A 224,726-nucleotide genomic window follows, 5' to 3' on the forward strand; every position below is an offset into this window, starting at 1 on the left:
GGCTTGCCCTGCGTTGGGGCGCGCAGCGGCCCTGATAACTATGACGGCGTTCTCATTGAAAACCTCCATCGCCTTACTGGGGCTGCTTCGCAGCCCAACGCAGGGCAAGCCTGCTCGCCACAGGAGGCCAGCTTTCACACGGGAGCTGCGGTGGCTCGGGGAACTTGGGTTGAACCTGTCGGGGGTTTTGGTCTCCTATTTAGCAGTATGGCCGGTGATTCAAACGGCTGTTTTCAGGTTGTTGCCCGCGCAAACGACCGAATGTATTTGCGCCCTTGAGCGCTTGTCGGCGCTCGGGTAATGTCATCAGACCCACAGGACAGAGCACGCCCATGACTTCCAAGCTGGAACAACTCAAGCAATTCACCACCGTTGTAGCCGATACCGGCGATTTTTCTACCCTCGCCAAGCTCAAGCCACAAGACGCCACCACCAACCCTTCCCTGCTGCTCAAGGCCGCTTCGATCTCAGGCTATGCCAAGCTGCTGGATGAGTGCGTTAAGGACTGCAACGGTGACGTGGGCCTGGCCAGCGACCGTTTTGCGGTGGCGGTAGGTCAAGAGATTCTCAAAGTGGTGCCGGGGCGTATTTCCACTGAGGTGGATGCGCGTTTGTCGTTCGATGAAGCCGCGATTCTCAAGCGTGCGCACCGTCTGATCGACCTGTACGACAAAGCCGGCGTAGGTCGTGACCGCGTGCTGATCAAGATCGCCTCCACCTGGGAAGGCATCCGCGCAGCGGAGAAGCTGGAAAAAGAAGGCATTCAGACCAACCTGACGCTGCTGTTTTCGTTTGCCCAGGCCGTGGCCTGCGCCGAAGCCGGTGTGTTCCTGATTTCGCCGTTCGTGGGCCGTATCTACGATTGGTACAAGAAGGCCAACGGCAACGACTACACCGGTTCGGAAGATCCGGGCGTGCAGTCGGTGACGCGCATCTACAACTACTACAAGGCCAATGGCTATAAAACCGTAGTCATGGGTGCAAGCTTCCGTAACCTCAGCCAGATTGAAGAGCTGGCCGGCTGTGACCGCCTGACCATCAGCCCGGACCTGCTGGAGAAGCTGGCCGCCGATGAAGGCAAGCTGGAGCGCAAGTTGGCGCCAGGCCATGCCGGTGAAGCGCGGGTGCATTTGACTGAAGCGCAGTTCCGTTGGGAGTCCAACGAGGATGCGATGGCGACTGAGAAGCTGGCAGAGGGGATTCGTCAGTTTGCTCGGGACCAGGAGAAGCTGGAGGCGTTGTTGACTGCCAAGCTGTAAGGCAGGCGGCGACAAAAAGGGCGGCACCTGTGAGGGTGCCGCCCTTTTTTGTGTTTCGCCGACTTCAAACCAAACTCAATTCAAACTGTGGGAGCTGGCTTGCCTGCGATAGCGGTGGGTCAGTAATGAATAGGTGGCTGACACACCGCTATCGCAGGCAAGCCAGCTCCCACATTGGATTGGGTTTCAAGTCCGGGGCCTAGTGGCGTTCCAGCGCGTTGACCAGGTCGTGGAAGGCTTCGCGGTTGGACTCGTTCAGGCCCATCAAAATCTTGTGTGCTTCCAGCACCTTGACCCGTACGATTTCTTCGGACTGGTCTTGCGAAGGCAGGTCGGTCAGGCATTCCGGGCACGGGATCGGGCGATCAACGATGTTGAACACTTGATCAAAGCCCATGGACTGCAACAGCCGGGTGATGTCTTCGTGGGTGGTGACCACCGTCGGCAACAGGCCGACCTTCTGCCGAGACAGAATGGACAACTTGGCCAAAAGGCCCAGGGTTGTGCTATCGATGCTGCGGGTTTCGGTCAGATCGATCACGATCGCTGAGAAGTTCAGCGCGGTGAAGATCCGCTCAATCGTCGCATCCAGCGCCGAACACAAGGTCAGGCGCACTTCACCCACAAACTTGAGGACGAAGGTCCCGTCTTGCTCGGCGAATTGGATTCTTCCGGTACTCATCAAAGATTCCTGCTCAACACCAATAGGGCGATATCATCCGGCATCTCCCCTAGCGTGGCCAATCCAAAAACTTGCCGCAGACCATCCAGGCTGCCGCCCGCCGACTTGACCTTTTGGGGCAAGGCGGCTTCTTTCTCTTTGAGTGTAGGCTCTGGAAGCAGGTCCAGGATGCCGTCGGACATCAGCGTAAGGCTGAACGTCGGCGGCAGTTCCAGGATGTGGTCTTCGTAGGTGGCTTCGTTAAACAAGCCCACCGGCAAACCACGGCCTTCCAGGTAACGCACACTGTCGGGAGTGTATAAAACCGGCATCGGCAGGTGGCCGCCAATGCTGTAGGTCAAAAGACCGGTTTCTTCATCAATAACGCCGCCGACCATCGTCACGTGCTTACCCAGCTTGCAGCTGATCAGGCCCCGATTGATGTGGCCGAGCACCTGGGAGGGAGTGAACTCCGGCAAGGTGCCATTGCGCTTGGATTCGAACAACAGCCGTGTGGTCATGAACTTCAACAACACGGTCACAAAAGCCGAAGAAGCGCCGTGGCCGGATACGTCGGCCAGGTAGAACGCCACACGTCGCTCATCGACGCGGAAGTAGTCGACGAAATCACCCGACAGGTACAGCGACGGGATGATCTGGTGCGCGAAATTGAATTCGTCAATGGTCCACGGGCTCACCGGCAACATGTTCATCTGCACCTGGCGACCGGCGTTCTGGTCTTCCTGGAGCAGATTGAGGCTGGCTTCGAGTTCGCGGTTGGCGGTTTCGAGCTTTTCGCGATAGCGCTGGTTTTCCAGCAGCAGGCGGGCACGGTCCAGCGCGCGGCGCACCGAGTGCTCCAGCACCGCCAGGTCTTCCAGGGGCTTGATCAGGTAGTCGGCGGCGCCCAGGCGCAGGGCCTCGACAGCATCGTTCATCACGCCGGCACCGGACACAACAATCACTGGCGTCTGCGGCGCACGCTCGGTTACCTGGCGAATCAGCTCAAGGCCGCCCATCTGGGGCATGCGCAGGTCGCAGATCACGAGGTCGGGCTTGTCGCGCTCGAACACCTGGAGACCCTGTTGGCCATTGCTGGCCTGCAGGACGCTGAAGCCACTGTCTTCCAAATAGGCCGCGAGGCTCGCGCGCACTACTTCGTCGTCATCGATTATCAGCAGCGTGGCACTGGTTTTTTGCATGTGGGCAAACGGCGCCAGAATTAGGTTGGCGTAGGCGGCTCGGCAATGGCCGGGCTCACGTACTGGATTCGCTTTCTAGCCTCTCTGTCCTACAAAGCATTGGGATTTCTCCCATGCACAACGGTAAAGCAGAGGTGCCCTTCTAAGGCGCAGACGGTACTCCCATCCGTCAGGGGTTTCAAGCTCATGCCGATGGTCGCCGGGCGTCTTTACACCGCAAATCACCGGGAGTTATAAGAACAGTCACCACCACAACACAAAGTAAGGATGGAACCCGTGAGCGAACATGAGCGCGGCTACGAAGAAAAACGCGATTTCATCCGCATGCGCGTGGATGCCGATGTGTCTTTGATCCACGCCGGGCAAGAGATTGCCGGGGTTTGCGTGGACCTTTCCAGCTCCGGCATGCAGGTTGAGGCCCCTCGCCAATTTCAGGTCGGGGACACACTGACCGTGCGCATCGATTCGGAGCACGCCGCCCTTGCGGGCCTGGAAGCGGACACCGAGGTGGTGTGGGCCAAAAACGATGGCGAGCGCCAGCACCTGGGCCTCAGGATCTTGAAAATGCGTTGAAAACCGCGCACAAAAAAGGCGACCTATAGAGGTCGCCTTTTTTTCATTTCAAAACGTCACGGCTTAAAAGTCGTCGACGACCTTGCCGTCTTTTACCTTGAACTCACGGTTCTGCAGGTAAGCGTTACGGATAAAGGTGTACTTGTCGCCAGTGATCAGCTTCTCGCTGTCGAGCAGGCTGGCACGGGTATCAACGATGTTCAGGCCGAAGGTGCTGTTGCGCCAGCCGATATCGTTCATGTAGCGGTACGGTTGGGTGTAGCTGTCGACGTATTTGGACGGCGCATCACGCAGGGTGCTTGGGCCCAGCAGCGGCAGCATCACGTAAGGACCGCTGCCGACGCCCCAGTAGCCGAGGGTCTGGCCGAAGTCTTCATCGCTGCGTTGCAGCCCCATTTTGGTGCCGACATCCACAAAGCCGAGCACGCCGAAGGTGGTGTTCATCAACAGGCGGGCGGTATCTACACCGGCGGCGTGCGGCTTGAGCTGCAGCACGTTGTTGGCCAGGTTGCCGACATCGCCGATGTTGCGGAAGAAGTTGTGGATGCCGTCTTGCACAAATTGCGGGGTTACAAATTGATAACCCTGGGCAATCGGCTTGAGCGCGTAGGTATCAACGGTGTCGTTGAAGGTGAAGATCGGGCGGTTGACGCTTTCCCATGGATCGTCTTCCGACGCAGCCTGGGCCGCGAACGGGACGAGCAGGATGGTTGCACACACAGATAGCTGAGCGAAGTACTGGCTCCAGCGCATAGCTTTGGCTCCTTGAATGGTCTGTCATGGGCGCTATGCCCTGAATAAGACTGTCAGTATATGACGGATGGGTGGATTTAGGCAGTAACGAGGAATCGACATACGCAAAATGCACAAAATTCCTACAAACAGGTTAAGTGTCATCCGCTTGTCATGCAGCGCGGATAGCGTCGTAGCTATTTCAGGATAGTTATTTCAGGGAAGTCGAAATGCCTCACGCCGAAATTGCCGTCGCCAGCGCTCCCACCTTGACTGCCGTACTGTTTGGCCTGAGTGGCTGCCTGGTGGATTTCGGTTCCCAGGCCCGCACCGACTCGCCCAACCCCGGCTCCCAGGCTACGCCCGGCGCGCTGAAGATTCTGCGCAGCCTCACGGACCAGGGCGTGCCCTGCGCCTGGCTGGATGAACTGCCCGCCGCGGTCACCACCCCGCTGGCGGCTGCCCTGCCCGCTTGGCTCAAAGCCACGCCGCCCTCCACGATCCGCTGGCCGGCGCCGCACGCCTGCTGGCAAGCCTTGATGGAACTGAATATCCAACGCCTCGAAGGCTGCGTGCTGGTCAGCGGCGAGCCGCGTTTGCTGCAATCGGGCCTCAATGCCGGGTTGTGGACCATCGGCCTGGCGTCCTGCGGCTCGCTGTGCGGCCTGTCGCCGGAACAATGGCAGGCGCTGACCGAGCAGCAACGCGAGCACAAGCGCGGTAAAGCCACGGTGGCGCTGTATGGGCTGGGCGTGCATTCGGTGATCGATCACCTTGGCGAGTTGGGCACGTGCCTGGCGGATATCAGCCTGCGCCAGCTTAAAGGCGAGAAGCCCTGATAGAGATCATGCACTCAAGGCGCCGGTGGATTAATCTACAGGTCAGCCCGTAGACCTTTCACGGCGAGCCGCGGTCTATGCCAGTGCCTATCGATAAAAGGAAGAACGTCATGCCTGACCGCATAAAACTTGAAGAACAGGTCAACATCCTGCGCGGGCAGTTGGAACAGCAACCGCCGCTGTCTGAAGAAAAACGTGAAGCACTGGAAGCCTTGATTGCCAAGTTCGAATTACAACTCGAACTTGAACCGGCCACCCAGACACCCAGTATTTCCGACGATGTGAATCAAGCAGCCATAGAGTTCGATGCTGAACACCCGGTCATTTCCGGGACATTACGCAATATCATGATCACCTTGGGCAATATCGGGATCTAATACGATCCTACGCCCAACACAGAACCAACTGTGGGAGCTGGCTTGCCTGCGATAGCGGTCTATCAGTCACCCGATGTATGACTGATAGACCGCTATCGCAGGCAAGCCAGCTCCCACATTTAGTTTTGTGTGACGCTTATTGGCGAGCCAGGCGCACGTTCTGGAACTGCACATTCTCCGTGCTGCGATACGGGTTGATATCCAACCCACCGCGCCGCACATAGCGCGCATACACCGTCAACTTCTCCGGCTTGAGCAACCGCTGCAAGTCCAGAAAGATGCGCTCCACGCACTGCTCATGAAAGTCCGAGTGCTGGCGGAAGCTCACGATATATTCCAGCAAACTGGCGTGATCCAGCGCGTGGCCACGGTATTCCACCACCACGCTGCCCCAATCCGGCTGGCTGGTGACCGGGCAGTTGGATTTGAGCAGGTGGCTGTGCACGCTCTCCTCAACCACGCGCGAGTCATCGCACCGCAGCAGTTCCGGGCGCGGGTGTTCGTAGTTGCTGACGCTGATGTCCAGCTCGTCAATACACGCCCCCGGCAACGCCATCACGCCTTCAGCCTCAACCTCGGCCAGGCTGCGGATGCGCACACTCACAGGCAGGCCGGCGGCGGCGCTGAGGTCGGTGCGCAAGGTAGCTTCAAGGCTCTGCGTGTCGGCAAACGCGGTCTGGTTCAGCGAGTTGAGGTACAACTTGAACGACTTGGACTCGATGATGTTCGGCGACTCGGCCGGGATGCTGAACTCACCGATGGCCACCACCGGCTTGCCGGATGGCAGCAACCACGACAGTTCAAAGCAGTTCCAGAAATCCACGCCTTTATAAGGTAGCGTTTCGGCAGTCAGCCCCAGCTCGGCCCATTTGGCGGCGCGAGGGATCGGGAACAGCAGCGATGGCGTGTAGGTGGAGATGTATTCACTGGACTTGCCCAGCGGCGAATGTTCGGCTGCGGGATGCATGGCGGAAACCTGGCTAAATAAACCGCGCCAGTCTACCAGCCTTTGCTCCCGCCCTTAAGAATCGCCTCACTCAACGGTCAGTTTGCCGACCATACCCGCCTGATAGTGCCCCGGAATGTTGCAGGCAAACTCAAGACCGGTGGCCTTGGTGAAGGTCCAGGTCAGCTCGGCGGTCTTGCCCGGCTCCACCAGCACACTGTTGGGATCGTCATGCTTCATGCCGCCCATATCGCCATGCCCCATGGCGGCGTGGTCCATCTTGCCCATGCCGGTGGCCGTGAGCATGCCGCTGGCCTGCATCTTGAGCATTTCTTTCTGGTGTTCGGCGTGCATCGCCGCATCGCCCAGGTTGAACTCGTGCAGCAACTGGCCTTTGTTGACCAGCACAAAGCGCACCGTCTCACCGGCCTTTACGTCCAAGGACTTGGGCGAAAAGGAAATGTCCTGCAAGGTCACTTCCACCGTGCGCGTGGCCTTATCGGCCGGTGCCGGCTGGCCAAACGCATAGGTGTGGGCCTCGTCGGCCATTGCATTAACGCTCAATGCCAACAAACAGCCCGCCAATAACAGTGGTGTACGCAACGCCATGATGCTTCTCCAAAAAAGTGTGTCCAGCTTGCTCAGCACTTTAAGATGGCCCTGCTGCCAGCCAGCTGACTGCTAGATTACAACTTTGTCAGGTTGCGCCCTGACGCTGCCGCCCACGGTATAAAGCCCATCGTCACCTGTTGCCAAGAGTTGCCCATGAAACTGCTGATCGTTGAAGACCAACCGAAAACCGGCCACTACCTGCGCCAGGGCCTGACCGAGGCTGGTTTTACCACCGAGTTGGTGGCCGACGGCACGAGCGGGCAGCATTTGGCATTGACCGGCGATTACGACCTGCTGATCCTCGACGTGATGCTGCCCGGCCGCGACGGCTGGCAAATCCTGCACGCCGTGCGCAGTGCCGGCCTGGAAATCCCGGTGTTGTTCCTCACCGCCCGCGACGCGGTGGAAGACCGCGTGCATGGCCTGGAACTGGGCGCCGATGATTATCTGGTCAAGCCTTTCGCCTTCTCCGAACTGCTGGCGCGGGTGCGCAGCCTGTTGCGCCGTGGCAGCAGCACGCCGCAGGAAACTGCGCTGCAACTGGCCGACCTGCGCCTGGACCTGATCCGCCGCCGCGTCGAGCGCGACGGCCAGCGCATCGACCTCACCGCCAAGGAGTTCGCCTTGCTCGAACTGCTGCTGCGCCGCCAGGGTGAAGTGCTGCCCAAGAGCCTGATTGCCTCCCAGGTGTGGGACATGAATTTCGACAGCGACACCAATATCATCGAAGTGGCGATCCGCCGCTTGCGCCTTAAAGTCGATGACAACTTCCCCACCAAGCTGATCCACACCGTGCGCGGCATGGGCTATGTGCTGGAGGAACGGTGCAATTGATTGCGCGCCTGTCCCTGGCCAGCCGTCTGGCCCTGTTATTTGCCGGCTGTACGGCGGTGGTCTCGCTCATCGCTGGCGTATTGTTCAACCAGGCCAGCGAAGCGCACTTTATCGAACTGGACCAGCAGCAACTCGACGGCAAACTGATCGCGCTGCGCAGCACCTTACAAGGCGTCGACTCACTGGCGTCCTTTACTCAGCGAGAAGCGCAACTGCGTGCCGAACTCAGCCGCCAGCCGGACCTCGCCTTGCGCATCAGCGCCGCCGGCCAACGCTGGTTTGATGGCGCGCCGAGCGTCACGCTGCCCGCAGCGCCCGGCCTGCACAGCCTGCAAAATGCCGGCACCGATTATCGCGTGTACAACGCGCCGTTACTGGCCGGCCAAGCCGGTTCGCCGCAACTGTCGCTGATCCTCGACATCACGCACCACCAGCACTTTCTGCAACGCATGCAGCGGTTGATCTGGCTCACGGTCGGCTTGTCCGCCCTAGCCACCGCGCTGCTCGGTGCGTGGGCTGCGCGCAGCGGGCTGCGGCCGTTGCGGCGCATGAGTGAAGTGGCGGCCGGCGTGTCGGCCCACTCCCTGACCCAACGCTTGCCCCAGGCGCACATGCCGGTGGAGTTGGCCGAACTCGCCCAGGCGTTTAACGCAATGCTGGGTCGGCTCGACGATGCGTTCCAGCGCCTTTCGGCCTTCTCCGCCGATATCGCCCATGAACTGCGCACGCCGCTGTCGAACCTGCTGACCCACACCCAGGTGATCCTCACCCAGCCGCGCCCGCTGGAGGACTACCGCGAGGCGCTGCACAGCAACCTGGAGGAGTTGCAGTGGATGGCGCAGTTGGTGAATGACATGTTGTACCTGGCCAAAGCCGACCATGGCCTGCTGATGCCCAAGCGCGAAGCGCTGGCGCTGCACGATGAAGTGGAGGCGTTGCTGGAGTTTTTTGCGCTGTTGGCCGAAGACGCGCAGGTCAATCTGGTGTGCGAGGGCACGGCCCGAACGGCGGGCGATCGCGGTATGTTGCGCCGGGCCGTGTCGAACTTGCTGGATAACGCGCTGCGGTTTACCCCGGTGGGTGGCGAGGTGCGGGTGCGGATAACGGAAAGCGCACAGGCTGTGACGCTGACCGTCGCCAATACTGGGGAAGGTATTCCAGCGGCTTTGTTACCTAAATTGTTTGATCGGTTCTATCGGGCAGACCCGGCGCGCCGTGAAGGCAGCAGCGAGCATGCGGGGCTGGGGTTGGCGATTACCCAGTCGATTGTGCGGGCGCATGGAGGGCAGATTTATTGTGAGTCTGGAATGGGCTGGACAAGGTTTGTGATTGAGTTGCCCAAGGGGCACAGATGATCGTTCCCACGCTCCGCGTGGGAACGCCTCACTGGACGCTCTGCGTCCGCTCTTAGTGACGCGAAGCGTCACGGGCTGCATTCCCACGCGGAGCGTGGGAACGATCGATGTTACGAATATCTCAACGCATGCGCCGGCTCAATCTTCGCCGCCCGATACGCCGGGTAAATCGTCGCCATAAAGCTCAGCACAAACCCGGCCGTGCAAATCAGCAGCACATCGCCGCCTTGCAGCTCGGAAGGCAGGTTGCTGACGAAGTACACGTCCGAACTGAAGATATGCTGCCCGGTCACGCGCTCCAGCCAGCCCACCAGTTCACTCACGTTCAGCGCCGCAATCACGCCCAGTACGCCGCCGATCAAGGTGCCGACGATACCAATCACCGTGCCCTGCACCATGAAGATCGCCATGATCTGTCGTGGCGTGGCGCCGATGGTGCGCAAAATCGCGATGTCCGCGCCTTTGTCGTTCACCACCATGATCAGGGTGGCGATGATGTTGAACGCAGCGACGGCGACGATCATCAGCAACAGCAGGCCGATCATGGTCTTTTCCATCTTCATGGCGCTGAACAGGCTGCCCTGGGTGTGGGTCCAGTCATCCGGCTTGTAGTCGGCGCCCAGGCTCGCGGCAATGTCCGCCGAAACCTTGGGTGCGGCGTACAAGTCCTTCACCGCCAGGCGCACGCTTTGCACCTGGTTCGGCTGCCAATGCTGGATCTCGGCGGCGTCGGCCATGTTGATCAGGGCCATGGAGCCATCCAGCTCGGCGCCGACCTTGAAGATACCGACCACGTTCAAGCGCTGCATGCGCGGGGTGATGCCACCCGGTGCGGCCGTGCTGATTTCCGGCACGATCAGGGTCAGCTTGTCGCCCACGTTCAGGCGAAAACGCCGTGCGGTGATGTCGCCGATCACGACGCCGAACTCGCCGGCTTTGAGGTCTTCGAGTTTGCCGCGCACGATATGCTGGGCCACGATCGACACCTTGCCTTCCTGGGCCGGGTCAACGCCGCTGATCTCGATCGGCTGCATCGCGCCCTTGTAGGAGAACATGCCGTCCATTTGTGTGAATGGCACCGCAGCCGTGACCTCGGGGTTCTTCAATGCGGCGGCGGCCACGGGCTGCCAGTTGTCAATCGGGTTCACACCGACGATGGTGGCATGGGGCACCATGCCGAGAATGCGCGTGCTCATTTCACGCTGAAAGCCGTTCATCACCGACAGCACCACGATCATTGCCAATACGCCCAGGGCGAGGCCGATCATCGAGGTCATCGAGATAAACGAGACAAAACGGTTGCGGCGCTTGGCGCGGGTATAGCGCGTGCCGATAAAAATCGATAACGGTCTGAACATTCGCGGGCACCGTTTAAAAAAATGAAAAAGCCCGGCTTTAAAAAGCCAGGCTTGAAACGGGTCAGATGGCGACCAGATGACCTTCCTGCAGGTGCAACACGCGGTCCATCTGGCGGGCCATGCTCATGTCATGGGTCACCACCAGGAACGCAGTGCGCATCTGGGTGCTCAGTTCCAGCATCAAGTCCTTGATGCCTTGCGCGGTGTGCGAGTCGAGGTTGCCGGTCGGCTCATCGAGCATCACCAGGCCGGGGTTGTTCACCAGGGCACGGGCAATGGCCACACGCTGGCGTTCGCCGCCGGACAGTTCAGCCGGTTTGTGCTCCAGGCGATGGCCGAGGCCGACGCGCTCCAGCAGTGCCTTGGCGCGCTGGCGGGCTTCGGGGATCGCGGTCTTGCCGATCAGCAGCGGCATGCACACGTTTTCCAGTGCGGTGAATTCCGGCAGCAGATGGTGGAACTGGTACACAAAACCGAGCGAACGGTTGCGCAGTTGGCCACGGGCTTTTTCACCGAGTGCCGACAGCTCTTCACCGGCCAGCCACACGCTGCCCTCCGAAGGTGTGTCCAGGCCGCCCAACAGGTTGAGCAAGGTACTTTTGCCGGAACCGGAACTGCCGACGATCGCCACGCGCTCGCCCGGATGCAGCTCCAGCTGCAGGTTGGACAACACCACCACCGATTCCGGGCCTTCCTCGTAGGATTTGCCCAGGTTGCGGCAGCTCAAAATAGCTTTTTCACTCATGCCCGATTCACTCATAACGTAAGGCCTGTGCTGGCTGGGTGCGTGCCGCGCGCCAGGCTGGATACAGGGTGGCAAGGAAACTCAATAGCAACGCGGCGCCGCCCACCATCAACACGTCCTGGGCCTGAACCTGGGACGGCAAGTAGTCGATGAAGTAGACGTCGGCGTTGAGAAACTTGTGGCCGATGAGTTTTTCCAGCGCGGCGATGGCGGCGCTGACGTTCAGCGCGGCCAGAATGCCGACGGCGGTGCCGATCAAGGTGCCGACCACGCCGATCACGGTGCCCTGCACCATGAAGATCGCCATGATCTGCCCCGGCGTGGCGCCCAGGGTGCGCAGGATGGCGATATCGCCCTTCTTGTCGTTCACCACCATCACCAGGGTGGAGATGATGTTGAACGCGGCCACGGCGACGATCAGCAGCAACAGCAGGCCGATCATGGCTTTTTCCATGCGGATGGCCTGGTAGAGGTTGCCGTGGGTGCGGGTCCAGTCACGGGCGTAGTACTGCGAGTCGCCCAGGTGCTGGGCGATTTCCCAGGCGCCGCGCGGTGCCTCGAACAGGTCGTTGAACTTCAGGCGCAGGCCCTGCACCTGATCCGGCTGCCAGCGATGCAGGCGCGCCAGGTCGGTAAGGTTGGTGAGCCCCAGGTAGCCGTCGATTTCGCCGGCGCCGACGTGGAAGGTGCCGACCACGGTGAAGCGCTTCATGCGCGGGAACATGCCGGCCGGGGTCACGGTGACTTCCGGCGCGACAAAGGTGAGTTTGTCGCCGATGCCCACACCGAGCTTGGCCGCGGCCTTGTCGCCGATCACGATGCCGAAGCTGCCGGGCGCCAGGTCGTCGAGTTTGCCCTGCAACATGAACTTGTCGATGATCGACACGTTACGTTCCTGGGCCGGGTCGACGCCATTGAGCAGGATCTTCTGCACCTTGCCATCGTTGGTCAGCAGCCCCTGCATCTGGGTAAAGGGCGCAACGGCCACTACCTTGGGGTTCTGCTTGACCTTGGCGGCCAGGCTTTGCCAGTCGTTGATGGGCTCATCGGACTCGATGGTCGCGTGGGGCACCATGCCCAGCACGCGGGTGCGCATCTCATGATCGAAGCCATTCATCACCGACAGCACCACGATCATCACGACCACGCCCAAGGCGAGCCCGATCATCGAGGTCAGGGAAATGAACGACACAAAATGATTGCGGCGCTTTGCACGGGTATAACGCGTGCCGATAAATACGAAGAGAGGTCTGAACATGTCGGGGCTTGTTCGGAGGAAAAGAAGACGTCCCGGTGGCGGGGTCAGGTAAGCAGCTTTACACTCAGACCATTACCGCTACTTTGGGTTCGCCATGTCGACATTAGATGAAGAAGAACGCCGCGAATACTACCGTATCGACGACATGATCGCACTGCAAATCAGCACACTGTCTGCCCCCGAAGCGGCGAGCAAGGAAGTGTTGCTGGATGATTCCCCGCTATTCAATCTGCTCAGCGAACTGCACCTCAGCGAATTCGAAGCCCAGCACCTGCTGCGCCAGATCAGCGAGAAGGATCGCAGCCTGGCGGCCTTCCTCAAAGTCCAGAACAAACGCGTGGATCTGCTCAGCCAGATCATGGCCCGTGGTCTGCTGGACGAGGTCGGCGCGCCGCAGCCGGTCATCATCTCCGAAGGCGGCATCGACTTCCAACACCCCACGCCCCTGGCGCCCGGCGCGCATCTGGCGGTCAAACTGGTGCTGATGCCCCAGGCGCTCGGCCTGCTGCTGCGCGCACGCGTGACGCATTGCGACCCCAAGGGCGATAGTTTTGACGTGGGCACGGAGTTCGAATCCATGACCGACGCCCAACGCCAGTTGCTGGCGCGCTATATCCTGCAGAAACAGGCCCAGGAACGCCGTCTGGCGCGGGAACAAAGCGACGACCTCTGAATACGTATTGACTACGCCAGGCTATCTGGCGCAAAGGAGCAACTGTGACCCAGATTTACGGCCACCGCGGTGCCAAAGGCGAAGCACCGGAAAACACCCTGACCAGCTTTCAGGAGTGCCTCAAGCACGGTGTACGCCGTTGCGAACTGGACTTGCACCTGTCCATGGACGGCGAGTTGATGGTGATCCACGACCCGACCCTCAAGCGCACCGCCGACCGGCGCGGCAAGGTCGTCGAGTATTCGGCGGCGGACCTGGTAAAGATGGACGCGCGCAAAGGTGGCCCAGGCTGGGTCAAACCGTGCCCGATTCCGCGCCTGGAAGAACTGTTCGAACAGTGCGACTTCGATCACTGGCAGCTGGAAGTCAAAAGCGCCTCACGCACCCGCGCCGCGACCACCGTGTTGGCGATCCGCGAGATGGCGGTGCGACATGGCCTGATGGACAAGGTCACCGTCACTTCAAGTTCGCGGGAAGTATTAAAAGCAGCGGTGGAACTCACCCCCGACCTGTCACGCGGCCTGGTGGCCGAATACGCCTGGCTCGACCCGTTGAAGGTCGCGCAGAACTACGGCTGTGAATACCTGGCATTGAACTGGACGCTGTGCACCCCCGAGCGCCTGGAAAAAGCCCAGCGCCAGGGTTTGCACGTGTCCGTGTGGACGGTCAACGAACCTGCGCTGATGCGCAGGCTCGCCGACTTCGGCGTAGATAGCCTGATTACAGACTTTCCCGGTTTGGCCACTGCCACCCTCGAGAATTACTGAAATCGGTCTCCCCGGCCGGCTCAGGCCACCGGCCGGAGCCGCTCAAAAAAGCCGGTTGAGGCCGTCGTAGGCCGCTACCCGATAGGCTTCGGCCATGGTCGGGTAGTTGAACGTGGTGTTTACAAAGTACTTGAGGGTATTTTGCTCACCCGGCTGGTTCATGATCGCCTGGCCGATGTGCACGATCTCCGAGGCCTGGTAGCCGAAGCAATGCACGCCGAGAACCTCAAGGGTTTCACGGTGGAACAGAATCTTCAGCATGCCCTGCGGCTCACCGGCGATCTGCGCACGCGCCATGCTCTTGAAGAACGCCTTGCCGACTTCGTAAGGCACCTTGGCCTTGGTCAGTTCGTGCTCGTTCTTGCCGATCGAGCTGATCTCGGGAATTGTGTAGATCCCGGTCGGCACGTCGTTCACGTAGCGCCAGCTGCCATTGTCGACAATGCTGCCGGCGGCCGAACGGCCCTGGTCATGGGCGGCACTGGCCAGGCTCGGCCAGCCGATCACGTCACCGGCACCGTAGATGTTCGGTACGCAGGTACGGTAGTTCTCGTCCACTTCGATCTGGCCACGGCTGTTGACCTTGACCCCGATGTTTTCCATGCCCAGCTTGTCGGTGTTGCCGGTACGGCCGTTGCACCACAGCAAGGCGTCGGCCTTGATCTTTTTGCCCGACTTGAGGTGCAGAATCACGCCGTTATCCAGGCCTTCGACCCGCTCGTACTCTTCGTTGTGGCGCACGGTGATGTTGTTGTTGCTGAAGTGGTAGCTCAACGCCTGGGAGATTTCCGAGTCGAGGAAGCTCAGCAACTGGTCGCGGTTGTCGACCAGTTCCACCAACACGCCCAGGCCGCTGAAGATCGAGGCGTATTCACAGCCGATCACGCCGGCGCCATAAATGATCAGTTTGCGCGGGGTGTGGCCCAGGCTCAGGATGGTGTCGCTATCGTAGATACGCGGGTGGTGGAAATCGATATCGGCCGGGCGATACGGGCGCGAACCGGTGGCGATGATGATGTGCTTGGCCACCAGTTTTTCGACCACGCCGTTGGCGCAGACCACTTCGACGGTTTGCTCGTCGGCAAAGCTGCCGGTGCCGAAAAACAGGTCGACGCGGTTACGGGCGTAGTAGCCGGTGCGCGAAGCAACTTGTTTGGAAATGACTTTTTCCGCGCTTTTCAATACGTCCGGGAACGAGAACCAGCGCGGCTCACCAATGGCCCGGAACATCGGGTTGGTGTTGAACTGCATGATCTGGCGCACCGAGTGACGCAAGGCCTTGGACGGGATGGTACCCAGGTGGGTGCAGTTACCGCCGACCTGGCGACGGCTATCGACCATCGCCACCTTGCGCCCCGCTTTGGCGGCGTTCATTGCCGCACCTTCTCCAGCCGGGCCGGAACCCAGTACCACTACGTCGTAGTTGTAGACAGCCATGCGTACTCCTCAGAACAGGCCAGGCGTACGGTTGGACGCCTGGCTAAATCATGCCGCGGCCAGCGGGCATGAAGGAAATTTTTGGCTCAAGTGTGTGAGCCGGGGCACAGTCTATATAAGGCTCAACGCCGCGCACATTAACCCTTGGTCGCGTCGTAGGCCAGTCTTGCCTTTACTACAGGAACTGCAAACTGGCATTACACTGCTGACACGCACCTTCGCAGGCGGGGCCATTATGCGACATGTGGTTTTGTGTTTAATGATGATTTTTTCGTTTGCGGTGCATGCCAATGAGGCAGACCGGCTCAAACAGGCTGGCTTCCCGGCGCAGTCTCATGAACTGGCGCTGAAAAACCAGGCGGTGCTGGTGTATCTCTGGGCGGATGTCTATGCAGCCGCGCTCTACGCTCCAACTGATATCAGCGCCAAACAGGCCTGGGACCAGCGAAAGGCTGTGCGCCTGGCGCTGTATTACTTTCGCGACATCGACCGCAATGATGTGATCAAGGCCGCTACGGCCACCCTCGAACGCCAGCAATCCGCTGCAACCCTCGCCCGCCTGAAGCCCGAGCTGGACCAACTGCACGCCAGTTTCCGCAACATCCGCACGGGCGATCGGTATGCCCTGGATTTTCGCCCTGGGCGTGGGCTGAACCTGGAGATCAATGCGCAGGTGGTGTTCAGCAGTCGTGACGATGAACTGGCGAAAGCCTACCTCGGTATCTGGCTGGCGCCCAAAGGCCTGTCGGACAGCCTGCGCAACGCCCTCCTGAACTAATCACCGCCCCGAAAAACACCCAATAACCCCTGTGGGAGCTGGCTTGCCTGCGATAGCGGTGTGCCAGCCAGCAAATGGATGGCTGACCCACCGCTATCGCAGGCAAGCCAGCTCCCACAGTGATCTCCATCGCCAATGACGTTCGCGCATTTAGCCAGCTTGCTATCAATTTTTATTGCCGGTGGTGGCTAATACACATATGGTTACAAAACTGCAGCAAGGACGAATGATGACCAGGGATCACTAATAAGATAGCCAAAATGAGTGCATGACATGTCCACTACCACGGGCAAGGGCAAAGCGATTTTTCGCGTTGTCAGCGGCAACTTCCTCGAGATGTTCGACTTTATGGTCTATGGCTTCTACGCCACGGCCATTGCCAAAACCTTCTTCCCCAGCGACAGCGCCTTCGCCTCGCTGATGTTGTCCCTGGCGACCTTCGGCGCCGGCTTCCTGATGCGGCCCCTGGGCGCAATCTTCCTCGGCGCCTATATCGACCGCCACGGCCGTAAAAAGGGTCTGGTCATCACCCTGGCCTTGATGGCTGCGGGCACCATCCTGATTGCCTGTGTGCCTGGCTACGCCACCCTGGGCGTTGCGGCGCCGTTGCTGGTGCTGTTTGGCCGCTTGTTGCAAGGTTTCTCCGCCGGCGTCGAGCTGGGCGGTGTGTCGGTGTACCTGGCGGAAATCGCCACGCCGGGCCGCAAAGGCTTTTTTGTCAGTTGGCAGTCCGCCAGCCAACAGGCTGCGGTGGTGTTCGCCGGTTTGCTCGGCGTGGGCCTCAACCACTGGCTCAGCCCCGAAGAGATGGGCGACTGGGGCTGGCGCGTGCCGTTCCTGATCGGCTGCCTGATCGTGCCGGTGATCTTCGTGATTCGCCGTTCGCTGGAAGAAACCCCTGAGTTCCAGGCGCGTAAACACCGCCCTACCCTGCAGGAAATCGTGCGTTCGATCGGCCAGAACTTCGGCATTGTCATTGCCGGCATGGCGCTGGTGGTGATGACCACCGTGTCGTTCTACCTGATCACCGCCTACACCCCGACCTTCGGCAAGGCCGAACTGCACCTGTCCGACTTCGATGCGTTGCTGGTGACGGTGTGCGTGGGCATTTCCAACTTTATCTGGCTGCCGGTGATGGGCGCGGTGTCCGACAAGATCGGGCGTAAACCCTTACTGCTAGGGGCGACGATTCTGGCGATTCTCACGGCGTACCCGGCGCTGTCGTGGCTGGTGGCGAATCCGAGCTTCAGCCATCTACTGATCGTGCTGTTGTGGTTGTCGTTCCTGTATGGCTCGTACAACGGGGCGATGGTGGTGGCGCTTACCGAGATCATGCCGATTGAAGTGCGCACCACCGGGTTTTCGCTGGCTTACAGCCTGGCGACGGCGACCTTTGGTGGATTTACGCCGGCGGCCTGTACTTATCTGATCCATGTGCTGGATAACAAGGCGGCACCGGGGATTTGGCTGAGTGGCGCGGCGGTGCTGGGGTTGATTGCGACGCTGGTGCTGTTTAAAGGCAATCGGCATGAACTGCGGACGGCGCAGGCTTCGGTGGTTGGCGGCGCCTGATAGACCGCTATCGCAGGCAAGCCAGCGCCCACATTTGACGGTGTTCACACATCAAAACTGTGGGAGCCGGGCTTGCCCGCGATGAGGCCCTGACATTCACCACAAAACCCACAGACACAAAAAAGCCCCGAACCAGTCGGGGCTTTTTCATTTAGCACAAAGGCTTAGCGCGGGAACGCAGGCGGGTTAACCCCGGCCATGTCTTCCATCACACGAACCACCTGGCAGCTGTAGCCGAACTCGTTGTCGTACCACACGTACAGTACAACGCGGTTGTCTTGGCTAATGGTCGCTTCAGCGTCGACCACACCGGCGTGGCGCGAGCCTACGAAGTCGGTGGACACCACTTCCTGCGAGTTAACGAAGTCGATCTGCTTATGCAGGTCGGAGTGCAGCGCCATGTAGCGCAGGTACTCGTTCATCTCTTCGCGGGTGGCGGCTTTCTCAAGGTTGAGGTTGAGAATGGCCATCGACACGTTCGGCGTCGGTACGCGGATCGCGTTACCGGTCAGCTTGCCGGCCAGCTCAGGCAGGGCCTTGGCAGCAGCAGTGGCGGCACCGGTCTCGGTGATCACCATGTTCAGCGCGGCGCTACGGCCACGGCGATCGCCTTTGTGGAAGTTGTCGATCAGGTTCTGGTCGTTGGTGTACGAGTGAACCGTTTCAACGTGACCGTTAACGATGCCGAACTTGTCATTCACAGCCTTCAGCACCGGCACGATGGCGTTGGTGGTACAGGAAGCGGCGGACACGATCTTGTCGTCAGCGGTGATTTCGCCGTGGTTGATACCGTGCACGATGTTCTTGAGCTTGCCCTTGCCGGGCGCAGTCAGCACAACGCGGTCGATACCCGGGCAGGCCAGGTGCTGGCCCAGGCCTTCGGCATCACGCCATACGCCGGTGTTGTCCACCAGCAGTGCGTCCTTGATACCGTACTGGGTGTAATCCACCTCGGCCGGGTTCTTCGCGTAGATCACCTGGATCAGGTTACCGTTGGCGGTGATGGTGTTGTTTTCTTCATCGATGACGATGGTGCCGTTGAACGGGCCGTGTACCGAGTCGCGGCGCAAGAGGCTGGCGCGCTTGGTCAGGTCGTTCTCGGCGCCTTTGCGCACCACGATGGCACGCAGGCGCAGGCCGTCGCCGCCACCGGTTTTTTCGATCAGGATGCGCGCCAGCAGGCGGCCGATACGACCGAAGCCGTACAACACCACGTCGGTGCCTTTGCGGGCTGCGGCGTTTTGCTGGCCAACCACATCGGCCATTTCTTCACGCACGAACTGCTCGGCGCTGCGGCCGGCACCTTCCTTGCGGAACTTGTAAGCCAACTTGCCCAGGTCTACCGAAGCCGCGCCGAGCTTGAGCTCGCTCATGGCTTTGAGCAGTGGGAATGTTTCGTGGACGGAGAGTTCGCTGTCGTCGGCGGAACGGTGACGCGCAAAGCGGTGCGCTTTGAGAATCGCGATGACAGACTGGTTGATCAGGCTGCGGCCATAGATCGAGCTCACCACATTGTTATTGCGGTACAGCTGACCGATAAGCGGAATCATCGCTTCAGCGAGTGCTTCACGGTCGATCCATTCACCAAGACACTGGTCGGGCTTCTGAGTCACGGGAACCTTCCACATGTAGGGGCAGAAAAAAGGGGCTACATTATGTCGTCCGACTGCCCGTTGAGCAATGCGCCGAGCACAACAAAAAGCCGTTGAAAAAAAACCCCCCCCCGCCACAAGCCAGGAAACACGCGGGTTTCAGCAGACCGCCCATGCCGCGATTGTGCCAACTTGTCCGTAACCCTCCGAAACATCCACGCAAAATGGCACTACATATTGAGTCAAAACCCGCCATTGTTTGTCTTAGCCACTACATTTCCTGCAAACCGTAATAGGCTCAGTCAGCAACTGACAGGCGGCACCTTGGACCGCTACAATTACCGACTTTGTCGCAACGCTTGGAGCTCAACCTTCCGTGCCCGTTCTGCGTCTACCGCTTCTCCCTGCCGCGGCAGGTAAACAGCACTGGGGCAACCTGCCCGGTGCCGCCCTGAGCCTGGCCATTGCCGAGGCTGCCAGCGCAGCCAAGCGCTTTACCCTGCTGCTTACCGCCGACAGCCAAAGCGCCGAGCGGCTGGAGCAGGAGCTGAGCTTCTTCGCCCCCGATTTGCCGGTGCTGCATTTCCCCGACTGGGAAACCCTGCCCTACGACCTGTTCTCGCCGCACCAGGACATCATCTCCCAGCGCATCGCCAGCCTCTACCGCCTGCCGGAACTGGCCCACGGCGTGCTGGTGGTGCCGATCACCACCGCCCTGCACCGCCTGGCGCCGACCAAGTTTCTGCTCGGCAGCAGCCTGGTGCTGGATGTCGGCCAGAAGCTCGATGTGGAGCAGATGCGCACGCGCCTGGAAGCCAGCGGTTACCGTTGCGTCGACACCGTGTACGAACACGGCGAGTTTGCGGTGCGGGGTGCGTTGATCGACCTGTTCCCGATGGGCAGCAAACTGCCGTACCGCATCGACCTGTTCGATGACGAAATCGAGACGCTGCGCACCTTCGACCCGGACAACCAGCGCTCCATCGACAAAGTCGAGTCGATCAAGCTGCTGCCGGCGCGGGAATTCCCGCTGCAAAAAGACGCGGTCACGCGCTTCAAGGCGCGCTTTCGCGAACGCTTCGACGTCGACTTCCGCCGCTGCCCGATCTTTCAGGATCTAAGCAGCGGGATTACCCCGGCCGGTATCGAGTACTACCTGCCGCTGTTCTTCGATGAAACCTCCACCCTGTTCGATTACCTGCCCGCAGACACCCAGGTGTTCTCGCTGCCGGGCATCGAGCAGGCGGCGGAAAACTTCTGGAACGATGTGCGCAACCGCTACGAAGAGCGCCGCGTCGACCCGTCGCGGCCTTTATTGCCGCCCGCCGAGCTGTTCCTGCCGGTGGAAGACTGCTTCGCCCGCCTGAAAAACTGGCCACGCGTGGTTGCCAGCCAGCAGGAAGTGGACGCCGGCAGTGGCCGCGAGCGCTTCCCGGCGAGCACCTTGCCGGACCTGGCAATTCAGGCCAAAGCCACCCAGCCACTGGAAGCGCTGTCGAATTTCATTGGCGACTTCCCAGGCCGTGTGCTGTTTACCGCCGAATCCGCCGGCCGTCGCGAAGTGCTGCTGGAGCTGCTGGAACGCTTGAAGCTGCGCCCGAAAACCGTCGACAGCTGGCCGGATTTCGTCGCCAGCAAAGAGCGCCTGGCGATCACCATCGCACCGCTGGACGAAGGCTTGCTGCTGGACGACCCGGCGCTGGCACTCATCGCCGAGAGCCCGCTGTTCGGCCAGCGCGTGATGCAGCGCCGGCGCCGAGAAAAACGCGCCGACGCCAACAACGACGCGGTGATCAAGAACCTCACCGAACTGCGCGAAGGCGCGCCCGTGGTGCATATCGACCATGGCGTGGGCCGCTACCTGGGTTTGCAGACCCTGGAGATCGACAATCAGGCCGCCGAATTCCTCACCATGGAATACGCCGAAGGCGCCAAGCTTTACGTGCCGGTGGCCAGCCTGCACCTGATCGCACGCTACACCGGCAGCGACGACGCGCTGGCGCCGTTGCACCGCCTGGGCTCCGAGACCTGGCAGAAAGCCAAGCGCAAAGCCGCCGAACAGGTGCGCGACGTGGCGGCCGAGTTGCTCGACATCTATGCCCGCCGTGCCGCCCGTGAAGGCTATGCGTTCGCCGACCCGAAAGCCGACTACGCCACCTTCAGCGCCGGTTTTGCCTTCGAAGAAACCCCGGACCAGCAAACCACCATCGAAGCGGTGCGCGCCGACATGCTGGCGCCCAAGCCGATGGACCGCCTGGTATGCGGCGACGTGGGCTTCGGCAAAACCGAAGTGGCCATGCGCGCGGCCTTTATTGCCGTGCACGGTGGCAAGCAAGTAGCGATTCTGGTGCCGACCACCCTGCTCGCCCAGCAGCACTACAACAGCTTCCGCGACCGCTTTGCCGACTGGCCGGTGACGGTGGAAGTGATGAGCCGCTTCAAATCCGCCAAGGAAGTGAACGCCGCCATCGCCGATTTGGCCGAGGGCAAGATCGATATCGTGATCGGCACCCACAAGCTGCTGTCGGACGATGTGAAGATCAAGAACCTGGGCCTGGTGATCATCGACGAAGAGCACCGCTTTGGTGTGCGGCAAAAAGAACAGCTCAAGGCCCTGCGCAGCGAAGTCGACATTCTGACGCTCACCGCGACGCCGATCCCACGCACGCTGAACATGGCCGTGTCGGGGATGCGCGACCTGTCGATCATTGCCACCCCACCCGCACGGCGGTTGTCGGTGCGCACCTTTGTGATGGAGCAGAACAAAAGCACGGTCAAGGAAGCCTTGTTGCGTGAACTGCTGCGCGGCGGGCAGGTTTACTACCTGCACAACGACGTGAAGACCATCGAGAAATGCGCCGCCGACCTCGCCGAACTGGTGCCGGAAGCGCGCATCGCCATCGGCCACGGGCAGATGCGCGAACGTGAACTCGAACAAGTCATGAGCGACTTCTACCACAAGCGCTTCAACGTGCTGATTGCCTCGACCATCATCGAGACCGGCATCGACGTGCCAAGCGCCAACACCATCATCATCGAGCGCGCCGACAAGTTTGGCCTGGCGCAATTGCACCAGCTGCGTGGCCGTGTGGGCCGTAGTCACCACCAAGCCTATGCCTACCTGCTGACTCCGCCGCGCCAACAGATCACCTCCGATGCCGAAAAGCGCCTGGAAGCGATCGCCAATACCCAGGACCTCGGTGCCGGTTTTGTGCTGGCCACCAACGACCTGGAAATCCGTGGCGCCGGCGAATTGCTCGGCGACGGCCAGAGCGGACAGATCCAGGCCGTGGGTTTCACCTTGTATATGGAGATGCTCGAGCGCGCAGTGAAAGCCATCCGCAAGGGCGAACAACCGAACCTCGACCAACCCTTGGGCGGCGGCCCGGAAATCAACCTGCGTTTGCCGGCGTTGATTCCCGAAGACTACCTGCCCGACGTGCATGCGCGGCTGATTCTGTACAAGCGCATCGCCTCGGCCACCGACGAAGAAGGCCTCAAGGACTTGCAAGTCGAGATGATCGACCGCTTCGGCCTGCTGCCCGAACCAACCAAGAACCTGGTGCGCCTGACGCTGCTGAAACTGCAGGCCGAACAGTTGGGCATCAAGAAGGTCGACGCCGGGCCGCAGGGTGGGCGCATCGAGTTCGAGGCGCAAACGCCGGTGGACCCATTGGTGCTGATCAAACTGATTCAGGGCCAACCCAACCGCTACAAGTTCGAAGGGGCTACGCTGTTCAAATTCATGGTACCGATGGAGCGTGCCGAAGAACGCTTTAATACCCTGGAGGCGCTGTTTGAGCGCCTCATCCCGAAATCTGCTTGAAGGACGCCCCCATGCGCCTGTTCCGCATTCTGAGCTTAGTGTTGGTGGTGGTCGCTCCTTCGGCGTTTGCCGACAGCCCGTACCTGGTGGAAATGATCCTGGTGCGCCAGAACGCCGAGCCGGTGATCAATAGCCGCGCTGCGCCGGAAAACTGGGATGCCGGCGCGGCGCGGCTGCCGACCGACAGGCTCAGCCCACCGCGGCTGGGCAACATCGTCGACAAGCTGAGTGCGGACAACAGTTACACCGTATTGCTGCACCGCGCCTGGGATCAGAACCTGGGCGAGCAACCGGTGAAGCTGGCCATTACCGACGGCCAGGAGCAGTTCGGCCAGTTCCCCATCGAAGGCACGCTGAACCTGCAGTTGGGGCGCTTTACCGATATCGACGCGGATTTCTGGATCAACCGGTTCGACGCCAACGGCAGCGTGATTGCCAGCGAACACTTGAGCCAGCAAGACGTGCGCACCAAGAACAACCAACTCAATTACCTGGATGGCGGCCACTTGGCGCTGCTGATCAAGATCACGTCGCTGACTGCCAAACCACCCAGTGCGCCACCGCCCGACATTCAGGACTGATCCAGCGCCATGCCCCTGACGTCGTCGTTGACCAAACCCCTGGCCCCTTCGTGGGCCAATCGCTTTAAAGAGCAAAGCCTTGAGCGCGGGCGGCGCTACGCCCTGGAAAACCGCGTGCGCATCGTCGAGTCCGGCGACAGCACCATCATCGCCAGCTGCGAAGGCTCGGGCGGCAATGTTTACCGACAAACCATCTCGCTGCGCGAATCGGCCAAGGGCACGCTGATCCTGGTGGACAGCCGCTGCACCTGCCCGGTACACACCAACTGCAAACACATCGCGGCCGTGCTGCTCAAGGTCCAGGAAACCCTGGCTTACCCGGCCGCTGCGCAAGATGCCGAACTGTTGGAAAGACTCCAGGCCGTGCTGGATAACCGCGTGGTGCTGCCACAAGTGGTTATGGAAGAGGTGCGGCCGGTGCCGCGCCTGTGGCTGGCCAGCGTGGAGTTCAGCGCGTTTGAACCGCGTAATGGCAAGATGCAGCGCTATATCCAGCACCGTGCAGCGCTGTCGTTCAATTACCTGGGCAACTATGTCAGCGGGCAGAAAAACGCCGACATCATCGTGCGCCAGGAAACCCAGAGCCTGCGCATCAAGCGCCATCCGGAGCTGGAGCAACCCTATCGCGAACAACTGCGCCTGCTCGGCTTCAAGATCGCCACGCGCCAGAGCAAGGCGTTGCCGGAGAGTGCCGGCGAGTTGTTCGAACTGGTCAATGACAGTGCGTGGCTGAACTTCACGCTCAACGCCTCGCCCACCCTGCGCGCCGAGGGTTGGGAGCTGCAAATAGAAGAAGATTTCGGTTTCGACCTCAGTGCCGTCGATGACTGGTACGCCACCGTCGACGAAGGCCCGGAACGCGATTGGTTCGACCTGGAGCTGGGGATTATCGTCAATGGCGAGCGCCTGAGCCTATTGCCGATTTTGCTCAACTTGATGCGTTCCCACACCGAGATCCTCAACCCGGAGAAGCTCGCCCGGCGCCGTGACGACGAGCTGATCCTGGTGAATATTCCCGGCCTGCCCAACGGCCATGGCCCGCTGCAAGTGGCGTTGCCCTACGGCCGGCTCAAGCCGGTGCTGGCCACCCTTGGCGAGTTTTACCTACAGGAAACCGGCACCACCAGCTTGCGTCTGGCCAAGGCCGATGCCATTCGCCTGAACCCGCTGGAAGACCTGCCGCTGCAATGGGAAGGCGGCGAGAAGATCCGCAACTTCGCCCAGCGCCTGCGCGACATCAAGGACTTCACCTGCGTGGCGCCCGAAGGCTTGAACGCGACCTTGCGCCCGTATCAGCTGGAAGGCTTGAGTTGGATGCAGTCGCTGCGTCAACTCGATGTGGGCGGGATTCTTGCCGATGACATGGGCCTGGGCAAAACCCTGCAGACCCTGGCGCATATTCTCAGCGAAAAAGCCGCCGGGCGCCTCGACCGGCCGTGCATGGTGGTGATGCCCACCAGCCTGATTCCCAACTGGCTGGATGAGGCGGCGCACTTCACACCGCAGCTGCGGGTGCAGGCGCTATACGGCGCGGGTCGCAAGAAACATTTCGCCAACCTGCAGGACTATGACCTGCTGCTGACCACCTACGCGCTGCTGCCCAAAGACATCGACACCCTCGCCGCCCAGCCCTTGCATGTGCTGATCCTCGATGAAGCCCAGTACATCAAAAACCCCAACAGCAAGGCTGCCCAGGCCGCGCGCGAGCTCAATGCGCGCCAGCGCCTGTGCCTGAGCGGCACGCCGCTGGAAAACCACCTGGGCGAGCTGTGGTCGCTGTTCCATTTCCTGCTGCCGGGCTGGCTGGGAGACGTCAAAAGCTTCAACCGCGATTACCGCGTGCCCATCGAAAAGCGCGCCAGTGAGGTGCGCTTGCAGCACCTCAACGGTCGGATCAAACCCTTCCTGCTGCGCCGCACCAAAGAGCAGGTGGCCACCGAGCTGCCGCCCAAGACCGAGATCATCCACTGGGTCGACCTCAACGAGGCCCAGCGCGACGTGTACGAAACCATGCGCCTGGCCATGGACAAGAAGGTGCGCGACGAAATCACCCGTAAAGGCGTGGCGCGCAGCCAGATCATCATTCTTGAGGCGCTGCTCAAACTGCGCCAGGTGTGCTGCGACCTGCGCCTGGTCAACGACGCCACCCTGCCCGCCCGCGGCAGCAGCTCGGGCAAACTCGACAGCCTGCTGGAGATGCTCGAAGAACTGTTTGCCGAAGGGCGGCGGATATTGTTGTTCTCGCAGTTCACCTCGATGCTGAGCCTGATCGAAGCCGAGCTGAAAAAACGCGGCGTGCCCTACGCATTACTCACCGGCCAGACCCGCGACCGGCGCACGCCGGTGAAGGATTTCCAGAGCGGCAAACTGCAGATTTTTCTGATCAGCCTGAAGGCCGGCGGCGTCGGTTTGAACCTGACCGAGGCCGACACGGTGATCCACTATGACCCGTGGTGGAACCCGGCGACGGAAAACCAGGCGACCGACCGTGCGTACCGCATCGGGCAGGAGAAGCCGGTGTTCGTCTACAAGATGATTGCGCGAGGCACGGTGGAGGAGAAAATCCAGCACCTGCAGAAGGAAAAGTCTGACCTGGCGGCGGGTGTGCTGGATGGGCGCACGACCGGGGATTGGCAGTTGGGTAATGAGGACATTGAGGCGTTGTTTGCGCCATTGCCCCATAAGCAAGAGAAGCGTTGACGGTTAGATCGCTATCGCAGGCAAGCCAGCTCCCCCCCTTGAACGTATTCACACATCAAAGGTGGGAGCTGGCTTGCCTGCGATGGCAGCGACGCGATATTCAGTCGATCAACTGAGCATCGCGCAGCGCCGTGAGCGCAGTCAGCCAACGCGGATCCTGCTTGTACTCTGTCGAAGCAATCGCCTGCCCACGCATCCGCGCAATCCGCGCCGATGGCGCGACCTTCATGCGCTGCGCCGCCGTGAGTGCCAGCTCCGCAGCCGCCCGGTCATTGCAGACCAAGCCCATATCACAACCGGCCGTCAGCGCCGCTTCAATTCGACTGGCCGCATCACCGACCACATGCGCCCCCGCCATGGACAGGTCATCGCTGAAAATCACCCCGTCAAATTGCAGCTCGCCGCGCAGAATGTCCTGCAACCAGCGACGCGAGAAGCCGGCGGGTTGGGCGTCCACTTGCGGGTAAATAACGTGAGCCGGCATCACCGCCGCCAATTGCTTGCTCAGGCGTGCGAAAGGCACCAGGTCGTTCGCGCGAATCTGTTCCAGGCTGCGTTCGTCATTGGGAATCGCGACGTGGGAATCCGCCTCGGCCCAGCCATGGCCCGGGAAGTGTTTGCCGGTGGCCGCCATGCCGGCGCTGTTCATACCGCGAATGAAGGCACCCGCGAGCACGCCAGCGCGCTCCGGGTCGCCTTCGAAGGAACGGGTGCCGACCACGGCGCTGCGTTGGTAGTCGAGGTCGAGCACCGGGGCGAAGCTCAGGTCAAGGCCGACCGCCAGCACTTCAGTGGCCATGATCCAGCCGCACTGCTCGGCCAGGTATTCGGCATTCGGCTTATCCGCCAGCAGGCGCATGGCCGGCAGGCGTACAAAACCCTGACGCAGGCGCTGCACACGACCGCCTTCCTGATCGACCGCCAGCAGCAGGTCGGGGCGCACCGCACGAATCGCCGCGCTCAGCTCGCGCACCTGGCGTGGATGCTCGATATTGCGCGCAAAAATGATCAACCCGCCCACTTCAGGCTGGCGCAACAACTGGCGATCCTCGGCCGTCAGCCAAGTGCCGGCCACATCGACCATTAACGAACCTTGCAGGGCAGCAGTCATAAACCTTCCTTAAATAACGCACACAACCCGTTGCGCTCAACTGGCGCGAAAGGCGCGGTGAGCACAACGGGTTGCGAGTAAATAGCTGAAATCGGCATGGCGGCTAGCTTAGCCGCCGCGCACACCTGGGGCAATCACGCCTTGGCGACGGCCGGCGTCGACTTGCTGCGCGGGCGCAGTTGCGCGGCGGCCATGGCCGGGTCGGTCACGCCGGTTTCGGCGCGCATGCCGGCGGCAAGGAACGGCACCATCAGGCGCATCACTTGCTCGATGGAAGTGTTGACGCCGAAATCGGTTTCGGCAATCGCGCGTAAGGCCTTGATGCCGGACATGCTGAAGGCGGCGGCGCCGAGCATGAAGTGCACACGCCAGAACAGTTCGATCGGCGGAATACGCGGGGCGGCTTCGTTAACCAGCAGCATGTATCGGCGGAACACCTTGCCGTACATGTCTTCCAGATAACGGCGCAAGTGACCCTGGCTCTGGCTGAAGGCCAGCCCTAACAGGCGCATGAAGATCGATAGGTCGTTGCCGCTGCGCGGTTGAACCACCAGCGCTTGCTCAACCAGGATTTCCAGCAGGTCTTCCAGGCTTGGCTTGTTTTCGGGCTTGGTCTGGCGACGCTCCAGCTCACGGTCGAGGCTGGCACAGAACGGCCCCAGGAAGCGTGAGAACACCGCCTGGATCAGGGCTTTTTTCGAGCCGAAATGATAGTTCACGGCGGCGAGGTTAACCCCAGCCTTGCTGGTGATCAGCCGCAATGAAGTTTCCGCAAATCCTTTTTCCGCGAACAATTGCTCGGCAGCATCGAGAATGCGTTCAACGGTTTCCGACTGGGCCATGGCTACTCCGCCTGACAAACACTTGTTTGAAACATACGTTTCAGGGTGTGTCTTGTCAAGCCTGCGAGTCCGTTTTCCGGCCGGGCAGTCATCTATTTCATCGCTATTTAATCACATCCTTCGCGCCCTGTAGGCAGCGCTGTCTATGCCTTGCAGGAAGAGTGACAGACGACCGTCCAGCGGAGTGCCAAAAAAGGATGATTGCCAAGCGCAGTTCACTGTATATAATCCCAGTCACTGTATAAAAAGACAGAGCGATCAACATGCTAAAACTGACGCCACGCCAAGCTGAGATTCTGGCTTTTATCAAGCGCTGCCTCGACGACAACGGCTACCCGCCGACGCGAGCGGAAATTGCGCTGGAACTGGGGTTCAAGTCCCCCAACGCCGCCGAAGAACACCTAAAGGCCCTCGCCCGCAAAGGCGCGATCGAGATGACCCCGGGTGCTTCACGCGGTATTCGTATCCCTGGCTTTGAAGCCAAGGCCGACGAATCGACCCTGCCGATCATCGGCCGCGTCGCCGCCGGTGCGCCGATCCTGGCGCAGCAGCACGTCGAAGAGTCCTGCAACATCAACCCGACCTTCTTCCATCCGCGTGCCGACTACCTGTTGCGCGTACACGGCATGAGCATGAAGGACGTGGGCATTTTCGACGGTGATCTGCTGGCCGTCCACACCACCCGCGAAGCCCGTAATGGCCAGATCGTCGTTGCCCGTATCGGCGATGAAGTCACCGTCAAACGCTTCAAGCGTGAAGGCAGCAAGGTCTGGCTTATGGCCGAGAACCCTGAGTTCGCCCCGATTGAAGTGAACCTGAAAGATCAGGACCTGGTGATCGAAGGCTTGAGCGTCGGCGTCATTCGCCGCTAAAGGAGGCACCATGCAGCTCGTGCACACCCCGCAACACACACAACTGTCGCTGTTCGAGGCCTTTATGGCCCAACCCCTTGCGCCCATCCTCAAGGAAACGGTCGAAGCCCCCTGGGGCTCCGAACCTGAGGCGTTCAGTGAGCTGTCGTTGCGCGGTGCTGCCGGGAGCTGCCTGAGCCTGCTGGCGCCGATCCTTCGCGAATTGAGCGAGGAGCAGGACGCACGCTGGCTGACGCTGATCGCCCCACCCGCCAGCCTGACCCAGGCCTGGCTGCGGGACGCCGGCCTCAACCGTGAGCGCATCCTGCTGCTGCAACCACGCGGCGCGCAAAGTGCTCAGCAACTGACGTGCGAGGCCTTGCGCCTGGGGCGCAGCCATACGGTGGTGAGCTGGTTGAACCCGCTGAATGCGGCCGCCAAGCAACAGCTGATCAGCGCCGCACGTACGGGCGATGCGCAGAGTTTGAATATTCGATTGGGGTAATGCGGCCTGATGCAGGCCAGCCCTGTGGACGGGCTTGTTGTGGCAGGCGAGCTTGTTGTGGCGAGCGGGCTTGTTGTGGCGAGCGGGCTTGCCCCGCGTTGGGCTGCGCAGCAGCCCCAAAAACCAGGCACCGTGGAATACCTGATACACCGCATTAAATCTATTCAGGGCCGCTTCGCAGCCCAGCGGGAGCAAGCTCCCTTGCCACAGAAGTCCGCTCGCCAGAACGCTTCCCAGAACGTTTCACTGCTACTCAGTGAAGCACCCGCGGCCCATCTTCCTTCTCGGGCTCGCCTTCGGCCAGGCGGCCAGCCATCTGCACACCTACGCTCAACATGGCTTTTGCCACTTCCACGTGCTGACCTTGCAGGAACGCTTTTGCGTCTTCGGAAAAATCCAAAATAACCAGAGAACCCTCGTCCTCAGCCCGGCGCAGCTCGATTCGGCCGTCAGGCAGTTCAACAATTTCCAGAAAGGACGTTGGCATATAAGTCTGTTCTCCACGAAAGGCCGGGATTATATCAGTCATCCACCCAGCCTCGCAGAGGATCTGAACAGGTTTCTTGGCGGCTTGATGAATGGTGCACTCGGGAAGGTTGCTCTCAATGTGGGAGCTGGCTTGCCTGCGATTGCGGTGTATCAGCAAAAGGCCGGCAAGCTGACCCAACGCTATCGCAGGCAAGCCAGCTCCCACCTTTGCTCAGCGCAAACCTCTTAACACTCGTTCAAGCCTTCACGAAACCTGAGTGCCATCTTCTTCAGCGCCTGACGCCAGCTTTCCAGCTCCTCACGGCTCAGCGGCTTGGGCTCATCCTCTTCCAGCGCAACGGCCATGATCAGCGGCTGCGTCACATCGCCCTTGGGCACATGGGGGACACGCGGCGGTTGGAACATATCCGCATGCGCTTTGAGCAATCGCGCAACCCAACTGTCGGGGCTCTGGGCCATTTCCACCAGTTCGGCCAATTCAGGAATCGCCATGCTGTCCAGCACTTCGCGGTTCATGATCATTTCTGCGCGTGGCGCGCCAGCCTGGGGCAAGCGGTAGAACCCGGCAATTTCATGGCACAGGCCCAGCAAAGCGCCATAAAGGTGGAACAACGCCGCCTCACGCCCGGCCTGGACCAGCGCGATGGCATTCATCTCCTTCCCTTCCTCGGCGCGGCCAAGGGCTTCCAGGGACAAACCCGCGAAGTAAATTTTCTGATTGGTACGGGTATAGAGTTCGTTGGCCATAACGGCAATCTCCACAACGAAATAAGCGTGATGCTGGCTGAACAGTGTCACGGATCAGCCAAGTTTCCTGCAAGCGCAAAAAAAGGCCGCCTTTTCAGGCGGCCTTTGTAATAGGCAGATCAGCCGATCAAGCGCCCTGGCGCTTGTCCTCGACCTTCCACTTACCGCCGTCGTAGAACGCTTTCCAACCGGTAGGCTTGCCGTCCACCTCGGTCTGAACGTACTGCTCCTTGGTTTTGCGGCTGTAGCGGATCACGGACGGGCGACCGTCGGGATCCTTCTTCGGCGCTTCACACAGGAAGTGGTACTTCGGATCGATCTCGTCCTTGTGCGGCACGATCTCCATCACCAGCGGGGCACGGGTCTCGCGGTTTTTCGGGAACTGGCTGGCCGCCAGGAACAGGCCCGAAGCGCCGTCACGCAGGATGTAGGTGTCGTTGACCTTCTCGCACTTGAGTTCAGGCATCTTCACCGGGTCCATCTTCGGCGGCGCCGCGTCACCGCTTTTGAGCAGTTTGCGCGTGTTCTTGCAGGTCGGGTTGGTGCAGCCGAAGAACTTGCCGAAACGGCCGGTCTTGAGCTGCATCTCGCTGCCGCACTTGTCGCATTCCAGGCTCGGACCTTCGTAGCCTTTGATGCGGTAGGTGCCTTCTTCGATCTCGTAGCCATTGCAATCCGGGTTGTTACCGCAGATGTGCAGCTTGTGCTTCTCGTCGAGCAGGTAGGCGTCCATCGCCGTGCTGCAGATCGGGCAACGGTGCTTGCCACGCAATACCAGCGACTCGGACTCACCCTCGTCGTCGGCGGCAATCTCATCGCCCGGCACCAGGTTAACGGTGGCCTTGCAGCGCTCCTTCGGCGGCAGGCTGTAGCCCGAGCAACCGAGGAACACACCGGTGGATGCGGTACGAATCTGCATCGGACGGCCGCATGTCAGGCATGGGATGTCGGTCATCACCGGCTGGTTGGCGCGCATGCCGCTATCAGGGCTTTCGGCTACTTCGAGTTTCTTTTTGAAGTCGCCGTAGAACTCATCCAGCACGTTTTTCCAGTCGCGTTCGCCCTGGGCCACGTCATCGAGGTTCTCTTCCATGCCGGCGGTGAAGCCGTAGTCCATAAGGTTGGAGAAGCTCTCGGACAGGCGCTCGGTGACGATGTCGCCCATCTTTTCCGAGTAGAAGCGGCGGTTGTGCAACGCCACGTAGCCACGGTCCTGGATGGTCGAGATGATTGCCGCATAGGTCGAAGGACGACCAATACCGCGTTTTTCCATCTCTTTTACCAGGCTGGCTTCGGAGTAACGCGCCGGCGGCTTGGTGAAGTGCTGGGACGGGTCGAGCTTGATCAGCTTCAACGTGTCGCCCTGGGCCATGTCCGGCAGCACGTCGTCATCGCCTGGCTTGGCGATTTGCGGCATCACGCGGGTATAGCCGTCGAACTTGAGGATACGGCCCTTGGCACGCAGCTCGAAGTCGCCTGCGCCCACACTGACGGTGGTGGACAGGTATTGCGCCGGCAGCATCTGGCACGCCAGGAACTGGCGCCAAATCAGCTCGTAGAGGCGCTCAGCGTCGCGCTCCATGCCGCTCAGCTTGCTTGGCTCGGTGTTGGCGTCGGAAGGACGAATCGCTTCGTGAGCCTCTTGTGCGCCTTCCTTGCTGCTGTAGACGTTCGGCTTCTCCGGCAGGTACTTCTTGCCGAACTCGCTTTCAATATAAGTACGCGCCATCGCCACCGCGTCTTGCGACAGGTTGGTGGAGTCGGTACGCATATACGTGATGTAGCCGGCTTCGTACAAGCGCTGGGCCATCATCATGGTCTTCTTCACGCCAAAGCCCAGGCGGTTGCTCGCGGCCTGTTGCAGCGTGGACGTGATGAACGGCGCCGACGGCTTGCTGCTGGTCGGCTTGTCTTCGCGCTTGACGATGCTGTAGCTGGAAGCCTTGAGCTTCTCCAGCGCGGCCATGGCCTGAGCTTCGTTCAGCGGTTTGAAGGCCTCGCCTTTCTCACGGGCCACTTCAAAGCGCACGTTGGCGCCCTTGGCAGTGCCCAGGTCGGCGTGGACTTCCCAGTATTCTTCGGGGTTGAACGCACGGATCTCACGCTCACGCTCCACCACCAGCTTGACCGCTACCGATTGCACGCGGCCGGCGGACAGGCCACGGGCGATTTTCGCCCACAGCAGTGGCGAGACCATGTAACCCACCACGCGGTCGAGGAAACGACGCGCCTGCTGGGCGTTGACACGGTCGATGTCCAGCTCGCCCGGCTTGGAGAAGGCTTCCTGGATGGCTTTTTTGGTGATTTCGTTGAACACCACACGCTTGTAGCGGCTGTCATCACCGCCGATGGCTTCGCGCAGGTGCCAGGCAATGGCTTCCCCTTCGCGGTCCAAGTCCGTCGCGAGATAGATGGTGTCGGCATCTTTGGCGAGCCGGCGCAGCTCTTCGATGACCTTTTCCTTGCCCGGAAGGATTTCGTACTTGGCCTTCCAGCCATGATCCGGGTCCACACCCATGCGTGAGACCAGCTGCTTGCGCGCTTTCTCTTTAGGGCTGAGCACCGGACCTTCGCCCGCAGCCGCCTTGCCGCGCTTGGCGGCAGGCTCCTTGCTGGCGCTAGCCGAACCGCTGGTGGGCAGGTCTCGGATATGGCCGATACTCGACTTCACCACGTACTCGTTGCCCAAGTACTTGTTGATGGTCTTGGCCTTAGCCGGGGATTCCACAATGACCAGCGATTTGCCCATGGATCGGAAAATTCCTGAATTCGAGAAGTGAAAGGCAGTTGGCGCCTGTCGCGGCAACGCTATATATAGTGGCAACAAGGTGAGGTCAAGCGCAGCATTCTGCGCGGCCTGCCGTTATTGCCCTGAAAAAAGACTGGGTTCGACCTGCACCAAAGCAAAGCGCGGGACCTGCTCGCCGTCAACTTCGACAGTCTCCAGGAACATGCTCAATGGGCGCACCCAAAAGCCGTAATCGCCATACAGTGCTTGGTAAAACACCACTTCTTCTTCGGTCTCGGAGTGCCGCGCCACATTAAAAACACGGTACTGCGGGCCCTTGTAATGTTGGTAGAGCCCTGGTTCGACTTTCATGCTTTGGCCCTCGTGCAAAATTTGTTGAAAAAAAATATTAAAAATTCCAAAAAACAAAAACCGGGGCACTGGGCCCCGGCTTCCGTCAGCGAAACGTTTAGATACGTTCGAAGACGGTGGAAATGCCTTGGCCAAGACCAATGCACATGGTTGCAACCCCAAGGTTGCCGCCATTTTGCTTCATCACGTTAAGCAAAGTGCCGGAGATACGTGCACCGGAGCAACCGAATGGGTGGCCCAGGGCAATCGCGCCGCCGTGCAGGTTAACCTTCTCGTTCATCTTGTCGAGTACTTTCAAATCTTTCAGCACTGGCAGGGCCTGTGCGGCGAAAGCTTCGTTGAGCTCGAAGAAGTCGATATCGGAGATGGTCAGGCCCGCGCGCTTCAAGGCTTTTTGTGTGGCCGGTACTGGACCATAGCCCATGATTGCCGGGTCCACACCTGCCACGGCCATCGAACGGATCACCGCCATCGGCTGAATGCCCAGGTCCTGGGCACGCTGCGCCGACATCACGATCATGCACGAAGCACCGTCGGTGATTTGCGACGACGTACCGGCTGTCACGGTGCCGCCCTTTGGATTGAAGGCGGGCTTCAAGGCCGCCAGGCTTTCCAGGGTGGTATCCGGACGAATGGTTTCGTCGTAGTCGAACAGTTTGAGGAAACCGTTCTCGTCGTAACCGTTCATCGGGATGATTTCATCCTTGAACTTGCCTTCCACGGTCGCCTTGTGGGCCAACTGGTGGGAGCGCACGCCGAATGCGTCCTGGGCTTCGCGGGTAATGCCGTGCATTTTGCCGAGCATTTCTGCGGTAAGGCCCATCATGCCCGAGGCTTTTGCCGCGTACAGCGACATGTGCGGGTTAGGGTCGACGCCGTGCATCATGCTGACGTGGCCCATGTGCTCCACGCCGCCGACCACGAAAACATCGCCGTTGCCGGTCATGATCGCCTGGGCTGCGGTGTGCAGCGCGCTCATCGACGAGCCACACAGGCGGCTGACAGTCTGGCCAGCTGCGGTGTGCGGGATCTGGGTCATCAACGACGCCATGCGCGCGATGTTCCAGCCCTGCTCCAGAGTCTGGTTGACGCAGCCCCAGATCACGTCTTCGACTTCGTTAGGGTCGACCTTGACGTTACGCTCCAGCAACTTGCTGATCAGGTGCGCCGACATGTCTTCGGCGCGGGTGTTGCGGTGCATGCCGCCCTTGGAGCGGCCCATTGGCGTGCGACCGAAGTCGACAATCACCACGTCTCTTGGATTCAAGCTCATAAATATTCTCGCTCTATTCGTCTGGGCGCTTAACCGAAGAAGCTTTGGCCGTTTTTGGCCATTTCACGCAGCTTCGCGGTCGGGTGGTACAGCGGGCCCAAATCAGCGTATTTGTCAGCCAGGGCAACGAACTCAGCCACACCGATCGAGTCGATGTAACGCAGCGCACCACCACGGAATGGAGGGAAACCAATACCGTACACCAGGCCCATATCGGCTTCGGCGGCGGTTTCAACGATGCCGTCTTCCAGGCAACGCACGGTTTCCAGGCACAGGGCGATCATCATCCAGTTGATGATGTCCTCATCGGACACCTCACGCTGTTCGTAGATGACTGGCGCGAGTACTTCGTGCACCGACGGGTCGGCCACTTTCTTCTGCTTGCCCTTCTTGTCAGCCTCGTAGGCGTAGAAGCCCTTGCCGTTCTTCTGGCCCAGGCGCTTGGCCTCGTAGAGTGCGTCGATCGCCGAGCGGCGGTCGTCTTTCATGCGGTCCGGGAAGCCTTCAGCCATTACGTCACGACCGTGGTGGCCAGTGTCGATACCGACCACGTCCATCAGGTACGCCGGGCCCATTGGCCAGCCGAATTTTTCCATCACTTTGTCGATGCGCACAAAGTCGACACCGGCGCTGACCAGCTTGGCGAAACCGCCGAAGTACGGGAACAGTACGCGGTTGACCAGGAAGCCCGGGCAGTCATTGACTACGATCGGGTTCTTGCCCATTTTCTTGGCGTAGGCAACGGTGGTGGCAACGGCCAGCTCGCTGGACTTCTCGCCACGGATCACTTCCACCAGCGGCATCATGTGCACCGGGTTGAAGAAGTGCATGCCGACGAAGTTTTCCGGACGCTTGAGGGCCTTGGCCAGCAGCGAGATGGAAATGGTCGACGTGTTCGAGGCCAGGATGGTGTCGTCTTTAACCTGGGCTTCCACTTCAGCCAGTACGGCTTGCTTGACCTTCGGGTTTTCGACTACGGCTTCGACCACCAGGTCGACGTGGCCGAAATCGCCGTAGGACAGCGTAGGACGAATGCCGTTAAGCACTTCAGCCATCTTCGCGGCGGTCATGCGACCTTTATCAACGCGGCCCACCAGCAGCTTGGCGGCTTCTGCCAGGCCTTGCTCGATGCCGTGCTCGTTGATGTCTTTCATCAGGATCGGCGTGCCTTTGGACGCCGACTGATAAGCGATACCGCCACCCATGATGCCGGCGCCGAGTACGGCCGCCTGTTTCACGTCGCGGGCAATCTCGTCGTAGGCCTTGGCCTTTTTCTTCAGTTCCTGATCGTTCAGGAACAGGCCGATCAGGCTCTGGGCAGCCGAGGTTTTCGCCAGTTTGACGAAGCCGGCGGCTTCCACTTCCAGGGCTTTGTCGCGACCGAAGTTCGCAGCCTTCTGGATGGTCTTGATCGCTTCAACCGGCGCCGGGTAGTTCGGGCCGGCCTGGCCTGCGACGAAACCTTTGGCGGTTTCGAACGACATCATTTGTTCGATGGCGTTGAGCTTGAGTTTTTCCAGCTTCGGCTGACGCTTGGCCTTGTAGTCAAATTCGCCGCTGATGGCGCCTTTGATCAGGTTCAGGGCGGCTTCGGCCAGTTTATCCGGGGCAACCACAGCGTCGACGGCGCCGACTTTCAGCGCATCTTCGGCACGGTTTTCCTTACCGGCGGCGATCCACTCGATCGCATTGTCGGCACCGATCAGGCGCGGCAGGCGCACAGTGCCGCCAAACCCTGGGTAGATGCCCAGTTTGACTTCAGGCAAGCCGATTTTGGCGGTGGCCGACATGACGCGGAAGTCTGCAGCCAGGCACATTTCCAGGCCGCCGCCCAACGCGATGCCATTGATGGCAGCCACGGTTGGCACGTTGAGGTCTTCGAAATCGCTGAAAATCTTGTTGGCTTCGAGGTTGCCGGCCACAAGCTCTGCATCGGGCAGCTTGAAGTTGTCGACGAATTCGGTGATGTCAGCGCCGACGATAAACACGTCCTTGCCGCTGGAGACGATCACGCCCTTGACCGAAGCATCTGCTTTGATGGTGTCTACGGCCTGACGCAGTTCGTTCAGGGTTAGACGGTTGAACTTGTTGACGGACTCACCCTTGAGGTCGAATTTCAGTTCGACGATGCCACTTTCAAGAGCCTTAACCGTGATGGCTTTACCTTCGTAAATCATCAACTGATCTCCACGATATGGAAGCTGAACAGTACACACTGGACGCTGGCCTATTGGTTGGACATTGATAGTTGCGTCAATGCTCATGCCAATCCGCCAGGCACACCCGCCAATGCGCTAGTCGGGGTTCTGTATGAGTCGTCTGACAGACAAACGCTCAATTCATACGCCCGTTTGATTTGGGTACGCCACCTTCATCCAATTCAGGGCAATTGTCAATCGCTCGAAAGGCCAGGAAAAACGCGACTTTCCAGTCAGTTCAGAACTCCACGCCCACGCCTGCGCCCTGTCAATATTCAAATATTCACAGAATCAATAATTAAAAAGATGTGGGAAAAGGCTGTACAGAATCGGATATGCCGCTAGGCTTGCGACAACCGCAAAGCGCCTGGATGAACACCCGACGCGAGGAACACAGAATTACCGGCCTGCCTGGCCAACTCCAGCCCGATGATGATATCGGGCTTTTTAATGCCTGGCTTTTAACGCTATGGCGTCATGCCAGAGCCTTGAGCAGCGTATCGATGTCCTTCAGCACGCTGGCCTCGCCCTTCTCGCCCCAATACAAGGCGATCATTTGCTTGTCGGCCTCGACCTTGTAGACGTTGGCCGGCAACGTCGCAAAATGCGGCAACAACTTTTCATCCTCACACACTTCACGCCACTGATTGACCCACACGCCTGGGGACATTTGCCAATAACTCCACAGCGCCGGCGTGCTGCCCCGCCGTGGCCTGCAGTACTGCGCGCAGGGGCTCGGCGGCTCTTGGGCAAGCCAGTGCGGCCACTCCTGCGGCGCCAATTGCATGGCCAAACCGATGCGGCGCGCCTCCATACGCAGGGCCATGCGCCCGCTCTGATGGCGCGACGGGCGCAGCCATGCCAGGGGGCTCAGAACCACCAGAAGGATTGACACCACTATCCAGACCGTCATATGTGTACTCCCGAATTTCTAGATGCGCGGATTTGAGCTGACGCAACCCCATCCGCTTGAAACCAGCCATACTGAACTTATTGCAGTCTCCTGGAGGAACGCGCCATGCCCAACGAACATTCCTACAAACATATCCTGGTCGCTGTCGATCTGACCGAAGAGTGCGACCCGGTTATCAAGCGCGCTCAGGCTTCAGCAATCGCCAACGGCGCCAAGCTGTCACTCGTGCATATCGTCGAGCCCATGGCCATGGCTTTTGGTGGCGACGTGCCCATGGACCTTTCCCAGTTGCAGCAACAGCAGTTTGACCAAGCCAAAGAGCGCCTGGATCGCTTGATCCTCAAATACCCGGAAGTGACCAAGGAAAACTCCCACCTCACCTACGGCCAGCCGCGCCAGGAAATCCATCACCTGGCCAAAGAGCAGAACTGCGACCTGATCGTGGTCGGCAGCCATGGTCGCCATGGCCTGGCGTTGTTGCTGGGTTCTACCGCCAATGACGTGCTGCACGGCGCGCCGTGTGATGTGCTGGCGGTCAAACTGGTAAAAAGCTCGTAAGGCCGATGAAGACCTAATGTGGGAGCTGGCTTGCCTGCGATGCAGGCACCTCGGTGATTCAGGTAGACCGAGGTGATGCTATCGCAGGCAAGCCAGCTCCCACATTTGAATCGCATTTCATATGAAAAAGCCCGGCGATCATACAGATGAGCGCCGGGCTTTTTGTTACCAACGAATCACTCAGGCATCCAGCTCAGCCCAGCGCTCCATCAGCACTTCCAGCTCCTGGTTCAACGTCTCCAGGGAAGCAATCACCTTGGCGGTTTCCGCCGCCGGGCGCAGGTAGAAACCCGCGTCTGCCATGTCTGCTTCGACCGCAGCGATCTGCTGTTCCTTGGCGTCGATATCACCCGGCAGGGCTTCCAGCTCGCGTTGCAGCTTGTAGCTGAGCTTCTTCTTGGCCACCGGTGCAGCGTCCGCAACCGGTGCAGCAGCAGCGGCGACAGGCGCCACGACTGCCGAGGTCAGGTCGGCCTTGCCGGACTTGCTCTCGGTCACGCCCAACAGGCGCGGCGAGCCGCCCTGGCGGATCCAGTCCTGGTAACCACCGACGTATTCACGCACCTTGCCTTCACCTTCGAAAACCAGGGTGCTGGTCACCACGTTGTCGAGGAATGCGCGGTCGTGGCTGACCATCAGCACGGTGCCGTTAAAGGTCAGCAACACCTCTTCCAGCAACTCGAGGGTTTCCACGTCGAGGTCGTTGGTCGGCTCGTCAAGTACCAGCAGGTTGGACGGCTTGCTGAACAGCTTGGCCAGCAGCAGGCGCGCGCGCTCACCACCGGACAAGGCTTTGACCGGCGTACGCGCACGCTGTGGGCTGAACAGGAAGTCGCCCAGGTAGCTCAGCACGTGGCGGCTCTGACCGTCGATGTCGATAAAGTCGCGGCCTTCGGCGACGTTGTCGATGACGGTCTTTTCCAGGTCCAACTGATGGCGCAACTGGTCGAAGTAGGCCACGTCGATGCGCGTGCCTTCTTCCACGGTGCCACTGGTCGGTTGCAGGCCATTGAGCATCAGCTTGAGCAAGGTGGTCTTGCCGGTGCCGTTGGCGCCCAGCAGACCGATACGGTCGCCGCGCTGCAGGACCATCGAGAAGTCCTTGATCAGGAACGGGCCATCCGGGTGGTGGAAGCTGACGTTCTCCAGCACCATCACCTGCTTGCCCGACTTGTCGGCGGTGTCCAGCTGGATATTGGCCTTGCCGGTGCGCTCGCGACGCTCACTGCGTTCAACACGCAGGGCCTTGAGGGCACGTACACGGCCTTCGTTACGGGTGCGACGGGCCTTGATGCCCTGGCGGATCCAGACTTCTTCCTGGGCCAGTTTCTTGTCGAACAGCGCGTTGGCGGTTTCTTCAGCGGCCAGTGAGGCTTCTTTGTGCACCAGGAAGCTGGCGTAGTCGCCGTTCCAGTCGATCAGGCCGCCACGGTCCAGTTCGAGGATGCGCGTGGCCAGGCTCTGCAGGAAAGCACGGTCGTGCGTGATAAACAGCACAGCGCCCTGGAAATCCTTGATGGCTTCTTCCAGCCAGGCAATGGCGCCGATGTCCAGGTGGTTGGTCGGTTCGTCGAGCAGCAGCAGGTCTGGCTCGGACACCAGCGCCTGGGCCAGCAGCACGCGACGACGCCAGCCGCCGGACAACTCGGCGAGGGTCTTGTCGGCCGGCAGTTGCAGGCGGCTCAGGGTGCTCTCGACCAGTTGCTGCAAGCGCCAGCCGTCACGGGCTTCGAGGTCTTGCTGGACGTGCATGAGCTTGTCCAGGTCGGCTTCGGTGACGCAGTTCTGCGCCAGGTGATGGTACTGCGCGAGCAACTCGCCCACGCCGTCGAGGCCTTCGGCAACCACGTCGAACACTGTCCGTCCGTCGGCCACCGGCAATTCCTGGGGCAATTCGCCGATCTTGAGGCCCGGCGCGCGCCATACAGAGCCGTCATCGGGCTTCTGGTCGCCTTTTACCAGCTTCATCATGCTGGACTTGCCGGTGCCGTTGCGGCCGATGATGCACACCCGCTCACCACGGGCGATCTGCCAGGACACCTTGTCCAACAACGGCATAGCGCCGAAAGCAAGGGACACATCGCTGAATTTGAGCAGGGTCATACGCTTCTCCAAAAACTGGGCGCGCATTCTACCTGACTTGAGGGTGGGATGCGGCCGGCATTTTTGCCACAGACACGTTCTGTAGGACATTTACAGTGAACTGCTGCCAGCCGGCCGGCAAAGCTTTCGCCAGCCGCAGGCAAAAGGCTAAGCTAGGGGCAATCAGTGTCGGCGGTGCCGGTGCTAGTCGTGATTTCTCTGCACGGACGTCTCATGCGCAGTCGCCTTTTCAACTTTTTATCTTGTCTGCTTCTTTCCGCCACCGCCGTTCAATCCGCCCAGGCCGTGGACCTCACCACCCAACGTCAATATTACGATGAAGCCAAACGCGCCCTCGCCAAAGGCGACAGCGGCCCGTACATGCAATACAGCCAGGCCCTGGCCGACTATCCGCTCACGCCGTACCTGGCCTACGACGAGCTGACCGCGCGCCTCAAAACCGCGAGCAACGAGGAAATCGAGCAGTTCCTCGCCAAAAACGGCGACCTGCCCCAGGCCAACTGGATGAAACTGCGCTGGTTACGCTGGCTGGCTGACCGGGGTGACTGGCAAACCTTTGAAAAGTACTACGACGCCAAGCTCAATTTCGTCGAGCTGGACTGCCTGCATGGCCAGTACCAACTGACGCACAACCTCAAAGCCGAAGGCTACAAGACCACCGAAAAACTCTGGATGACCGGCAAATCCCAGCCGGCCGCCTGTGACGCCACCTTTGGCCAGTGGGCCGCCGACGGCCAACTCACCGAACAGAAAATCTGGGACCGCGCCAAGCTCGCCGCCGAAGCCCGCAACTACGCGCTGGCCAACAGCCTGGTAAAAACCCTGCCGACCCTCGGCGCCCAAGGCCGCCTGATGATCGACGTGGCGCAAAAGCCCGACATGCTCAGCGACCCGTCGCGCTTCCTGCCGGCCAATGAGGCCATGTCCGACGCCGTGGGCCTGGGCCTGCGCCGCCTGGCACGCCAGGACCCGGACAAGGCCATGGCCCTGCTCGACGGCTATGCCAGCAGCATGCACTTCTCCCGTGACGAAAAAGTGTCGATCGCCCGCGAAATCGGCCTGACCCTCGCGCGCCGCTACGACCCACGCGCCCTCGACGTGATGACCCAGTACGACCCCGAGCTGCGTGACAACACCGTCTCCGAATGGCGCCTGCGCCTGCTGTTGCGCCTGGCGCGCTGGGAAGATGCCTACCAGTTGACCCGCAAACTCCCACAAGACCTGGCCACCACCAACCGCTGGCGTTACTGGCAGGCGCGCAGCCTGGAACTGGCCGAGCCAAAGAACCCGCAGCCGCTGGTGCTGTACAAAAACCTCGCACAGGAACGTGATTTCTACGGTTTCCTCGCCGCCGATCGCTCCAAAGCGCCGTACCAGTTGAAGAACAAACCGCTGGTGATGAGCCAGGCGCTGATCAACAAAGTGCGCAACACCCCCGGTGTGCGCCGCGCGATGGAGTTCTACGCACGCGGCCAGATTGTCGATGGCCGCCGCGAGTGGTACCACGTCAGCCGTCACTTCAACCGCGATGAAATGGTCGCCCAGGCCAAACTGGCCTACGACATGAAGTGGTACTTCCCGGCGATCCGCACCATCAGCCAGGCGCAGTACTGGGATGACCTGGATATCCGTTTCCCGATGGCTCACCGCGACACGCTGGTGCGTGAAGCCAAGGTGCGTGGCCTGCATTCAAGCTGGGTGTTCGCCATCACCCGCCAGGAAAGTGCCTTCATGGACGACGCCCGCTCCGGCGTGGGTGCCAGTGGCCTGATGCAACTGATGCCCGGCACCGCCAAAGAAACCGCACGCAAATTCAGCATCCCGCTGGCCTCCCCGGCCCAGGTGCTGGACCCGGACAAGAACATCCAGCTCGGCGCCGCTTACTTGAGCCAGGTACACAGCCAGTTCAACGGCAACCGCGTACTCGCCTCCGCCGCCTACAACGCCGGCCCCGGCCGTGTGCGCCAGTGGCTGCGGGGTGCCGATCACCTGAGTTTCGATGTGTGGGTGGAAAGCATCCCGTTCGACGAAACCCGCCAGTATGTGCAGAACGTGCTGTCTTATTCGGTGATCTACGGGCAGAAGCTTAATTCACCGCAGCCGCTGGTGGATTGGCATGAGCGGTATTTTGATGATCAGTAAGACTGACTGAAGTGCGATCGGCAGGCTTGATGTGGCAAGTAGGCTTGTTGTGGCGAGCAGGCTTGCCCTGCGCTGGAGTGCGAAGCGCTCCCCCACAGCCCCGCCGCGGTTTAACTGATAGACCGAGTCGGCAGGTTTTGGGGCTGCTACGCAGCCCAAAGCGGGGCAAGCCCGCTCGCCACATAGATCGAGCTAGCCTTGGTTTTTCGCAACCTCACCGCCATCACTGAACTGCAACGCCGCCAAGCGCGCATACAGCGGGTTACTCGCAATCAACTGTTGATGCGTGCCCACTGCCACCAGCTTGCCCTGGTCCATCACCGCAATGCGGTCGGCGTTCTTCACCGTGGCCAGCCGATGCGCAATCACCAGCGTGGTACGGCCCTGCATCAGTTGCGGCAAGGCTTGCTGGATCAAGTGTTCACTCTGCGCATCGAGGGCGCTGGTGGCTTCGTCCAGCAGCAGGATCGGCGCGTCCACCAGCAACGCGCGGGCGATGGCCAGGCGCTGGCGCTGGCCGCCGGAGAGGCCCATGCCGCCGTCGCCCAGATGGGTCTGGTAGCCGTCGGGCATTTGCAGGATGAAGTCGTGGGCGTGGGCGATGCGTGCCGCGGCTTCGACCTGTTCGCGGGTGGCGGACGGGTTGCCGTAACGGATGTTCTCTTCGACGCTGCCGAAAAACAGCGCCGGGCTCTGGGACACCAGCGCGAAATGACGGCGCAGGTCCATCGGTTCGAGTTCGGTCAGCGCGTGCCCTTCGAGCAGGATGCGGCCCTGCTGCGGGTCGTAGAAGCGCAACAGCAAATCAAAGATCGTCGATTTACCCGCGCCGGACGGCCCGACCAACGCGAGGGTTTCGCCGGGGTTGATGCTCAGGCTCAAGCCGTCGATGGCGTAGCTGTCCGGCCGCGACGGGTAGGAAAAGCGCAGGTCTTGCAGCTCCATACGACCACTGACCCGCTCCGGCAACTGCACGGTGCCTTCGGCGGGGGCCTGGATATCGTTGCTTGATTGCAACAGTTCGCCAATCCGCTCAGCGGCACCGGCGGCGCGCTGCAACTCGCCGAGCACTTCGCTCAGGGTGCCTACCGCACTGCCGACGATCAGGCTGTAAAACACGAACGCCGCCAGCTCACCGCCGGAAATCCGCCCACTGATCACATCCATACCGCCCACCCACAGCATCACGCCCACGGCGCCGAGCACCAGCATGATCACCAGCGTAATCAGCCAGGCGCGCTGTGCAATGCGTTTACGCGCGGTAGCAAACGCCTCTTCCACGGTGACGGCAAAGCGCTGTTCGTCCTGCACCTGGTGGTTGTAGGCCTGCACGGTCTTGATCTGGCCAAGCGTCTGCGACACGTAACTGCCCACATCGGCAATACGGTCCTGGCTCAGCCGCGACAGGCTGCGCACGCGACGACCGAAGATCAGGATCGGCGCCAGCACCAGCGGCAGCGCCACCACCACGATGCTGGTGAGTTTGGGGTTGGTGACAAACAACAGCACGATGCCGCCGATGACCATCAAGGCATTGCGCAGGAACAGCGACAGGGACGAGCCGATCACCGATTGCAGCAAAGTGGTGTCGGTGGTCAGCCGCGACTGGATCTCCGAACTGCGGTTGTTCTCGTAAAAGCCTGGGTGCAGGTAGATCAGGTGATTGAAGACTTGCCGACGAATGTCCGCCACCACCCGTTCGCCGATCCACGACACCAGGTAAAACCGCGCAAACGTACCCACGGCCAGGCCCAGTACCAGCACCATGAACAGGCCGATGGACTGGTTGAGCAGGTGCGGCGACTGGGTCATGAAGCCTTGGTCCACCAGCAGGCGAATACCCTGCCCCATGGACAAGGTGATGCCGGCGGTGACAATCAGCGCCAGCAAGGCGCCCAGCGCCTGCCAACGGTAGGGCGCGATAAAGCGGCTGGCCAGGCGAATGGCACGGCGTTGACGGACTGAGAACATGGCGGGCATACCGATGAGGAACCTGTACACCAACATTGGGGGAACTTAGCTAAATAACAATGCGTCAGGTTAATTATGCCCGCCGATATCGATGCCTAGAGGCTATCGGTCTAACGCCTGGGTGGAAATTTGTATCGGTTTCTGCTGGACTGGGCGTTCGAACCGGTGATCGTGTAAGGAGTTGTAATAGCGCGGTCACGCGGGGGGATTAGATTAGGTATACAACCTGATGAGGAGACAGGCCATGACCTTGCAAAACAGCAGTGATGCCAAAATTGAAGTGATTCGCCAGCCGCAGCAGTTGCCTTGCTCGTATATCGATGCCAAGGGCCGCGAAGTGCAGATTACCGAAGAAATGATCCAGCAAGCGTGCAGCGACCTGGAACAGCGACTGGTCAAACCTGCCAAGCAAGGCTGACGCGCCCACGCTCTTTCAGACCCGGCCTCTATGGCCGGGTTTTTTATGCCTGGATGTTTGTGCTCGGTTTTGCGTGGCAGTCCTATAAAGGCATGGCGCCCAATGCAGTGACGATGTTCGACAACACTGCCGACTCGCCATTGATCCGCACCTTCAAGCCATCGAGCTCGCGACGCTCCGGGTAATGCTTGCGCAGCAGGTCAAACGCCTTGCGCTGCTCTTGCACGGTGCCTACGAGACTGCGGCGGAAATCCGCATCATCGCGGCGCGGGTCATACACACTGCGGCACAAGGTCGCCAGCGCCCAGGCCGGGTCTGTCGAGGCATTAAGATGCACCTCGGTCAGCCATGGCTGCGGCAGCAAATCAGCCAGCTGAATACCGGGTTCCTGGCCCAGATAGGCGCAGAACGCCTGGTAGATCTGCGCCGTGCCGCGCTGTTTGCCGTCGAGGCTGTAGCCGGCGATATGCGGTGTGGCCAGCACGCACAGGTCGGCCAGGTCGACGTCCACTTCGGGCTCGCCTTCCCACACGTCCAGCACCGCTTGCAGGTCTTCGCGCTCCAGCAGCACTTGGCGCAGGGCCGCGTTATCGACGACAGGGCCGCGGCTGGCGTTGATCAGCCAGGTGCCGGGCTTGAGACGGCCAAGGCGCTCACGATCAAACAGGTGCCAAGTGGAGCCATTGCCGGATTTGGTCAGCGGTGTGTGCAGGCTGATCACGTCGCACTGCTCGATGATCTGCGCCAGGCTCACGTAATCGCCGTCTTCGGCGATCTGCCGTGGGGGGTCGCACACCAGCACGTTCCAGCCCAGGCCTTTAAGCACCTTGACCAGACGCCCGCCCACTTCACCGGCACCGACCACGCCGTAAGTGCGCTGGTTCAGGTCGGCGCCTTCGATTTCGGCCAGGGTCTGCAAACTGCCCAGCACGTAGTCCACCACGCCGCGGGCATTACAGCCTGGGGCGCTGGACCAGGTGATACCGGCCTGCTTGAAGTAATCCAGGTCCAGGTGATCGGTACCGATGGTGCAGGTGCCCACAAAGCGCACCTTGGAGCCGTCCAACAAGGCACGGTTGACGTTGGTGACCGAGCGCACCAGCAGCACATCGGCCTGCTCGACCGTGGCGCGGTCGATGGAACGCCCGGGTACGCGGCGAATCTCGCCAAACCCTTCGAAGAAGGCATCGAGCAGCGGAATATTTTCGTCGGCAACAATCAACATGGCAGGCTCCTTTCGCGGATTGGCAGTGTACAGGGATGCGTAGTTTGAGTGTGGGAGCCAGCTCCCACACAAGTCCGCTCCCACAAGGATTCTGAGGTGCCCGACAGGTCGCATTACAAATCAGCAACACAGGTTTTTTCCTGACCACTGCGTCAAAGCGTAGACTTCGCCGTCCTTTGCAACTCTTTTACTGGACACCCGCACGTGAACACCGCCACCGCCACCCTTTCCCGCCCCGCCCGCGTCAGTCGCGAGGTCCGCAGCCTGCTGACCCTGGCCCTGCCGATCATGATCGGCCAACTCGCCACCACGGCCATGGGCTTTGTCGATGCGGTGATGGCCGGGCGCGTGAGCCCGCGAGACCTGGCGGCGGTGGCCTTGGGCAACTCGATCTGGATTCCGGTGTACCTGCTGATGACCGGCACGCTGCTGGCCACCACGCCCAAAGTCGCCCAGCGCTTCGGCGCCGGTCACCACACCGAGATTGGCCCGCTGGTGCGCCAATCCCTGTGGCTGGCAGTGGTGGTGGGCATCACTGCCTTGCTGATGCTGATCAGCGCCGAGCCGATCCTGCACGCAATGAATGTCGACCCCGAGTTGATCAAACCCTGCATGGCCTACCTGCACGGCATCGCGTCCGGCATGCCCGCCATCGCCCTGTATTACGTGTTGCGTTGCTTCAGTGATGGCCTGGGCCGTACGCGCCCCAGTATGGTCATGGGCCTGTGCGGGCTGGCGTTGAACATTCCACTGAACTACGTGTTCATTTATGGCCACTTCGGTGTGCCGGCCATGGGCGGCGTGGGCTGTGGCTGGGCGACAGCCATTGTGATGTGGGTGATGATGCTCGGCCTCGCCGCCTGGACCCGCTGGGCACCGGCGTATCAGAGCAGCGAGTTGTTCAAGCGTTTCGACTGGCCGCAATGGGCCGTGATCAAGCGCGTGCTGGGCATCGGTCTGCCGATCGGGATCGCCGTGTTTGCCGAATCGAGCATCTTTGCGGTGATCGCCCTGCTGATCGGCAGCCTGGGCGCCAACGTGGTCGCCGGGCATCAGATCGCGCTGAACTTCAGCTCGCTGGTGTTTATGATTCCCTATTCACTGAGCATGGCGGTCACGGTGCGGGTCGGCCAGGCACTGGGCCGTGGCGAGCCGCGTGAAGCACGCTTTGCCGCCGGGGTCGGCATGGGCACGGCACTGACCTACGCGTGCCTGTCCTGCAGTCTGATGCTGCTGTTTCGCGAACAGATTGCCACGATTTACACGCCTGACCCGCTGGTGATCCATGTGGCATCGATGCTGATCGTGTTTGCGGCGCTGTTCCAGTTCTCCGACGCGATCCAGGTCACCGCTGCCGGCGCGCTACGTGGCTACCAGGACACACGGGTGACCATGGTGTTGACCTTGTTTGCTTACTGGGGCGTGGGGTTGCCGGTGGGTTATGCCCTGGGGCTGACCGACTGGCTGGGCGCAGCGAGCGGGCCGAGTGGGCTGTGGCAAGGGCTGATCGTGGGCTTGAGCTGCGCCGCAGCGATGCTGGTGATCCGCCTGGCACGCAGCGCGCGCCGGCGGATTCGCCTGGTTTAAGCGGACTTCTTGCGAATCCAGTACAGGTATTTGCCGGCCTGCTCCTGCTGATCCACCAGTTCGTGGTCGAGGAACACGCAGAATTTGGGAATATCACGGCGGGTCGACGGGTCGGTGGCGATCACCTTGAGCAAGCCGCCCGGCGGCAGGTCGCGGATGTGCTGGTGCAACATCATCACCGGCTCCGGGCAGTTGAGGCCGGTGGCGTCGAGGGTGCCGTCGACAGGCAATTCAATACTCATAATCACTCCTGAAACTGGCCCGTTCCAGTGTGGGAGCGGGCTTGCCCGCGATGACCGGGGCACATTCAACATAGATTTCAACCGTTATACCGCTATCGCAGGCAAGCCAGCTCCCACATTTAAACTGAGCCAGACACACAATCAGCGGGATTTAGGTTTCTTCGTATCCACCAAGCGACGCAAATGGCAGGTCACTTCCTCACGGTCGTGATACAGCTGTTTGCAGCCGATCTCCACCCGAATGCCACGGGCCTTGAAGCCCTCTTCGATGCGCTCAAGCAAACGCTTCACTTCAGCATAACGCTGCTTCATCGGCAGTTTCAGGTTCACCACCGCTTCGCGGCAATGCCCTTCGCCAATCCAGGTTTCCAGCAGCGCGGCGTTACGTGCCGGTTTCTCGACGATATCGCAGACCATCCAGTCCACCGGCTGCTTGGGCACGAAGGTAAAACCGTCGGCCATCAAATGCTGCACCAGGCCGGTGTCCATCAGGCTTTCGGCCATGGGGCCGTTGTCGATGGCGGTCACCAGCATGCCACGGTTGACCAGTTGCCAGGTCCAGCCGCCGGGTGCTGCGCCGAGGTCGACGCCGGTCATGTCGCCGTGCAGGCGTTCGTCCCACTGGTCGCGGGGGATGAAGTGGTGCCAGGCTTCTTCAAGCTTCAGGGTCGAACGGCTGGGCGCGTCACGCGGGAACTTGAGACGCGGAATGCCCATGGGCCACATGGCCGAGTTGTTCGACTCGGCCAGGCCCATGAACACTTCGCGGCCACTTTTGAAGGTCAGCAGCAGGCGCGGCTTGCTCGGGTCATCCACCAGCTTGCCGGCGTTGAGCAGGGCTTTGCGCAAGTGCACTTCGAATTTCTTGCAGAAGTTCGACAGCTCTTTGCCGTCGTTGGTGTCGACCATCTCCAGCCACAGGCTGCCGCACACCGGGAATTCGCGCAGGTGGGCGAGGATCACGCTGATGCGGTCGGTTTCCGGCAGGTCGATAAATACCCCGCGCGCCCACTGCCTTGGGAAGATCAGCTCGGCAAACCGCTGGCCGTGCATCAAGCGCTGGGCGCCGTCATCGATGGTGCAGACAAATTCGGCGCAGGCGCTGCCGGTCTTGGCCTTGGCGTAGCCGGAAACGTTCAGGCGCGCGGCGTGTTCCGCGATCTCGGAACAGACTTCGCCTTCAAAACCCGGGCGGCAGTGCATAAAAAGGGTGTTCATCAACTCTCCTGGTGACTCAACCGGCCTTGCGCTATCGCAATACCTGTCATGAAAACGCGCGCATGATAGCCGAGTTCGGAACCTTGGACTTAACGATAGAGTCCAGTTATTAGCCTGCTAATGAAAACAGCGCTAAGTTGAAAGCTCTGTTAGTCCCGTCAGGTCCGTAGCCGTGCGGACCATAAGGAGTCATGTAATGTCATCGCTAGATAGCCTGAGAACCCTTAAAACCCTGCAGATCGACGCCAAGACCTACCACTACTTCAGCTTGCCCGAAGCCGCCAAGAGCCTGGGTGACCTGGATAAGCTGCCGATGTCCCTCAAGGTGCTGCTGGAAAACCTGCTGCGCTGGGAAGACAACAAAACCGTGACCGGCACTGACCTCAAGGCCATCGCCGCCTGGCTCAAAGAGCGCCAGTCCGACCGCGAGATCCAGTACCGCCCGGCCCGCGTATTGATGCAAGACTTTACCGGCGTACCCGCCGTGGTCGACCTGGCCGCCATGCGCGCCGCCATGGCCAAGGCCGGTGGCGACCCGCAGCGCATCAACCCGCTCTCCCCCGTGGACCTGGTGATCGACCACTCGGTGATGGTCGACAAGTTCGGCAACGCCGACGCCTTTGAGCAAAACGTCGACATCGAGATGCAGCGCAACGGCGAACGCTACGCCTTCCTGCGCTGGGGCCAGAACGCTTTCGACAACTTCAGCGTGGTACCGCCGGGCACCGGCATCTGCCACCAGGTTAACCTCGAATACTTGGGCCGCACGGTGTGGACCAAAGACGAAGACGGCCGCACTTACGCCTTCCCCGACACGTTGGTGGGCACCGACTCCCACACCACCATGATCAACGGCCTGGGCGTGCTCGGCTGGGGCGTGGGCGGTATCGAAGCGGAAGCGGCGATGCTCGGCCAGCCGGTGTCGATGCTGATTCCGGAAGTGATCGGCTTCAAGCTGACCGGTAAATTGAAAGAAGGCATTACTGCCACCGACCTGGTGCTGACCGTCACCCAGATGCTGCGTAAAAAAGGCGTGGTCGGCAAATTCGTCGAGTTCTACGGCGACGGCTTGGCCGACCTGCCCCTGGCCGACCGCGCCACCATCGCCAACATGGCCCCGGAATACGGCGCCACCTGCGGCTTTTTCCCGGTGGACGAGGTGACGCTGGACTACCTGCGCCTGTCCGGCCGCCCTGCCGAGACCGTCAAGTTGGTCGAGGCCTACACCAAGGCCCAGGGCCTGTGGCGTAACGCCGGCCAGGAACCGATGTTCACCGACACCCTGGCACTGGACATGGGCAGCGTCGAAGCCAGCTTGGCCGGGCCGAAACGCCCGCAGGACCGCGTGTCACTGCCCAATGTTGGCCAGGCGTTCACTGACTTTCTCGACCTGCAATTCAAACCCGTCAGCAAAGAAGAAGGCCGCCTGGAAAGTGAAGGCGGCGGCGGGGTTGCCGTGGGCAATGCGGATTTGGTCGGCGAAACCGATTACGAGTACGACGGCCACACCTACCGCCTCAAAAACGGCGCGGTGGTGATCGCCGCAATTACCTCCTGCACCAACACCTCCAACCCCAGCGTGATGATGGCCGCAGGGCTGGTGGCGAAAAAAGCCGTGGAAAAAGGCCTGACCCGCAAGCCGTGGGTGAAAACCTCCCTGGCGCCCGGCTCCAAAGTGGTGACCGACTACTACAAGGCGGCCGGTCTCACCCACTACCTCGACACGCTCGGCTTTGATCTGGTCGGCTACGGCTGCACCACCTGCATCGGCAACTCCGGGCCATTACCCGAGCCAATTGAAAAAGCCATTCAGAAGGCCGACCTGGCCGTGGCTTCGGTGCTGTCGGGCAACCGCAACTTTGAAGGCCGCGTACACCCGCTGGTGAAAACCAACTGGCTGGCCTCGCCGCCGCTGGTGGTCGCCTATGCCTTGGCCGGCACCGTGCGCATCGACATCAGCAGCGAGCCGCTGGGTGAAGGCAAGGACGGCAAGCCGGTGTACCTCAAAGACATCTGGCCGAGCAGCCAGGAGATTGCCGACGCCGTGGCCCAAGTCAGCACCGGCATGTTCCACAAGGAATATGCCGAGGTGTTTGCCGGTGACGAGCAGTGGCAGGCGATTGAAGTGCCACAGGCGGCCACCTATGTGTGGCAGAAGGATTCGACCTACATCCAGCATCCGCCGTTCTTCGACGATATTTCCGGGCCACTGCCGGTGATCGAAGACGTCAAGGGCGCCAACGTGCTGACCCTGCTGGGCGATTCGGTGACCACCGACCACATCTCCCCCGCCGGCAATATCAAGACCGACAGCCCCGCTGGCCGTTACCTGCGCGAACAGGGCGTGGAGCCGCGTGACTTCAACTCCTACGGCTCACGTCGGGGTAATCATGAAGTGATGATGCGCGGCACCTTTGCCAATATCCGTATCCGCAATGAAATGCTCGGCGGCGAAGAAGGCGGCAACACGCTGTACATCCCTACCGGCGAGAAAATGCCGATCTACGACGCCGCGATGAAGTACCAGGCCTCGGGCACGCCGCTGGTGGTGATTGCAGGCCAGGAATACGGCACCGGCTCAAGCCGCGACTGGGCGGCCAAGGGCACTAACCTGCTGGGGGTCAAGGCGGTGATCGCCGAGAGTTTCGAGCGGATTCACCGTTCCAACCTGGTGGGCATGGGCGTATTGCCGTTGCAGTTCAAACTGGACCAGAACCGCAAGGCGCTCAAGCTGACCGGCAAGGAGAAGATCGACATTCTGGGGCTGACCGATGCCGAGATCGAGCCACGGATGAACCTGACGCTGGTGATCACCCGCGAAGACGGCAGCAGCGAGAAGGTTGAGGTGCTGTGCCGGATTGATACGCTTAATGAGGTGGAGTACTTCAAGGCCGGCGGCATTCTGCACTATGTGCTGCGCCAGTTGATCGCCTCCTAAGCAACACGGGAGATCAACTGTGGGAGCTGGCTTGCCAGCTCCCACAGTTTTGACCGCGTTTCAGATCAGCCGAACAGCCACTTCCACAACAGCACCAGCACAACCACCGCCAGCACCGGCCGCGCAATGCGATAGGCCTTGGGATGCTTGCGCTTCCACTGCTTGACCACACCACTGAACTTGTCGCTGAAGGTCTTGCTCCAGGCATACGCCTGGTTGATCCCGCCCACCCGTTCGTCATCCAGGTTCTGCGGCGCTGTCGCGCGGCCCAGCTGCTTGCTGACCCAGCGGTTGACGCCGGTCATGAGGCGGTTGCTCAGCGGGCGTTCGATATCGCAGAACAGGATCACGCGAGTCTTTTCCGTCTCGTTCTTGACCCAATGCACATAGGTTTCATCGAACATCACGTCTTCACCGTCGCGCCAGGCGTAAACCTGGCCGTCGACGAAGATGCGGCAGTCGTCGGAGTTCGGCGTGGACAGGCCCAAGTGATAACGCAGGGAGCCGGCAAACGGGTCGCGGTGCGGGTTGAGGTGGCTGCCGCCCGGCAACAGCGCGAACATCGCGCCCTTGACGTTGGGGATGCTGCTAACCAAGGCCACGGTTTTCGGGCACAGCGCCTCGGCCGATGGCAGCGGTTTGTCATACCACTTGAGGTAGAAACGCTTCCAGCCCTTCTTGAAGAACGAGCCGAAACCGGCGTCGTTGTTCTTTTCGGCGGCGCGAATATAACCCTCGTCGAACAGGTGCATGGCCTCTTCGCGGATCACTTCCCAGTTGTCCTTGAGCACATCCAGTTCCGGGAACTTGCTGCGGTCCAGGTACGGCTTGGACGGCACGGCCGAGAACAGGTACATCAAAGCGTTATAGGGGGCGAACAGCGCCGAATGGTTGACGAACTGGCGCAACACCGGCAAACGCGCCTTGCCGCGCAAGTGCACATACAGAATGCTGCCGATAAACAACGCCAGCACCGACAGTTTGGCGGCCAAAGAAAAGGTCATGCAGCAACTCCTGAAAATAAGCGCCTGGCCAACAGCAGACGTAGCAGCCGGCCATGATAAACACTTGGGCCATTATGCAGAAGGCCCAGGCCGACCGGCTGATATACATCAACTCCGATGATGAGCGGAGCCGTTGTGGCAAGCAGGCTTGTTGTGGCGAGCAGGCTTGCCCTGCGTTGGAGTGCGAAGCACGCCCAATTCAGACTACGCGGTGTACCTGATAGACAGATTCTACGGGTTTAGGGCTGCTTCGCAGCCCAGCGCAGGGCAAGCCTGCTCGCCACAGGAGAGCATCACGCCTGGGTTTCTTGCTCGGTAAACAGATCGCTGAACAGCATGCTCGACAGGTAGCGCTCGCCGGAGTCCGGCAGGATCACCACGATGGTCTTGCCCTGCATTTCCGGCTTCTCGGCCAGACGCACGGCCACCGCCATGGCGGCGCCGCAGGAAATACCGCACAAAATCCCCTCTTCCTGCATCAGGCGCAGGGCCATGGCCTTGGATTCGTCGTCGGTCACCAGTTCCACGCGGTCAACCATCGACAGGTCGAGGTTTTTCGGCACAAACCCGGCGCCGATGCCCTGGATTTTATGCGGGCTCGGCTTGATTTCTTCACCGGCCAGCGCCTGGGTGATCACCGGCGACACCCTCGGCTCAACCGCCACCGACAGAATCGGCTTGCCGGCAATGTTTTTGATATAGCGCGAAACCCCGGTAATGGTGCCGCCAGTGCCCACGCCCGCCACCAGCACGTCCACCGCGCCATCGGTGTCGTTCCAGATTTCCGGGCCGGTGGTTTTCTCGTGAATTGCCGGGTTGGCCGGGTTTTCGAACTGGGCCGGCATAAAGTAGGTGGCCGGGTCGCCGGCGACAACTTCACCGGCTTTGTCGATGGCGCCCTTCATGCCCTTGGCCGGTTCAGTCAACACCAGTTCGGCGCCCAGGGCCTTGAGCACTTTACGCCGCTCGATGCTCATGGACGCCGGCATGGTCAGCAGCAGCTTGTAGCCACGCGCAGCGGCGACAAACGCCAGGCCAATGCCGGTGTTGCCGGAGGTCGGCTCGACAATGGTCATGCCCGGCTTGAGTTTGCCGGTGCTTTCGGCGTCCCAGATCATGTTGGCGCCAATGCGGCATTTCACCGAATAGCCCGGGTTACGCCCCTCGATCTTGGCCAGGATGGTCACGCCACGCGGCGCAATGCGGTTGATCTGCACCAGGGGCGTGTTACCGATGGAGTGCGCGTTGTCGGCAAAGATACGGCTCATGACGGGTCCTTAAGGCAATTTCAAGAAGGCCCCAAGGGTATGCCTCAGGCCTTTAGGCGTCCAGTCAGAGGAACGTTGCGCCCGCGCGTGCGGTCCATCGCCTATACCGTTGGAGAGTAATGATATGAAACGTCGCTACAGTGGGCTGCTATGGATCGTCGCCGTACTGGTGGTAGCACTGATCGCCCTGGACCTGGCCCTGCCTTATCTGGTGCGCAATTACCTGAACGACAAGCTGGCCGACATGGGCGATTACCGTGGCCAGGTCACTGACGTGGACCTGGCCTTGTGGCGCGGTGCCTACCGCATTAATGGCCTGAAAATTGTCAAGGTCGACGGCAAAGTGCCGGTGCCGTTCGTCAACGCGCCGCTGATTGAATTTGCCGTCAGCTGGCACTCGTTGTGGTACGACCATGCCGTCGTCGCCGAGGGCCATTTCGTAAAACCTGAAATCAACTTCGTCGACGGCGGTGCCAACAAACAGGCGTCCCAAACCGGTAAGGGCACAGACTGGCAGCAACAGTTGAAAAAACTGCTGCCGATCACGCTGAATGAAGTGCGCATTGAAGATGGCAAGATCGCCTTTCATAATTTCAGCTCCAAGCCCCAGGTGAACATCAAGGCCACCGAGGTCAATGCCAGCCTGTACAACCTGACCAACGTGGTAGACCTCAAAGGCAAACGCGACGCGCGATTCGAAGGCAAGGCCCTGCTGCAGGGCCAGGCCTCTATGGAGGCCAACGCAACCTTTGATCCTTTAAATAATTTTGAAGACTTCGAATTCCGCTTCCGCGCCCGCGACTTGCAACTTAAACGCATGAACGACTTCGCCTCGGCCTATGGCAAATTCGACTTCAAGGCTGGCACCGGCGACGTGGTGATTGAGGCCCAAGCGGAAAAAGGCCAGCTCACTGGCTATATCAAGCCGCTGCTGCGCGATGTAGAAGTGTTCGACTGGAAACAGGACGTGGAAAACAAGGACAAAAACATCTTCCGCTCGATCTGGGAAGCCGTGGTAGGCACCAGCGAAACCGTGCTCAAGAACCAGAACAAAAACCAGTTTGCTACCCGCGTGGAACTCAGTGGCAGCGTGCATCAGCAAGATATCAGCGCGTTCTCTGCGTTTTTGGCGATTTTGCGTAACGGTTTTATTCAAGCGTTCAACGCTCGTTATGAACAGCCCAAGCCTTCCGCCAACTAACCCTGGGAGCTCCCACATAAGCATCAGCATAACCCCCGCCCGTTGGCCTGCGATGTGACCGGCCATTCAGAGACTGAATAACCCGTCTGCGTTCACAGTCGCCGGAGCTGCGCGGTATAGTCCGGGCATTGATGAATTCGAGGAATGACCGATGAAGTTCGAAGGCACCCAGGCCTATGTGGCTACCGATGACCTGAAACTGGCCGTCAACGCCGCCATCACCCTGGAGCGGCCGCTGCTGGTCAAGGGCGAACCGGGCACCGGCAAGACCATGCTTGCCGAGCAGTTGGCCGAATCCTTCGGCGCCAAGCTGATCACCTGGCACATCAAGTCGACCACCAAGGCGCATCAGGGCCTGTATGAGTACGACGCGGTCAGCCGCCTGCGCGACTCGCAGTTGGGCAATGAAAAAGTCCACGATGTGCGCAACTACCTGAAAAAAGGCAAGCTCTGGGAAGCCTTCGAGGCCGAGGAGCGCGTGATTCTGCTGATCGATGAAATCGACAAGGCCGACATCGAGTTCCCCAACGACCTGTTGCAGGAACTCGACAAGATGGAGTTCTACGTCTACGAAATCGACGAGACCATCAAGGCCAGGAAACGCCCGATCATCATCATTACTTCCAACAACGAAAAAGAGCTGCCGGACGCCTTCCTGCGCCGCTGCTTCTTCCACTACATCGCCTTCCCCGATCGCAGCACCCTGCAAAAAATCGTCGACGTGCACTACCCCGACATCAAGAAGGACCTGGTCAGCGAAGCGCTGGACGTGTTCTTCGACGTGCGCAAAGTGCCGGGCCTGAAGAAAAAGCCGTCCACCTCCGAGCTGGTCGACTGGCTCAAGCTGTTGATGGCCGACAACATCGGCGAAGCCGTGCTGCGCGAGCGCGACCCGACCAAAGCCATTCCGCCGCTGGCCGGCGCCCTGGTCAAGAACGAGCAGGACGTACAGCTGCTGGAGCGTCTGGCGTTCATGAGCCGTCGCGGTAATCGCTGATGCTGCTCAACCTGTTCAATGAGATGCGCGCCGCCAAGGTGCCGGTGTCGGTGCGCGAGCTGCTCGACCTGATCAACGCGCTTAAACAGCGCGTGGTCTTTGCCGACATGGAAGAGTTTTATTACTTGGCCCGGGCGATTCTGGTCAAGGACGAACGGCATTTCGACAAGTTCGACCGCGCGTTCGGCGCCTATTTCAATGGACTGGAAAAGCTCGACGACCACTTGCAGGCGTTGATCCCCGAAGAATGGCTGCGCAAGGAATTCGAACGCTCGCTGACCGACGAGGAACGCGCGCAGATCCAGTCCCTTGGCGGCCTGGACAAGTTGATAGAAGAGTTCAAGAAACGCCTGGAAGAACAGAAAGAACGCCACGCCGGCGGCAACAAGTGGATTGGCACCGGCGGCACCAGTCCGTTCGGCTCCGGCGGCTATAACCCGGAAGGTATCCGGGTTGGCGATGCCGGCAAACGCCAGGGCAAAGCCGTGAAGGTCTGGGACCAGCGCGAGTACAAAAACCTCGACGACCAGGTGGAACTGGGCACGCGCAATATCAAGATCGCCCTGCGCCGCCTGCGCAAGTTTGCGCGTCAGGGTGCGGCTGAAGAGCTGGATATCGACGGCACCATCGACCACACGGCGCGGGATGCCGGCTTACTGAATATCCAGATGCGCCCGGAGCGGCGCAACACCATCAAGCTGTTGCTGCTGTTCGATATCGGCGGCTCGATGGACGCTCACGTGAAGATCTGCGAAGAGCTGTTTTCGGCGTGCAAGACCGAGTTCAAGCACCTGGAGTACTTCTACTTCCACAACTTCGTGTACGAGTCGGTGTGGAAGAACAACCAGCGCCGCACTTCGGAGCGCACCTCGACCCAGGATCTGCTGCACAAGTACGGCGCCGACTACAAAGTGATCTTTATCGGCGATGCGTCGATGGCGCCGTATGAAATCACCCAGGCCGGCGGCAGTGTCGAGCACTGGAATGAAGAGCCTGGGTATGTGTGGATGCAGCGCTTCATGGCCAAGTACAAGAAGCTGATCTGGATTAACCCCTACCCGAAAGACACTTGGGGTTATACGGCGTCGACGGCGATTGTGCGCGAGTTGGTGGAGGATCAGATGTACCCGCTGACGTTACGTGGGTTGGAAGAAGGGATGCGGTTTCTGTCTAAATAAGTGGTGTATTCACTGACGCTATCGCAGGCAAGCCAGCTCCCACATTTTGAATGCATTCCCCTGTGGGAGCTGGCTTGCCTGCGATGCTTTTAGCAATTCCCAAACCGCTGCAAAAACTCGATGTGCTGCCGATGCGCCGTCTCCTGCACCACCGGCGCCAACCTCACCGTCTCCCCCGGCAAACACTGCGCCAGCCGCGCCAGCGCCAACGGCGTCAAAGCGCCCAAACGTGGATACCCACCAATGGTCTGCCGGTCATTAAGCAACACGATCGGCTGCCCATCCGGCGGCACCTGGATCGCACCCAGCGCAATCCCTTCAGAAATCAACGACGGCCCTTGATACTGCAACGGCGTGCCCAGCAAACGCATGCCCATGCGATCGGCACGGCTATCCAGCGACCAGTCGGTATTGAATGCATCGAACAGGCTCTGCCCGCTGAACTGGCCGATCTGCGCGCCGACAATCACCTCCAGCGGCGCTTTTGCCGGAAGATCAGGCGTGCTCAGCACTTTCATCGCGCCGCCCGTACCGGAATAAACCAACCGCCCGCCTTCGGCCAAGGCCTTGCCTAAACCGTCCAGCCCGCCCAATTCCTCACGCACCACCGTGGCACAACTGCCCAGCACAGCCGGCGCATCAAACCCGCCGGGCGCCGCCAGGTAAGCCCGCGCACCGCTGAACGGCTGGGTAAAGCGCAGACGCTGGCCCTTTTGCAGGATAAAACTGCGCCCAGGGCTGATGGCGCGCTCGTCGATATAGGCGCCCAAATCCGCCCCGGCCAATGCCAGCAAACAATAGTCTTCGGCCTGCACGGTAAACCCGCCCAAGGTGATTTCCACCACCGGTGCATCCAGCGCATTGCCCAGCAGCCAATTGGCCCAAGACATCGACACCCAATCCAGCGCACCACCCTGGGTCACGCCCAGGTGGCGCACGCCAAAGCGCCCGGCGTCCTGCAACAGGCACAGCGGCGTGCTGGCCTCGATCAACAAGCGGCTCATGCCTGCGCCTCCAACGGCGTGTCATCGCCACCCAGATTGATGAATTCGGCGTGATCAACTGCTTCGAAACGCACCGTGTCGCCCGGCTGCATCAGGCTGTAGCCATCACGCTCACGGTCGAACAGTTTGGTCGGGGTGCGGCCGATCAGGTTCCAGCCGCCCGGCGACACCACCGGGTAGGCAGCGGTTTGCCGCTCGGCAATCCCGACACTGCCGGCCGCGACGCGTTTACGCGGTGTGTTGAGGCGTGGCGTGGCGAGGATTTCGTCCACCAACCCCATAAAGGCAAAGCCGGGGGCGAAACCGAGGGCAAATACCTGGTATTCGTGGGCACTGTGACGATGAATCACGTCCTCAACCGACAACCCGCTGCGCTGGCTGAGCAAGGTCAGTTCCGGGCCGACACTCAGGTCGTACCACACCGGCAACACGTGGCACTGGCCGCTGCCTTGCGCCTGGGGTTGCAAGTCGGTCAGCGCCTGATCGATCAGTTCCCGCGCTTGAGCGGGGCTCAGCGCAGTCAGGTCGTAATGCACCATCAAGGTCGTGTAGGACGGCACCAGATCCACCAGCGCGTTACCAAAACTTTCACGCAGACGTTGGGTGGCGGCGAGCATCCACGGCATGTTGGCTTCGGCAATCACCTCAAACAGACGCACCATCAGGCAGTCGATGGCCACCACTTCAATGCGTGGCTTCATGCTGGCTTCAACGCCTCGCGGATGCGCTGCACAGCGGCGATCGAGCTGGCATTGTCGCCGTGCACGCACAGGGTGTTGGCCTGCAACACCAGGGCGCTGCCGTCGCTGGCCGTCAGGGCTTGCCCACGGGAAATGGTCAAGGCTTGTTGCACGATAGTGTCGGAATCGTGATGGACCGCACCCGGCACCTGGCGGGAAACCAGATGGCCTGTAGGGTCGTAGGCACGATCAGCGAAGGCTTCGAACCACAGCGTGACCCCAAATTCGTCAGCCAACGCCTGAGCCGCGCTGTTGTCACGCATGGCCAGCAGCATCAACGGCAGATCGCCATACGCGGCCACCGCCTGGATTACCGCGCGCAATTGAGCCGGGTTAGCCATCATGTCGTTGTACATCGCACCATGTGGTTTGACGTAGCTGACACGCGAACCTTGTGCCCGGCAGATACCATCAAGGGCACCGATTTGATAATGCATCAGGTCCTGGATTTCTTGCGGCGTATAGTTCATGGAGCGGCGGCCAAACCCTTGCAGGTCCTGGTAGGCCGGGTGCGCGCCTACTTGCACACCGTGCTTGAGCGCAAGGCCGACGGTCTTGCGCATGATGCTCGGGTCGCCGGCATGAAAGCCGCAAGCCACGTTGGCACAATCGATGAACGGCATGACCTCGGCGTCCAGACCCAGGGTCCAGTTGCCAAAGCTTTCGCCAATATCACAATTCAATAGCAAGCGGCTCACGGTGGATACTCCTGTAGGCGTTGTATTTTTTGTAGTGTGGGATTTTTCACGCAGAACTCGCAACTTGTCCTGACACCCCAGCGACGCTTATCGTGCAATGGTTCGATTTTTGGCGTTTGCCCGGTGCGGCGTCCAACTAATAAAAACCGATCCAAGCATAAGAAAAGTTGATCCCATGAATTTGAAGTTCCTCGAAACCTTCGTCTGGGTGGCCAAGCTCAAGAGCTTTCGCCTGACCGCCGAGAAGCTGTTCACTACCCAGGCCTCGATTTCCAGCCGCATCGCCGTGCTCGAAAGCGAGTTGGGTGTGAAGCTGTTGCTGCGCGACTCACGCGGCGTGAGCCTGACCCCGGAAGGCGTGAAGGTGCTCGATTATGCCGAGCAGATGATGGTCACTATGCAGGGTTTGAAGCAGTCCCTGGAGACCACCAGCAGCAAGGTTGGGCGCATCCGCATCGGCGCCATGGACACGGTGATCCACACCTGGCTGAGCCAGTTGGTGGCGCAATTGATGGAGCACTTCCCGCGAGTAGAAATCGAACTGGTCGCCGATACCGCGTTAAACCTCAGCGATCAACTGCAAAAAGGCTTCCTCGACCTGATCCTGCAAACCGACCTGCTGCGCCTGGAAACCGTGCGCAGCCTGGAGCTGGCCAGCCATCCCATGGCCTGGATCGTCGCCAGCCAGTCTCTCTACAACCGTGACTACGCCTCCCTCGCCGAACTGGCCCAGGAGCGCATCATCACCTACTCGAAAAACTCCCACCCGCACCAGGATGTGCTGAGCCTGATGCAGGCCAACGGGGTGGCCTCGCCACGCATGAACTGTGTGAACTCGGTGTCGGCGATTACCCGCTTGCTGCGCGATGGTTTCGGGATTGGCGCGTTACCGCCGGTGCTGGTGATGGAAGAACTGGCCCGCGCAGAGCTGGTGATGCTGCCCATGGCGCAACGCCTGCCGAATTTGCAGGTGGTGGTGTCGTGGCGTGTGGGGGTGGAGTTGGTGGAGGAGATTGTGGGGTTGTGTCAGAAGGTCGTGGCGCGGTATGCCGAGGAAGTGGGTGAAGAAAGGATGGTACTGAGCCAATGATCGTTCCCACGCTCCGCGTGGGAACGCAGCCCGGGACGCTCTGCGTCCCAAAGCCTGACGCAGAGCGTCACAAGAGGCATTCCCACGCAGAGCGTGGGAACGATCATCTTTAGAGGCCTTTCAGGTCGCGCTCTTCGATCGGCCGGCTCTGGCGCAGGCGCTTGCCGCCCAACACCACCCAGTCGATCAGGCGGAACAGGCATTCGAGGCCGAACGACAACAGCATCGCCCCGCCCAAGCCCCAGCCCATTGCCTCAGGCGTCAGCAGGATCTGGTAGCTGTAGCCATTCCAGGTTTCCAGGCGGATGTCCGGGTCGGCAGCCACCGCCACTTGCAGCGCACGGATGTACCACGGGCCTTGCATGGCCTGGAACTGCTTGTCCAACGCCACCTGACGATCGAGCAAAGTGCCCAGGCTGTTGGCATCGCTGCGAAACACCGGGTCATCACTGGCGCGGTAATGGGCCACCAACGCCTGCAAGTCGCCATTGAAGAACTGCTGCGCCGTGGCATCAAAGCCGCGCAAGCCGGTCTGGGCTTCGATCAAATGGGCTTCGACGCGCTTGGCGTAGTCGTTGATAAACCCCGGCACTTGCACGCCGACCAACAAGCCAATGGCAAACAGCACCAACCGCAGATAACTGAGCAACATGGTCGATATCCTTACTCGGTAACGCCTTGGCTGACGCATTCACCACGTCGCCACAGGCTCCATTGGCCCGGTTCGTAGCGGGTCCAGTTTTCATTGTCGGTCAAGGGTTCAGTGGCGATCACCGTGACCACGTCATTGGGCGTGGTTTCGGCCTGAAAATCGACGATCACGTCGACATCTTTCAAGCGCGCCGGGCCAAACGGTGCGCGCCGGGTGATCTGTGCCAGTTTGGTCGAGCAATAGCAAAACAGCCAGTCACCGTCGCTGAGCAGGCAGTTGAACACGCCTTTGCTGCGGTACTCGGCGCAGGCGGCGATCAGGTCCGGCAGCACTTGCTCGATTTCCACCGGCTCCGGGAAGGCTTCGCGCACGCGGTTGAGCAGGTCGCAGAACGCCGCTTCGCTGTCGGTATCGCCCACCGGCCGGTAGAACGTGGCGCGCGGGTTAAAGTCGGCCAACTGGCCGTTATGCGCAAAGCACCAGTTACGGCCCCACAGTTCGCGCACGAACGGGTGCGTGTTGGCCAGGCTCACCTTGCCCACATTGGCCTGGCGGATATGGCCGATCACCACTTCACTTTTGATTGGATAACGCTGCACCAGCAGTGCAACCTCGGACTCGCTGCTCGCGGCCGGGTCCTGGAACAGCCGCAGGCCACGGCCTTCGTAAAACGCGATGCCCCAACCGTCGCGGTGGGGGCCGGTACGCCCGCCGCGCTGCATCAGCCCGGTGAAGCTGAACACGATATCGGTGGGGACGTTGGCACTCATGCCCAATAATTCACACATGCCAGGGCTCTCGCTGCAGGGCTTACAACGTTAAAGGCGCGGCTCAACCCGCAGATTGCCGGTAGGCGCCGGGCGACGGAAAGGTTCGTCGTCTTCGTCTACCGGCTCGGCGGCCAGGGCGGCATCGGCAGCGGCCTTGCGCTCACGGCGGGCGTTGGCGGCGCGCTCGATGGGCCAGCGGATCAGCACGAACACGATATACACGCCAAACGCGATCATCGTGTACATGAACAAGTCGGAGATGGCCCGCCAGGCGTTATTGCCCACATGCAGCACCAGGTCCAGCGCGGTAATGGCCACGGCCGGCGCAAACTGGGTCTTGACCGGGTCGACGATGGTCGGGCTGAACAGCAACACCGCCATCAGCAATTGCAGCGGCTCGCGCAGCCAGCGCCAGATCCAGCGGGTCATGCGCCACCACACCAACAGGCAGCCCAAAGCGGCGAAGGCGTATAGGCCCCAAGCGGTCAGATAGTCGTTCTCGGTCATGGTGTCCATGGCAAGGCTGGCAAAGAGGCGGCTATGATAACGGCTTTTGCGTGTCTCGGCTGCAATGCCTGCCACCATCCGCCAGACAGAGAGTGATCCATGCCTATATTGACCACCCCGATCGCCCGCAAGGCCCAAGGCCCAGACCCGTACGCCTGGTTGCAGGAACGTGACACAGCTGAAGTGCTCGACTACCTCAAAGCCGAAAACGCCTGGCAGGAAGACCAGCTCGCCGACCAGCAAGCCCTGCGCGAAAGCCTGTTCGAAGAGATCAAGGGCCGCATCCTGGAAACCGACCTGTCGTTGCCTTCGCCGTGGGGGCCCTACCTGTATTACACCCGCACCACCGCCGGTGATGAATACGCCCGCCATTACCGCTGCCGTCGCCCGGCGGATGACAGCAACGGGGTGGATGAAAGCAGCGAAGAACTGCTGCTGGACCCGAACGTGCTGGCCAATGGCGGCTTTTTCTCCCTCGGTGCGTTCAGCATCAGCCCCGACCACCAGCGCCTGGCCTACAGCCTCGACACCAGTGGTGAAGAGATTTACACCCTGTACGTGAAGGAATTAGCCACCGGCAAAGTCAGTGAACTGGAGTTTGAAGACTGCGACGGCAGCATGACCTGGGCCAACGACAGCCTGACGCTGTTCTTCGGCGAACTGGACGACACCCACCGCCCGCATAAGCTTTACCGCTACCGCCTGGATGGCACGGCGGCGCAGGAAGTATTCCACGAGCCCGACGGGCGGTTCTTCCTGCATTGCTACCGTTCCAGCTCCGAGCGCCAGTTGCTGCTGGCTCTGGGCAGCAAGACCACCAGCGAAATCTGGGCGTTGGACGCCGACCAGCCACAGCAGGCTTTCACCTGCCTGGCGCCACGGGTCGAAGACCATGAATACGATGTCGACCACGGCATGCTGGATGATAAATGGACCTGGTTTATCCGCAGCAACCGTGACGGTATCAACTATGCGCTGTTCGTCGCCACCGACACCGGCAGTGTGCCGACTGAGGATCAATGGCAGAACCTGATCCCCCACAGCGATGACGTGATGCTCGACGGCGTGACCCTCAATGCCGGCGCCATGACCTTGAGCCTGCGTATCGGCGGCCTGCCGGTGATCGAAGTGCACCCGCAGGGTTCGAGCGCCTATCGCGTGCAATTGCCTGACGCCGCCTACAGCCTTTACGTGCAAAACAGCCTGGAATTTGCCAGCGACAAGATTCGCCTGCGTTATGAAGCCCTGAACCGCCCGGCCCAGGTGCGCCAGCTTGAACTGGCCAGCGGCGCGCAGGTGGTGCTCAAGGAAACCCCCGTTCTCGGCGTGTTCAACGCCGACGACTATGTCAGCCAACGGCTGTGGGCGACGTCTGCCGATGGCACTCGGGTGCCGATCAGCCTGGTGGTCAAGCGTGATCAACTGGGCAAACCCACACCGCTGTACCTCTATGGCTACGGCGCCTACGGTTCAAGCCTCGACCCGTGGTTCTCCCATGCGCGCCTGAGCCTGCTGGAGCGCGGCGTGGCCTTTGCCATCGCGCATGTACGCGGCGGCGGTGAGCTGGGTGAAGCCTGGTATCGCAACGGCAAGCAGGCGCATAAACAGAACACGTTCAGCGACTTTATCGCCTGCGCCGAGCACTTGATCGCCGAAGGGCTGACCAGCTCCAAGCAGTTGGCTATCAGCGGCGGCAGCGCCGGTGGCCTGTTGATCGGCGCGGTGCTCAATCAACGTCCGGAGCTGTTCCAGGCGGCGATTGCCGAAGTGCCGTTCGTCGACGTGCTCAACACCATGCTCGACCCGGAACTGCCGCTGACCATCACCGAGTACGACGAGTGGGGCAACCCGCAAGAGCCTGAGGTGTACGAACGCATCAAGGCCTACGCGCCTTATGAAAATGTCCAGGCCCAGGCTTACCCGCACATGCTGGTGATTGCCGGCTACAACGACAGCCGCGTGCAGTATTGGGAAGCGGCCAAGTGGGTGGCCAAATTGCGCGACACCAAAACCGACCACAACCTGTTGCTGCTCAAGACTGAACTCGGTGCCGGCCATGGCGGGATGAGCGGACGTTACCAGGGATTACGTGACGTAGCGCTCGAATATGGATTTGTCTTCAAGGCCCTGGGCCTCGTTTAAGGAACTTAGTTTGGCGGTCCTGTCTGAACACAAGACCGCCCGACTTGATTGATGGACCAAGATTGCAGCTATGCCACTACCGACTCTGATGAACAACGAAATTCGCGACATGCTCATGGATTGCGGCCTGTTCGACCCGCTGTTGCCGGAAGATTTTCACGTGGCCGCCGGCTACTTCAATATCAGCAGCATTGCCCGCGACGAGGTGATTTTCCTCGAGGGCGATGCCGGCACCTTTATGTGCATCCTGCACAGCGGCCAGGTGGCCGTGCAGAAAACCAATCACAGCGGCCAGCGCCTGACCATCGCCACCCTGCGCAGTGGCCGGGCTTTTGGCGAGATGGCGGTGCTTGACGGCGAGCGCCGCTCCGCCAGTTGCGTGGCCGCCAGTGATTGCGTGCTGTTGAACCTGGGCAAGGATGCGCTGGAAAAAATGCTCAACGAAGCCCCCAGGGTGGCGGCCAAGATCATTCGCGCGATTGCGATTGCCTTGTCCAAGCGCCTGCGCATGGCCGACGGGCAATTACTGTCCCAGCAGTTTTAACCGCCGGGCGTCTTCGGCTTGCTGTCATTTTGCAGCAGGCCGGGCACCGTCTGATCCTTGGGCGGCGTTGGCAACACAATCGGCACCAGCGCCGGTGAACCGTTCGCAGAGGCTTTGGGCGCCACGGGCGGGGTGACTTGCGGGTACAAGGTGGGCGTCGGTGTGCCCGGCGCACCGGGAGTCGGCGCTGGCGCCACCGGCACGGTTTGCGCCTCTTGCGCCTGCGCCGCACCCAATGTGAGCGCGCTCAACGCAATGACCGTTAGAATGCTGCACTTCATCGATGGCTCCATGGCCTGACCGGAATGTCGTAAGGCTACTCCCAACCGCGCAAGAATGCCCTTCCCAATGAGATTTCCATGAAACGTTTCGTTCTGCTCGACACCACCCCTATCCCCGACAACGGCGGTGCCTTGTGCCTGTTCGAATACGGCGAGGATTTTGTCATCAAGATCCAGGGCGGTGACGGCGGCCAGTTGATGAACACGCGCATGCATGGCTCCGAAGACGCGCTGGCGGAAATTCCGTGCCGTAAAGTCGCCGGCCGGCCGGGTTCGCGGGTATTGATCGGCGGCCTGGGCATGGGCTTTACCCTGGCCTCGGCACTCAAGCATTTGGGCAAAAGCGCCGAAGTGGTGGTGGCGGAATTGGTGCCCGGCGTCGTGGAATGGAACCGTGGCCCGCTGGGGGAAAAATCCGGCCGTCCGCTGCTGGACCCCCGCACGGTGATCCGCATGGAAGACGTGGCCAAGGTGCTGCAGGCCGAGCCCCAGGGCTTTGACGCGATCATGCTGGATGTGGACAACGGCCCCGAAGGTCTGACGCAAAAGGCCAACAGCTGGCTGTATTCGGCCGGTGGCCTGGCCGCGTGTGCCAAGGCGCTGCGGCCCAAAGGCGTGCTGGCGGTATGGTCAGCCAGCGCCGACAAGCTGTTCAGCGACAAACTGCGCAAGGCCGGGTTCAAGGCCGAGGAAGTGCAAGTGTTTGCCCATGGCAACAAGGGCACCCGGCATACCATCTGGATTGCCGAGAAGCTCAAGGGCTGAGGCCCGCTGACACAAAAAAAACCTGTAGGAGCTGGTTTGTGTGGGAGCTGGCTTGCCTGCGATAGCATCACCGCGGTCTACCTGAATCACCGAGGTGCCGGCATCGCAGGCAAGCCAGCTCCCACACAAACCAGCTCCCACATTTTTGGTTCTGCGTCAGTTTCGGGATTTGCGGTAGTCGATCACATACGGCACTTTTTTCTCGAAGGTCTTGTCCAGCTCGCCCTGGTCCAGCTGGGTCATACCGCCCAGTTGCCTGGCGGTGAAACCGCTGCTGCCCACCTGTGAACCCGGCGCCAGGCTGACCATGCGCTTGGCGACCGCTTCAATCGCATCCTTGTAGCCGCCCTTCTTGTTCAGGTTGTACGCCTTCAAATCAATCTGCGTACGCAGCCAGTTGCCCCAGTAGAACTCCAGGAATTCCGGCGCAATCGCGCCATCGTCCGGCTTGCCGTAGGCGGCCTTGCGGGTGAAATACACCAGGCTGCGAAAGGTGTCGTCCTGCAGGTTCTTGAAGCCCAGGTGCGCAGGCAGTTGCTGCGGCGGCAGGGTCTGGCCCTGATTGTCCTTGAGCCAGACCTTGCGGGCCGCCTCCATACGCTGCCAGAAGGTATTCATGTCGGCGCTGTTGCTGAAGTCATCGGTCACCTTGACCCACATTTTCAACTGCGGGCCGCCGCCGGGCACTTCCCACAAGGTGGTGAAGCTGTGGTGACCGTCGGTCAGGTACAACTGGCCGCCGGGGCCGACCACCACGGTCTTCATGTCATCGGGATGGGTGCCCACCGGGTCCTTGCAGGTGAAGCTGTCGGGTTGGTGCAGGTCGGCTTTTTTCGGCACGTTGTCGGCGGCGCCCTGGCCGTTGGTTTCGCAGTATTCGTCGAACACTTTGGCCGGTTTGTCGGCGAACAGCCCCAGGCTGTAGTAGATCTGGTCAAAGCCCACCACGGCCTGCGTCGGGTGCAGTTGCTCAAGGGCCACTTCGATTACCTGGCCGGGCTTGGGTGTGGAGAACGCCTGGGCTTGAGCGGCCAGCACGCTGAGCAGCAGGGCTGCGGTCCATGTGTACACACGCATAGGTTTCAGATCCTTGTGAAGTGAATGTGCCGATACTACAAACCTTCGCCCAAGCCCGGCTGTACAGCGGCTGAAAAAGCCAGCGGTCATTTGCCGCGCGAGCGGCTAGAATCAACCCTATCCGTGAACCCCCAAATAGCCAGGAGCCATGATGAGCTCGACCAACCCGCCCTCCCACACCGCCAAGCTGGACCGCATCCTCGCCGATGCCCAGCGCGACCGGGAAATGGGCTACCGCGACAAAGCCTTGAAGATGTACCCGCACGTGTGCGGCCGCTGCGCCCGTGAGTTTGCCGGCAAACGCTTGAGCGAACTGACCGTACACCATCGCAACCACAATCATGATGACAACCCCCAGGACGGCTCCAACTGGGAATTGCTGTGCCTGTACTGCCACGACAACGAACACTCGCGCTACACCGACCAGCAGTACTTCGGCGAAGGCTCCACCAGCAGCCCGACCATTGCCAAGGCCACGCACAACCCGTTTGCGGCGTTGGCGGGGTTGATGAAGAAGGACGACTGAAGCCCTTCTTTGTCTGTGCGGGCCTCATCGCAGGCAAGCCAGCTCCCACAGGGGAATGCACTCCAAGTGTGGGAGACGGGCTTGCCCGCGATAGCGATCGCCCAAGCAACACATGCCGCCAAGGTCGTATAATCGCGGTTTTCCTCCAAGGCACCCTTCCCCGTGGGCAATAAACGCTACAGCTGCATCGGTCTGTACAACCCCAAATCCCCCGAAAACGTCGGCTCGGTGATGCGCGCCGCCGGCTGCTACGGCGTGGCCTCGGTGTTTTACACCGGCGTGCGTTACGAGCGCGCCCGGGACTTCATCACCGACACCAAGAAGGTCCACCACGACATTCCGTTGATCGGCATCGATGACCTGAAAAAGATCCTGCCGCTGGGCTGCATCCCGGTCGCCGTGGAGCTGGTGGAAGGCGCCCGCCCGCTGCCCGAGTACACGCACCCCGACCGCGCGCTGTACATCTTCGGCCCCGAAGACGGCTCGCTGGACAAAGAGATCCGCGATTGGTGTGAAGACGTGGTGTACATCCCGACCACCGGCTGCATGAACCTGGCCGCCACCGTCAATGTGGTGCTCTACGACCGTCTGGCCAAAGGCAACAATACCCGCTCGGGACCCAAGTACTGATATTTCGGGAACATCCGACGCCTGCAAACAGTCAGCTACTTACACTTGCCTTTGTTGGAGACACACCATGAGCGACAGCAAAACCCTGCGACCTGTCATCGAACACCTGCAACCAGCCGCCAAAAGCGCGCAAAACGTGCACGGGTCGGAACGCATTCTTTCGGTGGCCGGCGGTGTGATGATGGTCGGCAAAGGCCTGCGCCGTGGCGGCATCTTCGGGCTGATCCAGGTGGCGATTGGTGGCGTGGCGCTGGTGCGCGGCGTGACCGGGCACAGCTCGCTCAAGGACAAGCTGGAGCAAGGCCGTCAGGAAATGAACAGCGTGCGTACCAAGATCGAACGCGCGGGCGAAGAGTTGAAGAACTTGAAGACCAAGGCTGAAGTGGCGGCGGAGAAAGCCACTAAATAGCCCGGCCAACCCCAATCAACTGTGGGAACTGGCTTGTGTGGGAGCTGGCTTGCCTGCGATGCCGGCACCTCGGTGTTTCAGGTAGACCGAGGTGATGCAATTGCAGGCAAGCCAGCTCCCACAGTTGTTTTGTGGTCAACGCAATAATTTGTTGTCCAGCACCACCGACGACTCGCCGATCACACTTTCGGCCAACTGCACAAACTCCGCCGTATTCACACTGTTCGCCCGCATCACCGCCTGCGCCAGATCATCCAGCGAGCGCTTGTTGTGGGTCTTGACGCGGATCTCGCGGTCCAGCTCCTGCAACACCAGCACCGCCTGCGCCACGGTCGCACCGTTGACGTGATCGCCGCGCAGGCTGGTCACGCCCTTGCCTTCCTTGGCCAACCGCGTCTGTATCGCCGCATAGCGCTCATCGGTAATGCCGCCGGCACGCCGCAGCAGTTCAATGGCGTAATACTCGCCCAACCCTTCGCTGATCCAGTCACTGGTATCGTGGTCGTTAAAACGGCCAATGGCTTGCACCACTTCGCGCAACAATGGGCTGCTGCCGTTTTCGCTGATCAGCGGCGTGCGGCTGTTGAGGTAAATCGAATCGCGCGCCGAGAAAGCGCCACGGCGCATCGGGTCGCTGGCGCCGACGATCAACAGCTTGGCCGGATGGCGCGGCAGTGCGGCTTCCACTTGCGGCCACACGAACGTCAGCAGCGTCAGCACATCCATGCGGCGCATGGCCTGGCCCTTAGGCGAGGCCACGCTGACGTCGGTGTCACCCAGGCGCACGCGACGGCTGCCGAGGTTACCCGCGAGCATCCAGCCGGTAGGCCGGTCGAACAGGCGGGACACATTGTCGATACGAAATTTATGCTTGCCGATACGCGGCCAGGCGGTTTCGACGCTTTGCCAGCCGGCCGGCAACTCGAACATCAGCCGCGACACCAGCTCAATGCCGTCCTGTTGGTCCAGTCGCGCAGCCGGCACCAGGTCTTCGCCGCGAAACAGCGCCCAGCTCGGCGTCATCCGCGCCTCATACACGCCCGGCTTGCGCGCATGGGTGAGGCGCACGCGGTAAGTCAGGCTGGCCTTGTCGGCGCTGGGTTGCCACAGGCCACGGCTGCCGGTGACCTGCCATTGGCCGTCGGCCTTGAAGTCGCTGTAGTCGCCGTCACGGCCCAGGTCGAAGTTCAGGCTGCGCACGGCCGAGCCCTGGGACAGGCTCACGCGCACCTCGGCCTGATCACTCTGGGGCAGCAGTTTGACGTGATAATCCAGGTCGACTTTCTTCGCGCACCACGCAGGCAGGCTCAGTGTCAGCAGCACCAAGGATGCCGCCAGCCGGGTTGCCACCCTCATACACACTCCTTTTTTTCAGCCTGCGCGGAAGATCAGGTAATCCTCCCAGTCATCTTCGGGCACGCTGCCTTCGGCAAGCATGCGACCGGACTGGGAAATGCGTTCATGGTGCACGGCATCGCGGTCGCCACACACCAGGTGGTGCCACAGCGGCAGGTCCTTGCGTTCGCTGACCAGGCGGTAGCCGCAGGTCGGCGGCAGCCATTTGAACTGGTCGGCCTGGCCCGGCGTGAGCTGGATGCAATCGGGCACCGAGGCGCGGCGGTTGGCGTAGTCGCTGCACTGGCAGGTGTTGAGGTCGAGCAGTTTGCAGGCGATGCGCGTGTAATAGACGCTGTTGTCGTCTTCATCCTCAAGCTTTTGCAGGCAGCACAGACCACAGCCGTCGCACAACGACTCCCACTCCTCCTGGTCGAGGTGTTCAAGGGTTTTGCGTATCCAGAAAGGTTCGACTTTGGCGGCCATGGCTCTACATCAGTATCGGTAGGTGAAAAGGCCGCCAGTCTAGTGCCCAAGGCGCCTGGGGCCAAGCGCTTACGACTGGCGGTGCAACAACACTTGTCAGCCCAGTGGGCGCGCAGTAGCTTTGAAGGCCGAATTGACGATCAGGAACTGCCCATGACACGCGTTGCCGATTACCCGATCCACACCCAATTCACCGAGCGCTGGTCGCCCCGCGCCTTTACCGGCGAAAGCATCCCGCAAGAGACGCTGCTGAGTTTCTTCGAAGCCGCCCGCTGGGCGCCATCGGCTTACAACTCGCAGCCATGGCGCTTTCTCTATGCGCGCCGCGACACGCCAAACTGGGAGCGTTTCCTGGGTTTGCTCAATGAGTTCAACCGTGGTTGGGCGCAACACGCGTCAGCCCTGGTGATCATCGCCTCGAAAACCGACTTCATCGCCCCCGGCGCCACTGAAGAAACCCCGGCGCTGTGGCACACCTTCGACACAGGCTCAGCCTGGGGCCACCTGGCGCTGCAAGCCAGCCTCAGCGGCTGGCACACTCACGGCATGGCCGGTTTCGATCAGGAGCTGACCCGCAAGGAGCTGAAGATTCCTGAAGGTTATGCGCTGCATGCAGCCGTAGCGGTGGGCAAGCTGGGGGACAAGTCGAGCTTGCCGGAGTACCTGCAAGGTCGTGAAGCGCCGAGCCCGCGTCGGCCGCTGAGCGAGCTGGTGTCGGAAGGTGACTTCAGCCTGTAAGCCGCACACAGAACCCAATGTGTGAGTTGGCTTTTGTGGGAGCTGGCTTGCCTGCGATGCGGGCACCTCGGTGATTCAGGTAGACCGAGGTGATGCTATCGCAGGCAAGCCAGCTCCCACATAAGCCCGGCTCACACGTTTAATAGCCGCGTTCGAAGCTGACTTCCCCGCGCAACGCGTCCTTGGCCTGATAAGCCCGCAGATTCTGCACAAACAACTCCACCATCATCCCCGGCGACGTCGGCGCGGAACTGTGCCCGGTCAGCAGCAAGCCCCAGGCGGTCCAGAACGGGTGGCGTTGCGGCAAAGGCTCCTGACGGCACACGTCGATCACCGCACCGGCCAAGTGCCCTTCTTTGAGTGCCTCGACCAAGTCGGCATCGACCACCGCCACGCCGCGCCCGACGTTGATAAACAACCCGGTCGGCTTGAATTGCTTGAACAGCGCCGCATCGTACAAATCATGGGTGTCAGGCGTGTTCGGCAACAGGTTGATCACGTAGTCCACCTCGCCCACCAGCCGGCTCAGTTGGTCCAGGCCGGCCACTTCGATAAACGGTGCCTGCTCCCGCGCGCTGCTGGCGATCCCGTAGAGCTTGACGCCAAACGGCAGCAAAAAATCAGCCACGCTCTGGCCGATATCGCCGGTGCCAACCACCAGCACCTTGCGCCCCGCCAGGCTCTGGCCCATGCGGTTGTCCCACTTGCGCTCGACCTGGCTGACCAGCCGCGCCAGCACTTCGCGCTCATGCCCGAGCATATAGGTGAGCACGAACTCGGCCATGACCTGGCCAAAGATGCCGACCGCGCGGGTCAGGCGGTAGTCGCGCGGCAAGCCGTCGGCCAGCAGTGGCGTAATACCCGCCCAGGTCGATTGCAGCCATTGCGGCTTATGGCCCTGACGCAGCAGGGTGGCGAGCAGGTCAGGCTGGCCCAGCCAAACCGGGCAATCGGCGGCCAGGCGCGACAATTGGGCGGAGTCGCCGCTGGTCAACACCTCAACGTCCGGGGCCGCTTCGCTCAGCAATTGGGCGTAGAGCGGGTGATCCTGTTCAGCAATCAGAACACGCATGGTTCAAACCTTTCAAAAACAGTGCAGACGGCCGCCCGCTTCCTTACGGCCACCGCCAATCGAATACGAGTCCATAAAAGAATGTGCCCTGAACAGGGCACTGAACGGTTACATCGGGTCGTTGCGGCGCAGCAGCTCTTCGGGCAAGTGTTCGATGTACTCGTCCTCGGCCGGCGGCATTTGCAGGTGGTAGCCCTGTTTGTCGAGGTTTTCCAGGACCACGGTGATGTCCTCGCGCGACAGCTTGCGTTCGGGCGTCAGTATCATCTCGAACGCAAGATGAGCCTTGCCGAAGGCGGCCATCAACGGCTCCGGCACGCGCTCCAGCGCATCGCTTTTGAGCACGTAGAGGTACATCCCGTCTTTTTTCAAGCTGCGATAGATGGAGCAAATACGTTTCAAGGCTGTTCTCCGGCAGTGGCCAGGCTGTCGAGCAGCGCCTGGCCCATCAACTCGCGGCGCCAGCCACGCAGCGAGTCTGGCAATGTATAAGGCCCATCGGGGTAGCCACTTTTAACCAGGGCTTCGAGGGTTTTCTTGCGCAGCATCAGTTCCGGCGCCATCTCCAGGCGCTCGGCCTCGGCCTGGCCCAGGGCGCGCAGTTGCTTGATCAGCGCAGCGGCATCCACCGGCAACGGTTCGGCCACGGCGGGCGGCCACTGGTCCATCGACACGCTGGCGGCGCGTTTGATCAGGTCCAGCAGGAACTGGCCATCCTGACGCACGGTGCGCGGGTGCATGTCTTCGATCTTGCCCAACGCGGCGAGGTTATCCGGCTGAGACTTGGCCAGGGGCCACAACGAGTGCTCACGAATGATGCGGTTGCGCGGCAGGTCTCGGGCACGGGCCTGCTGTTCGCGCCAGGCGCACAGTTCGCGCAATACCGCGAGCTGGGCACGCGAGAGTTTCCACGCCAGCTTGGCGTCGCGGTACACCTCATACGGGTCGACTTCGCGGCGCAGGTTGGCCACCAGTTCGGCGCCGTCTTCCAGTACCCAGGCGTATTTGTCATCCGACAGCTGCGGGCGCAAGCGCACATAGACCTCGGCCAGGTGCACCGCGTCTTCGGCGGCATAACTCACCTGCGTCTCGGACAATGGTCGCTGCAGCCAATCCGAGCGGGTTTCGCCCTTGGGCAGTTCGATATCCAGCACGGCCTGCACCAGGCGCGAGTAGCCCATGGAGAAACCGAGGTTCAGGTAAGCCGCCGCCAATTGAGTGTCGAACAACGGCACCGGCAGGCTGCCGGTCAGACGCAGCAGCACTTCCAGGTCTTCGCTGCAGGCATGCACCACCTTGATCACCGCCGGGTTCTCCAGCAAGGCGGCCAAGGGTTGCCAGTTATCGATGGTCAGGGGGTCGATCAGGTAAGCGCGAACGCCATCACCGATCTGGATCAGCCCGGCAATGGGATAAAAGGTGTCGACCCGCATGAATTCGGTATCGAGGGCGACGAATGGCAACTGCTGCCATTCGGCGCAATGCTGGCCGAGGCTATCGTTGTCGCAGATCCAGTGAATATCGATGGCCACACGGCTCTCCCTTGAAGAATGGCGCGCAGTATATATCGCGAAAGGGGCTTGCGAGCATCCGCAGTGCACACACCTTCATGAAAACTCTGACAAGAGATGGAGAATAGTCCGACAGGCGGGAGTTAACCCCTCTTACGCAAAACATAGACACGCCACAACTTGGAGCCCGGCAGGAACTCCTGGTGATGAAGGACTTTGAACCCGGCCTGGCGGAATTCGTCCTCCACCGGCGTGCGCGAGTTCACCGAGACAATCACCGTGTCGCGGCTGACACGGTGGAATTCGCGCAACAGCGCTATTCGCACGTCACTGCCGGGCACATGACGAAACAGTTCCAGACAGAAAATACAGTCCACCGCGTTGGCCGACAGGCCGATGGAAAACGCCGAGCCCTGGAACGTCTTGACCCGTTTGAGCAGCGCCGCCGGGTGATGGGTGCGCGCGTGGTCGAGCATGGCCTGGGAATTGTCCGAGGCCAGAATCACCCGGTTGACGTGTTCGGCCAACACCGGCCAGAACCGGCCCGAGCCACACGCCAAGTCCAGGATCAACCCAGGCTCGCCGGCCACTTTCAATGCCTGGCGCACCAACCGTTCATCACGCCAGGCCGCCAGACGCTTAAGCAGCGCGGGTGGACGCGTGTCGCCGCAGACCTGGGCATGCTCGCGGTCACAGCGTTCGGCGAATTCAATCTCGATAGAGGATGGAGGTTGTGGCGACATTGCGGGCTCATGTGAGTGGAACGGTGGTGAACGACCTTGAACCGCAGCTTAACCACTGCAACGTGAAAAAAAGGTTGAAACCGTGACGGCTATAAAACACCGGCGATCGACTGTGGGAGCTGGCTTGCCAGCTCCCACAGAAAAGCAGCGCTTCGGTGTATCCAAATCTGCTGCCCGCGGATCACGCCTGATGCAGATACCAGCGCCAATCCTGCTCGCCCACCTCCCCCATGAACTGGCGATATTCCTCACGTTTCACCGCCAAATAGACGCCGAGGAATTCACTGCCAAACGCCTCCCGTGCCCAGCTTGAACCCTCCAGCGCACGCAAGGTGGTCAGCCAGTCGGTGGGCAGCAATGCATTGGCCTGGGCGTACCCGCTGCCTTCCACCGGCGCACCGGGGTCGCGCTGTTCGCGAATGCCTCGGTGAATACCCGCCAGGATGGCAGCAGCGGCCAGGTATGGGTTGGCGTCGGCCCCGCAAATCCGGTGTTCGATATGCCGCGAATGAGCCGGCCCGCCCGGTACGCGCAGGCTGACGGTGCGGTTATCCACGCCCCAGGTGGCCGCCAGCGGCGCATAGCTGTTGGTCTGGAAACGCCGGTAGGAGTTGGCATTCGGGCAAAACATCAGCAGCGAATCGAGCAAAGTGCTGAGCATGCCGCCCACCGCCTGGCGCAGCAGCGGCGTGCCATCGGCGGCCTCACTGGCAAACAGGTTATTGCCCTGGGCATCCGCCAGGCTCACATGCATGTGCATGCCGGTGCCCGCCAGGTCATCGAATGGCTTGGCCATAAAGCAGGCGGTCATCCCGTGCTTATGCGCCACGCCCTTGACCAGGCGCTTGTAGCGCACCGCTTCGTCCATGGCTTGCAGGGCATCGGCGCGATGTTCCAGGGTGATTTCCACCTGGCCCGGCGCGTATTCGGAAATCGCCGTGCGCGCCGGAATGCCTTGCAGCTTGCAAGCGCTGTAGAGGTCGGCCAGGAACGGCTCGATCTGCTCCAGTTCACGCAGGCCGTACACTTGGGTGGAGCGTGGGCGATTGCCGTCAACATCCCGTGCCGGTTGCGGTCGGCCGTTGCTGTCGGGTTTCTGGTCGAGCAGGTAAAACTCCAACTCCGCCGCCATCACCGGGTAGTAACCGTCGGCCTTGAGCCCGTCGATCACCTTGGCCAACACATGCCGAGGGTCTGCCACGCTGGCCGGCAAGCCTTCAGTGGGGTGCATGCTGACTTGCACGGCGGCGGTCGGGATCAGGCGCCACGGCATGCGCTGCAAGCTGCCGCTGACCGGGTAGGCGCGGCAGTCGATATCGCCGACTTCCCACACCAGCCCGGAGTTTTCCACGTCGTCGCCGTTAATCGTCAGGCCCAGGATGGTGCTGGGCAACGGGCGGCCACTTTCATACACCGCCAGCAGCTCATCGCGGTGCAGCAACTTGCCGCGGGGTACGCCGTTGTTGTCGAGGATAAACAGCTCGAACATTTCGATGTCCGGGTGCTGTTCAAGAAAAGACCGGGCTTCTTGCAGGCTGGCAAAAACACTCATGGGAACTCTCATACGTTTGCGTCAGGCAGGCGCACAGGCGCCGCCGGGCAGATGCGCACAGGTGTGCGTCATCCATGGGGCAGTCAACGCAAGAGAACGGTATCCGGTGGGCGCGCGTGTCGGCAGTGGAACAAGGCCCAGAAGGCCAGCGCGGACGGCAGTGTCGCGAGGTGAGTGTCGGGAGAGCCGTCCATGCAAGATTCGCAGTGAGGTAGATGCCCGGCAGCGTCACACGCGTGCAAAGGTTGTTCAATTGCGGGTTGACGGAGTTTGGTTGCGGCCTGGCTAAACAATTGCCATCCCCGCGTATAGCTGGAAATAATGGCGACCCGAGCATGCCCCAAGGATTCGACCGCATGAAAGCTCCCATGGCCTTCTGTTTACTGGCAAGCGTGGCCACCCACGCCCTGGCCGATTCACGCCTGGACGAGGTGCTGCAAACCGGCACCCTCAGCGTCTGCACCACCGGCGACTACAAGCCCTACACGTCGTTGCGTGCCGATGGGCGCTACGAAGGCATTGATATCGCCATGGCCGAGTCCCTGGCCAAGAGCCTCAACGCCACCATCCAGTGGGTGCCCACCACCTGGAAAACCCTGATGCCGGACTTCCTCGCCCAACGCTGCGATATTGCGGTGGGCGGTATTTCGGTGTCGTTGGAACGTCAGAAAAAAGCCTTCTTCAGCCAGCCTCTTGGAGTAGACGGCAAGATCCCGCTGGTGCGTTGCGCCGATGTCCAGCGCTACCAGAGCGTCGAGCAGATCAACCAGCCGCAGGTACGCGTGATCGAGCCGGCGGGCGGCACCAACGAGGTGTTTGCCCGCGCCCACCTGGCCAAGGCGCAAATCCGCCTGCACGACAACGTGACGATTTTCGACGAACTGCTGGCGGGCAAGGCCGACGTGATGATCACCGACGCGAGCGAAGCGCGCTTCCAGCAAAAACAGAAGCCTGGGCTGTGTGCGGTCAACCCCGAGCGGCAGATGCAATACAGTGAAAAAGCCTTTTTGCTGCCCCGCGATGATGTGGCGTGGAAAAGCTATGTCGACCAGTGGCTGCACCTGAGCATGGCCACTGGGGTATATGACGGCATCGTCAATCAATGGCTGGCGGCGCCCTGAGCCGGAGCCGTCTACGCTGTGGTCACATCAACAATAATGAGGGATGGATAATGAAGGGACTCTTGCGACTCACCTGGCTGCTGCTGCTGGGTTTCAGTCAGGTGCACGCGGCCACCCAGGAAGAGGACGCCCAGGCCGCCAAGGCGTTGCTGGAAAAGGCCGTCACCTACTTTCAAAGCAACGGCGACAAGGCGTTCGCCGCGTTCAGCCGCCAAGGTGAGTTTATCGACCACGACCGCTACGTGTTCGTGGTTGATACCAAGGGAGTGCTCTTGGCCAGCGGCGGGCCCTCCTCGGCCTTGATCGGCCGCGATGTGTCCGAAGTGCTCGGGCCAGACCTGCAAGCCTCATTTAAACAGGCGCTGGCCGTGCCCGAAGGCCAGGGCATCCAACAGGCCGACTATCGCTGGCAGAACTGGAACGACGGCAAGGTTGAGCACAAGCATGTGTTTTATCAGCGCGTGGGCGAGCGCATCCTGGCGGTGGGTTACTACCTGCCACGGGCCACGCCGGAACAAGCCCGGGCGTTACGCAACAAGGCAGTGAATGCGTTGAACAAGGACGAAGCCGGCACGCTCAAGGCGATCAATTCATTGCAGGGCGGCTTTCTGCAGGATGATCTGTATGTGTTTGTGGTCGACCTGAACACCGGGCGCTATGTGGCGCACGGCACCAACCTGCGACTGATCAATACCGATTTTCGCAAGATCAAGGACCCGGATGGCAAGCCGGTGGGTGAGCCGATTCTTAAGCTGATGGCCGAACAGGATCAGGGGGAATACAAGTACCGCTGGAAGAACCCGGTGACCGACAAGGTTGAGAACAAGCATGCGTACGTGCGCAAGGCCGGGCATTTCATGGTGGCGGTTGGGTACTACAGCCCCTGAGTTGAATTGGAACACAATCCATTGTGGGAGCGGGCTTGCTCGCGAATGCGGCGTGTCAGTCAAAGATGCTTCAACTGAATCACCGCATTCGCGAGCAAGCCCGCTCCCACATTTGGATTTCTGTTATGTCAGTTATTTCGCTTTGTCTTCACGACCACGCAGCACACGATTGGGCATCGCAATTGCCGCCGCCAACCCCAGCAACGACACCGCCGCACTCACCATCAGCAAATGCCGGAATGTCACCGCCAGTTCCCCGCGCAAGGCATCCTGTGCAGGCCCAGGTGCGGCGTTGAGGCCGTCGAGCAACACGTTGCCGGAACTGCCTTCAGCCCCCAGCGCGCCGCTGGCCAAATGCGCGAAGCTGGAATCCTGCAACAACGCCAGCAGCAGCGCCGACATGCACGCCACACCCACCGCCCCGCCCAACGAACGGAACAGGTTAGTGGTGCTGGTGGCCACGCCAATGTCGCGCTGTTCCACCGAGTTCTGCGTGCCCACCAGGGACGTCGGAAACTGCATCCCCGCCGCAATCCCGCACAGCAGCATAAACACCGCCGTTAAGGCCACGGCCTGCGGCGCGCTGTAGGCCATACCGAGAATCGCCAGCGGGCTCAAGCATGCGCCGGTCAGAATCATCGGTTTATAACGCCCGGTCACCGAGGTCATGCGTCCGGCGAAATAGGCACCCATCGGCAAGCCCATGGCCAACGGCAGTAAATGCAAGGCGGCGCTGTCTGCCCCCGAGCCGGTCACCGTCTGATAACGCAGCGGCATCAACACCGTCAGGGAAATCGCCTGGAAACTGGTGAAAAAAATCGTGCACCAGCACAGCACCGCGCTGCGGTTGGCAAACAGGTGCATCGGCAACAACGGCTCGCGCGCCCGACGTTCGTGCCACACGAACGCCGTCAAGGCCACCAGCGCGCAGGCCAGCAGCCCCAGCACTTGCTCGTCACGCCAATGATGGCCCTGGCCGATTTCGGTGATGCCCAACAACAAGGCGGTCAGGCCGATGATCATCAGCACCGTGCCGAGGTAATCGATGATCGGCTTGCGCTGCGGCACCGGCAGGCCCACCAGTGTGCGGTGCGCCACATACCAGGCGCCGGCGCCCAGCGGCAGGTTGATCAAAAACACCCAGCGCCACGACAGGTATTCGGTCATGTACCCGCCCAGCACCGGCCCCGCCACACTGGCCACCGCGTACATGCTGCTGAAATAGCCCTGGTAACGCCCACGCTCGCGGGGCGGGATGATGTCGCCGATGATCGCCTGGCTGACCGAGATCATGCCGCCGGCGCCGATGCCCTGGAGAATCCGCGCCAGCACCAACTGCTCCATGCTTTGCGCCATGCCGCAGAACAGCGAGGCCAGGGTGAACACACCCATGCCGATCAACATCATCGGCCGACGCCCATACAAGTCGCCCAGCTTACCGTAGATCGGCACGGCCACGGTCATCGCCACCATGTAGCCGGAGATCACCCAGGCCAGCAGGTTTACATCATGAAACTGCGCGGAAATCGCCGGCATCGACACCGCGACAATGGTCTGGTCCAGAGCGCCCAGAAAAATTGCCAGCATCAAAGCGGCGAGCACACTGCGAACGGCGGGAGCGGGTTGAGTAGGCTGAGCGGGTGGGTTGAGGCGAGTCACGGCAGAACCTTCGAGCAAGGCCCGCAGGCAAGGAAGGGCCTGCGGGAATGCCGGATACGATAGCAGGCTACTCGATAGCTTCGTAAGGAAGCCCGACGTAATTTTCTGCGATGGTCTGGCGCCCCGCCTGTGAGTGGATGAAATACTCCAGCTCGCTCTGCGCAATGCGCTGGCTGAAGCCGTCGGCTTGCGGGAACTGGTGCAACATCGAGGTCATCCACCAGGAAAACCGCTCGGCTTTCCACACCCGGCGCAGGCAGATGGCCGAATATTTTTCCAGCAGGTCCACGCGGCCCTCGCGGTACACCTTGAGCATGATGCGAAACAGCGTGCTCACATCACTGGCCGCCAGGTTCAAGCCTTTGGCACCGGTGGGCGGCACGATATGCGCGGCGTCGCCGAGCAGGAACAGGCGCCCGTACTGCATCGGCTCCACTACGAAGCTGCGCAGCGGCGCGATGCTTTTCTCGATCGACGGCCCGGTCACCAGTTGCTCGGCCAACCGGCTGGGCAGGCGGGTTTTGAGCTCGGCCCAGAAACGCTCATCCGACCAATCATCCAGCGGCTCATCGACCGGCACCTGCAGGTAATAACGGCTGCGCGTCGGCGAGCGCATGCTGCATAACGCAAAGCCACGCGGATGTTTGGCATACACCAGTTCATCATGCACCGGCGGCGTATCGGCGAGGATGCCCAGCCAGCCGAACGGATAGACGCGTTCGAACACCTGCAACGCCTCAGCCGGAATCGCCTGGCGCGCCACCCCGTGGAAACCGTCGCACCCGGCGATGTAGTCGCAGTCCAGGCGAAAGGTCTCGCCGGCATGTTCGAAGGTGAGCCAGGGCCGATCAGTTTTAAGGTCATGGGGCTGCACGTCGCGTGCTTCGTACAACGTGACGGCGCCGGCAGCCTCGCGGGCGGCCATCAAGTCGCGGGTGACCTCGGTCTGGCCGTAGATCATCACCGACTGGCCGCCGGTCAAGCCCTTGAGGTCGATATGGGTCAGTTGGCCATTAAGCGCCAACTCAAAGCCGTCATGCACCAGGCCTTCGGCGTCCATGCGTCGGCTCACGCCCGCCTCGCGCAGCAGGTCGACCATGCCTTGCTCCAGCACCCCGGCGCGGATGCGGCCTTGCACGTAATCGGCGCTCTGGCGCTCTAGAATCAGGGTCTGGATACCGGCGTTGTGCAGCAGTTGACCGAGCAGCAATCCGGAGGGACCGGCGCCAATAATGGCGACTTGGGTTTTTAGCGTTTTCATTATTTTTATGGCCCGCAAGCTTCACCCGAACGGATAGGGTGAAAGAGTTGTCATTCATGTTGTTGCTGATCATTTTTCACTTGAGTGGCCGCCATAAGAAGGTGAAAACTGAGACAAAGCCTGCGCTTTTTGCCAATTGGGGCGATTACCGCACCACTATCCTGAGTATCGGATTTAAACCATGACCAAAACTGCCAGTACCGCGATTCCGGTCTTCAAGCTTTACGGAGAAAGCCAGCAATGGCCGACCCCGGATTTGTTGCACTGCGAAACCATTTCCCGACGGAGCCGGGAATACCAGTGGGAAATCCAACCCCACCGGCACGCGGATCTGTGCCAGTTGCTGTACGTACACAGGGGCCAGGCGCAACTGGAAATTGAAGGCCAGCGCACCACACTCAGCGAAGCCACCTTGCAGGTGTTGCCGCCTTTGTGTGTGCACGGGTTTCGGTTTTCTGAAGATGTGGAAGGTTTTATCGTGACGCTGGCCGCGCCGCTGGTCAGCCATTTGCAGACCCAGCTGGGCGCAACGGTGGACGGTTTGCAAGCCCTGGGCAACTACCCGGCCGGCAAGGACAGCGACTATCTCAACAGCCTGTTCGCGCGCCTGCAGGACGAGTACGCCGATGAACAACCGGCCCGCGACATGATGATGCACGCCCTGGTCAGCGTGCTGCTGGTGTGGATCAGCCGCCAGGCGATCCAGCGCCGCCATCCGCGCGCGCCGCGCGGGCGTGAATATTTCCGGCGCTTCACGCAGTTGGTCGAGCAACATTACCGCGAGCACCCGAAGATTGAAGACCTGGCCCACAAGCTGGGTATCTCGGTCTCACACCTGAACGGCACGTGTCGGGAACTGGGTGGGCAGCCTGCCTTGCAGATCATGCATGACCGCCAGTTGCTGGAGGCCAAGCGCCTGCTGACCTATACCAGCATGACCATCAATGAGATGTCGGAGGTGTTGGGGTTTTCCGACCCGACCAACTTCTCCCGGCTGTTCCGCCGGCGGGTGGGGTTTTCGCCCAAGGCGTTTCGCGAGCAGTTGAAGGCCGATTGATGCGGGACGCGGAGCGTCCTGGGCTGCATTCCCACGCGGAGCGTGGGAACGATCATCCCACGGGGAGCGTGGGAACGATCATCTGAGCGCGCTGAAACTGCCGGTACGCGGCACACACAGATCCTGGTGGCAGCTGATCGCGAAGGTCGGCTGCATGCGGGTCTGTTCAACCCGGTAGGCAGCCGTGCCGTACAGCGCGGTGGCCAACGCGGACAGGATGAAAATCATCAGGTACTTTCTAATTTTTAGGGTCATGGCACACCTCTGAATAGATCGACTCGGTGCTGTTTAAAGCATAGGTCAGTCAGGGCGAGTTGCCATTATTGGGCGTCATTCAACATCTTTATGTCGGCTTTACAGACCGATATCCCACACCGGCTCTTCCGGGAACCGCAGCACCAGAAAATCCAGCAGGCTGCGCAGCGCCAACGGCATGTGTTTACGCGAGGCATACACGGCGTAGACGTTCATTTGCTGCGGCTCGGCTTCGGGCAGCAGCCGGGTCAATTCGCCACTGCGGATGTAGTCCCCCGCCTGATAACTGGGCAAACGCGCCACACCCGCGCCCGCCAGCGTCACACGCAACAGTGTGGTGGCCTCGTTGGCGGTGATATTGCCCTGAACCGCCACCGAAACCGGCTCGCCGTTCTCGGTGAAGTGCCACAGGCTTTTGCCGAAATAGGAGTGGGTCAGGCAGTTGTGTTCGGCCAAGTCGTGGACTTGCCGAGGCTGCGGGTGTTCCAGCAGGTACGCCGGTGACGCGCAGATCACCGAACGGCACAGCGTGAGCTTGCGTGCGATCAGGTTGGGGTCCAGTTCAAAGCTGGTGCGGATGGCCAAATCGATGCGCTCATCCACCAGGTTCACTGTGCGGTCGAGCATCTGCAGGTCAATGCTGACCAACGGGAAGCGCTTGACGAATTCGGCCACGGCCTCCGCCAACTGCGCCTGGCCGAATGAGCTGCTGACACTCAGGCGCAACTGGCCGCGCGGCGCTTCATCCGGCTCACTGACGGCCGCCTGCATGTCATTGCACAGCTCGAGCATTTGCCGACAGCGCGGCAGGGTTTCACTGCCGGCGGCGGTGAGGCTGAGCTTGCGCGTGGTGCGATGCATCAGGCGCGCTCCGACCCAATCCTCAAGTTCAGCCAGATAGCGCGAGACCACCGGCCGCGACAGGTCCAACTGATCGGCGGCGGCGGACTGGCTGCCCAGGTCAACTACCGTGACAAACACCCGCATTGCTTGAAGACGATCCATGATTTGCACGCTTTTAGAAACAAACTATGTCCAAGCATCGCATTTTTTGTTGTGTTTGGTGCAACTAAGCTCTGTGCATCACTTACCTGCTGCTGGAGCTGCACATGATCTCGGTACTTAAACGATTTGCCCTGGCTTCGGCCGCTCTGGCGTTCGCTGCCCATGCTGCGGCTGCCGACCTGAAGCTGGACGCCTACAACCCAGGCACCTCGGCCATGATGCCGGTCAGCTCGGTGCTGGTCAGCGGTGAAAAAGACCTTATCCTGGTCAACGCCCAATTCGGCAAGGCCCAAGCCGAGCAACTGGTGCAGAAAATCCGCAGCAGCGGCAAACACCTCACCACCATCTACGTCAGCGACGGCGACCCGGACTTCTACTTCGGCCTCGACACCCTGACCGCCGCGTTCCCCGACGCCAAAGTGCTGGCGACCCAGCCGGTGGTGGACCATATCAAGGCCACCGTCGAGCAAAAAATCGCATTCTGGAGCCCGAAACTCGGCGCCGACAAGCCAAGCAAAGCCGTGATCCCGCAGGTGTTGCAGGGCCATACCCTGACGCTGGAAGGCAAAAGCCTGGAAGTGATCGGCCTGGACGGTCCGCAGCCGGAGCGCACCTTTGTGTGGATCCCGTCGATCAAGGCGGTCGTCGGTGGCGTCGTGGTGTTTGAAAACACCCACGTGTGGATGGCCGACACGCAAACCGCCAAATCCCACACCGATTGGCTGGCCACCTTGCAACGTATCCAGGACCTCAAGCCCACCACCGTGATCCCGGGCCACTACCTGGGCACACCGACCGTGCAGTCCGTGGCCTTCACCGCCGACTACATCAAGGCCTTCGATATCGAGACCGCCAAGGCCAAGGACTCCGCTGCACTGATCGCGGCGATGAAAAAGCGCTACCCCAACCTTGAAGACGAAAGCAGCCTGGAACTGGGTGCCAAAGTTGCCAAGGGCGAAATGAAATGGTGAATGGTTTTTAAACCCTAACGTACTGGAGAACGTCATGAGCAAGATTGCAATCATTGGTGCCACCGGCCGTGCCGGTAGCCAACTGCTGGAAGAAGCGCTGCGTCGTGGGCATACCGTTACGGCCATTGCGCGTAACACCGACACGCTGGCTGCACGCCCAGGCCTTAGCGTTAAAAAAGTCGACGCCCTTGATGCGGCTGCCTTGCAGCAAGCGGTGAGCGGCCACGACGTGGTGATCAGTGCGGCGCACTTCGCCACCCTGCCCGCCAGCGCTGTGATCGGCCCGGTTAAAAAGGCCGGTGTGAAACGCCTGCTGGTGGTGGGCGGTGCGGGCTCGTTATTGTTGCCAGGTGGCAGCCGCGTGATCGACAGCGAGGGTTTCCCGGCTGAATACAAAGCCGAAGCCAGCGCCGGTGCCGAGTTTCTCGACGTGCTGCGTCAGGAAAAAGAACTGGATTGGACCTTCCTGTCACCGTCGGCAGAGTTTGTTGAAACCGAGCGCACCGGCAAATTCCGTCTGGGCCAGGATGATCTGCTGGTGAGCGCCGAGGGCCGTAGCTGGATCAGTTTTGCCGACTTCGCCATCGCCCTGATCGACGAAGTGGAAACACCGAAGCACTCGCGTCAACGCTTCACCGTCGGTTACTGACCCTGAGGGAACTGGCATGTGTGGGAGCTGGCTTGCCTGCGATGCGGGCAACTTGGTCTATCTGTTAAACCGAGCTGATGCCATCGCAGGCAAGCCAGCTCCCACACATGCCTGGTTCTCATAGTTAGATCTTCAGTGCCGTGACTGGTGGGCCTCGCTCACCAGCCACGCCATCAAGGCTTGCAGCCCAGCCGAAGGCTCAGTGCCCGGCGGGTACACCAGGTAATAGCCCATTCCCGTCGGCACCCGCAGTTCAAACGGCGTCGCCAATCGCCCGGCTTTCACATCCTCGCCCATCAACGCACTGTCGCCTATCGCCACGCCCGAGCCCTGGGACGCTACCGTCATGGCCAGGTCCAGCGTTTCGAAATGATGCCCCGTAGCCAGGTTGCTCAGCCGCGTATTCGCCGCCTTTAACCACAATGCCCAATCCCGCTCGTCCCGCGTGGGGTGCAGCAGCACCTGTTGTTGCAAGTCTGCCGGGGTGTGCAGACCGCCGAGCAACGCCGGTGCGCAGACGGGTGTGAGTTGCTCATCAAACAGGTGCCGAGCCTCGGCCGACTGCTCGGCGATGGGCGCATAGATCACCGCCGCGTCAAATTGCTCACGGCGAAAATCCACGGTGTAGGCCACGGTGGTAGTCAGCTCAACCGGCACATCCGGGCGCTCCTTTTGCCACTGCAGCAGGCGCGGCAGCAGCCAGCGCATCACACAGGTGGAAGCCTTGAGTTGCAGGGTCGCGCGGCGGCTGCCGATCTGCTCCACCGCATCACCGATCAGGCCGAATACTTGCTGGGCACGCAACGACCATTCGCGGCCTTCTTCGGTCAGGCTCAAGCCGCGCGCCTGGCGCTGAAACAGGGCGTAACCCAGATGGCTTTCCAGCCCGGCAATCTGACGGCTCACCGCGCCTTGGGTGATGTGCAGTTGTTCGGCGGCGCGGGTGAAATTGCAACACTGGGCGGTGACCCAAAACGTGTGCAGCGCGGGCAGGGGTGGAAGGCGTTTCATCGGGATAAGCCATGACGTGAGGACATGGCTAGTATGACTTTTTATCGATTGTTGCCGCTATGGGCCAGCCGCTCCAATAGCGCCTCGAATCCATAACAAGAGCGACATGTATGGCGACCTGCGGCGAAGTATTGGTCAACCTCCTGGAAAGCTACGGCGTGGACCAGGTGTTCGGTATTCCCGGCGTACACACCGTTGAACTGTATCGCGGCCTGGCGCGTTCCAGTATCCGCCACGTCACCCCGCGCCACGAACAGGGCGCCGGGTTCATGGCCGACGGGTATGCGCGCACCCGCGGCAAACCTGGCGTGTGCTTCATCATCACCGGCCCGGGCATGACCAATATCACCACCGCCATGGGCCAGGCCTATGCCGACTCGATCCCGATGCTGGTGATTTCCAGCGTGCAGTCGCGCAGCCAATTGGGCGGCGGGCGCGGCAAATTGCATGAGCTGCCGAACCAGAGCGCGATGATCGCCGGCGTGGCGGCGTTCTCCCATACCTTGATGTCGGCGGCCGAGTTGCCTGGCGTGTTGGCGCGGGCGTTTGCGTTATTCCAGGCGGGGCGACCGCGCCCGGTGCATATCGAGATCCCGCTGGATGTGCTGGTGGAAAATGCCGATGCATTGCTCACCAGCCTGCCGGTCAGCGTCGCCCGCGCAGGCGCAGCGCCGTCGGCAGTCAAGCAGATGAGCCAGTTGCTCGCAGCAGCCAAACGCCCGCTGATTCTGGCCGGTGGCGGTGCCATCGATGCCGCGCCAGAGCTGACGCGCCTGGCTGAAACCCTCGGCGCGCCGGTGGCACTGACCATCAATGCCAAAGGCATGTTGCCATCAACGCACCCGCTGCTGATCGGCTCGACGCAAACCCTGGTCGCCACCCGTGCGCTGGTTGCAGAAGCCGACGTGGTGCTGGCCATCGGCACAGAACTGGCGGAAACCGACTACGACGTGACCTTCGCCGGTGGCTTCCTGATCCCCGGCGCACTGTTGCGGGTCGACATCGACGCCGACCAGACCGTACGCAATTACCCGCCGCACCTGGCACTGGTGGCCGATGCGCAGATGGCCGCCGAAGCCTTGCTCACCGAATTGAATAACACGCCGCTGGCTGCACGCGACAGTAGCTGGGGCAGCCAACGAGTAGCCCGCTTGTGGGCCGACTTGACGCCCACCTGGGACGCGGCCACCCGCGCACAAACCCTGTTCCTCAACACCGTGCTGCAAGCGCTGCCCAACGCCGTGCTGGTGGGCGACTCCACCCAGCCGGTGTACAGCGGCAACCTGACCCTGAACCTTGACCACCCACGCCGCTGGTTCAACTCGTCCACCGGCTACGGCACCTTGGGTTACGCCCTGCCCGCCGCCATCGGTGCCTGGCTGGGCCGAGGTGACGGCCAGCCGGTGGTGTGCCTGATCGGCGACGGCGGCCTGCAATTTTCCCTGCCGGAACTGGCCAGCGCGGTAGAGGCGCAGGTGCCGGTCATCGTGCTGCTGTGGAATAACCAGGGCTATGAAGAGATCAAGAAATACATGCTCAACCGCGCCATCGAGCCGGTCGGTGTGGACATCTACACCCCGGACTTTATCGGCGTCGCCAAGGCCTTGGGTTGCGCCGCGGAAAGTGTCCAGGGCCTCGAACCTTTGCGCAGCGCGTTGCGCGCCGCCGCAGATCGCCAGGGGCCGACACTGATTGAAATCAACCAAGGGCTTTGGATGCAAGAGGTGGCGGTATGAGCGCAATCTTGAACGGCGTGTTTATCAATGGCCAATGGTACCCGGGCCATGAAGTGCTGGAGGTGATCAACCCGGCCACCGAAGCGACCTTGGCCCACGTCAGCGTGGGCGATGCCTCGGCAGTACAATTGGCGGTCGACGCGGCCAGCGCGGCTTTTGTCGATTGGTCGAACAGCAGCGGCCGTGATCGCGGCGCCCTGCTGCGCAAGGTCGCCCAAGGTGTTAGTAAGCAGCGTGAACAGCTGATGCAGTTGCAGTCGAGCAACAACGGCAAGCCGCTGTTTGAAGCGGGTATCGATGTGGATGACGTGATCGCCACCTTCGAGTACTACGCGGGTATCTGCGATGCGATGGACGCAGGACAAGACAGCCCGGTGGCCTTGCCCAGCGACGATTTCAGCGCACGCCTGCGCCGCGAACCCTGCGGCGTGGTGGGCCTGATTGTGCCGTGGAATTTCCCGATGGTGACCACCGCCTGGAAGCTTGCCCCCGCATTGGCGGCCGGTTGCTGCGTGGTGCTTAAGCCGTCGGAAGTCACGCCCCTGGCGGAGTTGCGATTGGCGCGGATTATTGCTGAGGCCGGCTTCCCGGCGGGTGTGTTTAACCTGGTGTGTGGCACGGGGCTGGCGGTCGGTGCGCCGCTGGCTGCGGACCGTCGCGTGGCGAAAATTTCCTTTACGGGCAGCAATGCGGTGGGCGTGCAGGTGATGCAGCGCGCCGCCGAAACCATTAAGGGTGTGAGCCTGGAACTGGGCGGCAAATCCTCGTTGCTGGTGCTTGCCGATGCAGACCTCGACCTGGCAGTGGAACTGGCCTGTGGCGGTGGCTTTTTCAACGCAGGGCAGATCTGTTCGGCCACCAGTCGCGTGTTGGTGGCCGACAACCTGGCGGATGAATTCCTGCAGCGTTTGCAGGCACGGGCTGAAGGGATTCGCGTGGCGGACCCGTTTGCCAAGGATGTAGAGATGGGCGCGCTGATCAACCATGCGCAGTATCAGCGGGTGCTGGGGCATATCCAGCGCGGCATCGATGAGGGCGCGCGGTTGTTGTGCGGCGGCGCTCGCCCGGAGGGCCTGGAAAAAGGCTTTTTCATTCGCCCGACGGTGTTTACCGACGTGCCGCCGGGCAGCGCCTTGTGGAACGAAGAGATCTTTGGTCCGGTTCTGTGCGTACGACGTTTTGCCACCGAGGCCGAGGCCATTGCCCTGGCCAACGACAGCGACTTCGGCCTGGTCGCCAGTGTGGTGAGCGCCAACATTGAAACCGCCGAACGCGTGGCCAATGCCTTGCAGGCGGGCCTGGTGTGGATCAACGCACCGCAAGTGATCTTCCCGCAAACGGCATGGGGCGGCTACAAGCAGAGCAGTATCGGCCGCGAACTGGGGCCGTGGGGGTTGGCGGCGTTTCAGGAGATCAAGCATGTGATTCGCGCGAGCTGACACCACCGGTCCCCTGTGGGAGCTGATGATCGTTCCCACGCTCCGCGTGGGAATGCCTCAATGGACGCTCCGCGTCCGCTCTTGGGACGCGGAGCGTCCTGGGCTGCGTTCCCACGCGGAGCGTGGGAACGATCAGTCATCTTCAGCCCGCAACCCCTCGACCTGCTGTGGCCTGGTGGTCACTGTGCTGATCGTCACACGCTTGAACCCAAAGCATTACAGCCGACATATCCACTGACGTCGTATTGCCAACATTTTATGTCCCACACCCAACATAGAAACGCCCTACAGCGCTTTCTATTGGTACGACCGTTCCGTTAAGCTTTTGCCAGTCTTGTACTGAGTTCGGTACAAAGGGTTTACGGACGAAACCGATGCTAAACAGTAACTTGCTCAGAAAGCTTGATATGCAGGACTTGATGGTGTTTATCGCCGTCTATGACCAGAGCAGCGTTACCGAGGTGTCCGAGACGCTGTTCGTGAGCCAGTCAACCGTGAGCTACAGCCTGAAGAAGCTGCGCACCAGTTTTGAGGATGAGCTGTTTATCAACACGCGGGCCGGCATGCGCCCGACGTACAAGGCCACCACCATGTACGGGCACGTGCAGAAGATCCTGGAAAGTATCAACCTGTGCCATGCCGGCAGCCAGGCCTTCGATCCGACGCAGCAGGCGGTGACCTTCAATGTCTGTGCCCCGGAATATTTCGATCAGTTGATTTTGCCGCGCCTGTTGAAGCACTTCGACCGAGCCGACTTGCCGGTGAGCGTCAATGTGCAAAAACTTGAAACCGAGATGCCCGCCAATGACCTGCGTGAAGGCCGCCTCGACCTGGTGATCTGTTTCGGCCCGCACCTTCACCGCGCCCACAAAGACTTCAAGACCCAGATGCTGTTGGAAGACGATTTGGTGTGCGTGTTCGATAAACGTTCGAGCCCGCGCGAGCCGGCCTTCAGCTTGCAATCGTTTGTCGAACGACGCCACGTGTTCCCCACGCCCTGGACTTGCGACACCAACATGATTGACGGCTGGCTGGCACGCCAGGCTCACAAGCGCCAGGTGATTGCGCGTGCCAACAGCTACAGCGCCGCCTTGAAGATGATCAGCGGCACCGACTTTATCGTCACCCTGCCGCGTCGCGTGCAAAAGCTGCTGGCCCCGGCCACCGTGTTCGGCCATTGCGAAGCGCCGAACGGGTTGCCGGGTTTTACCCTGGACATGCAGTGGAATGAAGCCAGTGGCCAGGACAGCGCCAATACCTGGTTTCGGGAGCAGATCGTCAAGGTGTGCGCCGATCAGAGCTTGTTGTAACCCTTAGCCGATTGCGACTTTGCTGTAGGAATCACGATCCATGTCCAGCAACTGGACACTGAGTTGAACCTGCAAATCGGCCGGCCACTCAGCGGCGTCCTGCAGGGCCGCCAACAGGCTTTCCGACAACTGCTGCTTGACCTGAGGTGAGCGCCCGCTGAGCAGCGAGAGCTTTAGCGCAATAAAACCGCGCGGGCTGAGGGAGGTGCCCACCTGGAAACTCTCGACCTTGATTGCACGGCTCTTGATATCGAACTCTGAACCGAACTGCCCGGACGCCATCAGCACGTTGTTCAGGCGCAGCAGGGTTTTCTCGACGGCAAGGCCGGTCAGGTTGGCGGTGTATTCCAGGTGCAGGTGCGGCATGAAAAGCTCCGAGTGGGCTTGAAAAGAAACCTACATATAGCATGCAGTTGAACGAAGTCAGACCGATTTCAATTTGAAATTTCGATCAGCTCTCGCAGCGAAGGATTTTCCCGGAACGCCACGATCACTAACTCCACGGGACACAGCGCCTTGAAGGCTTATCTCAAGATTTTTCCGTGAGGACCGGCAACCTGTCGCGCTCACTCATGAACGCCTCCAGCCGTGAACGCATCCAGCGTTCGGCAGGGTCGGTGTCGACGTGGCTGAGCCAGACCATGGACAGGTCCAGGGTCGGGGTTTCGAACGGGAACGGCTCACAGAACAGATTGCCGCCGGCGGCCATGGCATGGGCGGTGTAATCCGGCAGGCTGGCGATCATGTCGGTGCCGGCGAGCAGCGCCGGCAATGCACTGTATTGCGGCACCGACAGCACCACGTGGCGCTTGCGACCAATCTCGGCCAGCCACTCATCGGCAAACCCGGACACGTTGGCAGTGTGAGACACCAGCACATGAGGGCGCGCGCAATATTCATCGAGGGTCAGCGGTGTGTCCGAGGCATCGGCACGCAACAGGCAGGGGCGGATATGCCGCAACAACTTGCGCTTGGCATTGGCCGGCAGGCCGCGGGTCTGGGTGATGCCCACGGTGATATCGCCGGAAGCCAGCAGGTCGGGGATGCGCCAGTAATCGACGTGCTGCACCACGAACACCACCAACGGCGCTTCCTGGCGCAAGGCCCGCAACAGCGGCGGCAGCAGGCCGAATTCGACGTCATCGGACAGGCCGATGCGGAAGGTCATGGTGCTTTGGGTCGGGTCGAAATCGTGGGTCAGGCTCAAGGCCGACGACAATGAGTCCAGGGCCGGCGACAAGTGCTGGATGATCTCTTCGGCCCGCGCGGTGGGCTCCATGCGGTGACCGACGCGAATAAACAGCGGGTCGTTGAACAAGGTGCGCAAGCGGTTGAGGGCCGAACTGATGGTTGGCTGGCCGAGAAACAGTTTCTCTGCCACCCGCGTCACATTGCGCTCGAGCATCAGTGCTTCGAAGACCACCATCAGGTTGATGTCGGCCTTGCGTAATTCATTGCGATTCATCGGCGCCTGCCCCTTTCCCCAAGACAAGCCGCAGTTTAGAAAGCCCGGCGGGCTGCGTCTATGTGAACACTGTTCATCCGGCGCCTTTGGGACTATAAATCAGCGCTTGAAGGTCAAAGGATCGCCATCGTGCTGGTCATTATTGGCTTAGCCATAGCGTGGGTTTGCCTGTCGCCGTGCTGGTGCCTTGACCGGTTACTTTTCAGCAAGGAGTGCCTGTCTTGAAATTCGCCTACACCATCATCTATGTGCCTGACGTTGCCGCGTCACTGGCTTTCTTTGAAACAGCCTTCGGTTTCAGTCGCCGTTTCCTGCATGAATCCGGCACTTATGGCGAGCTGGAAACGGGTGACACTACGCTGTCGTTCGCTGCGCATGAACTGGGCGAAATGAACTTCGACGGCGGGCACGTCGAGGCGCACACCTCTAGACAGCCGCTGGGGATGGAAGTGGGGTTTGTCACCGAGGATGTATTCGTCGCCCACGCCAAGGCACTGCTGCACGGCGCGAAGGAGCTGTCGCCACCGAGCACCAAGCCCTGGGGGCAAGTGGTGTCGTATGTGCGCTGCCCGGATGGCACGCTGGTGGAGCTGTGTACGCCGATCGTGGGCTGAGCACAGAAACATTGTGGGAGCTGGCTTGCCTGCGATAGCGGTGTGTCAGGCACAGATGTAGAGACTGACCCGCCGCTATCGCAGGCAAGCCAGCTCCCACAGTTTGATCCTCATTGCCTGGAGATTCAGGGCTTGAGCGGGCGCTCCTGATCGCGCTCGGACAGCTCGGTGCCGTCGTCCGGGTGTTTCCAGGTCTGCGGCTTGTCTTCTTCGCGTTGCCGCCGGGCCTGCTCGTGCTCCGGCTCGTCCTGACGTTTGTGCTCGTCACTCATACGCACCTCCCTTCCATAAGAAATTGGTCACTTCTGAAGCATAGAACAGCAGTGAGATTTTGGCGGACTTGCCGATTGATAGCCAATACGCATCAATCCATCCAAATTACTCACTTATCATTTCTAAATGTGTCAGCCACTATCCGCGGTCTTAAGCGAAACAAGCACTTTAAAAAGAACGCTGGAGACACAAAACCATGACTAGCCCTTCCCGGCCCGACTCTGCCCGCTCTAAAGTGGGTGCGGTATTCCGCGTTACTTCGGGCAACTTCCTCGAACAGTTCGACTTCTTTCTGTTCGGCTTCTACGCCACCTACATCGCTGCCGCGTTCTTCCCCGCCGCTAATGAGTTTGCGTCATTAATGATGACCTTCGCCGTGTTCGGTGCAGGCTTCCTGATGCGGCCTCTGGGCGCAATTATCCTGGGTGCCTATATCGATGACGTCGGTCGTCGCAAAGGCTTGATCGTGACCCTGTCGATCATGGCCAGCGGTACGCTGCTGATCGTGCTCGTGCCGGGCTATCAGACCATTGGCCTGTGGGCACCGTTGCTGGTGCTGCTGGGCCGCCTGCTGCAAGGCTTCTCGGCTGGCGCAGAACTGGGCGGCGTGTCGGTGTACCTGTCTGAAATGGCCACGCCGGGCCGCAAAGGCTTCTACACCAGCTGGCAGTCGGGCAGCCAACAGATCTCCATCGTGGTGGCCGCCGCACTGGGCTACGGCCTGAATGTGTGGATGGAACCGTCGGTCGTGGCCGATTGGGGCTGGCGCATTCCGTTCGCCCTCGGCTGCGTGATCATCCCGTTCATCTTCGTGCTGCGTCGCAACTTGCAGGAAACCGAAGAATTCGCCAACCGCAAGCATCGCCCGACCATGCGCGAAGTGCTGGCAACCCTGGTGAAAAACTGGAGCGTGGTGATCGGCGGCATGCTGATGGTGGCCATGACCACCACCGCGTTCTACCTGATCACGGTGTACGCGCCGACCTTCGGCAAGACCGTTCTGCACTTGAGCACCTCCGACGCCCTGCTGGTGACCTTGCTGGTAGCCGTGTCGAACTTTGTCTGGCTGCCGATCGGCGGCACCCTGAGCGACCGCTTTGGCCGCAAGCCGGTGCTGGTCGCAATGACCGCCCTGACCGTGATCACCGCCTACCCGGCGCTGTCGTTCGTAGTCAACGCACCGAGTTTTGCGCATATGCTCGAAACCCTGCTGTGGTTCTCGTTCCTGTACGGCATGTACAACGGCGCGATGATCCCGGCGCTGACCGAAATCATGCCGGTGGAAGTGCGCGTGGCGGGCTTCTCCCTGGCCTATAGCCTGGCAACGGCGGTCTTCGGTGGCTTCACACCGGCGATCTCCACGTGGTTCATTCACATCACCGAAGACAAAGCCTCGCCGGCCTATTGGATGATGTTTGCCGCGGCATGCGCGCTGTGCTCGACCCTGGCGCTGTACCGTCGTGCCAACACGCGCGGCCAGGTCATGCAGGGGGCGGTGTAATGAAGACGCTATTGAAAACCCTGACGGCCCTGGCCCTCGGTGCCCTGGCACTGACGGCCCAGGCCGAACAGCTCAAGGTGATGACCTCCGGCGGTTTCACCGCCGCCTATAAACTGCTCGGCCCGCAATATGCCCAGCACAGCGGCGACACCCTGGACACCATCCTCGGCCCGTCGATGGGCAAGGCGCCGGAAGCGATCCCCAACCGCCTGGCCCGTGGCGAACACGCCGACGTGGTGATCATGGTCGGCTATGCCCTGGACGACTTGATCAAACAAGGCAAGGTCGACCCTGCGTCCCGCGTGGAACTGGCGGATTCGCGCATCGGCCTGGTCGTCAAAGAAGGTGCGGCCAAACCGGCGATCGGCACCGATGCCGAGCTGAAGGCCGTGCTGAGCAAAGCCAAGTCCGTGGCGTATTCGGACAGCGCCAGCGGTGTGTATGTCGAGAAGGAGCTGTTCAAGAAGCTCGGCATGCCCGCCAAGGGCACGATGGTCGAGCGCACCCCGGTGGCCGAAAAGGTCGCCAAGGGTGATTACGAGGTGGGCCTGCAACAGGTGGCGGAATTGTTGCCGGTGCCGGGCGTGACGTACGTGGGCAAGATCCCGGAAGACGTGCAATCGGTGACGCGTTTTGCGGCGGGCATTCCGGTCAACGCCGAACACCCGGCGCAGGCCAAGGCATTGTTGCAATTCCTGGCCTCGCCCGAAGCGCAACCGGTGGTGCAATCCACCGGCCTGGACTCGGTGTCACACTGACCGAAACGGCATCTCGCGCACCAACCGCTCCAACTCCAGCGCCGCTGGCGGCAATGTCCGCCCGCGGCGTTTTATCAAGCCCACATGGCGCATCACCTGCGGCTCGATCAGCGGCACACTCACCAGAATAGGGTGTTCGCACGCCGGCATCGCAATCGACGGCACCATCGCCACGCCCAGCCCCGCCTCCACCAGCCCGATCATGGTGGTCACGTGATGGGTCTCGCAGATACTCGGTTTTTTCACCCGCACGCCGCGCAACGCCTGGTCCAGCAGGAAGCGGTTGCCCGAGGTTTTGTCCACGGTGATGTAGTCGTGCTCGTAGGCCTCGGCCCAGCTCACGCTGTCGCGCTCGGCCAATAGATGGTCACGGCGGCAGGCCAGCACATAGCGCTCCTGGAACAGCAACTCGAACTCCACCTCGTCGGCCAGGCTGCCGCTGAAACTCACGCCGAAATCCGCCTCGCCGCTTTCCACCGCATTGCACACCTCACCGGCGCTGGCATCCAGCACGCGCAGGCGAATCTTCGGGTACAGCTTGTGGAACTCGGAGATCACGTGGGGCATGAAGTAATACGCGGTGGACGGCACACAGGCGATGGTGACGTTGCCCATGCGCGTGGAGGCGACGTTGCTGATCCCCATCAAGGCGATGTCGAGGTCGTCGAGAATGCGCTCCACCTGAGGCAGGAACGCACGCCCGACCATGGTCAGGCTGACCCGCCGCGTGGTGCGCTCGAACAGCTTGACGTCGAGGGCGGATTCGAGCTTTTCGATACGTCGGCTGAGGGCCGGCTGCGAGATGCGGATGGCCTCGGCGGCGCCGCGAAAACTGCCCTTGTCTACCACGGCGCGGAAGGCTTGGAGGTCGTTGAGGTCGAAGTTGATGATCACGGGGGATGGGCCAGTGTGGTCGATTTGGGGGGCATTATCGTACGGCCGGTGGTAAGGCGCCATGCGTGCCGGGGGCGGGTTGCGTTAATAACCCTGCTACAAATATGAAGTCATACATATCAGTGCGTTATTGGCCGAGTGGCGCCACGCAGTCGCGAAAAAGCGTCAATACTTGCGTCCTGAGTTACTCAAAGGAGAGAGAAACGCCCATGGAAACCTGCCAGAACCCCTACCTGTTTTGGATCGACGATGAGACGCCGGACACCGACATCGGTCAGTTGCTCCTTGCAACACGCCAATGGTCAAGTAGGATTGAATCCTACCCACTATCAGCGGGCTTCGACATGCGCTCGACCCAGCAAATGAGCATTACCTTGCCACTCGAAATGGCCGCCCTGGTCAAAGCCAAGGTCACTTGCGGTGAATACGCGAGCGAAAGTGAAGTGATACGCGACGGCCTCAGGGCGCTGATGGCCCGTGACCGTGCCATGGAAGACTGGCTGCGCGACCAGGTGATCCCCGCAGCAGCCGCCCTCGATGCAGCCCCTGGCCGAGCGCTCTCCACCGAGCAGGTTCGCGACCACATGGCAGCCAAGCGCCGGCGAACCGGTACTGAACAACCGTGAGTTATTCGGTCGCCTTTGCACCAAAGGCATTAACCCAACTCGAAGCCCTCGAAGACTACATCAGCAAAACCGAAGCCCCCGACGTTGCAGCACGTTTTGTCGACAACATCATCAGCTACTGCGACAGCCTTAGCGTGTCTCCATTGCGCGGTAAATGCCGTAACGACCTGCTGCCCGCCTTGCGCATCATCCATTACCGGCACACCACCACCATCGCATTCAGCGGGGCCGCCGAGACTGCAACCGTGTCGATCCTGGGCGTGTTTTACGGCGGCCAGGATTATGCTGCCCAATTTCAGAATCACGGTTGAGAGCAAGCCTCACGCCCACCGACGGTGTGCCCAAAAACAAGGAAGAAAAAATGACTGACACCCCAAATCCGCGTCGACCTTTGCTCTGGGGGTTAAGCCTGACCGGCTTGCTGGTCGTCGCCACCCTGGGATTCTTCGCCTGGCAAAGTTTCTACCCCGTCAGCGCCGCGACCGGCTGGAGTGTGCAAACCGTGCACCGTGACGTGCCCAAAGCCGCTTCATTGATGCCCATGCCGGATGGCTCGCTGATGATCAGCCAGGAACTCAATGATGCCAAAGGCAGCATCGTGCGTATCCATCCCGATGGGCGACGCGATGTGGTAGTGGGCAACCTGTCCAAACCCGACGGCATGTTCGCCACCCACGGCGGCTGGGTCTTCAGCCAGGAAACCGGCAACGCCCCGGTCAGCTTTCTCAAGGATGGTGTGGTTAGCGAGCTGTTTCGCGGCGAAAACGTACAAGGCCTGTGGGTTGAGGGCGACGACCTCTACGCCATCGAAGACCGTAAGGACAACGGGCGGCTATTGCGTTATCGCTGGGGTGACCAGTCGCTGACGGTCATACGCGACAAGCTGCACGAAGGCGAATCCATCACCCGTTGCACCGATGGCCGAATGCTCTACACCGAAAAGAAAAAAGGCGTGGTGCGCGAGCTGACCGATGACGGCAGCGATCCGGTGTTGCTGTCGGGGTTGAACAAACCGACGTTCTTGATGTGCGATGAGCGAGGGCTGTGGGTGAATGAGGATTCGACACACCGTGCCAGGTTGTTGCTGATTGATAAGCAGGGGCAGCAACAGACGATTTTGTCGTTTCTCAAAGCGCCGCAGTCGATTGTGCCGACGGAACGAGGCACTTATTTGCTGGCCGAAGGTGGGCGCAATCGGGTGCTGGAACTGACGCCGGCGGTACGCACAGTGTCGCCATAAAACCTCGCGGTATGTGCCCATTTTGAAGTCCGTAAACCTGTCAGGAATGACAGTACCGCTGGTCCCGCAGAGCGTTGACTCGAAGTCGGTTTGGGCCTTTTCTTATAGATACAGCTACCGGTAAATCGGTGGCTTTAAGCGGGCAATTTTGGATTGGAGGGATAGATAAAATGGGCGATAGACAAACTGGAACAGTGAAGTGGTTCAACGACGAAAAGCACTTTGGATTTATCACACCGCAGAGTGGAGACGACCTTCTCGTTGATTTCAGCACTACTCAAGCGGGCGGTATCAAGACATTAAAAGAAGGACAACAAGTCACTTTTGTTGCCATCAGGAGAAAAAAAGGCATGCAAGCCGAAGAGGTTCAAGTGATTTGAATGGCGATTTGCATACAGCCATAACCCGCCCGAAACAGATAACGCACTGCACTGAAACAGGAGGACGGCCATGCCCACAAAGACTCCACAGACTGCCAACGTCACCCGCGGTGCGCCCCATCACCGCACAGTTGCCTACGATGAACAGGACATCTTCTTTCGCAACACCCTCTCTCGCCAGAGTGGGTTGGTGGTGCGAGAGGGGCAAAGTGTCACCTATTACCGTAAGAGGGCCTGACGGAGAGTGGGTGGCAGCCAATATCGAGAGTGTGGAGGAACCCACGCTGAATTAGCGCGCCCACACCTGCGGGCTACGAAAAAACGCCTGCGCACTACTGACCAGCGTCTCCAGGCAAACGACGACTCACTGAGATCAGGCCAGCAAGCGCCGTTCGACGCCACTGGCCATGTGCTGCAAATCCTCCACGGGGTTTCGCCCAATCAGCATGAAAGCATGGGCAGGATTGGCCCAATACACCACGTTCAGGCCTCGGCGCTGCTCGCTGGCCAGCGGCTGCATGCCCTTTTTACTGGCGGTAATGCACAGTGCCAAAGGGCCGTGGCGTGGATCGAGGTAGGTGAGTTGGCCGATCAACACGCCGTCATAGTCGAGGATCTGCGCCCGTCGGAATTCGGCGCCGGGCAGGCTCACGGACTCAGGCGATAACGACACACCCAGTTGTGTGCCCACAGAGGTCAACTGGGCCGTGTGAGACGCAGGATCCAAGCTGAGGTTTTCCAGAGTCTGTGGCGTGTACAAGGCCATGTATTCGGCCACCGAGGCTCGCCAGCCCTGGCCGGGTTCAGCACGCTGCCACCCCATGAACAGGCGATCGGCCGCCACGCCGGCCACCGCGAAGCTCGCGGCCACGGCCAGAAAACGCCGACGGCTCCAGGCTTGGGGCGGTGCCGGTGGCAAGGCGTTGAGCATGGCGTGCAGGCGCTCAGTCGGGGCGCGTTCCAGCACCGTGTCGAAGGCAGCCTTGAACGGCAAGTCGGCGCAGCGCAATGTGTCCAGGCGTGCGGCAAGCGCCGGGTCAACGCTGGCCTGGTCGGCGATCCGTTGATGGTGGTCGGTGCTCAGTTCGCCGTCCAGATAAGCCACTAGCTGCTCATCGGACGGTGTGTCGGTGTGGCTCATCGCCGTTCTCCGTTGGCTGTATCCTGCCGGGCTGTGGGGGAGGCGACTTCGGCAAGCTTAATGCGGGCGGCCGCCAACCGGCTCATCACCGTGCCCATAGGTATCTGCAGGATTTCGGCAATTTCCTTGTATGAAAGCCCTTCGACATACGCCAGAAACACCGTTTCACGCTGCGCTTCGGGCAAGCCGTTAACGCGCTTGATCACCTGCGCAGCGAGGATTTGCTCCTGTGCCTGGCTTTCACCATCAAACGACAATGCCTGTTCGGCATCGACAAACCCCTGCCCCTGGCGCACCCGTTGCGAGCGCAGTTCGTTGAGCCAGATCGAATGCATGATCGCCAGCAACCAACGATCCAGGCGCGTGCCGGCCACAAATTGCCCGGCACGCTCCAAGGCCCTGACGCAGGTGGCTTGCACCAGGTCTTCGGCCAGGTGCTTTTGTCGCGACAACAGCCACCCGTATCGCCACAACCGTGGCAACAACTGGCCCAACTCGCGGCGAAACTCAGCGTCCCGAACGATGGCTGCCTCCTGCGGACCGGTTCACGGCGTTCAAGCCTGTGGCGCTGCGGCGATGGCTGCGGCCAGGTCTTCGTATTCTTCGCAGGTGGTACTGCACAAGGCTTTGATTTTTACCAGTTGCTCTTGCGCCAGGTCGACCCGGCCCTTGATCACATAGGCCTCACCCAGGTACTCGCGAACCTGTGCATAGTCAGGGTCAAGTTCGACCGACTTCAGGTAATAACCGATGCCTTCATCGGTGCGCCCCAGCTTGCGCGTGGCGTAGCCGCGATAGTTGAGGGCCTTGGCGGTGTTGGGATTTTGCAGGGTGTCGAGCAAGCTCAGCGCCTCATCGAAGCGCCCGTCCTTGGCCAAGCGATAGGCGTAATCGGTGCGGTCGGCATCAGAGGTGGCCTTGCTGGTTTGCAGCACACACTTACCGGTCTTGGTGTCCCAGACCTGGCCTTTGGGGCAGTTGGGCTTGGGCGGGGCCGACTCATCGCCGGAGGCGTGAGCCTGGCCTGCGAGCAAAGCGGCGGCCAGGCAAGCGCCGAAGAACAGCGCGGTGCGGTAGGTGACGGGGTGTGCTTGGCGAGTCTTCATGGTTGTCTTACTCCGTAACAATAGGGAGGAAACATCACTGTTAAAGCGCATTGCGTGCGCCCGGCAACATGCGGCGCAAGGTGCTGTCACCCAGCACGTAGTGATGCCAAAGCGCAGCAATGGCATGCACGCCCGCCAGCAGGATGATCGCCCAGGCCACATTGTTATGCAGGCCGCCCAAGGTGCCCCGCCAGGCATGATCGATCACAAAAGGCGCGGGCACGGCAAACAGTCCGAAAAAATTGAAGGGCTCACCTTGAGCCCAGCGAAACAAAAAGCCCAACACCATCTGCGACACCAGCAACAGGTACAGGCAACCATGCGCCAATTTCGCCAGCAGGTTAAGCGCTGGGTGACTGTCGGCCTTGGGCCGAGTGCCGCCGAACACACGCCACAGAATCCGCGCGACAACCAGCAGCGCCATGGCGATACCTAACGAAATATGCACCGATTGCAGGCCCTTGCGCAGCGGCGTGCCCTTCTCCAGGTTTTCCCAGATATGCGCACTGGCAAACATGAAAATCACCACGGCGGCGGTCAGCCAGTGGAAGCTGCGAGTGAGGCGGTCATAGCGATCGGATGCTGTGTTCATGGACGTTTCCTGGGTGGTCTGTGGAGTGAACACCGCAGTGGCGAAAGTTATTCGGTGAGGGACGAATAATTTTTACTGATCGGGAAACGAAGAAGCCCCGCCGCTGATTCAGCGACGGGGGGTTTTATGCGGTGTTTATGATTCAGCTGCCACGCTCTTTGTTGGCTTGAGAGAGGACCGATGCCGCCAGGGACTTGGTGTCCTCACTGTATTTATCGCATTGAAGGGCTTTGCCGGCTTTCTCCTCCATGTGTGCGCTCGTCTGCTTATCCGTACCGGTCTGGGACAGCGCCGACGCGGCCAGGCTTTTGGCGATGGCCGAGGCGTTTGGATTATTCAAGGTTTCGGCGGCCAACGTCGCCATCGTGCTGGAGGTCTTTTTTGTGTTTTTGCTCATGGTGCATTTCCTTTGCGTTTGAGGGAAACCCTACGAGTGAACGACTCGTCGTCAGAAGATAGTGAGTTAAATATCCGTTCGCAACGAACTGGCTGTAGCCTTTGTTTTTAAAAGATGTAAGAAAGATTCCAGTGCTATGTAGTACCCGCCCAGATCGATATTCACACAATGATAATATTTGAAAAGTCGCCTTGTTTTTATTAGATTTCCGCCCGGCCGGTCACGGCAACTTCGCCTGCGCGCCGCTCTACTAACCCTTCAAGGATGACCCTGCATGTCCCAACCTGCACTCAACGACAATATCGTCACATGGACATTCCAAAACTACGCCGCCATCGTCGGGCTGCTCAGTGGCCTGGCAATATGTGCGCTGGTTTTATATATCTACTCACGCTCGGGCTCGCTGATATTTCTGCGTGACTTGATGTGGCGGTTCTTCGGTGGCTCGACCACGTTTGAAAACCCAAAATATGAAGCCACCCGCAAAGACCTGCGCGAAGTTGAATATTATCGGTTCGAATTCAATATCCCCGCGCAAAACCTGGAACACGCGCGGCAGGCGGATAAATGGATCACTGACAACAACTTCAGTTACAACGATGTGGCCAGGATCAGAAAGTACATTGACTGGAAAGACTTCACTCAGTTATCGCTTAAAGAGGCAATGATCACACCCTTCAAACGTAATGGGTTTTTGGGGTTGGGCATCTTCTTCCTGGCGATTATCAGCATCACGCCGCCATTGGCTAACTCCAGCTACCTGATGGTGTCGTTGAAAAAAGCCGCGGATGTGCCGTCTTTCTATCTGTCGGAAAACAACGCCAAATTCCATTTCTTGCCCAGTGAAACGCTGTCTGTCGACGAATGCAAATCACCGACGGCACTGGAAAAGTTTTATAACGAGGACTTCTCCGAAGGCACCATCAATACTATTTGCACGCTGTTTCTTTCGCCCACCTACGTTGAAAACGTAAAGACCGGATTGAAAGAGCAAAAAGGCTTTTTGCTGTTCATCGCCTGCCTGTCGATATTTGCGGTTTTTTGTATCTTGACCAAGCTCTCGCGTTTGGGTGTGGCCCGCAAACTCCACGACCAGATGGCCGCGCAGAGCACCCATACGCCCGCAGAGTCCGCCGTTCAACCGTAAACACTGTCACTGTGGCAAGCAGGTTTGGTGTGGCAAACAGGCTCGTTGTGGCGAGCAGGCTTGCCCTGCGTTGGGCGGCGAAGCCGCCCCATCCCAGGCGCCCAGTGCCTGGAGGAAGATCGCGGCGGCAGGTTTCAGGGCCGCTACGCGGCCCAACGCAGGGCAAGCCTGCTCGCCACAACAAGCGTGCTCACCTCAAGACTATTCGCCACAGCAAGCTGGCTCACAGGCCATAAAGGCCGCCCCAGAGCGTCGAATCGATTGCACTGATGGTTATTATCGAAACGAGCGCCTGTGTGATTGCCAGCACCGGTTCCTATAATCGCCTCCACTTTCCCTCCCCTTCGCCTGGCTTCAGGCGACATTCCTTCTGGAACCGACACCATGCCAAGCCCCAGCCAGGCCCACAGCGGCCGCCCCGAACATAATCAACAAAGTGTCAAACAGCAGTGGCTGGCGATTCTCTCGGTCGCCGTAGGCGCTTTCGCCCTGGTAACCAGTGAGTTTCTGCCGGTGGGCGTGCTCAATGACGTCGCCAGCGACCTGGGCATCAGTGCCGGTCACGCCGGCCTGATGGTCACGCTACCCGGCATCATGGCCGCCCTCGCCGCGCCTTTGCTGTCAGTCATCATTGGTGGCATGGACCGTCGTTACCTGCTGATCGGCCTGACGCTGATCATGATCATCGCCAACTCGGTAGTGGCCTACGCCAGCGACTTCAGCCTGCTGCTGTTCGGCCGTGTGCTGCTCGGCATCAGCATCGGCGGCTTCTGGGCCACGGCCATTGCGCTAAGCGGCCGCCTGGCGCCCAAGGGCGTGGGCGTAGCGAAGGCCACCTCGATCATCATGATGGGCGTGACCCTGGCCACCGTACTGGGCGTACCCGTCGGCACCTGGCTCAGCGGACTGATGGGCTGGCGCATGACCTTCCTGGTGACCGCGATTGTGGGCGTGCCGGTGTTGCTGGCGCAGGTGTTCCTGCTGCCGAGGCTCACTCCGGAAAAAGCCATCCAGATCCGTGACTTGCCGGCCTTGTTTATCAACCCACAAGCGCGGGTCGGCTTGATCGCCGTGCTGCTGATCGGTCTGGCGCACTTTGCTGCCTACACCTATGTCGCGCCGTTCTTCAAAAACAGTTCCGGCTTCGATGGCCCGACCATCGGTTCGCTGTTGCTGCTGTATGGCGTGGCCGGCGTGATGGGCAACGTCTTTGCCGGTTTCGCCGCCAACCGCAGCGTGCGCCACACCCTGCTGCTGGTCGCGCTGATGATCGGCACCAGCACCGCGCTGTTCCCTCACTTCGCCACCGGCATGACCGGCGCCGCGATGCTCATCGCACTCTGGGGCTTCGCCTTCGGCGCCTTCCCGGCCTGCGCGAGTATCTGGATGTTTGTGGTCGCACCTAAGGATGTGGAACGCGGCATGCCGCTGTTCGTTGCCCTGTTTCAGGTGATCATCGCCTTGGGTTCGTTCTTTGGCGGCCGGATCGTGGACCAGATGGGCAGCGCAATGCTCTTGAGCCTGGCCACGGCGCTGGTGGGGCTTGGGTTTGTGACCGTGCTGGTGCTGGGCCGTAATGTGAGTAATAGCTTGGCGGCGCAGCCGGGCTGATACGACTCGGTAACCACTAAAAAGCCTGCTGAGCATTGAGCTCGGCAGGCTTTTTTGTTTCAGGATATTGGGTTAGTTGCCTGGTTTATCCGCAGGGAAATGACGCTCAAGTGCAGCGTCCACCAGTGCCTGAGCATTCTCGATCAATTGCGCCAGGCCCATGATCACGGGTGACTGCGTGCTGTCCGGGTCTTCGGCGCATTGGTAGGCGGTTTGAAGGGCGGATGCGAGGATTTCGGAGGCGTTGGCCAGGGCTTCTTCGGTGCCGACGTCGTGGCCTACGTGGAAGATTTTGCGAGGGGGAAACTCGGAATCAGAATCAGGGTTGGTCATGTTCATTTTGTAGCTCCTGTATGCAATGGGAGCTGTCACATTCTGCTGTCAAACAGAATCAGGTGGCAGCTATGCGCGGGTTGACAGACCGGTATACAGGACCCGGCGCACCCGAAGATGCCCCACGCACAGCCGCCATAAAACGACGTCACAGCAGAAAGGGCCGTAATCGTATGGAGGTCGTACACCTGTATATCGGTCTGTCAAAACCGGTCGCCATGAGGGCGACGGCGGAAGGTTAGCGTCCTGCCTCAACCAGTGCAAGCTCGTGAGGGAGCTGCAGAGCCAACGCCACGGGTAATCACGCTTATGGAAATGCCCAGTAATGAGTGTTCCCAAAATGAAGCTTGTGCACTCAAGCGCCTGGGCTAGCCTAAAAAAGATCGCTGGTGTACTGAGGAGCTTCTATGACACATGGACATTGCGATGCGCTGACAAGGGAGTATGCGAACGCCATACGTCACGACAAACTTGCCAATAGGCCTCTCCTGGTCCACTGTAATGACCATTGTCATTACACGAGGATCTTTCCCATGGCGACTATAAGCATCCGTATCGATGACGACCTAAAAGCGCGCGCCTATCTCGAACTGGAAAAGCTCGGCGTTACGCCTTCCGAACTGATGCGCCAGGCCCTGCAATACGTGGCGGACCGCGGCCAGCTACCTTTCAAGCCCGTTCTGATGACTGAGGAAGATGAAGCGTTGATGGCCACCGTCCGGGAACGATTGGCATCGCCTCAACGGGTAAAGGTTTCTATAGATGACCTATAGCCTTGATTTCGATGCGCGTGCATTGAAGGAGTGGCAAAAGCTCGGCGACACCATTCGTCAGCAGCTCAAGAAGAAGCTGGTGGCCATCCTGAACAACCCACGCATTGAAGCCAATCGCCTGTATGACCTGCCCGACTGCTACAAAATCAAGCTACGCAGCAGCGGTTACAGGCTGGTTTATCAGGTGATCGATCAGGAAATCACCGTGGTGGAGGTGGCCATTGATAAATGGGAGCGTGGGCAGGCTTATCGTAAAGCGGGCGAGCGTTTGAGCTAACAGAAGAGTGGAAAACCCAAGAACAAAAAAGCCCCGCAGCTTATTCAGCTACGGGGCTTTTTCTATGTAATGGCGGAGAGATAGGGATTCGAACCCTAGGTACCGGTGAAGGTACAACGGATTTCGAATCCGTCCCATTCGGCCACTCTGGCATCTCTCCAACGGCGCGCATCATAACAGTGTGTTTCTCGAAAGCAAACCAAAAAATCGATTTTTTTCCGTGCTATCAGATGCTTGCGTCGATTACAGCGGTACGCCGAGACGATTTGCGACTTCTTCGTAGGCTTCGATAACATCACCAAGGCCTTGGCGGAAGCGGTCTTTGTCCATCTTCTTCTTGGTGGCTTTGTCCCACAGGCGGCAGCCGTCCGGGCTGAATTCGTCGCCCAGGACGATGGTGCCGTCGTGGAACACGCCGAATTCGAGCTTGAAGTCGACCAGCAGCAGGCCTGCGTCGTCGAACAGCTTGCTCAGCACGTCGTTGACCTTGAGGGACAACTCCTTCATGCGTACCAGTTGCTCAGCGGTGCCCCAACCGAATGCCACGACGTGGGATTCGTTGATGAACGGGTCGCCCTTGGCGTCGTCCTTCAGGAACAGCTCGAACGTGTAAGGGTTGAGCTTGAGGCCCTCTTCCACGCCCAGGCGCTTGACCAGACTGCCGGCGGCGTAGTTACGCACGACGCATTCGACCGGGATCATGTCGAGCTTCTTGACCAGGCACTCGTTGTCGCCCAGCAGTTTGTCGAATTGGGTCGGAACGCCGGCCGCTTCGAGCTTTTGCATGATGAAGGCGTTGAACTTGTTGTTCACCATGCCTTTGCGATCAAGCTGTTCGATGCGCTTGCCGTCGAACGCCGAGGTGTCGTTGCGAAACAGCAGGATCAGGCGGTTGGCGTCGTCGGTCTTGTATACCGACTTGGCTTTGCCGCGGTAGAGTTCTTCACGTTTTTCCATGATGGGCTCCGCTTGCTAAATGGTGGGCTAGGCGATGTGTCGCCAATCGAGCCCTGAATCTTGATCGGCCAATTGCAGCCAGTCCGGGTCGCACCCGAGGGTGTCGACAAAACATTGCCGCGCAAGCGCAGGCAGGTTGTTCTTGCTGCTCAGGTGGGCCAGGACCAGGTGTTGCAAGTCTTGCCAGCCCAACTCATACACCAGGTACGCCGCCTGGTGGTTGTTCAAATGTCCCAGTTCGCCGCCTACCCGCTGCTTGAGAAAGTAGGGGTAATGACCACGTGCCAGCAGGTCGCGGCAGTGGTTGGACTCGATCATCAAGGCATCGAGGTCACGGTAACCGTCCAGTACCCTGGAGCAGTAAGAGCCCAGGTCGGTGAGCACGCCGAAACGCCGCTGACCGCCACTGAATACATACTGCGTCGGTTCCTGGGCGTCGTGCGCTACGGCAACTACGTCGATGCTCAACGCACCGACCTGCAGCGTCTCGCCACCGGCCAGGAAACCTGCGGGTTCTATGGGTTTGCGCATCCCGCGCAAGGTGCCGCGACTCAGGTACACCGGAAGATTGTAGCGCCGAGACAGCAAACCCACGCCATGCACGTGGTCGGCATGTTCGTGGGTCACCACAATTGCGCTCAACTGCGTGGGGTGAACCCCCAGGCGCAGCAGGCGCCGCTCGGTCTCTTTTAACGAGAAACCACAATCCACCAGCACATACGTGTCGTCATGTGCGACCAGCGTGCCGTTCCCTTGGCTACCGCTGCCGAGAACGGCAAAACGCATCGGATCAGCCCAGGTTGTCCTGAATCACGCCCAACACTTTGCGGGCTGTTTCAGCCGGCGCAACGGTGTTGATGTTCTTCTCGACGGTCACTTGCACGCTCTCGCCCACTTTACTCAGGCGAACCTGGTAGCGCTCGGCACGGGTTTCAACCTCTTCCTTGGTCGGCTTGCTGCCGAACAATTTGCCGAAGAAACCTGGCTCGTCGTCTTTCTTCTCGGCTTTTTCCGCTACGTTGATGTAGTACAGGCCCAGGCTGCGGTTGATGTCTTCAACGCGCCAAGGGCCCTGTTCCAACGCGCGGCCAACACTGGCCCAGGCACGATCGAGGTCTTCACCCAGGGTGAGCACCACGTTGCCGCTGCCGTCTTCGGTGAGGCTGACGCGGTTAGGCGTGTCGAAGTTGCCGGCGGCGAGCAGGGAAACCGAACCGCCCTTCTCGGAGATACGGCTCATGCTGGCCAGCATCTCGTCGACCAACGCGGCGTCAACGCCCATGTTGACCGAGCGCGGGGTGAAGTCGACGTTGGCAGTGCTGCCGGCAGGGCGCTCGGCGCTGACCACGTAGACTTCACTGGTATTACGCTGCACGCCTGGCTCGATGCGCACACGCACACGGGCTTCGCTGTCGGGCGCTACGCCGCTCGCCTGCAGGCGCTTGGCCATGCTGGCGGACAGTTCGCTGCCGTGCTGCCAGGCCGTGGTGAATTCGCCGGTTTGCGGGCGTTGCTGATCAATGCTGAAACCGTTGTCCTGGAAGAACTGTACCGCCACCGGCCAGACTTCAGCCGGAGGGCGCTGAGCCATGATCCAGCGGTTATCGCCGCTCTTTTGCAGGCTGTAGTCGCTGGCGTCCGCCACGGCCGAGATCGGCTGCGGGCGTGGCACCACGTACTCACCCTTGGTGGTGTCGTCGGCGACGTTGCGCGGAATCGGCAGCAACGGGTCAAGGCGCTTGGCGACGTTGACGTCCGGCGGCAGTTGCATCGGTTTGGTTGCTTGTGCTTCCAGGTAATCGCTGCCGCGGTCACGGAAGTAACCTTCCGGGCCCCATACCCAACCGCAGCCACTGGTGCTGGAGATAATCAAGGCAAGTGCGGAAAGTCCGGCCAATCGCTTCATGCGTAGTGCTTCCTCAATTAAACCAGGACGCCGGACTGGCGCAGGGCCTGTCGCAGCGGTTCGTGACAGGCTTCGCTGAGCCGGGTGAGCGGCAGACGGATACCGTCCGGCATCAAGCCCATCTCAAACAGCGCCCATTTCACGGGAATAGGGTTGGATTCGATAAACAGTGTTTTGTTGAGCGGCATCAGTTGCTCGTGGATCGCACGGGCTTTTACGGCGTCACCGGCGATGGCGGCAGCACACATGTCGCTCATGGCGCGCGGCGCGACGTTGGCGGTCACCGAGATGTTGCCTTTGCCGCCCAGCAGGATCAGTTCGACCGCGGTGGCGTCGTCACCGGAATACACCAGGAAGTCGCTGCTCACGCCGGCCAGGATGTCCTTGGCGCGCTGCAGGTCGCCGGTGGCTTCCTTGATGCCGATGATGTTCGGCACGGTGGACAGGCGGATCACGGTCTCGGCCTTCATGTCGCAGGCCGTGCGGCCAGGGACGTTGTAGAGGATCTGCGGGATGTCGACGGCTTCGGCGATAGCCTTGAAGTGCTGGTACAAGCCTTCCTGGGTCGGCTTGTTGTAGTACGGAGTTACCAGCAGGCAGGCATCGGCGCCGGCTTTTTTGGCGTTCCTAGTCAGCTCGATCGCTTCACGGGTCGAGTTGGCGCCTGTGCCGGCGATTACGGCAATGCGGCCCGCCACGCGCTTGACCACGAATTCGATGACCTGGATGTGTTCTTCCACGTCAAGGGTGGCCGATTCACCTGTGGTGCCGACCGCCACGATGGCGTTGGTGCCTTCTTGCAGGTGGAAGTCCACCAGTTTGCCAAGGCTGTCCCAGTCGAGATGACCTTGTGCATCCATGGGTGTGACCAGTGCCACCATACTGCCCGCAATCATGCAACCGCTCCTGCCGGAAAAAGAGAGCCGTAATGGTACTGGCGCCAAGATGCTTGTACAAGCGAAGTACCGCCTGAGGATGCGTTCTGGGGCAACTAAACGACGGGCAATGCCATCATTGGGCCAAAGCGCGGCTTGAAGCACGCTGAAATCAGACCGATCGCGTAATGAAAACGCCACCTCCTAGCCCTTGGCGATGGTTTTCGCTACCCTTCATCCTTTGATCGATACGGCCCACACGGTATCGACCGCTCATCGCTTTAGGAAGGCTGCATGTCCACCCCCACAGTTCGCGAACAATTCCTTGTTATCAGTGCCCTCGGCGCCAACCCCATGGAGCTGACCAACGTCCTGTGCCGCGCCAGCCATGAGAACCGCTGCGCCGTCGTGACCTCGCGCCTCACCCGCCACGGCGAGTGCAGCGCGTTGGTGCTGCAGATCTCCGGCAGTTGGGACGCCCTGGCGCGCCTCGAAACCGGCCTGCCGGGCCTGGCCAAGAAGCACAACTTCACCGTCAACGTGGTGCGCAGCGCCGCCCTGGAAAACCGCCCGCAGGCCCTGCCTTACGTGGCGTATGTCAGCTCGGCCTACCGCTCGGACATCGTCAATGAGCTGTGCCAGTTTTTCATCGACCACAACGTCGAGCTGGAAAACCTCACCTGCGACACCTACCAGGCCCCGCAAACCGGCGGCACCATGCTCAACGCCACGTTCACCGTGACCTTGCCGGCCGGCGTGCAGATCAGTTGGCTGCGTGACCAGTTCCTGGATTTCGCCGATGCCCTGAACCTCGACGCTCTGATCGAGCCATGGCGCCCACAGAACCCAATGTAAGGAAGTACCTATGCCGGTAGCCATCGACAAACCCGTGGCCGATTTCGAAGCCCAGGCCACCAGCGGCCAGACGTTCAGCCTGGCAGCCCTCAAGGGCAAACAAGTGGTGATCTACTTCTACCCGAAGGACAGCACCCCGGGTTGCACAACCGAAGGCCAGGGTTTTCGTGACCAGTACGCCGCGTTCAAGGCCGCCAACACCGAAGTGTTCGGCCTGTCGCGAGACAGCGTGAAGTCCCACGAGAACTTCAAGGCCAAGCAGGAATTCCCCTTCGAGCTGATCAGCGACAAGGACGAAGCGGTTTGCCAGCTGTTTGATGTGATCAAGCTGAAGAAGCTGTATGGCAAGGAATACCTGGGCGTGGACCGCAGCACCTTTCTAATAGACAAGGATGGCGTGCTGCGCCAGGAATGGCGTGGTGTGAAAGTGCCGGGCCATGTGGATGCGGTGCTGGCGGCGGCGCAGGCATTGAATAAGGCATAAAGCATAATTGGGGCGAACCTTTAGTTCGCCCCAACCGTTTACAACAAAGGCGCTACCACCGGTTCTTGCCGCGGCCACGCATCCAGCACGGCCTTGAACAGCGTCGCCAGCGGGATCGCAAAAAACACACCCCAAAACCCCCACAGCCCTCCAAACAACAGCACCGCGCAGATAATCGCCACCGGGTGCAGGTTGACGGCCTCCGAGAACAGCAGCGGCACCAATACGTTGCCATCCAGGGTCTGGATAATCCCGTACACCGCCATCAGGTAGATGAACTGATCGCTCCAGCCCCACTGGAACAACGCGATCAACATCACCGGCACGGTCACCACCACCGCGCCCACATATGGCACCACCACCGATACGCCCACCAGCAAGGCCAGCAGCGCCGCGTAGTTCAGCCCGAGCGCGACAAACGCGATGTAGGTCACGCCGCCACAAATCACAATCTCAATGACTTTGCCGCGAATATAATTGGCAATCTGCCGGTTCATTTCTTCGGCCACTCGGGTGATCAGCGCCCGTTCACGCGGCAGATAGCCGCTGACCCAGCGGCCGATCATTGCGCGGTCTTTGAGGAAGAAAAACACCAGGATCGGCACCAGCACAAGGTAGATCATGATGTTGACCAGGAGCGGCAGGCTGGACAGGGAAAAAGTCAGCGCCCATTGCCCGAATTTTCCGATTTCGCCGCGCGCCACTTCAATGGCCTGCAACACCTGCTCATCCGACACCAGGTGCGGATAACGCTCCGGCAACAGCAGCAACAGCGATTGCCACTTGGCGAGCATGCCCGGCAACTCGTTGAACAAGGTGATCAACTGATGCCACAGCAATGGCAGCACCACGACGATAAACACCACCAACAGCCCCATGAACAGGGCAAACACCAGCCCAACCGCCACACCGCCAGGCAAACGCAGACGCTCCAGGGTAGTGACCAGGCCTTGCATCAGGTACGCCAGCACCATGCCCGCCAGTACCGGCGCCAGCATGCCGCCCAACGTGAGCACGGCGGTAAAGGCCAGAAACAGCAGGACGGCCAGCACCACCGCTTCTTCATCGGAAAAATAGCGCTGAATCCAGTCTCGTAACACTTTGAACATCAATCAACCTCGGGTGGTGGGGCGAACAGTTCAGGCCTTGCGCAACCAGTAACGGTACACACCGGCGGCATCTTCTTCGTGCAGCAGGGTGTGCCCGGCCAGTTTGGCAAAGGTGCGAAAATCCCGCTGGGAGCCCGCATCCGTGGCGATCACCTTGAGCACGGCACCGCTGGCCAAGCGGTTGAGTTCCAGCTTGGCCTTGAGCAGGGGCAGCGGGCAATTGAGGCCACTGGCATCGAGTTCGGCGTCAAAGGCTACAGCGTCGGTCATCGGTTTGCTCCAGGCATGCGTTTGGGGTGCTTAGAATATCTGGTCCGAAGCTCAGTGTCCGGCTACAGTAAGCTCTTTGTCGAAAGGCTTTGTGCATGACTTTTTTGCGCCCTTCCCTGCTGACGCTGGCTTGCCTGCTGGCCTCCCCGGCCTTCGCTGACGACCTGCCGTCACTCGGCGACGCCAGTTCTGCCATTGTCTCGCCGCAACAGGAATTCCAACTGGGCCGCGCGTGGCTGGCCTACCTGCGTGGCCAGGTCTCGCAGCTCAATGACCCGCAGCTCAAGGATTACGTCGAAACCAGCGTGTACAAGCTGGTGGAGACCAGCCAGGTGAATGACCGGCGCCTGGAGTTCATCCTCATCGACAGCCCGCAACTCAACGCCTTTGCCGCACCCGGCGGGATTGTCGGGGTAAACGGCGGCCTGTTCCTGAATGCCCAGACCGAAGGCGAATATGCCTCGGTACTCGCTCACGAATTGGCTCACTTGTCCCAACGCCACTTTGCGCGAGGTGTGGAAGCGCAGTCGCGCATGCAGATCCCGATGATGGCCGCCCTGCTCGGCGGCATTATCGCGGCGGCAGCGGGTGCGGGCGATGCCGGCATTGCCGCAATTGCGGGCAGCCAGGCGGCAGCGATCCAGGAGCAGCGCAGGTTTTCACGCCAGAACGAACAAGAAGCTGACCGCATCGGCATTCTTAATCTGGAAAAAGCCGGTTACGACCCACGCTCCATGCCGACCATGTTCGAACGCCTGATGCGCCAATACCGTTTCGATGCCAAGCCACCGGAATTTTTGCTGACTCACCCAGTGACCGAATCGCGGATCGCCGACACCCGCAACCGTGCCGAGCAAGCCAAGCAGGGCGGCAAGGAAGACAGCTTGCGCTACCAGTTGATTCGCGCACGGGTGCAGTTGCAATACGAAGACACACCGGGGCTGGCCGCCAAGCGTTTCCAGGCACAATTGGACGAGAACCCGAAAAACGATGTAGCCCGTTACGGGCTGGCCATCGCGCAGATCAAGGGTACCCAGTTCAAAGAGGCGCGGGAAAGCTTGCAGCCGCTGCTGGCCAAGGCGCCCAACGACATTACTTACAACCTGGCGCAGATCGAGCTGGATATCGACAGCAACCACCTGCCGGATGCCCAGCAACGTACTGATCGGATGCTGGCCCAGTACCCCGGCAGCTACCCGCTGAATCAGATACGCATTGATGTGCTGCTCAAGCAGAACCGTACGGCCGATGCTGAAAAAGCCTTGGATGGGTTGCTCAAGTCGCGTCCCGATGATCCGGATGTGTGGTACCAGGTGGCAGAGACTCGCGGCCTGTCCGGCAATATCATTGGCCTGCATCAGGCGCGTGCCGAGTACTTTGCACTGGTGGGTGACTTCAAGCAGGCTATTCAGCAACTGGACTTTGCCAAGCGTCGGGCCGGCAACAACTTCCCACTGTCCTCGCGCATCGACGCGCGCCAGCGTGAGCTGATCGAACAGGAACGCCTGGTGAAAGGGATGATGAGCTAAAACCATCGCCCACAAAAAAGCCCCGCTTTCGTTAACCGACAGCGGGGCTTTTTATTGAGCTAGCGGATTACTCGGCCAGCTTGAAGGTGATGAAACTTGCACGCCCCTGACGCAGCACGCGCATCGACACCGAGCGATTCTTCGGCAACGCTTTGGCGATGTCGGTGAACTCCTTGGTGGAGTTGATCGCCTGGTTGTTCAAGTGGGTGATCACGTCGCCCGGCTGCAGGCCGATCAAGGCGGCTGGGCCGTCCTGGACTTCTTTGATCACAACACCGCTCTTGAGGTCGAAGCTCTTCTTCTGCTCGTCGGTCAATTCAACCACGGCAATGCCCAAGCGATTGCTGCTGCGTTCAGCGCCTGGTTTGGCGTTGCCCAGCGCATCCAGGGTTGCACCCTCTTCCGGGATCGCGCCGACGGTCAGCTCAACGGTCTGGCGCTTGCCGTCACGAATCACTTCCAGCTTGGCTTTGCTGCCGGCTTTCAAGGCACCCACCAGATGTGGCAGGTCGGCGGACATGATGATCGGCTGGCCATTCATGCTCAGGATCACATCGCCCACTTGCAGGCCGCCTTTGGCAGCAGGGCCGTCGTCCTGGATCTGCGCGACCAAGGCACCGGCCGGCTTGTCGAGGCCGAACGATTCAGCCAGGTCTTTGTTCACTTCCTGAATCACCACACCCAACCAGCCACGGCTGACTTTGCCACCACTTTTGAGCTGGTTGGAAACGTCCATGGCCACGTCGATCGGGATGGCAAAGGACACGCCCATGAAGCCACCGGAGCGGGTGTAGATCTGCGAGTTAATCCCCACCACTTCGCCCGCCAGGTTAAACAGCGGACCGCCGGAGTTACCCGGATTGATCGGCACGTCGGTCTGGATGAACGGCACGTAGTTTTCGTTTGGCAGGCTACGGCCGATGGCGCTGACGATGCCCTGGGTCACGGTATGGTCAAAGCCGAACGGCGAACCGATCGCGACCACCCACTGCCCGGCTTTCAGGTCCTGGGATTTACCCAGCTTCAGCACAGGCAGGTCTTTGCCTTCGATTTTCAGCAAAGCCACGTCGGAGCGTGGGTCGGTGCCCACCAGCTTGGCTTTCAACTCACTGCGGTCGGCCAGGCGCACGAGAATTTCGTCAGCGTCGGCAATCACATGATTGTTAGTGAGGATGTAACCGTCAGGCGAAATGATGAAGCCCGAGCCCAGGGACTGCGCCTCGCGCTGACCGCCACCGCCGCCACGCGGGGAGCGTTGTTGCGGCATACCGCGCTCGAAGAACTCGCGCAGCATGGGCGGCAGGCCTTCCAGGTCAGGCATCTGCTGGTTCGAGACTTTGCGATCCGGCAGCTTCTGCGTGGTACTGATGTTCACCACGGCAGGCGAGGCCTGCTCTACCAGTTGGGTGAAGTCAGGCAGCTCGACCGCTTGCGCGGACACTGCCTGACCCAGCACCAATACCGTGGCGACGAGGGTTAGGTAAGACTTCAAACGTGGTATCGACATACAGCTCCCGTTACGACGAGCAGGGTTGAGCGACAGGGTTCAAGAAACGCCGAAAACTTCGACCGGCATTTTTGTTCCGCGAACAAAATAAGGTCAGAGCCGACAAGCTCTGACCTATAAAAAACATGGGGATTTTTTGCAAGTGAAAATACTGATCCAGAAATTTCATGCTCTCAGCCCCCAACCACGCAAAGGCTCACATTGAAAGGTCAGGATGAACATAGGATTAACGACTCATGGCTTGGCGGCGGTCTTTTCGCCGCGCACCGACAGCGCGATGCGTTCGGCAGTGCCGATGGGAATTTCGCCGACAACCGTCACCATGACTTCGCCATCGACCGTGTTCAGACGGCGCGACACGGCGACCGTTGGGCCAAGTTGCGTACGAGTTTCGCTCACACTCGCACCGTCGGTGGACTCAAGAAATACTGAGAAACGTGCAAGTCCGTCGTCATACATCAGACTGTCGACCGTAGCGTGGGTCTGAGTATCTTTTCGCGAGACGCTGCTGGTGAGCTGAAAACCGGGAGGCAACCAGTCCAGATGCCAAGCGTGCGTAGCAGGTACCTCGGGTGCTTTGGTGCTGGAAACAGCCACAGGTGAGCATTCGCTGCTGGGCTGTAAGTCACGATCTGACGGCGCAGCCGAGGTGTTCAGTCGAGTGAACTGGAAGCGCTCCAACAACTGGCCCTGCTCATTGAGTAACAGGGATTTCAGCGGCAGCGCGGTTTCACGATCCAGGTGCAACTCAAAGCCATATCGGTATTGATCACGGGGAGTAATCGACACAATCACCGCATTTCGACCGGCCACGCGAGATTTGCCAATGACGGCCAGTGCGTAGAATTGAGTTAGTTTTTGCGGATCCAGAGCGCGCGAAGGCGCATCAGGCGAATTGCCAAGGCCGGCAACCAAGGTGCCACTGACACATTGGGTACGACCGTCTACCCGCACCAGTTCCTGGGCAGAGCCATCGAGCTGCAACAGCCGCTCACGGACGTGACCGTCCTGGACGCGATGCCAGATGTCATGGGTAGAAAAGTTGCCGTTACGCTCGTAGACGAACGTACCTGCAAAGCTTTGCTGCTGCTCTGCACGCCCAAGTCGAGTCAGCCAGTCTTGGGCTTCGTCGGCATGGGCGGATAGTGCAAAACAACCACTGAGCAAAAGCGTAAGGAGCGGTATGGCGCGCATAGGGCCCCTTAGCGGTTTAGCGGTTTTCCAGGCTGGCTGCACGAGCGTATGGCAGAGCGCTTTCAGTGCCTTTCAAAGCAGATTCCTGTGCATGTTGGCGCAGGTAGCCTGGAAGACGCTGGTCCTGCCAGCCGGATTGCCCTTGAAGTACGCCGTTGGCCATAGGGCCGGTGGCATCAGAGCTTTCCTTGTAGCCGGCCAGTACCGCTGGGCCTTTGACTTGCGGACCGGCCATGACCGGTTGCTGAGTCTGCTGCGCCAGTTCGGCACCGGCAATTTCGTCCTGGTTGTACAGGCGAACACCGGCCAACACGGCAACAGTCACCGAGGCAGCTACTGCCAGGCGACCCAGGCTACGCCATGGACCACGAGCAGCTTTTGCCGGAACGGCTTCATCGGCCAACGCGGCAGAAACGGCCGCAGCAATATCCAGACGAGGGATTAGTAGATCCTTGTGCATCACCGCCCGAGCGACTTGGTAACGAGACCAGGTATCACGGGTTTCGGCATCATCAAATGCATTGAGCACTCGACGAAGTTCCAGTTCATCCGCTTCGTTATCCATCACTGCGGACAGCGATTCCTGCAGGGCATCACGACTCATGGCGGTTCCTCTCTTGGCTGTCGCCGCTGTCTTTAGTTTTCCTGCAACAACGGTTGCAAGGCTTTGTCGATGGCTTCCCGGGCCCGGAAAATCCGTGACCTTACAGTCCCCACCGGACATTGCATGACGCTCGCAATGTCTTCGTAACTGAGACCATCGAATTCACGTAAAGTTAACGCCGTACGCAAATCTTCTGGCAGTTGCTGAATAGTGCGATGAACGGTGCCCTCGATCTCGTCGCGCAGCAAAGCACGTTCCGGCGACTCGAGATCTTTGAGGCCGTGATCACCATCGTAAAACTCTGCATCTTCTGAACTTACATCACTGTCCGGTGGGCGGCGGCCGCGAGACACCAGATAGTTCTTCGCCGTGTTAATGGCGATGCGGTAGAGCCACGTATAAAACGCACTATCACCGCGAAAATTGCCAAGTGCACGGTACGCCTTGATAAAGGCTTCCTGTGCAACGTCCTGCGCTTCATGGGTGTCGTGCACAAACCGCACGATCAACCCGAGAATTTTGTGCTGGTATTTCAGCACTAGCAGATCAAATGCTCGCTTGTCGCCACGCTGAACGCGCTCGACCAGCTGCTGATCCTCTTCCTGGGTTAGCATGAACACTCCTCGTTGTACTCGCAGGAGGCTTGCATAACTAAACGATCAGGCTTGCAAACATAGACTAGGACTTCTCGCAAAAGTTCTCCCCCTCCAAGCAAGTTTCCGGCATGCACTGATTTGGCACACACGAAAAACGCAGCGCGGGCTAGGCCGGCTGCGCGAATAATCTTGTCGCCGGTTTTCTGACGCGTCCAATGCTCCCGACGGGCCAATAAACTCAACGTTTTCCCAGCTTTCGGGCAACCTGCTATTGAGTAGGAGCTCATGCAAAAAGTTCCCATCTCAATAGCCGGCCCATATGACCCCAGCTGCGCACCGTAATTTCACATTGCCACGAATGCCCGGCTATTGTGCCGCTCCCCCCCTCTATATACTAGTGGCCCGTGTGACCCTTTGATTCGCCGATCCAGGCGTCCTGTTTGCGCCAGCCCTTTGGATCGCTTTTTGCGGAATCCTTCAAATGAGCCAACAGTTTCAACACGATGTCCTGGTGATTGGTAGCGGTGCGGCCGGCTTGAGCCTGGCACTCACCCTCCCCAGCCACCTGCGCATTGCGGTCCTGAGCAAGGGCGACCTGGCCAATGGCTCGACATTCTGGGCCCAGGGCGGTGTCGCGGCGGTACTGGACGACACCGATACCGTGCAATCCCACGTCGAAGACACCCTTAATGCCGGCGGCGGCCTGTGCAACGAAGACGCGGTGCGCTTCACCGTCGAGCATAGCCGCGAAGCCATCCAATGGCTGATCGACCAGGGCGTGCCGTTCACCCGCGACGAACACGCCGGCAGTGATGACGGCGGATTCGAATTCCACCTGACCCGCGAGGGCGGCCACAGCCATCGCCGCATCATCCACGCCGCCGACGCCACCGGCGCCGCCATTTTCAAGACGTTGCTCGAGCAAGCCCGCCAACGCCCCAATATCGAACTGCTGGAGCAACGCGTCGCCGTCGACCTGATCACCGAAAAGCGCCTGGGCCTGGACGGCGAACGCTGCCTCGGCGCCTATGTGCTCAACCGCGCCAGTGGCGAAGTCGACACCTACGGCGCACGCTTCACCATTCTGGCCTCCGGCGGTGCCGCCAAGGTCTACCTCTATACCAGTAACCCCGACGGTGCCTGCGGTGACGGCATCGCCATGGCCTGGCGTTCGGGCTGCCGGGTGGCCAACCTGGAGTTCAACCAGTTCCACCCCACCTGCCTGTACCACCCGCAAGCCAAGAGCTTCCTGATCACCGAAGCCCTGCGCGGTGAAGGTGCGCACCTGAAACTGCCCAACGGCGAGCGTTTCATGCAGCGCTTCGACCCGCGTGCCGAGCTGGCGCCACGGGATATAGTGGCCCGCGCCATCGACCACGAAATGAAGCGCCTGGGCATCGACTGCGTGTACCTGGACATCAGCCACAAACCCGAAGCCTTCATCAAGACCCACTTTCCCACCGTCTACGAACGTTGCCTGGCATTCAACATCGACATCACCAAAGGCCCGATCCCGGTGGTGCCGGCTGCGCACTACACCTGCGGCGGCGTGATGGTCGACCAAAACGGTCGCACTGACGTGCCTGGCCTGTATGCGATCGGCGAAACCAGCTTCACCGGCCTGCATGGCGCCAACCGCATGGCCAGCAACTCGTTGCTCGAATGTTTCGTTTATGCACGCTCGGCGGCTGCCGACATCCTTGAGCAACTGCCCCGCATTCCGGTGCCCGCCGCCCTGCCGCGCTGGGACGCCAGCCAAGTGACCGATTCCGACGAAGACGTGATCATCGCGCACAACTGGGACGAGCTGCGGCGCTTCATGTGGGACTACGTAGGCATTGTGCGCACCAATAAGCGCCTGGCGCGGGCTCAACATCGCGTGCGCTTGCTGCTGGACGAGATCGACGAGTTCTACAGCAACTATAAAGTCAGCCGCGACCTGATCGAGTTGCGCAACCTGGCCCAGGTTGCCGAATTGATGATCCGCTCAGCCATGGAGCGCAAGGAAAGCCGCGGCCTGCATTACACCCTCGACTACCCGCAAATGCTGCCCGAAGCGCGCGACACTATTCTGGTGCCAGCCACCTACGGCGACTGAACTTCAGGCGTACCCGCAGGCGCCGGTGCACATCGGCGACCTGCGAATCCATCGGTACGCAAACCGAGCGCACCCACCACTGGCCCGGCACCCGGTAGCGCAGCACCACGATCAGCGGCAGCGCCAGGCTGTCCGGGCGCAACTGCACGCTGTGCCAGCCGCGCTCGGCAGTGAACAACTGCCAGCCATCTTCGTCGCGGCGCAGGCCACGAATCGACGAACGGTGAGTCAGCAGAATATGACGCGGCAACACCCAGGCGGCATGCGCCAGGCATAACAGAGTGCCAAGGCTTGCGAAGGGCAAATCAATAATCAACAAGGCACCCAGCGCGAACAGCTGGGCAAACAGATACGCCGCCAGCAACAGCCGTGAGGCCTGCCAGCGGCATTCGAAGCGATTACTTGGGCTGGACACGATCCAGAATCATCCGAACCATGCGCTGCAGCTCCGGATCTTCAGATTCGGCGCGCTCCATGAACCAGCCAAACATGTCCTGGTCTTCACACTCCAGCAGCCGCACATAGAGGTCGCGGTCTACCTTATCCAGCGTCGCGTACACTTCTTTAGTGAACGGCACCAGCAACACATCCAGCTCCAGCATGCCACGGCGGCTGTGCCAGTAGAGGCGGTTGATTTCTACTTCTTCTACCATGGACTGCTCCTCAAATAGCGCGCAAGTATACAGGGCCGACGGCAGCGGGACACTCGGCTTTGGTCGCCCCATATGGAAACTATCCATTTGCCGGGCGCCCCTCTATGATGCACCCATGACTTTTTGACCTGCGAAGACCCATGGCCGACTCTGCATTTTTCTGCCCCCTGACACATGAAGGCGTCCTCGCCGTCCGCGGCTCCGACGCTGCCAAGTTCCTGCAAGGGCAACTGACCTGCAACCTCAATTACCTGAGCGACACCCAGGCCAGCCTCGGCGCGCGTTGTACGCAAAAAGGCCGCATGCAGTCGAGTTTTCGCATCCTGCTGCAAGGTGACGGCGTATTGCTGGCGATGGCCACCGAGCTGCTCGAACCGCAACTGGCAGACCTGAAAAAATACGCGGTGTTCTCCAAATCCAAACTCACCGACGAAAGCGCTGCCTGGGCACGCTTTGGCCTGTCGAATGCGGATCAAACCCTGGCCACCTTCGGCCTTGAGCTGCCGGCCGACACCGACAGCGTGGTGCGCACCGACACATTGATTGCCATTCGTGTCTCCGTGAATCGCGCCGAACTCTGGGTGCCTGCCGAGCACGCCGAAACAGTAGGCCAACAATTGGCCAGCCAACTGCAACAAGCTGACTTGAATGCCTGGCTGCTGGGCCAGATCCGCGCCGGCATCGGGCAAGTCATGCCACAGACCCGCGAGCTGTTCATCCCGCAGATGCTCAACCTGCAAGCCGTTGGCGGCGTCAGCTTCAAAAAAGGCTGCTACACCGGCCAGGAAATCGTCGCGCGCATGCAGTACCTGGGCAAACTCAAGCGTCGCCTGTATCGCCTGAGCCTCGATGCGGCGCAGTTGCCCGAGCCAGGCACCCCGCTGTTCTCGCCCAACCATAACAGCGCGATCGGCGAAGTCGTCATCGCGGCAAAAGCTGACCAATCAATTGAACTTCTGGCCGTGCTGCAAGCCGAAGCTGCCGACAACGGCGATGTGCACGTAGGCAGCCTGGAAGGCCCGGGCCTCAACCTGCTCGACTTGCCGTACCAACTGGATCGCGATAAAGAGATCCAGCGTTAATCGCCGTACCCTTTTGCAACACCCTAGAGAGCATGAATGAACAAGCTGGCGGAAAAAGTCCAACAGGCTTTGGTGAAGGCCATCGACAACGATGACCTGGTTCTGCCGACATTACCGGAAGTGGCCTTGAACATTCGTCAGGCCGCCGAAGACCCGGATATCAGCATCAGCCACTTGAGCAAAGTGATCAGTCGCGATACCGCCCTGTCGGCGCGCCTGATCAAAGTGGTCAACAGCCCGCTGCTGCGTGCCACCCAGGAAGTCACCGACCTGCATACCGCCATCACGCGGCTGGGCACCAACTACAGCAGCAACCTGGCCATCGGCCTGGTCATGGAACAGATCTTCCACGCCCGCTCCGAAGTCGTCGAACTGAAGATGCGCGAAGTGTGGCGCCGCAGCCTGGAAGTGGCGGGTGTGAGCTACGCCTTGTGCCGTAACCATAGCCAGCTCAAGCCGGACCAGGCAGCCCTCGGCGGGCTGGTGCATCAGATTGGCGTGCTGCCGATCCTCACCTACGCCGAAGACCATTACGAACTGCTGGCCGACCCGGTCAGCCTCAACCATGTGATCGACAGCATCCACCCGTTGCTGGGCGACAAACTCCTGGGTGTGTGGGACTTCCCGGAAATGCTGGCCAAGCTGCCGGGGCAGTACCTGAACCTGGAGCGCGACTCCCCGATTCTGGACTACATCGACGTGGTGCAAATCGCCGCACTGTATTGCCACCGCGGCACCGCGCATGCAATGGCGAACGTAGACGTGACCAGCCTGCCGGCGCTCAAGAAACTGCGCATCGACCCCTACAGCGAGACGCTGCGTGCGGAGTTGGATGAAGCGCGCTCGATGTTCTATTGACTACCCCGCGATAAAACTCACCCGCACCTTCAACCCCGCCAACTCACCATCGTGCAGGCTGATCTGGGCCAAGTGCGCCCGGCAGATCTCGCCGACAATCGCCAGCCCCAAGCCTGAGCCCATGCCCTGCTGGCTGCGGCGGTAGAAACGTTCGAAGACCCGATCCCGTTCATCCAGCGGGATGCCTGGGCCGTCATCTTCAACTTCAAGGATGGCTGGCGCGGTCACCCGCAGAATCACGTTCCCGCCCGGTGGCGTGTGGGCCAGGGCGTTATCCACCAGATTGCTCAGCAGTTCATTCAACAAGGTCGGCTCACCGCGCAGCCACACCGGTTCATCCGCCTCCAATGCCAAGGCAACGCCCCGCGCGTGAGCCAGCGGCGCCATGGCCATGCCCAGTTCCCGCGCCAGTTGGCTGAGATCGAGCAATTGCGCACCGCCTTCGGCAATCGCCCGGGCGCCGTTTTCGATGCGCGCCAGGGATAACAGTTGGTTGGCCAAATGGGTCAGACGGTCAGTACCTTGAGCGGCGGTTTCCAAGGTGCTGCGCCAGGTCGCCGGCTCGCTGCTGCGCAGGCCCAGCTCAAGCCGGGCCTTGAGCGCCGCCAGCGGAGTGCGCAGTTCGTGGGCGGCGTCGGCAATAAACTGCGCCTGGCGCTCGAACTGGCCGCGCAGCCGCTCGGTGAAGTGATTGAGCGAGCGCACCAACGGGCCGAACTCGTGTTGCACCTCCACCAGCGGCAGCGGGCGCAAATCATCGGGTTGGCGTTCTTCCACGGCGGTGCGCAGGCGCTCCAGCGGGCGCAGCGCCGCGCTCACGGCAAACCACACCAGCAATAACGCACCGACCGCCAGCATGCCCAGGCGCAGCAAAGTGTCGGCCATCAGGCTGCGGGCCATGCTTTCGCGCGCTTCGTCGGTTTCGGCCACGCGAATTTCCGCCATGCCGTTCATGTTCGGCTCCGACACCGCCTTGAGCAGGCTGACCACCCGCACATGCTGGCCCTGGTACATGGCGTTGTAGAAGCGCGCCAACGCCGGGTAATCATCGGTGCGCGGCGTGCCCGGCGGCGGGCCAGGGAGGTTCTCGTAGCCGGAGATCAATTTTCGGTCGATGTCATTGACCTGATAATAGATCCGCCCCGCACTGTCGTAGGCGAACGTGTCCAGCGCCACATAGGGCACGTTGGCGCTCAGGGTGCCGTCCACCTGGGTCAACCCGGCAGCAATGGTACGCGCCGAGGCGAGCAAGGTGCGGTCATAGGCGGTGTCGGCGGCTTCGCGGCCATTCCAGTAAGCACTCATGCCGCTGGCGAGCATCAGCACCACCAGCAACAGCGCCAGGTTCCACAATAGCCGCCAGCGCAGGCTGCTGGGCTTATGCATCGCGGGCTTCCAGCAGGTAGCCAAGGCCACGGAAGGTCACGATCGCGATGGGCTGGCCGTCGAGCTTCTTGCGCAGGCGGTGCACGTAGATTTCAATCGCGTCGGGGCTGGCTTCCTCATCCAGGCCGAACACTTGCGAGGCCAATTGCTCCTTGCTCATCACGCGGCCGGGCCGGGCGATCAGCGCCTCAAGCACCGCCTGCTCGCGGGAGGTCAGCGTCATCAGCTCGCCGCCCACAGTGAAACGCCGGGTATCCAGGTCGTAGACCAGCACGCCGCACGCCTGCTGACGCTCGCCGCCCAGCACACTACGGCGCAGCAACGCCTTGACCCGCGCTTCCAGCTCGGTCAACTCAAAGGGCTTGGCCAGGTAGTCATCAGCGCCCAGGTTCAGGCCATGCACACGGTCTTTTACATCACTGCGCGCCGTCAACATCAACACGGGCAGATTTTTTCCACGCGCCCGCAGTCGCGCCAGCACCTCAAAACCGTCCATGCGCGGCAGCCCCACATCGAGGATCACCACCGCGTATTCCTCGCTGCTCAGGGCCAGGTCCGCGGCCACGCCGTCGTGCAACACGTCGACGGTCAAACCCGTGCTCTTGAGCGCTTGGGCAACACTTTCGGCGAGTTGCAGATGGTCTTCAACCAAGAGGACGCGCATGGATTTTCACCTCGTTCTGGCATGGTCGACGCCACGCTTTGGCGGGCAGTTTACAGGCGCCGCCTGCCCTGTGAAGCCCGAAAACATTGAAAGACAACTGAAAGGTTAGTGAAAGCTTCGCCCTTTAGCATCCAGCAACGGTGGCTAATGCCCGCTGAGCTACCTGATCCGTAGCGCCCGAAAAACGCCTCGAAGCGTTTTCGCCAAAATAAGAACAATAACGGAGTACACCACAATGCTGTCGACCCAGCCCCAGGCTTGCCCGCCTGTGCGTTTTTCCCGTCTTGCCAAGACCGCCCTTGCCAGTGCCACCGCCCTTGCCGGCTTTTCGCCGCTTAGCCAGGCTGCCTTCTTCGAAGACAGTAGCGCTACGCTGGAAACTCGCAACATGTACTTCAACCGCGACTTTCGCGACGGCACCAGCGCACAACAATCCAAGCGCGATGAATGGGCCCAGGGCTTCATGCTCAATCTGCAGTCGGGCTACACCGACGGCACCGTCGGCTTTGGCGTGGACGCACTGGGCATGCTTGGAGTCAAGCTCGACTCCAGCCCCGACCGCACAGGTTCTGGCTTGCTGCCCACCGATAACGGCCGCGCTGTCGACGACTACTCCAAGCTCGGCCTGACCGGCAAAGTGAAGATCTCCGCCACCGAACTCAAGATCGGCGCGCTGATCCCCGAACTGCCGATCCTCAAACCCAACGACGGCCGCATCCTGCCGCAGACCTTCAACGGTGGCTTGCTGACCTCCAAAGAATTCAAAAACCTGGTGTTTACCGGCGGCCGCCTGGATAAAGCCAAAGACCGCGATTCCACCGACTACGAAGAAATCGCCCTCAACAACAAGAACAGCCGTTTCGTCAGCGGCGCTACCGGCAAGCACTTCAACTTCGGCGGCGTGGATTACAAGTTTGCCGACAAGATCACCGGCAGCTACCACTTCGCCCAACTCGATGACGTGTACCGCCAGCACTTCCTCGGCCTGGTTGCCTCGCGCCCGCTCGGCCCAGGCACCTTCGGCACCGACTTGCGCCTGGCCATCAGTGATGACACGGGCGCGGCCCATGGCGGCAAGATCGACAACACATCCCTCAACGGCCTGTTCAGCTATGCCCTCAATGGCCATAAGCTCAGCGCCGGTTACCAGCACATGTCCGGCGACAGCGCCTTTCCCTATGTGGATGGCGCCGACCCGTACCTGGTCAACTTCGTACAAATCAACGACTTTGCCGGCGCCGAAGAACGCTCCTGGCAAGTGCGCTACGACTACGATTTCGCCAAGCTGGGTATTCCCGGCCTGAGCTTCATGAGCCGTTACCTGTCAGGTGACAACATCAAACTCAAGAACGGTGAGACCGGCAAGGAGTGGGAACGCAACAGCGAGATCCGCTACATCGTGCAAAGCGGCACGTTCAAGGATGTCGCGTTTCGCCTGCGTAACGCCACTTACCGCTCCAACTACTCGGCCCGTGATGCGGATGAAGTGCGCGTGCTGGTGAGTTACAGCCTGGCTCTTTGGTAGTCGTACCCCATAACAACAAAGACGGAGTTAAAAATGACCTATTCACTGCGTAAATTGGCCCTCGCCGCCGGCTGCATGCTGTTCGCCGGCCAACTGCTGGCCGCTGATGAACCCAAGCGCCCGGAATGCATCGCCCCGGCCTCGCCCGGCGGTGGTTTTGACCTGACCTGCAAACTGGCGCAAAGCGCGTTGGTCAACGAGAAGCTGTTGAGCAAACCGATGCGCGTCACCTACATGCCCGGCGGCGTGGGCGCGGTGGCCTATAACGCGGTGGTCGCCCAGCGCCCAGCGGACGGCGGCACACTGGTGGCCTGGTCCAGCGGTTCGCTGTTGAACCTGGCCCAGGGCAAGTTCGGGCGTTTTGATGAAAGCGCCGTGCGTTGGTTGGCAGCGGTCGGCACCAGCTACGGTGCCATCGCGGTGAAAAGCGATTCGCCCTACAAGACCCTCGACGATCTCGTCAAAGCCCTGAAGAAAGATCCGGGCAGCGTGGTAATCGGTTCCGGCGGCACGGTTGGCAGCCAGGACTGGATGCAAACCGCCCTGATTGCCAAGGCCGCCGGCATCAACCCTCGCGAGCTGCGTTACGTCGCCCTCGAAGGCGGCGGTGAAATCGCCACGGCCCTGCTCGGTGGCCATATCCAGGTGGGCAGTACCGACATCTCCGACTCCATGCCGCACATCCTCAGCGGTGACATGCGCCTGCTCGCCGTGTTCGCTGAAGAGCGCCTGGACGAGCCGGAAATGAAGAATATCCCGACCGCCAAAGAGCAAGGCTACGACATCGTCTGGCCAGTGGTCCGCGGTTTCTACCTCGGGCCAAAAGTCAGCGATGCCGACTACGCCTGGTGGAAAGAAGCATTCGACAAACTGCTGGCCTCCGAAGAGTTCGCCAAGCTGCGTGACCAGCGCGAGCTGTTCCCGTTCGCCATGACCGGCCCGGAGCTGGACACCTACGTGAAGAAACAGGTGGCTGACTACAAAGTGCTGGCCAAAGAGTTCGGCCTGATCCAGTAACCGCCCCTCTTTTGCACGGCCGCGCCCGCTTTAACGGGCGGCGCGGCCCAGGAGTTCCACATGCTCTTACAACGCATTTTCGCCTCGGTGATGCTGCTGGTCTGCGCCGGCCTGGCACTGATGGCCTGGCCGTATCAGGCGGCGTTTTCCTACGAGCCGGTCGGCCCACGCGCCTACCCGCTGCTGATGCTCGGCCTGATGAGCCTGGGGCTGATCTACATGATCTTTCGCCCACAGCCAACCAAGCACACTGACGAAGAACCGGCGCTGGACCGCGAAACCCTGATCAAGATCAGTATCTGCGTCGCGCTGCTGATCGTGTTCGCCGGCACTTTCGAGCCCTTGGGTTTCATCCTCAGCAGCATGCTGATCGGCATTCCGATGGCACGCCTGTATGGCGGCCGCTGGTTGCCCAGCGCAGTGATCGTCACCCTCATGGCTATCGGCCTGTACTTGCTGTTCGACAAGGCCATGGATGTACCGCTGCCCCTCGGCCTGCTTGAAGTTCTGGAGAACTGATATGGATACGTTCAGCTATTTGGGCCAGGGCTTCGGCGTTGCACTGACCCCTTACAACCTGGTGACCGCGCTGTGCGGCACCTTGATCGGCACCGTGGTCGGCCTGTTGCCGGGCCTGGGCCCGATCAACGGCGTGGCCTTGTTGATCCCCATCGCGTTCGCCTTGGGCCTGCCGCCGGAATCGGCGCTGATCCTGCTCGCGGCCGTGTACCTGGGCTGCGAATACGGCGGCCGTATCAGCTCGATCCTGCTCAACATCCCGGGCGAAGCGTCTACCGTAATGACCACCCTCGACGGTTACCCGATGGCCCGCAAAGGCCTGGCCGGTGTGGCGTTGTCGCTGTCGGCGTGGAGTTCGTTCATCGGCGCGTTTATCGCCACCTGCGGCATGGTGTTGTTTGCGCCGTTGCTGGCCAAATGGGCGATTGCCTTCGGCCCGGCGGAATATTTCGTACTGATGGTGTTCGCGATTGTCTGTCTGGGCGGCATGGCCGGTGACAAACCGCTGAAGACATTTGTTGCGGCGCTGATCGGTCTTTTCCTGTCTGCCGTCGGCATCGATGCCAACAGCGGCGTATACCGTTTTACCGGCGACAACATTCACCTCACCGACGGCATCCAGTTTGTGGTGTTGGTACTGGGCCTGTTCTCCATCAGCGAAATCCTGCTGCTGCTGGAAAAAACCCACCGTGGCCAGGAAGCGGTAAAAGCCACCGGGCGGATGATGTTCAATCTGAAGGAAGCCGGTGCGGTTTTTGTAGTTAACATCCGCTGCGGCTTGCTCGGTTTCATCATGGGCGTGCTGCCGGGTGCCGGTGCGACCCTCGCTTCGGCCGTTGCCTATATGACCGAGAAACGCCTGGCCGGTGCCAGCGGCAAATTCGGCCAGGGCGACATGCGCGGCCTTGCGGCGCCGGAAACCGCCATCGGTGCGTCCGCCTGCGGCGCCCTGGTGCCGATGCTGACCCTCGGCGTCCCAGGTTCGGGCACCACGGCAGTGATGATCGGCGCGCTGTCGCTGTACAACATCACCCCTGGCCCGCTGCTGTTCCAACAACAGCCGGACATTGTCTGGGGCCTGATCGCGTCGTTGTTTGTCGCCAACATCATGCTGGTGATCCTCAACATCCCGATGATCCGCATCTTCACGCGCATCCTCGCCGTGCCGAACTGGGCGCTGGTGCCGGTCATCGCCATCATCACCGCCATCGGTGTGTACGCGGTTCACGCCACCACCTTCGACCTGTTCCTGATGGTCGGCATCGGCATCTTCGGTTACATCCTGCGCAAGCTCGACTTCCCGCTGTCGCCAGTGCTGCTGGGCTTTATCCTCGGTGGCCTGATGGAGCAGAACCTGCGCCGCGCGCTGTCGATCTCCAACGGCGCGCTAGAGATCCTCTGGTCCAGCCCGATCACCTTTGGCGTGTGGGTACTGACAGCAATCATGTTGTTCGTGCCGCTGCTGCGTATCTGGCGTAAACGTGCCCAACAGCGTCGCGCCCTGGCCGATGTCTGAGGTCACCTTTAAACAATGGTGGGCAACACCGCTGGTCGGCCTGGCCGGCGGTTACCTGGCCAGCCTCATCGGCTGGCCTTTGCCGTACATGGTCGGCTCGTTGCTGGCGATTATCCTGGTGCGCTGCCTCACGCCGTGGCAGCTTGCGGAGATTCCCGGCGGGCGCAAATGCGGCCAATGGGTGGTGGGCATCGGCATCGGGCTGCACTTCACGCCGGTGGTGATCGAGCAGGTGATGAGCCACTTCGGCCTGATTTTTTTCGGTGCGTTAATCACCAGCCTGTCGAGCGTGGTCGGCGTGTGGTTGATGCGCCGCAGCGGTGAAGACCGCGCCACCGCGTTCTTCTCCAGCATGCCGGGCGGTTCCGGTGAGATGGTCAACCTCGGCGCCCGCAATGGCGCAGTGCTCAGCCGTGTCGCAGCGGGCCAGAGTCTGCGCGTGCTGGTGGTGGTGCTGTGTGTGCCGGCGATCTTCAAGTATTTGCTCGAAGGCGGCACGCCGCAGTTTCACCCGGCCCCAGTCAGTTGGGGCTGGCTGGCGCTGCTGTTCCCGCTCGGCGCGCTGGTGGCTTGGGGCTGGCAGCGTTTGCGTCAGCCCAACCCGTGGCTGTTCGGGCCACTGTTGGTCAGCGCGACGGCCAGTGTTGTCTGGGACTTGCATTACGGCCTGCCGGACGGCGGCAGCCAGATCGGCCAATGGCTGATCGGCAGCGGCCTGGGCTGCCACTTCAACCGTCAGTTCTTCCGCCGTGCGCCGTCGTTCATAAGCCGTACCTTGATCGGCACCGCCTTGACCATGGCACTTGCGACATTGGCAGCGGTGGGCTTGAGCGCGCTGACACAGCTGGATTTGCGTTCACTCACCCTGGGCATGATGCCAGGCGGCATTGCCGAAATGAGCCTCACCGCAGAGACCTTGCAGCTGTCGGTGCCTTTGGTGACGGCGATGCAGGTGATGCGTTTGTTGTTTGTGCTGTTTCTGGCGGAACCGTTGTTCAGGCACTGGAACCGCCAGCCGGAAAAAATCTGAGCCTCCACAAAACACCAATGTGGGAGCTGGCTTGCCTGCGATAGCGGTGGTGCAGTCAATAAATGTATCGGCTGACAGACCGTCATCGCAGGCAAGCCAGCTCCCACATTAGGTTGTGACTAACCTTTAGATTGGCGGCAACCGCCACTCAATCGGCGTCTCGCCATTCTGCTCAAGAAACTTGTTGGTACGGCTGAAGTGCCCACACCCCAAAAACCCGCGATACGCCGACAACGGCGACGGGTGCACCGACGTCAGCACCAGGTGCTTGGTCGCATCCACCAGCTTTTGCTTGCCCTGCGCATGAGCGCCCCACAACAGGAACACCAGGTGCGGCTGGTGCTCGCTGACCACTTCGATCACACGATCGGTAAAGAACTGCCAGCCCTTACCCGCGTGGGCATTGGCATTCGCGCGCTCCACGGTCATGGTGGTGTTGAGCATCAGCACGCCCTGGTCGGCCCAGCTTTGCAGGCAGCCGTGGGTGGGAATGTCGATGTTCAGGTCGCGCTTGAGCTCTTTATAGATGTTGACCAGCGACGGCGGCGTCGACACGCCCGGTTGTACCGAGAAGCACAGGCCATGGGCCTGGCCGGGGCCGTGGTATGGGTCCTGGCCGAGGATCACCACCTTGACCTTGTCCAACGGCGTGGAGTTGAGCGCGTTGAAGATCAGCGGGCCAGGCGGGTAGATCTCTTTGCCGGCGGCATGTTCCTGGCGCAGGAACTCGCGCAGTTCGGCCATGTAGGGCTTGTCGAACTCTTCCCGCAGGGCGTGTTTCCAGCTGGGTTCGAGTTTGATACGGTCGCCTTCGGTCATGGTTTGTTCATCGTGTAAAAAAAGAATGGGCGAACCCTAGGAAAGCCGACCCCGCTTGTCAATTGATCTGACACATCATCGGCACTTTCCCACGGAGCGATCATACTGATCTCTCACTGTCTCGATTGAGGTCACAATGAACCTGCACTTCGAAGAGCTGACCGGCAGCGACGGTGCCCGCCTCGGCATCGCCAGCCTGGACGCGGAAAAATCCCTCAACGCGCTGTCCCTGCCCATGATCCTGGCCCTGAGCGAACGCCTGGAAGCCTGGGCCAAAGACCCTAATATCGTGTGTGTGCTGCTGCGCGGCAATGGACCCAAAGCCTTTTGCGCCGGTGGAGAAGTCCGCAGCCTCGCCCTGGCCTGCCGTGAACAGCCCGGCGTCGTGCCCGCCCTGGCCGCGCAGTTCTTCGCCGCTGAGTACCGCCTCGACTACCGCCTGCACACCTACCCCAAACCGCTGATCTGCTGGGGGCACGGCTATGTGCTCGGCGGTGGCATGGGCCTGTTGCAAAGCGCTTCGGTGCGCATCGTCACACCGAGCAGCCGCCTGGCCATGCCCGAGATCAGCATCGGCTTGTACCCGGATGTGGGGGCCAGTTGGTTCCTGTCGCGGTTGCCGGGCAAGCTGGGGTTATTTCTTGGCCTCACCGGCGCCCATATCAACGGCCGTGATGCGTTGGACCTGGGCCTGGCCGACCGTTTCCTGCGCGATGACCAGCAGGAAGCGTTGATAGATGGCCTGCTGCAACTGAACTGGCAGGAACAAACCGCAATGCAGCTCAACAGCCTGCTCAAGGCGCTCGCCCAGGAAGCCGTCGGCCAGCTACCCGAAGCACAATGGCTGCCGCGCCGTGCGCAGATCGACGAATGGCTGGATGTGGGGGATGTGCGCTGTGCCTGGCGTGCCTTGAACCCGTTACGCGAGCATGCCGACCCGCTGTTCAGCCGCGCCGGCAAAAACCTGAGTGACGGTTGCCCGCTGACCGCGCACCTGGTGTGGGAGCAGATCCAGCGGGCGCGGCACCTGTCGTTGGCCGAGGTGTTCCAGATGGAATACACCCTGAGTCTCAATTGCTGCCGTTACCCGGAGTTTGCCGAAGGCGTGCGGGCGCGCTTGATCGACAAAGACCAGACACCCCACTGGCATTGGCCGGATATCAACACGATCCCGGACGCGGTGGTGCAGGCGCATTTCAACAAGGTGTGGGAAGGCCGGCATCCGCTGGCGGATTTGTCCGATTACTGAAAAGTGTCGCCCACAAAAAACGGCGCTTCCTGCGCCGTTTGCATTCAAGGCCTGTCAGCGGTGACCGCCGCGGCCACCTCCATGATCGCCACCCCGACCGTGCCCGCCTCTGCCGCCGTGATCGCCCCAACCCTGGTTCGGATAAGGCCGGTAACCGCCCCTTGGGCCCGAGGGGTAGTAGCGCGGGGACGCTTGGTAATAACGCGGCGCCGAGTAGTAACGCGGTGCGGGGGCGTAATAGCGCGGAGCCGGTGCGTAATAACGTGGCGCCGAATAGTACGTGCCACCGCCGTAGTAATACGCCGGCGCCGGCGCGGTGTAGACCTCGGATCGATAGTAGCTACCGCCTCCATCGTAGTAGGGCACACAGGCAGAAAGGGTAAGACCGAGTAAAGCGCTGAGCAGCAGTCGTCGATACATGGCGGCCTCCTGGACCGCGGAAGAGCACCTCCAGCGACGCGGGAGGGCGGCACCCGACTTTCGCCGAATGACACAGTATCGGACATCGAAAACCAGATCTGGTGCGTTTTGGTAATAACTTGATACATGAACGTAGGCGGTCGATACAATCCGTTGCGCATCCCGGTAACTATCAAGTTACTTTATCGATTCAGTAAATTTTGCTGGCCCGGAACCTTGTCGATTGCGATGATGTCACTATGACATTGCACATAGCCAGGGAGGCTCTATCGTGCGCCCCTCGCCAATATCGCCGGATTAGAGTCATGAAAATTTCAACCAAGCTGCTGCTTTCATTCCTACTGTGCGCGCTGGTCACCCTCGGGGTTGGCCTGCTGGGCATCAAAAGCGTCGTGCGCCTTTCCAGCGCATTGGAACTCACGTTCTCCAACAACCTGGTTTCCGTCAGCAGCACGGCAAGTACGCTCAATGGTCTGGTCGCCCACAACCGTGGTCTGTACCGTTTGCTGGACGCCAGCAAGGGCGACGTCTCCGCCCAGGACCGCGACCGCGTGACCCAGGACATCGCCAACGAACTCAAACGCAGCCAGAGCGCCTACGCCACCTACCGCGCCACGCCGCTGGCAGACGACGAACGGGCAGCCGGTGACAAGCTCGACCAGATCTGGCCCACCTACATCAGCAACTCCGAGCGCATCGTCGCGATGATGAACGGCGGCCAGCTCGAGCAGGCGCGCGCTCAGCTCAACAGCACCAACAATGAGCTGTTCCGTCAGGCGCGCGAGCTGATCCGTGTGATTATCGATTCCAACAACCGCCAGATCCAGGAAGGCGCCGCCGCCGCCGCCGACCTGCGCAGCAGCGCCTTGACCTGGATGATCAGCGGCATCGTGCTGGCCTTCATCATCGCCCTCATCATTGGCGTGCTGATCACCCGCCTGATCACCCGCCCTATCGCCCAGGCCGTCGAGAGCGCCCAACGCATTGCCAAGGGTGACCTGACCCAAGCCATCATCACCGACCGTACCGACGAAGCCGGAAAATTGTTGATGGCATTGGCCGACATGCAGGGCGGGCTGAAAAGCACGCTGGTGGAAATCGCCAACGCCGCCGATCAGCTCGCCTCCGCCGCCGAAGAACTCAGTGCGGTCACCGACGAAAGCAGCCGTGGCCTCACGCGCCAGAATGACGAAATCCAGCAAGCCGCCACTGCCGTCAACCAGATGACGGCGGCGGTGGATGAAGTGGCCAGCAATGCGGTGTCGACCTCCGAAGCCTCGCGCCAGGCCACCACCGAAGCGGAGGAAGGCCGTGAGCAGGTAGCGCAGGCCGTGTCCGGCATGAGTTCGATGGTAATCGAGATCAACGATTCGACACAATCGGTGGCCGACCTGGCCGGCCAGGTGCGCGAGATCGGCAAGGTGATCGACGTGATCCGCGGTATCGCCGACCAGACCAACCTGCTGGCCCTTAACGCCGCCATCGAAGCCGCACGCGCGGGTGAGCAAGGCCGTGGTTTTGCGGTGGTGGCCGATGAAGTCCGCGCGCTGGCCCATCGCACCCAGACCTCCACCGTCGATATCGAAAAAATGATCGGCGAAGTGCAGGTCGGCGCCGATGACGCCGTGGCCGCCATGAACAAAAGCCTGACCTGGGCCAACAACACCCAAACCCTGGCGCAAAACGCCGGCGAAGCCCTGGAACGCATTACCGCCAGCGTGGCGAAGATCAACGAACGCAACCTGGTGATCGCCTCGGCTTCCGAGGAGCAGGCCCAAGTGGCCCGCGAAGTGGATCGCAACCTGCTCAACATTCAGGACCTGTCCACCCAGACCGCTGCCGGTGCCAACCAGACCAACGCCTCCAGCCAGGACCTGTCGCGCCTGGCCACCTCATTCAACGTGCTGGTCAGCAAGTTCCAGTTGTAACCGCCTCATTGCAGTGCGCCAACGCACCCGAGTGGCGCACGCACACCCCTCTTCCCCGCCACGCCCGGCCGTAAACCGGGCCTCTGGCCCAGTTGGCACGACTCTCGCTTTGCCTCTCCCGTGCAGGATTCATCACAGGTTCGCGGCACCACAATTTGCAATGGCCGACTAGGGTTCCGGCTCGCTTGAAAGGCGAGTGGCTGGTCCGAGAGTTGGCGACCTCCAGTTGAGGTTACACGGCGGGATAAAAGCCCGGGAGACAAGCCACCGTTCGCGGTGCCGCGTTGCTCCTGCTCGCCCATGTTCAACTGGAGAAGCCCCATGCCCGCAATCCGTTTACCCGCCCTGCTCGCCGCCGCCCTTGCCGCCGTGCTGAGCTTTCAAACCCAAGCTGCTGCCAAAGACCACTTCAGTGTGTGCTGGACGATCTATGCCGGCTGGATGCCGTGGGAATACGCCGGCAGCCAAGGCATCCTCGACAAGTGGGCCAGCAAGTACGGCATCAAGATCGACATGGTGCAGCTCAATGACTATGTCGAATCCATCAACCAATACACCGCCGGCCAGTTCGACGGCTGCACCATGACCAACATGGACGCCCTGACCATTCCCGCCGCCGGTGGTGTGGACAGCACCGCGCTGGTGGTCAGCGACTTCTCCAACGGCAACGATGGCGTAGTGATCAAGGGCACCGGCAAGACCGTGGCCGACCTCAAGGGCATGAACGTCAACCTGGTGGAACTCTCGGTGTCCCACTACCTGCTGGCCCGCGCCCTGGAGTCGGCCGACCTCACAGAAAAAGACCTCAAAGTGGTCAACACCTCCGACGCCGACATCGCCGCCGCCTTCAACACCGACCAGGTGCAAGCCGTGACCACCTGGAACCCGATGCTCTCCGAGATCAAGGCCAAGCCGGGCGTCACCCAGGTGTTCGACTCCAGCAAAGTGCCCGGCGAAATCATGGACATGATGGTGGTCAACACCCAAACCCTTAAAGACAACCCGGCCCTGGGCAAAGCGCTGACCGGCGCGTGGTTTGAAGTGGTTGCGCTGATGAACGCCAAAAACGCGGCCAGCACCGAAGCGCTTGAACATATGGCCAAGGCTTCCGGCACCGACCTCAAGGGGTTCCAGGCGCAACTGGACACCACCAAGCTGTTCGCCACGCCCAAGGAAGCCCTGGCGTTCGCCACCAGCGCGCAATTGCCCGCCACCCTGCGCAAGGTCGCCGAGTTCTCGTTTGAACACGGCCTGCTCGGCGAAGGCGCCAAGGACGCCAGCGCCGTGGGCATGAGCTTCGCCAAGGGCGTGACCAGCGGCGACACCGCCAACCTCAAGCTGCATTTCGACCCCAGCTACGTGCAGATGGCCGCCGACGGCACGCTGTAAGAGGACCCGGCCATGCGCCTGATCAACCGTCACCCGGAACGCTCCAGCCGCCTGCTGTTGGTGCTGCTGCCCTTCGCCCTGCTGCTGTTCGCCTACTTTGTAGGCTCGGCCGAGCGCCTGGCGGATAACCCCAACGACAAACTGCTGCCCAGCGCCGCGCAAATGGGCGACGCGGTGAAACGCCTGGCGTTCAGCGCCGATACGCGTACCGGTGAATATGTGCTGTGGCAAGACAGCGCCTCCAGCCTGCGCCGCCTGGCGATCGGCTTAGGCATCAGCGCCCTCGCCGGCCTGTGTCTGGGGATTGCCGCCGGTACGCTGCCGCTGTTTGGCGCGCCGTTGTCGCCCCTGCTCACGGTGCTGTCGATGGTGCCACCTTTGGCGATATTGCCGATTCTGTTCATCGTGTTTGGCCTGGGCGAACTGTCCAAGGTGATGCTGATCGTCATCGGTATCACCCCGGCGCTGGCGCGTGACCTGGAGCAACGCGCGCGGGAAATCCCCGTCGAGCTGCTGGTGAAAGCGCAGACCCTCGGCGCGTCCACCTGGACCTTGATGCTGCGCGTGGTGCTGCCGCAATTGCTGCCACGCCTGCTGATCTCGCTGCGGCTGATGCTCGGCTCGGCGTGGTTGTTCCTGATCGCCGCCGAAGCCATCGCCTCCACCGACGGCCTCGGCTACCGGATCTTCCTGGTGCGCCGCTACCTGGCGATGGACGTGATCCTGCCCTACGTGGTGTGGATCACCCTGCTCGCCTGGCTGATGGACTGGGGCCTCAAAACCCTCACGCGGCGTGCCTTCCCCTGGTACGAAGGAGCGCGCGCATGAGCTTTATCAGCGTCAACCATGTGTGGCAGCGCTATGGCGACCAGGTGGTGCTCGAAGGGCTCAACCTGCACGTCAATGAGGGTGAATTTTGCACCCTGGTGGGCACCTCCGGTTGCGGCAAATCGACCTTCCTGCGCCTGCTGCTGGGCCAGGAAACCGCGAGCAAAGGCCAGATCCTGCTGGACGGCCAACCCCTTGCCGGCGAGCCGGATGCCAGCCGTGGCGTGGTGTTCCAGCGTTATTCGGTGTTCCCGCATCTGACGGTGCTGGACAACGTTGCCCTGGGCCTGGAACTGCCGCGCTCACGCCTGCTGGGTCGGCTGTTCGGCAAAGCCAAACAAGAGGCACGGGAACAGGCCGCCGCCCTGCTGCAAAAAGTCGGCCTCGGCCACGCACTGGACAAATACCCGGCGCAGCTCTCCGGCGGCATGCAGCAACGCCTGGCCATCGCCCAGGCCCTGATCATGAAACCCCGCGTGTTGCTGCTGGACGAACCCTTCGGCGCCCTCGACCCGGGCATTCGCAAAGACATGCATCAGCTGTTGCTGGCGCTGTGGCGCGAAACCCGGCTGACGGTGTTCATGGTCACCCACGACCTCAGCGAAGGCTTCAGCCTCGGCACACGCTTGCTGGTGTTCGACAAAGTCCGCGTCGACCCCCAGGCCCCCGGCGCCTATGGCGCGCGCATCACCTACGACATCCCTTTGAACAGCGAGCGCCGCAAAGCGCTGGCCGCCGAACTTGGAGCGACTTGCAAATGACCGATTCCATTGAACTGTTCCCACCCTTCGCCGAAGAAATGCTACCCGGCGGCGGCCACCGCTCCTTTGTGCTCAAGCGCGGCCAACTGCTGCGCCTCACGGATATTCGCGGCGGTGCCAACGTCAGCCTGACCCTGCTCAATGCCAACGAAAAAACCGAGCGCCTGAACCTGCCCGACAGCCTCAAATGCCAACACACCGCCAAACTCACCCGCGGCCACTGCCTGTACTCGGACATGGGCCGCGTGCTGGCCGCCATCACCGCCGACACCTGCGGCTGGAGTGACAGCATCGGCGGCGTGCTGTGCGCCGCCGAGGTCGCTGAAAAGTACGGCCAGGGCCGTTATCAGGAGCTGCGCAACGGCTTCTTGCGCAACGGCACCGACAACCTGCTGGTGGAGCTGGGCAAGTGGGGGCTGGGGCTTTCCGACCTGTTGATGACCCTCAACCTGTTCAGCCGCGTCAGCGTCGACGAAGGCGGCGGCCTGCATTTTGTGCCGGGCAATTCCAGGGCGGGTGACTACATCGAACTCTACGCGCCGATGGACACGCTGGTGGTGCTGACCGCACTGCAACACCCGATGGACCCCAACCCGAACTACGCGCCGCAACCGCTGAAACTCAGTTGGATGAACGCCGATTCCAGCGTCGCCGAACACTGCCGCACGTCGCGCCCGGAAAACGAGCGCGGCTTTATCAACACCGACCGCCTGTTCGCCTGAGGAGCTGCCATGCCTACTGCACTGAAACAACCCGAGGCGGCCGTGTACCGCGCCACCATTCCCGCCGGCGAGCCATGGCTGATGGAAGTCAGCGCCGGGCAGACCCTGCGCATCCTCGACCTGGAGGGCAACCAGGCCGTCGACACGCTGTTCTACAGCCGCAAAAACCCCAAGGAGCGCTACGACGTGCAACGCACCCTGCGGCGGCAAAACCGTGTGTACCTGAGCACCGGCAGCGTGCTGTATTCCAACCTCGGCCAGCCGATGCTGACCATCGTCGACGACACCTGCGGGCGCCATGACACCCTCGGCGGCGCCTGTGCCCAGGAGAGCAACACGGTGCGCTACGCCCTGGAAAAACGCTACATGCACAGCTGCCGCGATAACTACCTGCGCGCCTGCGCCCACGACGGTCGGCTGGGCAAAGGCGACATCGGGCCGAACATCAATTTCTTCATGAACGTACCGGTGACCGCCGACGGCGGGCTGACCTTTGAAGACGGCATTTCCGCGCCCGGCAAGTACGTCGACCTGCGCGCAGAGATGGACGTGATCGTACTGATCTCCAACTGCCCGCAACTGAACAACCCATGCAATGGCTACAACCCGACCCCTGCGGAGTTATGGGTATGGAACTGAAAATAAAACACCTGCGCCGTTGGCTCTTCGCCCTGTGCCAAGCCCGAGCCGGGCAATGCATCCGAAAACCCTAGCGATCAACTGTGGGAGCTGGCTTGCCTGCGATAGCGGTCCATCAGCCAACCGATAAGCTGACTGCCCTACCGCCATCGCGGGCAAGCCCGGCTCCCACACTAACCCCATGCACTGCGGACGACCGCAGTGCTCCCTCACTTTGCGGGACGGCCCGCAGGGTTTTGCCATGTTCGAAAAACTCTTGATCGCCAACCGTGGCGCCATCGCCTGCCGCATCCTGCGCACCTTGCGCGATCTGCAGGTCAAAGGCATCGCCGTGTATGCGGAAGCCGACGCAGCCAGCCTGCATATCCAGCAAGCCGACGAAGCCTACAGCCTCGGCGAAGGCGCGGCGGCGGCGACCTATCTGGCAGTGGAAAAAATCCTCGCCACCGCCAAGGCCTGTGGCGCCAAGGCGATTCATCCTGGCTATGGCTTTCTCTCGGAAAACGCCGCCTTTGCCCAGGCCTGTGAAAATGCGGGCATTGCCTTCGTCGGCCCCACGCCGGAACAGCTGCGCGTATTCGGCCTCAAGCACACCGCGCGGGCCTTGGCCAAGCAGCATCAAATTCCCTTATTGGAAGGCACCGAGCTGCTCGACAGCCTCGATACCGCGTTGCCGGCAGCCCATACCGTGGGCTATCCGGTGATGCTCAAAAGTACCGCCGGTGGCGGTGGCATCGGCATGCGTGTGTGCCGCAGTGCCGCCGAGTTGAGCGAGTCTTTCGAGGCGGTCAAACGCCTGGGGCAAAACAACTTCAGTGACGCCGGTGTGTTTATCGAAAAATACATCGAGCACGCCCGCCACCTGGAAGTGCAGGTGTTCGGCGACGGTTTGGGCGAAGTCATCGCCCTTGGCGTGCGCGACTGTTCCGTGCAACGACGCAACCAGAAAGTCCTCGAAGAAACGCCCGCGCCGAACCTGCCCGAAGGCATGGCCGAGGCCTTGTGCACGGCCGCCATCAGCCTGGCCAAGGCGGTTAATTACCGCAGCGCCGGCACCGTGGAATTCATCTTTGACAGCGCTGATGGCCGCTTCTACTTCCTCGAAGTGAATACGCGCCTGCAGGTAGAACACGGCGTCACCGAACAGGTCTGGGGCGTGGACCTGGTGCGCTGGATGGTGCAATTGGCAGCGGGTGAATTACCCGCGTTGAGCGAATTGAAGTTGCGCCCTCAGGGCCACGCGATTCAGGCGCGGCTGTATGCGGAAGACCCCGGCAAGGACTTCCAGCCGAGCCCAGGCCTGTTGACCCGAGTGGACTTCCCGACGGCTGAAGGTTTGCGAATCGACACCTGGGTGCAAGCCGGTTGCGAGATCCCGCCGTACTTCGACCCGATGATCGCCAAACTCATCACGTGGGCGCCGACGCGCGAACAGGCGCGTCTGGATCTGCATCAGGCCTTGAGCGACAGCCAGCTCTACGGCGTGGAAACCAACCGCGACTACCTGCGCCAGATCCTGCTGGCCACGCCGTTTGCCGACGGCCGCCCGTGGACGCGTTGCCTGGAAGGCCTGGTCTACAGCGCCAGCACCTTCGAAGTACTCAGCCCCGGCACCCAAACCAGTGTGCAGGACTATCCTGGCCGCCTCGGTTACTGGGCCGTCGGCGTGCCGCCGTCCGGGCCGATGGACAGCCGCGCACTGCGCCTGGGCAATCGCCTGCTGGGTAACGACGACGGCGCGGCGGCACTGGAAATCACCATGAATGGGCCGCTGTTGCGCTTCAATTGCGCGGCGGTGGTGGCTGTCACGGGTGCAGACATTGCGCTGTTGCTGAATGACCAGCCGGTGCCGATGAACACCTCGTTGCGGGTTGAAGCAGGCTCGACGTTGAGCCTTGGCAGTATTGCTGGAGCCGGTGCGCGCAGCTACTTGTGCCTGCGCGGCGGGTTGCAAGTGCCAGATTACCTGGGCAGCAAAAGCACCTTCACCCTCGGCCAGTTCGGCGGGCACGCCGGGCGCGCTTTACGCACGGGCGATGTGTTGCATTTGCTGCCACTGACAGACGCCGAGGCCGGGCAACAATTGATCGCTGAACCCTTGCCAGCGGTGCGCACGCTCCGGGTGATTTATGGTCCGCACGGCGCGCCGGAATACTTCAAGCCTGAGTACATCGACACCTTCTTCGCCACCCAATGGGAAGTGCACTTTAACTCCAGCCGCACCGGCGTGCGACTGATCGGGCCAAAACCTTTATGGGCGCGCACGGACGGTGGCGAAGCGGGGCTGCATCCGTCGAATATCCATGACAACCCCTATGCCATCGGCGCGGTGGATTTCACCGGGGACATGCCGGTGATCCTGGGGCCGGATGGGCCGAGCCTGGGCGGGTTTGTGTGCCCGGTGACGGTGATCGAGGCGGACCTTTGGCAACTGGGGCAACTCAAGGCCGGGGACAAACTGCGGTTCGAACCCGTGAACCTCAAAACCGCCCGCGACCTCGCCCTGAAATGGGATCAATGTGGGAGCTGGCTTGCCTGCGATACAGCCAACTCACTACCTCAGGCAGACCACAGTGACGCCATCGCGGGCAAGCCCGGCTCCCACATTGACCGTGGCCCACTTAAGATCGGATCGCCTGTGGTGCTGGAGGTGGGTGAAGGCGACACCCGCCTCATCGCCCGCCTCGCGGGCGACACCCACCTGCTGCTGGAAATCGGCGCCCCCGAGCTGGACCTGGTGCTGCGCTTTCGCGCTCATGCGCTCATGCAAGCCCTGGAAACTCTCGCCCTGCCGGGCGTTATCGACCTGACCCCAGGCATCCGCTCCCTGCAAATCCACTACCAGCCGGAACAACTGCCGCTGGCCGATTTGCTGGTGCTGATCACCACGCAATGGGCTGCCGTGTGCGCCACCCCCAACCTGCAAGTGCCCTCGCGCATCGTGCACTTGCCACTGTCGTGGGACGACCCGGCGTGCCAGCTGGCGATCGAAAAATACATGACCACCGTGCGCAAGGACGCGCCGTGGTGCCCGAGCAACCTGGAGTTCATTCGCCGCATCAACGACCTGGCCAACCTCGACGAAGTACGCCACACGGTGTTCGATGCCAGCTACCTGGTGATGGGCCTGGGTGACGTCTACCTCGGCGCCCCGGTGGCCACGCCGCTGGACCCGCGCCATCGGCTGGTGACCACCAAATACAATCCGGCCCGCACCTGGACTGCCGAAAACTCGGTGGGCATCGGCGGCGCCTACCTGTGCGTGTACGGCATGGAAGGCCCAGGCGGTTATCAGTTTGTGGGGCGCACCTTGCAGATGTGGAACCGCTACCGGGAAGTCGCCGCGTTTGATGGCAAGCCATGGTTGTTGCGCTTTTTTGACCAGATCCGTTTTTACCCGGTGACGGCTGATGAGCTGGTGCAGATCCGCCGCGATTTTCCGCTGGGCCGATTTGAATTGAGCATCGAGCACAGCCAGTTGAACCTCGCGCAGTATCAGGATTTCCTCGCGCGCGAAGCCGCAAGCATTGGCGCGTTTCGTGAGCATCAGCAGCACGCCTTCAATGCCGAGCGTGAGCGCTGGATCGCCAGCGGCCAGGCGCATTTCGACAGTGAAGAACTCGCAGCACCAACAGGTGCAGACACGCCGTTGCAGGCCAACCAAATCAGTGTCGACAGCCCTATCGCGGGTAACCTCTGGCAAGTCCAGGTGGGGATGGGTGAGCAGGTGTCGGCCGGTGATGTGCTGGTGATTCTGGAGTCGATGAAAATGGAAATCCCGGTAGTGGCGCCGTTCGCCGGCACCGTGCGCGAGATCCCCGTGCAACCCGGCAGCGGCATCGGCGCCGGGCAACGGGTGGTGGTGCTCGAACGTGACTGACTCTTCTATTTCTAAAGGCGGACAAGCCATGAACCTGCAATTGGACAACCTGCGCAATGCCTACCTGAGCGGCGACACCACACCCCGTGACGTGCTGCGGCAACTGCGCGAAAAAGCCACGCATTTGAACCCCGACTATCACCTGTTTATTCACCTGCTGACCGAGGCGGAACTGGAGCCCTACCTGGCCGCATTGGACGCGCGCGACCCAGCCCAATTGCCGTTGTTCGGCGTGCCGTTTGCGATCAAGGACAACATAGATTTAGCCGGCATTCCCACCACCGCCGCGTGCCCGACGTTCGCCTATGTGCCGCAACGCAGCGCGAGCATTGTCGAGCAGTTGATCGCCCTGGGCGCGGTACCAGTGGGCAAGACCAACCTCGACCAGTTCGCCACCGGCCTCAATGGCAGCCGCTCGCCGTATGGCGCGTGCCCCAACAGCGTGTTGCCGGAGTATCCGTCGGGCGGCTCCAGTGCCGGGTCGTCGCTGGCCGTCGCTTTGGGTGTCGCAAGTTTTGCCCTGGGCACCGACACCGCAGGTTCCGGGCGAGTGCCGGCGGCGCTGAATAACCTGGTGGGGCTCAAGGCGAGCAAAGGCTTGATCTCCACAGCGGGCGTGGTGCCGGCGTGCCGCACGCTGGATTGCGTCACCACCTTTACCCGCACTGCGCGCGAGGCCAGCCAGTTACTGGCGTTGACCGCCAGGCTCGATCCGTTGGATGCGTACAGCCGAGCAAACCCGGCGTGGAATGATGCGTCGGCGTTTGGCGCACCCCGCGCATTTCGCTTTGGCGTGCCGCGCGAGCAGGACCTGGAGTATTTCGGCTGCGAGCAAGGCCCACAGCTGTTTGCGCAGGCCATCGACCGCTTGACGGCGCTGGGTGGTGAGCCGGTAACTTTGGACCTGTCGCCGTTCCTTGAAGCCGCGCGCCTGCTCTACGAAGGGCCGTGGGTGGCCGAACGCTACAGCGTGGCCGGCGAACTGATGGAGCAAAATCCCGAGGCCGTGCTGCCGGTGATTCGTGCGGTGCTGGCCAAGGCGCCTGCGGTGAACGGCGTGGAGACCTTTCGCGCCCAGTACCGCCTGCAAGCCTTGAAAGCCCAGTGCGATGGCTTGCTCGAAGGCCTCGACTGCGTACTGACGCCCACCATCGGCCGCCCGGTGACGCTGGAAGAACTGCGCGCCGAACCGGTGCTGCGCAATGCCGAACTGGGCTACTACACCAACTTCATGAACCTGCTGGACTACGCCGCCGTCGCCGTGCCCTGCGGCTTTATGCGCAACGGTTTGCCTTGGGGCGTGACGCTGTTTGGCCGGGCATTTACCGACCAATACCTGTTGGGCGTGGCGGATGCGTTGCAGCGCCAGCACGATACGTCGCTGCCTGTGCCGGTCGGCAGCGCCAGTCATGACCTGACGCGGCTGGTGGTGTGCGGCGCGCACCTGCAAGGGCTGGCGCTTAACGGCCAATTAGTGCGGCGAGGTGCGCGCTTGCTGGAGCGCACCCACAGCTCGGCCGACTATCAACTGTTCGCGCTGGCTGGTGGGCCGCCCTATCGCCCCGGCATGCTGCGGGTAAGCGAAGGCGGCGTGGCCATCGAGGTGGAAATGTGGGAGCTGCCGAGCCGCGAACTCGGCTCCTTCCTCACCGGCATCCCTGCGCCGTTGGGTTTGGGCAAAGTGCAACTGGCCGACGGACGCTGGGAAACCGGCTTCATCTGCGAGCCCTACGGCTTGACGGGCGCCGTGGACATCAGCCATTTCGGCGGCTGGCGCGGTTACTTGCGCAGCTTGCAATAGCACGGCGGCGCTGTATCGTGCAGGGAATTGAGCGATACAGCCCGAACCGACATGACCACACCCACCCTTTGCCCCGCCTGCGGTGCCCGCAACGACTGCACTCTGGCCGACCCGCGTACCGCCGACCAAGCCTGTTGGTGCTACAGCGTCACCATCGACCCGGCGGTGCTCGAAGCGCTGCCCGATGAACTGCGCAATAAGGCCTGCCTGTGCCCACGCTGTGCGCAGGTAGATGCGCAATTGCGTGGGGCTGAACAGCCGTAATGCGCGTTGATCGTTTCCTCAGCAACCTGCCGCGTTTCAATCGTAAGCAAGTGCGTGTGCTGCTGGTTGAGCGACGGGTGACGGTCGATGGCGTGGCCGTCAGCGAACCGCACCATGACGTGCGAGCATTCAGCCGCGTGTGTGTCGATGACGAGGTACTGCAAGCCGGCAAACCGGCGCGTTATTTCATGCTGCACAAACCCCAAGGCTGTGTGAGCGCTACCGCCGACCCGGTGCACCCCACGGTCCTTGATCTGCTGGATGAACCGGACAAGAGCGAGCTGCATATCGCCGGCCGTCTGGATTTCAACACCACCGGGCTGATGCTGATCACCAACGACGGCCAGTGGTCGCGGCGCCTGACCCAACCCCAGACCAAACTGCCCAAGGTTTACCTCGTTGAAACCGAGCAGGACATTGGTCCTGAGTATGCAGTGACCTTTGCTGCGGGCCTGTATTTCGCCTTCGAAGACCTCACCACCCAACCCGCCGACCTTGAGCTACTCGGCCCAAGGACCGCACGCCTGAGCATCATCGAAGGCCGCTACCACCAGGTGAAGCGCATGTTCGGGCATTTTAATAACAAGGTAATCGGCCTGCACCGTGAGCGGATGGGGCCTTTGGTGCTGGATGCCACCCTTGCGCAGGGCGAATATCGGGAACTGACCGACGAAGAAATCCGACAGGTCTGACGACCGTTCGGCCGGTGATGGCAAAAAACCAGCTTGGCGCCTTGCGAGCTGGCGACGGTGCTGCTTGAATCAAGACGTCAGCCAAATGATGACTGGCGAGTCGCCCCATAACCTCCAAGAAACACCTTGCCCCGCCCGCGCTTGATCTACGGGCCTTTCAGGCAAACAGCCCGCCACAACAACAGCCGTCGGCCAGCCGCTATCGGACCGGCATGGGCCCTCATCTTCCAGGCGTATGCCTACCTGTCATAAAGCTCGTGCAGAGTGATCTGCGCGCCCTACCCGCTTGCCAGGAGTCTTACGACATGAGGCCAGAAATCGCTGTGTTGGATATACAGGGTCAGTATCGGGTTTACACGGAGTTCTATCGCGCGGACGTTGCTGCAAAGACCATCATCCTGGTCAATGGCTCCATGGCCACCACGGCATCCTTCGCTCAAACCGTGAAAAGCCTGTACCCGCAATTCAATGTGGTTTTGTACGACCAGCCCTACGCTGGCCGCTCCAAAATCCATAACCGTCATGAGCACATGCTGACCAAGGAAGTCGAAGGCCAGATCCTGCTGGAACTCATCGAGCACTTCGGCGCCGAACACGTGCTGTCGTTCTCCTGGGGTGGCGCCGCGGCCCTGGTCGCCCTCGCCCACCGCCCGTGCCGGGTGGAAAAGGCGGTGATCAGCTCGTTCTCGCCGGTGATCAACACGCCCATGCGCGACTACCTCGAACGCGGTGTCGACTACCTCGGCAACCTCGACCGCCACAACGTCGGCCACCTGGTCAACAGCACCATCGGCAAACACCTGCCGTCACTGTTCAAGCGCTTCAACTACAAGCACGTAAGCGGCCTGGCCGAGCATGAATACGGGCAGATGCACTTCCACATCAGCCATGTGCTCAACAGCGACAGGCTGTGCTACCTCAAAGCCGCCAGGCAGATCGACATTCCGGTGCTGTTTTTGAATGGCGAATGGGATGAGTACACCAGCGCCGAAGATGCCAAGCTGTTTGGCCAGCACGTGGCCAACAGCAGCTTCAGCACCATCCAGGCGACCGGGCATTTTCTGGACATGGAGCACAAGGCGGCCTGCCGAGACAGCCGGGATGCGGTGGTGGGCTTTTTGAAACCAGAACGCCATGTGAGCCGGTTGCGTTATCACCAGGGCCAGACGCAGCATGCGTTTGCTGTCTGAAAGGCGGCTTATGTGGGAGCCGGGCTTGCCCGCGCTGCAGGCGCTGCGGTGTGTCAGTCACACTCAGGTGATGCAATCGCAGGCAAGCCAGCTCCCACACAAGCTTGATGAACCCAACTCACACATTTTTCGAAGAAAAACTTCAAATCCCGGCGAACATCTGGTACAAAGTCAGCCGCTTTGAGCGGGTATAGTTTAATGGTAGAACAGTAGCTTCCCAAGCTTCCGACGAGGGTTCGATTCCCTCTACCCGCTCCACTTCTGCTTTTCCCTCGTTTTACGCGTCATTCCCCACGTGCCCACATGAGCATGCGCTCGGTAAATATGGGGCTCTCAGCGAGTCAAACGGCGTGCAGCCGCTCAACCATATCCGGAAAGCGCTCAACCAGCTTAATCAACAGTGCTGTCTGAGCATTTGGCTTGGACTTGGATTGCTCCCAGTTTTTCAACGTATCAGGACTGGTCCTGATCTGTCGGGCAAATACCGGCTGTGACATGTGCAACTTTTCACGGATAAAAACGATTTCAGCCGCCGTCACCTCTGGTGGTGCAAGAGCCTCCACTTCGTACTGACGAAGGGTGATCTTCCCTTGTCGGTGTTCAGCCATCTCGCCAACACCCTGCATCAACTCCCCAAACAGATCGCGCTTTTTCATTTCCCACCTCGTCTTTTCAGCTCTGCAACAATCGCAGCTTTCACGCAAAACCTAAAATTTGGCTCCCCTTCCCCTTGGTATGTGCGGCCTGGGAAGGCAAGCCTGTTGCAGGGCGTGAAAAACCTACGCGGCGCGGTCGACGCGGTCTTGCGCCGCTTCTACCAGCATCAGCCCCAGTTCGATCATTTGCTGAATGGCCAAGGCCAGGTAGCGATGTTGAGAAGGCAGGCTTTCGGCGAACTCGTTGGTCATGGCACCCGCGCCGGCAATGGTTTCGTAGGCGTTGGCGAGCAAGGCTTCGGTGTTGGCTTCGGGGCGAACGCTGAACAGGGTCGCGGTTGGGTTACAGGCGTCAGTACACATCTGTTGATCCTCGGTAAGGACCACCTTCCAGTGCTACTAAACAATGGGTGGCGGCTGTATGCAGGTTAGTAGACCGGCGGATCAACGAAACCGGCGCACCCGAAAGTGCCCTGCGTACAGCCACCATTGAGAACAGACATCGAGATGCCTGACTGATAGGACAGCCATACGCCGTTGATCAAATCGGGCTACTAAACCCGACCGCTGATGGGCAGCGGCAGGCGAACCTTAAAGGGCTCGTCCAAGGCATACAACTCAGACGATTCTGCGTGTTGTGTAGGCAATAACGCAACATTCAGGACCGCCGTACCGTTCTCCTTCAGACCGTAAATTCTGGCAATAGGAAAACCCTGAAGAACGTTTGAAACCGGCACGCCCTCGCAGCACTCTCCCCAGCCTTCGACACAGACGTGTCTCTTGCCAACACGTATCCAAGTAGATACAGTGAAACTCTGTGAGGCCCCGTGCGTTATTCGATCCAGCAAACCCAAGCCTTCACTCAATGGTGCTCGGCAATCCGCGATCTGCGCGCAAAAATCACCATTGCTCGACGTATTGAGCGAGCCAGTGTGGGCAATCTGGGTGATTTCAAGGTGCTGGGCGGCGGTGTTTCAGAGATGCGGATAGACGTGGGTGCGGGTTATCGCGTTTATTTCACCCTGCGCGGCAGGGAGGTCGTCATCTTGCTGGCAGGTGGCGACAAGTCTTCACAAGAGGCCGATATACGGCGAGCAAAAAAATTAGCAAAGGAGGTTTGATCATGGCTCAAACACTGACGACATTTGATATGGCCGAGCTGCTCGACAGTGATGAGGCCATCAGCGAATACCTTTCTCAGGTGCTGGCAGACGGTGACAACGAGGAGTTCCTTCGAGCATTAGGCTATGTAGCCAAAGCCCGTGGCATGACAAAGATAGCCACTGATGCGGGCGTAGGACGCGAGAGTTTGTACAAGGCATTTGCCCCAGGCGCCAAACCTCGTTTTGAAACGGTTCTGAAGGTGCTTCACTCACTTGGCATTGATCTGTTGGCTCGGCCTGGGCATTCCAGCAATCACTCGATTGCCTGAGGCGCACACCCCTGTTGCACCACCCACGCCAACGGTAGCGTCACCAACAACATGCCCGCCAGCACCATCACCGCCACCGGCACGCCCAGTGCATCGCCGACACCCCCAAACAGCACCGGCGCCAGCGCGCCGCCGCCGATTGTGCCGGTGTAAAACACTGCAAACGCTTGCTCGCGTTTACCCGCCGCCGCCAGGTCCGGCACGGCGCCGTACAGCACTGAAGAAGTGCCATTGAGCATCAGGCCCAGCAGCGGCAGCATCACCATCAGTCCATTCAGCGGCAGGTACACGGCGGCAACGATCAGCAGCGCCGTGCTGGTTTCCGTCAGCCATACGGTTTTCATCATGCCGATGCGGGCACCGAGGTAGCCGCAGAGCAATTTGCCGAACGCGCCACCGATAAACAGCAGCGTCAACGCCAGGCCGATGCCGGCAGTTCCCGCGCCTTTGGCTTGCAGCAGAAACGGCAGAAAAGTGAGAAAGCCCATGCGCACGGCGCTGTCAAGGGTACCGGTAAGAATCAACGCGCGCAGGCCGGTGACAGAGCCCGTTCCGCCAGTCGGCTTGGCCGTTTTTGTAGACACGGATTCGGCTATTTGCGCAGGCACCAGCCACCACAACAACCCCGCCGCAGCCAGGCCGAGCAACCCCAACAGTGTGGCACTGGCGCGCCAACTGATGACGGTGAGCAGCAAGCCGACCAAACCCGGGATCAAGGTTTTGCCGATATCGCCGGAAAAATTGTAGTGGGACAGCGCTTGCTTGACCCCGCCGCCGTTCTCGTAAGCATCAGTAATCATCGAAGAGGCTAATGGGTGTTGGGTGCTGGCGCCCAAACCGCCTAACAGCAACGCCAATAGCAGCAGGCTCAGCCCAGTGGCTTGCCCTACCAATAAGTACGCAACGCCCGCCAGCGCAGTGCCGCCCACCAGCATCGGCAGACGCCCCCAGCGCCGCGCAGCACGGCTGGCCATCAGCTGGAACACGGCCATCATCCCGGAATAGGCACCGCGCAATAAGCCGATCTGCGCGTAGGAAAGCGCGAACTGCACTTGCCAAATTGGCAGCAGCACATAGATCACATCCGTAAGGCCATCGTGTACGGCATGGGCGCCGCAGCCGGCGATCAGCGAGCGGCGGCGGGTCGAGGTTTCGCGGGCAGGCACAGCGATGGCGTCGTTCATGAGGCTTGGATCAACTCAGGTTTAAGAGGCTTCCAGCCCGTCAGGGCGATCAGCAACGTCAGCAGTTGAAAACCGATAATCAGCGCTACACACCCAGCCCAGCCCCAGCGCTCCCACATCAAGGCGGGGACGATGGCACCACAACTGCCACCCAGGTAATAACACGTGAGGTAAACGCCCACGGCACTCGCCTTGTTACCCTGCGCAGTGGCGCTGATGAACGCGTTAGCGGCGGCCTGGGCGAGAAAGACCCCGGTCGAACTGAGCGCCAGCCCCGCCACGATGCACCACAGCGACGGCGCCAGGGTCAGTGCCGAGCCGCTGATGCCCAGCACGCCCGCGACGGCCAGCAGCTCGGCGTGAGGCCGGGCTTGGCTGAGGCGGCCGGCGATCGGGATCACGATCAAGGCCAGCAGAAACACCATGTACAGCGTGCCCAAGGCCGCAGGCCCGAGGTTAAAAGGCGGTAGGCCAAGGTACAGGCCCGCGTAGGTAAAGGCCGCAACCTGGGAGAACAACACACAAAACCCGACGGCGTAGGCAGCCACCAACGGCTTGCGAAAAACGCCTGACGAAGCAGCCTTGACCGGTGCGACTCGCGGCGGGTTATCGGGCAGCAAAAACTGAATGAACCCACCGACCATCACGCTCAATACAGCCAACAACTCAAAGGCCTCGCGCCAGCCGACATATTCGGTCATCACGCCGGTGACGAAGCGCCCAGCGAACCCGCCCAGTACGGTGCCCGCCACATAGAGGCTGGTGACTTCGGTCACCGTGGCGCCGCGCCAGCGGTCGCCGATGTAAGCCACGCTGGTGGCAAACACCACCGGGATCAACATACCTTGCACAAAACGCCACACCAGCACTTCGGCAAAGCTGCCGGCGTAGGCGGTCATCAGCGCGGGCACAGCCAGTAACAGCGCGGCCACGGCGATGACCGTACGCTGCTCGAAACGCCCGGTCAGCCGGCCGACAAACGGCGCGGTAATCGCTACTGCCAGGGTGGTGACCGTAATACTCCAGCCCGCCGCCTTAGCGCTGATATGAAACTGCGCGGCGAAGGTGGTCAGGATGCTCTGGGTGGCATACAGGTTCAGAAACGCCGCGCAGCCACACAGGAACAGGGCAAGACGGGCACAATGCAGGCGCGGTTTCATGAAACCTCTCGTTTTATTTTGTGAGGTCTTTATAGAATGGCCAGCGGGTCTTAAACCAATACCGAATTCGAACCGATCAATACCCAGGGATCAGGATGCTCGACCTACGCAAGCTGCGTTACTTTCTGACGGTCGCCGAAGAACTGCACTTCGGCCGCGCAGCCCTTCGCCTGCACCTGGCCCAGCCGCCGTTGACCCGGCAGATCTCGGCGCTGGAAACGGAGTTGGGCTTCAAGTTGTTTGATCGCACCAGCCGCACGGTTTCCCTCACCGCCCAGGGCCGTTCGTTCCTGCCCTATGCGCGCGGCGTGTTGGAACAGGTGGAACTGGCACAGGTCGTCGCCGGTAAATTGGCCGCCGGGACCGCCGGGCAACTGACCTTGGGTTACGTCAGTTCGATCGCGCTGTCGGACCTGTTCAGCCATGCGATCCAGGCTTTCGCCCAGGGTTTCCCCGATGTGCAACTGACCTTGGTGGAGTGCGCTTCCGGCAGCTTGGGCGCGCAAGTGGCGGATGGGCGCCTGGATGTCGGGCTAAGCCGCCTGTTGCCGCAAAGCCAGGCCGTGCAAGCGTTGTCGCTGGGTGAGGAGCGTTTGTGGGCGGCGGTTTCCAGTGATAGCCCGTTAGCCCGCCAAACGCAGGTGAGCCTGGCGCAGCTCAGTGCTTACCCGCTGATTCTGTTTCCGCCCGATTACGGGTCGGGGTTGAACCAGTCGATCGAGCAGTTGTACCGACACCACGGCGTGCCCCTGCGTGCCGGGCCGACCGGGCGGCAGATCACCTCGATCATTGCGTTGGTGGCCGCCGGACAGGGCGTGGCGTTGGTGCCCGAATGTACCCGCAGCTTGATGAACAAGGGCGTCACCTATAAACCCATTGTCGAGGTGGATGCCTGTGCGCAACTGTTAGTGCTGACACCTGCAGCCGGCAAAAGCCTGTTGGCTGACGCATTTCTCGCGGTGCTCGCCCAGGCTTTACACACCGAGTAACACCTCGAAAATCCCCGCAATACCTCTCTACGACGCCGTTTTCAAAGGCTCATACACTTCATTCAGCACTTACCGAAACGCCGGTCGTCAGCCGTCGGTAGGTAGAGTGTTGATAATTTATTTTCAGTGGTTATAGTCGCCACCAACACACACCACAAGGAGGTGCTGTGGATAGCCGATATTTGATAGGTCACATTGTTGCGGATGGCTGGTACCTGGTGCCCACCCGGGGCAGTCACCACCACTTCAAACACCCGACCAAACCGGGGTTGGTGACGATTCCTCATCCCAAGAAGGACCTGTTGGACAAGACCGCCAAGAGCATTTTGAAACAGGCGCTGCTGAGCTGAGCGTCCCTGGAGGGCAATAGACATGCTTTACCCCATCGCAATTTCAACCGGTGACCAGGAAAACGCCTGGGGCGTGGAAGTGCCGGATATTCCCGGCTGCTACTCCGCCGGCGACGACCTTGACGACGCCCTGGCCATGGCCCGCGAAGCGATCGAAGGGCACTTCGAAATCCTCGCAGAGGATGGCGCGCCGATACCCCCTGCACAAAAAGTCACCCTGCACGCGGCCAACCCGGAATATGCCGGCTGCATTTGGGCCGTGGTTGATATTGATGTCACTAAATACCTGGGCAAAGCGCAGAAGCTCAATATCACCCTGCCGGGTTACCTGCTCAATCGAATTGATGAATACGTGTTGCATCATCCTGAAGAAAAAAGCCGTTCCGGCTTTCTGGCATCGGCAGCACTAAAGGTTCTGCAGCAGGAACATTGACTTAAGCAAAGTCCTAAAGCGACGAAGACGACCTTGGTTAAAATGCGCACCTGTCTTACCCATGAGCAGAGCCAATGCGCGTGCCTGTACAAAAAACTGAGAACCAAGTAGTTAGAAAGGTGGTGGGGCTGGTATTGATCATTCCACTGCTGTTACCGCTGACGCCAATCCCTTTCGGCCTCGGGCGCATGGCGTCGACAGCGGCTCTGGCGGGATCCATCTATGGCGTATGGTATTCAAGGCAGAACGCCAGTCGAGGCATCACACTGTGCGCAACCGCCCTTGCGCTACTTAACCTCGGTTCATGGGTGGCACTGTCGACGCCCTCGATCATCTGGTTCATCGTTTTCGTCGCTTGGGCCTATGGTTCCGGTAGCTGGATTCACTGGAGCATTTAGTCCCTGCAGGATTTGACCGCAAGAAACTGGGTTTCCCAACCGCCCACAAGGTGGAAAGTGGCACCCTACATTTCCAAGGAATCCGCTCATGCCTTACCACTACAAGCTCATGCCCTCCCCCGTCGGCCAGCTCACCCTGGTGGCACGCGACGGCAAACTCAACGCCATCCTGTGGGAAACAGAACGCGCCAATCGCGTGCGCCTGGGCGAGTTGCAGCAAACCGACGACAGCCCGGTGTTACTGGAAGCCGAGCGCCAGCTAGAGGAATACTTCACTGGCACTCGCCAGCAGTTCGATCTGGAGCTGGACTTCGACGGCACCGATTTCCAAAAACAAGTCTGGCAGGCCCTGCTGACCATCCCCTTCGGCGAAACCCGCAGCTACAGCCAGATTGCCCAGCAGATCGGCAACCCCAAGGCCGTGCGCGCGGTAGGCGCAGCCAATGGCCGCAACCCCATCTCGATCATTGCGCCCTGCCACAGGGTAATAGGCGCCTCGGGCGGGCTGACCGGGTTTGCCGGAGGCCTTGAGGCCAAGCAGTATTTACTGGCGCTTGAAGACCGCGGCCAGGCAAAGCTGGCCCTCTGATTACGCGTCTGCAATGGCGTCACGGGTAAAGGCCCGGCACTCGTACAAAGGCTCGAAACCTAATTGCCGATACAACGCGAAGGCACCCTGCGAGGCCTCTAGAAAGCATCGCAGGGCCCCGAGGCTCGACGCGTGAAGCAAAGCGGCGTGGATCAATCGGGAGGCGTACCCTCTGCCACGAAACCCCAGGGTTGTGCCGATGTCGCTAAGCCGGGCCTCGCCATCACACAGTGACAACACCAACGAAGACCTCACCTGCCGCTCATCGGACAAGGTGAAGTGGTATAGCGCCTGACCCGCGTCCAGGGCCCGCTGATGGCGGGCCTGATAACGCGCAACCTCCTCGGGCAGTCTCATGAACGCACTGCCAAAGGGCTCAGCCCAATCGTTCATGTTCCGCGTCAGTTGGACCTGCACACCGCTATCGCCCACCCATGGCGCCAGGCCCGCCAGGTCACCCACCATCGCGGTGGTCTTTTCGACCGGCTTAAAGCCGTGTGCCAAAAACACCTCACCCAGCTCTTCGACCTTTTTTTCATGGATCACCATGCGTATTGCCTGCGTGGTACGCCGGACAAGTTCCAGCGGCGCGGCCAAAGCGTTATCCGGCAAAGAGCTGCCGACCCGGATAAACAATAAATTGAACGGGCTGAAATACTCATCCGTGAAATAAGCGTTGATGCCGCCGCCGTATCGGCGATGCGTTGAGCACACAGCAGCAAAAAAATGCTCTTCGGTTTTAGCGTAGAGCGTGGGCAAGTCGCAGGCGGCGTTAACGTGCATGGGAGAACATCCGGATAAAAAACCAGTCTTGCTCGCGCCATTCATACGCCGGAGTAGGCCCATTCCTAAAATAGCCGAAGGAAAGAGCACAACTTTGTTCAATTCCCAAATGTAAAAAGAAATTTCAAAGCACGCTTGCAGTCCATAGTTTCATCACCCAACGGTCAAGGAACAACGGTCATGAAATTCTCTGCAGTCTCCCAATCTCTGTCCCGCTGGGCAGGCAGTGCCCGCACGTTCTACGCGGCTGTCGCGCTGATCTGCCTGTGGAGCCTCAGCGGGCCGTATTTTCACTACAATGACACCTGGCAACTGATCATCAACACCTCAACCACCATCATCACGTTCCTGATGGTGTTCCTGATCCAGAACACGCAAAACCGCGACAACGACATCCTGCATATCAAGATCGACGAGTTGCTGCGCGTCTCCAAGGATGCGCAAAACGCCGTGCTCAGCCTTGATGGTCTGGACCGTAAAGAGCTGGAAAAACTGCGCCGGGAATACCGCAGCATCGGCGCGGCAGGCAGTGTCAGCCTTAACAGCAGTTGCGGCGAAGTGGTTGACGATGCCGTGCCCAACAAGACCGATCTGAACCAGGCATAAAAAACCGGCGGTGGGAGAAAATCCAACCGCCGTTTTCTATCTCAAATGATGGACTCAACCGTCGCCTTGATGACCTTTGCCATAGGTCGACGCCAAGGCGCGGGCCTTTTGCAGGCGCTCCTCCAGCTTGGGCAGCGTCTCATCCACCAGCGCTTTGATTTCGGGTACGTCCGACGCCGCGCCTTCCTGTTTGAACAGGGCAATGGCGTCTTCGTTTTCCTTGACCTGTTGCGCGGTGTAAGCGGCGTCAAACGAGTCGCCGTCCTTGAGTTCCGGCATCAGGGTTTCGGCTTTATCAACGATCTTCTCGCGCGGCGCTACCGGCAAGTCGAGCTTCTTGGCGATGGCCGCCAGGTGTTGGTTGGCCTGGGTGCGCTCGTTGATCACCTCGATGGTGTAGTCCTTGATTTCCTGGGACGAGGTTCTGGCGTGGGCCATGCGACTGGTTTCGATATCGGCCATCCCTTTGGCCGAAGCCTGCTCGATGAATTCAGCAGGCGACTGGGCGAAAGCATTGCTGGCGCCGAGGCCCAGCAGCATCGCGAAACTGGCGGTGCGTAACCGGATAGCCATGCGGCTCATGATGGGTTCCTCCAGGTCAAAAATAGGTGCGGGCACAGACGCCCCGCCCTGAATTCGAATTTTCAGGGCGGCAAAGGTTTAGAAAAAACTTGCCAGTGCGACGAACGGTCGTCGCTGTATCAGGCCGGTTTGCTGCCAAACAGGCCCGGCAACGCGTGCGCCAGGGCATTGATGGCGAAGCCGATAAACATCACGCCACAGAGTTTGGTGATGAGGATTTCATGGCGCTGATACACCGTACGCACACGTTGAGCGCCGACCACGCCGATCAGAATGGCATAGGCCAACAGGCCACCGATAAAGCTCAGGAAGATCAACGACGGCAGCATCGCCCATGTCAGCAACTCGGCACGGCTGGACAACAACGCGGTGAAGGTCGCCACGGCCACCGGGTAAGCCTTGGGGTTGGTGAGACCGAACAGGATGCCGTGCCAGAACGGATGCCGCGCCGCACCCTGCGGTGCATCGCTGCTACGCCGCTGGGTACGGATCGCACGCCAACCGAGCCAGAACAGGTACACGCCGCTGAGCACGCCCAGCGCATCAAAGGCTGTGCTGCCCACTTCCCGCGCGCCCACGATGGCAATCAACGCCGTGCTGCACCACACCACGTCACCCAGCAAATGCCCGCACAAAAAACCCGCCCCGGCACGACGGCCACGGGCAGCGCCGATACCGAATACGGCGAGCACGCCTGGACCTGGCGTAATGCCGTAGATAAAACCCGAAGCAAGCACGGCGAACAGCAGGGATAGGGTCATGGGCGCGACTCGATAGACGGTGATGAAGTGGATGGATTCTGCACGTTCCGCCGCTACGGGTAAAACGTCATTCCGGCATAAGGCTTGGCGCGACAGGCCTGCAAACGCGAGGCCAGATCGCCGACGTGGGCTTCGAGCTTGTGGCCATCGGGGTCGAGAAAGTAGAACGACGCGCCTTCACTGCGGTTGTCGCGCCATTCCTGCACCTGCGCAGCACGCAGGCGCGCCACCAGCGCCGCGAAACCATCGGTATCGGCGGTAAACGCGTAATGCGTGTATTCAGCCGCAGGTTCTGGCGAGCGCAATGGGTCGAGGGACAAGCACAGCCATAAACCGGGCAGCGACAGATAGGCGCCGCCGTCCCAGCTCGCGTCGAGCCGAAGTTGCAACAAATGATGGTAGAAGCTGATGCTGCGGTTCAGGTCGGTGACGGCAAGGGTCAGGTGGTTAAGGCCTGAGAGCATTTTTATTATTTCCTGTTATCAATGACTTTCGGACAATACACCCTGCACCTGCCCAATCAACCACTGCAACCCCGAATCCCCGCCCCGCCGTGCATGCCACGCCAGCTCAAACGCAAACGAAGGAATATGGAACGGCGGCGGCACAGTCAGCAGGTGTTGCTGATCGATGTTGAGCAAGCCTCGGGATGACACCGTCAAAATCAGGTCTGTGCCCTGGATCAACTGTGGCGCCACGCCCCAGTGCGGCAGGCTGATCGCCACATGCCGGCGCTCACGAATCGCCGTCAACGCCCGTTCGATCTCCGGGGTGCCGCTGCCGCGCATTTCCAGCAACACATGCGCACGTGACAGGTAAGTCGGCAGGTCCAGCACACCGTTTGGCGGCAGGCTGTCGCGGTCAATCAGGCAGGTGTAATGCTCGTTGAATAACGGTGTGGTGCGCAGTTCGGCGGGCATGTCGGGGAACACCCCGGCAGCCAGGTCGAGGTCGCCATTGAGCACGCCGTCGACCATGCCTTCGCGGCTGGCCTGGACGATTTGCAAGTCGATGCCGGGCGCTTCACGGCGCAAGGTGCGGACCAGCCCCGGCAGGAAAATTGCCGCGCTGTAATCCGACATCGCCACACGAAACCGGCGTTTGGCCGATGCTGGTTCAAACTGGTTGGGCGCCAGCAGCGCCTGCACCTGGGCCAGGGCTTCAGCCAGCGGCGCAGCCAATTCCAGCGCGCGGGCGGTGGGCACCAAAGCGCCGCCCTGGCGCACCAGCAACGGGTCACCGAGCAGATCACGCAAACGCGCCAGCGCATGGCTGACCGCCGGCTGGCTCAGGTGCAAACGCTCGGCGGCGCGGGTGACGTGTTGCTCACTGAGCAAGGCGTCTAGGATCACCAACAGGTTGAGGTCAATGCGGCGCAGATCATTCATCAGCTGCATGCTCGGCATAAGAACTTGGAATTTAAATTTGCGCGACGAATAGCCTAGAGTCCAGCAAAACCTCTGGGAGTACTGAGATGACGACGTTGCATTGGGCAGGTTTGTTGGCACTGGCGGTGATCGCCGGTGCGGTGGTGCCGTTTCAGAGTGCGATCAACGCCAGCCTCGGACGCGGACTTGGGCACCCGTTGTGGGCCACGCTGGCGTCACTGCTGGTGAGCATCATCGTGCTGCTGCCAGTGATTGTGGCGCTGCGTTTACCGCTGCCGAGCCTGGCCTTTATCACCCAGGCGCCGCTGTGGATGTGGGCCGGTGGCGCGTTTGGGGTGTGCTTTATTTCGCTGGCGTTGATGTTGCTGCCCAAGCTCGGCGCGTCGGGGTTTATTGCGCTGGCCATGGCCGGGCAGATTCTTGCTTCGCTGCTGCTCGATCACTTTGGTTTGTTTGGCCTGGTGGAGCGCCAACTGACAACGCCCCGCGTGCTGGGGGCGTTGTTGTTGATTGGCGGGGTGGCACTGATTCAGTTCAGCGCCACACCGGCCCGCGCCCTGGCGACGGCAGGCTGATCAGCCCTTGTCGAGCGTGCGCAGTTTTTGTGGCAAGCCCCACAGCAGCAGCGCCGCCGCCAACAGCGCACACACGCCGATCACATACAGCGCCGGCGTGGTGCTGCCGGTGAGGTCCTTGATGCGCCCCACCATCACTGGGCTGACGATACCGCCGAACTGCCCGAGGGTGTTGATCACCGCAATGCCACCGGCCGCACCCGCACCGGCGCCAGCCAGCAATTTGGGCGGCAGCGTCCAGAAGGTGGGGATCGAGGCAATAATGCCCGCGCCCAGCAGGCCCAGGGCAATGATCAGGAAGGTGGTGTGGTCGGCAAAGATGCCGGCACAGAAGAAGCCGATGGCGCCCAGCACCACCAGGCCGCAGACAAACTTGCGGCGCTCGCCGGTGGCGTCCGACAGTCGCCCGATCACCACCATGCTGATCGCCCCGCACACATAGGGAATGGCGGTGAGCAGGCCGATCATCACCGGGCTCTGGGTACCGGCACTGCGGATCAACTGTGGCGCCCAGAAGTTGAGACCGTAAGACGCCACCTGGATCAGAAAGTAGATAAACCCAAGCATCAAAAACCCAGGAATACGGATCGCCGAAAGCAGCGAGCCACCGTGCTGGTTCGGCTCATGCTTGGCGATGCGACTCGACAGCAGGGTTTTCTCGGCAGGCGTCAGCCAATGCGCGTCTTCAATGCGGTCCTTGAGCAAAGTCAGCACCAGAAAACCCAGGCCGATGCAGGGCAAGCCGCCGAGCAGGAACAGCCAGTGCCAGCCGCGCATTTGCAGCACGCCGTCGAGGTGCTCCAGCACCAGCCCGGAAAATGGCGCGCCGACCAAACCGGCGAACGCGGAGGCCAGGAACAGCATCGAGGTGATGCGCCCACGAAAGTGCTGCGGGAACCACAGCGTCAGGTAATACAGCACGCCAGGCGCAAACCCCGCCTCCATGGCGCCGATGATGAAGCGCAAGCCATAGAACTGCCATTCGGCGGTGACAAATACCATGGCCGCCGTTGCCAGGCCCCACGACATCATGATGCGCGCGATCCAGCGGCGGGCACCGACCTTGTAGAGCATCATGTTGCTCGGCACTTCGAACAGCACGTAACCCACCACAAACAACCCGGCGCCCAGGCCATAAGCGGTGTCGCTCAGGCTCAGGTCGGTTTGCAGCTGGAACTTGGCGAAGCTGATGTTGATGCGGTCAAAAAATGCGAACAGGTAACACACCATGATCAGCGGCATCAGGCGCCAGGCGACCTTGCTGACCAGGGCTTTTTCGGCATCGATTTCAGCGGCCGGGCGCACGCCGGCCTCTAACGTATTAGTGCTCATGGTTTCTCTCCAGCGGGCTGCTCACAGGCGCCCGATTGTTTTTGTTGTCTGGTCGCGCGTTACAGCGTGGCGATGTAAGCCGGTGGCGGGTGCAGGTCGCCATTGCGCCCGGCCTTGGCCACTTGGCCGGGCAGTTCATGCCCCAGCAAGGCCGGCAAGCGGCGGGACATTTGCAACAGGTGCGGCAGGTCGATGCCGGTGTGAATGCCGACCTCCTCGCACAGGTTGACCAAATCTTCGGTGCAGATATTGCCCGACGCCCCCGGCGCAAACGGGCAACCGCCGAGGCCACCCAAGGCCGCGTCAAACCGCCGGGCTCCGGCCTCGTAAGCGGCCAGCACATTGCACAAACCCAGGCCACGGGTGTTGTGAAAATGCAGGGTCAAATCGCTGGCCGGCACCTGTTGCAGCACGCGCTTGACCAAACGTTCGACCTGACGCGGATTGGCCATGCCGGTGGTGTCGGCCAACGTGATGCCCGCAATGCCCAGCTCGCGATAGGCCTCGACCATTTGCAGCACGCGGTCTTCATCGATCTTGCCTTCGAACGGGCAGCCGAAGGTGGTGGCGATGCTGCCGTTAAGGCGCACCGGGTGGTCGGCGGCAAAGCTGACGATATCGCCAAAGGCTGCCAATGACGCCTCACAGCGCATGCGCATATTGGCCAGGTTGTGGGTCTGGCTGGCCGACATCACCAGGTTCAGCTCATCGGCGCGCGACTCGATGGCGCGCTGGGCGCCCTTGAGGTTGGGGATCAGCGCGACATAAATCACACCGGCCCGGCGCTCAATCCCCTGGAACACCTGCTCGCCATCACGCAATGCGGGAATGGCTTTGGGCGACACAAAGGAACCCGCCTCGATTCGCGAAAAACCGGCCATGGCCAGCCCGTTGATCAGCGCAATCTTGTCGACGGTTTCAACCCAGGTCGGTTCGATCTGCAAGCCATCGCGCGGCGACACTTCCTGCACGATCAGCGTGTCGGAATAATCAGTAATCATTGCACCACTCCCGCGGTTTTCAGGCGTTGGATATCGGCACCGGTGAGGCCCAGGCTGCCGAGGATGTCATCGGTATGCTGGCCCAGGCTCGGGCCCTGCCAGTTCACACCACCGGGGGTTTCGGAGAGTTTGGGCACAATGCCGGGCATCTTCACCGACACGCCGCCGGGCAACTGGGCATTAAGCAGCATGTCACGGGCCTGGTAGTGCGGGTCGCTGACGATATCGGCCACCGAGTAAATGCGCCCGGCCGGCACCTCGGCGGCTTCGAGCGCGCTGAGTACCTGGTCGATAGGCAGGCTGCTGGTCCAGTGGGTGATGGCCGCGTCGAGCAGGCCACTTTTGGCGGCGCGGCCGTCGTTGTGGGCAAACTCCGGCGCTTCGGCCAGGTCGGCACGGCCGATGGTGTGCATCAGGCGCTTGTAGATCGGGTCGCTGTTGCCGGCGATCACCACATAGGCGCCGTCGGCGGTCAGGTAGGTGTTGGACGGCGCGATACCCGGCAAGGCGCCGCCACTGCGCTCACGCACATGGCCGAGCATGTCGTATTCGGGCACCAGGCTTTCCATCAGGTTGAACACACTTTCGGCCAGTGACACATCGACCACTTGCCCCTCGCCCTGCCCGGTCTTGACCCGCAACAACGACATCAGCGCGCCGATCACCGCGTGCAGCGAGGCGAGCGAGTCACCCAGGCTCACACCCACTCGCGCCGGTGGCGAGTCGGGGTTGCCGGTGGTGTAACGAATGCCGCCCATGGCCTCACCGATGGCACCAAACCCTGGGCGATCGCGGTAAGGCCCGGTCTGGCCGTAGCCGGAGATGCGCACCAGGGTCAGCTTGGGGTTCAACGCATGCAACACGTCCCAACCCAGGCCAAGTTTCTCCAGGCCGCCGGGGCGCAGGTTTTCGATCAGCACGTCGGCGTCGCCCAGCAGTTGCTTGATCAGCCCCAGGCCCTCCGGGGACTTGAGGTCCAGTGCGAGCGACTTTTTGTTACGCGATTGCAAGTACCACCACAGCGACGTGCCTTCGTGCAGCTTTCGCCATTTGCGAAGCGGGTCGCCCTGGCCCATGGCTTCGATCTTGATCACCTCGGCGCCGAACTCGGCCAGCATCCGCGCGGCGAACGGGGCGGCAATCAGCGTGCCGATTTCAATCACCTTGATACCGCTCAACGGCGCCGTCATGGGGTGGTCCTCTTATTCTTGGAATGTGCAGCCAAGGCTAGAGGACAGACGGGCGATAAATCCAACCGTCAGTTGGCAAGGAGCGTTCGCGAAATGCGAACGGCTATTAGATCTCGGTGTCAGTCAGATCGCTATCGCGGGCAAGCCCGGCTCCCACAAGGAACCACATTCCTACTGTGGGAGCCGGGCTTGCCCGCGATGAGGCCCACAGGGTTTACTTACTTCAGTGGCGTGCGCAGGTAGTCAAACAACAACCGGCTCACCGGCGACAACTGCGCCTCATCACGCACCACCACAATCAAGCTGCGATCCGACCACGTGTCGGTCAGCGGCACCGCATGCAACCCCAACGCGCGACCAAACAGCTCATAGGCCTTTTGCGGCAGGATGCCGATGCCCATATTCGCCTGGACCATCCTGCACATCGCATCAAACCCCGGCACATGGATACGCAGGCGCAGCATCTTGCCGGCCTCACGCGCTGCGGCATGGGTGCGCATATTGATCGAGCTGGCGGCGTGCAGGCCGACGTAATCGCTGCCCAGGGTTTCGTCGAACGCCAGGGTGTGGCGTGCGGCCAAGGGATGCTCCGCCGGCATCAGCACCACCAGTTTGTCGTGGCGATACAGCACGCTGGGCAAGCCTTTGGTGTCGGTGTCGCTGGAGCAGATGCCCAGGTCCGCCACCCCGTCCAGCACGCCCTGGACCACGCCGTTGCTGGGGCGCTCTTCCAGATCCGTCTTGACCTCGGGGTGTCGCTGGGAAAAGTCGCGCAGGTCTTCCGGAAGAAACTGAATAATCGCCGACAGATTCGCCAACATGCGCACATAACCACGCACGCCGTGGCTGTGCTCGCCCAGTTCAAGGCCCATTTTCTCGACGTTGAACAGCATCTGCCGCGCATGGTGCAGCAAGGTTTCGCCGGCGGCGGTCAAGTCCATGCCCTTGGCACGCCGCACGAACAGGCTCACGCCCAATACCTGCTCCAACTCCATCAGGCGCTTGCTGGCCGCCGACACGGCGATGGCCTCACGGGCCGCAGCGCGGGTCAGCGTGCCTTCTTCAAACACCGCAACGAACAGTTGCAGGGTGATCAGGTCAAGGCGACGCACCAGGCTTTTGTGCAGCATCAGCGCGTCTCGCTGGCCAGGCGATTGATCTCGGCCTGCTCCACCACGGCCTGCGGCGCCCCCTGACGCGCCACCGCCAACATCGCCTGGCCGACGGTCTCGGTGCTCACCACCCAGTTGGGTTTGATCCGGCGAAAAAACGACAGCAGCGGCCCGAGCACGGTATAGAAGGATTGATACAGCGGCGTCTTTGAACGCACGCCATGCAACGGCTGAATCACCCCAGGCCGAAACAGGTACACCGCCTTGAACGGCAGGCGCAGCAAGGCGTTTTCGGTCTTGCCCTTGACCCGCGCCCACATCGACTTGCCCGCCTCGGAGCTGTCGGTGCCGGCGCCGGACACATAGACAAAGGTCATCTGCGGATTGAGCCGCGCCAAGGTGCTGGCCGCGACCAGGGTGAGGTCATAGGTGAGGTGGGTGTACTTGGCTTCCTTCATGCCCGCCGACGATACGCCGAGGCAGAAGAAGCACGCATCAAAGCCTTGCAGCAGGTTTTCCAGCGGTTGGAAGTCCAGCATGTCGCTGTGCAACACCTGGTGCAGCTTGCCGTGCTCCTGGGTCAGCGGCGTGCGGCCGACGGCGACCACTTCCTGCACGTCAGCGGCCAGCAGGCACTCGCGCAGCACGCCTTGGCCGACCATGCCGGTGGCGCCGAATAATAGAACTCTCATCAGGGGACCTCAGCGGCAAGCCGCAAGCTTCATGCTCAAGTTAAATACCGTTCCACTTGTAGCTTAACGCTTGCGGCGTGCGGCTGCCGCCTTTAGAACGCGCTGCGAAAGATCTCCTCAATTTGTCGCTGATCCGCCCGGCGGGGGTTGGTCAGACCACAGGCATCCTTCAACGCATTGGTGGCCAGCAGCGGAATATCCTGCAACTTGGCGCCCAATTCGCGCAAACCGGCTGGGATCTCAACGTCATGGGCCAAGGCGCGAATAGCGACGATGGCCGCCTGTGCGCCCTCTTCCGGAGTAATGCCCTTGATATCGGCACCCAAGGCGCGCGCCACGTCGCTCAAGCGTTTAGCGCACACGCTGGCGTTGAAGCTTTGCACATGGGGCAGCAACACCGCGTTGCACACGCCGTGGGGCAGGTCGTAGAGGCCGCCAAGCTGGTGGGCCATGGCATGCACAAACCCCAGCGACGCATTGTTGAAGGCCATCCCGGCGAGGAACTGCGCGTAAGCCATGTTTTCCCGCGCGGCTTTGTCGCTGCCATCACGCACGGCCAGGCGCAGGTTGGCGCTGATCAGCTCCATGGCCTTGATCGCGCAGGCGTCGGTGATTGGCGTGGCAGCCGTCGACACATAGGCTTCGATCGCATGGGTCAGCGCGTCCATGCCGGTGGCCGCCGTCAGCCCCTTGGGCATGCCGACCATCAGCGTCGGGTCGTTGACCGACAGCAGCGGCGTGACATTGCGGTCGACGATGGCCATTTTCACATGGCGGGTTTCATCGGTGATGATGCAGAAACGGGTCATCTCGCTGGCCGTGCCGGCGGTGGTGTTGATCGCCACCAGCGGCAATTGCGGTTTGCTCGATTGGTCGACACCTTCGTAGTCGCCGATATGCCCGCCGTTGGTGGCGCACAACGCGATGCCCTTGGCGCAGTCATGGGGCGAGCCGCCGCCCAGGGACACGACAAAATCACAGGCCGTGGCCTCCAGCATCGCCAGGCCTTTCTCGACGTTTTCCACATTGGGGTTTGGTTTGGCGCCGTCGTAGATCACCGAGTCGATGTCCTGCATCGCCAGCTTCTCGGCGATCATGCTGGCCACGCCGGCCTTGGCCAGCCCGGCGTCGGTGACGATCAGCGCCTTGCGAAAGCCGTAGTTGCGGATGGCTACCATGGCTTCGTCGAGGCAGTCGGTGCCCATGATGTTGACGGCGGGAATAAAAAAGGTGCTGATCATGGTCAATCCTCGGAGGCGGTATGCCGACAGAATCAACCGATAACGCGTGGCGCATCTTGATCAGGATCAACGCACGCTCGTGATAAAGTCACCGCCCAGCCGATTTCGAGTAGACCCGCCGCAATGAAGGATTTCCAGGATATTGACGCCCACCTTGAAGACTGGAGCGCCCTGCGCAGCGCCATCGACTTCAATGGGATTCTGATCGGTAATGGCGCCAGCCGTGCGATTTGGGAAGACTTTGCCTACGACTCGCTGTTCGAAAACGCCCGCACCGTCGAAGAAAAGCCCCTGAGCCCCTCCGAACTCAGCGTGTTCGATGCCCTGCAAACCCGCAGTTTCGAGCAAGCGCTGGGCGCATTGAAAACCACCAGCCGGGTCAACAAGGCGCTGGCTGTCAGCTCGGCGGCGCCGCGCAACCGCTACTACGCGATCAAGGAAGCGCTGATCAACACCATCCACGCCGTGCACATTCCGTGGCGCCTGGTGCAGCCCTCAACCCTGGCGACGATCAACACTGAGTTGAAGCAGTACGCGACGGTGTTCACCAGCAATTACGACCTGCTCAACTACTGGGCGATCCTGCACACGCCGGGCATCGATGACCTGTTCCGCAGCGCCGACGCCAGCTTCGACCTGCGCAACACGCGCACCGAGGCCACACGCATCCTCTACCTGCACGGCGGCCTGCACCTGGTGCGCAACCTCGACGGCACCGCGCGCAAATTGCCAACCACCGACAGCACCTTGCTCAGCAGCTTTGCGATCAACAACACGATCAAGACCCTGGACGACGTGCCGCTGTTTGTCAGCGAAGGCAAGGTGGAGGAGAAGCTCAAGACCATTCGCAGCTCGGACTACTTGTCGTTCTGCTACGAGCAGTTGCTGACCCATGAAGGCGCGTTGTGCCTGTTTGGGCAGGATTTAGGGCCGCAGGATCAGCATCTGGTGGATGCGCTTCGCCAGGCCAAACTGACGACACTGGCAATTTCGGTGTCGGGCCGCAGTGACGGGTTTATCCGCCAGCAGAAGCGCCGGTATTCGCAGTTGTTTGACGGCAGTGGCGTGGAGCTGAAGTTCTTTGCGGCGCGTACGCATCCGTTGGGTAATGCCGCGTTGTCGGTGCCGGTCGAACGCTGATTCTCTAAACAAAGAAGATCAACTGTGGGAGCTGGCTTGCCTGCGATTGCGGTGTGTCAGTTAAGGCAGTACTGACTGGCCCACCGCTATCGCAGGCAAGCCAGCTCCCACATTGACTGTGTTCCAACCTGGGAACACAGTCACTCGTCGCCGCTGTGCACCACCACCAACAACTGCGCCTGCACCTGCCCCACCGAACGAATCCGGTGAGGTTTCTGTGCATTGAAGTGCAGCGCATCGCCCCGTTCCAGAATCACCCGTTCGTTCATGAAATCCACTTCCACCTGGCCTTCGTGCACAAACAGAAACTCCTCACCCAGATGTTCCTTGAAGGTCTTGTCGGTGAATTCCGCCGGCGGGTAGATGATGAACGGCAGCAGGCTGCGCTCGCTGACCTGATGGGCCAGCACCGCATAACCCGGCGCGGTGTCGGGGCGTTCGTGGCTGCGCACCAGGCTGTAGCTGTCGAGGCGGACGTTATCTTCGCTGAACAGTTCTTCGACCTTCACGTTCAACGCCTTGGCCAGTTTCAGTGCGGCGGCAATCGACGGCGTGTTGAGCCCACGCTCGACCTTGGACAGATAACTCTTGGTCATCCCGGATTTTTCGGCCAAGGACTCCAGGGTTACGCCAAGTTTTTTTCTCAATAATTTCAAACGAATAGACATGTGCTGCGGTTAATCCCTGCAGAAAAGGCAGAATCATGCTTGCTAATGACACAAGGTGTCATATAGCATCTTTAGTGTCATTTGCTCTAACCCAAAGGACACCGATATGGCCAAGACATTAGCACTTCCCAAAGACCAACTGGTCGAGCAAGCACTGATCCAGATGCAAAACAGCCTGGCGGATAATACGTGGACCGACCGGCAAAAGCTGGCGCTCACTTGCCGCATCCTGTTCGAACACGGCCACGACTCCGGCCTGGCCGGGCAGATCACCGCACGTGGGCCCACGCCTGGCACCTATTACACTCAGCAACTGGGCCTGGGTTTCGATGAAATCACGGCCAGTAATCTGTTGCTGGTCAACGAAGACCTGGAAGTACTCGAAGGGCATGGCATCCCCAACCCGGCCAACCGTTTTCACACCTGGGTCTACCGTGGGCGGCCGGATGTGAATTGCATCATCCATACGCACCCCACGCATATTGCCGCGCTGTCGATGCTTGAAGTGCCGCTGCAGGTGTCGCATATGGACCTGTGCCCGCTGTACGAAGATTGCGCCTTCCTGGAAGCCTGGCCGGGCGTGCCGGTGGGTAATGAAGAAGGCGAAATCATCACAGCAGCTTTGGGCGACAAGCGCGCGATTCTGCTCTCGCACCACGGCCAATTGTCCACCGGCGCGAGCATCGAGCAAGCCTGCGTCATCGCGCAGTTGATTGAGCGAGCGGCCAAGTTGCAGTTGCTGGCGATGTCGGCGGGCAGCATCAAGCCGATTCTGCCGGAGTTGGGTCGCGAGGCCCACGACTGGATCTCCAAGCCCAAGCGCCACGGCGCCGCCTTCAACTACTACGCCCGGCAGAACCTGCGCAAACACGCCGATTGCCTGAACTGATTGCCCTTTTTCACGCGGAGACTTCCCATGTCCAGCCCCACTATTCACGGCATCATCGGCTACACCATTACCCCGTTCAGCGCCGACGGCCAGCGCATTGACCTCGACGCCCTCGGCCGCTCCATCGACCGCCTGATCGACAGCGGCGTACACGCCATCGCGCCCTTGGGCAGCACCGGCGAAGGCGCGTATTTGAGCGATGCGGAGTGGGATGAGGTCAGCGCCTACAGCCTTGCGAAAATCGCCAGGCGCGTACCCACTGTTGTCAGCGTGTCTGACCTGACCACCGCCAAAGCCGTGCGTCGCGCCCGTTATGCCGAAGCCAATGGCGCCGATGTGGTGATGGTGCTGCCGGCCTCGTACTGGAAACTCAGCGAAGCGGAAATCCTTGCCCACTACGCCGCAATTGGCGACAGCATCGGCGTGCCGATCATGCTTTACAACAACCCGGCCACCAGTGGCACGGACATGTCGGTGGACTTGATCCTGCGCATCGTCAAGCAGGTGGCGAACGTGACCATGGTCAAGGAAAGCACCGGCGATATTCAGCGCATGCATCAGTTGCGCCGTCACAGCGACGTGCCGTTCTACAACGGCTGCAACCCACTGGCGCTGGAAGCCTTCGCGGCGGGTGCCAAGGGTTGGTGCACGGCCGCGCCGAACCTGATCCCGCAGTTGAACCTGGATTTGTATAACGCGGTGCTGGCCAATGACCTGAGCCTGGCGCGGGAGCTGTTCTATCGCCAGTTGCCGTTGCTGGAGTTCATCCTCAAGGGCGGGTTGCCGGCGACGATCAAGGCCGGGTTGCGGCTGACCGGGCTGGAGGTGGGCGATCCACGCTTGCCGGTGTTCCCGTTGGGTGAGGCAGGAATCGAACAGCTGAAGACACTATTGAGCTAGAGCCACAATCCATGTGGGAGCGGGCTTGCTCGCGAATGCGGTGGTTCAGTCGCCAAATAGGCTGGCTGACACTCCGCATTCGCGAGCAAGCCCGCTCCCACTTTTTTGATTGGGTAAACCCGTTACATAGAGACAAATGACAATAGTTCTCGATATCATTCGCGACTTTTCTACGTCGTGCTTCGTCAAGAAGGATATCCATGTCTCGTCCCAAGCCCGACCCGTTGTCGGCCGATGCCTTTCGCGGATTTTATGCAGATATCCTGCATTTCCTGCGCAAACGCACGGACAACGCCAGCGACGCGGCAGACATGACCCAGGATGTCTTCACCCAATGGCTCAACTACCGCGACCGCGCCAAGGTCGAGCAGCCACGGGCGTTTCTGTTTCAGATGGCGCGCAACCTGCTGCGCGATCACTGGCGTAAGCAGAAGGTACGCCAGAGCGCCCATTCCGACGCGGCCGACGCTGACACGGAGCCGGTCACCGACGCGCAAAACGACCCCATGGCCGCTGCGCAGCGCCTGCAACGCCTGGAACAGTTGAAAGAAGTCCTCGCCGAACTCTCGCCCCGCAGGCGAGAAGCCCTTATGCTGCACCGCTTCGAAGGCCTGAGCCAGGCGCAGATCGCCGAGCGCATGGGCATTTCCACCAGCATGGTAGAAAAGCACATTGCTTTTGCCCTGCTGCATTGCAAGCGACGCCTTCAACCAGAACCCGGCACGGAGCAGCCAGAATGAACCGCCTGAGCGACATCGACGCCCTGGACATCGAGGCGAGCGACTCCATCGATGCCCAAGCCGCCAGCTGGTTTGCCCGCAACCGCAATGGCGCCGCACGGGCCGAGCGCAAAGCCTTTGCCGCCTGGCAGGCAACGCCCGCCCACGCCCGCGCCTATGCCGAATTCGAACAGCTGTGGGACGACCTCGCCCAGTTGCAGCAACTGAACAAACCCGTACCGCTGCCCCAGCGCAAACCCTCGATAATGCGCCCGGCCCTGGCCGTGGCCGCCGCGCTGGTGTGCGCCGTGCTGACGACGACTATCGGCGCGCCCCGCGAGCTCTATCACAGCCAGATTGCCGGGCACGTCAAAGGCATGCGCACCCTCGCCCTGCCCGACGGCAGCACGCTGTATGTGAATGCCAACACCCATCTGCGCGTGGATTTCAGCGCGTATCAACGCATCCTGCATCTGGACAAGGGCCAGGTGTTTATCGAAGTTGCCGCCGACAAAGAGCGCCCGCTCTACGTGCAAGCCGGCGAGGCGAATGTGCGGGTGGTCGGCACCGGGTTTGACGTGCGGCGCAGCCAGCAACAACTGGTGGTCAGCGTCGCCCACGGCCAGGTTGCCTTCGAGCCGGACGCCAAAAGCCCGGTGGCGGTGCTCGGCGCCCAGCAACGTGCCACGTACAACTACGCCAAGGGCACCGTGCAGCAGCAAACACTCACCACCGAAGAAGTGGCCGATTGGCGCAGCGGGCACCTGTCGTTTCGCAATCGAGAATTGGCCAGCCTGATCGATGAACTGAGCCTCTACCGGCCTCAAGCGCCCTTGCAGGTCAACAAAGCCGTGGCGCAACTGAAGGTCTCGGGCAATCTGGATGTGAATGACCCGGACGCCCTGCTCAACGCCCTGCCCGCCCTGCTGCCGGTTAAAACCGTGGCCTCGGCCGATGGCATCGTCCGCATCGAACCGCTCAAGTAAGGCCTGCAAAAACCACACTTGAGAATATTTTGCATTCGCATGTGTGGTTTTTTGCAGCTGCCCCGTCTTCCTCCCGACTGTGTTGGATACGCACACCTTTTTGGCTATTTAGCCACCCCGGGGGATTTCATGTTTCGCGCGCCTTGCCACGCTTCGCACCTGTTGCTTCGACCGACCCTGATTGCCACCTGCATGGCCTTGAGCCTCAGCGCCCAGGCCGAGTCGCTCACGCTGCAACTGCCCGCCCAATCGCTGGCCACGTCCCTGAGCTTTGTCGCGCAGCAGGCGAAAATCCAGCTGTTGTTCGATGAAACACTGCTCAAGCATGTGCAGGCGCCGGCGCTCAACGGCGAGTTCAGCCCGGAAGTGGCGATTCGCAGCTTGCTGAAAAACGGCGAGTTCACCCTGATCAAAGTCGGCAACACCTACGTGGTGCGCCCCGACGAGGGCAAGACCACCCACAGCGGCGCCATCCAGCTCGATGCCCTCAGCGTGATCGGCACCGGTAACGAAGTCGACTCCAGCACCGTCAACCGCTCGACCATGACCCAGGCCGATATTGACCGCTACCAGTCCAACAACATCCCCAGCCTGTTGCAGACCTTGCCCGGCGTGAGCCAGGGCGGCTCGCTCAAGCCCGGTGGCCAGACCATCAATATCCGTGGTTTCGGCGACGCCGAAGACGTGCCGATGACCGTCGACGGCGCCACCAAGACCGGCTTTGAGCGCTACCAGCAAGGCACCGTGTTTATCGAGCCGGAGCTGATCAAGAGCATCGAGGTCGAGAAAGGCCCCAACTCGCCGTTCACCGGCAACGGCGGCTTTGGCGGCACGGTCAACATGACCACCAAGGATGCCCCGGACCTGTTGCAGGACGGTCGCAACAGCGGCGCGATGCTCAAATACGGCTACTCCAGCAACGACCACGAACAGATCTACAGCAGTGCCGTGTACGGCCGCACCGACGACGGCCGTTTCGACGCGCTGGCCTACCTGACCCAGCGCGATGGCGGCGACATGAAGGTGGCCGGCAAACTGCCCAACGACAACAACGAATACCCGGTCAACCCTCAGCGCCTGCCCAACAGCGCCCAGGATGTGGACGGCAAACTGTTCAAGGTCAACGCCCACTTCACCGAGGAGCACAGCGTTGGTCTGTCTTACTCACGCTCCCACAGCAACCGCTGGACGCCGTTCTCCGCCGCCAGCTACCCGACGCCGCCGACTCAGGCCAACATCGACCGCTACGGTTACGAAAACGCGCTGAAGCGTTTTTTAGCCCAGCGTGACACCACCGACACCACCTGGTCGGGCAAGTACGAATACACGCCGGTGAATAACCCGCTGATCGACCTGACCGTCAAATATTCCCAGTCCAACACCGACCAGACCGACGAACGCGACGCCACTGCGTTTTTCCAACTGGCCTCCGGCGGGCGCAAGATGGACACCGCCTACACCGACAAGAACCTCGACATCCGCAACGTCAGCCTGTTTGACACCGGCCCCTTGCAGCATGCGCTGACCGTCGGCGGGCAGATCCGCAAGCACATCCGCGAAACCGAGATGTGGATGCCCGGCACCACCTACAACACTGCGCGCTACAACTATGGGCGCTTCCAGCCGGGCTTCATGCCCCACGGCAAGGTCGACACCAACAGTTTCTTCGTCCAGGACGCAGTCACCGTGGGCGACGTGACCATCACCCCGTCGCTGCGCTACGACCATGTGCGTAACCGTGGCGAAGGCAATGACGCGCCGTACTACAACAACCCGGACCCGTCCTACGGCCATGACTACAGCGACCGCACCTACACCGGCTGGTCGCCGCGCCTGGCGCTGTTCTGGAACGTCACGCCGAACCTGGGCCTGTTCGCCAACTGGAGCAAGACCTGGCGGGCGCCGGTGATCGACGAGCAATATGAAGTACAAGGCCTGGGCAGCCGCACCGCCACCAGTGTCGACCTCGACCCGGAGCGCATCACCTCGATCACCCTGGGTAGCGTCACCAGCTTCGACAACCTGATCGCCCGGAACGATAACCTGCAAGTACGCGCCACCCTGTTCCACAACAAAGTCGAAGACGAAATCTTCAAGGCCACCGGCGTGGGTTGCCAGAACCAGGCCGTCAACGGCGGCACCATTGCCAACGCGTGCCCGCCGGGGGCGATGCCCAATTACCGCAATATCGGCGGCCTGACCATCAAGGGTTTTGAGCTCGAATCCTTCTACAACTCCACCTACCTGTTCGGCTCGGTGTCGTTCGCCTACGCCAAGGGTGAACACGAAGGCGCCTACACCAACCCATGGGGCCCGGATGTGCCGGCACGTGATATTCCACCGACCAAATGGGTGCTGGTATTAGGCACCCATATTCCGGCCTGGGATGCTCAGGTGGGCTGGATGGGCCAGTTCATTGGCGCCACCGATCGCTTGCCGAGTGACAAATACTCCGGCGGCCCGGGCAGCAGTCTGGGCGACCTGTTCTACGACCAGTACGGCAACAAGGCCTACAACACCCAAGGCCTGTTCGCCAAATGGAAGCCGCAACAGGCCTACCTCAAAGGCACCGAGGTGAACTTCACCGTGGACAACCTGTTCAACAACAACTTCCGCCCGGCCTTGAGCGGTGATCGTGCCTACACCAAAGGTCGCGATGCGAAGGTCAGCATTACGCGGTTCTTCTAATAGACCAGGGTGACGCCATCGCAGGCAAGCCAGCTCCCACAGAAGATCTCGGTCCGCCAGACAATAGAGATCCAATGTGGGAGCCGGGCTTGCCCGCGATGGCGGCGGCACTGCCTGCAGAGCGATTGGAACTGTACGGATAAATCTGCGACCAGCTGTAGGCCCTTAATCAGCGGGGGTTGTGGCTAGATGGGCTTCCCTTGAAGCCCTCCAGATTCGGGTCCCCACTCATGAGCTCGCGCGAAAACACCGGCATGGCCCTCGGCCTGCTGGGCGTCGTTATCTTCAGCCTGACATTGCCCTTCACTCGCATTGTGGTGCAAGAGATCCACCCCTTGCTCAACGGCCTTGGCCGCGCCTTGTTCGCGGCGATCCCGGCAGCGGCGCTGTTACTGTGGCGCCGTGAGCGCTGGCCAACCTGGCGCCAGGTGCGCGGGCTGAGCCTGGTCATCCTCGGTGTGATCCTGGGCTTCCCCGTGCTCTCGGCCTGGGCCATGCAAACCTTGCCGGCTTCCCATGGTGCGTTGGTCAACGGCCTGCAGCCGCTGTGCGTGGCGCTGTACGCGGCGTGGCTGTCCCATGAGCGGCCGTCAAAAGCCTTCTGGGCCTGCGCGGCGCTGGGCAGCGCGCTGGTGTTGGGTTACGCGTTGATCACGGGTGCCGGCAGCATTCAAGCCGGCGATTTGCTGATGCTCGGTGCGATTGCCGTGGGCGGCCTGGGGTATGCCGAAGGCGGCCGGTTGGCCAAGGAGATGGGCGGCTGGCAAGTGATCTGCTGGGCGCTGGTGCTGTCGACGCCCGTATTGATCGGCCCGGTGTGGTACTTGGCAGCGCAGCACCAAGGCGCGATTTCCATGCGCACCTGGTGGGCGTTTGGGTATGTGTCGCTGTTCTCGCAGTTTTTGGGGTTCTTCGCCTGGTACGCCGGGTTGGCCATGGGCGGTATTGCGCGGGTCAGCCAGATTCAGCTGTTGCAGATCTTCTTCACCATCGCGTTTTCGGCGCTGTTCTTTGGTGAACATATCGAGCCGATTACCTGGGTGTTTGCGTGTGGGGTGATCGTGACGGTGATGCTCGGGCGCAAGACGGCGGTGCAGCCTGCACCGGCTTGTGTGGGAGCTGGCTTGTCGAATCGTCGCACCGCTGCGATGCAGACACCTCGGTCTATCAGCAAACCCAGGTGATGCCATCGCAGGCAAGCCAGCTCCCACAGGAGACCGCATTCAGTTCAAGAAGCCATCCGCACGCAGCAGGGTTTCCAGGCAGTGTTCGCTGATGTGGTAGAACGCCTTCAGCTCCTGGATTTTGTCCAACAGTTGCGCATTGTCCACAGGCTCGGCCCGCTTGACCGCCAGAATCATCTTGTTCTTGTTGGTGTGTTCCAACGAGATGAACTCGAACACCTTGGTCTCGTAACCACAGGCCTCAAGGAACAGCGCACGCAAGCTGTCGGTGACCATTTCCGCCTGCTGGCCCAGGTGCAGGCCGTATTGCAGCATCGGCTTGAGCAGCACCGGGCTCTGGATCTGCAGGCGGATCTGTTTGTGGCAGCACGGCGAGCACATGATGATCGACGCACCGGAACGAATGCCGGTGTGGATCGCGTAGTCAGTGGCGATATCGCAGGCATGCAGCGCGATCATCACCTCCAGTTCGCTGGGCGCCACACTGCGCACATCACCGCATTTGAACACCAGCCCCGGATGCTCCAGGTGCGCGGCGGCGGTGTTGCACAGGGTCACCATGTCTTCACGCAATTCCACGCCCGTCACTTCGCCCTCGGCCTTGAGGGTGTTGCGCAGGTAATCGTGAATGGCGAACGTGAGGTAGCCCTTGCCCGAACCGAAATCCGCCACGCGCACCCGCTGGTCGAGCTTCAACGGCGAGGAGGTCAGCGCATGGCTGAACACTTCGATGAACTTGTTGATCTGCTTCCACTTGCGCGACATCGACGGGATCAGCGCCTGCCTGGCGTCGGTGACGCCCAGGTCCGCAAGGAAGGGTCGGCTCAGGTCGAGGAAGCGGTTTTTCTCGCGGTTATGCTCAGCCGAAGGCGCCTCGCGCAGTTGCTGCGGCTTGCTTTTGAACAGCGAGCTTTTGTTCTTTTTGCTGTATTCCAGCTGGGCTTCGTCGGTCAGCGACAACAGGTGCGCGTTCTTGAATGACGCCGGCAGCAGCGCAGCAATCGCCGCCACGCCGTCGGCCAGCGGCAAGTTCTTGGTGATGTCGCGGGTCTTGTAGCGATAGACAAAGGACAGGCACGCCTGCTCCTTGACCACGACCTGCTTGATGATCAGCCGCTGCAACTCGGCTTCTTCACCGACGTACTTGGCCAGCACCAGCTTGATAAACGCGTTCTGCGCGAGGCTTGCGCTCAGCAGTTCGATGAACTGGGCGTGATGATCCGGCGCAGGGCTGGCAGGTTGAGCAGTGACGGACATGAACAAAAACGCCTCGGGCAAAGAATGCCGGGCATTTTAGGGGGGATGAAGGTTTAGGGCACGGGGTTATTTGATCAACGGTCACTCAGCCACCAGAAATCAAATGGGTGAACCACTTTTCTCTGGGAGCTGGCTGGTATGGGAAATGGCTTGTGTGGGAGCTGGCTTGCCTGCGATGGCATCACCTGGGTTTTCTGATGGACCGAGGTGTCTGCATCGCAGGCAAGCCAGCTCCCACAAAAGCCCGACTCCCACAGAAAGCAGCTAGTACTCAGGTTACTCCAGCACGATCAACCGGTTAGGCAGCTCATTACGCGTCTGCGTCACCGGCACATGCACCTTCAGCAATTCACCACACGCTTCGATGCAGGCAATAAACCCCGCCAGCGTCTGCCCCTGCTTCACCTGCTGGGTGAACGCCTTGACGATCTCATCCCAACTGCCGTCATCCAGGTGTTTGGAAATACCGTCGTCCACCAGGATCTCCACATACCGCTCCGCCTCGCTGACAAAAATCAGCACGCCGGTACTGCCCAGTGTGTGGTGCAGGTTTTGCTCCAGGAACTGCCGCCGCGCCAGGTTCGATGCGCGCCAATGCCGTACCGAACGCGGAATCAGGCGGGTGGTAACCTTGGGCAGGCGAAACACCAGGCACAGCACAATGAAGGTCGCCCATTGCGCCAGCAGCAAGGTGTACATGGTCAGGTAGCCCGACAGGTAGTGCACGATGCCAGGCACCACCAAGGCGATCAGGCTGGCCCACAGCAGCGGGATATAGGCGTAATCATCCGCGCGCGCGGCCAGCACGGTGACCAGCTCGGCGTCGGTGGTTTTTTCGACGCGGGCAATCGCTTCGGCGACTTGGCGCTGCTCGTGTTCAGTCAGTAATGCCATGGTTATGCATGCTCTGTTCTAGTTATTGTCATTACCAGCCACCTGAGGCACCACCGCCGCCAAAACCACCGCCGCCGCCTCTGAAGCCACCGCCACCGCCGCCTCCCCCGCCACCGCCGCGTCCACTGCTGCTGAGAATCGCCAGCAGGATCGCCCCCACGGGCAGCCCCAGCCGATTGCACAGCCACAACATGCCGATCAGCAGGATGAACAGGCCGATGGAAAGCCCCGGATTATCCTTGGCAAAATTCGCATCCGCCACATGGGCCGGCACCGCCAGCGGCTCGCCGCCCACCACCTGAATCATGGCCGCAACGCCGTCGCTGATGCCCTGGCTGTAATTGCCGGCCTTGAACCTGGGCGCGATCACCTGGTTGATGATCACCCACGACTGCGCATCGGTCAGCACGCCTTCAAGGCCATAACCGACTTCGATGCGCAATTTGCGCTCATCACGGGCGACGATCAACAGCGCGCCATTGTCCTTGCCCTTCTGGCCGATGCCCCACTGGCGGCCCAATTGATAACCGTAGTCCTCAATGGGCACACCTTGCAGGTCGGGCACGGTGACCACCACGATCTGGTCGCCCGAGGTTTGCTCCAGCGCCTGCAATTGCCGGGTCAGCTGCGCACGTACCGCCGGGTCGATCATCTGCGCGGTGTCCACCACCCGCCCGGTCAAGGCCGGGAAGGTCAGCGCCGCCTGGGCCGCGCCCACGCAGGCCAGCAGCCACAGCGCCAAGCCTATCCGTAATAAACGCATCGACACCTCAAAGACGCCTTATTTGAACTTCACTTGCGGCGCTTTATCGGCGTCGGCACTGGTGGCCTCAAACGTGGCGCGGATCGGCAAGTCGCTGTACATCACGCTGTGCCACAGGCGACCCGGGAAGGTGCGGATCTCGGTGTTGTAAGCCTGCACCGCCTGGATAAAGTCGCGACGGGCCACGGCGATACGGTTTTCGGTGCCTTCAAGCTGAGACTGCAACGCCAGGAAGTTCTGGTTGGCTTTGAGGTCCGGGTAGCGTTCGGACACCACCATCAAACGGCTAAGCGCACCGCTCAGGCCATCCTGGGCTTGCTGGAACTGCTTGAGTTTCTCAGGGTTGTCGAGGGTGCTGGCATCCACCTGAATCGAGGTGGCCTTGGCCCGCGCTTCGATCACGGCGGTGAGGGGGTCTTGCTCATGGGCCGCATAGCCCTTGACCACTTCCACCAGGTTGGGAATCAGGTCGGCGCGGCGTTGGTACTGGTTCTGCACCTGGCCCCAGGCCGCCTTGGCCTGTTCGTCCAGGGTCGGAATGGTGTTGATGCCGCAACCGCTCAGCACTGTGCTGATCAATAGCAAAGCCGCGGCCTTGAAGCCCCAGCGGTAATGTTGTGCTGCTTGCATAGTGTTTCTCCTGCCCAATCTGAATGGAATGTGACGACTAACCCTATACACCGCGCGCTTGGGGCATAATCCGCCATCACTGGATTGCGTCGAGCCAATCAGCTAAAAAGATGCCCAGCGCGAATAAGAGTTCACAAGTGTCGTGCATTTACTGCAATAACACTCGAACAACAACATAGGTTCCCCCACATTTTGGCAGACCAGCGCATTTTCGCTGTGCAGTAGCCGAAAAAGGATATTCATGAAAAAGCTGTGTTTGCTCGGCCTTGTTGCCACTCTGGCCAGTCACCCCGTATGGGCAGAAACAAAGCCTGCTGCGCTTAAAGACAAGGACGCCTTCGTCAGCGACCTGCTCAAGCAGATGACCCTGGATGAAAAGATCGGCCAATTGCGCCTGATCAGCATCGGCCCGGAAATGCCCCGGGAGCTGATCCGCAAGGAAATCGCCGCCGGGCGCATCGGCGGCACGTTCAACTCGATCACCCGCCCGGAAAACCGTCCGATGCAGGACGCGGCCATGCGCAGCCGGTTGAAGATCCCGATGTTCTTCGCCTACGACGTGATCCACGGCCACCGCACGATTTTCCCGATCAGCCTGGCCCTGGCCTCCAGCTGGGACATGGACGCCATCGGCCGCTCCGGGCGCATCGCCGCCCAGGAAGCCGCCGCCGACAGCCTCGACATCACCTTTGCGCCGATGGTCGACATTTCCCGCGACCCACGCTGGGGCCGCACCTCCGAAGGTTTTGGTGAAGACACCTACCTGGTCTCGCGCATTGCCGAAGTGATGGTCAAGGCGTTCCAGGGCGTAAGCCCGGCAAATGCCGACAGCATCATGGCCAGCGTCAAGCACTTCGCCCTGTATGGCGCGGTGGAAGGCGGTCGTGACTACAACGTGGTCGACATGAGCCCGGTCAAGATGTACCAGGATTACCTGCCGCCGTACCACGCGGCGATCAAGGCCGGTTCCGGCGGCGTGATGGTGGCGCTCAATTCGATCAACGGCGTGCCGGCCACCGCCAACACCTGGCTGATGAACGACCTGCTGCGCAAGGACTGGGGCTTCAAAGGTTTGGCGGTGAGCGACCATGGCGCGATCTTCGAGCTGATCAAGCACGGCGTGGCCAAGGACGGGCGTGAAGCCGCCAAGCTGGCGATCAAGGCCGGCATCGACATGAGCATGAACGACTCGCTGTATGGCAAGGAATTGCCTGGGTTGCTCAAGTCCGGCGAAATCGAGCAAAGCGACATCGACAATGCGGTGCGCGAAGTGCTCGGCGCCAAGTACGACATGGGCCTGTTCAAAGACCCGTACCTGCGCATCGGCAAGGCCGAAGACGACCCGGCCGACACCTATGCCGACAGCCGCCTGCACCGCAGCGATGCCCGCGATATCGCCCGCCGCAGCCAGGTCTTGCTGAAAAACCACAACAACACCCTGCCGCTGAAAAAATCCGCGACCATCGCGCTGGTCGGCCCGCTGGCCAAGGCCCCGATCGACATGATGGGCAGTTGGGCCGCCGCCGGTAAGCCTGAACAATCCGTCACGCTGCTGGACGGCATGAACCACGTGATCGGCGACAAAGGCAAAATCATCTACGCCCGTGGCGCCAACATCACCAACGACAAGGCCGTGGTCGACTACCTTAACTTCCTCAACTTCGATGCGCCGGAAGTGGTGGATGACACCCGCCCAGCCCAGGTGATGATCGACGAAGCGGTCAAGGCCGCCAAGGCAGCCGACGTAGTGGTCGCCGCCGTGGGCGAGTCCCGGGGCATGTCCCACGAGTCTTCCAGCCGCACCGACCTGAACATCCCGCAAAGCCAGCGCGACCTGATCAAGGCACTCAAAGCCACCGGCAAACCGCTGGTCTTGGTGCTGATGAACGGCCGCCCGCTGTCGATTGTGGATGAAAACAAAGAGGCTGACGCGATCCTGGAAACCTGGTTTGCCGGCACTGAAGGCGGCAACGCCATCGCCGACGTGCTGTTCGGTGACTACAACCCATCGGGCAAGCTTCCGATCACCTTCCCACGTTCGGTGGGGCAGATTCCGACCTACTACAACCACCTGAGCATCGGCCGGCCGTTCACCCCAGGCAAGCCGGGCAACTACACCTCGCAGTACTTCGATGACGTCACCGGGCCGCTGTTCCCGTTCGGTTATGGCCTGAGCTACAGCACGTTCAGGCTGTCGGACATGGCGCTGTCGTCCACCACCCTGAACAAGACCGGCAAGCTCGACGCCAGCGTCACCGTGAAGAACACCGGCAAGGTCGATGGCGAAACCGTGGTGCAGTTGTATATCCAGGACGTGGCCGGCTCGATGATTCGCCCGGTCAAAGAGCTGAAGAACTTCCAGAAGGTCATGCTCAAGGCCGGTGAAGAACGCACCTTGCACTTCACCATCACCGAAGAAGACTTGAAGTTCTATAACACCCAACTCAAGTTCGCGGCGGAACCGGGTGAGTTCAATGTACAGATCGGGTTGGATTCCCAGGATGTGCAGCAGCAGACGTTCGAACTGCTCTGATGATCGTTCCCACGCTCCGCGTGGGAATGCAGCTCGGGACGCTCCGCGTCCCACAGCGTGACGCGGAGCGTCACAAGAGGCATTCCCACGCCGAGCGTGGGAATGATCACGTGTCAGCCGCGTCGATCCAGCAGGTTAACCACCAACCGATCAATCCAGCCCCACACCCGCTGCTTCACCCGCCGCCACAACGGCCGCGCCTTCCACGCCTCCAGGCTCACCGCCTGGCTCTTGGCAAAATCACGCTCGAAACTGCCCGCCACCGCTGCCGTCAACTCAGGGTCCAGCGCTTCGAGGTTGGCCTCCAGGTTGAAGCGCAAATTCCAGTGGTCGAAATTGCACGAGCCGACGCTCACCCAGTCGTCCACCAGCACCATTTTCAGGTGCAAAAAACACGGCTGGTATTCAAAAATCTGCACACCTGCGCGCAACAACCGTGGGTAATAACGGTGCCCGGCGTAGCGCACTGAAGGGTGATCGGTGCGCGGGCCGGTCAGCAATAAACGCACATCCACGCCACGTCCGGCTGCGCGGCGCAACGCACGGCGCACGCTCCAGGTCGGTAGAAAATACGGGGTGGCCAGCCAGATGCGCGTCTTGCTGCTGTTCAGCGCGCGGATCAGCGACTGCAGGATATCGCGGTGCTGACGGGCGTCGGCATACGCCACGCGCCCCAGGCCAGGCCCGGTGGCCGGCACCTTGGGCAAGCGCGGCAAACCGAAATGGGTGGCGGGTTTCCATTCGCGGCGCGCCGCGTTGGCGTGCCATTGCCGGTCGAACAACGCCTGCCAGTCCAGCACCAGCGGGCCGCTGATCTGCACCATCACTTCATGCCAGTCGGCGGTGTCTTGCCCTGGCGTCCAGAACTCATCGGTAACGCCCGTGCCGCCAACCACGGCGATGCCCTGATCGATCAGTAACAGTTTGCGATGATCGCGGTACAGGTTACGCATCCAACGGCGCCAGCTCAGGCGATTGTAGAAGCGCAGTTGCACGCCCGCGTCGGTGAGGCGCTTACGCAGGCCCAGCGTGAAGGCCAGGCTGCCGTAATCATCAAACAGGCAGCGCACCTGCACGCCGCGCTCGGCGGCTTGCACCAACGCTTGCACCATGGCTTCAGCGCAGGCACCCGCTTCCACCAGGTACAACTCCAGATCGACCTGGCGCTCGGCCCGGGCAATACCCACCAGCATCTGCGGGAAGAAACTCGGGCCGTCGATCAGCAACTCGAAACGGTTGGCGCTGCGCCACGGGAACACTGCGCCGCTCATGTCAGCGCGCCGTGAAAATCAGCACCGCACCGACCGGCACCGACAAACTGATCGACGCCAAGCCGGCCGCCTTGCGCAGTGCCGCCACACCCGGCACCAAATCAAAATCCTCGGCATGCAGCACCACAGGTTCCAGGGTCACCACCTGGAAGCGCCGGTCGTCCAGGCGCGTGGCAAGCAATTCGGCGCTGTAGGTCTGGGTCTTGCCGCGCAGGGTCACCGACAACGGCAGGCGCAACTCGATTTGCGCGCCGGGGGCCAGGTCATTGATCGGTTGCAGATTAATCTGCGCGCTGATCTGCGCTTCGGGGAACGGCTTGATCTGGAACAGATCATTGCGCATGCGCTCATCGCGCAGCGGAATGCCGCTGTTGATCGACTCCATCTCGACCTCAAGCTGCGCCGCGCCTTTGCTGTCGACCTTGCCGTGCAACACCAGGAAGCGATGCACCTCGGCAATCTCGGTGTTCTTGGTAGTGACGAACGACAGGCGCGAGGATTCGTTATCCAGGTACCAGTCAGCGTGGGCCGGCAAGGCGGCCGCCGTCAGCAGGGCGAAGGCCAGAGGTTTGACATTGAACATAGAAACTCGGGGGGCAAAAAACCTGCACGAACCTTAAGCGCAATCTCATGAACCGCGCAAATCCAATGTGGGAGCTGGCTTGCCTGCGATGACGGCGGCACAGGCAACAGCAATGGTGACTGACCTGCCGCTATCGCAGGCAAGCCAGCTCCCACAGGGTTCGGTGGATGCCTTTAGATCAACGCCCGCTGCACATCGCGCACCGTCGCTTCGAGGCTGGCCATGTGCAGGTTCAATACGCGCTCCACCGGCGCCTGATGCATCGGCCAGTGCAACGCCATACTGCCCACCAGCCGCCCATTGGCCTGCACCGGCAAAGCCACCGCGCGAATCAGAAACGGCAGGCGCACCGGGTATTCCCAATAGCCTTCAGTGCGCTGGCCAAACCCCTGGTGCTGGGTTTGCTCGCAGGTATGCACCTGCTCATCCGCAGCGACATGATCGCGGCCCGCCAGACGCTGCACCTCCTCAACGGGCAATTGCGTCAGGCACGCCTTGCCCATCGCCGAGTGAAACAGGCTGGCGTGCTGGCCGACGATCTGGCAGTTATTGGGGTACAACCTGCGCAACACACTGGGGATCGCACTTTCCATGACCTCCAGGCGCTCGCCATCAAAGCAGGACAGATCCACCACCAGCCCGGTGCGCTCACTGAGTTCCAGCAGCCAGGGCGCGGCGCTTTCCACCACCTGGCGCTTGAAACGTTGCTGAGTGTCGCCGAACAAACGTTGGGCGCGCAGGCGGTAACGCCGGTCGCTGAGGCCGCGATAGACCCAGCCTTGTTCCTGCAGGGTCAGCAACATGCGCGACACCGTAGCCTTGGGCAAGCGCGTGAGGTAATGCAGCTCCTCCAGCCCCAAGGCCTGGTGCTCACCGAGCAATTCGACGATGGCGAGTGCGCGCTCAACCGACCGTACCGTGCCTGTCTCCATGTTCGATCTCCCTGTTGCCGGTGGATGATCATTTTTCACAGCAAGATACAGGCCCGATCGCAGATCAACTCGTCGACTCACGGCCCGCAGGCGGGCGACGCTTTACCCAGTGCGTCAGCTGTTCATGGGCATAAGCCAGCTGCAAGACAGCCCGGTCCGCCTGGGCCGGGCCGATAATCTGCAGGCCCATGGGCAAGCCTTGAGGATTGAGGCCCACCGGAATACTCATGCTTGGCAAGCCTGCCAACGTAGGGCCGATCACCACCTCCATCCAGCGGTGATAAGTGTCCATTTCGCGCCCACCCACACGGCGCGGCCACGCCTGTTGTGCATCAAAAGGGAACACTTGGGCGGTGGGCAACAGCAGGAAATCGTAACGTTCAAACAGTTTGGCCAAGGCGCGATACCACTCGCTGCGGTCCACCGACGCCTGGTACACCTGCTGCGCACTCAAGCCCAGGCCGCCCTCCACTTCCCATTGCGCTTCGGGCTTGAGCAAGGCGCGTTTTTGCGGGTTGGCATAGGCCGCGCCGAGGTTGCCGTGCACCAGCCAGTGGCGATGCACCAGCCAGCAGCGCCATAGGCGCGCCAGGGAAAACGCCGGCTGGCAGCTTTCCACCTCGCAGCCCAATGCGGCAAAATCGCCGAGGGCCGACTCGCACACGCTCATCACACCCTCGTCCATCGGCAAGTAGCCGTTGTAGTCACCCAGCCAGCCCAGGCGGGCGCCTTTGAAGTCGCGCTGCAACGGCTGGCCGAACACCGACGGATCGTCCCTGGATGACAGCGGCACCCGCGGGTCGTAACCGGCCTGGATACTCAAGAGCGTCGCTACATCCGTGACGCTGCGGCCCATTGGGCCTTCGGTGCCCAGTTGCTGCACAAACAATTCCGGCACCGGCCCGTGGGGCACACGCCCTTGGGACGGGCGCAGGCCGAACACGTTGTTGAACGCCGCCGGGTTGCGCAGCGAGCCCATCATGTCACTGCCATCGGCCACCGGCAGCATGCGCAACGCCAGCGCCACCGCCGCGCCGCCGCTGCTGCCGCCGGCCACCAAACTTGGGTCATAGGCATTGCCGGTGGTGCCGAACAGCGTGTTGTAGGTCTGTGAGCCGAGACCGAACTCCGGCACGTTGGTCTTGCCGATAATAATCGCGCCACTGGCCCGTACGCGCGCCACGCTGATCGCATCTTCGGTGGGCACATGTTCGGCGAACAACGGCGAGCCCAAGGTGGTGCGCAAGCCCTTGGTGGCCGCCAAATCCTTGATCGCCTGGGGCATGCCGTGCATCCAGCCACGGGACTTGCCCTGGCCCAGTTCGCGATCACAGGTGCGGGCTTCGGCCAGCACTTCATCGGCATCACGCAACGACACCAGCGCATTCACACTCGGGTTAAACCGCTGGATCTGCGCCAGGTACTCGCCCATCACGTCTTCACACGACACCTGCCGCGCATGGATCGCTTGCGACAGCTGCGTGGCATCCCAATCAATACTACTCAAGGCTTCACCTCGTTGGAAAAGGGCAGCGGTTTCTTCGCCCGTGGGGCTTCGTGCATGCAGTAAGTGCCCATCAACGTCAGCACGCAAGCGAACAGTACATAAAACGATGGCGCCACTGGCGTACCCAGTACTTTGGTCAGCCAGGTCACGATCAACGGTGCGAAGCCGCCAAACACCATGACGGCGACGTTATAGGCCACCGACACACCCGTGGACCTCACCTCAATCGGAAACTGCTCGGCCAGCGCCGTCGGTGCCGGGCCGAAAAAGCCGCCAATGGCCGTGCACAGCAGCACTTGCATCACCAGTAAGCGCTCGATGGACGGCGCCGCGGCCACCCACACATACAGCGGGTAAACCATCACGAAGAATGCCAGGGTGAAAGCCATCAACACTGGCCGCCGCCCCATACGGTCCGAGAGCATGCCGGACAGCGGAATCACCACGGTCATCAGCGCCACCGCAAACATCTGCACCATCAGCACCTGGTCCAGCGGCAAGCCGAGGCTTTTGTGCGCGAAGGTCGGCATATTCACCAGCACCACATAGAACGACACTGTCGCGCCGCAGGCCAGGCCCATGGAGACGAGGATGCTGCGCCGATGCTCACGCAGCACGTCCATCAGGCTTGGCGCCGGGCCTGTGGCCTGTTTGCGTGCCTGGATAAATTCTTCCGGGTCTTCCAGGTGCCGGCGAATCCACAAGCCCACCGGGCCGATCAGCAAGCCCAGCACAAACGGCACACGCCAGCCCCACAGGTCGAGAGTCTCGGGCGAAAAGAAGTGCGTGACCAGCGCCACCATCGCCGCGCCGCCGAACACCGCCAGGCACTGCCCCACCAACTGCCACGAGCCATACAAGCCCTTGCGATGGGCCGGCGCGCTTTCCACCAGAAACGCCGTGGCGCTCGCGTATTCACCGCCGGTGGCAAAGCCCTGGAGCATGCGCGCCACCACAATCAGCAACGGCGCGCCCATGCCGATGGCGGCGTAATTGGGTGCGAAGGCGATCAATGCGATAGACACGGTCATCAGCCGGATAATCAACTGCATCGCGGCCTTGCGGCCTTTGCGGTCAGCGTAAATGCCCAGCAGAATGCCGCCCACCGGGCGCATGAAAAAGCCCACGCCGAAAGTGGCCAGGGCCATCAGCAGCGAGGCGTATTCATCCTGCGACGGAAAGAATTGCCGGGCGATGATGCTGGCCAGAAAGCCGTAAACGATAAAGTCATACCATTCCAGCGCATTGCCGATCACGGCCGCCACCACCTGGCGGGTGCGGGAAACGCCTGCGTGTGCAGTCTGCATGAGGAACACTCCATTCAACCGATAAGGGCAAGGGTCCAGCGGCAGAAAAAAAGAGGTCGTCAGGCAGGCTTGAGCCAGCTCTCGGCCAGCGCGCCCCAGTAGGCGGCGCCGGTCAGCAGGATGTCGTCGTTGAAGTCATAGGCAGGGTTATGCACCATCGGCCGCGACACACCGTTGCCGATAAACAGGTAACTGCCGGGGCAGCGTTGCAGCATCCAGGCGAAGTCTTCACTGCCCATCAGCGTGCGGGTGTTGCCGTCCACCGCGTCGGCGCCGAGCAAGGCCACGCCGACCTGGCGAGCGAACTCGGTTTCTTCGGCGTGGTTGACCAGCACCGGGTAGGCCGGGCGATGTTCAACCTGCACCGTGCAGCCGAAGCTTGCGGCCTGGGTGTGGATGATGGCGTTGACTCGTTCGAGCATCTGTTCCCTGACCTTGGGGTTCAGTGCGCGCAGGCTCAGGCGCAACAGCGCTTGCTGAGGAATCACGTTGGCGGCCTGCCCCGCTTGCAGCGCACCGACCGTGACCACGGCGGCTTCCTGGGTGTCGATATTGCGCGCCACCACCGTTTGCAAGGCCATGACCATACTTGCCGCCGCCACCAGCGGGTCCACCGTCAGATGCGGCATGGAACCGTGGCCACCGACGCCTTCCAGCGTCACGGTAAGCAAGTCTTGCGAGGCCATCATCGGCCCGATCCGCAAGCCCAAATGCCCCGCCGGCAAACCCGGCATATTGTGCATACCGAACAGGCCATCACACGGAAAGCGCTCCAGCAAACCATCCGCCAGCATCGCCTCGGCGCCGCCCTGGCCTTCTTCGGCGGGTTGGAAAATCAGGTTCAAGGTGCCGTCAAATTGCCGCGTCGCCGCCAGGTAACGCGCGGCGCCGAGCAGCATGGTGGTGTGGCCGTCATGCCCGCAGGCGTGCATGCAACCAGCGTGCTGGCTGGTATAGGCCGCGCCGGTGTTTTCGATGATGGGCAAGGCGTCCATGTCGGCGCGAATCCCCAGCGTGCGCGAGCTACTGCCATTGCGCAGCACGCCGACCACACCGGTTTTGCCGATGCCGGTGTGCACCTCGTAGCCCCATTCTTTCAAGGCCTGCGCAACGAGCGCGCTGGTGCGGTTTTCTTCAAAGCCGAGTTCGGGATGGGCGTGGATATCGTGGCGCACAGCGTGCAAGTCGCTGGCGACGTCGCTGAGCCAATCCAGAATGTGCTGGTGTGGGCGCATGGTGATTCTCCTCACAGGCGGGTGGTCCCGTTCTTGTTGGCGACACATCGACAGCTAAGCGCGATGTGGGGCTGAGGACAATCAAAGGTGGTTCCACTGGGTGGAACCTGAGGCCGACACCTAATAACCCTGTGGCGAGCAAGCTTGCTTGCGCCGGGGTGCGAAGCGCATCCAAAAAGCTGATAACTGCTGCGCAGTCAAACGGAAGCTAACGCCGTTAACTCAACAGATATTGCGACCGCCCAACCCTACTCGCAGCCAGGAAATAACAGCCCCTAATTAAACCTTAATTTATGTAACAAGATATACACCCAAGCATAATGTTTATTATTTAAAAAAACCAAACGCACTTACAGTTCTTAACCACACGCCCTCTACCAATTAACCAATACCCAAAACGCAAAACTTCACAAAACCTAAAAACAAAAACCAATTCAGACAAAAAGACAAACCCGCATTGAGCCTAATATAAGGATATAGACAATGAACACGTCAAAAAACGCTTCCATCGTTATGGCGAAGACCTCTCCTGACAGTTCAGGCGCTTTACTAAACAGTTTGTCCAGGACGAACCGACGGCCTGCAAATACGATGCTCAGGCGACAAAACACCATGCCGGCAAATATGAAAAAAGGGGCTTCGCTATGAGCGATCGTATTACGATCTATCTCGGCCTGACCGAAATCAGAGCTTATGAGCCAACGGTCTTTGGCTCTGGCCCAGTGGGCGGCGGTGGCTACGGTGATGATTTTGGTAACAGCACCATAGGAAGAAAGGTCGCAGCGAATGCCCGCAAAGAAGTCAGTGAAAACTACAAAGTACCGATCAATAACGCAGTCGCAGCGCAAGAAGCTGATTACGCAGCTAAACGTCAATTGATACCGGAGGAAATTCAAAGAAAAATTGAAGAAGACAAGCTCAAAAGTGATGTAAAAGCAGACGACCGTGTCGCTAACCTGTGGAGTGAAATCGGGTCTATGGACACGATTATTTCACAAACAGCTCTGGAGACCATTTCACTTCAAGCAGTAGCAAACAGTTTTTATAAACGTGACTTTTTCGACCAGCCCATCAATGCGTTTATTACAGAAGCTGCCGCGCGATTGGCGTACCGTATCGCCGACTCCAAAAAAAGCTTTGAAGATTGGCAAAAATCGCTTAAGGCAGCTTATGAGATCAAACGGCTTAATGATTTAGCTGAACTGGCGAACAAACAAAAAGCGTGGTCGAAATTGCAAGCTGAAGAAGCACGCATTAACGCAGAAGCAGCTACAAAGCTTGCTAACATAGACGACGCCATAAAATTCACCATTGCCTTTAGTGGCGAAGTGGCTAGAAAATTCGGCGATAACGCATCAAAGCTCGCAGTTGAGTTAGCAGAAAGCGCGAAAGGTAACAAGATCCGTAGTGCAGATGAAGCTTTTAATGCTTTCGACAAGTACAAAGATGCTCTGGATAAAAAATTCAGCGCCAAGGACAGAGCCGCAGCAGCAAAATACATAGACTCAATGGACTTTGAGGCTATCGGTAGGGCTTCGGCTAAATTCAGCAAAGGTTTTGGATATGCTGGGTACGCGATAGACTTTAAAGATGCTTATATTGAATTTAAAAAAGCTAGCAAAACAGATAACTGGAAGCCTTTTTTTGTAAAGGTCGAAGCGATTGCTCTTGGCATTTCAGCAACAGCATTGGTTAGCGCCATGTTTGGATTCATCGCGGTCACTCCGCTAGGGATACTGGCATTTGCTTTGCTGATCGCTGCAACCAGTGTATTAATTAATGACGCAAGCGTAGAAAGCCTGAACAATTTCATCATACAATTATAGCGCTGGGCCGCCTACATGGCGGCCTTTTTTTTAACGTACAAGTTTATTAAAAAAAGCAAACCAATGGGAATCGCAAATGCAAAATAAAACCCATACACCAGTGCATAACCACCATTTGCCGCGCCAGTCAATACTGGCCCCGAACTCAAAAAACCCTTGCGAATATAACGAAAAACTATATTTTCTACTGCGCGCTTTGCAAAGGGAAACAATAGTGCATTTACGCCTGCGACAATAAAAACCACCGCAGCATTATCGTCCGACCTGGAATAAAACGCACAGATGAAAAACATAAACAAACCAAATATTAGGCTTTTAAAATAATATTTATTTTCCATACTTACCAACCTTTACCGACTATATGGGTGAGAGCCAGACGCATCCTTTATGCTTGAGGCTGACCTACAGAGCACTCCGACCGTCTTCGAGATTACTACATGACGATGGCATTCACTCCATCCACAGTACTTGGGCCAGCACGTCTGTTTTGTGCTGAAAATACCCTGCACGCCCCTGCAGAATCCGTACTGTGTGCCCTGCAGCTTGCATGCAAGGACGTCCGAATGGGTCAATCATGCAACATTAAGTTGCTAAAAAGCGCTCGATGACCGCGTGATAGAGACTCGAAAAACAGTGAAACACAAGGTAAACAACTTTATTGCGCTGGGGTGCGAAGGCCCCAAAACGCGAGGCCCAACAACTAGAGGTTCCGTCCTCAGAAAACAGAGGCCGCGCGAACAGGCACTATTTTTTCAGCCACAACCACAGCAAATAGAACGCGCCAAGCGGAATGGCAAAAAAGAAATAGAACATCCACAGCAGTACGTGACCACCATAAGATGCGGCGGCCCGTAGGGGATGTGTCGCCCAAAATTCTTTTCCAGTAAAACGAAAGACAACGTTTTCGACTGCACGCCTGGCCAGCGGGAACAGCAGCGCATTAACCCCGCAGATCAAGATAATGATCACGGCCTTATCGCTGGATTTAAAAACGGAGACGCTCATGCAGAAAATAAACAGCGCAATAACAAAGCTTTTTAAATAATAGTTTTTCTCCAGGCGCATTCGCGCTCTTATCATCCTGAAGGAGTTTTCGGCCTTGCGCCCCAGCGTCATAAGTCTCCTTTTATGCCTGTTAACGGCCGACGTGAGTGGGGTCGGCCGCGGGCAAGGTTACTACAGGCGCGCGCATTGGAAACGCGGCACCCGGCAAATTTCAAGTCAACTACCGACACTTCTGCCGCTGCGCATAACCCTGTGGCGAGCAAGCTTGCTTGCGCCGTGGTGCGAAGCGCCCCTAAAAGCCGGTGACTGCTGCGCAGTCAAACGGGACGGTGCAGCGATCCGACAAGCGCCCTCGCCACACAACGCAGATTGCGGACAGCTATTGGCCACCGGTTGCGACGCCGCGTACATAGGGTTAACCTCGCCTCCGTCGCTGCTCATGAGTGACCGGGCGTGGAATCCCGAGAAAAGAAGCTCTTTTTGGTTGTACCAAAGGAGCAAGCATATGCCGTACGAAATACCCTCAGCCGAAACCATCGGCGCCGCCACCTTCGCAGACTGCGGAGAAAACAAAAGCCACCTGAAACTGTTCCGCGTCAACGCCGGGATTCCGCTCGTAGAAGCCCTCGAACACGCATCCCACGTGCTCTATTACGCAAAAATGCTCTCCCTTGAAGCCGCCATGGACCCCAAGGCGGAGAAGTTTGCATTCGCCTCGCATTACCTGGGCGAAATGGGTAAGGCCATCATCGATGACCTGCTGCTGGCATTGCAGCCTGGCAGCCCAACCCCGCAGTAAGTCGTTCGCGCCCGGTGCAGTGCATCGGGCGCCTGCCTGAAGTTCCTCAATTCCCATGATCAGCACAAATCCAATGTGGGAGCTGGCTTGCCTGCGATAGCCATAGGTATCTACACAACTTTTGAAGGCAGCCAATTTCTCCTGTGGCGAGCAGGCTTGCCCTGCGTTGGGCTGCGAAGCAGCCCCAAACCCAGTCGCTGAGTTCTTTCAGGAAAATTGCAGTGCCTTTACTGGGGCCGCTTCGCAGCCCAACGCAGGGCAAGCCTGCTCGCCACAGGGGCATGTGGGTGCCTTCAAACATTGTCAGCCAGCTCCCACAGAAAATCCTTGGTGTGTCAGGGGCTGAGGCGGCAGCCTTGACGGTCGCCTAGCCACCGCGCCGTGTGCGTGCGCCCTAAACCGCTTGCCGTGACTTCACTGCGTTCCGGCGAGTCGGTGAACGCGCTGGTCGGCACGTACTGCTTCACATACCCCAGGCAATAGTCCGCCGGGTTGTTCTCCACATACCGGCACGAGCAATACTCCTTGGCCGTGTACGCCGCGATGATGTCGGGGAAGGCTTGCAGGTTGACGCGCTCGTGCCACACCCAGCCCAGCAGGGCGAGCAGTAACAGAAAAAAAACACTGATAAACGGATGACGACGGATCATGGTTGCACCGCCGCCAGCACGCGTTTGAGCAGTTCGTTGTGGCGGTAAGTGCCGTCGCGGTCATCGCCGTAGCGCACGATCACCAGGTGTTCGTCGGGCAGTACGAACAGCGCCTGGCCCCAGTGGCCGAGGGCGGCGAAGGTGTCGGCGGGCGCATCGGGCCAGGGTCTCGGGGCGCCTTGAACCTCGAGGTTGAGCCACCATTGCCCGCCGGGGACGGCTTCGTCCTGGCCGGCCTGGTATTTGTCGAACGGCTGGCGGTTGAAGGCCACCCACTCTTCAGGCAGCAATTGCTGCTCTCCCCAACGACCGTCGCGCGCCATCAGCAGGCCGACCCGCGCCAAGTCGCGAGCCGTCAGGTAGGCGTAGGACGAGGCGACGAAGGTTTCGTCGGCATCGGTTTCCCAGGTGGCGTTGTGAATGCCCAGGGGCTTGAACAGCGCTTCCCACGGGTAACTCATATACGCCTTGTGACCGAGCATGCCTTTAAGGGCGGCGGACAAAATATTGCTGTCGCCACTGGAATAACGAAAGGCCTGGCCCGGTGCGGCGGCGGCCTCGGTGGCGGCGGCAAACTCGGCCATGTCGCTGCGGCCACGGGTGTAGAGCATCGCCACCACCGAGGATTTCAGTGGGGCGTATTCGTAGTCTTCCTGCCAGTCCAGGCCCGAGCCCCAGTGCAGCAGGTCGGCCATGCTCACTTTGGGGTGTTGCTTCATCGGCGGATAAAAACGCGCAGCAGGGTCATTGAGTTTGAAGCGGTTTTCGCCATAGGCCACGCCGAGCACGGTGGCCATCAGGCTTTTACTCACTGACCAGGTCAGGTGCGGCGTGCTCGCGGTGGTGGGTGCGTCGTAGCGCTCGTAAACGATCACGCCATCGCGGATCACCAGCAGCGCATCGGTGCGGATGCCTTTACGAGTGGCGTCGTCACGCGGTGGAAAAGCGTAGGCATTCAGTGCATCGACCGCCGCGCCTTCGAGGGGCGCGTCCTTGGCCCATTCCTTGTCCGGCCAGGTGTCGGCGTGGGCGGCAGCGGTGACTAACAGGAGGGCAACGCACAACAGGCCTCGGACCATGGACGCAAACTCAAGGGGGCTTTCAAGCCCGCGAGCCTAGCCCAGGCGCATGACAGATTTGCGACAGGAACGCCTGTCATCCAAGCGTCACCATAACTTCATGGAGCTGACACCGAGCCTACATAGCCTGAGTTTGGACAAACAAGTCGACCGGCCGGTACGTGGCCGGCACTCGGAGATTCGCCATGACTCAGATCGCCCGCATCAGCGACACCGGCAATGAACGCCGTCTGCAAGCCGAACGCCTGGTTGGCGCCACGGCTTTGCAGGAAGCCCAGGCCCTGCGTTTCAACGTGTTCAGCGGCGAGTTCAACGCCAAGCTGAAAGGCGCGGAACAGGGTCTGGACATGGATGACTATGATGTTCACTGCAGCCACATCGGCGTGCGGGATTTGAACAGCGGTCGACTGGTGGCCACCACCCGTTTGCTCGACCACCAGGCCGCCAGCACCTTGGGCCGGTTCTACAGCGAAGAAGAATTCAGCCTGCACGGCTTGCTGCACTTGCAAGGCCCGATCCTGGAGATCGGCCGCACCTGCGTCGACCCAGCCTACCGCAACGGCGGCACCATCGCGGTGCTGTGGGGCGAGTTGGCCGAAGTGCTCAACCAGGGCAGCTACAGCTACCTGATGGGGTGCGCGAGCATCCCGATGCACGACGGCGGCATCCAGGCCCACGCGATCATGCAGCGCCTGCGCGAACGCTACCTGTGCAACGAACACCTGCGCGCCGAACCGAAAAAACCACTGCCGGCGCTGGACCTGCCGTCCAACGTGATCGCGGAAATGCCGCCGTTGCTCAAGGCTTATATGCGCCTGGGGGCGAAGATCTGCGGCGAGCCGTGCTGGGATGAGGATTTCCAGGTGGCCGACGTGTTCATCCTGCTCAAGCGCGATGAGTTGTGCCCGCGCTACGCCCGCCACTTCAAGGCGGCCATGTGATGGGCCGCCTGCGCATATACGGGCGCATTGCCCGGGTGCTGCTGGTGGTGGCGCTGGGGTTGAGCATGGCCAGTGTGTTTGGCGTGTTCGAGCGTTTGCGCATTGCCAACTCGATGGTGCGACGCCAGCGTTGGTCGCGGTTTTTTATGGCGCGGCTGACCAACGCCCTGCCCTTTCGCGTGACGGTACACGGTGAACTGCCGACGCGGCCGATGCTGTGGGTGAGCAATCACGTGTCCTGGACCGACATTCCGCTGCTCGGCGCGGTGGCGCCGATGTCGTTTTTGTCCAAGGCCGAAGTGCGCACCTGGCCGGTGGCCGGCTGGTTGGCGGCGAAGGCCGGCAGCTTGTTTATTCGCCGTGGCTCGGGCGACAGCCAGTTGATCCGCAAGCAGATGACCCGGCACCTGGAGCAACAGCACCCGCTGCTGATGTTCCCCGAAGGCACCACCACCGACGGGCGCAGCCTGCGTACGTTCCACGGGCGCTTGCTGGCCAGTGCGATTGATGCGGATGTGTCGCTGCAACCGGTGGCGATTCGTTATTTGCGTGATGGGCAGGTGGATGCGCTGGCGCCGTTTATTGGCGATGACGATTTGCTCTCGCACCTGATGCGTCTGTTTAGTCATGACCTGGGTGATGTGGAGATTCATGTGCTCCAGCCGATTGCCTGTGCCGGGCAGGAACGTGCGGCGCTGGCGTATCAGGCGCAGCAGGCGGTGCAGAAGGCGTTGTTTGGGCCGGTGCCGGAGGTTGAGCAAGTGGCGGCTCGGCCGGCGTTTGCTGCCTGAGATGAACTGAACATCGGTTCAAATGTGGGAGCTGGCTTGCCTGCGATAGCAGTCTGTCAGTTGAAGAGATGTGGCTGACCCACCGCTATCGCAGGCAAGCCAGCTCCCACATTTAGATCTCAGTCGTTAGTTGGGATTGTGCGAACTGCTGTAACTCGGGGTAGAACAACCGGAAGTCTTCGCTCAACGGCTCATACAACCCCCGCAACTCCTGCATCGCATGCCCCAGCTCCTGTGGCTGGGTCAGCCGCCGCGAAATCCCGCGCAGCACCTGCTCCATCACCGCAAACTCGCGGTACGAACCCAACCAATCATCCGCCGCCATATACGGTGCAATCTGCGCCAACCGCCCAGGCAACTGCGGCTCGGCCGCCAGCACGCGGTACACCTGCGCGGTGAAGCGCTCCAGCGGCTGGTCGGCATACAGCGCCCAATCCCGCGCCAGGCAATGGTCGAAAAACACATCGAGGACTATTCCGGCGTAGCGCTTGCGGGTCAGGCTGAAGCGTGACAACGCCTCACTCACCAACGGGTGGCTGTCGGTAAAGCGGTCAATCGAGCGATGCAACTGAATCGCCGACTCGATTTGGGGGCTGTACTGGCCTTGCAGGCGGCCTTTTACAAAGTCGCCATACAGGCTGCCGAGCAATTGAGCAGGAAGTTGGCCGCCCAAGTGCAGATGTGCGAGATAATTCATGCTGCGCAGTCTACCACTGCCGACCACGTATCGTTATAACCCGATATACCGAAATAGCCTGACCTCAGATCAAAATCATATTGGTATATCGGGATAGACCGATTTAAAGTTCGCCTCATCGCGATATAACGCTGTACGAAACCGAGCAACCGCCATGTCCATCGACCTCGACGAAATAATAAAAGCCCTGGCACACCCAGTACGACGAGACATCCTCACCTGGCTGAAAGACCCGAAGGTGCAGTTCCCCGAGCAAGTGCACAACCACGAATACGGCATCTGTGCCGGGCAGATCGACCAGCGCTGCGGCTTGTCCCAATCGACCGTGTCGGCGCACCTGGCCACCTTGCAACGCGCCGGGTTGATCAGCAGCCAGAAGGCCGGGCAGTGGCACTTTTTCAAACGCAACGAGGAAACCATCCAAGCCTTCCTCGCGGCGCTCATCACCGAACTCAGCGCTGACGAAAACGCAGCGCTGTAACAAGGAAATACCAATGCCTCTCTCGCTACTCATACTGGCCCTCAGCGCCTTTGCCATCGGCACCACCGAGTTCGTCATCATGGGCTTGCTGCCCGATGTGGCGGCGGACTTGGGCGTGTCGATCCCCGGCGCCGGCTGGCTGGTGACCGGCTACGCCCTGGGCGTGGCCATCGGCGCGCCGTTCATGGCACTGGCCACCGCCAGGCTGCCACGCAAGGCCGCGCTGGTAGCGTTGATGGGCATCTTTATTGTCGGCAACCTGCTCTGCGCCCTGGCCAGTGACTACAACGTGCTGATGTTTGCCCGTGTGGTCACCGCGCTGTGCCACGGTGCGTTCTTCGGTATTGGTTCGGTGGTGGCGGCCAACCTGGTGCCGGCCAACAAACGGGCTTCGGCCGTGGCCTTGATGTTCACCGGTTTGACCCTGGCCAACGTGCTCGGCGTGCCGCTGGGCACCGCGCTGGGCCAGGCCACCGGCTGGCGCTCGACGTTCTTTGCCGTCACGGTGATCGGCGTGATCGCGCTGATCGGCCTGATCCGCTTTCTGCCCGCCAAGCGTGACGAAGAAAAACTCGACATGCGCGCCGAACTTAAAGCCCTTAAAGGCGCCGGCATCTGGTTGTCGCTGACCATGACGGCATTGTTCTCCGCGTCGATGTTCACCCTCTTTACGTACGTCGCGCCGCTGCTCGGCGATGTCACTGGCGTGTCGCCCAAAGGCGTGACCTGGACCCTGCTGCTGATCGGCCTGGGCCTGACTGTCGGCAACATCATCGGCGGCAAGCTGGCGGATAAACGCCTGGCGGCCACCCTGATCGGCGTGTTTATCAGCATGGCGGTGGTCTCCACGGTGCTGACCTGGACCAGCGTCGCGGTGATCCCGACAGAAATCACCCTGTTCCTGTGGGCCACCGCCTCGTTTGCCGCCGTACCGGCGCTGCAGATCAACGTGGTGACCTTTGGCAAGGCCGCTCCGAACCTGGTGTCCACCTTGAATATCGGCGCCTTCAACATCGGCAACGCCCTCGGCGCCTGGGTCGGCGGCAGCGTGATTGCCCACGGTTTCGGCCTGACCAGCGTGCCTTTGGCGGCAGCGGCCCTGGCGATCCTGGCCCTGCTGGTCACCCTGATTACTTTCCGTCAGAGCGGCGATGCCGACCTGGCCCCTGCGACCAACTGATCAATCCACTTAAAGAGAAGGGTGTTTTCCCATGACGACTATTTTCGATCCGATCAAACTGGGCGACCTGCAATTGTCCAACCGCATCATCATGGCGCCGCTGACCCGCTGCCGCGCCGATGAAGGCCGCGTACCCAACGCGCTGATGGCCGAGTACTACGTGCAACGCGCTTCCGCCGGGCTGATCCTCAGCGAAGCCACCTCCGTGACGCCGCTGGGCGTAGGCTACCCGGACACGCCGGGCATCTGGTCCAACGACCAGGTGCGCGGCTGGGCCAATGTCACCAAGGCGATACACGGCGCGGGCGGCAAGATCTTCCTGCAACTGTGGCATGTGGGCCGTATCTCCCATGAGTCGTACCTGAACGGCGAAACCCCGGTGGCGCCGAGTGCCATCCAGCCTAAAGGCCACGTCAGCCTGGTTCGCCCGCTGGCCGACTACCCGACGCCGCGCGCTCTGGAAACCGCTGAAATCGCCGACATCGTTGACGCTTACCGCGTCGGTGCCGAGAACGCCAAGGCGGCAGGCTTTGACGGCGTGGAGATCCACGGCGCCAACGGCTACCTGCTCGACCAGTTCCTGCAAAGCAGCACCAACCAGCGCACCGATAACTACGGCGGCTCCCTGGAAAACCGCGCTCGCCTGCTGCTGGAAGTGACCGACGCCGCCATCGAAGTCTGGGGCGCCGGCCGTGTGGGTGTGCACCTGGCACCCCGCGCCGACTCCCATGACATGGGCGACGATAACCTGGCGGAAACCTTCACCTACGTCGCCAGCGAGCTGGGCAAGCGTGGCATCGCGTTTATCTGCTCCCGTGAAAAAGAAGCCGGCGACAGCCTCGGCCCACAGCTGAAAAAAGCCTTCGGCGGCGCGTACATCGCCAACGAACGCTTCACCAAAGACAGCGCCAACGCCTGGCTGGCGGCCGGCAAGGCCGATGCGGTGGCCTTCGGCGTGCCGTTCATTGCCAACCCGGACCTGCCGGCGCGTTTGAAGGCCGATGCGCCGTTGAACGAACCGCACCCGGAAACCTTCTACGCCAAAGGCCCGGTGGGTTACATCGACTACCCGACGCTGGCGCTGTGATGTAATTTGCTGAAACGAAAAAGCCCCGGCTCGCAGGAACCGGGGCTTTTTTTCGGCTGATTGATCGTTCCCACGCTCTGCGTGGGAATGCCGCCCTGGACGCTCTGCGTCTGCCCCTAAAGCGTGACGCGGAGCGTCACAGGAGGCATTCCCACGCGGAGCGTGGGAACGATCGCACAGTAGCTGGGAAACACTCCTTCACAGCCTTGCAACAAAATCGCTACAAAATACTTAGGCGGCTACCTATCAACCGCCCGCCAGCCCGTATATAAAGTCACCCCACAAATCCTGCGAAGGGACGATTGACGGTCTCTGGACTTTACTGTTGACACAACTGGATGCAATTACGCATTTTGTCTTAATTGCGCAGGCTGGGGCTCAAGCGCAGCATGTCCAGCCCTGCGTCCACCCAGCGTTCAGCGTCCTGATGCAATTGGAAGCTGTCGGGTACCAACAGCCACTGGCCAATCAAGCCATGGATGTAAGCATGAATGCACACCGCGCCCCGTGTGGTGTCGAGGTTTTCCGGAAGTTGCCCGCGATGGACCGCGTTGCGCAGTGTCAGGCCGATGCGCAGGTTGCATTCCAGGCTGTGGGTCTGGCGTTGGCGCCGCATGTCGCACATCTCATCGGTGAACTCGCACTTATGAAACAGGATTTCGTTGATGCGCCGGGTTTTCGGGTCCAGGGCCACTTGATGATAAAGATGGATCAACAGCTTGCGCATACAGCCCAGCGGGTCGACTTCATCCTCGCTTTCACTGGCCCGGGCCAATTCGTCCAGGGGTTCGTGCAGCGTGTCGAGCAGTGCCTGGAGCAAATCGGACTTGTTACTGAAATGCCAATAGATAGCCCCGCGCGTCACGCCGGCCAACGCGGCGATGTCCGCCAGCGTGGTGCGGGCCACTCCGCGTTGATAAAAGGCTTGCTCGGCGGCGTCGAGAATCTGGCTGCGCGTTTCCTGAGCTTCCTCTTTGGTGCGACGAACCATGGCAGTAAAACCTCAATCAGGACACTGTGGATGGTGCTTGAGCATCATCTGAATAATTGTGGGACGACGTCGCTTTGGGCGCCGAACGTACTAAAATCGAGGCTTTGGCGGATGCTTTGTCAACAATCCGCGAAACCTGTCAAGAGTTTACAAACAACCGTGAACGTAAGTATATTGCGTAGCAAGCTACTTATCCACTCACGGCTTGTTTTTTACCCTTCCACACTTCTTGTGCGCACTCTGCGCGCCTGACCCGAGGATCTTCATGCAACTTAAGCCAGCTGTTACCGCTCTGGTCACTGCCGTCGCCCTGGCATCGCTGCTCAGCGGATGTAAAAAGGAAGAAGCGGCTCCGCCCGCTCAAACCCCTCAGGTCGGCGTGGTCACCATTCAACCGCAAGCCTTCACCCTGACGTCCGAATTGCCAGGCCGCACCACCGCCTACCGCATCGCGGAAGTTCGTCCCCAGGTGAACGGCATCATTCTCAAGCGCCTGTTCAAGGAAGGCGCCGACGTGAAGGAAGGGCAACAGCTCTACCAGATCGACCCGTCGGTGTATGACGCCACCCTCAAAAGCGCACAAGCGAAACTGACCCAGACCAAGTCCATCACCGACCGCTACAAGCAACTTGTCGATGAGCAAGCCGTCAGCCGTCAGGAATACGACACCGCCGTGGCCAACCGCATGACGTCTGAAGCCGACGTGCAAACCGCCCAGATCAACGTGCGCTACACCAAAGTGTTCGCGCCGATCTCCGGGCGTATTGGCCGTTCTTCGGTCACCGAAGGCGCGCTGGTCAGCAATGGCCAGGCCGATGCCATGGCCGTGATTCAGCAACTGGACCCGATCTACGTCGACGTCACCCAGTCGTCGGCTGAAATGCTGAAACTGCGCCGCGACCTGGAAAGCGGCCAGCTGGAGAAAGCCGGCGAAAACGCGGCCAAGGTCAAGCTGACCCTGGAAGACGGCAGTGACTATGGCCAGGTCGGCAAGCTGGAGTTCTCCGAAGTGTCGGTTGACCAGACGACTGGCTCCGTGACCCTGCGCGCCGTATTCCCCAACCCTGACCACACCCTGCTGCCGGGCATGTTCGTACACGCCCAACTGCAAGCCGGTGTGAACAGCAAGGCCATCCTGGCACCGCAGCAAGGCGTGACCCGTGACCTGAAGGGCACGCCAACGGCGCTTATCGTCAACGCCGACAACAAGGTCGAGCAGCGCGAACTGGTAGCCAACCGTACGTACGGCGCCTACTGGCTGGTGGAAAAAGGCCTGAACGCCGGCGACCGTGTGATCACAGAAGGCTTGCAATACGTCAAGCCGGGCGTCGAGGTCAAAGTCAAGCCGGCCGACAACGCCAAGCCTGCTGACGCTGGCAGTGCTGCTCCTGCTGCCGCTGCTGGCAAAGGGGAGTAATCCATGTCGAAATTCTTTATCGACCGTCCCATTTTCGCCTGGGTTATTGCCCTGGTGATCATGCTGGTCGGGGCACTTTCGATCATGAAGCTGCCCATCAACCAATACCCGGCCATCGCGCCGACCGCCATCGACATCCAGGTGACCTACCCAGGCGCGTCCGCACAAACCGTGCAGGACACCGTGGTGCAGGTGATCGAGCAACAGCTCAACGGTATCGACAACCTGCGTTATGTTTCCTCGGACAGTAACTCCGACGGCAGCATGACCATCACCGTGACGTTCAACCAGGGTACCAACCCGGATATCGCCCAGGTTCAGGTGCAGAACAAGCTGAACCTGGCGACCCCACTGCTGCCGCAAGAAGTGCAGCAGCAGGGTATCCGCGTGACCAAGTCGGTGAAGAACTTCCTGATGGTGATCGGTCTGGTGTCCGAAGACGGCAGCATGACCAAGGACGACCTGTCCAACTACATCGTGTCCAACATCCAGGACCCGATTTCCCGTACGGCGGGTGTCGGTGACTTCCAGGTGTTCGGTTCGCAGTACGCCATGCGTATCTGGCTGGACCCGGCCAAGCTGAACAACTACCAGCTCACGCCGGTGGATGTCAGCGCCGCGATCTCCGCGCAGAACGTACAGGTGGCTACCGGCCAACTGGGCGGCCTGCCTGCCCTGCCCGGCACACAACTGAACGCCACAATCATTGGCAAGACCCGCCTGCAAACAGCTGAGCAGTTCGGCAACATTCTGATGAAGGTCAATACCGACGGCTCACAGGTGCGCCTGAAAGATGTCGCCCGTATTGAACTCGGTGGTCAGAACTACAGCATCGCTGCGCAGTTCAACGGCAAGCCGGCTTCCGGTATGGCGATCAAGCTGGCTTCGGGCGCCAACGCCCTGGACACCGGCAAGGCCATCCGCGCCACCGTGGCGTCGCTGGAACCGTTCTTCCCGCCCGGCATGAAGGCGGTGGTGCCGTATGACACCACCCCAGTCGTTACCGAATCGATCTCCGGGGTAGTCGACACCCTGGTCGAAGCGATCGTGCTGGTGTTCCTGGTGATGTTCCTGTTCCTGCAGAACTTCCGCGCCACCATCATCACCACCATGACCGTACCGGTCGTACTGTTGGGTACCTTCGGGATCCTGGCCGCGTTCGGTTTCACCATCAACACCCTGACCATGTTCGGCATGATCCTGGCCATCGGCCTGCTGGTGGACGATGCCATCGTGGTGGTGGAAAACGTCGAACGGGTAATGGCTGAGGAACACTTGTCGCCCAAAGAGGCGACGGTCAAGTCCATGGGCCAGATCCAGGGCGCCCTGGTGGGTATTGCCCTGGTACTGTCGGCGGTGCTGTTGCCGATGGCGTTCTTCGGTGGTTCCACCGGTGTGATTTACAAACAGTTCTCCATCACCATCGTTTCGGCCATGGCGTTGTCGGTACTGGTTGCGCTGATCTTCACCCCGGCGTTGTGCGCCACCATGCTCAAACCGATCGATCCGGAAAAGCACGGCCAACCCAAGCGTGGTTTCTTCGGCTGGTTCAACCGCACCTTCGACCGTGGCGTACTGAGCTACGAGCGCGGCGTGGGCAACATGATCAGGCACAAGATTCCTGCGTTCCTGGTGTACGCGCTGATCTTCGCCGGCATGATCTGGCTGTTCATGCGCATTCCTGCAGCGTTCCTGCCCGATGAAGACCAGGGCGTGATCTTTGCTCAGGTGCAGACGCCGGTCGGTTCCACGGCTGAGCGTACGCAAAAAGTCATCGACGACATGCGTGCGTATCTGCTCAACGACAAGGAAGGCGAACCGGGCGAAGGCAAAGGCGTGAAATCGGTGTTTACCGTAAACGGCTTCAACTTCGCCGGTCGTGGCCAAAGCTCTGGCCTGGCCTTTGTGATGCTCAAGCCGTGGGGCGAACGTGACGCCTCCAACTCGGTGTTCGAGATCGCCAAGCGCGCCCAGGGCTACTTCATGCAGACCTTCAAGGACGCCATGGTATTTGCCATCGTGCCGCCGTCTGTACTGGAACTGGGTAACGCCACCGGCTTCGACGTGTTCCTGCAAGACCAGGGCGGTGTCGGCCACGATAAATTGATGGCGGCGCGTAACCAGTTCCTCGGTATGGCAGCACAGAGCAAGATTCTGGCAGGCGTGCGCCCCAACGGCGTGAACGATGAGCCGCAGTACGAACTCACCGTCGACGACGAGAAGGCCAGCGCCCAGGGCATCACCCTGTCGAACATCAACCAGACCCTGGCGATTGCCTTGGGTGGCAGCTACGTCAACGACTTCATCGACCGCGGTCGGGTGAAGAAGGTGTATGTGCAAGGTGACGCCGCCAGCCGCATGTCGCCTGAAGACCTGGACAAATGGTACGTGCGCAGCGACTCCGGGAAGATGGTGCCGTTGTCCTCCATCGCATCGGGCAAGTGGATTTACGGTTCGCCGAAACTGTCGCGCTACAACGGTGTAGCGGCGATGGAAATCCTCGGCACCCCGGCGCCGGGCTACAGTACCGGTGACGCCATGACCGAAGTCGAGCGTATTGCCAAGCAACTGCCGGCAGGTATCGGCTATGCATGGACCGGCCTGTCGTATGAAGAGCGTCTGTCCGGCTCCCAGGCGCCAGCGCTGTACGCCTTGTCGCTGCTGGTGGTGTTCCTCTGCCTCGCGGCACTGTATGAAAGCTGGTCGATCCCGATCGCGGTCATCCTGGTAGTGCCCCTGGGGGTTGTGGGCGCATTGATGGCGACCAGCTTGCGCGGGTTGTCCAACGACGTGTTCTTCCAGGTGGGCCTGTTGGTGACGGTGGGCTTGGCGGCGAAAAACGCCATCCTGATTGTGGAGTTTGCCAAAGAGCTCCACGAACAAGGCAAAGGCATCGTCGAGGCGGCTATCGAAGCGTCCCGCATGCGTCTGCGGCCGATCATCATGACCTCCATGGCGTTCGTCCTCGGCGTATTGCCACTGGCAATCTCCACCGGCGCGGGCTCAGGTAGCCAGCATGCAATCGGTACCGGCGTAATTGGCGGTATGATCACAGCGACGGTCCTGGCGATCTTCTGGGTACCCCTGTTCTTCGCGACCGTTTCGGCTGCGGGCGAACGCAAAAAGAAAGACACTACTGAAACTCCTAAAGAGGCTGGCCAATGAGCAAGTCGCTACTTTCCTTAGCCGTCACCGCATTCGTGCTCAGTGGCTGCTCGCTGATCCCTGACTACCAGCGCCCTGAAGCGCCGGTAGCAGCCCAGTTCCCGCAGGGGCCGGCGTACTCGTCGGCCCAGGCGCCGGGCCAGGCCGCTGCCGAGCAAGGCTGGAAGCAGTTTTTCCATGACCCTGCCCTGCAACAGCTGATTCAGACCGCGTTGGTGAACAACCGTGACCTGCGTGTCGCGGCCCTGAACATCGACGCCTATGCGGCGCAGTACCAGATCCAGCGTGCCGACCTGTTCCCGGCGGTTTCGGCCACCGGCAGCGGCAGCCGTTCGCGTACCCCGGCCAAGCTGTCGCAGACCGGCGAATCGAGCATCTCCAGCCAGTACTCGGCGGGCCTGGGTATCAGCTCGTATGAGCTGGACCTGTTCGGTCGCGTGCGCAGCCTCAGTGAAGAAGCCCTGCAAAAGTACTTCGCCACTGAAGAAGCACGGCGCAGCACCCAGATCAGCCTGGTGGCCAGTGTGGCGAATGCCTACCTGACCTGGCAGGCCGACAAGGAACTGCTCAAGCTGACCCAGGACACCCTCGGCGCGTTCGAGCAGAGCTTCAAGCTGACCTCGCGCAGCAACGAAGTCGGCGTGGCCTCGGCCCTCGACTTGAGCCAGGCACGCACCTCGGTGGAAAACGCCCGCGTTCAATTGGCGCGCTATACGCGTCAGGTGGCCCAGGACGAAAACAGCCTGACCCTGCTGCTGGGCACCGGCCTGCCGGCCAATATCGCCAGCAAGCCACTGTCGGATGACCTGCTCAGCGAAGTGCCGGCCGGGTTGCCATCCGACCTGCTGCAACGTCGCCCTGACATTGTGCAGGCCGAGTACAACCTCAAAGCCGCCAACGCCAACATCGGCGCGGCCCGTGCTGCGTTCTTCCCGAGCATCAGCCTGACCGCCAGCGCCGGTACCGCCAGCCCCACCCTGGGTGGCCTGTTCAAAGGCGGTTCGGGCACCTGGTCGTTTGCTCCGCAGATCAACATCCCGATCTTCAACGCCGGTAGCCTGCGCGCAAGCCTGGACTACTCGAAGATCCAGAAAGAGATCAACGTGGCCAACTACGAGAAGGCGATCCAGACCGGCTTCCAGGAAGTCTCCGACGGCCTCGCCGCCCGTGAGACCTACAAGCAGCAGCTGGATGCCCAACGTGGCTTCGTCGCGGCCAACCAGGATTACTACCGCCTGGCCGAGCGTCGCTACCGCATTGGTGTCGACAGCAACCTGACCTTCCTCGACGCCCAGCGCCAACTGTTCAGTGCCCAGCAATCGCTGATCACCGACCGCCTGGCGCAGCTCAACAGCGAGGTCAACCTGTACAAGGCCCTCGGCGGTGGCTGGAACGAGCAGACGGCCAAGAACGAGCCGTTGAAAGAAGAAGCACCGGCGCTGAAGTTGTTCTAACAGCAGCGCACTGAACAAAAACCGCTTCCCTCACCGGAAGCGGTTTTTTTATACCCGCCAACTTGCGTTCGATCATCGCCCACAACCCGCTCTCCCCCACTTTCATCGCCCCCGCACCGCCCCGCACCATGGCCCGCACCTGCATAACCCCAATAACAACAGGTCCAACACCATGAGCACGTTCCGCCCGCGCCAGCTATTGCTGGCAACCGCTGTCGCCAGCCTTGCCCTGCCCGTCGTCGCTGAAGAGCACGGTTTTCTCGAAGACGCCAGCGCCAACCTCAACCTGCGCAATTTCTTCTTCAACCGCAATTACACCAACCCGACCAAAAGCCAGGGCGGCGCGCAGGAGTGGACGCAAAGTTTCATCCTCGACGCCAAGTCCGGCTTCACCCAGGGCACGGTGGGTTTCGGTGTGGATGTGCTGGGCATGTACTCACAAAAGCTCGATGGCGGGCGCGGCACCGGTGGCACCCAGCTGTTGCCGCTGGACCGCGACGGCCGCCCGGCGGACAACTTCGGGCGTCTCGGGGTCGCGTTCAAGGCGCGGATCTCCAAGACCGAAGTCAAGGTCGGCGAATGGATGCCGGTGCTGCCGATTTTGCGCTCGGACGACGGCCGCTCCCTGCCGCAAACCCTGCGTGGCGGGCAGATCACTTCCAGGGAAATCGACGGCCTGACCCTCTACGGCGGCCAGTTCCGCGCCAACAGCCCGCGCGACGACAGCAGCATGACCGACATGTCGATGGTCGGTAAAACCGCCTTCACCTCCGACCGCTTCAACTTCCAGGGCGGTGAATACGCCTTCAACGACAAACACACCCAAATTGGCGTATGGAATGCCCAACTCAAGGACATTTACAGCCAGCAATACATCAACCTGACCCACAGCCAAGCTGTGGGCAGCTGGACCCTGGGCGCCAACCTCGGGTTCTTCTACGGCAAGGACGACGGCAGCGCCCGCGCAGGCGAGCTGGACAACAAGACCTGGTCCGGCCTGTTCTCCGCCCGTTACGGCGGCAACACCTTCTATGTCGGCCTGCAAAAACTCACCGGCAACAGTGCCTGGATGCGCGTCAACGGCACCAGCGGCGGCACCCTGGCCAACGACAGCTATAACTCCAGCTACGACAACGCCCAGGAAAAATCCTGGCAAGTGCGCCACGACTACAACTTCGCCGCACTCGGCATACCGGGCCTGACCTTGATGAACCGTTATATCAGCGGTAGCAACGTGCATACCGGCACCCTCACCGACGGCAAGGAATGGGGGCGCGAGAGTGAAGTGGGCTACACGGTGCAAAGCGGCACCTTCAGAGACCTGAACGTGCGGTGGCGCAATTCCACGATGCGCAGGGACTACAGCAACAATGAGTTTGATGAGAACCGGTTGATCGTCAGCTATCCGATAAGTCTGCTGTAAACCGGCGTCGGACTTACTGTATGGTGCGCGCCTGCCGCTGCTGATCCGCCCAGCAGCGGCCTCTATTCGAGCACATGCACACCATGAAATCCTTCGTCATGCTGGTCCTGGCCCTGAGCCTTTGCGGCTGCATCGGCGCACCTGTCGTTCTGACGCCGCAGACCGAACAACGCCTGCAAACCCAGGCACCGATTCGCTTCCTGTTGACCTTCGACGACGGCCCCAGCGCCTCGGGTTACAACAACCCCAGCCGCTCCGTAATTGCCGACCTTGCACACAACCCGGTGCTGCCAGGCATCAAGGCGGTGTTTTTCCTGCAGACCGAAGCGTCCCGCTCCGGTGGCAGCCCGCGGGGTCGCAAGACCATGGCGCGCGAATACGCCGCCGGGCATGTGCTGGCGTTCCACACGGCCACGGCGTTTCACACCAACCATCGCTGGCTCAGTGATGCCGAGCTGGAAAGCACCCTCACCGAGGGCGCAGCCGACATTGCCTCAATCACCGGCACCGCACCGACGCTGGTACGCCCGCCGTTCTGGAACTATGACAAGCGCACCTTCGCCGCCTACCAGCGCCATGGCATGCAGGTATTGCTCACGGACCTGAGTGCCAATGACGGCAAGATCTGGGGGTTCAATGCCAGCCCACGCCGGCGGGCGAATTTGTATCGGCAACTGTCAGTGGTGCGCGAGCGCATTGCCTTGGGCGAACTGCCGACGGTGGACGGTGTGATACCGGTGGTGGTGACCTTCCACGATATCAATCGCTACACCGCCAGGCATATGCAGGAATACTTGCAGATCCTGATGGACAGCGCGCGGGTCAACGGCATGAAGGTCGCTGCCGAGCCGTTCTACACCGAGCATGCCGGGCTGGAGCGCGCAGCATTGGCGCGCACGGTAAAGGATGTGAATGAAGCCGTGCATTTGCCGGGGGTGTGGAATTGGGTGTGGGATGCGGACTCACACTGACCTTGCACACACAGGAGGTCTGCTGTGGGAGCTGGCTTGCCTGCGATGGCATCACCTCGGTTTAGCTGAGAGACCGAGTTGCCTGTATCGCAGGCAAGCCAGCTCCCACATTCAGGCTCAATCCTGCTGGCGTGACTCCACGCCCAGTTCATCCCACACCGACTCGGCCAGGTGGAACGTCGCATTCGCCGCCGGTATGCCGCAGTAGATCGCGCTTTGCATCAGCACTTCCTTGATCTCGGCACGGGTCACGCCGTTGCTGGCGGCAGCGCGCAGGTGCAGCTTCAACTCTTCACTGCGGTTCATGCCGATCAGCATGGCGATGGTGATCAGGCTGCGGGTATGCCGCGGCAGGCCGGGGCGGGTCCAGATATCACCCCAGGCGTGGCGGGTGATCATTTCCTGGAACTCGCTGTTGAACTCGGTCAGGGCATTGAGGCTGCGGTCGACATGGGCGTCGCCCAGCACTTCGCGGCGCACTTGCAGGCCATCGGCATAACGTTGTTTCTCGTCCACAAAAACTCCTTAAACATTTGATAGAAGCCCGAACACGTGTGGCGAGCAGGCTTGCCCTGCGTTGGGCTGCGAAGCGGCCCCAAAACCTGGCGATGAGGTTCATCTGGAAGAACGGGGTGACTGTATCAGGGCCGCTTCGCGCCCCAACGCAGGGCAAGCGTGCTCGCCACAACAAGCCATCTGCAGAACAAGCAGGCTTGCCACAGGTTTAATCAGCCAACAGGAACGCCAGCACGCGCTCGCTGAACGCCGCGCCAGCTTGTACGTTAGAAAGATGCGCCGCATAGAACTCGGCGTACTCGGCGCCCTTGACCTGGTTCTGGATAAAGCGGCTGCCGGCCGGCGGCGTGACGGCATCTTCGGTGCCGGCAATCGCCAGGGTCGGCACTTTGATCCTGGACAGATGCTCGCGCAAATCCGCATCACGTACGGCCGCGCAGTTGGCGGCATAACCTTGAGGCGATGTGGCGGCGAGCATGTCTGTGATCTGCTGGGCCTGGTGCGGGTTGGCGGCGGCGAAATCGGCGGTGAACCAGCGTGCAATCGACGCATCGCGCAATGCAACCATGGCCGCCGCGCCGTCGCGCAGCACCATCTCGATACGTGGGTTCCAGATTTCCGGCGTGCCGATCCTGGCGGCGGTGTTACACACCACCAGACGCAGCAGACGATCACCTGCGTGAATGCCCAGCCACTGGCCGATCAGGCCACCCATCGACAGCCCGCAAAAATGCGCGCGTTGGATATCCAGCGCATCCAGCAGCGCGATCACGTCATGACCCAGTTGCTCAATGCTGTACGGGCCCTCGGTGACCAGGGATTTGCCATGCCCACGGGTGTCGAAACGCAGCACGCGAAAGTGCTTGATGAAGGCCGGGATCTGGATGTCCCACATATGCAGGTCGGTGCCCAACGAGTTGGACAGCACCAGCACCGGCACGCCCTCAGGCCCGTCCAGTTGGTAATGCAATGGGCCATCGGCCAGTTGTACAAAAGCCACAGCGGTCTCCTTACGCGGTCAATGCAAAATGGTCGGTTACGGCGCGGGTGACCCAGGTGTGGGCCTGGCCCAGGTAATGGGCCGGATCGAGCAGGCGGTCCAGCTCCGCCGCCGACAACTCGGCGGTGACCTGCGCTTCATCCGCCAGCACTGCGCGCAGATGGCGCCGTTCCGCGACGGCGCGTTTACAGCATTGCTCCAAAAGATGGTGAGCGGTCTCACGGCCCAGGCGTTGGGCAAGCACGATGCTCACGGCTTCGGCCAGCACCAGGCCTTGGGTGAGGTCAAGGTTGTGCGCCATGCGCTCGGGGTCGACCTCCAGGCCTTGGCTTACCAGTAGCGCCTGTTTCAAGGCACCCGACACCAGCCGGCAAATCTCCGGCAGGGTTTCCCACTCGGCGTGCCACAGGCCCAGGCTGCGCTCATGCTCCTGGGGCATGGCGCTGAACATCGTCGCCACCAGCCCCGGCACGCGGGTGGCCGCGCTGATCAATACGGCGGCGCCCACCGGGTTACGCTTGTGCGGCATGGTCGACGAGCCGCCTTTGCCGGGCGCCGATGGCTCGAACAGCTCCGCCGCTTCGGTCTGCATCAACAGGCTGAGGTCGCGCCCCAGCTTGCCGAGGCTGCCGGCGATCAGGCCGAGCACGCCGGCAAACTCCACCAGCCGATCACGTTGGGTGTGCCAGGGTTGCTCGGGCAGGCCCAGTTGCAACTCCGTTGCCAAGGCCTGCGCCACCGGCATGGCGTGCTCACCGAGTGCCGCCAGGGTGCCGGATGCACCGCCGAACTGCAGCACCAGCAAGCGCGGCTTCAGCTCGGCCAGGCGTTGGCGACTGCGCGTCACCGCGCCCAGCCAACCGGCGATTTTCATTCCGAGGGTGACCGGCGTCGCATGCTGCAACCAAGTTCGCCCAGCCAGGGGCACGTCGGCATAACGCTGTGCCTGCACAGCAAGCACCTCGCCCAATTGCGCCAGGTCCGCTTCAATCAGCGCCAACGCCTGGCGCAGTTGCAACACCAGCCCGGTGTCCATTACATCCTGGCTGGTCGCGCCCAGGTGCACGTAACGCTCGGCGCCGGCATCTTCAGCGGCAATCAACTTGCCCAAGGCCTTTACCAGTGGAATCGCCGAATTCCCCGCCGAGGCAATCGCCTCACCGAGGGCGTCCACATCGTAAAGCGACGCCAGGCACGCCTGGGCAATCGGCGCGACGGCAGCTTGCGGTATCAACCCGACCCGGGCCTCGGCCCGGGCCAGCGCCGCTTCAAAATCCAGCATGCCCTGCAAACGTCCCTGGTCACAGAACACTTCGGCCATGCTGTCAGCGGTGAAGTAAGCGTCGAACAGTTGATTGCTCGTGCGCAGTGTCATAACTCATCCCTAGAGGTCGTGGTGTAGATAAGCCGCCTGTTTGGGCAGACGCAGGCTGAACAGGAAGGCGACCGCCATCATCGCGGTGACGTACCAGTAAAAGGTATTTTCCATGCCGATGGATTTCAGGCTCAGCGCGACAACTTCAGCCGAACCACCGAAAATCGCATTCGCCACCGCATAGGCCAGGCCCACACCCAGTGCGCGCACCTGCGGCGGGAACATCTCGGCTTTGACCAGGCCGCTGATCGAGGTGTAGAAGCTGACGATCGCCAAGGCCAGGGTGATCAGCACAAAGGCCAGGAACGGGCTGGTGACGGTTTTCAGGGTCAGCAGGATCGGCACGGTGAACAGCGTGCCCAGGCCTGCGAACCACAGCATCGAATTACGTCGACCGATCTTGTCGGCCAACATGCCGAACAGCGGCTGCATGCACATGTACAGGAACAGCGCGCCGGTCATGATGTAGCTCGAGGTCTTGGCGTGCATGCCCACGGTGTTCACCAGGTATTTCTGCATATACGTGGTGAAGGTGTAGAAAATCAGCGAGCCACCGGCGGTGTAGCCCAACACGGTAATGAACGCTTTGCCGTGGTCGCGGAACAACGCGACGATGCTGCCGGCGTCTTTGTCTTCACGCATTTCCTTGCTGGTGGTTTCTTTCAAGGTGCGACGCAGCAGCAGGGAGATCACCGCAGCAATGGCGCCGATCACGAACGGAATGCGCCAGCCCCAGGCGCGCAGTTCTTCTTCGCTGAGGATCTGTTGCAGGATCACCACCACCAGCACCGCCAGCAATTGGCCGCCGATCAGGGTCACGTATTGGAATGAGGCAAAAAAGCCGCGCTGGCCCTTGAGTGCCACTTCACTCATGTAGGTCGCCGTGGTGCCGTATTCGCCCCCCACCGACAGGCCCTGGAACAGGCGAGCCACCAGCAGCAGGGCCGGCGCCCAGGCGCCGATATCTTTGTAGGTGGGCAAAAAGGCGATGACCAGGGAACCGGCGCACATCATCAGCACCGAGATCATCATCGAATTTTTACGCCCGTGCTTGTCGGCCACTCGGCCAAACAGCCAGCCGCCGATGGGGCGCATCAGGAACCCGGCGGCAAATACACCGGCGGTGTTGAGCAGTTGGACCGTGGGATCGTCCGAGGGGAAAAACGCCGGGGCAAAATAGATCGCGCAGAAGGCATACACATAGAAGTCGAACCATTCGACCAGGTTGCCGGAGGAGGCCCCGACAATCGCAAAAATCCGTTTGCTGCGTTCTTCTCCGGTGTAGTGACTCGTTGTTGTTGTCATGTTTTTTTACTCAGTGGGAACGGTTATAGCCTAGACATACTTTGCAACAACCATGTTCCGCAAGCAGACTTTTGCATAGGTGCGGCCTTGAGGGCGCCATCGCAGGCAAGCCAGCTCCCACCTTTGAACCTGTTCACAGATCAAAATGTGGGAGCTGCACTTGCCCGCGACTGCGCCCGCCAGCTCAACTCAATAATCGAAGAACACCGTTTCCTTGTCTGTGCCCTGCAAAATCACATTCCACTGATGCACACCCTGAGCATCCGGCTTGGCAATCAACGTGCCGCGACGTTCAGCCGGCACACACGCCAGCAACGGGTCATCGCCATTCAACGCTTCACCGTCGAAATAAATCCGCGTCAGCAAGTGCTTCACCAAACCACGGGCAAACACCAGCACCACCAGATGCGGCGCCTGGGTCGTGCCTTGCAGGCCCGGCACACTGCCCGGCCTGATGGTGGTAAACCGAAAACGCCCTTCGGCGTCCACCGGCACCCGGCCGAACCCTTCGAAGTTGGGATCGACGGACTTGGCCTGCTCGTCTTCGGGGTGGTCGTACTTGCCGGCGGCATTGGCCTGCCAGACTTCCAGCATGGCGTCGTTGACGACATCACCGTTGCCGTCCACCACTTGCCCGCTGATTGCCACGCGCTCGCCCAAGGTGGCCGGCACGGTCAGGTCTTCGCGGTTCAGCCAGGTCAGGCCGATGTGGTAATACGGCCCGACGGTGTGGGACGTGGTCGCATTAAGGGTCATCTCATTTCTCCATCGGCGTGGCGTCGCGGCCGCGCAAAACGATGTCCCAGCGATAGCCGAGGGCATAGGACGGAACGGTTTTTTCCAGATCAAAACGCGCGATCAGGCGCTGCTTGGCGCTGGTGTCCGGCACGCAGTTGTAGATCGGGTCGTATTCCAGCAACGGGTCGCCGGGGAAATACATCTGCGTAACCAGCCGCGTCAGCACGCTGGGGCCAAACAGCGAGAAGTGGATATGCGCCGGGCGCCACGCGTTGTGGTGGTTGCCCCACGGGTACGCGCCGGGCTTGATGGTCTGGAACTGATACCAGCCGTCGGCGTCGGTGACGGTGCGTCCGGTGCCGGTAAAGTTCGGGTCCAGCGGCGCGTCGTGCAGGTCGCGTTTGTGGTTGTAGCGACCGGCGGCGTTGGCCTGCCAGATCTCCACCAGAATGCCCGGCACCGGCAGGCCATTTTCATCCAGCACACGGCCGTGGATGATGATGCGCTCGCCCTGGGGCTCGCCTTCGTGCTGGGCGGTGAGGTCGTTGTCCTTCTCGTTGATCCGCTCGGCGCCGATGGTCGGGCCGGTTATTTCCGACAAGGAGTGCGGCAGAAACACCAACGGCTGGGACGGCGAACGCAGGTTCGTCGACTGGTAGGCCGGGTGCAGGTAATCAGGTTGGGTGCCCGCTTGCGGGCGCCGGTAACCGGGCTTGTCACTCATGGAGCAATCCTCTCTTATTAGACGCGTTCAATCGCCAGGGCCAGGCCTTGGCCGACGCCCACACACATGGTCGCCAGGCCTTTGCGGCCGCCGGTTTTCTCCAACTGATGCAGCGCCGTCAGCACCAACCGCGCGCCGCTCATGCCCAGCGGGTGGCCAAGCGCGATGGCGCCGCCATTCGGGTTGACCTGTGCGGCATCGTCGGCAATCCCCAGTTCACGCAGCACCGCCAGGCCTTGGCTGGCGAAGGCTTCATTGAGTTCGATCACGTCAAAGTCGGTGACCGCCAAACCGAGGCGCTCCACCAGTTTGCGCACCGCCGGCACCGGGCCGATGCCCATCACACGCGGCGCAACCCCGGCGCTGGCCATGCCCAACACGCGTGCGCGGGCGGTGAGGCCGTGCTTTTTGACCGCTTCGGCAGACGCCAGAATCAACGCCGCCGCGCCATCATTCACGCCCGACGCATTGCCGGCGGTGACGGTTTTATCCGGGCCATTGACCGGCTTGAGTTTGGCCAAAGCTTGCAGGCTGGTGTCCCGTGGATGCTCGTCGTGCTCCACCAGGGTTTCGCCTTTTTTATGGGCGACGCGCACCGGCACGATTTCTTCGGCAAAGAACCCTGCGGCTTGTGCGGCAGCGGTGCGTTGCTGGCTGCGCAGGGCGAAGGCGTCCTGATCGGCGCGGGACACGTTGTAGTCGTCGGCGACGTTATCGGCGGTTTGCGGCATCGCATCCACGCCGTATTGGGCCTTCATTAACGGGTTGATAAAGCGCCAGCCGATGGTGGTGTCTTCCAGCTTCATGTTGCGTGAAAACGCCGCGTCAGCCTTGCCCATCACAAATGGCGCACGGGACATCGACTCGACGCCACCGGCAATCGCCAGCTCCATTTCGCCGCTGGCGATGGCGCGAAAGGCCGTGCCGATCGCGTCCATGCCCGAGGCGCACAGGCGGTTGAGGGTCACGCCCGGAATGCTGTCCGGCAAGCCCGCCAACAGCAACGCCATACGCGCGACGTTGCGGTTGTCTTCACCGGCCTGGTTGGCGCAACCAAGGAATACTTCGTCGACCGCGCTCCAGTCCACCGACGGGTTGCGCTCGATCAGCGCCTTGATCGGCAAGGCGGCCAAGTCATCGGCGCGCACCGTGGACAAACCACCGCCAAAACGGCCGATGGGCGTGCGGATGGCATCACAGATAAAGACGTCGCGCATCAGGCTTCTCCCGGTGCTTGGCCGTGGGCAGCGGCAGTGCGCGCTTCGAGATCACGCAGGGCAGTCAGCTCAACGTCGGTCGGCTCGGCGGTGGTGCTCACGTGGTCGGCAAAACGAACCGCCCAACCAGTGGCCGCCACCACTTGCTCACGGGTGACGCCAGGGTGCAGCGCGGTGACCACGAACTCATGGCTGCCCTCCTCCGGCTCCATGATGCACAGGTCGGTAATAATCCCTACAGGGCCGGCGCCAGGCAGGCCCAGGCGTTTGCGTGAGTCACCGCCTTCGCCGTGGCCGACCGAGGTGATGAAGTCCAGCTTGTCGACAAACGAACGCGCCGACTGCTTGAGGATGATCAACACGCTCTTGGCGGAGCCGGCAATCTCCGGCGCGCCACCGGCACCCGGCAGGCGCACTTTGGGTTGGTGATAGTCGCCCACCACGGTGGTGTTGATATTGCCGAAACGGTCGACCTGAGCGGCGCCGAGAAAGCCGACGTCAATGCGCCCGCCTTGCAGCCAGTAGCGAAAAATCTCACCCGTCGGCACGACCGTGTCGGCGGTTTCCGCCAGTTCGCCGTCACCGATGGACAGCGGCAATACGCTTGGCTTGGCGCCAATCGGGCCGGATTCGTAGATCAGCACCACGTCCGGCGACGAGGTCAGGCGTGCCAGGTTGGCGGCCTTGGAAGGCAAGCCGATGCCGACAAAGCACACCGAGCCGTTCTTGAGGCGGCGCGCGGCGGCGACGGTCATCATTTCATTGGTCGAGTAAGCCATTACTTGGCCTCCTGCGCGTGGGCCAGCTTGGCCTGGAATTCACTGAAGTCAGCGGTGCCGTGGATGTATTCGTCGATCCACGCGGTAAAAGTCCCACGGTCACGGGCGATTGGGTCCCACGCCTGATAGAAACGGTTGTCGCGCTCGTTGTAGCCGTGGGCGTAGGACGGATGTGCGCCACCGGGCACGTGGCATACCGCGGTCAGGGCCCAGGTCGGCAATACGCAACTGTTCATCGGCGCATTCAGGTCATCGACGATTTCTTCGACGGTGACGATGCAACGCTTGGCCGCCAGGGCCGCTTCCTTCTGCACACCGAGAATGCCCCAGAGCAGCACGTTGCCCTTGCGGTCAGCCTTTTGTGCGTGGATCACGGTGATGTCCGGGCGCACCGACGGCACTGCCGCCAGCACTTCGCCGGTGAATGGGCAGGTCACGGTCTTGATCAGCGGGTTGACCTTGGGCAGGTCGGAGCCGGCGTAGGCGCGCAGCACCGCAAACGGCAGGCCGGAGGCACCGGCGACGTAGGCATTGGCCAGGTCGGCGTGGCTGTGTTCTTCGATCTCCAGCGGCTGCGGCCATTGTTTTTCGACCGCATCACGCAGGCGATGCAGGGAACCCACGCCCGGGTTGCCGCCCCAGGAGAAAATCAATTTGCGCGCGCAGCCGGCACCGATCAACTGGTCGTAGATCAGGTCAGGCGTCATGCGCACCAGCGTCAGGTCTTTCTTGCCCTGACGAATGATTTCATGACCCGCTGCCGTAGGGATCAGATGGGTGAAGCCTTCGAGGGCGACGGTATCGCCGTCGTTCACGAAGCGCTTGACCGCATCACGCAGGGTGAGAATTTCAGCCATGGGGTTGGGCTCCCGGTGTTGATCGAAAAAGGCGCTGAGGTGGCGCCGAAGTGCTTGAAGATTAAGCCGGGCAAATGGGCCAAACAATCCGATAATCGACTCAGCGTTCGATTATCGAACAGATTGTTGTCTAGCTAATCTTTTGCCAAACTCGCTCAGTCTGAGGGTCTGGCTTATGTGGGAGCTGGCTTGCCTGCGATGCAGACACCTCGGTCTGTCAGGTAAACCGTGGTGATGCAATCGCAGGCAAGCCAGCTCCCACACAATTTAGCGCCCACTTGAATCGCGCAGGTATCAGGTAGCATCCGCATGGCTGACCATGCCCTTGATCACCACAGCAGCCGTGGCCAACGCCGCCGGAATCACCAGCGCCGTCAGCACCTGCTCGAAGTTCCAGCCCAGGCCCAGCAAGGTGGCGCCCATCCACGCGCCGAGGATCGCGCCGAAGCGGCCGATGCCAAGCATCCACGACACACCGGTGGCGCGGCCCTGGGTCGGGTAGAAGCGTGCAGCGAGGGACGGCATGGCCGATTGCGCGCCGTTGACGCACATCCCGGCGATCAACACCAAGGTCGCCAATAGCGTGATATTGCCCAGACTCTGCCCCACGGCGTAGGCAAACACCCCGGCCAGCAGGTAGAAGGTGCCGATGACCTTGTGAGGGTTGAAGCGGTCCATCGCCCAGCCCACGCCGACCGCACTGAGCACGCCGCCAAACTGGAACAACGCGCCGATAAAAGCCGCCTGTTCCATGCTGGCGCCGCTGTCGCGCATCAGGGTCGGCAGCCAACTGGTCAGCAGGTAAACAATCACCAGGCCCATAAAGTAGGTGAGCCACAGCAGCAAGGTGCCGGCGCTGTAGGTGCCGGAGAAAATCACCGCAAACACGTTGCGGGCCTTGACGGTTTTTTGCTCGGGCACGCTGAAGCTGCTCGCCTGGGCAACAATCGTGGGTTCGATGGCAGACAAGGTTTTACGCACCTTGTCGGTGCCGCGATTGCGCACCACCAGGTAACGCGCCGATTCCGGCAGCCAGACCAGCAGCACCACCGCCAGGATCAACGGCAGGATGCCGCCGATCAGCAACAGGCTATGCCAGCCGAACGCCGGGATCAGCTTGGCCGAGAAAAACCCGCCGCCGGCCATGCCCAGGTTGAAACCGCAGAACATGCTGGTCACCAGCAACGATTTGTGGCGCTCGGGGGTGTATTCGGACAGCAGCGTCGTGGCGTTCGGCATTCCCGCGCCCAGGCCCAGCCCGGTCAGAAAGCGCAGCATCAGCAGTTGGTCGACGTTAGTGCTGTAGGCCGAAGCCAGGCTGAATGCGCCAAACACCAACACCGCACTCACCAGCACCACTTTGCGCCCGAAACGGTCCGCCAGCGGGCCGGAACCGAGTGCGCCGAAAACCATGCCGATCAGCGCGGCGCTCATCACCGGGCCGAGGCTGGCGCGGTCGATGCCCCAATCCTGGGACAACGCCGGCGCAATAAAGCCCATGGCGGCGGTGTCGAGGCCGTCGAGGAAGACAATCAGGAAACACAGGATCACCACACGCCACTGGTAGCGCGACAGTGGCTGGGCGTTGATAAAGGACTGCACGTCCAGGGTGGTACCGACAGAAGGCTGATTCATTATTTTTTTTTATTCCACACCGATGGCGGGCTAACGACCTGGGGTCGTCATTATTATTGGCGGCTCTTCAGAGCGCTGCCGCACAGTAATAAGTCGGGGGAAACAGCGTCAATTGATCAAGCCGGGATCTGTGCGGTCACCGAACACTTAGGCAAACAGTTGCGCACTCAGCTCGCGGCTGGCGCTGAGCATGCTCGGCAGGAAACGCTGTTCCAGCTCGCTGCGGCTGACGCGTCCGGCGTGGGTGCTGACATTGAGCGCGGCCAACACCTGGCCGGACGCGTCGTACACCGGCACGGCGATGGAGCGCAGGCCCTGCTCCAGCTCCTGATCGACGATGCACCAGCCCTGCTGACGCACTTGTTGCAGGCATTCGAACAAGGCTTCGGGCGTGGTCAGGGTGCGGCTGGTCTTGGTTTGCAGGTCGGCGTGGTCGAGATAGTCCTTGAGCGAAGCATCGTCCAGCGCCGCCAGGAGGATGCGCCCCATCGATGTGCAATACGCCGGCAAACGCCCGCCCACCGACAGGTCCACCGATATCAGGCGCTGGGTAGTGGCCGAGCGGGCGATATACAGGATGTCGTCGCCTTCCAGGGTCGCCATGTTGCAAGCCTCGTGCAATTGCTCGCTCATGCGGTCCAGGTACGGCTGGGCCGATACGGCCAATGGCGTGGAGGACAAATAGGCATGCCCCAGGGTCAGGACTTTGGGCAGCAGTGAATAGGTGCGCCCATCGGTGGTGGCATAACCGAGTTTGATCAAGGTGTGCAGGCAACGGCGCACGGCGGCGCGCGGGATTTCGGTGCGATGGCTGATCTGGGCGATGGTCAGGTGGCGCTTGCGCTCCTGAAATGCCTGCACCACCGCCAGGCCTCGGGCCAGGGAGGTCATGAAGTCCGGATCACCGGTAAACGCCTGGATACGTTTGGCCGGTGAAGCCACGATCGGCGGCGCCACTGACGCGAAGGAGTTGCGCAATTGATCGTTCATTTCAAGGGTCCTTTCTCTTGTTTTCAACCGCTGGGAGGGTTGGCCGCCATTACAAGCCGGGCCGGTCGGGATGTACAAGGCGGCGCCCGCAACATTGGGCGATTATCGGACGATCATGCGATTATCGCAATTCTCCTGGTGGAACCCGAAAGCCGAGATGACCACTACGGTAATGCGCCCAATGCACAGGACTCACACCGCCATGTAACAAAAGCCTCACACGAAGTTGACGCTTTTTAACTTAATGCTGATAGTTTTATTCAAACGCGCCGCTATAATGCAGCTTGTGCAGAGGTCAGCCCGGTTTCATTATCATCGGGAGTGGAGCTCACCAGGCGATGCGCATTGCAGGCATCACCGGTCACACATACCTGTTTATAAGATCTGCCCTTTGGTCCTTTTCAAACTTGAATGGTTTTACTGTTCAATTTCAAACAACCCGAGGACGACTTTCAGGCATGACGCTGCACCGTCAATACACTCAACTTAATTAGGTAACACTGTGACGAAAGACGAACTGCGCGCGGAACTTGAGCGCCAGGAACAACGTTACAAGGACGTTTACGGCGGGGAAGTCACCACCTACGCCGCGCAACCTGAACCCGAGCGCAAACCCTGGCGCAAACGGGCCAGTTTGCTGGATCAGGCATTTGCCCAGGAAATTCAAAAGATTGAACAGGAACTCAAAACCGAAGAGCCATAAGCCCTTCGCTCAGAGTTTCCAGGGTTTTGCTGTCTCTGCTGGCTCACCGCCAGCGGAGGGCACCGCGCATTGACACACCATTGGTCAGCGTCCTGCTGCAGCCAACGAAATTTCATACAAATGTTTCTGACATGACGTTTGCATGACAAATCCGTGTCTTTTCGGCCCCGCACTTTATAAATCAAAGACTTGCCAAAGCCCCGAAAACCCTGGGATTCGCCGCATTGCCCGGTATTTTTTCAGTGAAGATTGTTACCGATGAGCAGCTAATGCATCGATTACTGAGGTTTTCTGGCATAATCGCGCCCCCTTACGACCGGGTCAGAAAACCTTCATGATCGATTTATTCAGCGGACTGGATGCTTGGGTTCTAGTGAGCCTGTTGCTCGCCCTGGCCTTTGTCCTCGCCTTCGAGTTCATCAATGGCTTTCATGACACCGCTAACGCGGTGGCCACAGTCATCTACACCAAAGCCATGCCGCCGCATCTGGCCGTGTTCTTCTCCGGGGTGTTCAACTTCCTCGGCGTGTTGCTCGGTGGTGTGGGTGTCGCCTACGCCATCGTGCACTTGCTGCCGGTGGAGTTGCTGATCAATGTGAACACCGGCCATGGCCTGGCAATGGTCTTCTCTTTATTGGCAGCAGCGATCACCTGGAACCTGGGCACCTGGTACTTCGGTATCCCGGCCTCCAGCTCCCATACCTTGATCGGCTCGATCCTCGGTGTCGGCCTGGCCAATGCCCTGATCAACGACATCCCCTTGGCTGACGGTGTGAACTGGCAGAAAGCCATCGATATTGGCGCTTCCCTGGTGTTCTCGCCGATGGCCGGTTTCCTGGTCGCAGCCCTGGTGCTGATCGGCCTGAAGTGGTGGCGCCCACTGTCGAAAATGCACAAGACCCCGGACCAGCGCCGCAAGCTCGACGACAAGAAGCACCCACCGTTCTGGAACCGTCTGGTATTGGTGATCTCGGCCATGGCCGTGAGCTTCGTGCACGGCTCCAACGATGGCCAGAAGGGCATCGGCCTGATCATGCTGGTGCTCATCGGTATCGTACCGGCGCAGTTCGTACTCGACCTGGGCAGCACCACTTACCAGATTGAACGTACTCGCGACGCTACTGTGCACTTGAGCCAGTTCTACGAGCGCAATAACGCCACCCTCGGTGAGTTCCTGGCACTGGGCAAAAGCGTCAAGGACGACCTGCCGGGCAAGTTCCAGTGCAACCCGCAGCAGACCGAACCGACCATCAATGCGTTGATGGACACCTTGAAAGGCGTTTCCGACTACCACTCGCTGACTGCCGAGCACCGCATTGAAGTGCGCCGCTACCTGCTGTGCCTGGACGACACCGCGAAGAAAGTCGGCAAGCTGCCGGGCCTGGATGCGCGTGAGAAGTCCGACCTGGACAAGCTGCGCAAAGACTTGACCGCCACCACCGAATACGCCCCGTTCTGGGTGATCCTCGCCGTCGCACTGGCCCTGGGCCTGGGCACCATGGTGGGCTGGAAGCGTGTGGTACTGACCATCGGTGAGAAGATCGGCAAGCAAGGCATGACCTATGCCCAAGGCATGTCGGCGCAAATCACCACGGCGAGCATGATTGGCCTGGCCAACATCTTCAGCCTGCCGGTGTCGACAACCCACGTGTTGTCATCCGGCGTGGCCGGCACCATGGTCGCCAACAAAAGCGGGCTGCAAGGTGGCACGGTGAAGACCATCCTGATGGCCTGGGTGTTGACCTTGCCGGCAACCGTGGGCCTGTCGGCCGGGTTGTTCTGGCTGGCGTCCAAGGCATTGGGCAGCTGATAGGCTGCGCCTTTTTTATCTACAGATCATTCCCACGCTCCGCGTGGGAATGCAGCCCTGGACGCTCCGCGTCTGCTCTTAAAGGCGTGACGCGGAGCGTCACATGAGGCATTCCCACGCGGAGCGTGGGAACGATCACATTAAATAGCAGGCAAAAAAAAGGGCGACCGAAGTCGCCCAAAATGCCTTGCGTGCTCATGTAACCCGGAAGAACTTACGGTTCTTTACGCTTATTAGCGTCCTTCCAGATAAAAATCCCGAACCCTACAAAAAACAGCACCATGAGGCTGACAGTCAGCACCCCGGCAAATACCACATTATCGAAAAACATGACCGGCCTCCTGCTCATGCCCTGTTGCGATAGGGCTAAGTTAATGGAGAAGGCGGATTGGAAAATTGACGAGGATCAATGTCGCCCGCAACGGGGCGTAAAGAAGGGCAATAACTGACCTGCATCAACAGATGCAGGTTGTTTCAACGCTTTTTCGGTTTGTTCTTCGACTTCTTCCTGGTCTTGCCTAAAGGCATCGCCTGTTCAAACGCCTGGCGCACTTCGTTCAGGCGCTTGTCATTGAGGTCATGCACACGCTTGGCGCGTTCAGCATTCAGGTCAATCAGCTTGTCGTCATCACTCATGGCTGGGCATACGTCGTGGCGGGAATGGCTCAATAATGCGGCCTCTCCCGCTGGACGGCAAATACCAGAATGAAAATCCCCGTACTTCCCTCTCCTGGCGCTTATTTATCCCGCTCAAAGGTAATGATGGAACGTGTAGTCCCCGGCCAATTCGGCATTTGGCGCCAGGGCGTCAGCACTTCCAGCGTGTTGCCCCTGACCTGAAAATCACGGCATTGCACCGTCCCCACCCACGCCGGATTCCAGGCAGAATCAACCTCTGTGCACCATTGATTGCCCTCGACCCGCTCAATACCGGTATAAGCCACCAGCGTATTCAACAGCACTGATTTTTCAGCGTCGGAAGTGCCGGGCTTTCTTCCCTCGCCGGTCAACACGAAAGCCACTCGATGATCCGCGGTAAAAATAACGCGCCCGGAAGGACGGCTGCCCATTGCCGGGATTTTCTCGCGGGTATCCTGGGATTCAACCTGATAGCCGACCAGCTTCCAGGCCCCGACCAGCGGTGACTCATTCGCTGCTGCGCCCGCGCAAAGGCCCATTGAAACAGCCAACCCGATCACATTGGCCTTTATAAGGTTTTTCATCGCTCTACCGTCTCAAAAAAGACACAGAGCTTTGCGTACAGCTGCCCGGGGAGATGTAGGGCATATCCCCAAATTACGACAGGAGAATCTGCGGGCGACAAAAGGAAGCACATCGCCCAAAATCGACACTTTCCCACTTACCCTGTAGGCGCACTCAGTTGGCACTGCACAATGACCTTCCGCCGCTGCTGGCCCTGCGCGCTTTTGAGGCGGTGGCGCGGCACTTGAGTTTTATCAAGGCCGCCAATGAGTTGTCGGTTACCCAGAGCGCACTCAGCCACCAGGTGCAAAAGCTAGAACAGTATCTGGGCAAACCACTGTTTATCCGACGCACCCGCGCGATTGATCTGACCGCCGACGGCCAACACTACTACGACGAAATTCGCCCAGCCCTCGACATGATTGCCGCCGCCACCCGCGCGCAGAAAGTCGCCCCCACAACCACAGTCCTGCGCGTAGGCCTGCTCGCCTCGTTTGCCACTCTGTGGCTGGCCCCGCGCCTGGCCGGGTTTCTCAACCGCTACCCGCATATCCAGGTGGAACTGCTGCCAGCGATTCAATTAGCCAATGTCGCCGCCGCCGAGGTCGACCTGGCCATTCGTTATGGCAAGGGCGACTGGCCCGATGTGCAGGCCACGCGCTTGATGGCGGAAGTCATTTCACCGGTGTGCAGCCCGGCCTTCAAGGCCAGCCAACTGCACAACGCGCCCTTGTTGATGGCCACCTCGCACCGCCCTTTCGAGTGGACGGATTGGTCGGCGCACTATCAGGTCAACCTCGACCACCACCCCCGCGTGCTGCTGCACGATTACAACATCGTGGTTGAGGCCGCCGTGGCTGGCCAAGGCATCGCCATGGGCCGTCATCGCCTGATCGCGCGCAGGCTCCAGGACGGCAGCCTGGTGGAAGCCTTTGACTGGCCGCCCTATCACAGTGAAATCGGCTACTGGCTGATCGCCGCCCAAGGCCCGGCCAGCGAAGCCGTCGAATGTTTCAGCGCCTGGCTAAAGGAAGCTTGTTGCGA

225 protein-coding genes, 2 tRNA genes and 1 riboswitch (1 of these 228 running past the window's edge) are annotated in these 224,726 nt (G+C 60.7%); of the genes, 108 read left to right on the forward strand and 119 right to left on the reverse strand.

Annotated features, from left to right (window positions below; translation table 11 throughout):
• The first annotated feature begins 332 nt into the window (after positions 1-332).
• On the forward strand, positions 333-1,259 hold the full coding sequence (gene tal / locus AOA59_RS01590) for a transaldolase (RefSeq protein ID WP_065929198.1): 927 nt from the start codon (positions 333-335) through the stop codon (positions 1,257-1,259).
• Positions 1,260-1,458: 199 nt separating this feature from the next.
• Here tal and rssC read toward each other — a convergent pair whose 3' ends face one another.
• On the reverse strand, positions 1,459-1,941 hold the full coding sequence (gene rssC / locus AOA59_RS01595) for an anti-sigma factor antagonist RssC (RefSeq protein WP_010212025.1): 483 nt from the start codon (positions 1,939-1,941) through the stop codon (positions 1,459-1,461).
• On the reverse strand, positions 1,941-3,122 hold the full coding sequence (gene rssB / locus AOA59_RS01600; protein WP_069788603.1) for a two-component system response regulator RssB: 1,182 nt from the start codon (positions 3,120-3,122) through the stop codon (positions 1,941-1,943). The genes rssC and rssB overlap by 1 nt, the downstream gene beginning before the upstream one ends.
• Before the next feature lie 276 nt (positions 3,123-3,398).
• Between rssB and AOA59_RS01610 the strand changes: the two genes are divergently transcribed.
• On the forward strand, positions 3,399-3,695 hold the full coding sequence (locus tag AOA59_RS01610; protein ID WP_099485619.1) for a PilZ domain-containing protein: 297 nt from the start codon (positions 3,399-3,401) through the stop codon (positions 3,693-3,695).
• A 63-nt stretch (positions 3,696-3,758) separates the two neighbouring features.
• Here the strand turns inward: AOA59_RS01610 and AOA59_RS01615 are convergent, their stop codons facing one another.
• Positions 3,759-4,448, reverse strand: a complete 690-nt coding sequence (locus tag AOA59_RS01615) for a VacJ family lipoprotein (RefSeq protein WP_099485621.1) — start codon at positions 4,446-4,448, stop codon at positions 3,759-3,761.
• Between the two features lie 209 nt (positions 4,449-4,657).
• On the opposite strand from AOA59_RS01615, the gene AOA59_RS01620 reads away from it, so the two are divergent.
• Both AOA59_RS01620 and AOA59_RS01625 read left to right on the forward strand, forming a co-directional pair.
• Complete coding sequence (locus tag AOA59_RS01620; RefSeq protein ID WP_099485623.1) at positions 4,658-5,266, forward strand: phosphatase; 609 nt, start codon at positions 4,658-4,660, stop codon at positions 5,264-5,266.
• Between the two features lie 110 nt (positions 5,267-5,376).
• Positions 5,377-5,643, forward strand: coding sequence for a DUF4404 family protein (locus AOA59_RS01625; protein ID WP_053255059.1), 267 nt, complete (start codon positions 5,377-5,379; stop codon positions 5,641-5,643).
• Between the two features lie 136 nt (positions 5,644-5,779).
• On the opposite strand, the gene queF is transcribed toward AOA59_RS01625, so the two are convergent.
• Positions 5,780-6,610 (reverse strand): NADPH-dependent 7-cyano-7-deazaguanine reductase QueF, encoded by an 831-nt coding sequence (gene queF, locus AOA59_RS01630; protein WP_099485625.1) that lies wholly within the window; start codon positions 6,608-6,610, stop codon positions 5,780-5,782.
• Positions 6,611-6,676: 66 nt separating this feature from the next.
• The gene (locus AOA59_RS01635; protein ID WP_099485627.1) at positions 6,677-7,198 is read right to left on the reverse strand and encodes a plastocyanin/azurin family copper-binding protein; all 522 of its coding nucleotides are present in this window, start codon (positions 7,196-7,198) and stop codon (positions 6,677-6,679) included.
• Between the two features lie 156 nt (positions 7,199-7,354).
• Here AOA59_RS01635 and AOA59_RS01640 point away from each other — a divergent pair, with 156 nt between their 5' ends.
• Positions 7,355-8,035 carry a heavy metal response regulator transcription factor gene (locus tag AOA59_RS01640; protein ID WP_058419626.1) on the forward strand — a complete coding sequence of 227 codons (681 nt, stop codon included), beginning with the start codon at positions 7,355-7,357 and terminating at the stop codon, positions 8,033-8,035.
• Positions 8,032-9,390 carry a heavy metal sensor histidine kinase gene (locus tag AOA59_RS01645; RefSeq protein ID WP_099486294.1) on the forward strand — a complete coding sequence of 453 codons (1,359 nt, stop codon included), beginning with the start codon at positions 8,032-8,034 and terminating at the stop codon, positions 9,388-9,390. The genes AOA59_RS01640 and AOA59_RS01645 overlap by 4 nt, the downstream gene beginning before the upstream one ends.
• Before the next feature lie 110 nt (positions 9,391-9,500).
• On the opposite strand, the gene AOA59_RS01650 is transcribed toward AOA59_RS01645, so the two are convergent.
• From AOA59_RS01650 to AOA59_RS01660, 3 genes are all read right to left on the reverse strand, one after another.
• Positions 9,501-10,748 (reverse strand): lipoprotein-releasing ABC transporter permease subunit, encoded by a 1,248-nt coding sequence (locus AOA59_RS01650; RefSeq protein ID WP_056857275.1) that lies wholly within the window; start codon positions 10,746-10,748, stop codon positions 9,501-9,503.
• A gap of 61 nt (positions 10,749-10,809) precedes the next feature.
• A complete protein-coding gene (gene lolD / locus AOA59_RS01655; RefSeq protein ID WP_020372695.1) occupies positions 10,810-11,493 on the reverse strand; it encodes a lipoprotein-releasing ABC transporter ATP-binding protein LolD in 684 nt (227 codons plus the stop codon).
• Between the two features lie 7 nt (positions 11,494-11,500).
• Positions 11,501-12,751, reverse strand: a complete 1,251-nt coding sequence (locus AOA59_RS01660; RefSeq protein ID WP_099485629.1) for a lipoprotein-releasing ABC transporter permease subunit — start codon at positions 12,749-12,751, stop codon at positions 11,501-11,503.
• A gap of 94 nt (positions 12,752-12,845) precedes the next feature.
• Here AOA59_RS01660 and AOA59_RS01665 point away from each other — a divergent pair, with 94 nt between their 5' ends.
• Positions 12,846-13,424 carry a PilZ domain-containing protein gene (locus tag AOA59_RS01665; RefSeq protein ID WP_065929189.1) on the forward strand — a complete coding sequence of 193 codons (579 nt, stop codon included), beginning with the start codon at positions 12,846-12,848 and terminating at the stop codon, positions 13,422-13,424.
• A gap of 44 nt (positions 13,425-13,468) precedes the next feature.
• On the forward strand, positions 13,469-14,191 hold the full coding sequence (locus AOA59_RS01670; RefSeq protein ID WP_099485631.1) for a glycerophosphodiester phosphodiesterase: 723 nt from the start codon (positions 13,469-13,471) through the stop codon (positions 14,189-14,191).
• A 42-nt stretch (positions 14,192-14,233) separates the two neighbouring features.
• Here AOA59_RS01670 and sthA read toward each other — a convergent pair whose 3' ends face one another.
• Positions 14,234-15,628: a Si-specific NAD(P)(+) transhydrogenase gene (gene sthA, locus AOA59_RS01675; RefSeq protein WP_003189670.1), complete on the reverse strand. Its 1,395-nt coding sequence runs from the start codon at positions 15,626-15,628 to the stop codon at positions 14,234-14,236.
• A gap of 235 nt (positions 15,629-15,863) precedes the next feature.
• Here sthA and AOA59_RS01680 point away from each other — a divergent pair, with 235 nt between their 5' ends.
• Together AOA59_RS01680 and AOA59_RS01685 are read left to right on the forward strand one after the other, a co-directional pair.
• Entirely contained in the window at positions 15,864-16,406 is a 543-nt protein-coding gene (locus AOA59_RS01680; RefSeq protein WP_099485632.1) for a chalcone isomerase family protein, read from the forward strand.
• A gap of 273 nt (positions 16,407-16,679) precedes the next feature.
• Positions 16,680-17,978 (forward strand): MFS transporter, encoded by a 1,299-nt coding sequence (locus tag AOA59_RS01685; protein WP_058419623.1) that lies wholly within the window; start codon positions 16,680-16,682, stop codon positions 17,976-17,978.
• Positions 17,979-18,142: 164 nt separating this feature from the next.
• On the opposite strand, the gene AOA59_RS01690 is transcribed toward AOA59_RS01685, so the two are convergent.
• Positions 18,143-19,606 (reverse strand): glyceraldehyde-3-phosphate dehydrogenase, encoded by a 1,464-nt coding sequence (locus AOA59_RS01690; protein WP_065929185.1) that lies wholly within the window; start codon positions 19,604-19,606, stop codon positions 18,143-18,145.
• Positions 19,607-19,946: 340 nt separating this feature from the next.
• On the opposite strand from AOA59_RS01690, the gene mfd reads away from it, so the two are divergent.
• From mfd to AOA59_RS01705, 3 genes are read left to right on the forward strand one after another with little or no spacing between them, the layout of a single operon-like run.
• On the forward strand, positions 19,947-23,396 hold the full coding sequence (gene mfd / locus AOA59_RS01695) for a transcription-repair coupling factor (protein ID WP_099485634.1): 3,450 nt from the start codon (positions 19,947-19,949) through the stop codon (positions 23,394-23,396).
• A gap of 11 nt (positions 23,397-23,407) precedes the next feature.
• A complete protein-coding gene (locus AOA59_RS01700) occupies positions 23,408-23,977 on the forward strand; it encodes a CsiV family protein (RefSeq protein WP_099485635.1) in 570 nt (189 codons plus the stop codon).
• 9 nt (positions 23,978-23,986) lie between these two features.
• Positions 23,987-26,677, forward strand: a complete 2,691-nt coding sequence (locus AOA59_RS01705) for a DEAD/DEAH box helicase (protein WP_065929182.1) — start codon at positions 23,987-23,989, stop codon at positions 26,675-26,677.
• A gap of 100 nt (positions 26,678-26,777) precedes the next feature.
• On the opposite strand, the gene nagZ is transcribed toward AOA59_RS01705, so the two are convergent.
• Both nagZ and psrA read right to left on the reverse strand, forming a co-directional pair.
• Complete coding sequence (gene nagZ, locus AOA59_RS01710) at positions 26,778-27,788, reverse strand: beta-N-acetylhexosaminidase (protein ID WP_099485637.1); 1,011 nt, start codon at positions 27,786-27,788, stop codon at positions 26,778-26,780.
• A 134-nt stretch (positions 27,789-27,922) separates the two neighbouring features.
• Positions 27,923-28,630 (reverse strand): transcriptional regulator PsrA, encoded by a 708-nt coding sequence (gene psrA, locus AOA59_RS01715; protein ID WP_058419618.1) that lies wholly within the window; start codon positions 28,628-28,630, stop codon positions 27,923-27,925.
• Between the two features lie 263 nt (positions 28,631-28,893).
• Here psrA and lexA point away from each other — a divergent pair, with 263 nt between their 5' ends.
• Positions 28,894-29,502, forward strand: a complete 609-nt coding sequence (gene lexA / locus AOA59_RS01720) for a transcriptional repressor LexA (RefSeq protein ID WP_017137423.1) — start codon at positions 28,894-28,896, stop codon at positions 29,500-29,502.
• 10 nt (positions 29,503-29,512) lie between these two features.
• Entirely contained in the window at positions 29,513-29,986 is a 474-nt protein-coding gene (sulA, locus tag AOA59_RS01725; protein ID WP_065929180.1) for an SOS-induced cell division inhibitor SulA, read from the forward strand.
• Between the two features lie 253 nt (positions 29,987-30,239).
• Here sulA and AOA59_RS01730 read toward each other — a convergent pair whose 3' ends face one another.
• The 7 genes from AOA59_RS01730 to AOA59_RS01770 all read right to left on the reverse strand — a co-directional run bounded on the left by AOA59_RS01730 (position 30,240) and on the right by AOA59_RS01770 (position 38,706).
• Positions 30,240-30,473 (reverse strand): hypothetical protein, encoded by a 234-nt coding sequence (locus AOA59_RS01730; RefSeq protein ID WP_017254451.1) that lies wholly within the window; start codon positions 30,471-30,473, stop codon positions 30,240-30,242.
• A gap of 227 nt (positions 30,474-30,700) precedes the next feature.
• Complete coding sequence (locus AOA59_RS01735; RefSeq protein WP_099486296.1) at positions 30,701-31,222, reverse strand: DUF6586 family protein; 522 nt, start codon at positions 31,220-31,222, stop codon at positions 30,701-30,703.
• A gap of 127 nt (positions 31,223-31,349) precedes the next feature.
• Entirely contained in the window at positions 31,350-33,971 is a 2,622-nt protein-coding gene (gene topA / locus AOA59_RS01740) for a type I DNA topoisomerase (protein ID WP_099485639.1), read from the reverse strand.
• A 114-nt stretch (positions 33,972-34,085) separates the two neighbouring features.
• Positions 34,086-34,322 (reverse strand): DUF1653 domain-containing protein, encoded by a 237-nt coding sequence (locus AOA59_RS01745; RefSeq protein WP_017137419.1) that lies wholly within the window; start codon positions 34,320-34,322, stop codon positions 34,086-34,088.
• 97 nt (positions 34,323-34,419) lie between these two features.
• A complete protein-coding gene (gene fadA / locus AOA59_RS01750; RefSeq protein WP_017137418.1) occupies positions 34,420-35,595 on the reverse strand; it encodes an acetyl-CoA C-acyltransferase FadA in 1,176 nt (391 codons plus the stop codon).
• A gap of 29 nt (positions 35,596-35,624) precedes the next feature.
• Complete coding sequence (gene fadB / locus AOA59_RS01755) at positions 35,625-37,772, reverse strand: fatty acid oxidation complex subunit alpha FadB (RefSeq protein ID WP_017137417.1); 2,148 nt, start codon at positions 37,770-37,772, stop codon at positions 35,625-35,627.
• Between the two features lie 496 nt (positions 37,773-38,268).
• Positions 38,269-38,706, reverse strand: a complete 438-nt coding sequence (locus AOA59_RS01770) for a hypothetical protein (RefSeq protein ID WP_017137416.1) — start codon at positions 38,704-38,706, stop codon at positions 38,269-38,271.
• Between the two features lie 105 nt (positions 38,707-38,811).
• Between AOA59_RS01770 and AOA59_RS01775 the strand changes: the two genes are divergently transcribed.
• Positions 38,812-39,264, forward strand: coding sequence for a universal stress protein (locus tag AOA59_RS01775; protein WP_058419614.1), 453 nt, complete (start codon positions 38,812-38,814; stop codon positions 39,262-39,264).
• Positions 39,265-39,444: 180 nt separating this feature from the next.
• Here AOA59_RS01775 and AOA59_RS01780 read toward each other — a convergent pair whose 3' ends face one another.
• Positions 39,445-41,367, reverse strand: a complete 1,923-nt coding sequence (locus AOA59_RS01780; protein ID WP_099485641.1) for an ATP-binding cassette domain-containing protein — start codon at positions 41,365-41,367, stop codon at positions 39,445-39,447.
• 213 nt (positions 41,368-41,580) lie between these two features.
• On the opposite strand from AOA59_RS01780, the gene AOA59_RS01785 reads away from it, so the two are divergent.
• Complete coding sequence (locus AOA59_RS01785) at positions 41,581-43,509, forward strand: transglycosylase SLT domain-containing protein (protein WP_065929175.1); 1,929 nt, start codon at positions 41,581-41,583, stop codon at positions 43,507-43,509.
• 192 nt (positions 43,510-43,701) lie between these two features.
• On the opposite strand, the gene AOA59_RS01790 is transcribed toward AOA59_RS01785, so the two are convergent.
• The gene (locus AOA59_RS01790) at positions 43,702-45,489 is read right to left on the reverse strand and encodes an ABC transporter transmembrane domain-containing protein (protein WP_178076228.1); all 1,788 of its coding nucleotides are present in this window, start codon (positions 45,487-45,489) and stop codon (positions 43,702-43,704) included.
• A 235-nt stretch (positions 45,490-45,724) separates the two neighbouring features.
• Between AOA59_RS01790 and AOA59_RS32600 the strand changes: the two genes are divergently transcribed.
• Positions 45,725-45,898, forward strand: a complete 174-nt coding sequence (locus AOA59_RS32600) for a PA1571 family protein (RefSeq protein WP_163005420.1) — start codon at positions 45,725-45,727, stop codon at positions 45,896-45,898.
• A gap of 82 nt (positions 45,899-45,980) precedes the next feature.
• Here the strand turns inward: AOA59_RS32600 and pdxB are convergent, their stop codons facing one another.
• A complete protein-coding gene (gene pdxB / locus AOA59_RS01795; protein ID WP_065929174.1) occupies positions 45,981-47,123 on the reverse strand; it encodes a 4-phosphoerythronate dehydrogenase PdxB in 1,143 nt (380 codons plus the stop codon).
• Positions 47,124-47,327: 204 nt separating this feature from the next.
• On the opposite strand from pdxB, the gene AOA59_RS01800 reads away from it, so the two are divergent.
• Entirely contained in the window at positions 47,328-48,710 is a 1,383-nt protein-coding gene (locus AOA59_RS01800; protein WP_065929173.1) for an MATE family efflux transporter, read from the forward strand.
• On the opposite strand, the gene tusA is transcribed toward AOA59_RS01800, so the two are convergent.
• Positions 48,707-48,952, reverse strand: a complete 246-nt coding sequence (tusA, locus tag AOA59_RS01805; RefSeq protein ID WP_058419610.1) for a sulfurtransferase TusA — start codon at positions 48,950-48,952, stop codon at positions 48,707-48,709. The two genes, AOA59_RS01800 and tusA, sit on opposite strands and share 4 nt — an antisense overlap.
• A 141-nt stretch (positions 48,953-49,093) precedes the next feature.
• A complete protein-coding gene (gene rlmM, locus AOA59_RS01815; protein ID WP_099485643.1) occupies positions 49,094-50,170 on the reverse strand; it encodes a 23S rRNA (cytidine(2498)-2'-O)-methyltransferase RlmM in 1,077 nt (358 codons plus the stop codon).
• A 196-nt stretch (positions 50,171-50,366) separates the two neighbouring features.
• Between rlmM and acnA the strand changes: the two genes are divergently transcribed.
• Positions 50,367-53,108: an aconitate hydratase AcnA gene (acnA, locus tag AOA59_RS01820; protein WP_099485644.1), complete on the forward strand. Its 2,742-nt coding sequence runs from the start codon at positions 50,367-50,369 to the stop codon at positions 53,106-53,108.
• A gap of 65 nt (positions 53,109-53,173) precedes the next feature.
• On the opposite strand, the gene AOA59_RS01825 is transcribed toward acnA, so the two are convergent.
• Positions 53,174-54,112, reverse strand: coding sequence for an aspartyl/asparaginyl beta-hydroxylase domain-containing protein (locus AOA59_RS01825; RefSeq protein WP_065929169.1), 939 nt, complete (start codon positions 54,110-54,112; stop codon positions 53,174-53,176).
• A gap of 293 nt (positions 54,113-54,405) precedes the next feature.
• Positions 54,406-55,380, reverse strand: a complete 975-nt coding sequence (gene cysK / locus AOA59_RS01830) for a cysteine synthase A (protein ID WP_099485646.1) — start codon at positions 55,378-55,380, stop codon at positions 54,406-54,408.
• A gap of 124 nt (positions 55,381-55,504) precedes the next feature.
• Between cysK and AOA59_RS01835 the strand changes: the two genes are divergently transcribed.
• The 3 genes from AOA59_RS01835 to AOA59_RS01845 all read left to right on the forward strand — a co-directional run bounded on the left by AOA59_RS01835 (position 55,505) and on the right by AOA59_RS01845 (position 58,756).
• A complete protein-coding gene (locus AOA59_RS01835) occupies positions 55,505-56,581 on the forward strand; it encodes a DUF748 domain-containing protein (RefSeq protein ID WP_099485647.1) in 1,077 nt (358 codons plus the stop codon).
• 151 nt (positions 56,582-56,732) lie between these two features.
• Positions 56,733-57,578: a MoxR family ATPase gene (locus AOA59_RS01840; RefSeq protein ID WP_056857299.1), complete on the forward strand. Its 846-nt coding sequence runs from the start codon at positions 56,733-56,735 to the stop codon at positions 57,576-57,578.
• Positions 57,578-58,756, forward strand: coding sequence for a VWA domain-containing protein (locus AOA59_RS01845; RefSeq protein WP_099485649.1), 1,179 nt, complete (start codon positions 57,578-57,580; stop codon positions 58,754-58,756). The genes AOA59_RS01840 and AOA59_RS01845 overlap by 1 nt, the downstream gene beginning before the upstream one ends.
• An 89-nt stretch (positions 58,757-58,845) precedes the next feature.
• Here AOA59_RS01845 and AOA59_RS01850 read toward each other — a convergent pair whose 3' ends face one another.
• From AOA59_RS01850 to AOA59_RS01860, 3 genes are read right to left on the reverse strand one after another with little or no spacing between them, the layout of a single operon-like run.
• Positions 58,846-59,760, reverse strand: a complete 915-nt coding sequence (locus AOA59_RS01850; protein WP_099485651.1) for a biotin-dependent carboxyltransferase family protein — start codon at positions 59,758-59,760, stop codon at positions 58,846-58,848.
• Positions 59,757-60,461: a 5-oxoprolinase subunit PxpB gene (gene pxpB, locus AOA59_RS01855; RefSeq protein WP_099485653.1), complete on the reverse strand. Its 705-nt coding sequence runs from the start codon at positions 60,459-60,461 to the stop codon at positions 59,757-59,759. The genes AOA59_RS01850 and pxpB overlap by 4 nt, the downstream gene beginning before the upstream one ends.
• A complete protein-coding gene (locus tag AOA59_RS01860; protein WP_099485655.1) occupies positions 60,458-61,198 on the reverse strand; it encodes a 5-oxoprolinase subunit PxpA in 741 nt (246 codons plus the stop codon). Before AOA59_RS01860 ends, pxpB begins: the two co-directional genes overlap by 4 nt.
• 175 nt (positions 61,199-61,373) lie before the next feature.
• Here AOA59_RS01860 and AOA59_RS01865 point away from each other — a divergent pair, with 175 nt between their 5' ends.
• On the forward strand, positions 61,374-62,288 hold the full coding sequence (locus tag AOA59_RS01865; protein ID WP_065929162.1) for a LysR family transcriptional regulator: 915 nt from the start codon (positions 61,374-61,376) through the stop codon (positions 62,286-62,288).
• Between the two features lie 109 nt (positions 62,289-62,397).
• Here the strand turns inward: AOA59_RS01865 and AOA59_RS01870 are convergent, their stop codons facing one another.
• The 3 genes from AOA59_RS01870 to AOA59_RS01880 are packed head-to-tail and all read right to left on the reverse strand — an operon-like array spanning position 62,398 to position 64,295.
• On the reverse strand, positions 62,398-62,940 hold the full coding sequence (locus AOA59_RS01870) for a DUF2937 family protein (RefSeq protein WP_056857304.1): 543 nt from the start codon (positions 62,938-62,940) through the stop codon (positions 62,398-62,400).
• A gap of 11 nt (positions 62,941-62,951) precedes the next feature.
• Positions 62,952-63,728 carry a class II glutamine amidotransferase gene (locus AOA59_RS01875; protein ID WP_056857305.1) on the reverse strand — a complete coding sequence of 259 codons (777 nt, stop codon included), beginning with the start codon at positions 63,726-63,728 and terminating at the stop codon, positions 62,952-62,954.
• Positions 63,729-63,758: 30 nt separating this feature from the next.
• The gene (locus AOA59_RS01880) at positions 63,759-64,295 is read right to left on the reverse strand and encodes an MFS transporter (RefSeq protein WP_099485657.1); all 537 of its coding nucleotides are present in this window, start codon (positions 64,293-64,295) and stop codon (positions 63,759-63,761) included.
• 21 nt (positions 64,296-64,316) lie between these two features.
• Between AOA59_RS01880 and AOA59_RS01885 the strand changes: the two genes are divergently transcribed.
• On the forward strand, positions 64,317-66,359 hold the full coding sequence (locus AOA59_RS01885; RefSeq protein ID WP_099485659.1) for a S9 family peptidase: 2,043 nt from the start codon (positions 64,317-64,319) through the stop codon (positions 66,357-66,359).
• A 70-nt stretch (positions 66,360-66,429) separates the two neighbouring features.
• The gene (locus AOA59_RS01890) at positions 66,430-66,903 is read left to right on the forward strand and encodes a cyclic nucleotide-binding domain-containing protein (RefSeq protein WP_065929158.1); all 474 of its coding nucleotides are present in this window, start codon (positions 66,430-66,432) and stop codon (positions 66,901-66,903) included.
• Here AOA59_RS01890 and AOA59_RS01895 read toward each other — a convergent pair.
• The gene (locus AOA59_RS01895; RefSeq protein WP_065929157.1) at positions 66,900-67,184 is read right to left on the reverse strand and encodes a hypothetical protein; all 285 of its coding nucleotides are present in this window, start codon (positions 67,182-67,184) and stop codon (positions 66,900-66,902) included. The genes AOA59_RS01890 and AOA59_RS01895 overlap by 4 nt on opposite strands.
• 78 nt (positions 67,185-67,262) lie before the next feature.
• Between AOA59_RS01895 and AOA59_RS01900 the strand changes: the two genes are divergently transcribed.
• Complete coding sequence (locus tag AOA59_RS01900; RefSeq protein ID WP_065929156.1) at positions 67,263-67,949, forward strand: spermidine synthase; 687 nt, start codon at positions 67,263-67,265, stop codon at positions 67,947-67,949.
• Positions 67,950-68,105: 156 nt separating this feature from the next.
• Here the strand turns inward: AOA59_RS01900 and AOA59_RS01905 are convergent, their stop codons facing one another.
• Complete coding sequence (locus AOA59_RS01905) at positions 68,106-69,026, reverse strand: ParB/Srx family N-terminal domain-containing protein (protein WP_099485661.1); 921 nt, start codon at positions 69,024-69,026, stop codon at positions 68,106-68,108.
• Between the two features lie 151 nt (positions 69,027-69,177).
• On the opposite strand from AOA59_RS01905, the gene AOA59_RS01910 reads away from it, so the two are divergent.
• The 3 genes from AOA59_RS01910 (at position 69,178) to AOA59_RS01920 (ending at position 70,591) form a co-directional block, all read left to right on the forward strand.
• Entirely contained in the window at positions 69,178-69,552 is a 375-nt protein-coding gene (locus AOA59_RS01910) for a YajD family HNH nuclease (protein ID WP_003210675.1), read from the forward strand.
• Positions 69,553-69,714: 162 nt separating this feature from the next.
• Positions 69,715-70,182 carry an RNA methyltransferase gene (locus AOA59_RS01915; RefSeq protein ID WP_003189607.1) on the forward strand — a complete coding sequence of 156 codons (468 nt, stop codon included), beginning with the start codon at positions 69,715-69,717 and terminating at the stop codon, positions 70,180-70,182.
• Between the two features lie 67 nt (positions 70,183-70,249).
• Entirely contained in the window at positions 70,250-70,591 is a 342-nt protein-coding gene (locus AOA59_RS01920) for a DUF2892 domain-containing protein (protein ID WP_099485662.1), read from the forward strand.
• Positions 70,592-70,726: 135 nt separating this feature from the next.
• Here the strand turns inward: AOA59_RS01920 and AOA59_RS01925 are convergent, their stop codons facing one another.
• Positions 70,727-71,947: a hypothetical protein gene (locus AOA59_RS01925; RefSeq protein ID WP_099485664.1), complete on the reverse strand. Its 1,221-nt coding sequence runs from the start codon at positions 71,945-71,947 to the stop codon at positions 70,727-70,729.
• A gap of 15 nt (positions 71,948-71,962) precedes the next feature.
• Positions 71,963-72,412 carry a YcgN family cysteine cluster protein gene (locus AOA59_RS01930; protein ID WP_099485666.1) on the reverse strand — a complete coding sequence of 150 codons (450 nt, stop codon included), beginning with the start codon at positions 72,410-72,412 and terminating at the stop codon, positions 71,963-71,965.
• A gap of 153 nt (positions 72,413-72,565) precedes the next feature.
• On the opposite strand from AOA59_RS01930, the gene AOA59_RS01935 reads away from it, so the two are divergent.
• Positions 72,566-73,150, forward strand: coding sequence for a nitroreductase family protein (locus AOA59_RS01935; protein WP_056857314.1), 585 nt, complete (start codon positions 72,566-72,568; stop codon positions 73,148-73,150).
• 139 nt (positions 73,151-73,289) lie between these two features.
• Here AOA59_RS01935 and AOA59_RS01940 read toward each other — a convergent pair whose 3' ends face one another.
• From AOA59_RS01940 to AOA59_RS01960, 5 genes are all read right to left on the reverse strand, one after another.
• Positions 73,290-74,222: a D-2-hydroxyacid dehydrogenase gene (locus AOA59_RS01940; RefSeq protein WP_056857315.1), complete on the reverse strand. Its 933-nt coding sequence runs from the start codon at positions 74,220-74,222 to the stop codon at positions 73,290-73,292.
• A 108-nt stretch (positions 74,223-74,330) separates the two neighbouring features.
• Positions 74,331-74,624, reverse strand: coding sequence for a YcgL domain-containing protein (locus AOA59_RS01945; protein WP_056857316.1), 294 nt, complete (start codon positions 74,622-74,624; stop codon positions 74,331-74,333).
• Entirely contained in the window at positions 74,621-75,754 is a 1,134-nt protein-coding gene (rnd, locus tag AOA59_RS01950; RefSeq protein WP_056857317.1) for a ribonuclease D, read from the reverse strand. The genes AOA59_RS01945 and rnd overlap by 4 nt, the downstream gene beginning before the upstream one ends.
• A gap of 122 nt (positions 75,755-75,876) precedes the next feature.
• A complete protein-coding gene (locus tag AOA59_RS01955; protein ID WP_065929151.1) occupies positions 75,877-76,476 on the reverse strand; it encodes a class I SAM-dependent methyltransferase in 600 nt (199 codons plus the stop codon).
• A gap of 181 nt (positions 76,477-76,657) precedes the next feature.
• The gene (locus tag AOA59_RS01960; protein WP_099485667.1) at positions 76,658-78,028 is read right to left on the reverse strand and encodes a glutamine synthetase family protein; all 1,371 of its coding nucleotides are present in this window, start codon (positions 78,026-78,028) and stop codon (positions 76,658-76,660) included.
• Positions 78,029-78,384: 356 nt separating this feature from the next.
• On the opposite strand from AOA59_RS01960, the gene AOA59_RS01965 reads away from it, so the two are divergent.
• Together AOA59_RS01965 and AOA59_RS01970 are read left to right on the forward strand one after the other, a co-directional pair.
• Complete coding sequence (locus tag AOA59_RS01965; protein ID WP_099485669.1) at positions 78,385-79,149, forward strand: transporter substrate-binding domain-containing protein; 765 nt, start codon at positions 78,385-78,387, stop codon at positions 79,147-79,149.
• 50 nt (positions 79,150-79,199) lie between these two features.
• Positions 79,200-80,036 carry a cache domain-containing protein gene (locus tag AOA59_RS01970; protein ID WP_069788576.1) on the forward strand — a complete coding sequence of 279 codons (837 nt, stop codon included), beginning with the start codon at positions 79,200-79,202 and terminating at the stop codon, positions 80,034-80,036.
• Positions 80,037-80,168: 132 nt separating this feature from the next.
• Here the strand turns inward: AOA59_RS01970 and AOA59_RS01975 are convergent, their stop codons facing one another.
• Both AOA59_RS01975 and pobA read right to left on the reverse strand, forming a co-directional pair.
• A complete protein-coding gene (locus AOA59_RS01975) occupies positions 80,169-81,695 on the reverse strand; it encodes an MDR family MFS transporter (protein ID WP_069788575.1) in 1,527 nt (508 codons plus the stop codon).
• Between the two features lie 67 nt (positions 81,696-81,762).
• Positions 81,763-82,956 (reverse strand): 4-hydroxybenzoate 3-monooxygenase, encoded by a 1,194-nt coding sequence (gene pobA / locus AOA59_RS01980; RefSeq protein WP_065929146.1) that lies wholly within the window; start codon positions 82,954-82,956, stop codon positions 81,763-81,765.
• 56 nt (positions 82,957-83,012) lie between these two features.
• On the opposite strand from pobA, the gene AOA59_RS33085 reads away from it, so the two are divergent.
• Positions 83,013-83,141 (forward strand): hypothetical protein, encoded by a 129-nt coding sequence (locus AOA59_RS33085; protein WP_256593020.1) that lies wholly within the window; start codon positions 83,013-83,015, stop codon positions 83,139-83,141.
• Positions 83,138-84,013, forward strand: a complete 876-nt coding sequence (locus tag AOA59_RS01985) for a helix-turn-helix domain-containing protein (RefSeq protein WP_065929145.1) — start codon at positions 83,138-83,140, stop codon at positions 84,011-84,013. Before AOA59_RS33085 ends, AOA59_RS01985 begins: the two co-directional genes overlap by 4 nt.
• A gap of 78 nt (positions 84,014-84,091) precedes the next feature.
• On the opposite strand, the gene AOA59_RS32605 is transcribed toward AOA59_RS01985, so the two are convergent.
• On the reverse strand, positions 84,092-84,268 hold the full coding sequence (locus AOA59_RS32605; protein ID WP_167353682.1) for a hypothetical protein: 177 nt from the start codon (positions 84,266-84,268) through the stop codon (positions 84,092-84,094).
• Positions 84,269-84,367: 99 nt separating this feature from the next.
• Entirely contained in the window at positions 84,368-85,273 is a 906-nt protein-coding gene (locus AOA59_RS01990; protein ID WP_056857325.1) for a LysR family transcriptional regulator, read from the reverse strand.
• A gap of 104 nt (positions 85,274-85,377) precedes the next feature.
• On the opposite strand from AOA59_RS01990, the gene AOA59_RS01995 reads away from it, so the two are divergent.
• Together AOA59_RS01995 and AOA59_RS02000 are read left to right on the forward strand one after the other, a co-directional pair.
• Entirely contained in the window at positions 85,378-86,244 is an 867-nt protein-coding gene (locus AOA59_RS01995) for an MBL fold metallo-hydrolase (RefSeq protein ID WP_099485672.1), read from the forward strand.
• A 34-nt stretch (positions 86,245-86,278) separates the two neighbouring features.
• Positions 86,279-86,893, forward strand: a complete 615-nt coding sequence (locus tag AOA59_RS02000) for an NAD(P)-dependent oxidoreductase (RefSeq protein WP_058419585.1) — start codon at positions 86,279-86,281, stop codon at positions 86,891-86,893.
• Between the two features lie 132 nt (positions 86,894-87,025).
• On the opposite strand, the gene AOA59_RS02005 is transcribed toward AOA59_RS02000, so the two are convergent.
• Positions 87,026-87,904: a LysR substrate-binding domain-containing protein gene (locus tag AOA59_RS02005; protein ID WP_099485674.1), complete on the reverse strand. Its 879-nt coding sequence runs from the start codon at positions 87,902-87,904 to the stop codon at positions 87,026-87,028.
• Between the two features lie 110 nt (positions 87,905-88,014).
• On the opposite strand from AOA59_RS02005, the gene AOA59_RS02010 reads away from it, so the two are divergent.
• The 3 genes from AOA59_RS02010 (at position 88,015) to AOA59_RS02025 (ending at position 92,389) form a co-directional block, all read left to right on the forward strand.
• On the forward strand, positions 88,015-89,640 hold the full coding sequence (locus AOA59_RS02010) for a 5-guanidino-2-oxopentanoate decarboxylase (RefSeq protein WP_099485676.1): 1,626 nt from the start codon (positions 88,015-88,017) through the stop codon (positions 89,638-89,640).
• Complete coding sequence (locus AOA59_RS02015) at positions 89,637-91,079, forward strand: aldehyde dehydrogenase family protein (RefSeq protein ID WP_099485678.1); 1,443 nt, start codon at positions 89,637-89,639, stop codon at positions 91,077-91,079. Before AOA59_RS02010 ends, AOA59_RS02015 begins: the two co-directional genes overlap by 4 nt.
• Before the next feature lie 374 nt (positions 91,080-91,453).
• Positions 91,454-92,389, forward strand: a complete 936-nt coding sequence (locus tag AOA59_RS02025) for a LysR family transcriptional regulator (protein ID WP_099485681.1) — start codon at positions 91,454-91,456, stop codon at positions 92,387-92,389.
• A 3-nt stretch (positions 92,390-92,392) separates the two neighbouring features.
• Here the strand turns inward: AOA59_RS02025 and AOA59_RS02030 are convergent, their stop codons facing one another.
• A complete protein-coding gene (locus tag AOA59_RS02030; RefSeq protein WP_058419580.1) occupies positions 92,393-92,755 on the reverse strand; it encodes a 5-carboxymethyl-2-hydroxymuconate Delta-isomerase in 363 nt (120 codons plus the stop codon).
• 163 nt (positions 92,756-92,918) lie between these two features.
• Positions 92,919-93,854 carry a LysR substrate-binding domain-containing protein gene (locus AOA59_RS02035; protein ID WP_099485683.1) on the reverse strand — a complete coding sequence of 312 codons (936 nt, stop codon included), beginning with the start codon at positions 93,852-93,854 and terminating at the stop codon, positions 92,919-92,921.
• Positions 93,855-94,075: 221 nt separating this feature from the next.
• On the opposite strand from AOA59_RS02035, the gene AOA59_RS02040 reads away from it, so the two are divergent.
• Entirely contained in the window at positions 94,076-94,468 is a 393-nt protein-coding gene (locus AOA59_RS02040) for a VOC family protein (RefSeq protein ID WP_065929137.1), read from the forward strand.
• A 125-nt stretch (positions 94,469-94,593) separates the two neighbouring features.
• On the opposite strand, the gene AOA59_RS32610 is transcribed toward AOA59_RS02040, so the two are convergent.
• Positions 94,594-94,740: a hypothetical protein gene (locus tag AOA59_RS32610; protein WP_178076229.1), complete on the reverse strand. Its 147-nt coding sequence runs from the start codon at positions 94,738-94,740 to the stop codon at positions 94,594-94,596.
• Between the two features lie 197 nt (positions 94,741-94,937).
• Between AOA59_RS32610 and AOA59_RS02045 the strand changes: the two genes are divergently transcribed.
• On the forward strand, positions 94,938-96,242 hold the full coding sequence (locus tag AOA59_RS02045) for an MFS transporter (RefSeq protein WP_065929136.1): 1,305 nt from the start codon (positions 94,938-94,940) through the stop codon (positions 96,240-96,242).
• Complete coding sequence (locus tag AOA59_RS02050) at positions 96,242-97,000, forward strand: substrate-binding domain-containing protein (RefSeq protein WP_099485685.1); 759 nt, start codon at positions 96,242-96,244, stop codon at positions 96,998-97,000. The genes AOA59_RS02045 and AOA59_RS02050 overlap by 1 nt, the downstream gene beginning before the upstream one ends.
• Here AOA59_RS02050 and AOA59_RS02055 read toward each other — a convergent pair.
• Entirely contained in the window at positions 96,992-97,894 is a 903-nt protein-coding gene (locus AOA59_RS02055; RefSeq protein ID WP_065929290.1) for a LysR family transcriptional regulator, read from the reverse strand. The genes AOA59_RS02050 and AOA59_RS02055 overlap by 9 nt on opposite strands.
• 344 nt (positions 97,895-98,238) lie before the next feature.
• Between AOA59_RS02055 and AOA59_RS02060 the strand changes: the two genes are divergently transcribed.
• The 5 genes from AOA59_RS02060 (at position 98,239) to AOA59_RS02080 (ending at position 100,378) form a co-directional block, all read left to right on the forward strand.
• A complete protein-coding gene (locus AOA59_RS02060; protein WP_065929289.1) occupies positions 98,239-98,520 on the forward strand; it encodes a type II toxin-antitoxin system ParD family antitoxin in 282 nt (93 codons plus the stop codon).
• Positions 98,517-98,831, forward strand: coding sequence for a type II toxin-antitoxin system RelE/ParE family toxin (locus AOA59_RS02065; RefSeq protein WP_099485686.1), 315 nt, complete (start codon positions 98,517-98,519; stop codon positions 98,829-98,831). The genes AOA59_RS02060 and AOA59_RS02065 overlap by 4 nt, the downstream gene beginning before the upstream one ends.
• Positions 98,832-98,881: 50 nt before the next feature.
• Entirely contained in the window at positions 98,882-99,760 is an 879-nt protein-coding gene (locus AOA59_RS02070) for a hypothetical protein (protein ID WP_178076230.1), read from the forward strand.
• Between the two features lie 170 nt (positions 99,761-99,930).
• Entirely contained in the window at positions 99,931-100,140 is a 210-nt protein-coding gene (locus AOA59_RS02075) for a cold-shock protein (RefSeq protein ID WP_065929133.1), read from the forward strand.
• A gap of 70 nt (positions 100,141-100,210) precedes the next feature.
• Positions 100,211-100,378: a hypothetical protein gene (locus tag AOA59_RS02080; RefSeq protein WP_178076231.1), complete on the forward strand. Its 168-nt coding sequence runs from the start codon at positions 100,211-100,213 to the stop codon at positions 100,376-100,378.
• Between the two features lie 135 nt (positions 100,379-100,513).
• Here the strand turns inward: AOA59_RS02080 and AOA59_RS02085 are convergent, their stop codons facing one another.
• From AOA59_RS02085 to AOA59_RS02105, 5 genes are all read right to left on the reverse strand, one after another.
• Complete coding sequence (locus tag AOA59_RS02085; protein ID WP_099485688.1) at positions 100,514-101,281, reverse strand: anti-sigma factor; 768 nt, start codon at positions 101,279-101,281, stop codon at positions 100,514-100,516.
• Positions 101,278-101,775 carry an RNA polymerase sigma factor gene (locus AOA59_RS02090; protein WP_099485690.1) on the reverse strand — a complete coding sequence of 166 codons (498 nt, stop codon included), beginning with the start codon at positions 101,773-101,775 and terminating at the stop codon, positions 101,278-101,280. Before AOA59_RS02090 ends, AOA59_RS02085 begins: the two co-directional genes overlap by 4 nt.
• 60 nt (positions 101,776-101,835) lie before the next feature.
• Positions 101,836-102,387, reverse strand: a complete 552-nt coding sequence (locus tag AOA59_RS02095; protein WP_069788567.1) for a tetratricopeptide repeat protein — start codon at positions 102,385-102,387, stop codon at positions 101,836-101,838.
• A gap of 40 nt (positions 102,388-102,427) precedes the next feature.
• Positions 102,428-102,979 (reverse strand): cytochrome b, encoded by a 552-nt coding sequence (locus AOA59_RS02100; protein ID WP_099485691.1) that lies wholly within the window; start codon positions 102,977-102,979, stop codon positions 102,428-102,430.
• A 142-nt stretch (positions 102,980-103,121) separates the two neighbouring features.
• Positions 103,122-103,376 carry a hypothetical protein gene (locus AOA59_RS02105; RefSeq protein ID WP_099485693.1) on the reverse strand — a complete coding sequence of 85 codons (255 nt, stop codon included), beginning with the start codon at positions 103,374-103,376 and terminating at the stop codon, positions 103,122-103,124.
• A 274-nt stretch (positions 103,377-103,650) separates the two neighbouring features.
• Here AOA59_RS02105 and AOA59_RS02110 point away from each other — a divergent pair, with 274 nt between their 5' ends.
• Both AOA59_RS02110 and AOA59_RS02115 read left to right on the forward strand, forming a co-directional pair.
• Entirely contained in the window at positions 103,651-104,523 is an 873-nt protein-coding gene (locus tag AOA59_RS02110; RefSeq protein WP_099485694.1) for a DUF6216 family protein, read from the forward strand.
• Between the two features lie 384 nt (positions 104,524-104,907).
• Positions 104,908-106,134, forward strand: coding sequence for an MFS transporter (locus tag AOA59_RS02115; RefSeq protein ID WP_069788564.1), 1,227 nt, complete (start codon positions 104,908-104,910; stop codon positions 106,132-106,134).
• A 72-nt stretch (positions 106,135-106,206) separates the two neighbouring features.
• On the opposite strand, the gene AOA59_RS02120 is transcribed toward AOA59_RS02115, so the two are convergent.
• Positions 106,207-106,473 (reverse strand): DUF6124 family protein, encoded by a 267-nt coding sequence (locus AOA59_RS02120; protein ID WP_256593021.1) that lies wholly within the window; start codon positions 106,471-106,473, stop codon positions 106,207-106,209.
• A 527-nt stretch (positions 106,474-107,000) separates the two neighbouring features.
• Between AOA59_RS02120 and AOA59_RS02125 the strand changes: the two genes are divergently transcribed.
• Positions 107,001-107,240, forward strand: coding sequence for a type II toxin-antitoxin system RelB/DinJ family antitoxin (locus AOA59_RS02125; protein ID WP_026013721.1), 240 nt, complete (start codon positions 107,001-107,003; stop codon positions 107,238-107,240).
• On the forward strand, positions 107,230-107,517 hold the full coding sequence (locus tag AOA59_RS02130; protein WP_099485696.1) for a type II toxin-antitoxin system RelE/ParE family toxin: 288 nt from the start codon (positions 107,230-107,232) through the stop codon (positions 107,515-107,517). Before AOA59_RS02125 ends, AOA59_RS02130 begins: the two co-directional genes overlap by 11 nt.
• A 70-nt stretch (positions 107,518-107,587) precedes the next feature.
• Here the strand turns inward: AOA59_RS02130 and AOA59_RS02135 are convergent.
• The 5 genes from AOA59_RS02135 to dapA form a co-directional block, all read right to left on the reverse strand.
• A tRNA-Ser gene (locus tag AOA59_RS02135) sits at positions 107,588-107,677 on the reverse strand.
• An 83-nt stretch (positions 107,678-107,760) separates the two neighbouring features.
• A complete protein-coding gene (gene purC / locus AOA59_RS02140; protein WP_065929120.1) occupies positions 107,761-108,474 on the reverse strand; it encodes a phosphoribosylaminoimidazolesuccinocarboxamide synthase in 714 nt (237 codons plus the stop codon).
• A 27-nt stretch (positions 108,475-108,501) separates the two neighbouring features.
• A complete protein-coding gene (locus AOA59_RS02145; protein ID WP_099485697.1) occupies positions 108,502-109,260 on the reverse strand; it encodes an MBL fold metallo-hydrolase in 759 nt (252 codons plus the stop codon).
• A 4-nt stretch (positions 109,261-109,264) separates the two neighbouring features.
• On the reverse strand, positions 109,265-110,380 hold the full coding sequence (bamC, locus tag AOA59_RS02150; protein ID WP_056857364.1) for an outer membrane protein assembly factor BamC: 1,116 nt from the start codon (positions 110,378-110,380) through the stop codon (positions 109,265-109,267).
• A 17-nt stretch (positions 110,381-110,397) separates the two neighbouring features.
• Complete coding sequence (gene dapA / locus AOA59_RS02155) at positions 110,398-111,276, reverse strand: 4-hydroxy-tetrahydrodipicolinate synthase (protein ID WP_056857365.1); 879 nt, start codon at positions 111,274-111,276, stop codon at positions 110,398-110,400.
• Between the two features lie 273 nt (positions 111,277-111,549).
• On the opposite strand from dapA, the gene AOA59_RS02160 reads away from it, so the two are divergent.
• Together AOA59_RS02160 and AOA59_RS02165 are read left to right on the forward strand one after the other, a co-directional pair.
• A complete protein-coding gene (locus tag AOA59_RS02160) occupies positions 111,550-112,110 on the forward strand; it encodes a glycine cleavage system protein R (protein WP_017137336.1) in 561 nt (186 codons plus the stop codon).
• Between the two features lie 10 nt (positions 112,111-112,120).
• A complete protein-coding gene (locus AOA59_RS02165; RefSeq protein ID WP_017137335.1) occupies positions 112,121-112,594 on the forward strand; it encodes a peroxiredoxin in 474 nt (157 codons plus the stop codon).
• Positions 112,595-112,632: 38 nt separating this feature from the next.
• Here AOA59_RS02165 and AOA59_RS02170 read toward each other — a convergent pair whose 3' ends face one another.
• Together AOA59_RS02170 and AOA59_RS02175 are read right to left on the reverse strand one after the other, a co-directional pair.
• The gene (locus AOA59_RS02170; RefSeq protein ID WP_017137334.1) at positions 112,633-113,703 is read right to left on the reverse strand and encodes an AI-2E family transporter; all 1,071 of its coding nucleotides are present in this window, start codon (positions 113,701-113,703) and stop codon (positions 112,633-112,635) included.
• Between the two features lie 30 nt (positions 113,704-113,733).
• Complete coding sequence (locus AOA59_RS02175) at positions 113,734-113,973, reverse strand: sulfurtransferase TusA family protein (protein WP_010212198.1); 240 nt, start codon at positions 113,971-113,973, stop codon at positions 113,734-113,736.
• A 95-nt stretch (positions 113,974-114,068) separates the two neighbouring features.
• Between AOA59_RS02175 and AOA59_RS02180 the strand changes: the two genes are divergently transcribed.
• Positions 114,069-115,502 (forward strand): M48 family metalloprotease, encoded by a 1,434-nt coding sequence (locus AOA59_RS02180; protein WP_099485699.1) that lies wholly within the window; start codon positions 114,069-114,071, stop codon positions 115,500-115,502.
• 67 nt (positions 115,503-115,569) lie between these two features.
• On the opposite strand, the gene AOA59_RS02185 is transcribed toward AOA59_RS02180, so the two are convergent.
• From AOA59_RS02185 to rpoE, 4 genes are all read right to left on the reverse strand, one after another.
• The gene (locus AOA59_RS02185) at positions 115,570-117,009 is read right to left on the reverse strand and encodes a DegQ family serine endoprotease (protein WP_065929115.1); all 1,440 of its coding nucleotides are present in this window, start codon (positions 117,007-117,009) and stop codon (positions 115,570-115,572) included.
• A 234-nt stretch (positions 117,010-117,243) separates the two neighbouring features.
• Complete coding sequence (locus tag AOA59_RS02190; RefSeq protein WP_065929114.1) at positions 117,244-118,203, reverse strand: MucB/RseB C-terminal domain-containing protein; 960 nt, start codon at positions 118,201-118,203, stop codon at positions 117,244-117,246.
• Between the two features lie 16 nt (positions 118,204-118,219).
• Positions 118,220-118,807 carry a sigma-E factor negative regulatory protein gene (locus tag AOA59_RS02195; protein ID WP_034096393.1) on the reverse strand — a complete coding sequence of 196 codons (588 nt, stop codon included), beginning with the start codon at positions 118,805-118,807 and terminating at the stop codon, positions 118,220-118,222.
• Between the two features lie 32 nt (positions 118,808-118,839).
• Positions 118,840-119,421 (reverse strand): RNA polymerase sigma factor RpoE, encoded by a 582-nt coding sequence (rpoE, locus tag AOA59_RS02200; protein WP_003172477.1) that lies wholly within the window; start codon positions 119,419-119,421, stop codon positions 118,840-118,842.
• A gap of 463 nt (positions 119,422-119,884) precedes the next feature.
• On the opposite strand from rpoE, the gene nadB reads away from it, so the two are divergent.
• Complete coding sequence (gene nadB, locus AOA59_RS02205) at positions 119,885-121,501, forward strand: L-aspartate oxidase (protein WP_099485701.1); 1,617 nt, start codon at positions 119,885-119,887, stop codon at positions 121,499-121,501.
• On the opposite strand, the gene AOA59_RS02210 is transcribed toward nadB, so the two are convergent.
• The gene (locus AOA59_RS02210; protein WP_069788543.1) at positions 121,470-121,916 is read right to left on the reverse strand and encodes a hypothetical protein; all 447 of its coding nucleotides are present in this window, start codon (positions 121,914-121,916) and stop codon (positions 121,470-121,472) included. The two genes, nadB and AOA59_RS02210, sit on opposite strands and share 32 nt — an antisense overlap.
• The gene (locus AOA59_RS02215; protein ID WP_065929111.1) at positions 121,900-122,154 is read right to left on the reverse strand and encodes a succinate dehydrogenase assembly factor 2; all 255 of its coding nucleotides are present in this window, start codon (positions 122,152-122,154) and stop codon (positions 121,900-121,902) included. The genes AOA59_RS02210 and AOA59_RS02215 overlap by 17 nt, the downstream gene beginning before the upstream one ends.
• Before the next feature lie 140 nt (positions 122,155-122,294).
• On the opposite strand from AOA59_RS02215, the gene AOA59_RS02220 reads away from it, so the two are divergent.
• Entirely contained in the window at positions 122,295-123,236 is a 942-nt protein-coding gene (locus AOA59_RS02220) for a folate-binding protein YgfZ (RefSeq protein WP_099485702.1), read from the forward strand.
• 36 nt (positions 123,237-123,272) lie between these two features.
• On the forward strand, positions 123,273-124,094 hold the full coding sequence (locus AOA59_RS02225; protein ID WP_099485704.1) for an HDOD domain-containing protein: 822 nt from the start codon (positions 123,273-123,275) through the stop codon (positions 124,092-124,094).
• Here the strand turns inward: AOA59_RS02225 and AOA59_RS02230 are convergent, their stop codons facing one another.
• A complete protein-coding gene (locus AOA59_RS02230; RefSeq protein WP_099485705.1) occupies positions 124,095-125,480 on the reverse strand; it encodes a sensor histidine kinase in 1,386 nt (461 codons plus the stop codon). It abuts the gene before it with no gap.
• Positions 125,473-126,144 carry a response regulator gene (locus tag AOA59_RS02235; RefSeq protein WP_017137322.1) on the reverse strand — a complete coding sequence of 224 codons (672 nt, stop codon included), beginning with the start codon at positions 126,142-126,144 and terminating at the stop codon, positions 125,473-125,475. Before AOA59_RS02235 ends, AOA59_RS02230 begins: the two co-directional genes overlap by 8 nt.
• Positions 126,145-126,379: 235 nt before the next feature.
• Between AOA59_RS02235 and AOA59_RS02240 the strand changes: the two genes are divergently transcribed.
• The 5 genes from AOA59_RS02240 to AOA59_RS02260 are packed head-to-tail and all read left to right on the forward strand — an operon-like array spanning position 126,380 to position 131,751.
• Positions 126,380-127,669 (forward strand): OprD family porin, encoded by a 1,290-nt coding sequence (locus AOA59_RS02240; RefSeq protein WP_099485707.1) that lies wholly within the window; start codon positions 126,380-126,382, stop codon positions 127,667-127,669.
• Between the two features lie 33 nt (positions 127,670-127,702).
• A complete protein-coding gene (locus AOA59_RS02245; RefSeq protein WP_017137320.1) occupies positions 127,703-128,686 on the forward strand; it encodes a tripartite tricarboxylate transporter substrate binding protein in 984 nt (327 codons plus the stop codon).
• Between the two features lie 60 nt (positions 128,687-128,746).
• Positions 128,747-129,205 (forward strand): tripartite tricarboxylate transporter TctB family protein, encoded by a 459-nt coding sequence (locus tag AOA59_RS02250; RefSeq protein WP_099485709.1) that lies wholly within the window; start codon positions 128,747-128,749, stop codon positions 129,203-129,205.
• 1 nt (position 129,206) lies between these two features.
• The gene (locus AOA59_RS02255) at positions 129,207-130,721 is read left to right on the forward strand and encodes a tripartite tricarboxylate transporter permease (protein WP_065929105.1); all 1,515 of its coding nucleotides are present in this window, start codon (positions 129,207-129,209) and stop codon (positions 130,719-130,721) included.
• Positions 130,714-131,751, forward strand: coding sequence for an AbrB family transcriptional regulator (locus AOA59_RS02260; RefSeq protein WP_065929287.1), 1,038 nt, complete (start codon positions 130,714-130,716; stop codon positions 131,749-131,751). Before AOA59_RS02255 ends, AOA59_RS02260 begins: the two co-directional genes overlap by 8 nt.
• 126 nt (positions 131,752-131,877) lie before the next feature.
• Here AOA59_RS02260 and ung read toward each other — a convergent pair whose 3' ends face one another.
• Positions 131,878-132,570, reverse strand: a complete 693-nt coding sequence (ung, locus tag AOA59_RS02265) for a uracil-DNA glycosylase (RefSeq protein ID WP_099485710.1) — start codon at positions 132,568-132,570, stop codon at positions 131,878-131,880.
• A 136-nt stretch (positions 132,571-132,706) separates the two neighbouring features.
• Here ung and AOA59_RS02270 point away from each other — a divergent pair, with 136 nt between their 5' ends.
• Positions 132,707-133,819 carry an enoyl-CoA hydratase/isomerase family protein gene (locus AOA59_RS02270; protein WP_099485712.1) on the forward strand — a complete coding sequence of 371 codons (1,113 nt, stop codon included), beginning with the start codon at positions 132,707-132,709 and terminating at the stop codon, positions 133,817-133,819.
• Positions 133,820-133,873: 54 nt separating this feature from the next.
• Here AOA59_RS02270 and AOA59_RS02275 read toward each other — a convergent pair whose 3' ends face one another.
• Positions 133,874-134,239, reverse strand: a complete 366-nt coding sequence (locus AOA59_RS02275) for a hypothetical protein (RefSeq protein WP_099485714.1) — start codon at positions 134,237-134,239, stop codon at positions 133,874-133,876.
• Between the two features lie 305 nt (positions 134,240-134,544).
• Between AOA59_RS02275 and AOA59_RS02280 the strand changes: the two genes are divergently transcribed.
• The 12 genes from AOA59_RS02280 (at position 134,545) to AOA59_RS02335 (ending at position 148,591) form a co-directional block, all read left to right on the forward strand.
• Positions 134,545-136,167 carry a methyl-accepting chemotaxis protein gene (locus AOA59_RS02280; protein ID WP_099485716.1) on the forward strand — a complete coding sequence of 541 codons (1,623 nt, stop codon included), beginning with the start codon at positions 134,545-134,547 and terminating at the stop codon, positions 136,165-136,167.
• A 157-nt stretch (positions 136,168-136,324) separates the two neighbouring features.
• Positions 136,325-136,428, forward strand: a riboswitch (guanidine-I (ykkC/yxkD leader).
• A 60-nt stretch (positions 136,429-136,488) separates the two neighbouring features.
• On the forward strand, positions 136,489-137,556 hold the full coding sequence (locus AOA59_RS02285) for a putative urea ABC transporter substrate-binding protein (RefSeq protein ID WP_099485718.1): 1,068 nt from the start codon (positions 136,489-136,491) through the stop codon (positions 137,554-137,556).
• 12 nt (positions 137,557-137,568) lie between these two features.
• Positions 137,569-138,384, forward strand: coding sequence for an ABC transporter permease (locus AOA59_RS02290; RefSeq protein WP_099485719.1), 816 nt, complete (start codon positions 137,569-137,571; stop codon positions 138,382-138,384).
• Positions 138,381-139,145 carry an ABC transporter ATP-binding protein gene (locus tag AOA59_RS02295; RefSeq protein ID WP_099485721.1) on the forward strand — a complete coding sequence of 255 codons (765 nt, stop codon included), beginning with the start codon at positions 138,381-138,383 and terminating at the stop codon, positions 139,143-139,145. The genes AOA59_RS02290 and AOA59_RS02295 overlap by 4 nt, the downstream gene beginning before the upstream one ends.
• Positions 139,142-139,867, forward strand: a complete 726-nt coding sequence (locus tag AOA59_RS02300) for an urea amidolyase associated protein UAAP1 (RefSeq protein ID WP_056857391.1) — start codon at positions 139,142-139,144, stop codon at positions 139,865-139,867. Before AOA59_RS02295 ends, AOA59_RS02300 begins: the two co-directional genes overlap by 4 nt.
• A 9-nt stretch (positions 139,868-139,876) precedes the next feature.
• The gene (locus AOA59_RS02305; protein WP_099485722.1) at positions 139,877-140,506 is read left to right on the forward strand and encodes an urea amidolyase associated protein UAAP2; all 630 of its coding nucleotides are present in this window, start codon (positions 139,877-139,879) and stop codon (positions 140,504-140,506) included.
• Positions 140,507-140,747: 241 nt separating this feature from the next.
• Positions 140,748-144,386, forward strand: a complete 3,639-nt coding sequence (gene uca / locus AOA59_RS02310; RefSeq protein ID WP_099485724.1) for an urea carboxylase — start codon at positions 140,748-140,750, stop codon at positions 144,384-144,386.
• 28 nt (positions 144,387-144,414) lie between these two features.
• The gene (atzF, locus tag AOA59_RS02315) at positions 144,415-146,187 is read left to right on the forward strand and encodes an allophanate hydrolase (RefSeq protein ID WP_099485726.1); all 1,773 of its coding nucleotides are present in this window, start codon (positions 144,415-144,417) and stop codon (positions 146,185-146,187) included.
• A 51-nt stretch (positions 146,188-146,238) separates the two neighbouring features.
• Entirely contained in the window at positions 146,239-146,451 is a 213-nt protein-coding gene (locus AOA59_RS02320; protein ID WP_017137305.1) for a cysteine-rich CWC family protein, read from the forward strand.
• Positions 146,451-147,143, forward strand: coding sequence for a pseudouridine synthase (locus tag AOA59_RS02325; protein WP_065929096.1), 693 nt, complete (start codon positions 146,451-146,453; stop codon positions 147,141-147,143). Before AOA59_RS02320 ends, AOA59_RS02325 begins: the two co-directional genes overlap by 1 nt.
• 305 nt (positions 147,144-147,448) lie before the next feature.
• The gene (locus tag AOA59_RS02330; protein WP_099485728.1) at positions 147,449-148,333 is read left to right on the forward strand and encodes an alpha/beta fold hydrolase; all 885 of its coding nucleotides are present in this window, start codon (positions 147,449-147,451) and stop codon (positions 148,331-148,333) included.
• A 184-nt stretch (positions 148,334-148,517) separates the two neighbouring features.
• A tRNA-Gly gene (locus AOA59_RS02335) sits at positions 148,518-148,591 on the forward strand.
• Between the two features lie 83 nt (positions 148,592-148,674).
• Here AOA59_RS02335 and AOA59_RS02340 read toward each other — a convergent pair.
• Together AOA59_RS02340 and AOA59_RS02345 are read right to left on the reverse strand one after the other, a co-directional pair.
• Positions 148,675-148,989, reverse strand: a complete 315-nt coding sequence (locus tag AOA59_RS02340) for a DNA-binding transcriptional regulator (protein WP_099485730.1) — start codon at positions 148,987-148,989, stop codon at positions 148,675-148,677.
• A gap of 123 nt (positions 148,990-149,112) precedes the next feature.
• Positions 149,113-149,352, reverse strand: coding sequence for a DUF6124 family protein (locus tag AOA59_RS02345; RefSeq protein WP_056857397.1), 240 nt, complete (start codon positions 149,350-149,352; stop codon positions 149,113-149,115).
• 464 nt (positions 149,353-149,816) lie between these two features.
• Here AOA59_RS02345 and AOA59_RS02350 point away from each other — a divergent pair, with 464 nt between their 5' ends.
• Both AOA59_RS02350 and AOA59_RS02355 read left to right on the forward strand, forming a co-directional pair.
• Complete coding sequence (locus tag AOA59_RS02350) at positions 149,817-150,110, forward strand: type II toxin-antitoxin system RelE/ParE family toxin (RefSeq protein WP_026013719.1); 294 nt, start codon at positions 149,817-149,819, stop codon at positions 150,108-150,110.
• A gap of 2 nt (positions 150,111-150,112) precedes the next feature.
• The gene (locus AOA59_RS02355) at positions 150,113-150,421 is read left to right on the forward strand and encodes an addiction module antidote protein (protein WP_056857399.1); all 309 of its coding nucleotides are present in this window, start codon (positions 150,113-150,115) and stop codon (positions 150,419-150,421) included.
• Here AOA59_RS02355 and AOA59_RS02360 read toward each other — a convergent pair.
• Together AOA59_RS02360 and AOA59_RS02365 are read right to left on the reverse strand one after the other, a co-directional pair.
• Positions 150,406-151,605: an MFS transporter gene (locus AOA59_RS02360; RefSeq protein ID WP_099485732.1), complete on the reverse strand. Its 1,200-nt coding sequence runs from the start codon at positions 151,603-151,605 to the stop codon at positions 150,406-150,408. The two genes, AOA59_RS02355 and AOA59_RS02360, sit on opposite strands and share 16 nt — an antisense overlap.
• Entirely contained in the window at positions 151,602-152,765 is a 1,164-nt protein-coding gene (locus tag AOA59_RS02365) for an MFS transporter (RefSeq protein WP_099485733.1), read from the reverse strand. The genes AOA59_RS02360 and AOA59_RS02365 overlap by 4 nt, the downstream gene beginning before the upstream one ends.
• A gap of 95 nt (positions 152,766-152,860) precedes the next feature.
• On the opposite strand from AOA59_RS02365, the gene AOA59_RS02370 reads away from it, so the two are divergent.
• From AOA59_RS02370 to AOA59_RS02390, 5 genes are all read left to right on the forward strand, one after another.
• On the forward strand, positions 152,861-153,754 hold the full coding sequence (locus AOA59_RS02370) for a LysR family transcriptional regulator (protein WP_099485735.1): 894 nt from the start codon (positions 152,861-152,863) through the stop codon (positions 153,752-153,754).
• Between the two features lie 167 nt (positions 153,755-153,921).
• Positions 153,922-154,104, forward strand: coding sequence for a type II toxin-antitoxin system HicA family toxin (locus tag AOA59_RS02375; protein WP_099485737.1), 183 nt, complete (start codon positions 153,922-153,924; stop codon positions 154,102-154,104).
• Between the two features lie 22 nt (positions 154,105-154,126).
• A complete protein-coding gene (locus AOA59_RS02380) occupies positions 154,127-154,537 on the forward strand; it encodes a type II toxin-antitoxin system HicB family antitoxin (protein ID WP_099485739.1) in 411 nt (136 codons plus the stop codon).
• Positions 154,538-154,611: 74 nt separating this feature from the next.
• The gene (locus tag AOA59_RS02385; protein ID WP_065929087.1) at positions 154,612-154,935 is read left to right on the forward strand and encodes a hypothetical protein; all 324 of its coding nucleotides are present in this window, start codon (positions 154,612-154,614) and stop codon (positions 154,933-154,935) included.
• 88 nt (positions 154,936-155,023) lie between these two features.
• Positions 155,024-155,524, forward strand: a complete 501-nt coding sequence (locus tag AOA59_RS02390; RefSeq protein WP_069788522.1) for a methylated-DNA--[protein]-cysteine S-methyltransferase — start codon at positions 155,024-155,026, stop codon at positions 155,522-155,524.
• On the opposite strand, the gene AOA59_RS02395 is transcribed toward AOA59_RS02390, so the two are convergent.
• The gene (locus AOA59_RS02395) at positions 155,525-156,307 is read right to left on the reverse strand and encodes an N-acetyltransferase (RefSeq protein ID WP_099485740.1); all 783 of its coding nucleotides are present in this window, start codon (positions 156,305-156,307) and stop codon (positions 155,525-155,527) included.
• A 180-nt stretch (positions 156,308-156,487) separates the two neighbouring features.
• Here AOA59_RS02395 and AOA59_RS02400 point away from each other — a divergent pair, with 180 nt between their 5' ends.
• On the forward strand, positions 156,488-156,913 hold the full coding sequence (locus AOA59_RS02400; RefSeq protein WP_065929084.1) for a low affinity iron permease family protein: 426 nt from the start codon (positions 156,488-156,490) through the stop codon (positions 156,911-156,913).
• 54 nt (positions 156,914-156,967) lie between these two features.
• Here the strand turns inward: AOA59_RS02400 and AOA59_RS02405 are convergent, their stop codons facing one another.
• The 4 genes from AOA59_RS02405 to AOA59_RS02420 all read right to left on the reverse strand — a co-directional run bounded on the left by AOA59_RS02405 (position 156,968) and on the right by AOA59_RS02420 (position 159,662).
• The gene (locus AOA59_RS02405) at positions 156,968-157,495 is read right to left on the reverse strand and encodes a DUF4142 domain-containing protein (protein ID WP_017137290.1); all 528 of its coding nucleotides are present in this window, start codon (positions 157,493-157,495) and stop codon (positions 156,968-156,970) included.
• A 119-nt stretch (positions 157,496-157,614) separates the two neighbouring features.
• Complete coding sequence (locus AOA59_RS02410) at positions 157,615-158,256, reverse strand: LysE family translocator (RefSeq protein ID WP_058419529.1); 642 nt, start codon at positions 158,254-158,256, stop codon at positions 157,615-157,617.
• Positions 158,257-158,309: 53 nt separating this feature from the next.
• Complete coding sequence (gene fos / locus AOA59_RS02415) at positions 158,310-158,720, reverse strand: fosfomycin resistance glutathione transferase (protein ID WP_099485742.1); 411 nt, start codon at positions 158,718-158,720, stop codon at positions 158,310-158,312.
• A gap of 18 nt (positions 158,721-158,738) precedes the next feature.
• Positions 158,739-159,662 carry a LysR family transcriptional regulator gene (locus AOA59_RS02420; protein ID WP_099485744.1) on the reverse strand — a complete coding sequence of 308 codons (924 nt, stop codon included), beginning with the start codon at positions 159,660-159,662 and terminating at the stop codon, positions 158,739-158,741.
• 68 nt (positions 159,663-159,730) lie between these two features.
• Between AOA59_RS02420 and AOA59_RS02425 the strand changes: the two genes are divergently transcribed.
• Positions 159,731-160,219 (forward strand): DMT family transporter, encoded by a 489-nt coding sequence (locus AOA59_RS02425; protein WP_099485745.1) that lies wholly within the window; start codon positions 159,731-159,733, stop codon positions 160,217-160,219.
• On the opposite strand, the gene AOA59_RS02430 is transcribed toward AOA59_RS02425, so the two are convergent.
• The 6 genes from AOA59_RS02430 to yiaY all read right to left on the reverse strand — a co-directional run bounded on the left by AOA59_RS02430 (position 160,220) and on the right by yiaY (position 166,787).
• Positions 160,220-161,551: an MFS transporter gene (locus AOA59_RS02430; protein WP_058419524.1), complete on the reverse strand. Its 1,332-nt coding sequence runs from the start codon at positions 161,549-161,551 to the stop codon at positions 160,220-160,222.
• 59 nt (positions 161,552-161,610) lie between these two features.
• Positions 161,611-162,552 (reverse strand): hydroxymethylglutaryl-CoA lyase, encoded by a 942-nt coding sequence (locus tag AOA59_RS02435; RefSeq protein WP_099485747.1) that lies wholly within the window; start codon positions 162,550-162,552, stop codon positions 161,611-161,613.
• Positions 162,549-163,742 (reverse strand): CaiB/BaiF CoA-transferase family protein, encoded by a 1,194-nt coding sequence (locus AOA59_RS02440; protein ID WP_065929077.1) that lies wholly within the window; start codon positions 163,740-163,742, stop codon positions 162,549-162,551. Before AOA59_RS02440 ends, AOA59_RS02435 begins: the two co-directional genes overlap by 4 nt.
• Positions 163,743-163,960: 218 nt before the next feature.
• The gene (locus tag AOA59_RS02445) at positions 163,961-164,872 is read right to left on the reverse strand and encodes a LysR family transcriptional regulator (protein ID WP_065929076.1); all 912 of its coding nucleotides are present in this window, start codon (positions 164,870-164,872) and stop codon (positions 163,961-163,963) included.
• The gene (locus AOA59_RS02450) at positions 164,872-165,546 is read right to left on the reverse strand and encodes an NAD(P)H-binding protein (RefSeq protein ID WP_099485749.1); all 675 of its coding nucleotides are present in this window, start codon (positions 165,544-165,546) and stop codon (positions 164,872-164,874) included. Before AOA59_RS02450 ends, AOA59_RS02445 begins: the two co-directional genes overlap by 1 nt.
• 92 nt (positions 165,547-165,638) lie before the next feature.
• A complete protein-coding gene (gene yiaY / locus AOA59_RS02455; protein ID WP_099485750.1) occupies positions 165,639-166,787 on the reverse strand; it encodes an L-threonine dehydrogenase in 1,149 nt (382 codons plus the stop codon).
• 123 nt (positions 166,788-166,910) lie between these two features.
• On the opposite strand from yiaY, the gene AOA59_RS02460 reads away from it, so the two are divergent.
• Positions 166,911-167,927, forward strand: a complete 1,017-nt coding sequence (locus AOA59_RS02460) for a DUF4917 family protein (RefSeq protein ID WP_099485752.1) — start codon at positions 166,911-166,913, stop codon at positions 167,925-167,927.
• Between the two features lie 140 nt (positions 167,928-168,067).
• Here the strand turns inward: AOA59_RS02460 and AOA59_RS02465 are convergent, their stop codons facing one another.
• Positions 168,068-168,595: a helix-turn-helix domain-containing protein gene (locus AOA59_RS02465; RefSeq protein WP_099485754.1), complete on the reverse strand. Its 528-nt coding sequence runs from the start codon at positions 168,593-168,595 to the stop codon at positions 168,068-168,070.
• 106 nt (positions 168,596-168,701) lie between these two features.
• Between AOA59_RS02465 and AOA59_RS02470 the strand changes: the two genes are divergently transcribed.
• The 6 genes from AOA59_RS02470 (at position 168,702) to AOA59_RS02500 (ending at position 175,961) form a co-directional block, all read left to right on the forward strand.
• Complete coding sequence (locus AOA59_RS02470; protein ID WP_099485756.1) at positions 168,702-169,484, forward strand: aldolase; 783 nt, start codon at positions 168,702-168,704, stop codon at positions 169,482-169,484.
• A gap of 27 nt (positions 169,485-169,511) precedes the next feature.
• A complete protein-coding gene (locus AOA59_RS02475; RefSeq protein WP_099485757.1) occupies positions 169,512-170,384 on the forward strand; it encodes a dihydrodipicolinate synthase family protein in 873 nt (290 codons plus the stop codon).
• 200 nt (positions 170,385-170,584) lie between these two features.
• A complete protein-coding gene (locus tag AOA59_RS02485) occupies positions 170,585-171,124 on the forward strand; it encodes an RNA polymerase sigma factor (RefSeq protein WP_065929069.1) in 540 nt (179 codons plus the stop codon).
• Entirely contained in the window at positions 171,121-172,089 is a 969-nt protein-coding gene (locus tag AOA59_RS02490) for a FecR domain-containing protein (protein WP_099485761.1), read from the forward strand. The genes AOA59_RS02485 and AOA59_RS02490 overlap by 4 nt, the downstream gene beginning before the upstream one ends.
• Before the next feature lie 129 nt (positions 172,090-172,218).
• Complete coding sequence (locus AOA59_RS02495; protein WP_099485762.1) at positions 172,219-174,777, forward strand: TonB-dependent receptor; 2,559 nt, start codon at positions 172,219-172,221, stop codon at positions 174,775-174,777.
• Positions 174,778-175,007: 230 nt separating this feature from the next.
• Complete coding sequence (locus tag AOA59_RS02500; RefSeq protein ID WP_099485764.1) at positions 175,008-175,961, forward strand: DMT family transporter; 954 nt, start codon at positions 175,008-175,010, stop codon at positions 175,959-175,961.
• Positions 175,962-176,000: 39 nt separating this feature from the next.
• Here AOA59_RS02500 and AOA59_RS02505 read toward each other — a convergent pair whose 3' ends face one another.
• The 4 genes from AOA59_RS02505 to AOA59_RS02520 all read right to left on the reverse strand — a co-directional run bounded on the left by AOA59_RS02505 (position 176,001) and on the right by AOA59_RS02520 (position 179,505).
• Positions 176,001-177,218: an SAM-dependent methyltransferase gene (locus AOA59_RS02505; RefSeq protein WP_099485766.1), complete on the reverse strand. Its 1,218-nt coding sequence runs from the start codon at positions 177,216-177,218 to the stop codon at positions 176,001-176,003.
• Positions 177,219-177,494: 276 nt separating this feature from the next.
• The gene (locus AOA59_RS02510; RefSeq protein ID WP_056857428.1) at positions 177,495-178,112 is read right to left on the reverse strand and encodes a TPM domain-containing protein; all 618 of its coding nucleotides are present in this window, start codon (positions 178,110-178,112) and stop codon (positions 177,495-177,497) included.
• A 31-nt stretch (positions 178,113-178,143) separates the two neighbouring features.
• Positions 178,144-178,875, reverse strand: coding sequence for a YgcG family protein (locus AOA59_RS02515; protein ID WP_099485768.1), 732 nt, complete (start codon positions 178,873-178,875; stop codon positions 178,144-178,146).
• 18 nt (positions 178,876-178,893) lie between these two features.
• Entirely contained in the window at positions 178,894-179,505 is a 612-nt protein-coding gene (locus AOA59_RS02520) for a LemA family protein (protein WP_099485770.1), read from the reverse strand.
• A 241-nt stretch (positions 179,506-179,746) separates the two neighbouring features.
• Here AOA59_RS02520 and bglX point away from each other — a divergent pair, with 241 nt between their 5' ends.
• Positions 179,747-182,038 carry a beta-glucosidase BglX gene (bglX, locus tag AOA59_RS02525; protein ID WP_099485771.1) on the forward strand — a complete coding sequence of 764 codons (2,292 nt, stop codon included), beginning with the start codon at positions 179,747-179,749 and terminating at the stop codon, positions 182,036-182,038.
• A gap of 113 nt (positions 182,039-182,151) precedes the next feature.
• Here bglX and AOA59_RS02535 read toward each other — a convergent pair whose 3' ends face one another.
• The 6 genes from AOA59_RS02535 to AOA59_RS02560 form a co-directional block, all read right to left on the reverse strand.
• Positions 182,152-183,309: a phosphatidylserine/phosphatidylglycerophosphate/cardiolipin synthase family protein gene (locus AOA59_RS02535; protein WP_099485773.1), complete on the reverse strand. Its 1,158-nt coding sequence runs from the start codon at positions 183,307-183,309 to the stop codon at positions 182,152-182,154.
• 1 nt (position 183,310) lies between these two features.
• Positions 183,311-183,892 carry a YceI family protein gene (locus AOA59_RS02540; RefSeq protein ID WP_099485774.1) on the reverse strand — a complete coding sequence of 194 codons (582 nt, stop codon included), beginning with the start codon at positions 183,890-183,892 and terminating at the stop codon, positions 183,311-183,313.
• A 173-nt stretch (positions 183,893-184,065) separates the two neighbouring features.
• Complete coding sequence (locus AOA59_RS02545; protein ID WP_099485776.1) at positions 184,066-184,824, reverse strand: IclR family transcriptional regulator; 759 nt, start codon at positions 184,822-184,824, stop codon at positions 184,066-184,068.
• A 64-nt stretch (positions 184,825-184,888) separates the two neighbouring features.
• Positions 184,889-186,331 carry an amidase gene (locus AOA59_RS02550; RefSeq protein WP_099485778.1) on the reverse strand — a complete coding sequence of 481 codons (1,443 nt, stop codon included), beginning with the start codon at positions 186,329-186,331 and terminating at the stop codon, positions 184,889-184,891.
• Positions 186,328-187,638, reverse strand: a complete 1,311-nt coding sequence (locus AOA59_RS02555) for a citrate-proton symporter (RefSeq protein WP_099485780.1) — start codon at positions 187,636-187,638, stop codon at positions 186,328-186,330. Before AOA59_RS02555 ends, AOA59_RS02550 begins: the two co-directional genes overlap by 4 nt.
• Before the next feature lie 59 nt (positions 187,639-187,697).
• Positions 187,698-188,873: a M20 aminoacylase family protein gene (locus tag AOA59_RS02560; protein WP_099485781.1), complete on the reverse strand. Its 1,176-nt coding sequence runs from the start codon at positions 188,871-188,873 to the stop codon at positions 187,698-187,700.
• Between the two features lie 644 nt (positions 188,874-189,517).
• Between AOA59_RS02560 and AOA59_RS02570 the strand changes: the two genes are divergently transcribed.
• Positions 189,518-190,699: a colicin-like pore-forming protein gene (locus AOA59_RS02570; protein ID WP_099485785.1), complete on the forward strand. Its 1,182-nt coding sequence runs from the start codon at positions 189,518-189,520 to the stop codon at positions 190,697-190,699.
• An 11-nt stretch (positions 190,700-190,710) separates the two neighbouring features.
• On the opposite strand, the gene AOA59_RS02575 is transcribed toward AOA59_RS02570, so the two are convergent.
• Together AOA59_RS02575 and AOA59_RS02580 are read right to left on the reverse strand one after the other, a co-directional pair.
• Positions 190,711-191,037, reverse strand: coding sequence for a Cki family colicin immunity protein (locus AOA59_RS02575; protein ID WP_099485787.1), 327 nt, complete (start codon positions 191,035-191,037; stop codon positions 190,711-190,713).
• A gap of 406 nt (positions 191,038-191,443) precedes the next feature.
• Positions 191,444-191,815, reverse strand: a complete 372-nt coding sequence (locus AOA59_RS02580) for a colicin E1 family microcin immunity protein (protein WP_099485788.1) — start codon at positions 191,813-191,815, stop codon at positions 191,444-191,446.
• A 394-nt stretch (positions 191,816-192,209) separates the two neighbouring features.
• On the opposite strand from AOA59_RS02580, the gene AOA59_RS02585 reads away from it, so the two are divergent.
• Positions 192,210-192,503: a DUF3077 domain-containing protein gene (locus AOA59_RS02585; RefSeq protein ID WP_099485790.1), complete on the forward strand. Its 294-nt coding sequence runs from the start codon at positions 192,210-192,212 to the stop codon at positions 192,501-192,503.
• Positions 192,504-192,838: 335 nt separating this feature from the next.
• Here the strand turns inward: AOA59_RS02585 and AOA59_RS02590 are convergent, their stop codons facing one another.
• Both AOA59_RS02590 and AOA59_RS02595 read right to left on the reverse strand, forming a co-directional pair.
• A complete protein-coding gene (locus tag AOA59_RS02590) occupies positions 192,839-193,153 on the reverse strand; it encodes an amidase (RefSeq protein ID WP_099485792.1) in 315 nt (104 codons plus the stop codon).
• A complete protein-coding gene (locus AOA59_RS02595; RefSeq protein WP_099485794.1) occupies positions 193,150-194,232 on the reverse strand; it encodes a serine hydrolase in 1,083 nt (360 codons plus the stop codon). The genes AOA59_RS02590 and AOA59_RS02595 overlap by 4 nt, the downstream gene beginning before the upstream one ends.
• Positions 194,233-194,417: 185 nt before the next feature.
• On the opposite strand from AOA59_RS02595, the gene olsB reads away from it, so the two are divergent.
• Positions 194,418-195,173 (forward strand): L-ornithine N(alpha)-acyltransferase, encoded by a 756-nt coding sequence (gene olsB, locus AOA59_RS02600; RefSeq protein WP_099485795.1) that lies wholly within the window; start codon positions 194,418-194,420, stop codon positions 195,171-195,173.
• Positions 195,173-195,964: a 1-acyl-sn-glycerol-3-phosphate acyltransferase gene (locus AOA59_RS02605; protein WP_099485797.1), complete on the forward strand. Its 792-nt coding sequence runs from the start codon at positions 195,173-195,175 to the stop codon at positions 195,962-195,964. The genes olsB and AOA59_RS02605 overlap by 1 nt, the downstream gene beginning before the upstream one ends.
• Positions 195,965-196,076: 112 nt before the next feature.
• Here AOA59_RS02605 and AOA59_RS02610 read toward each other — a convergent pair whose 3' ends face one another.
• Positions 196,077-196,661, reverse strand: coding sequence for an ACP phosphodiesterase (locus AOA59_RS02610; RefSeq protein WP_099485799.1), 585 nt, complete (start codon positions 196,659-196,661; stop codon positions 196,077-196,079).
• 154 nt (positions 196,662-196,815) lie between these two features.
• Between AOA59_RS02610 and AOA59_RS02615 the strand changes: the two genes are divergently transcribed.
• The 3 genes from AOA59_RS02615 to AOA59_RS02625 are packed head-to-tail and all read left to right on the forward strand — an operon-like array spanning position 196,816 to position 199,409.
• Entirely contained in the window at positions 196,816-197,142 is a 327-nt protein-coding gene (locus AOA59_RS02615; RefSeq protein ID WP_099485801.1) for a helix-turn-helix transcriptional regulator, read from the forward strand.
• Positions 197,143-197,155: 13 nt separating this feature from the next.
• On the forward strand, positions 197,156-198,322 hold the full coding sequence (locus AOA59_RS02620; RefSeq protein WP_099485803.1) for an MFS transporter: 1,167 nt from the start codon (positions 197,156-197,158) through the stop codon (positions 198,320-198,322).
• A 31-nt stretch (positions 198,323-198,353) separates the two neighbouring features.
• Positions 198,354-199,409 (forward strand): alkene reductase, encoded by a 1,056-nt coding sequence (locus tag AOA59_RS02625; RefSeq protein ID WP_099485805.1) that lies wholly within the window; start codon positions 198,354-198,356, stop codon positions 199,407-199,409.
• A gap of 358 nt (positions 199,410-199,767) precedes the next feature.
• Here the strand turns inward: AOA59_RS02625 and AOA59_RS02630 are convergent, their stop codons facing one another.
• Positions 199,768-200,400: a TetR family transcriptional regulator gene (locus AOA59_RS02630; protein WP_056857447.1), complete on the reverse strand. Its 633-nt coding sequence runs from the start codon at positions 200,398-200,400 to the stop codon at positions 199,768-199,770.
• A 265-nt stretch (positions 200,401-200,665) separates the two neighbouring features.
• Here AOA59_RS02630 and AOA59_RS02635 point away from each other — a divergent pair, with 265 nt between their 5' ends.
• The 5 genes from AOA59_RS02635 (at position 200,666) to AOA59_RS02660 (ending at position 208,830) form a co-directional block, all read left to right on the forward strand.
• Positions 200,666-201,817, forward strand: a complete 1,152-nt coding sequence (locus AOA59_RS02635) for an efflux RND transporter periplasmic adaptor subunit (RefSeq protein ID WP_099485807.1) — start codon at positions 200,666-200,668, stop codon at positions 201,815-201,817.
• A gap of 3 nt (positions 201,818-201,820) precedes the next feature.
• Positions 201,821-204,982, forward strand: coding sequence for an efflux RND transporter permease subunit (locus tag AOA59_RS02640; protein WP_065929048.1), 3,162 nt, complete (start codon positions 201,821-201,823; stop codon positions 204,980-204,982).
• The gene (adeC, locus tag AOA59_RS02645) at positions 204,979-206,436 is read left to right on the forward strand and encodes an AdeC/AdeK/OprM family multidrug efflux complex outer membrane factor (RefSeq protein WP_065929047.1); all 1,458 of its coding nucleotides are present in this window, start codon (positions 204,979-204,981) and stop codon (positions 206,434-206,436) included. Before AOA59_RS02640 ends, adeC begins: the two co-directional genes overlap by 4 nt.
• A gap of 172 nt (positions 206,437-206,608) precedes the next feature.
• Complete coding sequence (locus tag AOA59_RS02655; RefSeq protein WP_056857453.1) at positions 206,609-207,859, forward strand: OprD family porin; 1,251 nt, start codon at positions 206,609-206,611, stop codon at positions 207,857-207,859.
• Positions 207,860-207,942: 83 nt separating this feature from the next.
• Complete coding sequence (locus tag AOA59_RS02660) at positions 207,943-208,830, forward strand: polysaccharide deacetylase family protein (RefSeq protein WP_099485809.1); 888 nt, start codon at positions 207,943-207,945, stop codon at positions 208,828-208,830.
• 117 nt (positions 208,831-208,947) lie between these two features.
• On the opposite strand, the gene pcaC is transcribed toward AOA59_RS02660, so the two are convergent.
• From pcaC to pcaR, 11 genes are all read right to left on the reverse strand, one after another.
• Positions 208,948-209,346 (reverse strand): 4-carboxymuconolactone decarboxylase, encoded by a 399-nt coding sequence (gene pcaC / locus AOA59_RS02665; RefSeq protein WP_056857455.1) that lies wholly within the window; start codon positions 209,344-209,346, stop codon positions 208,948-208,950.
• 208 nt (positions 209,347-209,554) lie between these two features.
• Positions 209,555-210,346, reverse strand: coding sequence for a 3-oxoadipate enol-lactonase (gene pcaD / locus AOA59_RS02670; RefSeq protein ID WP_099485810.1), 792 nt, complete (start codon positions 210,344-210,346; stop codon positions 209,555-209,557).
• Between the two features lie 10 nt (positions 210,347-210,356).
• Positions 210,357-211,721, reverse strand: coding sequence for a 3-carboxy-cis,cis-muconate cycloisomerase (locus tag AOA59_RS02675; RefSeq protein WP_099485812.1), 1,365 nt, complete (start codon positions 211,719-211,721; stop codon positions 210,357-210,359).
• A 9-nt stretch (positions 211,722-211,730) separates the two neighbouring features.
• Positions 211,731-213,026, reverse strand: coding sequence for an MFS family transporter (locus AOA59_RS02680; protein WP_065929041.1), 1,296 nt, complete (start codon positions 213,024-213,026; stop codon positions 211,731-211,733).
• Positions 213,027-213,215: 189 nt separating this feature from the next.
• The gene (gene pcaG / locus AOA59_RS02685; RefSeq protein ID WP_099485814.1) at positions 213,216-213,782 is read right to left on the reverse strand and encodes a protocatechuate 3,4-dioxygenase subunit alpha; all 567 of its coding nucleotides are present in this window, start codon (positions 213,780-213,782) and stop codon (positions 213,216-213,218) included.
• A 1-nt stretch (position 213,783) separates the two neighbouring features.
• Entirely contained in the window at positions 213,784-214,488 is a 705-nt protein-coding gene (gene pcaH / locus AOA59_RS02690) for a protocatechuate 3,4-dioxygenase subunit beta (protein ID WP_065929040.1), read from the reverse strand.
• Between the two features lie 17 nt (positions 214,489-214,505).
• Positions 214,506-215,708 carry a 3-oxoadipyl-CoA thiolase gene (gene pcaF, locus AOA59_RS02695; protein WP_178076237.1) on the reverse strand — a complete coding sequence of 401 codons (1,203 nt, stop codon included), beginning with the start codon at positions 215,706-215,708 and terminating at the stop codon, positions 214,506-214,508.
• The gene (locus AOA59_RS02700; RefSeq protein WP_065929038.1) at positions 215,705-216,484 is read right to left on the reverse strand and encodes a CoA-transferase subunit beta; all 780 of its coding nucleotides are present in this window, start codon (positions 216,482-216,484) and stop codon (positions 215,705-215,707) included. Before AOA59_RS02700 ends, pcaF begins: the two co-directional genes overlap by 4 nt.
• The gene (locus tag AOA59_RS02705; RefSeq protein WP_017137230.1) at positions 216,484-217,341 is read right to left on the reverse strand and encodes a CoA transferase subunit A; all 858 of its coding nucleotides are present in this window, start codon (positions 217,339-217,341) and stop codon (positions 216,484-216,486) included. The genes AOA59_RS02700 and AOA59_RS02705 overlap by 1 nt, the downstream gene beginning before the upstream one ends.
• Before the next feature lie 294 nt (positions 217,342-217,635).
• A complete protein-coding gene (locus AOA59_RS02710; protein ID WP_099485817.1) occupies positions 217,636-218,976 on the reverse strand; it encodes an MFS transporter in 1,341 nt (446 codons plus the stop codon).
• A 147-nt stretch (positions 218,977-219,123) separates the two neighbouring features.
• Positions 219,124-219,966: a pca regulon transcriptional regulator PcaR gene (gene pcaR / locus AOA59_RS02715; RefSeq protein ID WP_017137228.1), complete on the reverse strand. Its 843-nt coding sequence runs from the start codon at positions 219,964-219,966 to the stop codon at positions 219,124-219,126.
• A 502-nt stretch (positions 219,967-220,468) separates the two neighbouring features.
• Between pcaR and AOA59_RS02720 the strand changes: the two genes are divergently transcribed.
• Both AOA59_RS02720 and AOA59_RS02725 read left to right on the forward strand, forming a co-directional pair.
• Entirely contained in the window at positions 220,469-220,669 is a 201-nt protein-coding gene (locus tag AOA59_RS02720; protein WP_003189295.1) for a hypothetical protein, read from the forward strand.
• 334 nt (positions 220,670-221,003) lie between these two features.
• Positions 221,004-222,479 carry an inorganic phosphate transporter gene (locus AOA59_RS02725; RefSeq protein ID WP_056857464.1) on the forward strand — a complete coding sequence of 492 codons (1,476 nt, stop codon included), beginning with the start codon at positions 221,004-221,006 and terminating at the stop codon, positions 222,477-222,479.
• A gap of 214 nt (positions 222,480-222,693) precedes the next feature.
• Here AOA59_RS02725 and ccoM read toward each other — a convergent pair whose 3' ends face one another.
• The 3 genes from ccoM to AOA59_RS02740 form a co-directional block, all read right to left on the reverse strand.
• Positions 222,694-222,810 (reverse strand): cytochrome c oxidase subunit CcoM, encoded by a 117-nt coding sequence (gene ccoM / locus AOA59_RS33330; protein ID WP_017137226.1) that lies wholly within the window; start codon positions 222,808-222,810, stop codon positions 222,694-222,696.
• A 143-nt stretch (positions 222,811-222,953) separates the two neighbouring features.
• Positions 222,954-223,115 (reverse strand): hypothetical protein, encoded by a 162-nt coding sequence (locus AOA59_RS32615; RefSeq protein ID WP_099485822.1) that lies wholly within the window; start codon positions 223,113-223,115, stop codon positions 222,954-222,956.
• A 101-nt stretch (positions 223,116-223,216) separates the two neighbouring features.
• Positions 223,217-223,702, reverse strand: a complete 486-nt coding sequence (locus AOA59_RS02740) for a lipocalin-like domain-containing protein (protein WP_083221715.1) — start codon at positions 223,700-223,702, stop codon at positions 223,217-223,219.
• Between the two features lie 158 nt (positions 223,703-223,860).
• Between AOA59_RS02740 and AOA59_RS02745 the strand changes: the two genes are divergently transcribed.
• On the forward strand, positions 223,861-224,726 hold the 5' portion of the coding sequence (locus AOA59_RS02745; RefSeq protein ID WP_099485824.1) for a LysR substrate-binding domain-containing protein. 7 nt of this gene lie beyond the right edge of the window; only the first 866 of its 873 coding nucleotides appear in the window; it begins with the start codon at positions 223,861-223,863; its stop codon lies beyond the right edge, outside the window.

The organism is Pseudomonas sp. 2822-15, from assembly GCF_002742515.1.
GTDB classification, from domain to species: Bacteria; Pseudomonadota; Gammaproteobacteria; order Pseudomonadales; family Pseudomonadaceae; genus Aquipseudomonas; species Aquipseudomonas salomonii.

Excerpts from the sequence above, each read along its gene's own strand:
- tal (WP_065929198.1), top strand. The coding sequence starts at position 333 with ATGACTTCCAAGCTGGAACAACTCAAGCAATTCACCACCGTTGTAGCC.
- rssC (WP_010212025.1), bottom strand. The coding sequence starts at position 1,941 with ATGAGTACCGGAAGAATCCAATTCGCCGAGCAAGACGGGACCTTCGTC.
- rssB (WP_069788603.1), bottom strand. The coding sequence starts at position 3,122 with ATGCAAAAAACCAGTGCCACGCTGCTGATAATCGATGACGACGAAGTA.
- AOA59_RS01615 (WP_099485621.1), bottom strand. The coding sequence starts at position 4,448 with ATGCGCTGGAGCCAGTACTTCGCTCAGCTATCTGTGTGTGCAACCATC.
- AOA59_RS01620 (WP_099485623.1), top strand. The coding sequence starts at position 4,658 with ATGCCTCACGCCGAAATTGCCGTCGCCAGCGCTCCCACCTTGACTGCC.
- AOA59_RS01625 (WP_053255059.1), top strand. The coding sequence starts at position 5,377 with ATGCCTGACCGCATAAAACTTGAAGAACAGGTCAACATCCTGCGCGGG.
- queF (WP_099485625.1), bottom strand. The coding sequence starts at position 6,610 with ATGCATCCCGCAGCCGAACATTCGCCGCTGGGCAAGTCCAGTGAATAC.
- AOA59_RS01635 (WP_099485627.1), bottom strand. The coding sequence starts at position 7,198 with ATGGCGTTGCGTACACCACTGTTATTGGCGGGCTGTTTGTTGGCATTG.
- AOA59_RS01640 (WP_058419626.1), top strand. The coding sequence starts at position 7,355 with ATGAAACTGCTGATCGTTGAAGACCAACCGAAAACCGGCCACTACCTG.
- AOA59_RS01650 (WP_056857275.1), bottom strand. The coding sequence starts at position 10,748 with ATGTTCAGACCGTTATCGATTTTTATCGGCACGCGCTATACCCGCGCC.
- lolD (WP_020372695.1), bottom strand. The coding sequence starts at position 11,493 with ATGAGTGAAAAAGCTATTTTGAGCTGCCGCAACCTGGGCAAATCCTAC.
- AOA59_RS01660 (WP_099485629.1), bottom strand. The coding sequence starts at position 12,751 with ATGTTCAGACCTCTCTTCGTATTTATCGGCACGCGTTATACCCGTGCA.
- AOA59_RS01665 (WP_065929189.1), top strand. The coding sequence starts at position 12,846 with ATGTCGACATTAGATGAAGAAGAACGCCGCGAATACTACCGTATCGAC.
- sthA (WP_003189670.1), bottom strand. The coding sequence starts at position 15,628 with ATGGCTGTCTACAACTACGACGTAGTGGTACTGGGTTCCGGCCCGGCT.
- AOA59_RS01680 (WP_099485632.1), top strand. The coding sequence starts at position 15,864 with ATGCGACATGTGGTTTTGTGTTTAATGATGATTTTTTCGTTTGCGGTG.
- AOA59_RS01685 (WP_058419623.1), top strand. The coding sequence starts at position 16,680 with ATGTCCACTACCACGGGCAAGGGCAAAGCGATTTTTCGCGTTGTCAGC.
- AOA59_RS01690 (WP_065929185.1), bottom strand. The coding sequence starts at position 19,606 with ATGTGGAAGGTTCCCGTGACTCAGAAGCCCGACCAGTGTCTTGGTGAA.
- AOA59_RS01700 (WP_099485635.1), top strand. The coding sequence starts at position 23,408 with ATGCGCCTGTTCCGCATTCTGAGCTTAGTGTTGGTGGTGGTCGCTCCT.
- AOA59_RS01705 (WP_065929182.1), top strand. The coding sequence starts at position 23,987 with ATGCCCCTGACGTCGTCGTTGACCAAACCCCTGGCCCCTTCGTGGGCC.
- nagZ (WP_099485637.1), bottom strand. The coding sequence starts at position 27,788 with ATGACTGCTGCCCTGCAAGGTTCGTTAATGGTCGATGTGGCCGGCACT.
- psrA (WP_058419618.1), bottom strand. The coding sequence starts at position 28,630 with ATGGCCCAGTCGGAAACCGTTGAACGCATTCTCGATGCTGCCGAGCAA.
- lexA (WP_017137423.1), top strand. The coding sequence starts at position 28,894 with ATGCTAAAACTGACGCCACGCCAAGCTGAGATTCTGGCTTTTATCAAG.
- sulA (WP_065929180.1), top strand. The coding sequence starts at position 29,513 with ATGCAGCTCGTGCACACCCCGCAACACACACAACTGTCGCTGTTCGAG.
- AOA59_RS01730 (WP_017254451.1), bottom strand. The coding sequence starts at position 30,473 with ATGCCAACGTCCTTTCTGGAAATTGTTGAACTGCCTGACGGCCGAATC.
- AOA59_RS01735 (WP_099486296.1), bottom strand. The coding sequence starts at position 31,222 with ATGGCCAACGAACTCTATACCCGTACCAATCAGAAAATTTACTTCGCG.
- topA (WP_099485639.1), bottom strand. The coding sequence starts at position 33,971 with ATGGGCAAATCGCTGGTCATTGTGGAATCCCCGGCTAAGGCCAAGACC.
- AOA59_RS01745 (WP_017137419.1), bottom strand. The coding sequence starts at position 34,322 with ATGAAAGTCGAACCAGGGCTCTACCAACATTACAAGGGCCCGCAGTAC.
- fadA (WP_017137418.1), bottom strand. The coding sequence starts at position 35,595 with ATGAGCTTGAATCCAAGAGACGTGGTGATTGTCGACTTCGGTCGCACG.
- fadB (WP_017137417.1), bottom strand. The coding sequence starts at position 37,772 with ATGATTTACGAAGGTAAAGCCATCACGGTTAAGGCTCTTGAAAGTGGC.
- AOA59_RS01770 (WP_017137416.1), bottom strand. The coding sequence starts at position 38,706 with ATGACGGTCTGGATAGTGGTGTCAATCCTTCTGGTGGTTCTGAGCCCC.
- AOA59_RS01775 (WP_058419614.1), top strand. The coding sequence starts at position 38,812 with ATGCCCAACGAACATTCCTACAAACATATCCTGGTCGCTGTCGATCTG.
- AOA59_RS01780 (WP_099485641.1), bottom strand. The coding sequence starts at position 41,367 with ATGACCCTGCTCAAATTCAGCGATGTGTCCCTTGCTTTCGGCGCTATG.
- AOA59_RS01785 (WP_065929175.1), top strand. The coding sequence starts at position 41,581 with ATGCGCAGTCGCCTTTTCAACTTTTTATCTTGTCTGCTTCTTTCCGCC.
- AOA59_RS01790 (WP_178076228.1), bottom strand. The coding sequence starts at position 45,489 with ATGCCCGCCATGTTCTCAGTCCGTCAACGCCGTGCCATTCGCCTGGCC.
- AOA59_RS32600 (WP_163005420.1), top strand. The coding sequence starts at position 45,725 with ATGACCTTGCAAAACAGCAGTGATGCCAAAATTGAAGTGATTCGCCAG.
- pdxB (WP_065929174.1), bottom strand. The coding sequence starts at position 47,123 with ATGTTGATTGTTGCCGACGAAAATATTCCGCTGCTCGATGCCTTCTTC.
- tusA (WP_058419610.1), bottom strand. The coding sequence starts at position 48,952 with ATGAGTATTGAATTGCCTGTCGACGGCACCCTCGACGCCACCGGCCTC.
- rlmM (WP_099485643.1), bottom strand. The coding sequence starts at position 50,170 with ATGAACACCCTTTTTATGCACTGCCGCCCGGGTTTTGAAGGCGAAGTC.
- acnA (WP_099485644.1), top strand. The coding sequence starts at position 50,367 with ATGTCATCGCTAGATAGCCTGAGAACCCTTAAAACCCTGCAGATCGAC.
- AOA59_RS01825 (WP_065929169.1), bottom strand. The coding sequence starts at position 54,112 with ATGACCTTTTCTTTGGCCGCCAAACTGTCGGTGCTGGCGTTGTTTATC.
- cysK (WP_099485646.1), bottom strand. The coding sequence starts at position 55,380 with ATGAGCCGTATCTTTGCCGACAACGCGCACTCCATCGGTAACACGCCC.
- AOA59_RS01835 (WP_099485647.1), top strand. The coding sequence starts at position 55,505 with ATGAAACGTCGCTACAGTGGGCTGCTATGGATCGTCGCCGTACTGGTG.
- AOA59_RS01840 (WP_056857299.1), top strand. The coding sequence starts at position 56,733 with ATGAAGTTCGAAGGCACCCAGGCCTATGTGGCTACCGATGACCTGAAA.
- AOA59_RS01845 (WP_099485649.1), top strand. The coding sequence starts at position 57,578 with ATGCTGCTCAACCTGTTCAATGAGATGCGCGCCGCCAAGGTGCCGGTG.
- AOA59_RS01850 (WP_099485651.1), bottom strand. The coding sequence starts at position 59,760 with ATGAGCCGCTTGTTGATCGAGGCCAGCACGCCGCTGTGCCTGTTGCAG.
- pxpB (WP_099485653.1), bottom strand. The coding sequence starts at position 60,461 with ATGAAGCCACGCATTGAAGTGGTGGCCATCGACTGCCTGATGGTGCGT.
- AOA59_RS01865 (WP_065929162.1), top strand. The coding sequence starts at position 61,374 with ATGAATTTGAAGTTCCTCGAAACCTTCGTCTGGGTGGCCAAGCTCAAG.
- AOA59_RS01870 (WP_056857304.1), bottom strand. The coding sequence starts at position 62,940 with ATGTTGCTCAGTTATCTGCGGTTGGTGCTGTTTGCCATTGGCTTGTTG.
- AOA59_RS01875 (WP_056857305.1), bottom strand. The coding sequence starts at position 63,728 with ATGTGTGAATTATTGGGCATGAGTGCCAACGTCCCCACCGATATCGTG.
- AOA59_RS01880 (WP_099485657.1), bottom strand. The coding sequence starts at position 64,295 with ATGGTGGCAGGCATTGCAGCCGAGACACGCAAAAGCCGTTATCATAGC.
- AOA59_RS01885 (WP_099485659.1), top strand. The coding sequence starts at position 64,317 with ATGCCTATATTGACCACCCCGATCGCCCGCAAGGCCCAAGGCCCAGAC.
- AOA59_RS01890 (WP_065929158.1), top strand. The coding sequence starts at position 66,430 with ATGCCACTACCGACTCTGATGAACAACGAAATTCGCGACATGCTCATG.
- AOA59_RS01895 (WP_065929157.1), bottom strand. The coding sequence starts at position 67,184 with ATGAAGTGCAGCATTCTAACGGTCATTGCGTTGAGCGCGCTCACATTG.
- AOA59_RS01900 (WP_065929156.1), top strand. The coding sequence starts at position 67,263 with ATGAAACGTTTCGTTCTGCTCGACACCACCCCTATCCCCGACAACGGC.
- AOA59_RS01905 (WP_099485661.1), bottom strand. The coding sequence starts at position 69,026 with ATGCGTGTGTACACATGGACCGCAGCCCTGCTGCTCAGCGTGCTGGCC.
- AOA59_RS01910 (WP_003210675.1), top strand. The coding sequence starts at position 69,178 with ATGAGCTCGACCAACCCGCCCTCCCACACCGCCAAGCTGGACCGCATC.
- AOA59_RS01920 (WP_099485662.1), top strand. The coding sequence starts at position 70,250 with ATGAGCGACAGCAAAACCCTGCGACCTGTCATCGAACACCTGCAACCA.
- AOA59_RS01925 (WP_099485664.1), bottom strand. The coding sequence starts at position 71,947 with ATGAGGGTGGCAACCCGGCTGGCGGCATCCTTGGTGCTGCTGACACTG.
- AOA59_RS01930 (WP_099485666.1), bottom strand. The coding sequence starts at position 72,412 with ATGGCCGCCAAAGTCGAACCTTTCTGGATACGCAAAACCCTTGAACAC.
- AOA59_RS01935 (WP_056857314.1), top strand. The coding sequence starts at position 72,566 with ATGACACGCGTTGCCGATTACCCGATCCACACCCAATTCACCGAGCGC.
- AOA59_RS01940 (WP_056857315.1), bottom strand. The coding sequence starts at position 74,222 with ATGCGTGTTCTGATTGCTGAACAGGATCACCCGCTCTACGCCCAATTG.
- AOA59_RS01955 (WP_065929151.1), bottom strand. The coding sequence starts at position 76,476 with ATGTCGCCACAACCTCCATCCTCTATCGAGATTGAATTCGCCGAACGC.
- AOA59_RS01960 (WP_099485667.1), bottom strand. The coding sequence starts at position 78,028 with ATGAGTGTTTTTGCCAGCCTGCAAGAAGCCCGGTCTTTTCTTGAACAG.
- AOA59_RS01965 (WP_099485669.1), top strand. The coding sequence starts at position 78,385 with ATGAAAGCTCCCATGGCCTTCTGTTTACTGGCAAGCGTGGCCACCCAC.
- AOA59_RS01970 (WP_069788576.1), top strand. The coding sequence starts at position 79,200 with ATGAAGGGACTCTTGCGACTCACCTGGCTGCTGCTGCTGGGTTTCAGT.
- pobA (WP_065929146.1), bottom strand. The coding sequence starts at position 82,956 with ATGAAAACGCTAAAAACCCAAGTCGCCATTATTGGCGCCGGTCCCTCC.
- AOA59_RS33085 (WP_256593020.1), top strand. The coding sequence starts at position 83,013 with ATGTTGTTGCTGATCATTTTTCACTTGAGTGGCCGCCATAAGAAGGTG.
- AOA59_RS01985 (WP_065929145.1), top strand. The coding sequence starts at position 83,138 with ATGACCAAAACTGCCAGTACCGCGATTCCGGTCTTCAAGCTTTACGGA.
- AOA59_RS32605 (WP_167353682.1), bottom strand. The coding sequence starts at position 84,268 with ATGACCCTAAAAATTAGAAAGTACCTGATGATTTTCATCCTGTCCGCG.
- AOA59_RS01990 (WP_056857325.1), bottom strand. The coding sequence starts at position 85,273 with ATGGATCGTCTTCAAGCAATGCGGGTGTTTGTCACGGTAGTTGACCTG.
- AOA59_RS01995 (WP_099485672.1), top strand. The coding sequence starts at position 85,378 with ATGATCTCGGTACTTAAACGATTTGCCCTGGCTTCGGCCGCTCTGGCG.
- AOA59_RS02000 (WP_058419585.1), top strand. The coding sequence starts at position 86,279 with ATGAGCAAGATTGCAATCATTGGTGCCACCGGCCGTGCCGGTAGCCAA.
- AOA59_RS02005 (WP_099485674.1), bottom strand. The coding sequence starts at position 87,904 with ATGAAACGCCTTCCACCCCTGCCCGCGCTGCACACGTTTTGGGTCACC.
- AOA59_RS02010 (WP_099485676.1), top strand. The coding sequence starts at position 88,015 with ATGGCGACCTGCGGCGAAGTATTGGTCAACCTCCTGGAAAGCTACGGC.
- AOA59_RS02015 (WP_099485678.1), top strand. The coding sequence starts at position 89,637 with ATGAGCGCAATCTTGAACGGCGTGTTTATCAATGGCCAATGGTACCCG.
- AOA59_RS02025 (WP_099485681.1), top strand. The coding sequence starts at position 91,454 with ATGCTAAACAGTAACTTGCTCAGAAAGCTTGATATGCAGGACTTGATG.
- AOA59_RS02030 (WP_058419580.1), bottom strand. The coding sequence starts at position 92,755 with ATGCCGCACCTGCACCTGGAATACACCGCCAACCTGACCGGCCTTGCC.
- AOA59_RS02035 (WP_099485683.1), bottom strand. The coding sequence starts at position 93,854 with ATGAATCGCAATGAATTACGCAAGGCCGACATCAACCTGATGGTGGTC.
- AOA59_RS32610 (WP_178076229.1), bottom strand. The coding sequence starts at position 94,740 with ATGAGTGACGAGCACAAACGTCAGGACGAGCCGGAGCACGAGCAGGCC.
- AOA59_RS02045 (WP_065929136.1), top strand. The coding sequence starts at position 94,938 with ATGACTAGCCCTTCCCGGCCCGACTCTGCCCGCTCTAAAGTGGGTGCG.
- AOA59_RS02050 (WP_099485685.1), top strand. The coding sequence starts at position 96,242 with ATGAAGACGCTATTGAAAACCCTGACGGCCCTGGCCCTCGGTGCCCTG.
- AOA59_RS02060 (WP_065929289.1), top strand. The coding sequence starts at position 98,239 with ATGCGCTCGACCCAGCAAATGAGCATTACCTTGCCACTCGAAATGGCC.
- AOA59_RS02070 (WP_178076230.1), top strand. The coding sequence starts at position 98,882 with ATGACTGACACCCCAAATCCGCGTCGACCTTTGCTCTGGGGGTTAAGC.
- AOA59_RS02075 (WP_065929133.1), top strand. The coding sequence starts at position 99,931 with ATGGGCGATAGACAAACTGGAACAGTGAAGTGGTTCAACGACGAAAAG.
- AOA59_RS02080 (WP_178076231.1), top strand. The coding sequence starts at position 100,211 with ATGCCCACAAAGACTCCACAGACTGCCAACGTCACCCGCGGTGCGCCC.
- AOA59_RS02085 (WP_099485688.1), bottom strand. The coding sequence starts at position 101,281 with ATGAGCCACACCGACACACCGTCCGATGAGCAGCTAGTGGCTTATCTG.
- AOA59_RS02095 (WP_069788567.1), bottom strand. The coding sequence starts at position 102,387 with ATGAAGACTCGCCAAGCACACCCCGTCACCTACCGCACCGCGCTGTTC.
- AOA59_RS02100 (WP_099485691.1), bottom strand. The coding sequence starts at position 102,979 with ATGAACACAGCATCCGATCGCTATGACCGCCTCACTCGCAGCTTCCAC.
- AOA59_RS02105 (WP_099485693.1), bottom strand. The coding sequence starts at position 103,376 with ATGAGCAAAAACACAAAAAAGACCTCCAGCACGATGGCGACGTTGGCC.
- AOA59_RS02110 (WP_099485694.1), top strand. The coding sequence starts at position 103,651 with ATGTCCCAACCTGCACTCAACGACAATATCGTCACATGGACATTCCAA.
- AOA59_RS02115 (WP_069788564.1), top strand. The coding sequence starts at position 104,908 with ATGCCAAGCCCCAGCCAGGCCCACAGCGGCCGCCCCGAACATAATCAA.
- AOA59_RS02120 (WP_256593021.1), bottom strand. The coding sequence starts at position 106,473 with ATGAACATGACCAACCCTGATTCTGATTCCGAGTTTCCCCCTCGCAAA.
- AOA59_RS02125 (WP_026013721.1), top strand. The coding sequence starts at position 107,001 with ATGGCGACTATAAGCATCCGTATCGATGACGACCTAAAAGCGCGCGCC.
- AOA59_RS02130 (WP_099485696.1), top strand. The coding sequence starts at position 107,230 with ATGACCTATAGCCTTGATTTCGATGCGCGTGCATTGAAGGAGTGGCAA.
- purC (WP_065929120.1), bottom strand. The coding sequence starts at position 108,474 with ATGGAAAAACGTGAAGAACTCTACCGCGGCAAAGCCAAGTCGGTATAC.
- AOA59_RS02145 (WP_099485697.1), bottom strand. The coding sequence starts at position 109,260 with ATGCGTTTTGCCGTTCTCGGCAGCGGTAGCCAAGGGAACGGCACGCTG.
- bamC (WP_056857364.1), bottom strand. The coding sequence starts at position 110,380 with ATGAAGCGATTGGCCGGACTTTCCGCACTTGCCTTGATTATCTCCAGC.
- dapA (WP_056857365.1), bottom strand. The coding sequence starts at position 111,276 with ATGATTGCGGGCAGTATGGTGGCACTGGTCACACCCATGGATGCACAA.
- AOA59_RS02160 (WP_017137336.1), top strand. The coding sequence starts at position 111,550 with ATGTCCACCCCCACAGTTCGCGAACAATTCCTTGTTATCAGTGCCCTC.
- AOA59_RS02165 (WP_017137335.1), top strand. The coding sequence starts at position 112,121 with ATGCCGGTAGCCATCGACAAACCCGTGGCCGATTTCGAAGCCCAGGCC.
- AOA59_RS02170 (WP_017137334.1), bottom strand. The coding sequence starts at position 113,703 with ATGTTCAAAGTGTTACGAGACTGGATTCAGCGCTATTTTTCCGATGAA.
- AOA59_RS02175 (WP_010212198.1), bottom strand. The coding sequence starts at position 113,973 with ATGACCGACGCTGTAGCCTTTGACGCCGAACTCGATGCCAGTGGCCTC.
- AOA59_RS02180 (WP_099485699.1), top strand. The coding sequence starts at position 114,069 with ATGACTTTTTTGCGCCCTTCCCTGCTGACGCTGGCTTGCCTGCTGGCC.
- AOA59_RS02185 (WP_065929115.1), bottom strand. The coding sequence starts at position 117,009 with ATGTCGATACCACGTTTGAAGTCTTACCTAACCCTCGTCGCCACGGTA.
- AOA59_RS02190 (WP_065929114.1), bottom strand. The coding sequence starts at position 118,203 with ATGCGCGCCATACCGCTCCTTACGCTTTTGCTCAGTGGTTGTTTTGCA.
- AOA59_RS02195 (WP_034096393.1), bottom strand. The coding sequence starts at position 118,807 with ATGAGTCGTGATGCCCTGCAGGAATCGCTGTCCGCAGTGATGGATAAC.
- rpoE (WP_003172477.1), bottom strand. The coding sequence starts at position 119,421 with ATGCTAACCCAGGAAGAGGATCAGCAGCTGGTCGAGCGCGTTCAGCGT.
- nadB (WP_099485701.1), top strand. The coding sequence starts at position 119,885 with ATGAGCCAACAGTTTCAACACGATGTCCTGGTGATTGGTAGCGGTGCG.
- AOA59_RS02215 (WP_065929111.1), bottom strand. The coding sequence starts at position 122,154 with ATGGTAGAAGAAGTAGAAATCAACCGCCTCTACTGGCACAGCCGCCGT.
- AOA59_RS02220 (WP_099485702.1), top strand. The coding sequence starts at position 122,295 with ATGGCCGACTCTGCATTTTTCTGCCCCCTGACACATGAAGGCGTCCTC.
- AOA59_RS02225 (WP_099485704.1), top strand. The coding sequence starts at position 123,273 with ATGAACAAGCTGGCGGAAAAAGTCCAACAGGCTTTGGTGAAGGCCATC.
- AOA59_RS02230 (WP_099485705.1), bottom strand. The coding sequence starts at position 125,480 with ATGCATAAGCCCAGCAGCCTGCGCTGGCGGCTATTGTGGAACCTGGCG.
- AOA59_RS02235 (WP_017137322.1), bottom strand. The coding sequence starts at position 126,144 with ATGCGCGTCCTCTTGGTTGAAGACCATCTGCAACTCGCCGAAAGTGTT.
- AOA59_RS02240 (WP_099485707.1), top strand. The coding sequence starts at position 126,380 with ATGCTGTCGACCCAGCCCCAGGCTTGCCCGCCTGTGCGTTTTTCCCGT.
- AOA59_RS02245 (WP_017137320.1), top strand. The coding sequence starts at position 127,703 with ATGACCTATTCACTGCGTAAATTGGCCCTCGCCGCCGGCTGCATGCTG.
- AOA59_RS02250 (WP_099485709.1), top strand. The coding sequence starts at position 128,747 with ATGCTCTTACAACGCATTTTCGCCTCGGTGATGCTGCTGGTCTGCGCC.
- AOA59_RS02255 (WP_065929105.1), top strand. The coding sequence starts at position 129,207 with ATGGATACGTTCAGCTATTTGGGCCAGGGCTTCGGCGTTGCACTGACC.
- AOA59_RS02260 (WP_065929287.1), top strand. The coding sequence starts at position 130,714 with ATGTCTGAGGTCACCTTTAAACAATGGTGGGCAACACCGCTGGTCGGC.
- ung (WP_099485710.1), bottom strand. The coding sequence starts at position 132,570 with ATGACCGAAGGCGACCGTATCAAACTCGAACCCAGCTGGAAACACGCC.
- AOA59_RS02270 (WP_099485712.1), top strand. The coding sequence starts at position 132,707 with ATGAACCTGCACTTCGAAGAGCTGACCGGCAGCGACGGTGCCCGCCTC.
- AOA59_RS02275 (WP_099485714.1), bottom strand. The coding sequence starts at position 134,239 with ATGTATCGACGACTGCTGCTCAGCGCTTTACTCGGTCTTACCCTTTCT.
- AOA59_RS02280 (WP_099485716.1), top strand. The coding sequence starts at position 134,545 with ATGAAAATTTCAACCAAGCTGCTGCTTTCATTCCTACTGTGCGCGCTG.
- AOA59_RS02285 (WP_099485718.1), top strand. The coding sequence starts at position 136,489 with ATGCCCGCAATCCGTTTACCCGCCCTGCTCGCCGCCGCCCTTGCCGCC.
- AOA59_RS02290 (WP_099485719.1), top strand. The coding sequence starts at position 137,569 with ATGCGCCTGATCAACCGTCACCCGGAACGCTCCAGCCGCCTGCTGTTG.
- AOA59_RS02295 (WP_099485721.1), top strand. The coding sequence starts at position 138,381 with ATGAGCTTTATCAGCGTCAACCATGTGTGGCAGCGCTATGGCGACCAG.
- AOA59_RS02300 (WP_056857391.1), top strand. The coding sequence starts at position 139,142 with ATGACCGATTCCATTGAACTGTTCCCACCCTTCGCCGAAGAAATGCTA.
- AOA59_RS02305 (WP_099485722.1), top strand. The coding sequence starts at position 139,877 with ATGCCTACTGCACTGAAACAACCCGAGGCGGCCGTGTACCGCGCCACC.
- uca (WP_099485724.1), top strand. The coding sequence starts at position 140,748 with ATGTTCGAAAAACTCTTGATCGCCAACCGTGGCGCCATCGCCTGCCGC.
- atzF (WP_099485726.1), top strand. The coding sequence starts at position 144,415 with ATGAACCTGCAATTGGACAACCTGCGCAATGCCTACCTGAGCGGCGAC.
- AOA59_RS02320 (WP_017137305.1), top strand. The coding sequence starts at position 146,239 with ATGACCACACCCACCCTTTGCCCCGCCTGCGGTGCCCGCAACGACTGC.
- AOA59_RS02325 (WP_065929096.1), top strand. The coding sequence starts at position 146,451 with ATGCGCGTTGATCGTTTCCTCAGCAACCTGCCGCGTTTCAATCGTAAG.
- AOA59_RS02330 (WP_099485728.1), top strand. The coding sequence starts at position 147,449 with ATGAGGCCAGAAATCGCTGTGTTGGATATACAGGGTCAGTATCGGGTT.
- AOA59_RS02340 (WP_099485730.1), bottom strand. The coding sequence starts at position 148,989 with ATGAAAAAGCGCGATCTGTTTGGGGAGTTGATGCAGGGTGTTGGCGAG.
- AOA59_RS02345 (WP_056857397.1), bottom strand. The coding sequence starts at position 149,352 with ATGTGTACTGACGCCTGTAACCCAACCGCGACCCTGTTCAGCGTTCGC.
- AOA59_RS02355 (WP_056857399.1), top strand. The coding sequence starts at position 150,113 with ATGGCTCAAACACTGACGACATTTGATATGGCCGAGCTGCTCGACAGT.
- AOA59_RS02360 (WP_099485732.1), bottom strand. The coding sequence starts at position 151,605 with ATGAACGACGCCATCGCTGTGCCTGCCCGCGAAACCTCGACCCGCCGC.
- AOA59_RS02365 (WP_099485733.1), bottom strand. The coding sequence starts at position 152,765 with ATGAAACCGCGCCTGCATTGTGCCCGTCTTGCCCTGTTCCTGTGTGGC.
- AOA59_RS02370 (WP_099485735.1), top strand. The coding sequence starts at position 152,861 with ATGCTCGACCTACGCAAGCTGCGTTACTTTCTGACGGTCGCCGAAGAA.
- AOA59_RS02380 (WP_099485739.1), top strand. The coding sequence starts at position 154,127 with ATGCTTTACCCCATCGCAATTTCAACCGGTGACCAGGAAAACGCCTGG.
- AOA59_RS02385 (WP_065929087.1), top strand. The coding sequence starts at position 154,612 with ATGCGCGTGCCTGTACAAAAAACTGAGAACCAAGTAGTTAGAAAGGTG.
- AOA59_RS02390 (WP_069788522.1), top strand. The coding sequence starts at position 155,024 with ATGCCTTACCACTACAAGCTCATGCCCTCCCCCGTCGGCCAGCTCACC.
- AOA59_RS02395 (WP_099485740.1), bottom strand. The coding sequence starts at position 156,307 with ATGCACGTTAACGCCGCCTGCGACTTGCCCACGCTCTACGCTAAAACC.
- AOA59_RS02400 (WP_065929084.1), top strand. The coding sequence starts at position 156,488 with ATGAAATTCTCTGCAGTCTCCCAATCTCTGTCCCGCTGGGCAGGCAGT.
- AOA59_RS02405 (WP_017137290.1), bottom strand. The coding sequence starts at position 157,495 with ATGAGCCGCATGGCTATCCGGTTACGCACCGCCAGTTTCGCGATGCTG.
- AOA59_RS02410 (WP_058419529.1), bottom strand. The coding sequence starts at position 158,256 with ATGACCCTATCCCTGCTGTTCGCCGTGCTTGCTTCGGGTTTTATCTAC.
- fos (WP_099485742.1), bottom strand. The coding sequence starts at position 158,720 with ATGCTCTCAGGCCTTAACCACCTGACCCTTGCCGTCACCGACCTGAAC.
- AOA59_RS02420 (WP_099485744.1), bottom strand. The coding sequence starts at position 159,662 with ATGCCGAGCATGCAGCTGATGAATGATCTGCGCCGCATTGACCTCAAC.
- AOA59_RS02425 (WP_099485745.1), top strand. The coding sequence starts at position 159,731 with ATGACGACGTTGCATTGGGCAGGTTTGTTGGCACTGGCGGTGATCGCC.
- AOA59_RS02430 (WP_058419524.1), bottom strand. The coding sequence starts at position 161,551 with ATGAGCACTAATACGTTAGAGGCCGGCGTGCGCCCGGCCGCTGAAATC.
- AOA59_RS02435 (WP_099485747.1), bottom strand. The coding sequence starts at position 162,552 with ATGATTACTGATTATTCCGACACGCTGATCGTGCAGGAAGTGTCGCCG.
- AOA59_RS02440 (WP_065929077.1), bottom strand. The coding sequence starts at position 163,742 with ATGACGGCGCCGTTGAGCGGTATCAAGGTGATTGAAATCGGCACGCTG.
- AOA59_RS02445 (WP_065929076.1), bottom strand. The coding sequence starts at position 164,872 with ATGCTGCACAAAAGCCTGGTGCGTCGCCTTGACCTGATCACCCTGCAA.
- AOA59_RS02450 (WP_099485749.1), bottom strand. The coding sequence starts at position 165,546 with ATGAGAGTTCTATTATTCGGCGCCACCGGCATGGTCGGCCAAGGCGTG.
- yiaY (WP_099485750.1), bottom strand. The coding sequence starts at position 166,787 with ATGATCAGCACCTTTTTTATTCCCGCCGTCAACATCATGGGCACCGAC.
- AOA59_RS02460 (WP_099485752.1), top strand. The coding sequence starts at position 166,911 with ATGAAGGATTTCCAGGATATTGACGCCCACCTTGAAGACTGGAGCGCC.
- AOA59_RS02465 (WP_099485754.1), bottom strand. The coding sequence starts at position 168,595 with ATGTCTATTCGTTTGAAATTATTGAGAAAAAAACTTGGCGTAACCCTG.
- AOA59_RS02470 (WP_099485756.1), top strand. The coding sequence starts at position 168,702 with ATGGCCAAGACATTAGCACTTCCCAAAGACCAACTGGTCGAGCAAGCA.
- AOA59_RS02475 (WP_099485757.1), top strand. The coding sequence starts at position 169,512 with ATGTCCAGCCCCACTATTCACGGCATCATCGGCTACACCATTACCCCG.
- AOA59_RS02485 (WP_065929069.1), top strand. The coding sequence starts at position 170,585 with ATGTCTCGTCCCAAGCCCGACCCGTTGTCGGCCGATGCCTTTCGCGGA.
- AOA59_RS02490 (WP_099485761.1), top strand. The coding sequence starts at position 171,121 with ATGAACCGCCTGAGCGACATCGACGCCCTGGACATCGAGGCGAGCGAC.
- AOA59_RS02495 (WP_099485762.1), top strand. The coding sequence starts at position 172,219 with ATGTTTCGCGCGCCTTGCCACGCTTCGCACCTGTTGCTTCGACCGACC.
- AOA59_RS02500 (WP_099485764.1), top strand. The coding sequence starts at position 175,008 with ATGAGCTCGCGCGAAAACACCGGCATGGCCCTCGGCCTGCTGGGCGTC.
- AOA59_RS02505 (WP_099485766.1), bottom strand. The coding sequence starts at position 177,218 with ATGTCCGTCACTGCTCAACCTGCCAGCCCTGCGCCGGATCATCACGCC.
- AOA59_RS02510 (WP_056857428.1), bottom strand. The coding sequence starts at position 178,112 with ATGGCATTACTGACTGAACACGAGCAGCGCCAAGTCGCCGAAGCGATT.
- AOA59_RS02515 (WP_099485768.1), bottom strand. The coding sequence starts at position 178,875 with ATGCGTTTATTACGGATAGGCTTGGCGCTGTGGCTGCTGGCCTGCGTG.
- AOA59_RS02520 (WP_099485770.1), bottom strand. The coding sequence starts at position 179,505 with ATGCAAGCAGCACAACATTACCGCTGGGGCTTCAAGGCCGCGGCTTTG.
- bglX (WP_099485771.1), top strand. The coding sequence starts at position 179,747 with ATGAAAAAGCTGTGTTTGCTCGGCCTTGTTGCCACTCTGGCCAGTCAC.
- AOA59_RS02535 (WP_099485773.1), bottom strand. The coding sequence starts at position 183,309 with ATGAGCGGCGCAGTGTTCCCGTGGCGCAGCGCCAACCGTTTCGAGTTG.
- AOA59_RS02540 (WP_099485774.1), bottom strand. The coding sequence starts at position 183,892 with ATGTTCAATGTCAAACCTCTGGCCTTCGCCCTGCTGACGGCGGCCGCC.
- AOA59_RS02545 (WP_099485776.1), bottom strand. The coding sequence starts at position 184,824 with ATGGAGACAGGCACGGTACGGTCGGTTGAGCGCGCACTCGCCATCGTC.
- AOA59_RS02555 (WP_099485780.1), bottom strand. The coding sequence starts at position 187,638 with ATGCAGACTGCACACGCAGGCGTTTCCCGCACCCGCCAGGTGGTGGCG.
- AOA59_RS02560 (WP_099485781.1), bottom strand. The coding sequence starts at position 188,873 with ATGCGCCCACACCAGCACATTCTGGATTGGCTCAGCGACGTCGCCAGC.
- AOA59_RS02570 (WP_099485785.1), top strand. The coding sequence starts at position 189,518 with ATGAGCGATCGTATTACGATCTATCTCGGCCTGACCGAAATCAGAGCT.
- AOA59_RS02575 (WP_099485787.1), bottom strand. The coding sequence starts at position 191,037 with ATGGAAAATAAATATTATTTTAAAAGCCTAATATTTGGTTTGTTTATG.
- AOA59_RS02580 (WP_099485788.1), bottom strand. The coding sequence starts at position 191,815 with ATGACGCTGGGGCGCAAGGCCGAAAACTCCTTCAGGATGATAAGAGCG.
- AOA59_RS02585 (WP_099485790.1), top strand. The coding sequence starts at position 192,210 with ATGCCGTACGAAATACCCTCAGCCGAAACCATCGGCGCCGCCACCTTC.
- AOA59_RS02590 (WP_099485792.1), bottom strand. The coding sequence starts at position 193,153 with ATGATCCGTCGTCATCCGTTTATCAGTGTTTTTTTTCTGTTACTGCTC.
- AOA59_RS02595 (WP_099485794.1), bottom strand. The coding sequence starts at position 194,232 with ATGGTCCGAGGCCTGTTGTGCGTTGCCCTCCTGTTAGTCACCGCTGCC.
- olsB (WP_099485795.1), top strand. The coding sequence starts at position 194,418 with ATGACTCAGATCGCCCGCATCAGCGACACCGGCAATGAACGCCGTCTG.
- AOA59_RS02605 (WP_099485797.1), top strand. The coding sequence starts at position 195,173 with ATGGGCCGCCTGCGCATATACGGGCGCATTGCCCGGGTGCTGCTGGTG.
- AOA59_RS02610 (WP_099485799.1), bottom strand. The coding sequence starts at position 196,661 with ATGAATTATCTCGCACATCTGCACTTGGGCGGCCAACTTCCTGCTCAA.
- AOA59_RS02615 (WP_099485801.1), top strand. The coding sequence starts at position 196,816 with ATGTCCATCGACCTCGACGAAATAATAAAAGCCCTGGCACACCCAGTA.
- AOA59_RS02620 (WP_099485803.1), top strand. The coding sequence starts at position 197,156 with ATGCCTCTCTCGCTACTCATACTGGCCCTCAGCGCCTTTGCCATCGGC.
- AOA59_RS02625 (WP_099485805.1), top strand. The coding sequence starts at position 198,354 with ATGACGACTATTTTCGATCCGATCAAACTGGGCGACCTGCAATTGTCC.
- AOA59_RS02630 (WP_056857447.1), bottom strand. The coding sequence starts at position 200,400 with ATGGTTCGTCGCACCAAAGAGGAAGCTCAGGAAACGCGCAGCCAGATT.
- AOA59_RS02635 (WP_099485807.1), top strand. The coding sequence starts at position 200,666 with ATGCAACTTAAGCCAGCTGTTACCGCTCTGGTCACTGCCGTCGCCCTG.
- AOA59_RS02640 (WP_065929048.1), top strand. The coding sequence starts at position 201,821 with ATGTCGAAATTCTTTATCGACCGTCCCATTTTCGCCTGGGTTATTGCC.
- adeC (WP_065929047.1), top strand. The coding sequence starts at position 204,979 with ATGAGCAAGTCGCTACTTTCCTTAGCCGTCACCGCATTCGTGCTCAGT.
- AOA59_RS02655 (WP_056857453.1), top strand. The coding sequence starts at position 206,609 with ATGAGCACGTTCCGCCCGCGCCAGCTATTGCTGGCAACCGCTGTCGCC.
- AOA59_RS02660 (WP_099485809.1), top strand. The coding sequence starts at position 207,943 with ATGAAATCCTTCGTCATGCTGGTCCTGGCCCTGAGCCTTTGCGGCTGC.
- AOA59_RS02675 (WP_099485812.1), bottom strand. The coding sequence starts at position 211,721 with ATGACACTGCGCACGAGCAATCAACTGTTCGACGCTTACTTCACCGCT.
- AOA59_RS02680 (WP_065929041.1), bottom strand. The coding sequence starts at position 213,026 with ATGACAACAACAACGAGTCACTACACCGGAGAAGAACGCAGCAAACGG.
- pcaG (WP_099485814.1), bottom strand. The coding sequence starts at position 213,782 with ATGACCCTTAATGCGACCACGTCCCACACCGTCGGGCCGTATTACCAC.
- pcaH (WP_065929040.1), bottom strand. The coding sequence starts at position 214,488 with ATGAGTGACAAGCCCGGTTACCGGCGCCCGCAAGCGGGCACCCAACCT.
- AOA59_RS02700 (WP_065929038.1), bottom strand. The coding sequence starts at position 216,484 with ATGGCTTACTCGACCAATGAAATGATGACCGTCGCCGCCGCGCGCCGC.
- AOA59_RS02705 (WP_017137230.1), bottom strand. The coding sequence starts at position 217,341 with ATGGCTGAAATTCTCACCCTGCGTGATGCGGTCAAGCGCTTCGTGAAC.
- AOA59_RS02710 (WP_099485817.1), bottom strand. The coding sequence starts at position 218,976 with ATGAATCAGCCTTCTGTCGGTACCACCCTGGACGTGCAGTCCTTTATC.
- pcaR (WP_017137228.1), bottom strand. The coding sequence starts at position 219,966 with ATGAACGATCAATTGCGCAACTCCTTCGCGTCAGTGGCGCCGCCGATC.
- AOA59_RS02725 (WP_056857464.1), top strand. The coding sequence starts at position 221,004 with ATGATCGATTTATTCAGCGGACTGGATGCTTGGGTTCTAGTGAGCCTG.
- ccoM (WP_017137226.1), bottom strand. The coding sequence starts at position 222,810 with ATGTTTTTCGATAATGTGGTATTTGCCGGGGTGCTGACTGTCAGCCTC.
- AOA59_RS32615 (WP_099485822.1), bottom strand. The coding sequence starts at position 223,115 with ATGAGTGATGACGACAAGCTGATTGACCTGAATGCTGAACGCGCCAAG.
- AOA59_RS02740 (WP_083221715.1), bottom strand. The coding sequence starts at position 223,702 with ATGAAAAACCTTATAAAGGCCAATGTGATCGGGTTGGCTGTTTCAATG.